Source organism: Pseudomonas sp. TH32, assembly GCF_016650855.1.
Taxonomy (GTDB): domain Bacteria; phylum Pseudomonadota; class Gammaproteobacteria; order Pseudomonadales; family Pseudomonadaceae; genus Aquipseudomonas.
Genome location: NZ_JAEKFA010000001.1, coordinates 515,015 through 742,840 on the forward strand (window position 1 = coordinate 515,015; position 227,826 = coordinate 742,840).

Sequence of the window (227,826 nt, forward strand, 5' to 3'; positions counted from 1 at the left end):
CCCTGGCGGACAATGGCGTGCAAAACGCTCAAGCCCCAGGCAATAAAGAACGCGTTTACTTCCCAGTCCGAGCGCCCGACAAAGCTTGCCGGCAACAGACGATTGGCCCAGAAAAACACCGCAATGGCGATCATCAAGCCCGACATGCTGGCGATGTTCAGCACGTCCACCAGCCGCAGTTCAAACGGCATCACTCCGGTTTTGGTGTGTTTGAGCTGACGCTTGCCCAGCCACATCACCAGCCCGGTGCCGATCATCGCCGTACCCGCCAGGCCGCAGATGAAATACAACCAGCGCAATACCGGGCCGGCGAAATGGCCCATGTGCAAACCGTAGAAGCTGCCGCCGATCGCCGCCGGCAACGACTGCTCGCCGCTGACCCGCAACAGCTCGCCGGTGGTGCCGCTGAATGAGGCGGTGCTGCCAAAGTCGTGCACCACGCGATCCGACCCGGCGCGGAACACATTGACCGAGGCATTCACGTCGCTTGGGTTGTTCACCACCAACCGTCCGACGTGCCCACCGGCCCACTGCTCGCGCGCCTGCTCGTACATAGGCCCCAGCGGCAATAACTGCCCCGGCTGGCCAAGGGCCGGCGCATTGTCGGTGGCCGGGAACACATCATTGAAGAACGCCCGGGTGTCGTTGCCGTAAGAAGCGAGGATGCTCGCCGGCATCACCATGCTCATGAAAATCACCAGGCTGCTGTAGGTGATCATCAAGTGGAATGGCAGCACCAGCACACCCACGGCGTTGTGGCCGTCGAGCCAGGAGCGCTGGCCCTTGCGCGGGCGGAAGGTGAAGAAGTCCTTGAAGATTTTCTTGTGGGTGATGATCCCGGTGATCAACGCCACCAACATCACCATCGCCGCAATAGTCGACAGCCAGCGACCCCACGGATACGGCATTTGCAACTGGAAGTGGAAGCGGTAGAAGAATTCGCCACCCCTGCTTTCCCGGGCCTGGACCTGCTGGCCGCTGACGGGATCGAGGAGTTTTTCGACGAAGTTGCCGCGCTTGCCTGGGTCGACCTTGTCTTGCCACATCACCGACAAACCCGGCTCACGGCTGCTCGGCAAGGTAATAAACCAGCGCGCGGCGTTGGGCGCCTGTTGCTGCAAATACGTTTGGGCGGCGGCCAGGCTACGAGCGTCGTCGACGGGATGCGCCTGCACTTCGGGCTGCATCCAGTGGGTAATTTCGTCTTTGAAATACGACAGGGTGCCCGTCAGAAAAATCGCAAACAGCAGCCAGCCAAAAATCAGCCCGGCCCAGGTGTGCAACCAGGCCATGGCCTGGCGAAAGCCCTCTTTCATGTGCGCGCCATCCAATACGTCAACCCGGCGAACGTGGCCAGAATCGCGCTGGGCAGCAACACGCCAAACCAGGCGCGCCAGGCGGTACGGCAGGCAAAACACCAGATCACCGCCAACAGATAGAAGACAAACGAACTGAGCATGCCGCTGATCACTGCATCGGCGCGGCCGGTGGGCAGCCACAGCGTCATGCACACGCTGGCCAGCGAGGCCAGCAGGTAACCGCCGACCACCGCCGCCAGCACGCGCGAAGTCACGGCCAGACGGTAGGACACGGGAAGTGAGGTTTTGCGTTTCATGCACAAGGCGCCAGGTTCGTCAGTGCGCAATATTAATGATAAATATTCTCATAAGCAAAAGAGAACGCATCCCTGGCAATTGCCGAACCGTCCTACTCGCCCTACAATGCGAACAATTCTTGTTCTCTAAAGCATGCGCATGCTGCCGGAGTGTTCGCGTTGCAGCCGTCCAACACCGTCGAAGTCCTGTACCACGACCATCACCACTGGCTCACCGGCTGGTTGCGACGCAAGCTCGGCTGCCCGGAAAGCGCCGCCGACCTGGCCCAGGACACCTTCATTCGCGTGCTCACAGCACGGGAAACCCCGACGCTGATCGAACCCCGCGCCTTCCTCACCACCATCGCAAAGCGTGTGCTGTTCAACCATTACCGCCGCCAGGACCTGGAGCGCGCCTACCTCGACGCCCTGGCGCAAATGCCCGAGCACGTGGCGCCGTCGGAGGAAGAGCGGGCAATCATCCTGCAAACCCTGATGGAGCTGGACCAACTGCTGGATGGCCTGGCGCCCGTGGTTAAACGCGCGTTCCTGCTGTCCCAGCTCGACGGCCTGACCTACGCGCAAATCGGCGCGGAACTGGGGATCTCCATCGCCACGGTCAAGCGCCACCTGAATAAAGCGGCCATGCGCTGCTACTTCGCCTTATGAGCTTCTCTACCCACGTCGCCGAACAAGCGGTGCACTGGCTGATGGAAATGCAGCAGGGCCCGCTCAACCCGCGCAAACAGGCAGCCTGGCAACAATGGCTGGACGCCCACAGCGAACATCAGCGGGCCTGGGAGCAAATCCAGCGGGTCAACCAGCGGTTGCGCGGGATGCCCTCACCCCTGGCTCACGCCGCGTTGAATGCGCCGAAATCCGGCAGCCGCCGTCAGGCGCTGAAACTGTTGCTGATCCTCGGCGCCGGCTCGGCAGCGGTCTGGGGCCTGCGCCAGCAACATATCCTGCCGCCGTTGAGCGCCGATTACCGCAGCCCCATCGGCCAGCGGCGCAAGTTCCAGTTGGCCGATGGCAGCCAGTTGCAGCTCAACACCGGCAGCGCCGTGGATGTGCACTTTGATGGCCAGCAACGCTTGATCCGCTTGCTCGAAGGCGAAATCCTGCTGACCGCCAAACCCGGCAACACCCCGCTGCGGGTCATCACGACCCAGGGCTTGCTCAGCGCCCAGGCCGCGCGGCTGAACGTGCGGCAGTTCAACGATCACACGCAGCTGGCGGTGTTTGATGGGCACGTTGACGTGATGCCCAACACCTATAGCGGTTTGCCGCTGTCGGTGGAGAAAGCCCATCAGGTCAATTTCACCCGCAAAGGCTGGGATACCGCGCGCCCCACGGATGCCGGCAGCGGGGCCTGGGCCGATGGCATGCTGGTGGCGGCCCACATGCGCCTGGAAGATTTCCTCGCCGAACTGAGCCGTTATCGCCGTGGCCAGCTCAACTGCGACCCGCAAGTGGCCAACCTGCTGATCTCCGGCAGTTACCCGCTGGACGACAGCGAGCGGATTCTGGACCTGCTGCAGGTCAGCCTGCCGGTCAAGGTCCGGCGGTTTACCCGCTACTGGGTGACCGTCGAAGCCCGTGCCTGAATTATTTTCAAAACCCGTGAGCCGTTTTCCAGCCCTCGCGTGACAGAGAAGGAAAGCCCCCTTGATCCTTCCTTCTCAGGACCGCACTTCATGCCCCAGCAACCGACCCGCCTGACGCCCCTCGCCCGCACCCTGCGCCACTTGTTGCTGGGGGCCAGCCTCAGTTTCAGCGCCGTGCCCTACGTGATGGCGGCTGATGCCAAGCCCTACCGCATCGCCCCCACTTCACTGGAAGCCGCGTTGAATCAATTTGGCCGGGAAGCCGGCGTACTGATTTCGTTTGGCTCGGACGTGACGGCCGGCGTGCAAAGCCACGGCCTGTCGGGCAACTACACCGCCGAGGAAGGCTTGAATACCTTGCTCAAAGGCACCGGCCTGCAAGCCCGCGCCGAGGGCAACAATGCCTTCAGCCTGCAACCGGCCAATGCCCCGGCGCCCCTTGAGCTGGGCACCTCCAACGTGGTGGGCGACTGGCTGGGCGATGCGGCGCAAACCAACGTCTTCGAACACCCGGGCGCACGGGACGTGATCCGCCGCGAAGAATTCGAACGCCAGGGCGCGACCCAGGCCCGCGACGTGCTCAACCGCATTCCCGGGGTCAACGCCCCGGAAAACAACGGCACCGGCAGCCACGACATGGCGCTGAACTTCGGCATTCGCGGGCTTAATCCCCGCCTCGCCTCGCGCTCCACGGTCTTGATGGACGGCATCCCGGTACCGTTCGCGCCGTATGGCCAGCCACAGTTGTCGTTCGCGCCCATCAGCATGGGCAACATGGACGCGGTGGACGTGGTGCGCGGCGGCGGTGCCGTGCGTTATGGCCCACAGAACGTCGGCGGCATCGTCAACTTCGTCACCCGCGCGATTCCCGATGCGCCGACGGTAAAAGGTGGCCTGCAGACCGAAACCAGCCCGTCTTCCAGCCACGACGGCTTCAAGACCACCGGCAACCTGCTGGCCGGCGGCACGGCAGACAACGGCCTGGGCGGCGCGATCCTGTATTCCGGCACCCGTGGCGGTGACTGGCGCGAAAACAGCGACACCCGCATCGACGACCTGATCCTCAAGGGCAAATACCAGCTGGACGACGCCAACAGCTTCAACGCCATGGCGCAGTACTACGAAGGCAAGGCCGATATGCCAGGTGGCTTGAGCACCGCGGCCTACAAGGCCGACCCGTATCAGTCCACCCGCCCCTACGACCAGTTCTGGGGCCGCCGCACGATGTTCAACGCGGGCTATCGCTACCAGGAAGACCGCCGGGAATTCACCGTCAACAGCTTCTTCACCACCACCTTGCGCAGTGGCTACCTGGACCAGGGCAGCTTCCTCTCGCTGTCACCCCGCGAGTATTGGGTACGCGGCCTCGAAACCCGCTTTGCCCAAGGCTTCGACCTCGGCCCCACCAGCCACGAAGTCGGCGTGGGCTACCGCTACATCAACGAAGCCGGCCACGAACTGCGCTACCGCACGCCGATTGCCGCCAACCAGCAACTGCCCACCACCGACAGCCGCAACGACCGCGACACCCGGGGCAGCACCGAAGCCAACGCATTCTTCGTCGACGACCGGATTGATATCGGCAAGTGGACCATCACCCCGGGCATCCGCTACGAGATGATCGAGTCCCAGCAGACCAACAACCTCAGCAACGTCAAATACAAGGGTGACTACAACACTGCCCTGCCGGCGTTAAATGTGCTCTACCACCTGACCGATGACTGGAACCTCTACGCCAATACCGAAGGTTCGTTCGGCAGCGTGCAATACAGCCAGATGCCCAACCGCGTGACCAGCGGCGAAGTGAAGCCGGAAAAGGCCCGTACCTGGGAACTCGGCACGCGCTATGACAACGGCACCTTGCGCGCGGAAATCGGCGCATTCCTGATCAACTTCGACAACCAGTACGACAGCAACCAGACCAACGACACCGTGATCGCCCGTGGCGAGACCCGCCACCAGGGCATCGAGTCCAGCATCAACTATGCCCTCGACGGCTTGAGCCCCGCGCTCGCCGGTTTTGATGTGTACGCGACCTACGCCTACGTCGACGCCACCATCCGCGAAGACGGCCCGAACAAAGGCAACCGCGTGCCCTTCTCTTCCAGGCACAAAGGCACGCTGGGCGTGGGTTACACCGAAGGTCGCTGGAAGTTGAATGTGGACAGCAGCTACCAGAGCAGCCAATTCGCCGACAACGCCAACACTGAAGCGGAAAGTGCCGATGGCAGCACCGGACGCATCCCTGGCTACATGCTGTTCAGCAGCCGCGCGGCGTACGACTTTGGCCCGCAGCTGTCGGACTTGAACGTGGCGGTGGGTGTGAAAAACATCTTCAACAAGCAGTACTACACCCGCTCGTTTGACGACAACAACAAGGGCAAATACGTCGGTGAGCCGCGCACGCTGTATGTGCAGACGTCCATCGCGTTCTGATTAGCTACCCGCCAGGCACGACGGTGTGCCGGCCACCAACGCGTCGATGGCACAGCGGGTCTTGGCCGGCATGTGCGTCGCCGTGGGCCAGATGACATGGATCGGCATCGGCTGCTCGCGGTGGCCCGGCAGTACCGCCTGCAGTTGCCCGCGCAACACGTAGTGGGCGATCAGCCAACTGGGCAACCAGGCCAGGCCGACCCCGGCAATGGCGGCATCGGCCACGGCCTGCAGGTCATCGAGGATCAACGGCGAGGCCACCCGTTCCCGGTGCGAGGCATTGCTGCGATAGGCAATGCCCCGGTGCACGGCCAGGTCCTCGATGGAGTCGATTCGAGGTGTGCGCTGCAAGTACGCGGGTGACGCCGCCAGGGCAATCGCCTGTTCGCCCAGGCGGCGGGCGCTCAGGCGGTCGGTGTCGGGCAACGCGCCGATGCGTACCGCCAGGTCGAAGCCTTCCTGGGCCAGGTCGATCAGCCGGTCGGAGAAGGAAATCTCGATCTCCAACTGCGGAAAACGGTCCATCAGCCCCCATAACGCCGGCGCCGCGTAGTGGTGGCCGAACGCCAAAGGCAAGCTCGCCCGCAACCGTCCACGGGGTTGCTGGCGGCCGCTTTCCAGCACGGACTCGGCGGCTTCCAGCTCGGCCAGCGCCCGCAGGCAATGCTCGTAATAGGCCTGCCCGTCTTCGGTCAATCGCTGGCGGCGGGTAGAGCGCTGCAACAGGGACGTGCCCAGCCGCGCCTCCAGGCGAGCCAGGCCCTTGCCCACCGCCGAGCGCGTGAGGTTCAGCCGTTCGGCGGCCTCCGTCAGATTGCCGCTCTCGACGATCTGCAAAAACAGTTCAACACCATCAAAGCGCGGGGTAGCCATGGTCGTTTGTCGCCCTTAATTCCCTTATCACAGGAAGAAGTATCGCCAATAAAGAATCCTATTCCCGCAAAAATGACACCTTCCCCCATCGAAAGGAAGAGGCCATGCCATCCGACGCCGTTGTATCCGCCATCAGCCCGCCGCGTACCGCCAGGGACGGCCTCGCGCTCACCGCCGTGTGCCTGGTGGCGCTGATGTTCGGGCTGGAGATTTCCAGCGTGCCGGTCATCCTGCCCACCCTTGAACAGCAATTGGGCACCGGCTTCCAGGACGCCCAATGGATCATGAACGCCTACACCCTGGCCTGCACCAGCGTGCTGATGGCCGCCGGCACATTGGCCGATCGTTTTGGCCGCCGACGCATGCTGGTGCTGTGCCTGTGGGTATTCGGGCTGGCGTCGCTGGCCTGTGGGCTAGCCAACGACGCCTCCACGCTGATCGCGGCGCGTTTTGTCCAGGGCGTGGGTGCCGGGGCCATGATGATCTGCCAGTTCGCGATCCTGTCACACCAGTTCAGCGAGCCGGCGGCGCGGGCACGGGCCTTTGCGGTGTGGGGCGTGATCGCCGGTGTGGGCTTGGGTTTCGGGCCGATGGTGGGCGCATTGATTCTGGCCGTCGCGGATTGGCGCTGGGTGTTCCTGGTGCATGTGCCGCTCACGTTGGTCACCCTGGCCTTGCTGCGCATCAGCGTGCAGGAATCCCGTGACCCGGCGGCCCATCGCCTCGACATCGCCGGCATGACCACCCTGACCCTGGCGGTGTTTGCCCTGGTCTACTTCATCACCCAAGGCACCGCGAGCGGCTTTGCCACACCGGCCATGCTGGGTTGGGCCGGACTGTCGGTGGCTGGCTTGCTGTTGTTCGTGGTGATTGAGCGGCGCAGCCCGCATCCGATGTTCGACTTCTCGGTGTTTCGCATCCCGCGCTTCAACGGCGCGCTGATGGGCTCGATCGGCATGAACTTCAGTTTCTGGCCCTTCATGATCTACCTGCCGCTGTATTTCCAGGCCGGCCTGGGTTACGACACGATGCTCACCGGGCTCGCCCTGCTCGCCTACACCCTGCCCACGCTGGTGGTACCGCCGCTGGCCGAACGCCTGGCCCTGCGCTACGGCGCCGAACGCATCATCCCGTTGGGCCTGGGCTTGATGGGCGTGGGGTTTATGGCCATGGCCGCGATCAACCATAGCGACCAGCCCAGTGTGGTATTGATCCTGATCGCCTGTGGGATTGCCGGCAGCGGCTTGGCGCTGACCAACTCGCCCACCACCAACACCACCACCGGCTCGGTGTCGTCCGATCGCGCAGGCATGGCCTCGGGCATCGACTTCAGTGCACGGCTGATCACCCTGGCGCTCAATATCGCGTTGATGGGATTGGTGTTGATCCTCGGGATCGCTCATTACCTGGCTGGCGCATTGCCCGACACCGCACAACTGGCCACCCTCAGCCAGGACATCGCCGCCGGCAAGCTGGAGGTGTTGCCCCAGGGCCAGGTGATCGCCCAGGCCGCGCTGCGCAACGGTGCCGGTTGGGCCATGGTCTACGCCGGTTTTGGCGCGTGCGCACTGGCGGTCTTGAGCCGCAGCTTTTTCCGACGCAGCCCGCACTGACCTTTTGCGCATAAAAAAACGGGCCTGCATCTGCAGGCCCGTTTTCAGTGGGGTTGAAAAAGTATCAGCTATCAGCCGTTAAGCGCAGCCTGTTCGTTTTCCAGGAATTCCTCTTCAAGCTCGGCCTCGTCAGCCTTGGTATTGGGCAGGCTTTGACCCGCGGCGCGTGGTTTGCCGCGCAGTTTGCCGTACAGATGCTCCAGCGCATGCTCCAGCTTGGTGGCCGCACCATCGATCGCCTGTTCCAGCGTATCGGCTTTATGGAGGACCGAAATCGGTTGATGGCCTTTTGGCCGTGCTTCCAGTCGGCAACTCAGATCATGTGGACCGGGCTTGTCACCGTTTTCGTCCCGCAGATAAACCTCGACTCGGGTCAGATCTTCTTCATAACGTTCGAGCGTGCTCTCAATGGTGGTACGTACCCACTCCTCCAGTCGGATGCTGCTTTCAATATGGTTATCGCTATTGACTTGGATTTGCATAGTTTTCCCTTATTTCAGCTAGCTCGCGGAAGGCCATTCCTGCTTCACCGGATGGGTGAAAACCATGACCTCCTGATTACACAATTGAGCAGACAGAGGAACATTTCAAGCCCTTTGCAAAGATAAATCCCACATTACAAATTAACCCTGACTACAACCAAAAACGCTGTTAGGGTGGGGAGTTGGTTACATCTTCTTACCGCCAACTTCCTTACAATTGCCCCTCTCCCAACGGGTGCAATCCGCGAAAAATCCCGGCTTCCTCCACCAGCCAGTCATGCACCGCCCGCACGCCCGGATGGCTCAGCGCGCCCGGCGCATACAGCAGCACATACCGTTTGTGATTAGGCACCGCCAGGCCGAACGGCACGATCAACGTGCCACGTTCCAGTTCGTCATTGAGCAAAGTGCGCCGGGCAATCGCCACACCCATGCCGGCAATCGCCGCTTCGATGGTCAGGTGGTTACGGTTGAAGGTATGCCCGCGCCGCACGTCGGCAGCGTCGTAGCCGATGGCATTCAGGTAAAACTCCCACTCTGCGTACTCATAACTCCCACGCCAGGCCGTGATGTCGTGCAACAGCGGGAAATGCACCAGGTCGGCGGGGCCATGCAGCGGCGGTCTCCCGCGCAACAGGCTCGGTGCGCACACCGGGAAGATCTGCTCGTCCAGCAGGGCTGTGGATAACAATCCGGGGTAGCTGCCGTCGTTCAGGTCGATGGCCAGGTCGAAGTCGCCCTCGTGCAGGGCGATGCTGCTGTCTTCGGCCACCATGCGCAGTTGAATATCCGGGAAGCGCTGCTGCAAACGCGGCAGGCGCGGGGTCAGCCATTTGCCGAGAAACGACGGGATCGAACGCAAGCGCAGAGTGCCGCTGATCATCCCGGCGTCCAGGCGCTGCAACTCGGCATCAATGCTGCCATAGGCCTCGCCCACAGTAATCGCCAACCGCTGGCCTTCTGCGCTCAACTCAACCCCGCGTGCGCGTCGGTGGAACAGCCGGAAGCCCAAACGCTCTTCCAACTGACGGATTTGCTGGCTGACCGCGCCCGGGGTGATGTGCAGTTCTTCGGCGCAGCGGGTGAACGACAAATGCCGCGCTGCGCAGGAAAAAACGTGCAACCAGACGTAAGTCTGGCCATGAAGCGGGCGAGCCATAGGGTTTAGTCCTGCTAAAGGGTGTCTTAGAATAATTCGTTGGTCAGTGCCGATCCAGAGGCTCAGTATCGCGCCAATTCCGCTTGTCCTACAAAAGATGGCAGCGATTCCTACTCCATTGCTTGTAAGGGTTTAGCATGGCTATCAGTGTTTTCGATCTATTCAAGGTGGGCATTGGTCCTTCCAGCTCCCATACCGTCGGCCCGATGCGGGCGGCGGCGACCTTCGTCCAGGCGCTGACCGACCAGCAATTGCTCGACGAAACCCGTCGCGTCGAAGTGCGTTTGTACGGCTCGCTGTCCGCCACCGGCGTCGGCCATGCCACCGACCGCGCCTGCGTAATAGGGCTGATGGGCGAATGGCCAGACAGCATCGACCCCACCAGCATCGGCCCACGCATCCAGCAGTTGCGCGAGTCCGGCCAATTGCTGCTCGCCGGCCGCAACTCGATTGCCTTCAACTGGCAACACGACCTCCTGCTGCTGGACGAAAGCCTGCCTTACCACCCCAACGCCATGTCCCTGCACGCCTACGACGAAAACGGCCTGTTGAGCGAACAGACGTACTACTCGGTGGGCGGCGGTTTCATCATCGAAGCGGCGGAAGCTGAATCCGGCATTGCGCCTACCAGCGAAGTGCAATTGCCCTACGACTTCTCCAGCGCCGTCGAACTGCTGGCCTTGTGCAACAAGCACGGCCTGCGGGTTTCCGAATTGATGATGGCCAACGAGCGGGCCTGGCGCAGCGATGCCGAGATCCGCAGCGGCCTGCTGCATATCTGGTCGGTGATGCGTGAATGCGTCGAACAAGGCCTGCGCCACGAAGGCATCCTGCCCGGCGGTCTGGATGTGCCGCGGCGCGCTGCGAAATTGCACCGCAGCCTGTTGGAAATCGGCAAACCCAACGTCATCACTTCAACCTTGTCGGCCATGGAATGGGTCAACCTGTTCGCCCTCGCCGTCAACGAAGAAAACGCGGCCGGCGGGCGCATGGTCACCGCGCCCACCAATGGCGCGGCGGGGATCATCCCGGCGGTGTTGCACTACTACATGAAGTTCAACCCGGACGCGTCCGACGATGACGTAGTGAATTTCTTCCTGGCTGCCGCCGCCGTCGGCATCCTCTGCAAGAAAAACGCCTCGATCTCCGGCGCCGAAGTCGGCTGCCAGGGCGAAGTCGGTTCCGCCTGCGCCATGGCTGCTGCGGGCCTGGCCGACGTGCTGGGTGCGTCCCCGGAGCAACTGGAAAACGCCGCCGAAATCGGCCTGGAGCATAACCTGGGCCTCACCTGCGACCCGGTCGGCGGGCTGGTTCAGGTGCCGTGCATCGAGCGCAATGCCATCGCGGCGGTCAAGGCAATCAACGCCACGCAAATGGCCCTGCGCGGCGACGGCAAACACTTTATCTCCCTGGACCGGGTGATCCGCACCATGCGCGACACCGGCGCCGACATGCACGACAAATACAAAGAAACTTCACGGGGCGGCCTGGCCGTTAGCTGGGTGGAATGCTGAGGAGCATTCCCTGACCGTCCCAACGTGAGCCCGCGCAAAAATAATAACGAGGCAATAACGATGACCGATGTACGTACACCTGCTGCCGAAAATCCCGCTGTAGACCTGACCACGACCACCGTGACAACCGGCTGGAACAAACACGACACCACCTGGATGCTCGGCCTCTACGGCACCGCCATCGGTGCCGGCACCTTGTTCCTGCCGATCAACGCCGGCGTCGGCGGCTTCTGGCCGTTGATCGTGCTGGCGTTGCTGGCCTTCCCGATGACCTTCTTCGCCCACCGTGGGCTGACGCGCTTTGTGTTGTCGGGCAAATCCGGCGACATCACCGATGTAGTGGAAGAACATTTCGGCATCGGCGCCGGCAAGCTGATCACCTTGCTGTACTTCTTCGCGATCTTCCCGATTTTGCTGGTGTACAGCGTGGCGCTGACCAACACCCTGACCAGCTTTATGGAACACCAACTGCACATGGCAACGCCGCCCCGGGCGATCTTGTCGCTGGTGTTGATCCTCGGCCTGATGGCCATCGTGCGCTGCGGCCAGGGCGTGATCGTCAAGGCCATGAGCGTGCTGGTGTACCCGTTCGTCGCCGCCCTGCTGCTGTTGGCGGTAAGCCTGATCCCCAACTGGAACGGCGCCTTCTTCGCCTCCGCCGGCGAAGGCATGCCCCTGCCGGTGTTCTTCAAGACCTTGTGGCTGGCGATCCCGGTGATGGTGTTTTCCTTCAACCACTCGCCGATCATCTCCGCCTTCGCCGTCGACCAGAAACGCGTGTACGGCCCGCAGGCCGAGCGCAAAAGCAGCGGCATCCTGGCCATGGCCCACAGCATGATGGTGCTGACGGTGATGTTCTTCTGCTTCAGCTGCGTACTGGCCCTGTCGCCGGCTGACCTGGCAGCAGCCAAGGCGCAGAACATCTCGATCCTGTCGTACCTGGCCAACCATTTCCAAACGCCGGTGATTGCCTACGCTGCACCGTTGATCGCGCTGGTGGCCATCACCAAATCCTTCCTGGGCCACTACATCGGCGCCAGCGAAGGCTTCCAGGGCCTGATCGTCAAATCCCTGCGCGGGCGCAACCGCAGCCTGTCGGCCAAGTGGCTTGAGCGCTGCACCGCACTGTTCATGGTGCTCACCTGCTGGGCCGTGGCCACGTTCAACCCGAGCATCCTGGGCATGATCGAAACCATGGGCGGGCCGATCATCGCCTGCCTGTTGTTCCTGATGCCGATGTACGCCATCCGCCGAGTGCCATCTTTGCGCCAGTACTCGGGCCAGGTGTCCAACGTGTTTGTGGTGTTGATCGGCTTGATTGCGCTGTCTGCGATCGTTTTTTCGGTCATGCCCTGAAACAGGACACACTCACCACGACTTGAGTGAACGCCGCACCCTGTGGGAGCCGGGCTTGCCCGCGATGGCGGTGGATCAGTGGGTATAAATGCCGGCTGATCCTCCGCAATCGCAGGCAAGCCAGCTCCCACAGTTAATTCAAGGCAATGCTGAACGCTTGTACGGCACGCCCCTTGCTGTACAGCACTTGAGGAAAACGGACCTTGTGAAAACCTCAGCGAGCGAATGGCCGGTGGTCAGGAAACGCGAACTAATCCCGACACCGGTCGTCAATGACTGCATGTTCTTATCAGGCGGTAACGCACCATGGACAATCCTTTTCAGATCATCACCGACACCTTCGCCCCGAAATACCGGGTCAACTTGAGCATCCAACGGCTGGACGGCAGCATCATGCTGACCCTGTCCGATGAAGACGGCGTAGTAGCCAAACGCATGATCAGCGCCGAACAACGCAACGACCCGCAGCGCCTGAAACGGCTGGTGCAAAGTGTGCAGTTCGGGATTGCAATTGAGCAGGGGCACAGCGCAATTGAGATATTGGCGGTGATGACCGACGGGGACAGCCACAAAGTGTTGCAGCGGCCGCCGGTCAGCCGGCCGCCGCTGAGTGCCGGGCTTTAAAGCTCGCCTTTCTCTGTTTCAAGGCTCGCTTCGCCCTTGCGGCGCGGGCCTTCGACCTTCACCGACGGAAACGCCGACGACGCATACCGCACCACCAGAATCGCGAACGCCAACAGCAGAATCCCACCGCACAGGTAGATGATGCCGATGTCGGGCGGGTTGTGGTGGGAGACGTCGAAATTACTGCGGATGAGTGGCTCCCAAAACAACGAAACGACAAAAAGCAACGCACTTGAAGTCTTTCAATCGATGTTTTAAGAAATCATTTTTTGAGTTTTTCTGAAATTCTCTAGCCTGAATCAGTCGATAGACAACTTGATAGCCCTTAGCTACTATTGCGAAAAGTCTTTTTTCAGGCTGCAAGCCCTAGCAGCATCGAAAAGGCCAATCACAAGGAAGTTATAGTGTCTAAAAATCCGAATCAACAAAAATCGCACGACAAGATTGATAAACTTGAAGAAATCATAAGCTCAACTCGCGATAGAAACATGAACGAGGCGGACACTAGACATAAAGTTATCGATTTTATACTTCATGACTTTCTTAGCTGGCCAAAAAATCGTGTTAATGTTGAGGAATATATATCTCCTGGGTACGCAGACTACGTCCTAAAAAAAACCAATGGCGACGACTTATTATTTATTGAAGCAAAGAAATCAGGAATATTCTTCAACTTACCAATCGCCGCATCTAGCAACGAAAAGTCATGCTTTATCAGTATAAAAAAATTGTTAACCGATGAAAATATAAAAATAGCAATGGAGCAAGTTAGAACTTATTGTTTTGATACCGGGTGTGAGTATGCATGCATAACCAATGGCTTAGAATGGATTTTCTTTAAAACCTTTGAAAAAGGAAAACGATGGGAAACACTTCAAGCCTTCGTGATCCGCTCACTAGAATTTTTCGTAAAAGAATATATAAAATCTATTAATAATTTTTCTTTTACCGCTATTACAGAGCGCTCATCCTTACCAATATTACTAAGCAGTGCTCCACCTAAAGATCGTACCATTTACTTCCCGAAAGAAAAGATCCCTTCTTACTCTCACACTATTACAGCCAACAAACTCGCACCCAAACTCCGCCCAATCATAACTCGATATTTTGGTGTTATAAAGGATGACGATACTGAGTTCATGGAAAGATGCTATGTATCACAGCGTGAATACCAAGGTACCTCTGACGGAATGCGATCTTTAATTCAGGACTCCTTGTCACCTTACTTTAGTTCATATGGAGTTCAGCAATTAGATGACACAGGTAAGGGAGGTAGACTTGGCGGGCGCTTAACAAAAAATATAAAAGATCGAAGAAAGGGAGAAGTACTAGTTCTATTCGGAGGCAAAGGAGCGGGAAAATCAACTTTCATAAAGCGCCTCCTTCACCATAATGCACCAAGGTGGCTACGAGAGCACTCCGCAATCGCGATAATTGACCTATTAAAAGTTCCGGAGGACGTTGAAGTAATTCGACAAGCAATCTGGAGAGGCCTTATTGATAAGCTCGATAAAGACAAAATCTTAGACTCTGAGCGCGACACACTAATCAACGAACTTTTTTCTGATAAATTCGAAGTAGCGAAGAAGCAAGACCTCGCAGGCCTCTCACACTCATCAGAAAACTACAACATAAAATTAAACTCGTTAGTCGCCACATGGAAATCTGACCTACCATATTGTGCTGAAAAACTGGTAAAACGATTAGCCTCCCAAGAAAAGGGAGCAATAATAGTTATCGATAATACTGACCAATATTCAAGCCAAGTACAGGACTACTGTTTCTCATCTGCACAAGAAATCTCAGATCGTTTACATAGTATAGTTTTGATCTCAATGCGCGAGGAGCGATTCTACGATTCAAAAATACATGGAGTTCTTGATGCATTCCAAAATTCTGGTTTTCATATTAGCTCGCCAAAACCAGCCGAAGTCTTCAAGAAGAGACTTGACTATACGGTATCGATTCTCAGCGACCACCGTCGAATGGGAGGTGAAGGTATTGAGAATTATAATTCTGACTTTGCTCGCGACAGCTCAAAATACCTGAGAATATTGAGTCGCGAATTTTCGAACGAACAGTCTCCCTTAAATCAATTTCTCACTGCATGTGCACATGGAGATATCCGCCTTTCGCTAGACCTATTTAGGAGCTTTGTGCTCTCGGGTTACACTAATGTAGAAGAAATGGTCGCGAATGGCACTTGGCACTTTAAAATCCATCAAGTCATAAAGCCAGTCATGATTCCCAATAGATATTTTTACGACGAAACAGTTAGTGATATTCCAAACATATACCAAATCCGATCTGTTCGCCACGGATCACATTTTACTGGCCTGCGGATTTTGCGAAAAATCTCGAAAGGGATTGATCCAACTGCGCCGCAGTACATAGCCATTGCCGAGCTTAGAGCCTACTTCGCAGAAACTTTCGGAATGCTTGATGACTTCGAACAAAACGTGGATACATTGCTGCGACACGGCTTCGTAGAATCAAATAACCGTTTAGACTTTTACTCCGAATCTGTAGACAGTATTAAAATCACTAGCTACGGACTTTACATGCTTAACGAGCTTGCTTACTACTTCACATACCTAGATTTGATCTGCACTGACTGCGGCATATTTGACGAAACGGTTAGCAATTATCTTACTGAAGCGGCCAAAAAGGAATACAACTATTTTATTGAAGGCGAGCGCATGGACAGAGTAGCTGTCAGATTAGAACGGGTAGAAGAATTCTTAAAGTACATAGAAGAAGAAGAGAGCAGAGAGCGCGAAACACACTCTCTAGGAATGCCCAAAGAAGAAATGTTCACTACAAAAGCTTTGGAAAGCTTTAATGAAGAAAAGAAACGAGTACTTAGAAGCGCGAAACGGCAAGGATTCAAAAATAGGTCTTAAAATAGCGCGCTTCTAGGATGCAAAAAACTATCACTGCAAAATTTCGTAACTGTTCGACTCCACCTCTACTGGGTGAAGTCGAACAAAACAAAAATACTTGCCAACTTCTACTGCTAATACATTCAACTATATACCAGTAGCAAATCCACAAATCAAAATCACCAAATCTCAAAAAGCATCAGCGAGAAGTACGCAAAAAACCATATTACCGCACAACATTTCCTTATAACCCTCTATGCCACGGAGGTTCAAATACACGAGCGACATTATCCTCAATATTTCCTTTCTCCCAAACCAGCTCATCTCCCTGGGCAATCTCTACCACATGCTCTGTATGTGATGTTGTATAAAAACCACACGCTAGATGGCGCGCCCGCATTCTACGAGCGCCAACAATTCCCCAAGAATTCCAAAAATCATCAGTACGTATAGCAAAATTAATCGCTCCATACTGCCTGACGCTAGGAAATGCCACTGCAGATATATTTCGATCTTTCTCAAAGATCGCTTTTGCAACAAATGATGAAAGCAAGTATTTATCATCATCCTTAACTAAACATTCAAACAAAAATGAATCAGATATCAAAAGCGCTTTTACTTGCTCTAAATCACAAGAATTTAACATATCATTGATTACGGATGAGGCCTTGCCAGAAAGAAATCCTCTACCGGTCCGCTGAATCTGCAACATCTCACCAATCGGAGCAATTCTACAACGAGCGCCATCTCGAATCCGCAACTCCGTTAACAATATAAAATCATCATTCACATGAGTTTCACTAAAAGCAGTCTCAGGTCTATCAGATACATAAAGTACTGGAAAACCCTCTGGGTTAGCTCTGCCAACAGAAGGAACACTTCCAATTCTCCAAAGCAAATCCTGAATAGAAGAAGGGTAATCACCTTCTCCGATCTTCCTTACCCGACGAAATGTAGATCCACCAGAAAAATCCAAGCCTAGAAGCGGATGTTTTGTTACTAACTCTAGTATAAATGAGTGCTTTTCTACTAACGATAACGATGTGAAGTTTTTGATTTCATACGTCAAATAATTTAGATCTAAAGGCGGAAACTGTTCAGTAATAGTATTCATATAACTCCCTAATCACTTGCTCCCTGACTACATCAAAAACACAGATACACCAACAACTCTTACCGGGTTCTCCAACAAAAATCAACTCAGCCATATAGGGTTTAGCCAAAAAAATGTATCCACTTGAACAACAAACCACCTCCTAGCGTCGGCTGAATTAAGGCGCTAGAAGGTTTTATATTTGATTCAGTGATGTCGAGGAATACGAGAGTTACAGCTCACCCTTTTCTGTTTCAAGGCTCGCCTCGCCCTTGCGGCGCGGGCCTTCGACCTTCACCGACGGAAACGCCGACGACGCATACCGCACCACCAGAATCGCGAACGCCAACAGCAGAATCCCACCGCACAGGTAGATGATGCCGATGTCGGGCGGGTTGTGGTGGGACACGTTGGAGATCAGCAGGCGGGTCAGCGCCGTGATCGCCACGTAGATCAGAAAGCGCACCGGCATGTGGTTGGTCTTGAAGTAAATCCCGACCATCGCCCCCAGTTCGGTAGATGAACAGCAGCAAGATGTCATCGATCTTGATGTGCCCCGTTTCCAGCATCCCCAGAAATTCCATCACCGCTGCATAGGCGGTCACCGCACCAATGGCGAACAGCGCCAGGTAGTGGAAGGTCTCGACGAACAGATTTCCCAAGGACTCGGCCAGTTGGTGCACGGTCTTGCGCAGGTTTTCAGCCCAGTTGATTTTCACGATGATGCTTCCTTAGGTCGGCTCGACCGGATAATGCGGGTTGGACGTGACGGTTTCTCTGCATGCAGAAAAAAGGCCAGGGAACAGGGAGTGAGATGGTGGCGGGGTGATATGAGGCACTTCAATCGGGTTTATGAACCAAACGCTTAACATCTATCAGCGCCTTTATTTCCGACATGACCTGATCATGAGGGATGCCTGGTCTCGCGTCTTCAAGGGCGGCCTGCACGTTGGCGCGGAACCAACGGTCATTAGAAACAGCAGAACTTTCGCTTTCAGGCAATTCCGGAACGTCATGAAAACTCATTGTGGCTCCTTATGCAGTCGTTCCCACCAGCGCAGGAACGACTTAGCAGTCCAACATCAGGTCGGGGCGACTTGATCCAACGCTTGATCGACCAATAAACCACTCATTTCCAGCAGTTGGTGGATCGCCAGAAGCAAACTTCGCTGTGGGCCCTCAAGCTCAAAAGCCAGGCTGCTGGCCATTTCACGGGCACTGTTCAAGGTTTCGCTGGCGTTGGCGAGTAACGTTTCCGTATCGGCATTGGGCGTTACGCTGAAAAGAATCGAGGAGGGCTCGGAAGGTGGGTCAGGTGCTTCAGGGCGCAGATAGTGATCAATCGCGCGGTTGGCTGCGGCTTGAAGACGGGTGTCAGTGTGTGAATCGTAAGGGGGACTCGGGGTAATCTTTTTCATGGTCAGACTCTTCCGTATTAAGGACCGTCCCCATCTGCCGCCAAGCAGATTGGGTGACGGATTGCACAAGGTTGGCGGACCGGTACGAAAGAAGAAAACCGGCACCCCGAAGGGTCCATGCGCAACCCGTCATGACACAGGAATACAAACGCCACGAAGCGTCTGCAATCTTGTTGGGACGTTGTTACGCCTTTCGTTACCGAGCCGCCAAGCCCGTCCGCTGCATTTGCAGCGCCCGAGGAAGGTAAGCGAACGGACGAAGCCGGCGCAACCCCGGCAAGTTGTCAGAAATTTCTCTTGCTGCAAACCCCCGTATTCCAACTACATTAAAAAGCCACTACCCAAAGCCCATGGATTGGCTTATGCTTTTAGCTGTATATAAATACAGTAGTCGCGAGAACGCTTGGCGACACCCGAACCAAGGGCAACTCCCTTCAATACTGCACCGATGACGAGGCCGAAAAATGGCTGTTGAAACCCTGTATCGCAGTACCCGTGACCTGGAGACTACATTCGTGGATCGCAAACTTGCCGACGCACACGACCAGATGCTTGAACTGGCAGAGTCCCTGATGGAAGTGCTGCTGAAAAACGTCGAAGGCTTGAGCGAGAAGCAGGCTGAAGATGCCGGTATTTTCATGGCCAAGAACCGCGCGGCGTTTGCGGCGGCGTTCAAGAACAATGCGAGTGCATTGGCGGAGATTGGGCAGCCTGAGGCTGAGTGATGCGTTGCCGTTCGTCAGTGGGATTGTTGTAGCTGGGGTTTATTGTGGTGAGGGGGCTTGTCCTGTGGTGAGGGGGACAAGCCCCCTCACCACAGGACCAGCCCTTTCACCATAGAAAGCCCTCACCACAGGGTTATGTGTAGGCCGGTAAAGCGTGTTTTATGCCTACCACAAGGTCTTGCCAAAGAACGTCAACGTGCGGTCCCACGCCAGTTGCGACCAGGCGGCATCGTATTGCGTGTCTGCAATCCGACCATCGCCAATCGCCGTCTCGTTGGCAAACGCATGGCGCGCCAGGTAGCGATGGAAAGTCGCGTCCACACCCGCCGCGTGCAGCTTTGACTCCAGCTCAGCCACGGTGTCGATGTTGAAGAAGGCATCTTGCGTGCCCCAGTGCCCGATCAGCGGCGCCTTGATTTTCGACGCATCCAGATACTCCAGCGGCGGGAAGCCGTACCACACCACGCCCGCAGCCACTTCCGCAATTGCGTTCAGCGCCAGCAACGTCAACGCCCCGCCCATGCAGTAACCGGTCACGCCGACTTTTTTCGAGTCCGCCTGCAAGTACTGCACAGCGCCCTTGATGTCCTGGGAAACCGCATCGCCAAAATCCAGACCATCCATCAGGTGGTGAGCTTCTTCCTCTTCCACCGTGGAGGCGCCGCGATAAAGGTCCGGCACCAGCACCCGGTAACCGCACTCCGCCAAGCGGTTGGCCACGCCCTTGATCTGATCGTTGACGCCCCACCACTCCTGGATCACCACGATCGCCGGCGCGCCTTCGAGTACTGCCGGGCTGGCCAAGTAGCCGTTGACGTCCCCGCCATCCGGACGTTTGAAGGTGATCATGCGCCCGCTGGAGCGCCCTGCTGTTTGTTTGGACATGCCAACCTCGTTCTGATGGGTTTGATAACAGAGATATCTGTATTTGCCCGTGTCCGCCACTGCGGGTGTATCAGAGTGTGTATGGATGCGCCTCAGATACACACGGACCGGCAATCGCGGCAGCGCGACACACGACAGATACACACCGGCGGTTAAGTGATGAAGCCTGCTGAACATTCAATCACCCAGGGCCAGGAAAATAAAATGAATAACCTCCCAGCTGTCGACCGCCTCAGCGTCACGTCCTACACCAACGGCCTGCTCGGCCCCAGCCAGAAAATGCTCGGGCCACTGGCCGACGGGGGCACCTTGATCACCGGCACCCCGCCCGGCTGCTGGGGCCCGATGATCACCCCGGCCTTCGAGGGCGGCCATGAAGTCACCCAGCCGGTATTCATCGCCGGGGCAGAAGTTGGGGACGCGGTGGCGCTGAAGATCACACGCATGCGGGTCACCTCCCTGGCCACGTCCTCGGGGGTCATGAGTTTTGTCGAGGGGCGCTACCACGGCGACCCGTTTGTCGCGAAGTTCTGCTCCAACTGCGGGCAAGAGCATCCCGCCAGCCATGTCGAAGGCATTGGCGAAGACGCTATCCGCTGCAATGCCTGCGGGGCCGAAGTCAGTGCATTCCGCTTCAGCAATGGCTACGTGATCGTCCTGGATGCCGAGCATCAGGTAAGTTTGACGGTCAACCAGGCCGTGGCAGACCGCCTGGCCGGCAAGGCCTCGGACCTGTCGGCGCTGCCCGAACTGTCGGCACAGCATTCGATCCTGTCCCTGGCCCGCGCCGACATCCCCGGCCTGGCCGCGCATATGCGCCCGTTCCTGGGCAACATCGGCACCACGCCTTCACGGGATCTGCCGGACTCCCACAACTGCGCCGACTTCGGCCAGTACCTGGTGGGCGCGCCCCATCGCTACAGCATGACCCACGAAGAACTCCACGCCGCGAAAACCGATGGCCACATGGACACCAATTCGGTGCGCGAGGGCTGCATCCTGATCTGCCCGGTGAAAGTCCCCGGCGCGGGGGTGTACATGGGTGATATGCATGCCCAGCAGGGCAACGGCGAAATTGCCGGGCATGCCACCGATGTGTCGGGAGAAACCGAATTGACGGTGCACGTGATCAAAGGCCTGAGCCTGGACGGTCCGATCCTGCTGCAAAACCTCGATGACCTGCCGCCCATGGCGCGCCCGATGAACGCGGAACAACGCCTGCGGGTGAAGGCATTGGGCGAGCGCTGGGGCCAGGTGGAGATCGAGGAGAACGCACCCATCACCTTTATCGGCAGTGGGATAAATCTTAATGTCGCGACAGAAAACGGACTGGAACGCGCCGCTGCCGTGACCGGGCTGCCGATCGACGAAGTGCGCAACCGCGCGACCATCAACGGTTCCATCGAAATCAGCCGCCTGCCGGGAACCGTGCGGGTCACGATCCTGTGCCCGATGCACATCCTTGATCGCATGGGCGTAGGCCAATTGGCCCGGGAGAAATATCAGCGTTGACCCGCTTCAGCGGTACAGCAACCGCTCCGCCAGCTCATCCGCCACCCGCGCGGGTGAGCGTTTTTCCGCCTGGGCGTGGGCGAAGATTTCGGTCAGGCGGGTGCCAATATTCGACAGGTGCGCGGTGATGGTTTCCAGCTCTGCGCCACCGTGCTTGAGGGCGACGTAGATCAGGCCGCCGGAGTTGATCACGTAGTCGGGCGCGTAAAGAATCCCACGCCCTTCCAGTTGATCGGCCACTTGCAGGTTGGTCAGTTGCGCACTCGCAGAGCCGGCTACCGCCGCGCAGCGCAACTGCGCGACCGTGTAGCGGTTGAACACCGCGCCCACGCCACAGGGCGCAAGGATGTCGCACGGGGTGCTGAGCAAGGCTTCGTTGGCAATCGGGTGCGCGCCCAGCTGTTCCATGGCCAGTTGCACTTTGCCGTGGTCGATGTCGCTCACCAGCAACTCGGCCCCGGCGGCGTGCAGTTGCTCGGCCAGGGCATAACCGACGTTGCCCAGGCCCTGGATCGCCACGCGCAAACCTTCAAGATTATCGCTGCCAAGGCGGGCCATGGCGGTGGTGCGGATGCCGGCGAATACCCCCATGGCGGCGTGAGGCGACGGGTCGCCGGCCGCTGTGGTGCTGGTGACATAGCGGGTCTGCTGGGCGATGCAATCCATGTCGGCCACCGAGGTGCCGCTGTCGATGGCGGTGATGTAGCGGCCATCAAGCTGCTCGATGCAGCGCCCAAAGGCTTCAAACAGCGCGGCGCGGCTTTCGACATGGGCGGGGCGGATGATCACCGCGTTGCCGCCACCCACCGGCAAACCGGCCAGGGCAGCCTTGTAGCTCATGCCTTGGGCCAGGCGCGCGGCATCCGCCACGGCACTTTCATCGTCGGGGTAAGAGAGGTAGCGGCAACCTCCGAGGGCGGGGCCCAGGCGGCTGTTGTGGATGGCAATGACCGCCTTCAACCCGGTAGCCGGGTCGACGCTCAGGTGCAGCGATTCAAGGCGGGTGCTGTGCATGAGCGCAAACATCGTCGAGCTCCCGAATCACTTCTTGTAGGCGCCAAGTATAGGACTGCCAGCGAAAGCCTGCTGAAGCGCGCAGGAATAAGGCCACCGGTTTTAAAGGGTTTGCGACATAAACAGGCAGGGCGTTTCTCAAGGTACTGGACGAAAGTGCACAGCAAGGCTAAAACGAGACATCCGCCGGAGAACCCAATGAATCCCCGCAAAGCCTTTTTCGCCTGCCTGGAACGGTCACCGCCCGCGCTGTTTGAAGCTGCGCTGTGGATGGCGGCCGAGCACGACCCGGCAGTCGATCCTTTGGCTATCCTGCAGGACTTCAAGGTGTTGCAACAGTTGGTCAGCCTCAGCATGCCGATGCTGCCGCCGGATGAACTGGGGCAACCACTGCTGCGGCGCATGAACGACCTGGGGTTTGCCCAGGATGACCACACGCCACTGCGCCCCGCCGCCGCCCTGCTGGACAAGGTGTTGAAGCGCAAGCGCGGGCAGCCTCTGGCATTGGGGCTGATTGCCCTGGAACTGGCCCGGCGCCTGGACATTCCCCTGGTGGGCGTCAACTTTCCGGGACACTTCCTGTTGCGCGTACCGGGGGCCGATCATCTGCTCGACCCCTGCGGCGGCCGACGGCTGTACCCCAACGACTGCCGCGAACTGCTGACTCGCCAGTACGGGCCCAATCTCAAATTGCAGGCCGACCACCTGCACACCGCCGAACCGCGTTCGATCCTGCAGCGGCTGTCACGCAATCTGCGCCAGTTGCACCTGTCCAATGACGAGCATCTGGCTGCGCTGGTGGATGCCGAGCGCGTGCTGGAGCTGGGCAATGCCAGCGCCGCCGATTACCTGGCCCGGGCCAGTTTGTATCAGCGCCTGGATTGCCCGAATGCCGAGCGTTTTGACCTTGAGCATGCATTGATGCTCAGCGAAGACCCGATCCAGCGCCTGCGCCTGACCGAGCGGCTGGGGCATTTGCCGCCTAACTCTGTGGTGCATTGACCGGCTTGGCGTAAGCTGTACCGCCCCATGGATGAGGTTGTCATGCCCCTGCGCTCCCCCGCCGAACGTTACCTCGAAGATTTCCACCAGCGCCAACCCGGCACCACCAGCGCGGCGTTCGCCGAACTGAGGGCGGTGAAATACAGCTCTTCCTATGCCGCGTTGACGGCGCACGTGCCGGCAACACACAGCCCACTCACCGTCCTGGACCTGGCCTGCGGCGATGGTTATCTGCTCAAGCTGCTGGCCGACCGCCAGCAACCCGGCTTGCAACTGATCGGTGTCGACATGAGCCAGGCAGAGCTCGACGCCGCCCGCGAGTGTCTTCCAGTTGAGGTCACCCTGCTCAAGGAACGCGCCCAATCATTGAGTGTGGCTACAGCCAGTGTCGACGTGCTGCTGTCGCACATGGCGATCATGCTGATGGATGACCTCGACCAGGTGCTGCAAGAGGTGCAGCGAGTCCTGCGCAGCAGTGGCACATTGGCAGTACTGATTGGCAGAAGCTTTCTACTGGGCCCAGTCGGCGTGGCGTTTCTGGAAGCCTTTCGTCCAATCGCCGAGGAAGACCGCCTGCCCAACCTGCCGATGGGCGACCCGCGCACCCGCAATGAAGCCGGCTGGCACACCTTGCTGGAAGACCACTTCAGCGACCTCAGCGTCGAAGATATCGACGTCCATTGGCAGCCTCAGCCAGAGGAACTATGGACGTCATTAAAAGAAACCTACGATATCGACCGGCTGACACCGCCCGCCAAGGCCCGCCTGAAAGAGCGTTTCCTGGCCACCATCACCCACCTTCGGCAGCGTGATGGCAGCGTGTCCACCGGGTGGGGGTTACGCGTGATCAGCGCCCGGCGCCGCTAACGCATCAGCGCCCTGTGACACCGTGCTCTTTGGCGAGCGCACCTGGATAATCAACAACGCAGCAATCACCGCCGGAATCGCACAGAAGAAGAAAATCTGCTGCACCGGAATGTGCATCGCCAGCAGCAGGCTGCCGAACAGCGGCCCCAGGATCGAACCGAACCGGCCGACGCCCAATGCCCAACCGGTACCGGTCGCTCGCACGTGAGCCGGGTAGAAGTTACTGGCGAACGCATTCAGGGTCAGTTGGCCGCCGATGATGCAGAAACCCGCCGCGAACACGCAAGCCACCAGATAGCGCGGGTTGTCGTGGTTCAGGCCCAACAGAATGGTGCACACCGCGGCCGCCGCGAGTACGCCGGACAGCAGGCGCACTTTGCTTTTCAGCCGGTCGGCAAACCAGGCCATGCCGATGGCGCCCAAGGTCCCGGCGAACAGGAACATCGAGGTCACCAGGTTGGCTTCGTTCAGGCCCAGGCCGCTTTCCAGCAACAGCGAAGGCAGCCAGCTGATCATGAAATACAGCAGGATCAGGCTGACAAAAAACGTCGCCCACAGCAGCAAGGTCGGGCGTGCGTAACCATGGCGAAACAGCTCCACCACCGTCAGTTTGCTGCCCTGCTCCTGACGATTTTCTGCCTCGCTCGCCGCCGGCGGTTGCCAACCCGGCAACATCCGCGCGGTGACTTTTTGCAGGCGCGTATACGGCGGTGCGTCACGCAGCAGGCGCGGCAGGGATTCGGGCAACATCCAGGCGAGAAACGGGAACAGCAGCAACGGCGTCACGCCGCCGGCCAGGAACACCGCCTGCCAGCCAAAGCTGTCGATAAACCCGGCGGCCACGAAACCGCCCGCCGCGCCGCCAAAGGAGAAACCACAGGCCGCGAGCGTCACCATCAACGTTCGCAGGCGCGGGGGTGAATATTCCGACATCAAGGCCATGGCGCTGGGCATCGCGCCGCCCATGCCGATGCCGCAGATAAAGCGGGCGGCCATCAAGGTATTCAGGGAATTGGCGAAGACCATCAGCACCGTGAGGCTGGCGTAGATCAGCACGCAGCACAGCAGGATGCGCCGCACACCAAAGCGATCCGCCAGTGGCGTGACGGCCAGGGAACCGAGGGTCAGCCCCAGCAGGTTGGCGCTGAACACCGGGCCGAACGCGGCTTTTTCCAGGCCCCAGTCCTTGGCCAGCGCCGGGACCACGTAGCCCAGGACCTGGGCGTCGTAGCCGTCGGTGACCAGCAACAGAGCCAGCAACAAGAGAATCAACCACTGATAGCGCGACACCGGACGGGCGTCGAGTGCCGCACGAAAGCTGGCAATCTGATTGTGCATCGCAAGGGACCTGTGTTGTTTTTATATTTTTTTGGACACGCTGTAGATCAAATGTGGGAGCTGGCTTGCCTGCGATGGCGGTGTATCAGTAACAGATACCTAACCTGACACATCGCTATCGCAGGCAAGCCAGCTCCCACATTGATTTATGGCGTGTCAGGGGTATCGGGTTGATTCGCCGGATGTGCCTGCATGAACGCCGGATGCTGCGCCGCCAAGGCCGCCACCCGCTGAATACGCGGGTACGCCGCCAGCGACACCTTGAACCGCTCGGCCGCATACAGCTGCGGAATCAAAAACGTATCCGCCATCCCCGGCTGCTCGCCAAAGCAATAGCCCTGATCACCGATCAACTGCTCCACCGCCGCCAGGCCCTGGCTGATCCAGTGCCCGATCCACTCCAGCACCTGCGCTTCATCGTGCCCCCATTGCTTGAGCAAGTTCTGGGTGCTGGAGTTGTGCAGAGGATGAATGTCGCAACCGATAATCGACGCCACCGCGCGCTCATGGGCACGGGTCGCCAGGTCCCTGGAAAGCAACGGCACCTGTGGATAACGCTCCTCCAGGTACTCGATGATCGCCGGCGACTGAATCAGCACATCGCCGTCATCGGTACGCAAGGCCGGCACGCGACCCTGGGGGTTGATCGCCAGGTACTCCGGCTGGCGATTGGCGCCGCCCTTGGGCACCAGCAGGTTGACCGGCACCGCGGTGAAATCCAGGCCCTTCAAGGCCAACGCGATGCGCACCCGATACGACGAAGTGGAGCGGTAGTAGGTATAGAGTTCCATGGCCCCGCCCTCTCAGCGCGCCGCGACCACGGTCCCCCGGCATTCGCCGAAGCCGATGGAGGCAAACCCGTCGCGGGTGCAGCGGGCACGCAGGATGATTTCGTCGCCGTCTTCGAGGAATTTACGCACTTCACCGGAGGCCAGTTCGATCGGTTTTTTACCGCCTTCGGTGATCTCCAGCAGGCTGCCAAACTGACCCGCCTCAGGCCCCGACAAGGTGCCCGAACCAAACAGGTCGCCGGCCTGCAACTCGCAGCCGTTGACGCTGTGGTGCGCCACCATTTGCGCCACGGTCCAGTACATGTGTTGGGTGTTGCTGAGGGTCAGGCGATGGGCCGGCAGGTTCTGCTCACGCATCGAGGCGGTGGTCAGCAGCACTTCCAGTTCGATATCAAAACCACCGGCAGCCTGGTCGCGCTTGTCCAGCAGGTAGGGCAGCGGTTGCGGGTCGCCTTCAGGGCGCGCCGGTTGTGCCTTGCGGAACGGCTCCAGGGCTTCAGCCGTCACCACCCAAGGTGAAATGCTGGTGATAAAACTCTTGGACAGGAACGGGCCCAGCGGCTGGTATTCCCAGGCCTGGATATCCCGCGCCGACCAGTCGTTGAGCAGGCAGAAACCGGCGATGTGATCAGCGGCGTCGCCGATGGCAATCGAGTCGCCCATGGCATTGCCCTGGCCGATCCAGATGCCCAGTTCCAGTTCGTAATCCAGGCGGGCGCAGGGGCCGAAGGTCGGCTCGGTTTGACCGGCCGGCAGGGTCTGGCCTTTCGGGCGGCGGACGTCAGTGCCCGACGGGCGAATCGTCGACGCGCGCCCGTGGTAGCCGATCGGCACGTACTTGTAGTTGGGCAGCAGCGGGTTGTCGGGACGGAACAGTTTGCCGACGTTTTGCGCGTGCTCGATGCCCACGTAGAAATCGGTGTAGTCGTTGATTTTGGCTGGCAGGTGCATCTCGCAATCGGCCGCCAGGTGCAGCGCGCTTTGCAGTTTGCCTTGCAGGCTGCTGCCTTCCGCCAGCAGTTCCAACAGGCGCTCACGCAGGGCCACGCGCGGGCCACGGCCGAGTTCGAAAAACGCATTCAGTTGACCGCCAGCAGTGGCTTCAACGGCACGCCGGGCTTCGCCCTCAAAGCATTCCACAGCGGCCTGCAGATCAAGAATCTGCTCGCCAATCGCCACGCCACTGCGCGGTGCCGAACCGTTGAGGCTGAACACACCCAGCGGCAGGTTTTGCAGCGGGAAATCCCGGTGACCGTTGGCGCAAGGCACCCAACTGCGGGTGAGATTAGGCTGAGTCATGGGTTATCTCCGATTCGGGTTGAAGGTTGCAGGCAGCGAGGCCCAGCAAGCGTCGTAGGAAGGTTGCAGTTGCGGGCATTCCAGCGCGAACTGTGTAGGACGCAGCACCTGGCTGGTCTCGAACATGAACGCCATGGTGTTATCAATCTTGTGGGGTTCAAGCGTCGCGTTGATGGCCTTGGTGCAGGTCTCGCCATCCGGGCCATGGGCGCTCATGCAACTGTGCAGCGACGCGCCGCCGGGCAGGAAGCCTTCGGCCTTGGCGTCGTAGGCGCCCTGGATCAGGCCCATGTATTCGTTCATCAGGTTGCGGTGGAACCACGGTGGCCGGAAGGTGTTTTCGGCGACCATCCAGCGGGGTGGGAAGATCACGAAGTCGAGGTTGGCCAGGCCGTGCACGCTGGTGGGCGAGGTCAATACGGTGAAAATCGACGGGTCGGGGTGATCGAAACTCACGGTGCCAATGGTGTTGAAGCGGCGCAGGTCATATTTGTACGGCACGTTGTTGCCGTGCCACGCCACCACGTTCAGCGGTGAATGATCCAGCTCGCAGCCCCACAGTTCGCCGAGGAATTTCTGCACCAGTGTGGTCGGTTGCTTGAGGTCTTCGTAATGGGCGACGGGCGTGAGGAAATCCCGTGGGTTGGCCAGGCCATTGCTGCCGATCGGGCCGAGGTCCGGCAGGCGCAGCGGTGCGCCGTGGTTTTCGGCGACGTAGCCGCGGGCCTGGGTATCCAGCAGCTCGATGCGGAATTTCAGGCCGCGTGGCAGCACGACAATTTCCAGCGGCTCCACGTCCAGCACGCCCAGTTCAGTGGCGATGCGCAGGCGGCCCTGCTCGGGAACGAGCAACAGTTCGCCGTCGGCGTTGAAGAACACGCGGTCCATGGAGCGGTTGGCACGGTAGGTGTAGATGCTGATGCCTGAGGGTTTTTCCGACCCGGCGTTGGCGACCATGCCGACAAGCCCGTCGATGAAATCTGTCGGCTCATCCGGAATATCCAGCGGGTTCCAGCGCAAGCGATTGGGCGTCACGGCGCCCAGCGGGCCACCGGCCAGTTGCCGCTCCAGCTTGACGAACGCCGGGTGATTGGCCGACGGCTGGATGCGATACAACCAGGTGCGCCGGGCTTCGCTGCGGGCCATCGTGAAGGCGGTGCCGGAAAAGAGTTCGGTGTACAGCCCGTAGGGCGCTTTTTGCGGGGCGTTCTGGCCGACGGGCAATGCACCGGGCAAGGCTTCAGTGGCAAATTCATTGCCAAAACCCGATTGGTATTCGAGGGTCATGGATCATCCTCTGAGCGGAAGTTGTTTTTATCGTAATCCAGTTACGCATAACGTAATTTGATACCTGTTGACCGTCAAGCTATAAAGACGCCCATTCGTCTTTCGGATTCATGCCCTCCATGGAAAAGCCGCCCGCTCCCCGCGACACCGGTAAACAGAAAGTCCGCTCGGCTGAAGTGGGCACCGACATCCTCAAGGCCCTGGCTGAACTGTCGCCGGCCACCTCGTTGTCGCGCCTGGCCGAGCACGTGCAAATGCCGGCGAGCAAGGTCCACCGCTACTTGCAGGCGCTGATTGCCTCAGGCTTTGCCGAACAGAACACCGCCACCAACCATTACGGGCTGGGCCGCGAAGCCTTGCGTGTGGGGCTGGCCGCGCTGGGCAGCATGGACGTGCTGAAAGTCGCCGCCCTGCCCCTGGCGGAACTGCGGGATGAACTGAATGAAACCTGCTTCCTGGCCGTCTGGGGCAACCAGGGCGCAACGGTGGTGCATATCGAGCCGGCGGTGCGCGCGGTGACGGTGGTCACGCAATTGGGGTCGGTGTTGCCGTTGCTCAGTTCGTCCACCGGCTTGGTGTTCAGCGCCTTCCTGCCGTCGCGGGAAACCGTGGAGTTGCGTGAGCGGGAGATTCAGGCGGGCGTCGCCCATGCGTTGGCGGATGACCAGGCGTACGCCACCACCTGCGCGCAGATCCGCCAGCGCGGCCTGCACTTTGTGCATGGTTTGCTGATGCCCGGCGTGGACGCGTTGTCGGCGCCGGTGTTTAACGCGGTCGGGCAAGTGGCGGCGGTGCTGACCGTGGTGGGACCGACGTCGTTGTTCCATGCCGATGAAGACGGGCCGGCGGCGAAGCGTTTGTTGGCGGCGACCGAGGCGGTGAGTTGGCGCATGGGTTATCAGCTTCCCTGACACAACACCGTTCAACTGTGGGAGCTGGCTTGCCTGCGATAGCGGTGCATCAGGTTAGCTATCTGCCACTGACACACCGTCATCGCGGGCAAGCCCGGCTCCCACATTAGCCTGCGTTGATGTCGAGATTAGAGTTCAAGCCATCAATCCCAGCGTCTTGGCCTTGGCCACTGCCTGCGTGCGCCGCTCCACGCCCAACTTGCTGTGAATGCGCCGCGCATGGGTCTTCACCGTGTGCAGCGAGATAAACAATTGGCCGGCAATTTCCAGATTGGAATTGCCCTGGGCAATCAGCTGCAGCACTTCAAGCTCACGCTGGCTCAGGGGATTTTCCCCCGCCGCCGCCGGGCATTCCTGCGGCTCCAGCCCCAACGCGCTCAACAACCCCGGTTGCCTGAGCCGCAACTCGCGAATCGCCTGCTGCACCTGGCAACGCCCCGCCAGTTCCAGCCCGGCTTCAAGCGAGCGCACGGCCAACGGTCGATCACCGACTTGCCAGGCCACTTCCCCCAGTACCAACTGCAACTCCGCTTCCAGGCACAGCATGCCCCGCTGCCGGGCGGTCTCCAGTAACGCGCTCAGGCGGGCGATGGGTTCTTCGGCACGGCGCAATTTCACTTCGGCCAATACCTGCAAATACTCAAGGCGCGGGATCAATTCAAGGGTGGCCGGCGGCGCCTGTTTGGCCTTGGGCTCACGGTAGTGGCGCAGCACGCGGGTCACTGCTTCCAGGGTCAGTTCGGCGCGGCCCTGTTGCAGCCAGAAATGCCCGCTGAGCAACAGCAGCACAGCGCGGTACACGGTGTCGGGCACCTGGCGTTGTTGCATCAGGCGCTCGGCGTCCCGCAACTGGATAAAGGCCTCGGCGTAATCGCCCTTGTTGGCCGCCAATAACGCCAGGCCGAGGTAGCCATAGAGCACGCGTTTATCCTGGCTGTGCAGGCACATGCCCAGGCCGGATTCGAAGCATTCGGCGGCCACCGCATCGTGCCCCTGGCGCAGGGCCAAGTGACCACGTCGCAACGAAATCCGGCCTACCAACGGCCCGGCCTTGAGCCGCTGTTGCACCAGCATCCGCTGCACGTTTTCCAGCAGGCTCTGGGCCCGATAGGGCGCGCCACGTTGCTCCAGCAACTGCGCATGATCCAGCTCCAGCAACGCCTCCAGCAACAAGGAGCCATGGGACCGCGCCAGGCACAATGCCTCGCGGTTCAGCGCCTGGGCCACGTCCAGTTCGCCACGCAGCAGAGCCTGTTGGGTCAGGCCCGACAGGCACATCAGGCGCGAGGTCCAGGCGCTCTCGGGCAAGTCTTGCAGGGCTTCGAAAAAATGCTCGCGGGCCCGCACAGCTTCGCCGCCCAGATGCAGCAGCCAACCCCATTGCGCCTGCCAACGGGCCAACAGGTAGCGCTGCAGGTGCGCGGTCGGTTGCGGGGTGAAACGTGCCAGTTGATCGATGCACAAGGCCGCCTGATCGAAGCGCCCTGCAAACAACAACGCCGCCGTCACCAGCCCCACCAACTGTGCCGAACCCAGCATCAATTCATCGCCATGTTGCTCATGCAGGCGTAACAAGAGCACGGCGTTTTGCTGGCGGAACAGGTCTTCAAAACTGAAATGCTGCAACAGGCTCACGGCCACTTCGTACTCTTCGGCCAGCAGCGCCTGTTCAAACGCCGCCTGCCAGTCCTCGGCGGCGGTAAACCATTGGCAGGCGAGACGGTGCCAGGAGCGCTTGGCCGGCCAGGGTTCGTCGCGCAGCAGTTGCGCCAGCGGCGGGAAGATTTGCAGCCAGTCGGTGGCGTCTTCCCAGGGTTCGATAAAGGCGCCCAGCGCCTGCAAGTCACGCAGGTAGGCGCCACCGTCGCCAAAACCGAACAGGTGGTCGCACAGGCTCGGGTTGAAACGTGGCAGGTGCGCAAGCACACGCCAGGCTTCGGCCAGTTCCGGGGCCAGGCCACTGAACAGCTCGTGTTGCAGGTAATCGAGCAAGGTTTTGTCGGGGTGCCCCTCGCCTTCAAGCAAGGCGATGCGCACACCGGCGCACCAGCCGGCGCTGAACGCCAGCACCTTGTCGGCGCGGGGCCCGGCCAGGTGCTGGAGCTCGTTGTGGTCAAACGCCAACTCGGCCGCGCTGCATTCCCACAGTTCATCGTCGAGCAACAGCCGGGGCCAGTTACACGCCGGGCGCCGCCGCGCGCCGATCCACCAGGTTAAAACGGGACTGCTGGCCGCCAGGATGCGATCGAGTAACGCATCCAGTTCAGGCGCCGGCGCCCGGCAAAAGTCATCGAGAAACAGCCAGGCAGGTGCTTGCCAGCGGTTCAGGGCCAGCAGCAGCGTGGGTTCATCGACAAAATCGAGGCCGAGGCTTTGGGCCAGGCGCTGACATAAATCCAGGGCCGCGCCGTTCAACGGCAACCAATGCACCTGGCAATCCGCAGGCGCTTGCAACGCGCACTCGGCGAGCAGCGCACTCTTGCCACTGCCAGCCGGGGCGCAGAGCAACTTCACCCGCGCGGGAGCGCTGAGCAATGGCCCGGCCAGGCGTGGGCGCAACAGGTGATGGGGCGACAAGCGTGGCATGAATCCAGGACGATCCAGACAACGGGTCATGGCGGTCATTACTGCGTCCCTGTTTTTTATTATTAGGCGGCGTGCCCCCTACCCTAGTCCTGTGGTTGGCGGTTGTTGAGGAGTATTCAGCAGGCTGATTGCCGGGCATAAAAAAGCCGGGAGCGCAAACGGCCACCCGGCATGAGACTCAGCGTTGAAATACGTTCCCGTGTGGGAGCTGGCTTGCCTGCGATAGCGGTGTGTCAGGTCAGGTATCTGTTACTGATACACCGCTATCGCAGGCAAGCCCGCTCCCACAGTTTGAGCGCATTTCAATCTGCTTTTAGCGCACGCCTTCCGAGCGCAATGCTGCCGGCGTGTAGTCGGCCGCCTTGGCCGCAAAGCCGAACACAAAGCTGCTCTTCTCTTCGTTCTTCATGCCCAGCGCGATGTAGCGCCCGGCGATGATGTCGTACAGGGTCTCGACGGTGTAGGCCGGCACCTGGTGGTCATAGTAGAACTGCGCATGCCCTTCGGCGACGCGCCACAGTTGGCCGCGACCGTCGTAGTGATCCACCAGCGCGACTTGCCAGCTGTCTTCGTCGATGTACATGTGGCGCTTGGCGTAGATGTGCCGCTCGCTTGGCTTGACGGTACCGATCACTTCCCAGACCCGGTGCAGCTCGTAGCGGGTCAAATCCTGGTTGATGTGACCGGCCTTGATGATGTCGTCGTACTTGAGGGTCGGCGAGTCGAGCTTGTAGCTGTTGTAGGGAATGTACATTTCCTTCTTGCCCACCAGCTTCCAGTCGTAGCGATCGGGGGCGCCGGAGAACATGTCAAAGTTGTCCGAGGTACGCAGGCCGTCGGCCGCGGTGCCGGGACCGTCATAGGCCACTTGCGGCGCACGGCGCACCCGACGCTGGCCCGCGTTGTAGACCCAGGCCAGGCGCGGCTCTTTCACCTGGTCGAGGGTTTCATGCACCAGCAGTACGTTGCCCGCCAGGCGCGCCGGGGCAGTCACCGATTGTTTGAAGAAGGTCAGGACGTTGGCGCCCTTGACCGGGTCCATGTCCGGGATCAGTTGCGGCACGGCCACTTCTTCTTCGAAACGGATCGGCGTGTAGCTGCCGTTGGTCTGCGGCGTAGCCTGGGTGATGATGCGCCGCAGGTTGCCCCCGTGGTAACGGGTGATGTGGTTCCACAGCACCTCCACGCCGTTCTTCGGAATCGGGAAGGCGTAGTAGCGATTGCCGGTGAAATTCTCCAGGCCGTTGCCGTCGTTGATCGCATGCACGTTGAGCGCGCTGCGCTTGATCGAGTCATAGATTTCCGGCGGCAGGTTAACCGTGCGGTGGGTCGGGTAGACCGGGATTTTGTAAGTCTCGGGGTAGCGCTTGAACATCGCCACCTGGCCTTCGGAGAGCTTGTCCTTGTACTTGTCGACCGTGGCCGCGGTGATCACGAACAGCGGTTTTTCATTGGCGAACGGGTCGGCGAGGAAGCCCTTGCTGTCCACTGCGCCAGCGTTTTTCGGAATGCCGCCGGTCCATGGCGGGATCGAACCGTCGGCGTTACCGGCCTTCTCGGCGCCTACCGGGGTCAGGGTGGTGCCCAGCTTGGCCGCTTCTTCCGGCGACACCGCGGCCATCACGTTGGCGGCCAACAGGCTCAGTGCCAACACGCCGCATTGCAGAATCATCTTGCGCATAGTCTCTTGTCCTCTTTAAGCCAAATCAGAAGTTCACGCCAAAACTCAGGGCGATGAAGTCGCGGTCGGTGAGGGTGTTGTAGTCCCCGCCAAAAAAGTCGGTGTAGCTCAGGCTAGCGGTGTAGGTGTTGCGGTAGTCCGCATCCACGCCCACGCTGATGGCCTTGGCCCCTTCGTTGAACAGGCCGTTGGGCCCATAGCCGCTGACGTCCTGGGACCACGACACGTTGGGCTTGAGGTTGACCCCGGCAAACACGTTGTTGTAATCGAGGATGGCCCGGGCGCGATACCCCCAGGAATTGGCCGTGACAAAACCGTCGGTGTCGCCGCCGAAGCCGTATTGGCCGTAGACCGAATCACGGCCGTAACGCAGCTTGGATTTCGCCTCCAGCCCGCCGACATGCACGAAGGCCGCTTCGCCCACCAACGTCAGGCGTTCGGCGCCCAGGACCTGGTCGAAGAACTGGGTCATGGTGCTCTGGATCTGGGTGATTTCCTTGCGGCGGTAGCCAGCGTTATCGGCACCGAAGGAACTGCTGATCGGTGAGGCTGCGTTCCCGGCAATCGGGTTGACCAGGGCCAGCGTCAGGTCGGTGGTGTTGAGCTGTACGGGCGCATTCGGGCGGTAGCTGATTTCGCCGGTCCAGGCCGTGCCGGTGGGCAAGGTGGTGGAGAAGCTGGCGCCGAACAGGCGGATATTTTCCGGGTAGTCGAGGTAGTACTGGCCACGGCCGAGCATCGTGCTTTGCGCCAGGCCGGAGCCGGAGCCCGGGGCGATACCATTGGCCGCGTTGACGATGCGGCCAATGGTTGCCAGGTTGGTGTTGGCGGTGATGGTACCGACCGTGGGCGTGCGACTGTGGTAGTTCATGAAGTACAGGCCGTACTCCGTGTCATCGCCCAGCCAGCGCAAGGCCATCCCGAACTGGCCACCATCGCGTGCCTCACGGTCTTTTGCACGCTGAACCACCACGCCTTCGTTGGTGACCTGGAAGCCCTGGCCAAACGCCGCCGCCACGGGTTGCAACGGTGCAATTGCCGGGCTGCCAACGGTGTAGTTGCCGTTACAACCGTGGGCCACCACGTCGTTACCGAAGAAGGTGCCGCAGTTATCCACCACGGTGTTTTCCCAGTTCAACTGGTAGAAGCCTTCCACGCTCAGTTGGTTGGTGAGGCTTTGGGATGCAAACACCATGTTGACCGGAATCAGGCCTTCCTTGATCTCGGCACCGGGCCGGCGAAAGGCTGAGACGTCAATCGGGTTGATGCTGTTGATGGAGTTGCCGATGAACGTACTTTCGCCCCAGCTGACCACCTGTTTGCCGACACGCACGTTGCCCGGCAAATCACCGATGGAATAGTTGTGGTAGACGAACGCATCCAGCAACTCGTAACCGGAAGAGCGCGCGCCCTCGTCGCGGTGGTTGTTGCTGATCTGCTTGAATTCGCGGTCTTCGTCCTGCAGTTCGAAGTCGTACCAGTACTTGCCGCGCACGAACACGCCGCTGTCGCCGTACTTGAGCTCCAGGTCGTGGATGCCCTTGAAGATCTTGGAGAAGGTCTCGCCCTTCTTGAAGTTCAGGCGACCGTCATCACCGGTTGAGGCTTGCCCCGTGCCGCCGTTGGGAATGCCCACCAGTTTTTTGTCGGCGTCGCGCATGCCCCAGCTGGCACCGACCGACAGCGAGGAGTCGAATTGCCCTTCGATCTCGCCGATGTTGAATGAAACGGCCTGCGCCTGGGCACAGCAACCCAAAGCAACCGCAGCGGCCAGCGCCTGTGGCCTGAAGATGGCGCGCATTGTTGTTCTTGTCATGCGTCTTCCCCGGTGGTGTGACAGAAGGCCCCACCCTACTGCCCGCCATCAGGAGCGATAAGCGCACCAAGGAGGTATTCGTGTTGTCGCCCGAAAGGATGACGGGCCGCTCTGGGCGGGGTATTGGCGGGGGCATGGACGAGATGGATGAAGGGTTATCAGGAGGATGGATGAAGCGCTAACGTCACTGTTGCCGGTTTGGTAACAGTCCTTGTCCTGAATCGCTATTTTTCATTCTGTAACAAAAGCCTATTCTTGCTTGGCTTTCAGGGCAAACCGCCCGCTTCCCCACCTGGGAAGAACAGCCAGATTTTATGGATTGATCACTGTTTTCAATCTGTTACCGGTGTTCACTGACGTTGATTTATTGCTCCTTGATCAAACGTCTTACTTCAGCCGCTGCCTTTGCAGTGGCTTTTTTTTGCCCGAAATAAAGCGGGGCGCCATGGCGCCCCGGGTTGATTAAAACTTTTTCATGCAACGATCAGAGGCTGTACTTCTGCAGGTTGGCCATCATCTCCTTCAACGCCTCGATAGTGTCCTTGGGGTGAGCGGCCCCTTCGAAGTCGCAGATTTGCTGCCAGTGGGCGGCGACATCATCCGGCGAGAAACCGGCTTCAGGGTCGAACCCCACACCCAGGCTGCGCTCCCAACGGGTCTTGCCGATCCAGCCACCGCCCACCTCAAACAGCCCGGAGGTTTCCTGGCACGCTTCGCTGCCCAGGTACACCACCAACGGGCTGATCAGTTCCGGTTTGAGGCGCTCGAAGACTTGCGGCGGGATCAAGCCCTCGGTCATGCGTGTACCGCCGGTGGGGGCGATGGCGTTGACCAGGATGTTGTTTTTGCGGCCTTCCAGCGCCAGGGTGCGGGTCAGGCCGTACAGGCCAAGCTTGGCCATGCCGTAGTTGGACTGGCCGAAGTTACCGTAGATGCCCGAGGTGGAGGCGGTGAAGATCACCCGGCCGTAGGCTTGTTCGCGCAGGTGGGGCCAGGCGGCGCGAGTGACTTTGTAGGCGCCTTCGACGTGCACGCGGTAAACCAGGTCCCAGTCGCTGTCTTCCATCTTGTGGAAGGTTTTGTCCCGCAGGATCCCGGCGTTATTGACGACGACGTCGATGCGACCGAAGGCGTCGAGGGCGTTCTGGACGATTTTGTCTCCGTCGGTGACGGAGTCGTGGTTGGCCTCGGCGATACCGCCGGCCTCACGGATTTCGGCCACGACGCGATCGGCCGCCGAGGCGTTGGCGCCTTCGCCCTGGGTTGAGCCGCCAAGATCATTCACCAGCACTTTGGCGCCGTGTTTGGCGAACAGCAGTGCGTGGGCGCGACCCAATCCACCGCCGGCGCCGGTGACGATCACGACCTTGTCTTGGAACTGCACAGGCTCACTCATTGGGAACTCCAGGGGCGGTTAGGGATAGATGAGTGGAGTGTCAGGCACGGGGCTTTTGGTCACAATAAATACGGTTGGGGGTGAATGGTGTGCGATAAGGCTGGGGGATGATTGGTGTGGCCTAGGGGTGGGTACATATCCGTTATTTGGGTGATGGCTGGTATGGGTTCCGCTCTTACAGCGGGTCACTTTTGAAAGGAGCCCAAAAGTAACCAAAAGGCTCTTGCCCCACCACTCGGCACCTCGCCTAGGCTCGGTGTGCCCTCACTCCGGCTTTGGACCGTGGGCCGCCGCGATGGGCCATCCTTGGCCCAGCGCGGCTAACCCGGCGTCCTGCCGGGTTACCCACGCTCCAAAGCCTGCGTTCGGCCAGCGTGGTTTAACGGGGCGCCCAAGATCAAGATCAAAAGCAGATCAAGAACACAGCGGCCTACAGGCCGGCTTGAGTGGTGTGAAGCAAAGGCAAAATCAAAATCAAAATCTACAGCGGGCACGGTCCAACTGTAGGAGCTGGCTTGCCTGCGATGGCCTCGCCTCGGTGCATCTGAAAAACCGAGGTGTCTGCATCGCAGGCAAGCCAGCTCCCACAGAAAAGCAGAGCTGCATCAGTTTCAGATTTGGCTTTCGCTTTTGATCTGGCTTCTACCACTCAAGCCGGCCTGTAGGCCGCTGTGCTTTTGCTTTTGATCTTGATCTGGCTCTAACTGCCCCAATAAGCCCGAGGCCGAACGCAGGGATTGAGGAGCGGGTAAACCGGCAGGACGCCGGTTTAGCCGCGACGGGGCAGGGACGCCCCGTCGCGGCGGCCCGCGGAGCAATCCCGGAGTGAGGGAACACCGAGCCTTAGCGAGGTGCCGACAGGCGGGGCAGAGCCCTTGCTTACTTTGGGGCTTTTCCAAAGTGAGTCGCTGTAAGAGCGAAACCATAAGTAGCCGTTACCTAAATAACGGATATGCACTCAAACCAAAATCAAGAATAAGCCACTCGGGAAACCCCTACCCCAAGCCCCTCCCGAAACGCCAAGTAATGCTTCAACACCTGCACCGGCGCCTCAATCTGCGGGTAGTGCCCAATATTCGCCAAAACCACCGTATCCGCATGCGGCACCAACTCACGATATCGCTCCACCATATGCCCACCGGAAATCGGATCAACCTCCCCATCAATCACCCGCAACGGCACCTCCCCCGCTGCATCGCAGCCACCCAGCGATCCCGTTGCCGCCGACGCTGAGGAATGTACGCAATCAACTTGTGCAAAATCCGTGGCCCATCCTGGCTCTCAATCAAACTCCAGAAATCATCCAGCGCACTTTCACTGGGCCGAGTCGCAGGCCCGAAAATTTGCCCAAAACTGTTGGCCAATGCATTGCGCCCAAACGTACGCCCGATCATCCAGCCCAACGGGCTCAGCAACAGCTTCTGCACCAACGCCGGACGATGCGTCTCCGGAAACAACCCACCGTTGAGAAACACACCACTGGCCATCTGAAACCGACCTTCGTAATGCCGCGCCAACAACTCCTGCGCGACGCTGTCACCGTAATCATGGGCCAGCACATGCACCGGCTGCTGCACCCAAAGATGCTCCAGCAGCGCCTGCTGCAAATCCGCCTGTTCCAGCAGGCAATAGGTGTGATCCAGCGGCTTGGCCGAATCGCCAAACCCCAGCATGTCGCAGGCAATCACCTGGTAACGTTGGGCCAGCGGCTGCCACAGGTAATGCCAGTCCCAGCTGGCCGTGGGGAACCCATGGATCAGCAGCAACGGCTCGCCCTGCCCCGCCACCCAGTAACGAATGGTGCGGCCGCGGAACTCGAAACTCTGGGCGCGCTGGCGCCAGATACGCAGTGGGATCTCGGCGATTGGCATCAGCTTTTATACCCGGGGTCGAGTGCATCGAGTTTGCGCAGCAACGCCGGCCATGCCAGCGCGCCGCCCATGCCTTGGGCGCTTTTGGTGACCCCGGCGATCATCGCCCGGGCACCGGCCAGTATCGGTGGTGCGATGCTGATCAATTCGGCGCCACCGTTCTGCGCCATCACCTGGATGTCGCAGGTGCGCTGGAAGATGAACATCATCAGGAAGGTGTCGGCGATGCTGGCGCCACAGGTCAACAGACCGTGGTTGTGCAGCATCAGGAAATTGTTTTGCCCAAGGTCGGCCTGCAAGCGGGCCTTTTCCTCGTGGTTCAGCGCCACCCCTTCGTAGGCGTGATAGGCCAGGCTGGAGAGCACGAACAAGGATTGCTGGCTGATGGGCAACACGCCTTGCTTCTGCGCGGAAACGGCGATGCCGGAAGCGGTGTGGGTGTGCAGTACGCAGACCACGTCGTGGCGTACTTCGTGGACCGCGCTGTGGATGGTGTAGCCGGCCGGGTTGACCTCGTAGGGGCTGTCCATCAGCTTGTTGCCCGCCTGGTCGACCTTCACCAGGCTGGATGCGGTGATCTCGTGAAACATCAACCCGTAGGGGTTGATCAGGAAATCTTCGGTGCCCGGCACCTTGGCCGAGATGTGGGTGAAAATCAGATCATCCCAGCCGTGCATCGCTACCAGCCGGTAGCACGCGGCGAGGTCGACGCGGGCCTGCCATTCGGCCGCACTGACCTGGTCTTTAACGCTGTGTGTCGATTGAACAGTGGCTAGGCTCACGGCAATGACCTCCTTGGTGCGTTTTATTATTTTTTTAAGTGAAGGGGCAATCCAGGCAGAAGAAGCAGTCTAGTCAGACCTCGAGGCCGCCGTAGTTGCATTGGCAGCCAGCTTGATGACCGAGCGGGTCAGTCCTGAGGATAGTTCGATTTTGTTCTGTGCGTGTCAGAGAAGCGACGCCAATAAGGGCGCGGCGAACAGGTTGAGCAACCCGGTCAGTACCATCACCAGCCCCGCCACCGAGCCTTCCTCGCCGCCCACTTCATGGGCCCGGCTGACGCCCGCGCCATGGGCGCCCACGCCGAATAACGCACCGCGTGCCAACGGCGTGCGCAACGGCAACCACTTGAGCAGTACGCCGCCGAGCATGGCACCGAACACACCGGTAAACATCACGAACACGGCCGTCAGTTCCGGCACGCCGCCCAGGTCGGAAGACACCGGCATGGCGAACGGCGTGGTGATGGAACGGGGCACCAGCGACATCGTGACCGAACTGTCCAGCGCCAGGGCCCTGGCCAGGCCATAGGAGGTGGCGATAGACGCCACACTGCCCGCCACCATCCCCAGCAACAGGGCAGACCAATGGCGCATCAACAATTGGCGCTGTTGCCAGATCGGAATGGCAAACGCCACCGTCACCGGGCCCAGCACCAGCATCAGCCAGTGGGTATCGGTGGAGTATTCGGCGTAGGCGGTTTTCATCGGCACGGCCACCGCCAGCAACAGTGCCGGGACCAGAATCAGCGGTGACAGCAGGTAGCGCCCGGTGCGCCGGTAGATCCAGCGGCTGAAGCCGTAGGCCCCCAGGGTCAGCGCCAGCCAGAACATCGGCATCAGCTCAAGCTTCATGGCGCAGCTTCCAGCGGCACACGAATTCCACGGTAAAGGCCGTCACCAGCATCACCGACAAGGTGCTGAAGCCGATCACCAACATGATCCGCCAACCGTCATGGCGCACCAGGCCACCGTAGTCCAGGAGGCTCATCAACGCAGGAATAAAGAACAGCAGCATCTCCGCCATCAGCACGCCGGCGCCCAGTTGCAGGGCCGCCGGTTTCACCAGGCCAGTGGCGAAGGTCAGCAACAACAAGCCCAGGCCGACCACACCGCCAGGAATAGGCCAGCTCAGCCAGGCCGCCAATTGGCACCCCAGGAAGTAAATGGCCAGCAGGACGATCAGTTCAGCCAGCAACCGACCGACGTGTTTGAAGGTGAAACGTTTCATGAGCTTTGGGTCCTCGCAGGGCTCCCATTTTAAAGAGGCCCCTGGCATCCCCACAGCGAATTGTTAGACTGCAAGCTATTCCAAACTGGAATCAGGTCGATGGAATTTAAACAGCTGCGCAGCTTTGTCGAAGTCATCCACCGGGGCGGTTTTACCCAGGCCGGCAAAACCCTGCACATCAGCCAGTCCGCCGTGAGCAAGCAGGTGGCCCAACTGGAGCAAAGCCTGGGCACGCCGCTGCTCGATCGCCTGGGTTCGCAGATTCGCCTGACGGCTGCCGGGCAGGTGGTACTGCAGCGGGCAGAGGCGATGCTGCGCCAGCAAGCCGAGTTGCTCAGTGAGCTGGATGACTTGAATCAGTTGACTCGTGGCGAGCTGCGCATGGGCCTGCCGCAATTGGGCGGCGACACGCTGTTCGCCGGGCTGTTTGCCGAATACCGGCGGCGGTACCCGAACGTCACCATCCAGTTGCTGGAAGGCGGCAGTCGCAACATCGAGCAGGCGATCTTGAGCGGGGAGCTGGAAGTGGGTGGCAGCCTGATGCCCAGCGACCCGGCATTCGCCTGGCAAGCCTTCTGCGATGAGCCGCTCGACGCCCTCCTGCCGATGGACCATCCGCTGGCCGAGAACGCGCAGATCCGTCTGGAGGAGTTGGCTGACACGCCGTTCCTGATGTACCAACGCAGTTTTGTGTTGAACGACCGCCTGCTACAGGCCTGTCAGCAACTGGGGTTCACCCCGAAGGAAAGCGGGCGCAGCGGCCAGGCAGATTTTCTCGCGGCCCTGGTGGCCGCCGGCCAAGGCGTGGTGTTGTTGCCCAGCGTGGTGGCCCGGGGCCTGGTGCGGCCCGGGGTGGTGCGCCTCACGCTCAAGGCGCCGGAATACCTGCGCTGGGACATTGCCTTTATCTGGCGTGAGGGCGCCTATCTGTCGAAAGCCGCCCAGGCCTGGCTGGCATTGCTACGCGAATTCCCGGTCAACCGCGCAGTGCAGTGACCAACTCGGCCAGCCACGGTTCGGCGTCGGCTTCCGGGGTCACGCTTTCGCTGGCGTCCAGGCGCAGCATCGGCAGCACTTCACGTACGCCCAACTCCGCAAACAGCTCGCGCATTTGCTCGCCGCCGCCGCAGAAGGTGTCGCCATAGCTGGCGTCGCCCAGGCCGATCACCGCGCCCGGCAGCCCGCGCCAGGCGGCCGGCAGTTGGTCGCGAATGGTCGAATACAGCGGCTGCAGGTTGTCGGGCAGTTCGCCCATGCCGGTGGTGGAGGTCACGGCCAAAAAGGCTTCAGGGGCAAAGCCCTGTACGTCGGCGAGGGTTGCACGCGGGTTGTGCCAGGCGTCGAAGCCGGCCGCGTTGAGGATGCTGGCAGCGTGACGGGCGACTTCTTCAGCGGTGCCGTACACCGAGCCGGAAAGGATGGCGACTTTCATCAATCTGATCCTGTAGCTGACTAAAAGCCTGGGATATTAACAGCTGGGGCAAGTGGACAGGCGGCCGGCATGTCTTAAACTGCAAACTCCCAAGACAAGCCATGGACCGCTCAATGATTAACGCCAAGCTGATGCAACTGGTGATCAACGCTTCCAACGACGGCATCGTGGTTGCCGAGCGCGAAGGCAAGGACAAGCCACTGATCTACGTAAACCCGGCCTTCGAACGGCTGACCGGCTACACCCTCGACGAAATCCTCTACCAGGACTGCCGCTTCCTGCAATCGGGTGACCGTGACCAGCCGGGGCTGATGGCCATCCGCGAAGCCCTGGAGAGTGGCGGCGCCTGCCGGGAAATCCTGCGCAACTATCGCAAGGACGGCACGCATTTCTGGAACGAGCTGTCGTTATCGACGGTTTATAACCAGGCCGACAAGCAGACCTATTTCGTCGGCGTGCAAAAAGACGTGACGGTACAGGTCAAGGCCCAGCAGCGTGTGGCGCAATTGGAAGGCCAATTGGCAGACCTCAGGGCGGAGCTTGAAGCACTCAAGGCGACGAGCGGATCTAACAAAAACTAGAAAACGCGGTCTTTAGAGAGATAATGGCGTTTTAATACCTCTCCCTTGAGCAAGATCAATGCAACGCGACGCGCTTTTGACGCAGGACGAGCTGGATTTTATTCAGACCATGCACCATAACCCGCAGCTCAACGTGCGGGATGCGTCGTCGAGCCTGACGGTCAACGGCGGTGCGCAGATTCGTGATCTGCTCACCCGCCTCGCCGCCCATGACCATGTCACCCTCCAGGCACAATTCGACAACCAGCAAATGACCTTTCCGCTGCAATTGGTGGAAGACGAGTTTCATGCCGTGCATTTGCGGCTGGGCGTACCGAGCATTTTCGAAGACGGGCCGATGATCCGCCCGTGGCGCCTGGCGCTTGAAGAGCCGGTCGCGCTGGAAAATATCAAAGGGCAGCCCGGTGCACTGTGGGTGCATGAGGTGTCGTTCAAGGGGTTGCTGGTGGAAATCCGCGGGCGGATCAAGGCCCCAAAAACCTTTTCCCTGTGGTTCAGCCCGTCCGGCTACGAGCGCATCTCGGTGCGCGGCACCCTGGAACGGGAAAATGCCCGTGGGTTGTTCGCCTACCGTTTAAGCCAGAGTGATGTGGATGAAACCGAGCGCCTGCGCCAGTTTATCCTGCAGCAACACCGCTTGTTTCACCCCGAAGTCCACGCCTGAAGTCAGGTATCCAGGCTGCCGCGCAGAAAATGCTGCAGGCGGCGCTGCATCAGTCGCCCTTCGTTGCCCAGGCAACCGACAGTCGACCCCCTCAATTGCTCCTGCGCCAACTCCGCCGCATCGCCCGCCAGCAAGAGCGGGCAATCCAGGGTCAAGGCCAGCCGCTCAAGGCGCCGGGGCAATTCCTGGGTAGGCGAGTGATTGGAGAACACCACGAGGGCCTGTGGTCTGGTTTTTTCGCAGATCAGTGTCAATTCATCCATCGGCTGCCCCACGGCCAGGACCTTGACCGCCAAGTCGTCACCGCTCATCAGCAGCCCTGCGACCAGCAACTCCAGCTCCCGGCATTCCCCGGCGATGGCCGCCAGCAACACCCGCGGTGCGGCCGAGGCACAGCCTGTTTGCAGGCGCTTCCAGGTGCGGCTGCGCAGGAAGCCATCAAAAAACAGCCATTCACTGGCTTGGCCAAAAAGCCCCTGGTGCCGCAATAGCTGCTGCCAGAGAGGCATCAGGATGTCCTGGAAAACCACCGAGACTGGATAGGCCGCGAAAATCTGGCCATACAACCGGTCCAGTTGCCGGTCGTCGAAGGCTCCGACGGCCGTTCGCAATTGCTGCTGCCACTGGTTCCATTCGTGTTCAGCGCCTGTCGGCACAGCGGCCGCCGCTTCCACTGGCTGATCATCACGGGCCAGGATTTTCCCGACCTTGCTCACCGCAACGCCACGCTCGATCCAGTCAAGAATGCGATGAACGGTCTCGATATCGGTGCGCGAATACAGACGGTGCCCACTTTCGGTGCGAACCGGCTGGATCAGCCCGTAACGACGCTCCCACGCACGCAGCGTGACCGGGTTGATGCCTGTCAATCTTGCCACTTCGCGAATCGGAAACAGTTCATCGGAATCAGCGGGGTCGCCAAGCGCCATATCAGGAGAGGGAGCAATCATTACGGACATCTGGGCACTGAATCATCGATGGGAAGTTGGATCCCATTTAACGCCCATACAACTGTCTGATTCAAGGTCTTCAGTTAACCGACCAGTGCCGCTGGCGTATTTTTTCAAAACAGGAATAATCCTTGCCTGTTTTTTCAACGTGGCTGCTTACCCCGCAGCTTCGTTCGTGCGCCCCCTACCCGGCCCGGCGCACCTGATCCTTATGGAGATACACAATGTCTACCTCCCCTGTCACCCTGATGGTTGCGCGCCGCGTGGCCAAGGGTCGTTATGAAGAGTTGATGGCTTGGCTGCGCGAAGGCGAGCAATTGGCCACCGATTTCCCCGGTTACCTGGGCTCCGGCGTGCTTGCACCGCCGCCCAACGATGATGAATTTCAGATTATTTTCCGCTTCGCCGACGAAAAGACCCTGCATGCGTGGGAGTTTTCCGCATCCCGTGGTGCATGGCTCGGTCGTGGCAGCGAACTGTTTGCCGCGCCGTCGGAACATCGCGTACGCGGCATAGACGGCTGGTTTGGCGCCGCCGCCGCACGACCACCGCGCTGGAAGCAGGCCGTGGCCATCTGGCTGGCATTTTTCCCGGTGTCGCTGCTGTTCAACTTCGGCCTTGAGCCGCTGCTCAGCGAGTTGGGCTTGTTGAGCCGCGTGCTGGTCAGCACCCTGGCGCTCACACCGCTGATGATTTACTTCTTTATCCCGTTGTCGACCCACCTGCTGGCCGGCTGGTTGCATCCGGCTCCGGCCCGGGTAAAGGCCACCGAAGCCACCGCTTGAGTACAAGGGAGGCCGCTCGCTGGTATAGTTTTAGCCTGCCAGCGACCCGAGCCTCCCATGTCTTCCACTCCCGCCCCGATCCTGATCACCGGTGCCGGCCAGCGTGTCGGCCTGCATTGCGCCCTGCGCCTGCTGGACGAAGGGCAGCCGGTGATTTTCAGCTACCGCAGTGACCGTCCCGGCGTGCAGACCTTGCGCGAGCGCGGCGCGATTGGCGTGTTTGCCGATTTTTCTTCCGAGGCCGGCACTCTCGGCTTCATCGACGAACTGCAAAAGCACACCCAAAGCCTGCGGGCGATCATCCATAATGCCTCGGCCTGGGAAGCGGAAACGCCCGGCGACGAGAGCCGCGCCTTTGCCGACATGTTCAGCGTGCACATGCTTGCGCCGTACCTGATCAACCTGCATTGTGCGCACTTGCTGCAACGCTCCACGCCTGCGGATATCGTGCACATCAGCGACGACGTGACCCGCAAGGGCAGCCGCCAGCACATTGCCTACTGCGCCACCAAGGCCGGGCTCGACAGCCTGACCCTGTCGTTTGCCGCGCAGCTTGCACCGGATATCAAGGTGAACGGCATTGCCCCGGCGATGGTGATGTTCAACGAGGGCGACGACGCGGCCTATCGCGCCAAGGTCCTGGCCAAGGCGGCACTGGGCATCGAACCCGGCCCCGAGGTAATTTACCAGAGCGTGCGTTACCTGCTGGATAACCCTTATGTCACCGGTACCACCCTGACCGTCAACGGCGGGCGGCATATCAAGTAAGCCGTTTGCGAGGATGTTGTATGACTTTATCCCTGCCCCACCACTACCGCGAAATTCTCAAGGGCCTGGGTGAAGACCCGGAGCGCGAAGGGTTGCTCGACACACCAAAGCGGGCCGCCAAGGCCATGCAGTACCTGTGTCATGGCTACGAGCAGAACCTGGAAGAAATCGTCAACGGTGCGCTGTTTGCCTCCGACAACGACGAGATGGTGATCCTCAAGGACATCGAGTTGTATTCGCTGTGCGAGCATCACCTGCTGCCCTTTATCGGCAAGGCCCATGTGGCCTATATTCCGACCGGCAAGGTGCTCGGCCTGTCGAAGCTGGCGCGTATCGTCGACATGTTCGCCCGGCGCCTGCAGATCCAGGAAAACCTCACGCGGGAAATCGCCGACGCCATCCAGACCGTGACCCAGGCCGCCGGCGTGGCGGTGGTGATCGAAGCCAGGCACATGTGCATGATGATGCGCGGTGTCGAAAAACAGAATTCAACCATGAACACCTCGGTGATGCTCGGCGCCTTCCGCGAGTCGAACACCACGCGCATGGAGTTCCTGCAATTGATTGGACGGAGCAAGTAGCAATGCCACAACTTCAGCCAGGCATGGCGCGCATCCGGGTCAAAGACCTGTGCCTGCGCACGTTTATCGGGATCAACGAGGACGAAATCCTCAACAAGCAGGATGTGTTGATCAACCTGACCATCCTGTATGCCGCCCAGGAAGCCGTACGCGACAACGACATCGACCACGCGCTGAACTACCGCACCATCACCAAGGCCATCATCGCTCATGTGGAAGGCAACCGCTTTGCCCTGCTGGAGCGCCTGACCCAGGAAATCCTCGACCTGGTGATGGGCAATGCGTCGGTGCTGTACGCCGAAGTCGAAGTCGATAAACCCCATGCGTTGCGTTTTGCCGAATCGGTGTCGATCACCCTTGCGGCCAGCCGCTAACCCTATTGAATCCGTAGTGAGCCCCATGACTGATCAACAACGCCTCGAACTCGAAGCCGCCGCCTTCCGCCGGCTGGTGGCACACCTGGACAGCCGCAAGGATGTGCAGAACATCGACCTGATGAACCTCTCGGGCTTCTGCCGCAACTGCTTGTCCAAGTGGTACAAGGCCGAGGCCGACGAGCGCCAGATCGAGCTCAGCCTCGATGACGCCCGTGAAGTGGTGTACGGCATGCCGTACGCCGAGTGGAAAGCCCAATACCAGCAAGAAGCCAGTGCCGAACAGCAAGCGGCATTCGCCAAAGGAAAAACCCATGACTGACCTGAACACCCTGCGCGCCAGCCTCAACAGCGGCGAACACGTCTTCGCCGACACCCTGGCCTTTGTTGCCGCCGGTTACGACTACCAGCCACAGGCCTTCACCAACGGCAGCGTGGAAAACGCCGCCGGGCAGAACGAAGGCTCGTGCAAGACCCTCGGCCTGGCGTTGCTGGAAGGCTTGAATGACCAGGAAGCACTGTTGGCGTTCGGTGAGCATTACCGTTCGGTGCTGGCCACGCCTGAGGGCAGTGACCACGGCAATATTCGTGCGCTGATCGAGCATGGGTTGGCGGGTGTGAAGTTCACTCGGCAGCCACTGACCCGCCGCTGATTCAATTGGATAACCCGGTTTAATGTGGGAGCTGGCTTGCCTGCGATAGCGGTGTGTCAGCCAACGCCGCTATCGCAGGCAAGCCAGCTCCCACAGTGATTGGGTTAACACTTCTGGACTGCGGTGCGACATAAATCGCGCGCATAAAAAAACCGGCCTCGCAGCCGGTTTTTTTTTGTTTCTACGGTTTAGAACGCAGCGTCCTTCAAACCGTCGAGGTAACGCTCGGCATCCAGTGCCGCCATGCAGCCAGCGCCGGCGGAGGTGATCGCCTGACGGTACACGTGGTCAGCCACGTCACCGGCAGCGAAGATACCTTCGATGTTGGTGGCCGTCGCGTTGCCTTCACGGCCGCCCTGCACGATCAGGTAACCGTCTTTGGCATCCAGCACGCCTTCGAACAACGAGGTGTTCGGGGTGTGGCCGATGGCGATGAACACGCCGTCGACTTTCAGCTCGTCGAAGCTGCCGTCGTTGTTTTTCAGGCGAGCACCGGTCACGCCCATGTTGTCGCCCAGGACTTCATCCAGGGTGGCGTTGAGCTTGAGGATGATCTTGCCTTCGGCCACGCGGGCATGCAGCTTGTCGATCAGGATCTTCTCGGCGCGGAAAGTCTCGCGGCGGTGAACCAGGGTCACGGTGCTGGCGATGTTGGCCAGGTACAGCGCCTCTTCCACGGCAGTGTTGCCGCCACCGACCACAGCCACCGGCTTGTTGCGGTAGAAGAAACCGTCGCAGGTCGCGCAGGCCGAAACGCCCTTGCCCATGAACGCTTCTTCCGACGGCAGGCCCAGGTAACGGGCGCTGGCGCCGGTGGCGATGATCAGCGCGTCACAGGTGTACACGCCGCTGTCGCCGGTCAGGCTGTAAGGCTTCTTGGAGAAGTCGACCTTGTTGATGTGATCAAACACGATTTCGGTTTCGAAACGCTCGGCGTGTTCTTTCATGCGTTCCATCAGCACCGGGCCGGTCAGGCCGTGGACATCGCCCGGCCAGTTGTCGACTTCGGTGGTGGTGGTCAACTGACCGCCCGCTTGCATGCCGGTGATCAGCAACGGCTTGAGGTTGGCCCGGGCAGCGTAGACGGCAGCGCTGTAACCGGCAGGGCCGGAACCGAGAATAATCACTCGCGAATGACGGGTATCAGACATGACTCACTCCTATCGACCGCCCGGACTACAGAACGGCTGGAATAAAAAAGGACCGCGAAGCACTTGGGGAAGGCTTGAACTCGCAGATCCTGAAAATAATGGGTGCAGCGTATAGAGGGAGGCAAGATTAAGGAAATACGGAATAACAATCCAGCTCATAGGTGGTCTCTATCCCGTGCCCTCTATTAATCGACACCTTTGTTACCGTTAATGTCGTGATGCGGGCCGTGCTTTCCCGGTCTTCGCAAAGCCGGTAAGGTCGGCGCGTTCGCCCCCATTGCCCGGAGTTACCCATGCCCGCCCCCGTTCTTTCAGGCCCACAATACCTGCGCGAAGGCCTCAAACTGGTGCTCAGCCCCGGCTTGCGCCTGTTCGTCCTGCTGCCGCTGGCAATCAATCTGATACTGTTCGTCGGGTTGATCTACTTCGCCGGCCATCAGTTCAGCCTGTGGGTCGACACGCTGATGCCCACCTTGCCGAGCTGGCTGAGCTTCCTCAATTATCTGTTGTGGCCTTTGTTCGTGGTGCTGGTGGTGCTGATGGTGTTTTTCACCTTCACCATGCTCGCCAACATCATCGCTGCGCCGTTCAACGGCTTTCTGTCGGAAAAGGTCGAAGTGGTGGTACGCGGCACCGATGATTTCCCGGCTTTCAGCTGGGCTGAGTTGGCGGCCATGGTGCCGCGTACCCTGGCCCGGGAAATGCGCAAGCTGGGCTACTTCCTGCCCCGGGCCATCGGCCTGTTTATCCTGTCGTTCATTCCGGTGGTCAACCTGGTGGCTGCGCCGCTGTGGCTGTTGTTTGGCGTGTGGATGATGGCGATCCAGTACATCGACTACCCAGCGGACAACCACAAGCTGGGCTGGAACGAAATGCTTGCCTGGCTGCGCCAGAAGCGCTGGCAGAGCATGAGTTTTGGCGGGATCGTTTACCTGGTGTTGCTGGTGCCGGTGGTCAACCTGCTGATGATGCCGGCAGCGGTGGCCGGGGCCACGCTGTTCTGGGTGCGTGAACAGGGCGCCGAGGCGATGCTCGTTAAAAAGCCCTGAGCCGTCACAAATCCATCATCCAAAAGACACAATGACGACATGGCCCGCGCCGACACTGTGGGTCATGACGACAGCTTCGCTCCACATCACCCTGATCACCGAAACCTTCCCGCCAGAGATCAACGGGGTGGCCAATACCCTTGGCCGCCTGTGTGATGGTTTGCGCGCGCGCGGGCATCAAGTCGAACTGGTTCGCCCGCGCCAGGGCAGCGACCAGAGCCGGCCCAGCGACGACGGCCTGATGCTGTGCCGCGGCTGGCCATTGCCGGGTTATCCGGGGCTGCAATGGGGCCAGTCGTCGATGCACAAGCTGTTGCGGCGCTGGACCCGCCAGCGTCCGGATGTGCTGTATATCGCCACTGAGGGGCCTCTGGGTTTGTCGGCGTTGCGGGCGGCGCGGCGCCTGGGGATCAGCGTGGTAAGCGGCTTTCATACCAACTTCCAGCAGTATTCCAACCAGTACGGCCTGGGCATGCTGAGCCGGGTGCTGACCCACTATCTGCGCTGGTTCCATAACCGCTCCACCCTGACCCTGGTGCCCAGCGCCAGCCAGCGCCTGGAGCTGGAGCGTCGTCATTTCGAGCGCCTGGGCATGCTCGCACGCGGCGTCGACAGCCAGCTGTTTCACCCGGCCAAACGCGACAATGCGTTGCGTGAAAGTTGGGCACTGACCAGTGAGCAAACTGCCGTGCTGCATGTCGGCCGCCTGGCCCAGGAAAAAAACCTCGGGCTGCTCAAGCGCTGTTTCGAAACGCTGCAGGACACCTATCCACTGCGCCAGATGAAACTGATCATCGTCGGTGACGGCCCGCAACGGGCAATGCTGGAGAAGGAACTGCCGGAGGCGGTTTTCTGCGGCACCCTGCGTGGCGAAGAACTGGCCAGGCACTATGCGTCCGGGGACCTGTTCCTGTTCCCCAGCCTGACTGAAACCTTCGGCAACGTGGTGCTGGAGGCCATGGCGTCCGGATTGGGTGTGGTGGCGTACGACCAGGCAGCGGCGACCCAACACATTCGCCATGGCTACAGCGGCGTGTTGGCAATGCCGGGGGATGAGGAGGCGTTTTGCGATGCGGCCAAGTGGCTGCTGGAAGAGCGCGAGAGTTTGCGCCGGGTGCGGCTCAATGCGAGGCAACACGCCAGCCGTCAGGGTTGGCCGGCGATTATCGAGCAGTTTGAGCGGCAGTTACGCGGGGTGTGCGAGGACGAGCAACCGGTGCCCGCCCTGTCGCCCCTTACACCAACGTCGTCAACGCCTCGCGACTGAACGGCAGGATGTCGCCTTCACGGCCTTCACGAACCTTCAGCGCCCAATCCGGATCCACCAACAGCGCACGGCCCACGGCGACCAGGTCAAACTCGTCGTTGTTCAGGCGCTCCAGCAGTTTTTCCAGGCTGGCCGGTTGCGCGACCTTATCGGTGTTAACCATGAACTGCAGGAACTCGCCATCCAGGCCGACGCTGCCCACGGTGATGGTCGGCTTGCCGGTGAGCTTGCGGGTCCAGCCGGCCAGGTTGAGTTCGGAGCCGTCGAACTCCGGCTCCCAGAAACGACGTGTGGAGCAGTGGAAAATATCCACGCCGGCGTCAGACAACGGCTTGAGGAATTCACCCAGCGCTTCGGGGGTTTGCACCAGGCGCGCGGTGTAGTCCTGCTGTTTCCACTGGGAGAAACGCAGGATGATCGGGAAGTCCGGCCCAACGGCGGCGCGGATGGCCTGGATCAATTCGATGGCGAAACGTGAACGGTTGGCCAGGCTGCCGCCGTATTCGTCGGTGCGCTGGTTGGTGCCTTCCCAGAAGAACTGGTCCACCAGGTAGCCGTGGGCGCCGTGGATTTCCACGCCGTCCATGCCGATGCTCTGGGCATCCTTGGCGGCTTGGGCAAACGCGGCGATCACGTCCTTGATGTCTTGCACGGTCATGCCGTGGACGACGACGTTGCCGTCCTTGAGTTTTTCGGTGGGGCCGTAGGCCGGCACGCTGGCGTCCGGCTCGGTGCCGATGCGTCGTACGCTGCCCACGTGCCACAGTTGCGGGACGATCTTGCCGCCTTCGGCGTGCACCGCGTCGACCACTTTCTTCCAGCCGGCCAGGGCGGCTTCACCGTAGAAATGCGGGACGTTCGGGTAGCCGTTGGAAGCCGGGTGCCCGACCACGGTGCCTTCGGTGATGATCAGGCCTACACCGGCGGCGGCACGGCGGCGGTAGTACTCGATCACCTTGGAATTAGGTACGCCACCCGGGGAGAACGAACGGGTCATCGGCGCCATGACCACACGGGTCGGCAGTTGCAGTGCGCCGAGCTGGAACGGTTTGAACAAGGCTTGGACAGGCATGGGAGCACTCCATAAGAAAAGGAATTTATGATGTGGATAATATGGAGTGTGCAGCGTGCTGGATAGCACTATTGATTAGGGTGATTAAGGGGTAAAAGCAGGAGGGCATGGGGCTGCTTCGCAGCCCAGCGGGAGCAAGCTCCCTCGCCACAGCAAGCTCCCTTGCCACAGAAACTCACTCGACAATGCTGAAAGTATCAGCTCAAGGCTTTTTCAATCGCCTGCACGATGGCAGGGTCATCCGGCGGCGTACGCGGCGAGAACCGCGCCAATACCCGGCCGTCTTTGCCGAGCAGGAATTTTTCAAAGTTCCAGGTGATGTCCCCGGGAAACTCCGCGCCCTCGCCCGCCAGCAATCGATACAGCTGGTGGCGATCGTGGCCATTCACCTCAAGCTTGCTGCCCAGGGGAAAGGTCACGCCATAGTTGAGGCTGCAAAATTCCTGGATTTCTTCTTCAGTGCCCGGTTCCTGCCCGGCAAATTGATTGCACGGCAGCCCCAGCACGGTAAAACCCTGGGCTTTGTATTGCTGATAGAGGTTTTCCAGCGCTGCGTACTGTGGTGTCAAACCACATTTGGAGGCGACGTTGACCACCAGCACGACTTGCCCCTTGAAGGGCGCCAGAGGCAGCTCCTGACCATCCAGGGCTTTGAGTTTAAGGTCGTGGAAAGCACTCATGACGAACTCCAGATATCCCATGTTCTTCGTAACGGCCATTCGAGATTACAGCCGCCAAGTCGGCAAGAATAGCCGCCAAATGAAAAAGGCGCCCGAAGGCGCCTTTTTCCAACTGACAGAGCGTCGCTCAGTCAATTAATGGTGGTGACCACCTTCGCCGTGCACGTGGCCGTGGGCCACTTCTTCCTGGGAAGCGTCACGGATAGCGACGATCTTCACCTGGAAGTTCAGGCGCTGGCCAGCCAGCGGGTGGTTGCCGTCGACGGTCACGTCGTCGCCGTCCAGGTCACGGATGGTGACGATTTGCATCTGGCCGTCCGGAGCGGAAGCGTGGAACTGCATGCCCACTTCCAGCTCGTCGACGCCTTCGAACATGCTGCGGCTCAGGGTGCTGACCAGTTCGGCAGCGTATTCGCCGTAGGCATCTTCAGGTTCTACGGCAACGGTCAGTTCATCACCGACCTCTTTGCCTTCCAGGGCCTTTTCCAGGCCCGGGATGATGTTACCTGCACCTTGCAGGTAGACCAGCGGCGCGCCGCCGGCAGAACTGTCGATGACCTCACCAGCGTCGTTGGTCAGGGTATAGTCAATGGAGACAGCCTTATTGGCGGCGATCGGCATGGGGCGAGACCTTTTGCAGAAGAATGAAGAACGGACAAGTCTAAACAAGGATTTGCCCGAAAGCGAACACAACCCGGACGGACGGGGTCGAACAACTGACCCGACGGTCGTCGGATTTCACCAGGACGAAGACCGGCACTGGGTCGTCGAGCTTTCCTGCGGTCACACCCAGCACCTGCGCCACCAGCCGCCGTGGCAATCCCGGGCCTGGGTCACGGACCCGGCGCAACGCCTTGAAAAAATAGACAAGCCCTTTACGTGCGGCTGGTGTGCGCAAGGCTCAGATAAAGATAACCTTGGCACCTGATTCCCGGTAGGCAGCCAGCCATAGGCCGCCACCGAAGCCATGCACCTCCAGAGAATTCGCATGCAGACTTTTTTTATCGCGCCCACCGATTTTGGTGTGGGTCTGACCTCCATCAGCCTTGGGCTGGTACGTACCCTTGAACGGGCCGGGCTGAAAGTCGGCTTCTTCAAACCGATTGCCCAGCCGCACCCCGGCGACACCGGCCCCGAGCGCTCCACCGAGCTGGTGGCCCGTACCCACGGCCTCAAACCGCCCCAACCCCTGGGCCTGGCCCATGTAGAGCGGATGCTCGGCGACGGCCAGCTGGATGAGCTGCTGGAGGAAATCATCACCCTTTACCAGCAAGCCGCCGTGGGCAAGGACGTGTTGATCGTCGAAGGCATGGTGCCGACCCGCAGCGCCAGCTATGCGGCCCGGGTCAACCTGCACCTGGCCAAGAGCCTGGACGCCGAAGTGATCCTGGTCTCGGCCCCGGAAAACGAAGTGCTCACCGAACTCTCCGGCCGCGTGGAACTGCAGGCCCAGCTGTTCGGCGGCCCGAAAGATCCAAAAGTGCTGGGCGTGATCCTCAACAAGGTGCGCACCGACGAAAGCATGGAAGCGTTCTCGGCGCGGCTCAAAGAGCATTCGCCGTTGTTGCGCAGCGGCGATTTCCGCCTGTTGGGCTGCATCCCGTACCAACCGGAACTCAACGCCCCGCGCACCCGCGACGTGGCCGACCTGATGGGCGCGCAGATCCTCAACGCCGGTGATTACGAAAGCCGGCGCATGACCAAAATCATCATCTGTGCGCGCACCATGCGCAATACCGTGGAGCTGCTCAAACCCGGCGTATTGGTCGTGACGCCCGGCGACCGCGACGACATCATCCTCGCCGTCAGCCTGGCCGCCATCAACGGCGTGCCGCTGGCCGGTTTGCTGCTGACCAGCGACACCCTGCCCGACCCACGGATCATGGACCTGTGCCGGGGCGCCTTCCAGGCCGGGCTGCCGGTGTTGTCGGTGAGCACCGGCTCCTACGACACCGCCAACCAGCTCAACAGCCTGAACAAGGAAATCCCGATTGATGACCGCGAACGTGCGGAGATCATCACCGATTTCGTCGCCAGCCACCTCGACGCCCGCTGGCTGCACCAACGCTGCGGCACGCCGCGGGAAATGCGCCTGTCGCCGGCGGTGTTCCGTTATCAACTGATCCAGCGTGCCCAGGCTGCCAACAAGCGCATCGTGTTGCCCGAAGGCAGCGAGCCGCTGACCGTGCAGGCCGCGGCCATCTGCCAGGCGCGCGGGATTGCCCGTTGCGTGCTGCTGGCCAAGCCGGCCGACGTGGAAGCCGTGGCCCGCGCCCATGGCATCGAGCTGCCCGAAGGCCTGGAGATTCTCGACCCCGACCTGATTCGCCAGCGTTATGTGGAACCGATGGTAGCGCTGCGCAAAACCAAAAGCCTCAACGCGCCGATGGCCGAGCAACAACTGGAAGACACCGTGGTGATCGCCACCATGATGCTCGCCCTGGATGAAGTCGACGGCCTGGTCTCCGGCGTCATCCACTCCACCGCCAACACCATTCGCCCGGCCCTCCAGTTGATCAAGACCGCGCCGGGCTGCACCCTGGTTTCGTCGGTGTTCTTCATGCTGTTCCCGGAGCAAGTGCTGGTGTACGGCGACTGCGTGATGAACCCGCACCCCAGCGCGGCAGAGCTGGCGGAAATCGCCCTGCAAAGTGCCGACTCGGCCGCCGCATTCGGTATCACGCCGCGAGTGGCGATGATCAGTTATTCCAGTGGTGACTCCGCCACGGGAGAAGAGGTCGAGAAGGTCCGCGAAGCCACGCTGCTCGCCCACGAAGCCCAAAGTTCGCTGTTGATCGACGGCCCGTTGCAATACGACGCCGCCGCCAACGAAACCGTGGCCCGGCAACTGGCGCCCAACAGCCTGGTAGCGGGCAAGGCCACGGTGTTTGTGTTCCCCGACCTGAACACCGGCAACACCACCCACAAGGCGGTGCAGCGCAGCGCCGATTGCGTGAGCCTCGGGCCGATGCTGCAAGGCCTGCGCAAACCGGTCAACGACCTGCCCCGTGGGGCGCAGGTGGACGACATCGTGTACACGATCGCATTGACCGCGATTCAAGCCGCCAACCGACCTATGGATGTCTAAATGCTGGATTTTCTACCTGCCGCCGTGCGTGGGGTGATCGCCTCGCTGTTGCTGGCGTTGAACACGATCCTGCTGTGCTCGTTCCTGTTTATCGTGGCGCTGTTCAAGGCGTTGCCGTTTGCCAAGCGCTTCAGCGAGTGGCTGATGAACCAGACCCACGAGGCCTGGATCAGCAACAACAAGGCCTGGATGAACCTGGTGCGCCGCACCCGCTGGCACATCAAGGGCCTCGAAGGCCTGGACTATCAGCACTCGTACCTTGTGACCAGTAACCACCAGAGCTGGGTCGATATCATGGTGCTGCAATACGTGCTCAACCGGCGTATTCGCCCGCTGAAGTTTTTCCTCAAGCAGGAGTTGATCTGGGTCCCGGTGATCGGCCTGGCGTGGTGGGCCCTGGGCTTCCCGTTCATGAAGCGCTACACCAAGGCGTACCTGGAAAAGCACCCGGAGAAGAAAGGCAAAGACCTGGAAACCACCCGCAAGACCTGCGCGAAGTTTCGCCACAACCCGGTGGGCATTTTCAACTTTGCCGAAGGCACGCGATTTACCCCCGGCAAGCATGCGCAGCAGAAGTCACCGTTTCGCTACCTGCTCAAGCCCAAGGCGGGCGGCATTGCGTTTGTGCTGGATGCCATGGGCGAGCAGTTGAAGTCGCTGGTGAACGTGACCATTCACTACCCTGCCGGGCGCCCGGGCTATTGGGCTTTGCTCTGCGGCAATGTGAAGGACGTTGTCGTGCAGTTTGAAGAGGTGCAGATTCCGGCCGGTTTTATCGGCAAGAATTATGAGCAGGATGGGGAGTATCGGTTGGCGTTCCAGGGTTGGATCAACCGGTTGTGGGAAGAGAAGGACGAATTGCTCGCCAAATTGCACACAGATTATCCCGCCAGTCACTGATCAACATGTGGGAGCGGGCTTGCTCGCGCCCACATTTGACCGAGTTGTTTTCAAGACCCCATAAAAAAGCCCGCCAACGTGGCGGGCTTTTTTGTGCGGATCTAAAGCTTAGATCGCGCCGCGCTGACGCAGCAGCTCCAGCACTTGCTTGACGCTGTCTTCCAGCGACAGTGCCTGGGTATCGATCACCAGGTCGGCGTTCAACGGCACGTCATACGGGAAGGATTCGCCCGGGATGTTATCCCCGCCCGCCGCGTACAAGCCTTGCGGATCGCGCTCGGCGCACACCAGCGGCGAAGCCTGCACGTACACGGTCAGCAGACGATCACCGCCGATCAGTGCCTTGGCCTGTTCGCGCCCTTCAGCATCCGGGGCAACGAACGCAGCCAGGGTCAGCAAGCCCGCTTCGTTGAACTGACGCGCCACGTGGGCGGCACGACGCCAGTTCTCGGTACGCCCGGCACGGTCCTGCGGCAGGCCCTTGTTCAGGTCATGGCGCAGGTTCTGGCCATCCAGCACAAACACCGCACGGCCCATGTCGAACAACTTGCGCTCAACCGCGTAGGCCAGGGTGCTTTTGCCGGCGCCCGACAAACCGCTGAACAACACGGTCGCCGGTTGCTGGCCGAAGCGCTGGGCACGTTCTTCGGTGGCCACGTGGGCCAGCTTGCCATGCTGAGCCGCGCTGCCATGGGTCACCGGCGGCGCGATGATCATGCCCGCGGCCACGGTGCCGTTGGTCAAACGGTCGATGACGATGAACGAACCGGTGGTGCGGTTGCTCGCGTAACCGTCCAGGGCGATGACAGCGTCGAGGCTGACCTTCACCCGGCCGATCTCGTTCAACTGCAAGGCACTCGCCGAGCCTTCTTCCAGGGTGTTCACGTCCACGCGATGCACGATGCTCGTAATGGAGCCCGGCACGTAGCTGGTGGCGCGCTTGATGTCGTATTTCTTGCCCGGCAGCATCGGCTCTTCAGCCATCCACACCAGCATGGCGTCGAAGGCGTCGGTCACTTGCGGCACGTTGTCGGCGTGTACCAACAGGTCGCCACGGGAGATGTCGATCTCGTCTTCCATGGTCAGGGTCACGGCCTGGCCAGGACCTGCGTTTTCCAGTTCACCTTCAAAGGTGACGATGGATTTGACGCGGCTGCTCTTGCCCGACGGCAGCACCACGACTTCGTCGCCCTTGTGCACGATGCCGCTGGCCAGGGTGCCGGCGAAACCACGGAAGTTCAGGTTCGGACGGTTGACGTACTGCACCGGGAAACGCAGGTCGGTGTAGTTGCGGTCGTTGGCGATCTCGACGGTCTCGAGGATTTCCATCAGCGACTGGCCGGTGTACCAGGGCGAACGCTCGCTCTTGTTCACCACGTTGTCGCCCTTGAGCGCCGACATGGGTACGAAGGCCAGGGTGCTCGGCTTGAACGCGATACCGTCGGCGAACTTCAGGTAATCGGCCTTGATCGACTCGAACACGCTTTGGTCAAAGCCGTTGATGTCCATCTTGTTGATGGCCACCACGATGTGTTTGATGCCGAGCAACGAGGCGATAAAGCTGTGGCGACGGGTCTGGGTCTGCACGCCGTAGCGGGCGTCGATCAGGATGATCGCCAGGTCACAGGTAGACGCACCGGTGGCCATGTTGCGGGTGTACTGCTCATGGCCGGGGGTGTCGGCGATGATGAATTTGCGCTTGGCGGTGGAGAAGTAGCGGTAGGCAACATCGATGGTGATGCCCTGCTCACGCTCGGCCTGCAGGCCGTCGACCAGCAAAGCCAGGTCGATATCGTCACCGGTGGTGCCGGATTTTTTCGAATCGCGGGTGATGGCTTCCAGATGGTCTTCGTAGATCATCTTGGAGTCGTGCAGCAGGCGCCCGATCAGGGTGCTCTTGCCGTCGTCGACGTTGCCACAGGTCAGGAACCGCAACATTTCCTTGCGCTCGTGCTGGCCCAGGTAGGCGAGGATGTCCTCGCTGATCAAATCAGATTGATGCGACATGACAGCCCCTTAGAAATAGCCTTGACGTTTTTTATCTTCCATCGAGCCTGCACCATCGTGGTCGATGACACGGCCCTGGCGCTCGGAAGTTCGCGTCAGGAGCATTTCCTGAATGATGTCCGTCAGCGTCTCGGCTTCGGACTCCACCGCGCCCGTCAACGGGTAGCAGCCAAGGGTACGGAAACGTACTTTCTTTTTGACGATTCGGGCTTTGTCTTCGTCGGACAGGTGCTCGAGGATCCGGTCGTCGTCGATCATGATCAACGTGCCGTTCTTCTCGATCACTTCACGCTCGGCGGCGAAGTACAGCGGAACAATCGGGATGCCTTCAAGGTAGATGTACTGCCAGATGTCCAGCTCGGTCCAGTTGGACAGCGGGAACACACGAATCGACTCGCCCTTGTTGACGTTGCCGTTGTAGACGTTCCACAGCTCCGGGCGCTGGTTTTTCGGGTCCCAGCGGTGCTTGCTGTCGCGGAACGAGTACACACGCTCTTTGGCGCGGGACTTCTCTTCATCACGACGGGCACCGCCGAATGCAGCGTCGAAGCCATGCTTGTCGAGCGCCTGTTTCAGGCCCTCGGTCTTCATGATGTCGGTGTGCTTGGCGCTGCCGTGGGTGAACGGGTTGATGCCCTGCGCCACGCCGTCCGGGTTGACGTGGGTGATCAGGTCCAGGCCCAGCTCTTCGACCATTTTGTCGCGGAACTTGTACATCTCCTGGAATTTCCAGCGGGTGTCGACGTGCATCACCGGAAACGGCAGCTTGCCCGGGAAAAATGCCTTGCGCGCCAGGTGCAGCATCACGGCGGAGTCTTTACCGATCGAGTAGAGCATCACCGGGTTATCGAACTCGGCGGCGACCTCGCGGATGATGTGGATGCTTTCCGCCTCCAGCTGTTTCAGATGCGTCAGTTTGTCGACCATGGTTACTCACGGAAAAACGATCTTATGGACGGCCAGCGGGCCGTGTTCGAGCGGGGCATGCTAGCACAGCGCCTGATTCTATTGAGGGAGCCAGCTAGATCGAAACGGTATATGAATATACCGCCGGGTTTGGCTCGACTCGATCAAATGTGGTGTTCGTTAGATCGGGTTAGGGCAATCAATGAACAGGTGTTCCAAGGCAAAACGCCTTGCCAGGTAATCACCCAACGCCTGCACACCATATCGCTCAGTGGCGTGATGCCCGGCCGCGATAAAGCTGATGTCGTTTTCCCGGGCACTGTGGAACGTCTGCTCCGACGCTTCGCCACTCAGGTACAAGTCCACCCCGGCCAGTACCGCCTGGTCGATATACCCCTGGCCACCCCCGGTGCACCAGCCGACGCGGCGAATCATCTCGCTGCCTTCGATCAGCAGCGGCTCGCGGCCCATGGCTTCCTGCACGCGGCGGGCGAAGTCGCGGGGCGACACCGGCTCGGCCAGGGAACCCACCAGCCCGACGACCTTGAGGTTGTCCGGGTCCAGCGGGCCTTCGACGGTGATGTCCAGTTGCCGGGCCAGTTGCACGTTGTTGCCGACTTCCGGGTGCAGGTCCAGGGGCAAGTGGTAGGCCAGCAGGCTGATGTCGTGCTTGAGCAGGGTTTTCAGGCGGCGCTGCTTCATGCCGGTGATGCACGGGCTTTCGCCTTTCCAGAAATAACCATGGTGCACCAGCACCAGGTCGGCCTGGGCTTCGACGGCGGCGTCCAGCAATGCCTGGCTGGCGGTCACGCCGCTGACGATGCGCAGCACCTGCGGCCGACCCTCGACCTGCAGGCCGTTGGGGCAGTAATCGGCGATTTTTGCACTATTAAGGTAGCGGTCCGCTTCCTCGACTAAGGTGCTCAGGGCTACGGCCATAAAAGACTCCTAAATATCCCGTTCAGAGGCGCTCACGGCCTCGTATAATGCGCGACATTATGGGCGCTCTCCCGTCCCCTGCAACCTGTCAGGATTTTTCTTAATGCTCAAGGCACTGCGTTTTTTTGGATGGCCATTGTTGGCTGGCGTGCTGATCGCGATGCTGATTATTCAGCGTTATCCACAACTGGTCGGCCTGCCGACTTTCGATGTCAACCTGCAACAGGCACCGCAGACCAGCGCGGTGGTACAGGGCCCGGTGACTTACGCCGACGCGGTGGTGATCGCCGCGCCCGCCGTGGTCAACCTGTACACCACCAAAGTCATCAACAAGCCGGCGCACCCGCTGTTTGAAGACCCGCAATTTCGCCGCTATTTCGGCGACAACGGGCCCAAGCAGCGGCGCATGGAATCCAGCCTCGGCTCCGGCGTGATCATGAGCCCGGAAGGCTACATCCTCACCAACAACCACGTGACCACCGGCGCCGACCAGATCGTGGTGGCCCTGCGCGATGGCCGGGAAACCCTGGCCCGTGTGGTCGGCAGCGACCCGGAAACCGACCTCGCGGTACTGAAAATCGATTTGAAAGGCCTGCCTTCGATCACCATCGGCCGCTCCGAAGGACTGCGCGTGGGTGACGTGGCGCTGGCCATCGGCAACCCGTTCGGCGTCGGCCAGACGGTGACCATGGGCATCATCAGCGCCACCGGGCGTAACCAGCTGGGCCTCAACAGCTACGAAGACTTTATCCAGACCGACGCGGCGATCAACCCGGGCAACTCCGGCGGCGCGCTGGTGGATGCCAACGGCAACCTGACCGGTATCAACACCGCGATCTTCTCCAAGTCCGGCGGCTCCCAGGGCATCGGTTTCGCCATCCCGGTGAAGCTGGCCACTGAGGTGATGAAGTCGATCATCGAGCATGGCCAGGTGATTCGCGGCTGGCTGGGGATTGAAGTGCAGCCGCTGACCAAGGAACTGGCCGAGTCGTTTGGCCTGACCGGACGCCCTGGCATCGTGGTCGCCGGGATCTTCCGCGACGGCCCGGCGCAGAAAGCCGGCCTGCAACTGGGTGACGTGATCCTCAGCATCGACGGCGAACCGGCCGGCGATGGCCGCAAGTCGATGAACCAGGTGGCGCGGATCAAGCCGACCGACAAGGTGGCGATCCAGGTGATGCGCAATGGCAAGGAAATCAAGCTGCAGGCAGAAGTGGGCCTGCGTCCACCGCCTGCGCCGGTGAAAGAAGAAGAATAACGGCTTCGGGAGCCCGCTCGCGGGCTCCTGTTACCTAATATTTCAGAAGAAAATTATTCTCATTAGAGATGTTATATTGTTTCAATATTGCTATTGGAACGCTCTATCATGCCGTCTCGAAGATTTGCCCCACTGGCCGGAATCGCCTTGGGTTTACTGGTAGAACCGGCCTACGCCGAAGACAACACCCCGCTTGAACTGGACGCCACCCGCATCACCAGCGAGGCATACGAATCGGCCACCGGCCCGGTCAAGGGCTATCGCGCCACCCGCTCCGCCAGCGCTACCAAGACCGACACCGCCCTGCGCGATATCCCACAGTCCATCAGCGTGATTCCCGCCTCGGTGCTCAAGGACCTGGGCAGCACCCACGTCGAGCGTGCCCTGGAGTTTGCCGGTGGCGTATCCAAACAGAACAACTTCGGCGGCCTGACGCTCTACGAATACAGCGTTCGCGGCTTCACCACGTCAGAGTTCTACGTGGACGGTTTCAGCGCCAACCGCGGTTACCCGAGCACGCCGGACGCGGCCAATATCGAACGCATCGAAGTGCTCAAGGGCCCCGCCGCCAGCCTGTATGGCCGGGGCGATCCGGGCGGCACGGTGAACATCGTCAGCAAAAAGCCGCAGCCCGAGGCCTTCACCACCGTGCAGACCAGCGCCGGCAGCTGGGACCGCTATCGCACCGCGCTGGACGTGAACACACCGCTGGACAGCGAGGGTAACGTCTTGTCGCGGGTCAACCTGGCGGTGGAAGACAACCACAGCTTCCGCGACCACCTGCAGGCCAAGCGGGTGTTCGTCGCGCCCTCCATCAGTTGGCAACTGGACCCGGACACCCGCCTGCTGGTGGAAAGCGAATTCGTGCGCCACCGTTCTACTTTCGACCGTGGCATCGTCGCCCCGAATAACCACTGGAGCGGCGTCTCCCGCTCGACCTTCCTCGGCGAGCCCAACGACGGCGATATCCGCAACCACAACAACCGCCTGCAAGCTACCCTCGAACATCACCTCAACGATGCCTGGCAACTGCGCCTGGCCAGTCATTACAAACAAGGCAGCCTGTGGGGCGACGCTTCGGAAAACCGCCCGCTGGATGCCGATGGCCACACCCTCAGCCGCCGCTACCGCGAACGCTCCACCGGTTGGCACGACAGCATCACCCAGCTCGAACTGCGTGGGCGGTTCGACATCGGCAGTTGGCAGCATGAGTTGCTGATCGGCACCGAGTACGAGGACTACCGCAAGAAAGAACGGGTGACCACCATCGCCGGCGGTCCCTATGCCGTAGACCTCTATAACCCGGTCTACGGCCAGCCAAAACCCAACGACAAACGCTCCGGCACCGACTTCTTCGAACAGGTGAAAAGCCAGGCGCTGAACCTGCAGGACCAGATCGTCTTCACCGACCGCCTGCGCGGGATGATTGGCGCGCGTTTCGAACACGTTGAGCAACACACCGACGACTTCGCCCTCAACCATGCGAAAAGCCGGCAAACCCACGACGCCCTGACCCAACGCGCCGGCCTGCTCTACCAGCTGACGCCTGAAGTGGGCCTGTTCGCCAATGCCTCCACCTCGTTCAAACCCAACAATGGCCTGGACGCCGGCGGCAAATCCTTCAAGCCGGAAGAAGGCGTGGGCTATGAAATCGGGATCAAGAGCGAGTTGTTCGACGACCGCCTGAGCACCACCCTCGCCGCCTTCCATATCGAGAAGGAAAATGTCCTGGCCCTGGACCCGGCCACCGACACCCAGCGCGCCATGGGCAAGGCCCGCAGCCAGGGCTTTGACCTGCAACTGACCGGGCAAGTGACCGACGCCGTACGGGTGATCGGCGCCTTTGCCTACATCGACGCCGAAGTGACCAAAGGCGACAAAGTCATCCCCACCGGCAGCCGGATTCTCGGCGTGGCCAAACGCAGCGGCAGCTTGCTGGGGGTGTATGAATTCCAGGATGGCCTGCTGCGTGGCTCAGACCTTGGCGCGGCCTTTACCTACGTGGGCGATCGCTCGGGTGAAGCCGGTGGGCGCTTTGAGTTACCCGCCTACCACACCGTCGATTTGCTGGCCCATTACAAGGCCAGCGATAACGTCACCGTGGGCCTGAACCTCAACAACCTGTTCGATGAAAAGTACTACGAGCGCTCCTACAGCAATTACTGGGTCAACCCCGGTGAGCCGCGCAATTTCACCGTCAGCCTGACCCTCAACCTGTAAAAGGACGTCACCATGCAAGCCTTCAAATCCCTGGCCGTGCTCGGCCTGCTATTTGCCACCCAGGTCTCGGCCCACGGTCTGTGGACCGAACAACGACGCGGCAATATCGAAGTGATCTACGGCCACGGTGCCGAAGACAATGCGTTCAAGGCGCAGAAAATCAGCGGCGCCTGGGCTTATGACGCCAGCGGCAAAATGATCCCGGTGACCGTGGAACGCCTGCCCGACCATGCGCGCCTGAAGCCGCTCAAGTCGCCGGCCGTCTTGGCCGTGGCGCTGGATAACGGAATGTGGTCGCAGACTGCTGACAAGAAGTGGATCAACCAAGGCCGCAGCAAAGTGCCGGGGGCGATCGAGTCGACCCAGACCTTCAAGTACAGCCTGGCGATTTACCAGCCGGGGGCGAAGTTGCCCAAGCTGGATCAGATCAAGCTGCTGATCTTGCCGGAAGTTGATCCGCTGACCGTAGGGCCGGGCAAGTCACTGCCGGTGCGGGTGCTGCTGGATGGCAAACCCGCGGCGGGGATCAAATTGATTGGGGATTATCGCAATGCACCGAACACCTTGAGCACAGAGACCGATAAGGACGGCCGCGCCCAGGTGCTGGTGAGAAATGAAGGGGTGAATGTGATTGCGGCGCAGGTGGAGATCCCGCTGAAGGACAATGCCGATGTAGCGACTCGCGGACTCTTCAGTTCACTGACCTTCCTGGGCGAGCCGCATCACGAATGACCCCGCAAATTCAGAGTGGGCACAGTCAATGTGGGAGCGGGCTTGCTCGCGAATGCGGTGTGTCAGTCGCCATATTCATTAACTGACCCACCGCGTTCGCGAGCAAGCCCGCTCCCACATTTAGTGCTCACCCGGCTTTATTACAGTGCAACCGGCGCTCTTTCACACAAGGTATTGAGCGCCACCGCCCACTGCGGGTCGTCATTCAAGCAAGGCACCAACACCAACTCCTCGCCCCCCGCCTCGCGGAACTGTTCCAACCCGCGATCACCAATCTCTTCCAACGTCTCGATGCAGTCCGCGACAAACGCCGGGCACATCACCAGCAGCTTCTTCACGCCTTGTTGAGCCAACGCTTCAAGGCGTGCCTCGGTGTAGGGTTCGATCCACTTGGCCCGGCCCAGACGCGACTGGAACGCCACCGACCACTTGCCCTCCGGCAAGCCCAGGCGCTCGGCAAAATCCCGCGCCACGCTGAAGCATTGGGCGCGATAACAGGTGGCAAGCACCTCGGGAGAGGCGTTCTGGCAACAGTTGGCATCCTTGAAACAGTGTTGCCCGGTAGGGTCGAGCTTTTTCAGGTGACGCTCGGGCAAGCCATGGAAACTCAGCAGCAGATGATCGAAATCCTGCTCCACGTAGGCCCTGGCACTGTTGGCCAGCGCATCAAGGTATTCCGGCTGATCGTAAAACGGCTGCAGAATCGAAAACTCGATCGCCAGCTTTTTGTCCCGCACCACGCGCCGGGCTTCTTCAATCACCGTGGTCACGGTGCTGTCGGCAAACTGCGGGTACAACGGCGCCAGGGTGACTTTCCTGATGCCCTGGCCGGCCAATCGCACAAGCACCGTTTCAATCGACGGTTCGCCATAACGCATCGCCAGTTCCACCGGGCCCTGGGTCCATTGCGAAGTCATTTGTTGTTGCAAGCGACGGCTGAGGACTACCAGCGGCGAGCCTTCGTCCCACCAGATCGAGGCGTAGGCATGGGCCGACTGCTCGGGGCGCTTGATCAGGATCAGCGACACCAGCAAACGCCGCACCGGCCACGGCAGGTCGATGACATAAGGGTCCATCAGGAATTGATTAAGGTAGCTGCGCACATCCGCCACCGATGTGGACGCCGGTGAACCCAGGTTGACCAGTAACAACGCGTGATCCGTCATGCAACATCCTATTTCTAGAGGCGGCTGGACAAGTCGTCCAGGGCCGCGTGCAACTCAGTGAACTGGAAAGTGAAACCGGCTGCCAACAGCCGCTGCGGCAACGCCCGCTGGCCACCCAGCAACAAGCCCGACAACTCACCCAGGCCGATGCGCAAGGCAAACGCCGGCATGGGCATGAACGCCGGGCGGTGCAGCACCTTGCCCAGGGTCTTGGCGAACTCAAGGTTGCGCACCGGGTGTGGCGCGCAGGCATTATAAGGACCGCTGGCGCCTTCCTTGTGCAGAAGAAAATCAATCAGGGCGATTTGATCCTTTATATGGACCCACGGCATCCACTGCCGACCATTGCCGATAGGCCCGCCCAGCGCCAGTTTGAACGGCAGCAACAGCCGCGACAAAAAGCCGCCCTCGGCCGCCAGCACCAACCCGGTTCGCACCAGCACCACGCGGATCCCCAATGCTTCGGCGCGCTGGGCCGTTTCCTCCCAGGCGATCGATAGCTGGCTGCCAAAGTCGTCCTGCACCGGGCCACTGTCTTCGGTCAGCTCACGCTCGCCGCCGTCGCCGTACCAACCCACCGCAGAGCCGGAGATCAACACCGCCGGTTTTTGCTCAAGGCCCTCAAGCCAGGCCAACAACGTTTCGGTGAGACCGATACGGCTGCTCCACAGCAGCGCCTTGCGTTTATGGGTCCAGGGACGGTCGGCAATCGGCGCGCCGGCCAGGTTGACCACGGCGTCCAACGGCTCGTTTACATCTTGCAGGCGGGCAATGCCGTGCACCTGGGCACCGCACAATTTAGCCACTTGTTCGGGATGGCGGCTCCAGACCGTAAGGCGATGGCCCTGGGCAAGCCAGTATTGGCAGAGTTGACGGCCGATCAAACCCGTACCGCCGGTCAGCAAAATGTGCATGAGTTGTTCCTCGTGTAACGTTCGCCGACCACCGTTAGTCTATTTTATAGACAGGGATGTTTTAATCGGGCGCAACGCTGGTTAAACCTTCAGGTTTAACCATAGGTCACGCCAAACGATCAGGTACGCCAAAACTTATACCAAAAAACAATATTGTACAGCTATTGGTGTCGGCGTAGTCTGTACCCAACGGTAAAACGAGGCCTCCCATGACTGTTCCCATCGCGATCATTGGCACCGGCATCGCCGGTCTCTCCGCCGCCCGAGCGTTAAAAGACGCGGGGCACGCTGTACAACTCTTCGATAAAAGCCGCGGCAGTGGCGGTCGCATGTCCAGCAAGCGCAGCGATGCCGGGGCACTGGACATGGGCGCGCAGTACTTCACCGCCCGCGACCGGCGCTTCGTCAACGAGGTGCAACGCTGGCAGGCCCAGGGTTGCGCCGAGCAATGGAAACCGCAGCTGTACAACTTCAAGTCCGGGCAACTCACGCCCTCCCCCGATGAACAGATCCGCTGGGTCGGCACGCCGCGCATGAGCGCGATCACCCGCGCCCTGCTGGATGACTTGCCGGTGCACTTCGGTTGCCGCATCACCGAAGTGTTCCAGGGCAAACACCACTGGAACCTGCTGGACGCCGACGGTGAAAACCATGGCCCGTTCAGCCACGTGATCATCGCCACCCCGGCGCCGCAAGCCACCGCTTTGCTGGCCGCCGCGCCCAAGCTGGCAAGTGCCGCCGCCGGGGTGAAGATGGACCCGACCTGGGCCATCGCGCTGGCCTTCGACAAGCCGTTGGACACCCCCATGGAAGGCTGCTTCGTGCAGGACAGCCCGCTGGACTGGCTGGCCCGCAACCGCAGCAAACCAGGGCGCGACACCACCCTCGACACCTGGGTGCTGCACGCCACCAGCACCTGGAGCAAGCAACACCTGGACCTGTCCAAGGAAGCGGTGATCGAACACCTGCACGGTGCCTTCGCCGAACTGCTGCACAGCGCCATGCCGGCGCCGTCCTTCACCCTCGCCCACCGCTGGCTGTATGCGCGGCCGTCCACCAGCCACGAATTTGGCGTGCTGGCCGACGCCGACCTGGGCTTGTACGTGTGCGGTGACTGGTGCCTGTCGGGCCGTGTGGAAGGCGCCTGGCTCAGCGGCCAGGAAGCGGCGCGGCGATTGATCGAGCACCTGCAGTGAACCGCATCAATCCCGCCAAATTGCTGCTGTCGAAGTGGACAGCAGCCCGCCCGCAGCACAAGGAAAAACACTTCCTGGTGACCCAGTTGCTGCGCGACGACGAAGGCGATGTGCAGGAAATCGAGCTGGAAGCCGTGATCAGCCATCGCGTGCAGCGCCTGCCCTGGCAAACCCTGCAAAACGCCGAAGACTGGAAAATCGGCTGGAAATAGTCATTCCGAAAATACCTGTACAAATTATTTGACTTGTACAGCTTCAAATCTATGATGAGATTAAGTTGTACAGAAATTTAACTCTGTACAGGATTTTTCATAGAGGTTTGGCCATGCCCAGCACCCTGCCCGCCACCAGCAAACCGAAAATCGCCATCAGCGCGTGCCTGTTGGGCGAGAACGTGCGCTTCAACGGCGGGCATAAACAATCCCAGCTGTGCAGCCAGACTCTCGCCGAATATTTCGATTTCGTGCCGCTGTGCCCTGAAGTCGCCATCGGCCTGGGCATTCCCCGCGAGCCCATCCGCCTGGTGGGCGACCCGCTGAACCCTCAGGCCGTCGGCACCGTGCACCGCGAACTCAACGTGACCCAACCGCTGGACGATTACGGCCAACAAATGGCCGCTGAACACACCGACCTCTGCGGCTACATCTTCATGCAGAAATCCCCGTCCTGCGGCCTGGAGCGGGTCAAGGTCTATCAGGACAACGGCATGCCCATCGACGGCGGCGGGCGCGGCATCTACGCCCAGGCGTTTTGCGCGCGCCACCCCAACCTGCCGGTGGAAGAAGACGGTCGGCTGAACGACCCGGTGCTGCGGGAAAATTTCCTGACCCGGGTGTTCGTCTACGCCACCTGGCAGCAACTGCTCGCCGAAGGCCTGACCCGCCACCGCCTGCTGGAATTTCACTCACGCTACAAATACCTGCTCATGGCCCACAGCCCGGTGCATTACAAAAGCCTGGGCAACCTGCTGGGCGGCATGCGCAAGGACGTCGACCTCGACGCCCTGGCCACCGGCTATTTCAGCGAACTGATGACGGCCCTCAGCAAGTGCGCCACGCGCGGCACCCACACCAACGTGCTGCAACACATCAGCGGCTACCTCAAGCAAGCCATCAGCGCCGAAGACAAACAGGAAGTGCAGACCCTCATTGGCCAATACCGCCAGGGCATCGTGCCGCTGGTGGTGCCGCTGACCCTGCTCAAGCACCACTTTCGCCAGCATCCGGACCGCTACATCGCGCAGCAGGCCTACCTGCAACCGCACCCGGAAAACCTCAGCCTGCGGAATGCGATTTAACCCATGAATGTTTCCCTGCAAGACGACAATGACCCCGGCGAAGATTTCGCCCAAGCCCTGCAAGAAGGCTGGCTGCCGATCCGCGAAGTGGCGCGCCAGACCGGCGTCAACGCGGTGACCCTGCGCGCCTGGGAGCGACGCTACGGCCTGATCGTGCCCCAGCGCACGCCCAAGGGGCACCGGCTGTTTTCCGCCGAGCACGTGCAGCGCATCCATACCATCCTGACCTGGCTCAACCGCGGTGTGCCGGTCAGCCAGGTCAAGGGCCTGATCGACACCGCGCACAGCACCAGCGAACCGCCGGTGGAAAACGAATGGCACAACCGGCGCCAGCAGCTGTTGCAGGCCATCAGCGAACTGGCCGAGCGCCGGGTGGATGACGCCTTCAACCAGGCCATGGCGCTGTACCCGCCGCGCACCCTGTGCGAGCAACTTCTGCTGCCGTTGCTCAAGGAGCTTGAACTGCGCTGGCAAGGCCAATTCGGCGCGCAGATGGAACGGGTGTTTTTCTATTCCTGGCTGCGCAGCAAATTCGGCGCGCGGATGTATCACAACAATCGCCAGCTCAACGGTGCGCCGTTGCTGCTGGTCAATCATTCCGACCTGCCGCTGGAGCCGCACCTGTGGCTCACCGCCTGGCTGGCCAGCAGCGCCGATTGCCCGGTAGAAGTCTTCGACTGGCCGTTGCCGGCCGGCGAACTGGCCCTGGCCGTCGAGCACCTGCAACCCCGCGCGGTGTTGCTGTATTCGAGCAAGGCGCTGCATGTGCCGGCGCTGGGCAAACTGTTGAGCGGGTTCAGTTGCCCAAAACTGATAACCGGACCAACGGTATGCATCCACCAGGCCGAGCTGTCCGTATTAACCCAAGACATTCCTGAATTGCTCCTGGCCGAAGACCCGTTGTCGGCCCATCAGGTACTGATCCAGCGTGGACTTATTTAAATGCACTTGATCTGGCTGCGCACCGACCTGCGCCTACATGACAACACCGCCCTCGCCGCCGCTGCACAGCGCGGCCCGACAGCGGCTGTCTACCTGATCAGCCCCGGGCAATGGCTGGCCCACGATGACGCGCCGTGCAAAGTCGACTTCTGGCTGCGCAATCTGCAGAGCTTGAGCGTGGCACTGGGCGAGCTGAACATTCCGCTGTTGATCCGCCATGCCTCGACCTGGGACCAGGCACCGCAAGTCCTGGCTGACCTGTGCCAGGAGCTGTCGGTGGAGTCGGTGCACGTCAATGACGAATACGGCATCCACGAAGAGCGTCGCGACACAGCGGTGGCCACGGCCCTCGAAGCCCAGGGCGTGACGTTCCACAATTATCTGGACCAATTGCTGTTCCAGCCCGGCAGCGTACTGACCAAGACCGGCACGTACTTCCAGGTGTTCAGCCAGTTTCGCAAGGTCTGCTACAGCCGCTTGCACGGCGCGCTTCCCCGCCTGATCGCCGCCCCCAAGGCGCAGGCGCCGCTCAAACTCAAAAGTGACCCGATCCCCGATCAGGTCGACGGTTTTGCTACCCCGAGCGAAGCCTTGCGCGCGCTGTGGCCTGCCGGTGAAACCGAAGCCCGGCGCCGTCTCGACCAGTTTGCCGACGCACAAATCAGCTACTACAAGGACGAACGCGACTTCCCGGCCAAGCCCGGCACCAGCCAGCTCTCGGCTTACCTGGCCGCCGGTGTGATTTCGCCGCGCCAGTGCCTGCACGCCGCGCTGCAAAGCAACCAGGGCGAATTCGAAAGCGGCGACATTGGCGCCATCACCTGGATCAACGAGCTGCTGTGGCGCGAGTTCTACAAACATATCCTGGTGGGCTACCCCCGGGTCTCCCGCCACCGCGCCTTCCGCCCCGAGACCGAAGCCGTGGCCTGGCGCAACAGCCCCGAAGACTTGAAGGCCTGGCAGGAAGCTCGCACCGGCCTGCCGATCATCGATGCAGCCATGCGCCAATTGCTGGAAACCGGCTGGATGCACAACCGCCTGCGCATGGTGGTGGCGATGTTCCTGACCAAAAACCTGCTGATCGACTGGCGTGAAGGCGAGCGTTTTTTCATGCGCCACCTGATCGACGGTGACCTGGCGGCCAACAACGGCGGCTGGCAGTGGAGTTCGTCCACCGGCACCGATTCGGCGCCGTACTTCCGGATTTTCAGCCCCTTGAGCCAATCGGAAAAATTCGACGGCGAAGGCGTGTTTATCAAGCACTGGCTGCCGCAACTGGCGGCGCTGAACAAAAAAGAAGTGCACAACCCCGACGCCGTGGGCGGCCTGTTTGGCGTGGCGGACTATCCTCGTCCTATCGTCGATTTGAAAAAATCCCGCGACCGCGCCCTCGCCGCCTTCCGTAGCCTGCCTTCACGCCAGGCGGCTGGAGGCAGCTATGAGTGATTTCCTGCGCCGCTTCGCCCAAGCCTTTGCCAGTGTGGACAAACACAACCTGCACCTGCTCGACAGCCTGTACAGCAAGGACATCAGCTTCACCGACCCGCTGCACGAGGTGCATGGGCTGACGGCGCTGCACCGTTACTTCGCCGAGCTGTACGACAACGTCACCCAGCTGCGCTTTGACTTCCATGGCTTCGATCAGGTGGCTGAAGGCGAAGGCTACCTGCGCTGGAAAATGAGCTTCTGCCACCCGCGCCTGGCCAAGGGCGAAGTGATTCGCGTCGAAGGCTGCTCGCACCTGCTGTGGCGCGACAAGGTGTACCAGCATCGAGATTATTTCGACGCAGGTGCACTGCTGTATGAGCACGTGCCGATCCTCGGCGGCGTGGTCAGTTGGCTGAAAAGGAGAATGGGATGAACCTTGTGCCGCCCCGTCGTTATTGGTTGACCGGTGCCAGCAGTGGCATCGGTGCCGAACTGGCCAAAGCGCTGCTCGACAGCGGCGCCCATGTGGCCGTCAGCTCCCGCTCCAAGGCGCCGCTGGAGCAACTCGCCCAGCAATATCCGGGGCAAGTGCTGGTGGTGGCAGGCGACCTGACCAACAGCCAGACCGTGCGCGAAATCGGTGAGCACATCGCCGTGGTCTGGGGCTCGCTGGACACGGTAATCCTTAACGCCGGCACCTGCGAATACGTGGATGCCAAACAGTTCGACGCCTCGATCATCGAACACGTGGTGCGCACCAACCTGTTGGCCAGCAGTTACTGCATCGAGGCCGCCCTGCCGCTGTTGCGCGCCGGTCATAGCCCGCACCTGGTCGGCGTGGCCAGTGCCGTGACGTACCTGCCGATGCCCCGGGCGGAAGCCTACGGCGCCTCCAAGGCCGGCCTGCGCTACCTGTTCGAATCCCTGCGTATCGACCTGTCGCCCGAAGGCATCGATGTGACCGTGGTCAGCCCGGGGTTCGTCGACACACCGCTGACCGCCCGCAACGATTTCCCGATGCCCTTGAGCTGGCCCGCAGACAAGGCCGCGCGGCATATCTTCGCCAAGCTGCAAAACCGTCCATTGGAAATTGCCTTCCCGGCGCTGTTCATTGCCGCACTGTGGCCGCTGTCAAAACTGCCGAACCGCGCCAGGCTGATCATCGGCAAACGCATGCTGCGCAGCCCGCCACCGAGGAAGGACGACCTGTGAAGATCGCCATCATCGGCAGCGGCATCGCCGGGCTGACCAGTGCCTACCTGCTCAGTCGCCGCCATGACATCACGTTGTTCGAAGCGAGCGACTGCATTGGCGGGCACACCCACACCGCCAATGTCACGGTGGAGGGCAAAAGCTATGCGGTGGACACCGGTTTTATTGTGTTCAACAACTGGACCTACCCCAACTTCATCAAGCTGCTGGGCCAGATTGGCGTGACGTTCAAACCCACCGAGATGAGCTTTTCGGTGTGCGACCCGAACGCCGGGTTCGAATACAACGGCAACAACCTCAACAGCCTGTTCGCCCAGCGCCGCAATATTCTGTCGCCAGGGTTCTGGGGCATGTTGCGCGACATCCTGCGCTTCAACCGCCAGGCGCCGCTGGACTTGCAAGAGCAACGCATCAGCGCCGAGATGACCCTGGGCGAGTACCTGCAAGCCGGCGGCTACGGCCAGCGGTTTATCCAGCACTACATCGTGCCGATGGGGGCGGCGATCTGGTCGATGTCCCTGGCGGACATGCTCGGGTTTCCCCTGCAATTCTTCGTACGGTTCTTCAAGAACCATGGTTTGTTGTCGGTGAGTAACCGGCCGCAATGGTGCGTGATCGAAGGCGGCTCAAGCCGCTATATCGAGCCGCTGACCCAGTCCTTCCGCGAAAAAATTCGCCTCAATTGCCCGGTTACCCGGGTTGAACGCTCAGCGATCGGCGTGGTTATCCACAGCGCCGCCGGCAGCGAGGCCTTCGACAAGGTGGTGTTCGCCTGCCACAGCGACCAGGCCCTGGCATTGCTGGGCGACGCGAGCCCGGCCGAGCAACAGATCCTCGGCGCCCTGCCCTACGCCGACAACGACGTAGTCCTGCACACCGACACCCGCTTGCTGCCCGACCGCAGACTGGCCTGGGCCAGCTGGAACTATCGCCTGGACGGCAGCGCACACAAACAGGCTGCCGTGACCTACGACATGAACATCCTGCAGGGCATCGACAGCGCCACTACTTTTTGCGTGAGCCTCAACCAGACGGCGATGATCAACCCGCTCAAAGTCCTTGCCCGCTACACCTACGCCCACCCGCAATACAGCCTGGCCGCCGTGGCCGCACAAGCGCGCTGGGAAGAACTGCACGGCGCGCAGCACACCTACTATTGCGGCGCCTACTGGGCCAACGGTTTCCACGAAGACGGCGTGGTCAGCGCGTTGCGTGTGGCCAAGGCGTTTGGGGAGATCCTGTGAACAGCGCCCTCTACAGCGGCTGGATCGCCCATCGGCGGTTTACGCCCAAGGGCCATGCCTTTCGCTACCGGATCGGCCTGCTGTACCTGGACCTCAGCGAACAGCACGAAGTGTTCGGCTTGTCGCCACTGGCGGGCGAGCGCTGGGCGCCGTTCGCGTTTCGCCAGCAGGATTACCTGCGTGAGTTGACCCGTCACGGCATGAGCTTGACCGATGCCGTACGCCAAGAAGTCGGCAAGGCCCTGGGGCGCATCCCCCTGGGCGCAATCTGCCTGCTGACCCAGGCTCGCAGTTGGGGCCTGGCTTTTAATCCGGTGAGTTTCTTCTACTGCTTCGAGGCCGATGGAACACTGGCCGCGATCCTCTGTGAAGTGACCAACACCCCATGGCGCGAGCGCTATCACTACGTGCTGCCGGCCCAGGCGTTGCCTGCCGACGAGCACCAGCACTTCGCCGTGGCCAAGGCGTTTCATGTGTCGCCGTTTTTGCCCCGGGACCTGGAATACCGCATGAGCTTCAGCCCGCCCGCCGCGAAACTCGGCGTGCACATGGCCGACTGGCAAGGCGAGCTGAAAGTCTTCGACGCCACCTTGAGCCTGCAACGCGAAGCCTTGAACCGCGCCAGCCTGCACCGCTACCTGTGGCGCTTCCCGTGGATGACCGCCAAGACTTGCCTGGCCATTTACTGGCAGGCCCTGCGCCTTTTACTTAAACGCACGCCTATTTTTTCCCATCACGCCGCCGAAGGCGCTTCTCGCACCGCAGTCGGGTACACCAAGGATCGCCGCCATGAAATCCCCTAGCTTATCGGTCAAATCCAACCGCTTGAACGTCAACGGCATGACCGCCGCACTGCTGCGTAAGGCGGTGCTGCGCCAGCTCGGCCAACTGCGCCACGGCCAGTTGGTGGTGGTCGAGGACGGCGAACGGCAAGTCTTCGGCGCACGGGAAGCGCACCTGCTGGGGGAAATCCAGATCCTCGACTCGGCGGTGTGGGGGCTGGTGGCGGCCAACGGTTCCATCGGCGCGGGCGAGGCTTTTATTCATGGTTACTGGAGCAGCCCGGACCTCACCGCCGTGGTGCGGGTGATGGTCAGTAACCTCGACGTGCTGGATGCGCTGGAAGGTGGCCTGGCCAAACTGGCGCGGCCCTTCACCCAAAGCCTGCACTGGCTCAACCGCAATACGCGCAAGGGCTCGCAGAAAAACATCGCCGCCCACTACGACCTGGGCAACGACCTGTTCGAAGAATTCCTCGACCCGACCATGATGTATTCGGCCGCACAATTCCTCACCGCTGACGACACCCTGGAACAGGCCCAGTTGAACAAACTGGAACGCATCTGCCAGAAGCTTGCGCTGAAACCCTCCGATCACCTGCTGGAAATCGGCACCGGCTGGGGCAGCATGGCGATTTATGCGGCGCAGCAATATGGCTGCAAGGTCACCACCACGACCTTGTCCAAGGAGCAGTTTGCCTACACCGAAAAACGCATCGAGGCCCTGGGTTTGCAGAACCAGGTGACACTGCTGCTGGAGGACTACCGCGACCTGACCGGGCAGTACGACAAGCTGGTGTCCATCGAGATGATCGAAGCGGTGGGCCATCGCTTCCTGCCGACCTATTTCAAGCAGTGCGCGCAGTTGCTCAAGGGCAACGGCCTGATGTTGCTGCAAGCCATCACCATTCGTGAACAACGCTACGAACAGGCCAAGAGCAGCGTGGACTTTATCCAGCGCTACATCTTCCCCGGCGGCGCCCTGCCCTGCGTACAGAAAATGCTTGAGATCGTCAGCCGCGACACCGACATGAACCTGCTGCACATGGAGGATTTCGGCCTGCACTACGCGCGAACCTTGCGCCTGTGGCATGAGAACTTTCGCCGCGCCCACAGCCGCCTGACGGAAATGGGCTACGACGAATACTTCCTGCGGCTGTGGGAGTTTTACCTGTGCTACTGCGAAGGCGGTTTTATGGAGCGCACCATCGGCACCGCACAGATGCTGCTGGCCAAGCCGGCGGCGCTGACACAGCCACTGCTCGGGCGTTTTGATGCTTAAACCGCTGGCGAATGCCGTACTGTTCCAGTGCGGCTGGTTTGCCTGTGTGCTGGGCGGCGACAGCCTGTGGCTATTGGTGGGAGTGGCCGTGCTGGCGGTCCACCTGCTGTGGATAACTTCGTGGTCCGAGGAAGGCCAGGTGATCCTGGCCGTCACCCTGCTGGGCACGGTGATCGACACCGCGCTGCGCGCGTTTGGCGTGTTTCACTTCAGCCTGCCCGGGCCGTTGGCGCCGGTGTGGCTGATCCTGTTGTGGGCATTGCTGGCGACCACGCTGCGCCATTGCCTGGCCTGGAGCGCACAGCCCTGGTGGCGTGCAAGCCTGCTGGGCGCGGTGGGCGGGCCATTGTCTTATTACGCCGGCAGCCAGTTGGCCGGGGTCAGTTTCGGCTATGGCACCGTGGCGACCCTCCTCGGCCTGGCGTTGCTTTGGGGCATGATCTTTCCATTGCTGCACTGGGTCGCCAGGCAGTTGGCACACTGACGTCCGTCAGGCCTTTCACACACGCATAAGCCGCTTGCCTTACACTGCGCGCCTATGACCAACATCCCCCACACCCAAATCGCCGAACCTGCCGTCACCTGCTCCACCTGCGCCGCATGCTGCTGCCAGTTGGAAGTCATGCTGATCACCGACACCGGCGTGCCTGATCGCTTTATCGACACCGACGACTGGGGCGGCGAAGTCATGCTGCGCCTGGATGACGGCTGGTGCGCGGCGCTGGATCGCGACACGATGATGTGCACGATTTATGAGAAGCGGCCGCTGATCTGCCGGGAGTTCGAGATGGGCGCGCCGGAGTGCATTGATGAGCGCCAGGGGATTGCGACGGTGTATCGCTGATTTCGGAACCGATACAGATCAACTGTGGGAGCTGGCTCGCCTGCGATAGCGTCAACTCGGTGCAACTGATGCACCGAGGTGCCTGCATCGCTGGCAAGCCAGCTCCTACAGGGGTTTTGCGGTGTTCTTGAGAATTACAACGGCAGCGTGTAGTGCAGCGAGTAGCTCTCGACACCATCGTTATTGCTGCTGATCCCGGCATTGGAGTAATGGGTGGCCCGAATGCCCACTTCGCTCCCGCCGACAAAGCGCAAGCCAAAGCCCAGTCGGTCTTCAAACTGGAAAGCCTGGCCGATGTTGTTGTCTTCAACCCGCGTGCGGGAGAACACCGCCACGCCAACCCCAGCCTCGATGTACGGCTTCACCTTCTCCCCGGCAAACTCATACACAAAAACCGGCGAGAACGACAAGCTGCTGACACTGGCGCGCTTGTCACCGTCCCAGTAGGTGTAGGCGCCGCTCCAGTAACCGGTCACGCGGCCCGTATCGGTCTGCCACCAGCTTTTATCCCAATCCGAGGTCAGCCCCAACCGATAGGTCATGGTCGAATCGCTGGTACTCCCCACTCCAAATTCCAGGCCCGCGGCCTGCGCAGAAAAAGAGTGCCCCAACATTGCGGCCGCAATCGCAGCCAAACAGAACAAGCGCTTCATATAGAAACATCCTTTCCGAACGAAGTTGTATGATTTTGTACAGGCTAACTCGCTATAGAAGCTGTCGCACACGCGGAAGTTCAGCGAAAAACGAGCTATTTCACGTTTTTTTCACAGGCCAAAATTACGCACAACGCCGGGGGATTTCCATAGGGTCGGTAGGATATTTCTGAAGTGCACTGGATCGCCGCTGGTCCAGAACTGTGCAGGCTCGGGATTGCCGGAGGCCAGCAGCTCGCGCTCGCCCAAAAGGCGCTGCAATTGACGCGCTACCGCAGCGCCGGTGTCGATCAGAATAATCGTCGGCGGGAGCATCTCGGCGAGCAATGGCTTGAGGAAGGGATAGTGGGTGCAGCCGAGGATGATGGTGTCGCAACCGGCCGCAATCAGCGGTTCGACATAGCCCTGCAACAGCAGGCGCAACGCCGGGCTGTTCAAGTCGCCGGTCTCGATCAGCTCCACCAGGCCTGGGCACGGCTGGGTGATCACCCGCACATCGGTGGCGAAACGGTCGAGCAACGCGGCGAACTTGGCGCTTTGCAGGGTGCCGGTGGTCGCCAGCACGCCGACCACGCCACTGCGGGTCGCGGCGGCGGCGGGCTTAACCGCAGGCTCCATGCCCACCAGCGGCCAGTCGGGATAGTCCTGGCGCAAATCGGCGACGGCGGCGACGGTCGCCGTATTGCAGGCAATCACAAAGGCTTTGGCGCCTTTTTCGCGGAAAAACTCCGCCACCCGTCGCGAGCGATCCAGGATGAATGCCGGGGTTTTCTCGCCGTAGGGGATATTCCCGCCATCCGCCACGTACAGCAGCGACTCATGGGGCAGCCGCCGCTGGATTTCGTCCAGCACCGACAGGCCGCCGACACCGGAGTCGAACACACCAATGGGCGCGTCCTTAACCATGTTGGCTACCGCAGACGCTGCAACCGGGATCGCGCTTGACCCGCAACTCGCGAAAACGCGTGGTCAGGGCGTCGATCAACAACAGCCGCCCCACCAGTGGCTCGCCGAAACCGGCCAGCAACTTCAAGGCTTCCAGGGCTTGCAGGCTGCCGACCAACCCCACTAGCGGGCCGATGACGCCGGCTTCGCTGCAGGTCAGTTCGGCCTCGCTGCCGTGCCCGTATAAACAGTGGTAGCACGGGCTTTCGGCGCGGCGCGGGTCGAACACCGACAGCTGGCCTTCCAGGCGAATCGCGGCGCCGCTGACCAGCGGTTTGCCGGCAGCGACACACGCAGCATTGACCGCTTCTCGGGTGGAGAAGTTATCGCTGCAATCCAGTACGACGTCGACCGCCGTCACGGCGGCCGCGAGGGAATCCTCATCCAGCGCGCTGCGATGGGCGACCAACTGTATTTCAGGATTGATCGCGCTCAGGCGGCGAATCGCCGAGTCGACCTTGCTCAGGCCGACACTGTCGGTGTCATGGATGATCTGGCGTTGCAGGTTGGTCAGGTCGACGCTGTCGAAGTCCGCCAGATGCAACTCACCCACGCCCGCCGCTGCCAGGTACAGCGCCACCGGGGAACCGAGGCCACCGAGCCCGACAATCAGCGCACGGCTGTTTTTCAGGCGCAACTGGCCTTCAATGTCGACATGCTGCAACAGAATCTGCCGGCTATAGCGCAACAGCTCCTGATCATTCATCACGGCCGGCGTCCCAGAGTGATGCGTTCGTGGCCACCCAGGTCGATGCGGCTATGGACGTCTTCGAAACCTTCGCCCAGCAGCAGGTCGCGCACGGCGGGCGCCTGGTCGTAACCGTGTTCCAGCAATAACCAGCCCGCGGCGTCGAGGTGCGCAGGCGCCTGGGCGATGATCAACCGCAGGTCGTCCAGGCCATCGTGCCCGGCCACCAGCGCACTGGCGGGTTCAAAGCGCACATCACCGGCCACCAGATGGGGGTCGGTGTCGGCTATATAAGGCGGGTTGCTGATGATCAGGTTGTAGGTGTGGCCTTCGAGAGCGCTGAACCAATGGCTGTTCAGCACCGTGGCGTTGTTCAGGTGCAGGCGCTGACGGTTGCGTTCGGCCAGCGCCACGGCTTCCAGCACGCGGTCGACGGCGGTGACTTGCCAGGCCGGGCGTTCGCTGGCCAGGGCCAGGGCAATCGCGCCGCTGCCGGTGCCCAGGTCGAGGACCTTGGCCGGGGTGGCCGGCAGCAATTCCAGCGCGGCTTCCACCAGCATCTCGGTTTCCGGACGCGGGATCAGCGTGTGCGGTGCCACTTCCAGGCCGAGCTTCCAGAAGCCTTGCTGGCCGAGGATGTAGGCCACGGGCTCGCCTGTGCGGCGGCGTTGCAGGTAGTCGGCGAAGGTCAGTGCGTCTTCGCTGCTGACGATTTTTTCGGGCCAGGTGTGCAGGTAGCTGCGGGACTTGCCCAGGGCCGCGGCCAGCAACAATTCCACGTCCAGGCGCGCAGTGGGCGAGTCCGGCAGGTCGGCGGCGCGTAACAGGCTGGCAATAATGGTCATTTATTCACCTATTGCCGCCAACTGGTCGGCCTGGTACTCGGCCAACAACGGCTCGATCACCGCATCAACGCCACCGGCAAGGATTTCATCCAGGGAGTACAGCGTCAGGTTGACGCGGTGGTCGGTGACCCGGCCCTGGGCAAAGTTGTACGTACGGATACGCTCGGAACGGTCGCCCGAGCCCACCAGCAATTTACGCTCGCTGGCAATTGCGTTGGCGGCGGCGCTGGTCTGCTGGTCGTTGAGCTTGGCCGACAGCCAGGACATGGCCCGCGCACGGTTCTTGTGCTGGGAACGTTCTTCCTGGCACTCCACCACGATGCCAGAGGGCAAGTGGGTGATGCGAATCGCGGAGTCGGTCTTGTTGACGTGCTGGCCACCGGCGCCCGATGAACGGTAGGTGTCGACCCGCAGGTCTGCCGGGTTGATCTCGATCGCTTCCTGCTCGTCCGGCTCGGGCAACACGGCCACAGTGCACGCGGAGGTGTGGATACGGCCCTGGGATTCGGTGGCCGGCACCCGCTGCACGCGGTGTACGCCAGACTCGAACTTCAGCTTGCCGTAGACATTTTCGCCTTCGACCCGGGCGATGACTTCTTTATAGCCGCCGTGTTCGCCTTCGTTCTCGGACAGGATCTCGACCCGCCAGCCACGACGTTCGGCATAGCGCGAGTACATGCGGAACAGGTCACCGGAGAAAATCGCCGCCTCGTCACCGCCGGTGCCGGCGCGGATTTCAAGGAACACGTTGCGCCCGTCGTTGGGGTCCTTGGGCAGCAGCATGCGTTGCAGGTCGCCTTCCAGTTCGATCAGCTTGTCCTTGGCTTCACGCACTTCTTCAACGGCCATTTCGCGCATGTCCGGGTCACTGTCCTTGAGCAGCGCCTGGGCGCCTTCGAGGTCAGCCTGAACCTTGAGCAACTGTGTATAGGTGGCCACAATCGGTTCAACTTCCGCGTATTCCTTGGAATAGGTGCGGAACTTGGTCTGATCGGAGATGACCTCGCCGTCGCCGAGCAAGGCGGTCAGTTCTTCGAAACGGTCCTGAAGGACGTCCAGTTTATTGAGCAGTGACGCTTTCATTGCGGTTTTTTATCCGAAGAGCTTTCTGTCGCGCCCTCACCGAGGGCAAAGAGTTCCTGGGCCATGGCCAGCGCATCGAGGCGGCCTTCGGCGGTAAGCTTTTTCAATTGAACACTGGGGGCATGCAGCAATTTGTTGGTCAGGCCGCGCGCCAGTTGCATCAGCACGTCTTCGGCGCTGCTGCCGTTGGCGAGCATACGCTGGGCCTTGATCAATTCCTCGTCCCGCAGGCGTTCGCCTTGCTGACGATAGGCCTTGAGCACGTCCACCGCCGCCAGTTCACGCAGGCGCACCATGAAATCGTCGGCACCGGTGCTGACCATTTCCTCGGCGGCCTGGGCTGCGCCCTGGCGACTCTTGAGGTTTTCGGCGACCACTTCGTGCAGGTCGTCGACGCTGTAGAGGTAAACGTCGTCCAACTCGCCGACTTCAGGCTCGATATCCCGGGGAACGGCGATGTCCACCATGAAGATCGGCTTGTGCTTGCGCAGTTTCAGGGCGCTTTCCACCGCGCCTTTACCCAGGATCGGCAACTGGCTGGCGGTGGAACTGATGACGATGTCGCTGCGCACCAGTTCGGCCGGGATGTCGGAGAGCAACACCGCGTGGGCACCGAACTGCTCGGCAAGGATGCTCGCACGCTCCAGGGTACGGTTGGCGACGACGATGCGTTTTACGCCCAACTCGTGCAGATGGCGGGCGACCAGGGTGATGGTCTCGCCGGCGCCGATCAGCAGGGCCTGGCTGCGTTGCAAGTCACTGAAAATCTGTTTGGCCAGGCTGACGGCGGCAAACGCCACGGACACCGGGTTTTCACCGATGGCGGTGTCGGTGCGCACCTGCTTGGCCGAATTGAAGGTGGCCTGGAACAGGCGCCCCAGCAACGGGCCGATGGTGCCGGCCTCGCGAGCCACGGCGTAGGCCGATTTCATCTGGCCGAGGATCTGCGGTTCACCCAACACCAGCGAGTCGAGCCCGGAAGCGACGCGCATCATGTGACGAACTGCCGCATCCTCTTCGTGCACATATGAGCTTTGGCGCAGCTCATCGAGGCTCAAATGGTGGTAATCGGCCAGCCAGCGCAGCACCACATCCGCTGAAAGATGTTCCTGCTCTATATAGAGCTCGCTGCGATTGCAGGTCGAAAGGATCGCAGCTTCGCGACTGTCGGTAAGCCGGCAGAGCTGCTGCAAGGCCTCAACCAACTGCTCTGGAGTAAAAGCCACGCGCTCGCGGACGTCTACAGAAGCAGTCTTGTGGTTAATACCGAGTGCAAGGAAGGCCATTCAATATCGCTGATGATGTCGGGAAGCCGACAATTGTCCTACTTCGAATGATTCAGAACAACCACCGTAGGCTATTGTCCTAATGCCTTGTGTCTATAAAGGCATCCACTGAGACTCGGTTATGTTTGGCCGAAGGCTTGTGTCATGATGATCCGACCGCAGGTTAGTCGTCCTCTTCCTATATGAATAGATCTTCCGCGTTGCTCCTTGCTTTTGTCTTCCTCAGCGGCTGCCAGGCCTTGGCACCCGTGTCGCCGGACGGTACGCCGCCGGTAGAAGACAGCACCCCCGCCCCTGAAAAGCCCAAGGTTTATTCCTCGTTCAGTGAAGAGACGGTCTTCAGTCTGCTGAGCGCGGAGCTGGCCGGCCAGCGCAATCGTTTCGACATTGCCCTGGACAACTACGTGACCCAGGCCATCAATACTCAGGATCCGGGGATTTCGGAGCGGGCGTTTCGCATCGCCGAGTACCTGGGCGCCGATCAGGCGGCCCTGGACACCTCGCTGATCTGGGCGAAAAACGCCCCGGACGATCTCGAAGCGCAACGGGCAGCCGCCATTCAACTGGCCCGCGCCGGGCGCTATGACGACTCCATGGTGTATATGGAGAAAGTCCTGCAGGGCAAGGGCGACACGCATTTCGACTTCCTCGCGCTGTCGGCCGCCGACACCGATCAGGACACCCGCAACGGCCTGATGAAGAGTTTCGACCGCCTGCTGCAAAAACACCCGAACAACAGCCAGCTGATTTTCGGCAAGGCGCTGTTGCTGCAACAGGATGATGAGCCCGAGGCAGCCTTGAAGCTGCTGGAGCAACACCCGCCGGAAGACGGCGAGATAGCGCCGATCCTGCTGCGTGCCCGCCTGCTGCAAAACCTCAACCGCGGCAAGGAAGCGATTCCGCTGCTGGAAAAAAGCATCAAGAAGTACCCGGGCGACAAGCGTCTGCTGCTGACCTATGCGCGCACGCTGGTTGAACAGGACCGCATGGAAGATGCCAAGGTGCAGTTCGCCAACCTCGTCCAGCAATACCCGGACGACGACGAATTGCGTTACTCCCTGGCGCTGGTGTGCCTGGAAGCCAAGGCGTGGGATGAAGCCAAGGGTTACCTGGAAGACCTGATCGCCCGCGAGAGCCACGTTGATTCGGCGCACCTGAACCTGGGCCGTATCGCTGAAGAGCGTAACGACCCGCAGGCCGCGCTGCTTGAGTACGCCCAGGTTGGTCCCGGCAACGACTACCTGCCGGCGCAACTGCGCCAGGCCGATATCCTGATGAACAACGGCCGCACCGACGAGGCCGAAAAACGCCTGGCCGCCGCACGGGATGCCGAACCGGACTACGCGATCCAGCTGTACCTGATCCAGGCCGAGACCTTGTCGGCCAACAAGCAGGGCGATCGCGCCTGGAAGATCCTGCAGCAAGCCTTGCTGCAATACCCGGACGACTTGAACCTGCTGTACACCCGCGCCATGCAGGCGGAAAAACGCAATGACCTGGCGCAGATGGAAAAAGACCTGCGCCTGATCATCAAGCGCGACCCGGACAACGCCATGGCACTGAACGCCCTGGGTTACACCTTGTCCGACCGTACAACGCGTTACGCCGAAGCCAAGGAGCTGATTGAAAAGGCTCACCAGCTCAACCCGGAAGACCCGGCCGTACTCGACAGCCTCGGCTGGGTGAACTACCGCCTGGGCAACCTGGATGAAGCCGAACGCTTGCTGCGCCAGGCGCTGGAGCGCTTTCCCGATCAGGAAGTGGCCGCGCACCTGGGCGAAGTGCTCTGGGCCAATGGCAAGCAACGCGAAGCGCGACAAATCTGGGAGAAGTTCCTCAAGGAACAACCCGAAAGCCCAATCCTGCGCAGCACTATCAAGCGCCTGACCGGATCCGAGACCCTTTAATTTTATGTTTTTGCGCCACGTCATCGTTTTCAGCTTTATCGCCCTGCTCGCCGGCTGTTCGGGCCTTGGCACCCGTGAATCTGTCGAAGGCCCGGGCAACCCGGCGCAATGGCAGCAACACAAGGATCAACTGAGCAGCCTCGATGGCTGGCAGATTGAAGGCAAGGTCGGCATTCGCGCCCCGAAGGATTCGGGCAGCGGCACCTTGTTCTGGCTGCAACGCCAAGACTATTACGATATTCGCCTGTCTGGCCCGCTGGGCCGCGGGGCAGCACGCCTGACCGGCCGACCGGGGCAAGTCAGCCTGGAAGTGGCCAATCAGGGCCGCTATGAAGCCCCGACGCCGGAAGCCCTGCTGGAAGAACAGATGGGTTGGAAACTGCCCGTCTCGCACCTGGTGTGGTGGGTACGTGGCCTGCCCGCACCGGACAGCAAGAGCCGCCTGAGCCTCAACGGCGACAGCCGCCTGGCCTCGCTGGAACAGGATGGCTGGCAGGTCGAGTACCTGAGTTATGTGCAACAGAACGGTTACTGGCTGCCCGAGCGCATCAAGCTGCATGGCACCGACCTTGACGTCACGCTGGTGATCAAGGACTGGCAACCTCGCAAACTGGGGCAGTGACATGACCGCGCAACGCTTGACCCTGCCCTCCCCGGCCAAACTCAATCTGATGCTGCACATTCTCGGTCGCCGTGAAGACGGCTATCACGAGTTGCAGACGATTTTTCAGTTTCTCGACTACGGCGATGAGCTGACCTTCGCCGTTCGCGATGACGGCCTGATCCGACTGCACACCGAATTCGAAGGCGTGCCTCACGACAGCAACCTGATTGTGAAGGCTGCGAAAAAACTTCAGGAACAATCCGGTTGCCCGCTGGGCATCGACATCTGGATCGAAAAAATCCTGCCCATGGGCGGCGGCATCGGTGGCGGCAGCTCGAATGCCGCGACGACGTTGCTCGGCCTGAATCACTTGTGGCAGCTGGGCTGGGACCACGATCGCCTGGCCGCGCTGGGCCTGACGCTCGGCGCCGACGTCCCGGTTTTCGTGCGTGGGCACGCCGCTTTTGCCGAGGGCGTGGGGAGAAACTCACCCCTGTAGACCCCGAAGAGCCGTGGTATGTCGTGCTTGTTCCGCAAGTATCTGTAAGTACAGCAGAAATTTTTTCAGATCCACTGTTGACACGTAACTCTCCTCCCATTAAAGTGCGCCCCGTTCCCAAGGGAAACAGTCGAAATGACTGCTTACCGGTTGTAGCAAGGCGTTATCCAGATGTACGTAACGCTTTGAATTTGTTAGGTAATTTTACCGAAGCAAAATTAACCGGAACTGGAAGTTGTGTGTTTGGGGGCTTCCCAAGCAAAGCTGAAGCTGATAAAGTCTCGGCCCTTCTTACAGAGACCCTTACAGGGTTTGTAGCAAAGGGAAGCAACGTTTCGATGTTGCATCGCAAGCTGCAAAGTCTGCTCTAAAGGAACCGAGTACTGGGTACTCGTTGCAACAGATACAGGGGCGTCGCCAAGCGGTAAGGCAGCAGGTTTTGATCCTGCCATGCGTTGGTTCGAATCCAGCCGCCCCTGCCATTTTCTATACTCATCCAGGTTACCCTCAGCCTCTAGGTACTGCGCGTGTCCAAGATGATGGTCTTTACGGGGAATGCTAACCCCGATCTGGCTCGGCGTGTTGTACGTCAGCTGCATATCCCTCTCGGTGACATCTCTGTCGGTAAGTTCTCCGACGGCGAAATTACAGCCGAGATCAATGAAAACGTCCGCGGTAAAGACGTCTTCATTATTCAGCCGACTTGCGCTCCGACCAACGATAACCTGATGGAACTCGTCGTGATGGCTGATGCCTTCCGCCGCTCCTCAGCGACTCGAATCACAGCTGTAATCCCTTACTTTGGTTATGCCCGTCAGGATCGCCGTCCGCGTTCCGCACGTGTGGCTATCAGCGCGAAAGTCGTTGCTGACATGCTGACCGTGGTAGGCATCGACCGTGTTCTCACGGTTGACCTGCACGCTGACCAAATCCAGGGGTTCTTCGATATTCCGGTAGATAACATCTACGGCTCCCCCGTCCTGGTGGATGACATCGAAGACCAGCGCTTTGAAAACCTGATGATCGTGTCCCCGGACATTGGTGGCGTCGTGCGTGCACGGGCTGTTGCCAAATCCCTGGGCGTTGATCTCGGGATCATCGACAAACGCCGTGAGAAAGCCAATCACTCTGAAGTGATGCATATCATCGGTGATGTCGAAGGGCGTACCTGTATTCTGGTTGATGACATGGTCGACACCGCCGGCACCCTGTGCCACGCGGCGAAAGCCCTGAAAGAGCACGGTGCAGCAAAAGTCTTCGCCTACTGCACACACCCTGTGCTGTCGGGCCGAGCGATCGAGAACATCGAGAACTCAATGCTGGACGAACTGGTGGTGACCAACACCATCCCGTTGTCCGCTGCAGCTCAAGCCTGTTCGCGTATCCGTCAACTGGATATCGCACCGGTAGTTGCCGAAGCGGTTCGCCGCATCAGCAACGAAGAATCGATCAGCGCGATGTTCCGTTAAGGGTCAGACCTTAGCGACATCAACCTGACGAAAAGCGCCCCGCCCCAGCATTCTGTTGGGGCGGGGCTTTTTTGCCCATATCGCCTTTAGCGCTGGTCGCAAACGCTAGGGCGAATGTGGTTATTTTGGAGATACAACATGAACGATTTTACTTTGAATGCTGAACTGCGTTCCGACCTGGGGAAAGGTGCGAGCCGCCGCCTGCGTCGTCTCGCAAGCCTGGTTCCAGCTGTAGTTTACGGTGGCGAAAAAGCCCCTGAATCCATCAGCATGCTGGCTAAAGAAATCGCCAAACTGCTCGAAAACGATGCGGCCTACAGCCACATCATCGAGCTGAACGTTGGTGGCACCAAGCAGAACGTCATCATCAAGGCACTGCAACGTCACCCAGCTAAAGGCCACGTGCTGCACGCTGACTTCGTTCGCGTAGTTGCCGGTCAGAAACTGACCGCTGTCGTGCCTGTGCACTTCGTTGGCGAAGCTGCTCCGATCAAGAAAGGCGGCGAAATCTCGCACGTTGTAGCCGAGATCGAAGTGACCTGCCTGCCGAAAGACCTGCCTGAGTTCATCGAAGTCGACCTGTCGGCTGCTGAAATCGGCGACATCATCCACCTGTCCGACCTCAAAGCCCCTAAAGGCGTTGAGTTTGTTGCACTGGCTCACGGTGATGACAAAGCTGTTGCAAACGTACACGCTCCACGCGTTGCACCAGAAGCTGAAGAAGGCGCTGCAGAGTAATTCACTCTGTAATGCCGGAGCTTGAGGAAACATCGCGGACCGGAACGTAGCGAGAAAGCGGGCGAGAATGCGAAGTTGGCCTCTAACGGTTAATCAGCGTTTGTCGTCCACTTTCGCCGCACCAACGGCGATGTTATCCACAACTCCAAAGGAAGGGCCCCTGTCGTGACTGCCATTAAACTGATCGTTGGCCTGGGAAATCCAGGCGCCGAATACGAACAGACCCGGCATAACGCGGGGGCCCTTTTTGTTGAGCGCATCGCCCACGCCCAAGGCGTCAATCTTGTGGCCGATCGCAAATATTTCGGCCTGACCGGGCGCTTTTCGCACCAGGGTCAGGATGTTCGTCTGTTGATTCCCACCACCTACATGAACCGCAGCGGCCAGGCTGTCGCGGCGCTTGCGGGCTTCTTCCGGATCAAACCCGAAGAAATCCTGGTGGCCCATGACGAACTTGACCTGCCACCCGGTGTTGCCAAGCTCAAGCAAGGCGGCGGCCATGGCGGGCATAATGGCCTGCGCGACATCATCGCGCAGTTGGGCAATCAGAATACGTTCTACCGCTTGCGGCTTGGCATTGGCCACCCGGGCGTTGCCAGTATGGTTTCAAATTTCGTCCTGGGTCGTGCGCCACGCGCCGAACAGGAAAAACTCGATGCCAGCATCGATTTTGCCCTCGGCGTGCTGCCGGATATCTTCGCCGGTGAATGGAACCGTGCGATGAAAAACCTGCACAGCCAGAAGGCCTGACTCTTTACCCGAGGGGAAACACCATGGGATTCAATTGCGGCATCGTCGGCCTACCTAACGTCGGCAAGTCCACCCTGTTCAACGCCCTGACCAAATCCGGCATTGCGGCGGAGAACTTCCCCTTCTGCACCATCGAACCGAACACCGGTATCGTGCCGATGCCCGATACACGCCTGGACGCCCTGGCGGCCATCGTGAATCCAAAGCGCATCCTGCCGACCACCATGGAGTTCGTCGACATCGCAGGCCTGGTAGCCGGCGCGTCGAAAGGTGAAGGCCTGGGCAACAAGTTCCTCGCCAACATCCGTGAGACCGATGCCATCGCTCACGTGGTCCGCTGCTTCGAAGACGAGAACGTGATTCACGTCTCCAACAGCGTCGACCCGAAACGCGACATCGAGATCATCGACCTGGAACTGATCTTCGCCGACCTCGACAGCTGCGAGAAGCAACTGCAAAAGGTCACGCGTAACGCCAAGGGCGGCGACAAGGACGCAGTGGTCCAGAAAGCCTTGCTGGAGCAGTTGATTGCTCACTTCACCCTGGGCAAGCCGGCACGCAGCCTGATGAAGAACATGAGCACCGACGAAAAGGCGGTGATCAAGGGCTTCCACCTGCTGACCACCAAGCCGGTGATGTACATCGCCAACGTGGCTGAAGACGGTTTCGAGAACAACCCGCTGCTCGACGTGGTCATGGCCATTGCCGAAGAAGAAGGCGCAATGGTTGTTCCGGTGTGCAACAAGATCGAAGCGGAAATCGCCGAGCTGGAAGACGGCGAAGAGAAAGACATGTTCCTTGAGGCCCTGGGCCTGGAAGAGCCTGGCCTGAACCGCGTGATCCGTGCCGGCTACGAAATGCTGCACCTGCAGACCTACTTCACCGCCGGTGTTGAAGAAGTACGCGCCTGGACCGTCAAGGTCGGTGCCACTGCCCCGCAAGCGGCTGGCGTGATCCACACCGACTTCGAAAAAGGCTTTATCCGCGCCGAAGTCATCGCCTACAACGACTTCATCCAGTTCAAGGGTGAAGCCGGTGCCAAGGAAGCCGGTAAATGGCGCCTGGAAGGCAAGGAATACATCGTCAAGGATGGCGACGTGATGCACTTCCGTTTCAACGTCTAAGCGTCATCTGCGGCCAATGCCGCAAAACAAAAAAGCCGATGCAGTGCATCGGCTTTTTTGTGGGCGCTCACTTCCAAACTTAACAAAAAAGCATCACGACACATTAACTAACTTTATATATTAAAAATATAAAACACTCAAAACGCCGATTGACAACCCCCCAATAGCATCCCACCCCACCTACATAAAAAGACAAGCCGTCTTTAGGATTTATCCTTCAAACAAAAAGAAAATAACAGCGTAGAAACACTTGAGCTTTCATCAGCCTCTTGAACTATAGATTTCAATACCCCTCCGATATTTCTTGACCAAGGTGACAAAATAAACAATTTCCGGTTTACTTCCCTGTATTCGAATGGACTCAAATAGTCTGAAAATAGTGATGCGATCCAATATTGGAGCAATAGCAATATGTCGCTTTCCTATCACCCTAAGTATGTTACAGACGCGCCACTTACCGAATGCCCAGCGATCGAGGCTACTGTCCAGAACACGGCCGCACTTAATATCGATATGCTACTGCTGGGTGAAACAGGGACAGGTAAAGATACGTTGGCACAACGCATACATCTGTTATCCGGAAGAAAGGGAAACTTTGTTGCCGTCAACTGCGCGGCGATCCCGGAAAGCCTGGCTGAAAGCCAACTGTTTGGTGTCAACAGCGGTGCCTATACCGGTGCGATGCAATCACGGGCCGGGTTTATCGAAGCCGCCCACCTGGGCACCTTGTACCTCGACGAAATTGACAGCATGCCCCTCAACCTGCAGGCCAAGTTGCTGCGAGCACTGGAGTGCCGAGGCGTTGAGCGCCTGGGCTCCACTCGTTTTATCCCGGTGGACATGCGAGTGATCGCCTCCGCACAGCAATCACTGGAGGAGATGGTCGAACAAGGGGCCTTCAGGCGCGACCTGTACTTTCGGCTGAACGTTGTCGATATCCGGCTCCCGCCCCTGCGCGAACGCCGTGAGCAGATCATTCCATTGTTCTTGAACATGATTCAACAAGAGGCAGAGCACTTCAAGTGCACGTTCCCTGCCCCATCCAGCGCACTGCTGCAACGGTTGCTCTGCCACCCCTGGCTGGGAAATGTTCGCGAACTGCGTTCGACAGCCAAGCGGTTTGTGCTGGGTCTGCCACCGATTGCAAACCCGATAAGCGAACAACAGGATACCCAGACAGGCCTGAAGGCACGTCTGCGACACATTGAAAAAGCACTGATTCAGGAATCGCTGAGCCGCCATCACCACTGTGTAGACACTGTGGCGGCTGAACTGGGGGTTGCAAGGCGCACGCTGTATTACAGGATTAAACAACTGGGCATCGTCACTCTCCAGGCACCCACTGCGTAAAAGCCAAACATTTGGAAAAATCTAAAAAACGCTGGAACGCTTTAGTCGTATCGACCACACAGTCGTAGCGTGATTACAAAATGCGAGAAACACGGAACCCGTATCACTGATCACGACCAAAAAGCCAACGACTAACGATTGAAGAACCTGGAGTTTAATTATGTCAAGTGTTGGACCCTACAATAGCGCCAGCAACGCTTACTCTTCATTGGAGAATACCCTTAACAACGGAACGGGTGCTGGTAGTGGTGGCAGTACTTCTGCGTCTGATCGAGCAGAAGCCGTTGCCGAAGCAACTTTCCAAGAAAGTTTGAAAGCAAAAATGATCTCGGGTTTATACGCCGCAGCTAAAGAGATCCGTTCGTAACACAACGGCCTCCCCAGCTCATCTGCCGGGGAGGCAGTCCTATGCGCTGAAGCAGAAAAGTCGGCATCAGCCATTATTAGCAAATGGTTTCACACACTCACGCAGCAGGCCTTATATGCAGATAGAAGCATTTGCCCCTTCAACACTTTCTAATCGCCGAGAAGGTGCCAACAGCGCGCGAGAACCTTCAGCGTCCACGACAGATGTTGCCTTTTTCACGTCAATGCTCGAGCCCTCAACAGCGAAGTCAACTGCCTCCGTCAACAACAGTGTATCGACGATGCTGACGGAGACATCGAACCACCTCACTGCGGCGAAAAGCCGCCTCGCGCGAGCGTTGAAAGCTTCAACCAACGGCCTGGACGCAGACACACTCAGAAAATACCCACGGGAACTGTCTCACACGACGCTCACTTCCCAGTTGCTGACCAAGAGCCTTGGCAAGGCAACCCAATGCATCGACAAAATTTGCAACTTGCAATAGTGAACATGACCCGATCCCTGCCTGTCGCTTTACTTCTGACGGTGGCATTTATGTTGACCGGTTGCGGCGACCGCGTTGAACTTCATCGCCAGCTCTCTGAGCAAGAGGCCAATGAAGTGATCGCGGAGTTGGCGGACAAGCATATTCGTGCCCAGAAGATTCCGGCCAAAGACGGTGTCGTCGTAGCGGTTAACGCTATCGATATCGGGCGCGCGGTGCGCACACTGGAAGCCGCCGGGCTACCCAGAGTGGCGCGGACCACACTGGGCGATACGTTTCGCAAGGAGGGGGTTATTTCAACTCCGCTGGAAGAGCGGGCACGCTACATCTATGCCTTGTCCCAGGAGCTTGAGGCCACACTGTCCAACATTGACGGCGTCATCGTAGCCCGAGTGCACGTGGTACTGCCCGAACGCATAGCACCGGGAGAGCCTGTCCAACCCGCATCCGCATCCGTATTCATCAAACATGATCCGCGCCTGGATCCCGACAACATTCGCGCACGGGTTCGCAGGATGGTCGCGAGCAGCATTCCGGGCATGACCACCGCGGTGGACAACCCGCAAAAACTGACCGTGATATTCGTGCCTGCCACCGCTTACCAGGATCCGCAACGGCTGGTGTATTTCGGCCCTTTTCTGGTCCCCGGCGATGATCTCGGGTTTTGGCGAGGCAGCCTTATCATTTCCCTGCTCGCCTTGATGTTGACCGTGATTGGCGCCCTGTTTCTACACAACAGGCGCCAGCGTCTTGTGCGAGGGGCGCCCGTGACAGCCGAATTGGCCGGCCCCACTCATGACGCTTAGACCTGATCAGCCCTTGAGCGAACATCTGGCCTGGGCTCAATGGTGGGCATTTCCCTGGAAGCACGCCCTCCAGGGCTGGAAGGATGGCAAGTACCCTGCGATTAACGCGCTGTATCGCATCGGTCGGTCAGCACCGGACGACCTCACGGGGATTGCAGCCTGCTTGCCGCCAGCACCGGATCCCACCGTGCTTCGCCTGGTTTTGGCCACGACGGAACAGCTCGACCTGGCGCTGACACTGGTTCACGACACGTTCAACCCTGACGCCACAGCGCCTTTGAGCGACAGTCAGCACCTGTGGTGCACGCGTCTTTCCAAGGCTCTGCCCCCCGCCATGCTGTCGCCTGGTGCGGATCCGTTGCAACTGCTCCACAGCTGGACAGGGCCCGAGACCTGGCAGCGCCTTCGACTACGGTTCCCCCGTGAGCGCGTACACAAGGTTGAGCAGAACAATGCCTCACTCGAGAACGCCAGCAGCCGACTGAACATGCTATGGCAAGCCGTCGTCTGGCGTGTGACGACACCGGAAAACGACCCTATGCCCCCTGACTCGAACGGGTAAGGAACACAACGATGCTATGTCAGTACACCATTGAGTTGCTCAAGGACAAACCTGGGTTGCCACGCAGCCTGATCCCCCGAGAGGAACTCGCGACCTGGGAGCAAGCCAGCCAGCTCATCAGTCGCGCCAATGCGCAGGCCGATGAACTGATAGCCCAGACAGAGAAGAAATGCGAAGCGCTGCTGGAGCAGGCCTCGCTGGAAGTCTGGCAGCGCGCGGATGCCCAATTCAAGCGATGGGAACGTGATCGCCAAGCCATGTGCGACAGCCTGGAGCAGTACGCAACATCAATCACCAACCAGGCGATTCGCTCCCTGCTTGACGCAACGGTAGCTCCGCAAAGGCTGGCCGCCCTGTTGAGGCAATTACTGGCGAACCAGGTCCAGGAGATCGATGCGTCGCTGCTCTGCCACCCTCATGACCTTGAGGAGATAAAACAGTGTCTCGCTGATCGCAAGGCCACGATCTGGAAGCTTCACGCCGACGAGACGATTCCCCCTCAAACACTTGTGTTGAAAACCGACGAGGGGGATTTCCGTATCAGTTGGCACTCGATGCTCGAGCTTTTTTTCAATCAGGCCCAAGAGCACCGGATAAGCGCTTGACGACACACGCCTGAAAAAATTGATTTATCCATGCACAACCACCCATGACAAAGGAACGCCCATGAGCCTTTTCAATGATCTGTCGCGCGAACTTTTAAGAACCAGCAGTACCTCCCATAAGCTTTTTAAATCAAGTTCCGGGGTGGCTGCGCAAGAGGGGGCAGACGCAGAATTATTCTATGAACTGGCGGTAAAGAGCACCGTGTCCCAGATGGCGTACCTGGAACATAACCGCGTTGAGCATATGCTGCTCAAAAGTACCTTTGACAGCTTTCAATAAAATGCAGGAGCTCGTCAGTCACTGGCTGAACAGCCGTAAAGAACAGCTCTCGCTGTTTGAAGGCGATGATGAACTCATGCTGAAACATCAGGGAGACGCGTTGTTGCTCGGGGCTCAACTGACCTCAAGCCGGCCAGATAACACGACCTTGCAAAACTGGATGCGCCTGGGCGCCGCCAGCCTGAATCATTTCCAGGGCGCGCTTTCCCAAAAGCCTGACAGCGGTGCGTTATGGCTGATTCAAAGCGTTCAGGATTCGCAGGGTTTGGACTCCGTGCTGGGTTGCATTGAATCCCTGCTCAACCAGCGTGACACATGGCGCTCCCTGTTCGCCCGCCTTGCGCAGCCTGCCCAAAACCTCAAACCCACCTCACTACGTTCGCTGTCGTACTAATCAGAGAACCCTCAATGTATAACAAGACCCACAAGCGCACCGGCTTGCAGATTGACTTGCCTGGTGTTCCATCAAAACGCGCCGACTGGCGCTACCTGATCGCACTGACCTGCCTGTTGGCCCCCGTGGAAAGCACCCTGGCTGCCGTCCCCAACGAATGGAAAAACACCGCCTACGCCTATGAGGCAGAGCATAAGCCCCTGCGGGATGTACTGGAGGACTTCGCCCAGACCTTCGGCACCCAACTGCAAATCGATGGCCTCCTGGAAGGCAATGTCAATGGCAAGATACGCGCCAATACCCCGCAATCGTTGCTCGACAGGCTCGGCGTAGAGCACCGGTTCCAGTGGTACCTGTACAACAACACCCTGTACATCAGTACCCTGGACCAACAAGAGTCTGCGCGCCTGGAGGTTTCGTCCGAAACCATCACCGACCTGAAGCAGGCATTGACCGATATCGGCCTGCTCGACAGTCGTTTCGGCTGGGGGGAGTTACCTGAAGACGGCGTCGTGCTGATCTCGGGGCCCAAGCGCTATATCGAACAGGTCAGGCAATTCAGCAGCCAGCGAAAATCCCCCGACGAAAAGCAGAGCGTTCTCACTTACCCGCTGAAATTCGCCAATGCGGCAGACCGCCAGATTGATTATCGCGGCGAAAAGCTGACCATCCCCGGCGTCGCGAGCATGCTGCGGGGCTTGCTGGAACCTCGCACCCCCTCGGCCCTCTCGACGCTGAGCCAGCGCCCTGGGTCAGCTTCACAACCCTCGCCCATCACGCCGGCTTTTCCACGGCTGGGCAACCCGATGCTGGGGCAAATGCTCGGCCCGACCGCAAACCTTGGGCAGTTGGACAGCGGCGTGGCGCTCACCCCGCGCGCGCCTGCCAACTCCAGCAGGATCCGCGTCGAAGCCGATGTGCGTAACAACGCCATCCTGATCTACGACCTGCCGGAACGCCAGGCGATGTACCGCGAGTTGATCGCCCAACTCGACGTGGCGCGCAAACTGGTGGAAATCGACGCAATCATCCTCGATATCGAGCGCACTCAATTGCGTGAATTCGGCGTCAACTGGGGCTTTCAAAACAGCCGCTTCCGTGGCGGCGTGAACATGGCACCCGGTACGTCATCGCAGCTGTCGATCGAAAACCGCGACCGTTTCTATGCCGATATCCGGGCACTGGAACAACGGGGCCTGGCGACCATGGTGTCCAACCCGTCCGTGCTCACTCTTGAAAACCAGCCGGCCGTGATCGACTTCAACCGCACCCAATACCTTACCGCCGGCACAGAGGCCGCCACCATCTTGCCCATCACGGTGGGTACCAGCTTCCAGGTGGTGCCCCGGGTGATCACCACCCGCGGCCAGCACCAGATCCATCTGGTAGTGGATATCGAGGACGGTAATTTCGACGAGTCCAACCCCGAGCGCACCGGGCCCGATGTACGTCGGGGCAAGGTCAGCACCCAGGCAGTGATGGCAGAAAAGCGCTCGCTGGTGGTCGGAGGCTTCCATGTCACTGAAAGCACCGACAAGCAAAACAAGGTGCCGTTGCTGGGGGACATCCCTCTGGTGGGCAAGGCGCTGTTCTCCTCCACCGAACGCCAGAACAACCGCCGCGAACGCCTGTTTATCCTGACACCGCGCGTCATCGGTGATCAGGCCGACCCTTCGCGTTACTTGCCACAGGAAGACCAGGCCGAACTTCAGGCGGCTCTCAAGCCCCTGGCCCGGCGCTACGCCGAGCATCAGCCGGTGATCAAGCGCAGTGATATCACCAGCACCCTGGCTCACCTCGTCAGCGGGCAAGTGCCCACCGCTTTCAAGGCGGCGCCGATGCCACTGGGGCTGGGCACTCTGTGCGCCACCCGGGACCTGTTGGCACTCAATACCGAGCGCAGCCAGTGGTATGCCGGCCCGCAGTTCAACGTCGCCGTGGTGGTGCTGCGCAACCAGTTCAATCGCAGCGTGCGCATTGATGAAAAGGAATGCAGCAACTCCCAGACCCTGGCAGTGAGCGTCTGGCCGCGTGCCTGGCTCAAACCGGGTGAAGAGGCCGAAGTATTCATCGCCATGCGTCCCGTCACCAAAGATGAACACATCGGTGTGCCCCGCCCCTCCCTGCTCACGCCTGCCCGGAATAACGCCCAATGAAACATCGACTGTCCTGCGTCACCTTGATTGGCCTGGCCCTGCTTATCGTCGGTTGCACGCCAACGTGCAAGGGCGACTCCTGCTCACGCCCGCAATCGAGCGCGGAGAAGATGGTGGTCTGGTGGCCGCCGCAGATGCGCATCGAGCCCGGCCCTGCGGGTGAGCGATCGGATTATCAGACCGTGTCCCTGGAACGGTGAACCCCATGGGATTGCCCGACGATGATCAACATCGCCAGGTGTTCCTGGACAACCTGGTGAGCGGCGATGACGCTCACCTGCTCCTGTCTCCGGGTATTACCCTGCTCCCCATCAAGTCCGGTACACAGCGGGGGCTGGCGTTGCAGATAACCCCCGAGGCGCTGCAGGCCGGGCAGTTGCAGCAAGTGCTCGAACGCCGTTTTGAGCATGCGCTGGCATTCGACGGTTGTTTTATCTATCTGGATGCCAAGGCCGCGCTGGTAATCTGGCACGCGCTACCGGCGAGCGGCGCACTCAATGGCGCCGTCAGCCGGATGCTGTCCCTGGCCAGGCTGGAAGCGCTGGATGGACACCGCACCCGCTGACACCTAGCGCTGCTCCAGCTCCGGCAAGTGCAGGGTGTCGCGCTTGGCCTCATCGTCAAGCTCACGCAGGGTGCGGTAGATGACGGCCACCGCCTGTAACGCCTCCCGAGGGATGTTCGCCCCGAGCTTCTTCTCATACAACAGGCGCGCCAGCCACACGCACTGGATGACCGGTACGTCGGCCGCCTTGGCCCGCTCAATCAGTTTGCGCGCCTCGGCATCCGTGCCCTTGTCCACCAACAGCGGCAACGGCGTTTTCCCGGGGCGATAGTAAAGCGCGACGGCAAAGTGCGTGGGGTTAACCACCAACATGTCGGACTCTTCAAGCTTGGGCAGCTTGACCTTCGGTTCTTCCTGGGCCAATTGATAAGCCAGTTGACGCCGCTGGCCCTTGACGTGTGGGTCGCCTTCCATGTCCTTGTATTCCTTCATCACCTCCACCTGGGTCATGCGCATGCGCTTGGCGAAGAAGTGTTTTTGCAACGTCATGTCGATCAGCGCAAGCACCAGCAGCAACCCAAGGGTGGCGTGCAGCAAATGCCGGAACAAGGTGATCAGCGCCAGGATATAGCTCTGCAGGTCGCTGGTGGCCAGGTTGATCAACGCCGCCAACGACGGCCCGATCACCACATACAACACCAGGGTCAGCAGCAGCGCCTTGCCCAGCCCCATCAACAGGTTCATCACCGACTGTGCGGAAAACATCTGCTTGATCTGGCTGAGAGGGTTGAGACGGCTAAAGTTCGGCTTCAAGCTTTCCGGCGCGAACAGGAACCCGAACTGCAACCAACCGCTGATCAGCTTCACCGCAATGGCTACTCCCGCCATCAACAGGGCGAACGAGAAAAACATCACCAGGCCCTCCAACAGCACTTCCTCCAGGGCACGCACAAAGGGCCGGTCAATGCCCGACATCGCCAGCATCATCAATTGCTGGAGACGCTGCAGGCTGGTTTCAGCGGTGAACAGGGCGATTTCACTCAAGGCGGTCAGCACCAATAACTTGCCGACGTCCTGGCTTTGGGCGACCTGGCCTTTCTTGCGCTGATCCTTCAGTTTCTTGGGGGTGGCGGCGTGTTTTTTCTCCCCCGAATCACTCATGGTGCAGCGCCCTGAAACATCAGGCCAATGGCGTGTTTGAGGTCTGCCAACTGTGCCATGCGGGTGACGATCAAATCCTGCAACAGTGGAAAGTACAGCAGCAGTATTCCCAGCCCGGCGAGGCTCTTGACCGGCGTTGCCAGGGTCGAGACTTGCAACTGCGGGCTGTACAGGCCCAACACCGCGAAGCCGAATTCCAGAAACAGCAGCACCGCGATAAACGGCGCGGCGTACAGCATCATGTGGGTAAAGGTGTCGCCCAACACGCCGAGGAAAACACTGAAGCCATTGACCGCCGGCAGCGGCACCCAGGCGGTCGCCGGCCAGATCAGGTAGCTGTCCCAGATCACCTGGGTCAACACGCTCAACCCCAGGACCGCGATCAGCAGGTAAATCACCAACTGCTTGAACAGATGGCCGATGGGCGTGGCGTCCGGGCCCAGCGACGGGTTGAGCTGGCCACCCGCCAACGCGCCGCGCTGGTTATCCAGCAGCGCCCCCACCGACTCGATCATCCAGAACGGCATCGCCAGCAAGATCCCTAGTAAAAAGCCCAGGGCCGCCTCCTTGAGGACCAACCCGCTGATCATCAGCGCGGAGTAATCCTGGCCTGCCAGTACAGCATGGATACCAGGCGCCGGGATCAACGCCATGACCATCACGATGACGTGCCGAAGCATGCCTTTTATGTGCTGGAAACAAAACGCCGGCACCAGAATCGCGACAGGATAAATGCGCGCCATGGCCACCAGCAGGCTCGGCAAATATTCTAGATAGAGCAGCACGCGCAGTCCCTCAGTTCAATGCCGAGCGGGCGATCATGTCGAACATCAGGTTGATCAACTGGATCAACTCCAGGCCGATCCAGCGGCCGGTCAATACCAGCGTGATGCCCACCGCGACCAGCTTGATGCCAAAGGGCAGCGTCTGGTCCTGTATCTGCATCAGGGCCTGCACCAGGGAGGTCAGCACGCCGACGATCACCGCCACGATCAGCGGTGGTGCCGACAGCACCACCACCAGCAGCATGCCCTGCTTGAACAGCACGATCGGTTCCATAGGTCACTCAGAGGTAGGAAAGGAACAGGCTGTCGAGCAACCGCGACCACCCGGAAACCATCACGAACAACAGCAGTTTGAGCGGCAGTGAAATGGTCATGGGCGAGACCATTTGCATCCCCAGGGCCAACAGCAGGTTGGACACGATCAGGTCGATGACGATGAACGGAATGTAGATCAGGAAGCCGATCTCGAACCCCGCCTGCAATTGCGACAACACAAACGCCGGGATCAACAGGATCAGGTCTTCACGCTGGGTGCTTTGGGCCATTTCAGGCGGCCAAATGCGTGCGCTGTTTTCCAGCAGGTGGGTCAACACGTCCGCGTCGGTGTTGCGCAGCATGAACACGCGCAACGGCTGTATGGCCCCAAGCCCGGTGTCCAAAAGCGTCTGGACGTTACTCATGTCCACCGGCGTTGCCTTGACGTTCTGGGCGATCTCGTACCCCACCGGCGCCATGATAAACAGCGTCGCGGCCAGCGCGATTCCATTGATGGCCATGCTCGGCGGCACCTGCTGCACGCCGATGGCGTTGCGGGTAATCATCAGCACGATGACGATCTTCAAAAAAGCCGTACAGATGATCAACAGCATCGGCATCAACGACAAGGCGCCGAGAAACATCGCCAGCACAAGAGGGTCGACCCCCTGGAGCGTCATCGGGCGAAAATCACACGTGACAACTGCAGCCCCAGGCGCCCGTCCACTTCCACCAACTGCCCCTGGCCAATCGGCCGGTCGCCGTAGTAAAGCCCTGCCATGCCGGGGGCGTAACCGGAGATGCCAAGCACCGCGCCGGGGGCCAGGTTGCGCAGCTCGCCCAAGGTCAGGCTCAGGGTGCCGCAGCGCACATTCAACGCCATGCTCAACTCGTCGAAAGGCTCATGGCCGAAGACATCCACTACCGGCTCATCCAACTCATGCTCCGGGTATTGCGGTATTGCAAAATCCTCGTCCACGGACGTTTCCTCGATCGAAATAAGCGTCAGGCACAACGGCCCGGAATCATCGTCAATACGCACCTGCAGCCGACGCTTGCCGATGTGCAAGTAACCATTGCCCTGCCTATCGAAAAGGGGCTGCTCAAGCATCACCACGTCACCGGCCCGTACGCCGCGCAACTGCGTGATGGGCAACTTCAAGCGCCCCAGGGTCACCGCCACTGCCAACTGGAACGAAGCCGGCAAAGGCTCCGCTATGGGATGCCAGGGACCGGTCTCGCACAGTGCCAGCAAGCTCTCAGGGGTCAGCCACAGGTAACCCACAACCCTGGACGGTCCCAACGTCACGGTGAAACGACAGCCGAAGTTCAGTTTCCTGGGGGCCGGCAGTAACCGCAGGAAGCCAAACAAACCGCGTACCTGCGGGCTCAGGTGGTGCTGGAATAAGTCCCAGAACCACGAGCCCGGATCGTTGCCGGCCTCTGCCAGCGTCACCGGGCACTCTCCCAGCAGGCTGAACAGCGGCCCTGGTTCGGCGAAAGCCAACACCCCGCAGGCACTCTCGAAAAACAGCGGTGTCACGCCCGCGGGGGCACGGCCCGGCTCCATCAACAACTCACCGTTGTGCCCCGCCACCTGAAACGGCATGCGCAAGCCACGACCCAACCGGCGCCGCGCCGCAACATTGGCGCCGCTGACAATGGGCAACGTTAAAATCTGCAAAATCATGTGGGCGCCACATGTACCCGTTGTACCTGGACCGGCTTCGCCAACACGTTGGCCAGCCCGTCTTCAAGGCGTTGACACACATCCCCCAGCCAACGCGCAGTGCGCTCTTCCTCCGCGTCCAGCTCAACGTTCCACACACCCTGTTCACGTCGCACGCTGGCGTTGATCCGCCCCAGGCGCGGCAGGTAAAGCACCGCCTGCAGCGGCCACTGCATGGCGCCTTGTATGCGCGGCGCCAACTGCTCGGCCATTGCCTCAATCATCAGCGCCTCGGTCGACGCCGACATCGACGTCGGGGAGGAGCCGTAGCCACCGCCCTCATGGTCACTGGTAAACAGCTGGGTAAATAACAGTCCCTGCTGCCAGGGCACAGACGTCCCGGGGCCTGGTTCACGTTCATCCCGGGGCTCACGCAAAGGCGCACGCTCAGGCCTGCTCACTGGAACCTGCGTCATATTTCTTCCTGCGCCGTGTCTTCCTGTACCAACAAAAGGGATAACTCCTGGAGTTTTTCAACCTCACGCAAACACTGAGTAACGTGCTTCTGCGCGCTGTCGATGTGGGTCAACTGCTCGTCGCGCTGTCCGTGCAGGTCGTGTAACTGTCCTTCTTCGCGGCGGGTGTCGGCAGACAACGTGCGCTCCTCGGTATTCCAGGATTTGATGTCGCCGAACGAGATCACCTGGCCTTGATGCTTGCCCAAAAGCTCGGCGGACTTGCGGGCTTCGTCCAGCCGGGTTTGTTCCAGGGCCTCTGCTGCCTGCCGGATTTGCACCAGCAGCGCTTGCTGTTGCCTTTTGGCAGCACTCAACGCGCGCTCGGCCCGATCGGCCCGATGCTTGCGCAAACGCCGCAACGTATCGATTTCAGAAAGGGACATTGGTGGTCAACTCCATCAGTTGGTCCAGGGTCATCGCCATCGGTGCGGGCTCCCGCAGGTCCTGGCGCAGAAACCCGTCGACCGCCTGACGGCTGTCCACCGCCAGGTCAGTCAGGGCATCACTGCCGGGTTGGTATTCACCCAGCTTGAGCATCAGCTCGATCTGCTGGTAGGCCGACAACAAACGGCGCAAGGCGGTACCGGCCTGGATATGCTCGGGCGAAGCGACGTTGCTCAGGATTCGCGAAAGGCTGGCCAATACGTCAACCGCCGGGTAATGGCCACGCTCGGCCAGCTTGCGGGACAACACGATATGGCCATCGAGCAGTGAGCGAACTTCATCCGCCACCGGGTCATTCATCGAATCCTGCTCGATCAGCACGGTGTAGATGGCGGTGATCACGCCGTCGCGAGTCAAGCCGGCCCGCTCCACCAGGCGAGGCATCAGGCTGTAGACCGACGGAGGCAAGCCGCCACGTCCCAGGGGTTCGCCCGCGGCCAGGCCGATTTCACGCTGGGCTCGGGCAAATCGGGTCAAGGAGTCAATCAGCAGTAATACCCGCTTGCCCTTGCGCCGGAACCCTTCGGCCAGCGCGGTCGCGGTGAATGCCGCGCGGGCGCGCTCCATGCTTGAGCGATCGGAGGTTGCACACACCAGCACCGCCTTGGCCCGCAGTTGATCATCCAGCTCGTGGTCAAGAAACTCACGCAGCTCACGGCCACGCTCGCCAATCAGCCCGAACACGATCACATCACACTCGACGTTACGCGCGATCTCCGCCAACAAGGTGGTCTTGCCACAGCCGGCACCGGCGAACAGGCCGACACGCTGCCCTTCACCCAGCGTGATCAGCCCATCGATCGAACGCACACCGGTGGACAAGGCCCGGTTGATCCGGGGGCGTTCGGTAGGCAGCGGCGCCTCGCACAACACAGTGCTCGCCTCCGGCGTGTCGTCATCCACAAAGGCGCTGGGGCCGTCACCCGCGATCGGTCGCCCAAAGCCATCGAGTACCTGGCCCAGCAATTCATCGCTGACCCGTACCCGGTGGGGTACTCCCAGCCGTTGCACACTGGCGCCCACGCGCACGCCTTCAAGATTGCCCAGGGCACTGAGCACGGCATCCTGCTGGTCGAAACCGATGATCTCGGCCAGCATATATTCGCCGGCGGATTTTTCGACCTGGCACAAATCGCCGATGCAGGCCTCGGGCAGCCGGCATTGCAGCAACATTCCATTGACGCGCTGGACACGGCCGCGCATCGCCACCGGTGCAAAGCTGGCCAGCGCACGCGACTGACGCTGCTCCCAGGCTTCAAGACGCGACTGCAGGTCCTGGGTCACCAGCGCACCTCAAAGCGTTGCTGACCCTCGAAGACTACTTTGGTGTTATCGATCAGCACCAGGCGCAAGCCGTCCATTTCATCGCCGACAAACAGCCGGTTCCCCTGTTCCAGCACCACGTGCCCGTTGGGCCCGCCGACGATCTGCAGAATCTTGAAAGGAAACGTTGTGTCGCGGACCTTGACCCGGCTCATTACCGGAACGGCGGTATCAAACTGTTCGCCAAACCGGCTGAGCATGCGCGATACCAACTCCACGTCGTCCTGGGATCCATTGCCGTCGAGCAGCACCTGGCCATTGATCAACTGAATGCTGATGCGGTTGGTCAACTCGCGCTCATTGAGCATCTTCAGCAATTGCTGGCGTACGTCGTAAGGCGAGCCCAGCTCGTTTTTCCGGGTCATCGGTGGCATCAGCGATGCCTGGGCCTCGCGCTCTCCCGAAGAGGACATGCCCAGCGCCGTGACAATGACGGCAACCACGACCACGAGGCTTATCAACCGCTTCTGTTGCGTTCCCGAGATTGACGACAGCGCCAGCGTGGCGGGCGCCTCACTCGGTGGCGCAGGTGCTTGATGCACAGGCGCCGGCGCCTGGGGCCAGGGCTGATCGGTGCGGGAGACGCAGAGCCGAACGTTGCCAATCGAAAACGTTGAGTTGAATTCCAGGTCAGCGATCTGTGCCAGGATCAACCCGTCGGCATCCTGTATCACCCCTTCCTCGGCCTGCACCGACCAGCGCCGCTCGACACACTGCAGCCGCACATGGCGCTCGGCAATGCCCGGGTCGTAGAGCGCGAGGTCGGCGTCAGGGTGTGCACCTACGCTCCACTGCTCGCCGAACAACGGCAACGCCGCCCCCTGGTGCAAGCCATCGAGTACGCGTAGCTCAAACATCGTCAGGCCTCATTGCCGCAAGAGACAGCCTGCCCCGCGCAGCACCTTCCGATGCAAACCAACGGGCAATCGCCAAAAGAGTGGTCATGCCACCGCCCCACGCAGCAGATCGTCCTGGCTCAGGTCAAACCGTCCCAGCACCTTGACCTTGGACGAACTGCCCAACTCGGCAAACGACAACACCGGCACATGGTTGAACTCTTCCAGCAGCAATGTGCGCAAGGGGCTACGCAAGTCTTGCGCGACCAACAGCACACTTTTGCTCTTGGCACGCACGCTGAAGGCCTGCTTGAGCAAGCTCACCAGTACCGCACTGCTGTCGTTGTCGAGGGAAAAGAACACTCCGGTCTGAGTCTGGCGCAGTGCATCGCGCAGCACGTTTTCGCTGTGGGGCGACAACAACCAGGCATGCAGGCCATCGGCTTCGCTGTATTGGTGGAAAATCTGCGACTTGAGGGCGATGCGCGCATAGTCGGCCAACGCGTCCGGCTCACGCTCATGCTGGCCATACTCGATCAGCGCCTCAACGATCAGGCGTACGGCGCGCAGTGGCACACCTTCGCTGGCCAGGCGCTGCAACACTGCCGAGAAACGCGAAAGCGGCATGATGCGTTGCAACTCCTGCACCAGCTCCGGTTGGTTGAACTCAAGCCAGCTGAGAATCGACTTGCTCTCCTGGATCCCGAGAAACTGCGGCCCGCTCAGCAGCATCGCCCGGGTCATGCGCTCGATGATCAAACCCTCTGCCGTGGAGCGCTCCAGTTGCTCATCGTTGAGCAATGGATCATCCGGCGCCAACCATACCCAGTCTTGTTCGTCGCGCTCAGACAGGCCCTTGGTGCCCTCTTCAGGTTCAGTCGCGAGCGCGTCGTGGGCCACCGCAACCCGGTCCCCCAGAGTGGCCTTGATCATCGGCACTTCATGCACACAAAAACGGAACTCATCATCGGCCAGCGCGGGCGTGAACTCGACTTCAAACGGCGGCAGCGTCAGGCCAATTTGCGTGACCAGGCCATTGCGGGCCTGGCGAATGCCATGGGTGATCTGCGCCACCTGCGCACTGCCGTGCAAAGCGGCCGGGTACTGCAACAGGTAAGGCCGCGACGGATCAAAGCCGCGCAGATCTTCCTCACCATTGTTTTGTGGGGCGACCACGTCGGTGTTCGCGTGCTCCGGCTGCTCTCGCCTCTGGCGCTGACGCACCAGAAAGTAACCCAGGGAGCCGGTGATCAGCGAGATGAGGATAAACACCACCGTCGGCATCCCGGGAAGCGCCGCAAAGGCGAGCATCCCGACCGAGGCGATGATCCAGCTCTTGGGTTCGCTGGTCATTTGCCGGGCGATCTCTGCGCCCATGTTGTTGGTGCCCTTGTTACGCCCGGAAGGCGCCACACGGGTGATGATCATGCCGGCGGTCAAGGAAATCAGCAGCGCAGGAATCTGCGCAATCAGGCCATCACCGATGGTCAAAACGGAGTACAGCGCCATGGAATCGCCGGCACTCATGCCATGCTGGAACATGCCGGTGGAGAACCCGCCCAGCAAGTTGATCACCACGATAATCAGCCCGGCAACGGCGTCGCCCTTGACGAATTTCATCGCCCCGTCCATTGCCCCGAACAACTGGCTCTCGCGGGACAACTGCTCGCGTTTATCCCGGGCTTGCTCGCCATCGATCAGGCCGGCGCGCAAATCACTGTCGATGGACATTTGCTTGCCGGGCATCGCATCCAGGCTGAAGCGCGCCGCCACTTCGGCCACACGCTCCGAGCCCTTGGTAATCACCAGGAAGTTGACGATGGTCAGGATCATGAAGATCACCAACCCCACCGCCAGGTTACCGCCCACCACGAAGTTGCCGAAGGCCTCCACAATGTCGCCGGCGTCCTGCTCCAGCAGGATCAGGCGTGTGGTCGCAATCGACAACGCCAGGCGAAACATGGTGGTCAACAGCAGGATCGACGGAAACGAGGAAAACGCCAGCGGCCCAGGCAGGTACAGCGCCAGCACGATCAACAGGCACGAAATGCAAATGTTGACGGCAATCAGGATATCGACCAGCCAGGTCGGCAACGGCACGATAAAGATGAACACAATGCCCATGATCACGACCGCACCCAGCACCTCGGCGCGTTGTGCAACCTTGAGCAGCACCGTGTTGATTGCCCGCAATGCACTCATGGATGGTTGCTCGGCCACGCACCGACGTGCCGGAAACCTCGCTCACTGAGCGCGTACTCATCCATCACCACCATAAAACCCAGCAGGGCTTCCTGGCGCCCCTTGCTGTCGCGCCACAGGGCCAGGGGCAGGCTCCCGAACACGGGATAGAGGCTATTGAGCGACACCAACTGGTCGGATAGCGCCGCGCCACCCAACTCACTGGCCAGGCGCTGAATCTCGGCAGGCGCGATGCCCGTGCTCACGTACCCCAATAAACGCTGCAGCAGCGCGACGGCGTCCCGATCAATGCCCGGATGCACAGCGGCCATTCGAGCAATCAACCCCTGGCAACTCGACAAGACACTGCCCAACTGGCCGCAACTGCGCAGCCCCATCAGCAAGGTGCGCAACTGCGCAGTAGGCAGCGAAGGGCTATGCGCCGCAATGTCGTCAGCCAGGGCCCGGCGCATCAACTTCAACCCGTGGCCAAATTCATTGCCACCGAATAACCCCAACAACGCATTCATCATGCTGGCCAGCGATTGCCGGGCGACCACGCTGGCGTAATACACACTGCGTACCGCCTGCCGCAAGTGAGGGTCATCCATGCTCGCCTGCAACGCCAGCGCGATGTTCAAGCCCGCCTGGATTTGTGGCTTGAAGCGGATCTCCAGCCGGGCAAGCGCGTCGTTGGCCAGAGCCGCCTCGTTAGTGCGCGCTTGCGCTTGCGCCTGCGCGGCCACCTGCTTGAGCACAACAAAGGTACGGGCCGGGTCGTTTCCTGTCAGGTCCAGCAGCTTGTCGACGCTGGGCTTGAGCAACAGTTGAACCCTGACGTTGCGGGCGATGGTCGCCAGTGTCGCCTGTGCCGGATGGCCCAGCTGCTCATAGAGCTGGGTCAACTGCTCCACAGGCGTCACGCGCGTCCCCAACTGGCGCCGGCCCAAGCCCATACTGTTGAGTTCGACCTCCTGGCTAAACAGCGCCGCAAGGTCGTCGACGCCCGTCGTGCCGGACGCCTGGGAGCGTGGCCTCACATCGACGTTCGCAGGCGTATCCAGGCGCTGGGGCTTTTGTGCTTCAACGGGGGAATTGACGTTCATGTTCATGAGAAATGCCAGCACAGGAAGTTTCGTATCCGTGTGTGGCAAGCAACCCCGTTACGGTTCCATCTTTATCGGCGATACCGGGGCCTATGAAAAGATCGGCGCAAACCCGCGATGCTTTGTGCAAACACTTGCACAAAAAGGCACTGAAACAAGATATTTACCTAACATTATCAACGACTTATGAGTTTTTTTCGTTTGGCACAGGCAGTGCTAACAGGGTTCCCGTCGAAATCATTTCGACCGTCTACCCTGAGGAGAAAATCATGGATATTCCTATCGATGTTTTAGTTCACCTTACACCTGACCCGCACCGCTCCATCCAGAACCTGTCGGAAGACCACCACAAGAAACTCCGACGATTCATTCATAAACGCGTGCTCAACCCGGAAGATGCAGACGATATTCTGCAGCTGACGTACCTGGAAGCCTGGCGCAACCGGGACCGCTTCAGCGGCCAGGCCACACTCAGCACCTGGATGTGCGGAATTGCCCAGAACCTGATTCGCAATCACTTTCGGCGCCTGTACGCCAAACCCGTGCATTGCGAGTTCGATGAAGCCCTGTGGCATGGGCAGGAAGACAACAACAACCTGGACTGGCAGTTCGAGGTCAACCGCAAGCTCGAAAGAACCCTGCGGGCGATCACGCATTTGCCGGTGGAAATGCGCAAAACCCTCTACGCCTCGCTGGAGACCGACGGCAGTTACCAGGACACCGCCGACGCCATGGACATCCCCATTGGCACCGTGCGCTCACGGTTGTCCCGGGCGCGCGAACAACTGAAGCGGGCCACCTACAACCCGCTACAGCCGTAAATCGGGGCACCGACACAACGCCGATACCCTTTGCAGGAGCAACTGATTTACCCGTTTGATGCAAGCGTTGGGCAGCAAGGATACCTGCCCGACTCGATTGGCTTGAAGTCAGGCCTTTTTGGTACGCGGCAACAGAATCGCCAACACCCCGAACAGCGGCAGGAACGAGCACAACGTGTACACGTACTCGATACCGTGGATGTCTGCCAGGTGCCCCAGCAGCGCCGCACCAATCCCGCCAAAACCAAACATCAAACCGAAGAACACCCCGGCGATCATCCCCACATTGCCCGGCACCAGCTCCTGCGCGTACACCACAATCGCCGAGAATGCCGAGGCCAGGATAAAGCCGATCACCACACTCAGGATGCTGGTCCAGAACAGGTCCACATGGGGCAAGATCAGGGTGAACGGTGCAACGCCGAGGATCGAGAACCAGATCACCGCCTTACGGCCGATCTTGTCGCCAATCGGCCCGCCAAAGAACGTCCCCGCCGCCACCGCGCCCAGGAACAGGAACAGATGCAGCTGGGAACTGGCCACCGACAGGTCGAACTTCTCGATCAGGTAGAAGGTGAAGTAACTGGTGAAGCTGGCCATGTAGAAGTACTTGGAAAACACCAGCAGGCCCAGCACCACCAGCGCGCTCAGCACCCGCCCCTTGGACAGGCCATGAGTGGCCGCCTGGCCTTGCTTGAGCTTGAACAGGTTCAAGTGGTTGGCGTACCAACGGCTGATCGCATACAGCACAAACAACGCAAACACCGCGAACAGGCCGAACCAGGCCACATTGCCCTGGCCGAACGGAATGATGATCGCCGCCGCCAGCAACGGGCCAAAGGCCGAGCCGGCGTTACCGCCCACCTGGAAGGTCGACTGCGCCAGACCATAACGACCGCCCGACGCCAGACGCGCCACGCGGGAGGCTTCCGGGTGGAAGGTCGACGACCCGATACCAATCAACCCCGCCGCCAGCAGGATCAACGGGAAGCTGCCCACCTGGGACATCATCAAGATGCCCACCAGCGTGCAGATCATCCCGCAGGGCAACAGGTACGGCTTGGGATGGCGGTCGGTGTAATAACCCACCCATGGCTGCAACAAGGATGCGGTGAGCTGGAACGTGAGGGTGATCAGGCCGACCTGGGTGAACGTCAGGCCGTAATTGGCCTTGAGCATCGGGTAGATCGAAGGCAGTACCGACTGGATCAAGTCATTGATCAAATGCGCCAGCGCCACCGCGCCGATCACACGCATCACCAACGGGCTGGTTTGCCCGGCAGCAGGCGTCGTAGCCACGGAGGGCTGGGAATTGCTCAGAGCCATGGGAGGTTTTCCGTACAGCAGATGGATGCACAGGTGCAGGTGCGACAATGTGCCACTTTTGGGGGCAGGAAGGCTATCCCGTTAGCAGGCTAACGACTAGATGAATCGATGCAGCGGTCATGGTTTGTAAAGGGCCAGCAAGATGAATCCCTTTAATTTGCGGGACGTTTCCTAGAGAATCTTTCGGCCTTGTGCCTGGGGGAGTCGGTGGCTAGTCTTCGGTCCGTCGCTGGTTTCAGCGATCGGGTTTAGCAGCCTGAACTCAATAGGCACACGCTTTACGCCCCAGTTTATGGTGGCTGTGCGTGGGGCACCTTCGGGTGCGCCGGTTTTCCTATTGACTGGTCTGCTAACCCGCGTACAGCTGCCACCCTTCTCGTTTAGCAGCGACGGTGGCAGCTTCTTCAGGTCAATAGGAGCTACACCATGTTCAAGATCGTCCCCGATCCACCCCGTGACCAAGCCAAAGACCGCGCCGCCTTCAACCGAGCGCTCGACCACTACTTGCCGACCGACCCGCCGCAACCGTCGACGAACTTCTACGCCATCAGCGACGACATCAGCTTCGAAGACTCGCTGCTCTACACCGCCGACCTGCTGCACAGCGCCTCGGCCACCGCGCTCGACTGCGGCGAACAGCTGCAAAGCCCCGAGCGTGCCAAAGTCCTCGCCGTGTGGCACCTGCTGGAAATCGCCAAGGCCATGGTCGACCGCTCGATAGAGTGCCTGCACCCGCGCAAAACCTGACGATCAACACCGAACAAATGTGGGAGCTGGCTTGCCGGCGATAGCATCACCTCGGTATCAGGGATACACCGAGGTGCCTGTATCGCCGGCAAGCCAGCTCCTACAGAAGATTTTTGTGAGGCCGGGACCTGCGCAAACCCCAACCACTCGTCACCAAACCCGGTGTTTCCCGTTAAACAGTTGATAGCGTAGATAAATTTTCAAAAAAAGCGCTTGACGCATTCCCGTTCTCCGCGAATAATGCGCGCCACTTGGCTACATAGCTCAGTTGGTTAGAGCATAGCATTCATAATGCTGGGGTCCGGGGTTCAAGTCCCTGTGTAGCCACCAAGTACTAAAAACGGCTTACCGAAAGGTAGGCCGTTTTTTTATGCCTGAAGAAAAGTACACTGCCCCACCACATGGAGGTGACGCATGACATTCCCCGCCACCGGCATCCACACCGACCGGCTTTTACTGCTCCCCGCCCACCCTTCCCACGCACGTGCCCTGCAAGCGTACCTGCTGCAAAACCGCGATTTCCTCAAGCCTTGGGAACCGTCGCGTGATGACGCCTTTTTCGAACTGGCCGCCATCACCGAACGCCTCGAAACCCTGGCCGACAAAACCGCCAGCGGTGAAGCGTTGCACCTGCTGATATTCAGCCACGGCAACATCATCGGCGCCTGCAACTTCAGCAATGTCGTACGCGGTGCGTTCCAGGCCTGTCACCTGGGTTATGCGCTGAGCGAGTCCGCCCAAGGCCAGGGCCTGATGCAGGAAGCGCTGACGACGGCGATTGCCCATGTGTTCGACGCAATGCAACTGCACCGAATCATGGCCAACTACCGCCCGGAGAATCAGCGCAGCGCGCGCCTGCTGGCGCGGCTGGGGTTTGAGCGGGAGGGTGAAGCGCGGGCGTATCTCAGGATCAACGGGGTTTGGGCGGACCATGTACTGACCGCCCTGATCAACCCCGACGATATTTAAACCACTCAGTCGCTGTGGGCGGCATCACTTGGTGCACCCGGACAAGGATTCACCAACTCCGAATACTCAAACTCCGTGAAGTACGGAATCTTTGTCCCCGGGATCATCCCTCCGCCGTACTTCTTCTTGCCGCTCGGCCTGACTGCTTTCGCGCCGGCACCGATCAACAACGGCTGACCATCAGCCAGCAAATAATCCACCATCTCCCGGTGCATCGTGCCGTTCCATTGCTTGTCGGCATTCAGCGGCAGCAACACGAAGTTGGAGTCCGCCGTGAACATGTTCAGCGCTTCCGCCGCTTCCCGGGAAGTGGCGGTATGGCCGCACAGCACTTCGGCGGTTTTCAGGGTGTAGGCCGGCACGTACCGGCTGCTTTGGTACTTGCTCAGGATCAGCCCTTTGCGGGTCAGTACCGCTATGCCTTGCTCGGCATGGCAGATCGCCTCGTCGCCATACTGCAGTTTGCAGAAGTTGGTGTAGGAGATGTCGATGATGTCACTGCCGGAAACGCCCAGGTCCTGCTGTATCTGCGCGCGGGCTTCAGGGGTTTGGTAGGGGATGCTGCAGCCGCTCAACAGCAGTGCGGCAACGACGAAAACCAGCGGTAAAGTACGCATGAAAACTCCAAAAAAGATGAGGCGTGGCAATCCATTAAATCTCTACCGGTAAAACCAGGTCCTTTTGCCCTTCCACTGTCACGTCATAAATCTTCTCGCTGCACACCGAGAAGCCCTGCAAATCAAACTCCACCAGATAGGTTTTGTTAGCCTTCGGCAGGAAGCTGCGGGATAACGGTCCGCACTTTTCCAGGGTATAGGACGTGCCGCGATCATTGCGCCAGTTCGCAACGCCCTCTACCACGGTCACCTGATCCGCCGGCACCAGCGTCTCCCGGAACGGCCGGACCTGATAGAGCCCGTGGGCCAGCCCCTTGTACAACCCGCGGGCAAACGCCGGCATTTGTTGCTCTTGGGCATCATTGTAAACATTCCCCACGCTGCTCAGGTTTCCCGCCGGGCCAACGCTGAAATGCACCTGTGATTCAGTGCTGAGCATTCTGAAAATGACTTTCGCATGGTGGTCGTCTGCCGTCAGTACGACCGGCTTGGGTTTGGCCGGGGGCGGGCCTTTATGAGAAGAACACCCCGCTCCAAAAACAGCCACCAGACACAACGCAAGGACCCAAGCAAAGGAGCGACCCATAGATAAATTCAGACTCTGTTAAATGCCATGAAGGTTAAGTGCTGGATAGCTTAATGCCATCACCCCGCAAAGTATCGCTTCCCGCCCATGTGCCTCGCAATATTCCCCCGCCGCCGAAATTCCACTACTGCCGAACAACCTGAAAAAAGGAGCTACACATGGGTTTTCTCGCCGGTTCCCTGGGCCCTGAAGGTACGTGGGTTAACGCGGTGTCTGCCGGGCCGATTCGCACCCTCGCCGCTTCCGGCATCAAGAATTTCCGCAAGATGCTGGCGGCCAACGAGGCGCAAACGCCGTTGCGGCGTAACGTCACCATTGAGGAGGTCGGCAACGCGGGCGCCTTCCTGTGCTCGGACCTGGCGTCGGGCATCAGTGGGGAAATCATTTACGTGGACGGCGGTTTTAATACCACCGCCATGGGCAATCTCGACGAGTGATCTTCAGACCGCAACAGTGCCCCGCTGACTGGGGCGCTGTTGCATCAAACCCCTTGCCGCACAAAACACTGCTCCACCACCGACTTGCCCCACTGCTGCCCTTCCTGCTCCGACACCAGCACAAAGCCCGCGTTTTCATACAGCTTGCGCGCCACGTCCAGGCCCTTGAACGTCCACAACCGCACTGCCGGGAACGGGTGCTGATCACAGAAATCCACCGCTTCTTTCAACAGCCGTTTACCCAACCCCTGACCATGGGCCGACGGGTCCAAAATAAAGCAGCGCAGGATCGCCTCGCCGTTTTCGCCCTCGCCATCAATGGCAATCGAGCCGACGATCTGCGCGCCATCCAGCACCGTCCACACTTCGTTGCGCGGGTTGGCCAGGCGCCCCATCAGCTCGGCCATGTCCGCCGCCACCAGGCTTTCGAATGGCTGGCCAAAATTGGCGTGTTTGGCGTAGTACTCGGCATGCATCTGCGCGATGCGCCCGATCACGCCCGGCCGGTAGCCACGGGCAATGCGGTAGTGCCGGGGTTGCCGGGCGCCGGTGCGCTGGGTTTGCAGGGCGCCGGCGTATTGATCCAGCCCACGACTGACGGCCTGTTGCTGCTCGCTGGACAGGTCGGCAATCGCCTCGCCCACCTGGCGCCGGGCAAACGCTTCGATCTCGCCCAGCGTCTTTTGGCCTCGCGCGGTGAGCCGCAGTTTTTTCGAGCGGGCATCGTCCTCGTTGGCAAACTCTTCCAGTTCGCCCGCCTCGATCAGCTTGCGCACCATGCGGCTCACGGACGACTTTTCCAGCCCCAGCAAGGTGACCAGTTCCGCCGCCGTCAGCGCGCCGCGCTCGCCGATTTCAACAATCGTGTGCACCGATGACGGTGGATAACTGCTGGCCGCCAGCTTCGGCTGCATAAAGCCCAGCTCTCGCACCATAAGACGCGAGGCGCTGCGGATCTGATCGATAAGGTCTGGCTTGGAACGGTTCACGGTGAAAAACCTTTGCCTGATGAGAAGGGTATTTAGTTGTATCGCACAACCATATGCAAATCAACGGGCGCGTATTCACCAACGCGCACTTGCCAAATAGCGGCGCAGCGATGAAGATGAGATTCATTATCAAACAAACATGTTTCGGGTTTACGCCATGCCCTGCGAGCAACACATCGTGCAAATCCTGTATGCAGACCATCATCGCTGGCTCTGCGGCTGGCTGCGCAAACGCCTGGGTTGCGTCGACCATGCGGCGGACCTGGCCCAGGACACGTTCGTACGGGTGCTGACCCAACGCTCCACGCAACCGTTGCGCGAGCCCCGCGCTTACCTGAGCACCATTGCCCGCAGCCTGATGATCGACATGTTCCGCCGTCGCGCCTTGGAGCAGGCCTATCTGGAAACCCTGGCCGCGCGCCCCGAAGCGCTGGATATCTCGCCTGAAACCCGCCTGCTGATCATCGAAACCCTGGTGGAAATCGACCGTTTGCTCGATGGCCTTGGTGGCCGTACCCGGGAGATTTTCCTGATGGCCCAGCTCGACGGCTTGAGCTACGTGGAGATCGGCCGACAGTTGAATGTCTCGGTCAACACCGTGAAGAAACATGCGGTGCGCGCCCTGATGCATTGCTTGCTGGCCGCCGAGGAGTAAGCCGTGGCACTGGATCATGCAACCCTCGAAGCGGCCGCGCGCTGGTACGTAGACCTGCGTTGCGACGAGCTGAACGACGCCACCCGTGAAGCCCATCGGCGCTGGCTCGACGGCGACCCGCATCACCGCCTGGCATGGGAGCGGCTGACCCGTTTGCAGGAGCGCTTTGAGCGCGTCGGCCCGGGCATCGCACGCCCTACGCTAAGCAGTGCACGCACCAAACGGCGTGACGTGCTTAAAGTGCTGTCGCTGCTGCTGGCGGCGGGCGGCACCGGCGCATTGGCATGGCGCACCACGCCGCTGCCGTCGCTGATGGCCGACCAGCGCACCGCCACCGGCGAACACCGCAGCCTGCGCCTGGATGATGGCAGTCAGTTGCAACTGAACACCGCCACGGCGGTGAACATCGGCTACAGCCCACAACTGCGGGAAGTGCAATTGCTCAGCGGTGAAATCCTGATCGAAACCGCCCGTGACACGCCGGCCCGGCCATTTGTAGTGCACACCCGGGAAGGCAGTATCCGCGCCCTGGGCACGCGCTTTATCGTGCGTCGCGAAGCCGACCGCACCCACGTCTGCGTGCTGGAACATGCGGTTGAAGTGCGCACCGCCAACACAAGCCCGACGGTGCGGGTAGAGGCCGGCCAGCAACTGGCGTTCAGTGAGGACGTGGCAGGCAACCTGCAACCGGCAAACCAACAAGCCGACGCCTGGACACACGGCATGCTGGTGGTGAATGACTCGCGCCTGGGGGATTTCATCAGAGAACTGCAGCGCTATCGCCCCGGTCACCTGGCCTGCGATCCGGCAGTGGCGGCGTTGCGTATTTCGGGGGCGTTTCAGTTGGCCAACACCGATACCATCCTCGAAAACCTGACCTCCACCCTGCCGGTACGCGTGCGCCAATTCAGCCGTTACTGGACCCGTGTGGAGCCCGCTTAAAGGCCCATCCAAAAAATAACTTCGCCTGGGGGTTGTTGATTCCGATTCTCGTTCGACTTGGTAGATAGAGGCGCCGTAGACGCCACCACTACTGCCACAGGGCGAAAGGAAACTGCATGTCCGCGCACACCCCAATGATTGAAACTCCACCCGCCCGCCTTTCCCGCGCCATCCGCCGGGTTGCGCTGGGCATGGCGCTGGCGATTGCGCCGTGTGCCTGGGCGCAGACCGGCGCTGAAAGCCAGTTCGATATTCCCGCCGGCTCGGTGAACACAGCACTGGCTCAGTTCGCGGCCACCGCAGGCGTGAACATTTCCTTCGAGCCCGGCGCAGCCCAAGGGCAAAAGTCCGCAGGCTTGCACGGCCGCTACACCGTGGACTCAGGCCTACGCCAACTGCTGGCCGGCAGCAAATTGCAGGCGGTGTTGCTGAGCAATGGCAGCTACTCGCTGATCCCGATGGTGGACGGCACGGTGCAACTGGACCCCACCAGCATCTCCGGCGAATCTACCGAACCGGCTTCCGGACCGGTGGAAGGCTACGTCGCCACCCGCAGCAGCAGCGGCTCGAAGACCGACACGCCGATCATCGAAATCCCGCAGTCGATCTCGGTGATCACCCGCCAGCAGATGCAGGCCCAGGGTGCACAGACCGTCACCGATGCGTTGCGCTACGTGCCGGGCGTCAAGGTCGAAGCCTACGGCCTGGACCCCAAGGGTTTTGACTGGCTGTACATCCGCGGCTTCAACGGCCAGGCCAGCAGCGACTACCTCAACGGCCTGCGCCAGCAAAACAACAGCTATGCGTTTTTCCGCAGCGAGCCTTATGCCTTCGACCGTATCGACGTGGTGCGCGGCCCGGCCTCCAGCCTGTTCGGCCAGGGCGACGCGGGCGGCATAATCAACCGCGTCAGCAAGAAGCCCGACGCCAACCACGTCAACGAAGTGCAAATCACCGGCGGCAATCATGACCGCCTGCAGGGCCAATTCGACATCGGCGGTGCGCTGGATGACGACCAACACCTGCTGTACCGCGTGGTCGGCCTGGCCCGCGATGCCGACACCCAGGTCGAATACGCCGATGGCCACGAGTTGAAAGACGACCGCCTGTACATCGCGCCCTCCTTCACCTGGGCGCCGGACGAAGACACCAGCCTGACGGTGCTCACCGATTTCATGCGTGACCACAACGGCGGTTCGCTGTTTGCCTACAGCACGCCCAACGGCCACACCACCAACATCCTGATGGGCGACCACAGCTTCAACCACCTGGACCAGGATCAATACAGCCTGGGCTACGAGTTCCGCCATCGCCTGAACGACACGTGGGAATTCCGCCAGAACGCCCGCTACGGCCAGGTGGACGTGATCTTCCAGAACCTGCTGCCCGCCGCCGTCAACACCAGCACCGGCAACGTGACGCGCATCGCCGACCGCTTCGACCAGCACATGGACACCTTCAACCTCGACAACCAGTTGCAAGCCGACTTCACCACAGGCCCGCTGACCCACAAGCTGCTGATGGGCGTCGACTACACCTGGCAAGACGCCGATATCAAACGCTGGCGCATCCTCGCACCGAGCCTGAACCTCTACGACCCGCAGTACGGCAAAGACATCACCCGGCCCTCGGCGGCCAACAGCTTGAGTTCGATCGACTACGACCAGACCATCGAACAAGTGGGCGGCTACCTGCAGGACCAGATCAAGTTTGATGACCACTGGATCCTCACCGCCGGCGGCCGTTACGACTACGTGCGCAACGCGCTGGACAACCACGTGGGCGCGTCCACCAACCAGAAAGACAACGCCTTCACCGGCCGCGTGGGCCTGACGTATCTCACCGAGTTTGGCCTGGCACCCTACGTCAGTTACGCCGAGTCGTTCACCCCCAACACCGGCACGGACCGCAATGGCAGCGCCTTCGACCCGAGCATGGCCCATCAGTGGGAAGTGGGCGTGAAGTACCAGCCCACCGATGCCATCTTGATGACCGTCGCGGCCTACGACCTGACCAAGACCAATGTGCTGACCAACGAGATTGTCGGCGGTGTGAACACCGGCTTTACCGTGGCTTCGGGCGAGCAGCAGTCGAAGGGTATCGAAGCGGAGATCAAGGCCCGCCTCGACCAGAATTGGGACCTGATCGCCTCATACACCTACACCCACGCCGAAATCACCAAGAGCAACCGCGGCGATGAAGGCAATCGCCCGGCCAACGTGCCCAAGCACATGGCGTCGACATGGCTGAACTACACCTTCCACGACACCGCGCTCAACGGCCTGAGCCTGGGCGGCGGCGCGCGGTACACCGGGGCCTTGTATGGCGACAACGGCAACACTTATCACATCGACAACTACACCCTGTTCGACGCGGGCGTGAGCTACCCGATCAACAAGAACGTGACGGTCTCGGTGAATGCACAGAACCTGTTGGACACCGAGTATGTAGCGACCTGTGATGACTCCTACGAGTGTTATCCGGGGATGCGGCGTACGTTGCTGACCAGCGTCAAATACACGTGGTGACCCACCTGTGACACAAGAAGCCCGCTGACTGCGGGCTTTTTCATGCCGGGCGGCATGAGCTTAAACACCATTCAAACTCCCCTCCTCCAAACCACTGATGTACATTCCTCTGCACGGACAACAGATCATTCTCAAATGAACGGAGTCATCGCGTGCTTTCGATTTTCCACCGTCAACGCCTTACCGCCCTCTCACTGATTACCACTGCCCTCACCCTCGCCGCCTGCCACAGCGCCACCGCGCCCGAACTGCCGCCCGCCCCGGAACTCGGCTCGGGCTATCGCACCGACATGAGCACCCGCCACGCCGAGCGCCATATGGCGGCCGCCGCCAACCCGCTGGCGGCTGAAGCCGGGCGCGAGATCCTGCGCAAGGGCGGCTCGGCCATCGACGCAGCGATTGCCATGCAAGCCGTGCTGACCTTGGTGGAGCCGCAGTCGTCCGGGATCGGCGGCGGCGCGTTTATCATGCTGTGGGACGGCAAAAAGGTGCAGGCCTATGACGGTCGCGAAACCGCACCGGCGGGCGCTACCGAGCGGTTGTTCCTCAACGCCGACGGCACGCCGATGGCGTTCCCGCAGGCACAGATTGGCGGGCGCTCGGTGGCCACCCCGGGCGTGTTGCGCGCCCTGGAAATGGCCCACAAAAAGACCGGTCACCTGCAGTGGGCAACGCTGTTCGAGCCGGCCATTCGCCTGGCCGAACAGGGCTTCCCGATCTCGGCGCGCCTGCACAGCCTGATCGCCGCCGACCGTTACATGAGCCGCTCGCCGGAAATGACCGCCTACTTCCTGAACGCCGACGGCAGCCCCAAGGCCACCGGCACGCTGCTGAAAAACCCGGCGCTGGCCAACGTCTTCAAGCGCATCGCCAAGGAAGGGCCGGACGCGCTGTACTACGGCCCGATTGCCGAAGAAATCACCCGCAAGGTGCAGGGCAACAGCAACGCCGGCAGCCTGACCCTGACTGACCTCAAGGGCTACAGCGCGGTTGAGCGGGCGCCGCTGTGCACCGACTACAAGCGCTGGAAAGTCTGCGGCATGCCGCCACCGTCGTCGGGCGGGATCGCCATCGCGCAGATCCTCGGTACGTTGCAGGCCCTGGAAGCCCGCGACCCGCGTATGACGCTGGCGCTATTGAAGCCGGTGAAGAACGACTCTCCCGCAGGCCTGGAGCCGGTACCCGACGCGGTGCACCTGATCGCTGAAGCCGACCGCCTGGCCTATGCCGACCGCGCCCAATACGTGGCCGACTCGGACTACGTGCCGGTGCCGGTTGCCGGGCTGGTCGCACCGGATTATCTGGCCGGCCGTGCCGCGCTGATTGGTGAGCGCAGCATGGGCGTCGCCAAGCCGGGCAAGCCTGCGGGCATTCAGGTGGCCTACGCGCCGGATCGCTCGCCACTGCGCATTTCCACCTCGCAAGTGGTGGCGGTGGATGACGTGGGTGGCGCGGTGTCGATGACCACTACCGTGGAGTCGGCATTCGGCTCCCATGTGATGGTCCAGGGCTTTTTGCTGAACAACCAGATGACCGACTTCTCGTTCATCCCCGAAGAGAACGGCCAGCCGGTGGCCAACCGGATCGAGCCCGGCAAACGCCCGCGTTCGTCGATGGCACCGACGCTGGTGTTCGATCGCCAGAGCGGCGAGCTGGTGGCCACGGTCGGTTCCCCGGGCGGTTCGCAGATCATCGAATATGTGAGCAAATCCCTGGTGGCCATGCTCGACTGGAACCTCGACCCGCAAGCCGCCGTCGGCCTGCCCAACTTCGGCAGCCGCAACGGGGCGACCGAACTGGAGGCCGGCTTGTTCAGTGCGCCGTTGAAACAGGCGCTGAAGGACAAGGGCCACGCCCTGAGTGAAATCGACATGACCAGCGGCGCCCAGGCGATCGTTCGGGTGCGTGATGCCCAGGGCAAGGTATCGTTGATCGGCGGTGCGGACCCACGCCGTGAAGGCGAGGCCCTCGGGGACTGATGTGACTCACTGGAGAGCTGCGCGTGCACAAGGCAAATAACCTCGGCGCCCTGGTTGGCGTCGACCATGGGTTCTGTTCGATTGACGATCCATTGCGGCCTGACGACGTGTTCATCTGCAAGCAGGTGCACAGCGCCACGACCATTGAATGGAGCGCGGAGCTTACGGCCAATACGGTTGAAGCCGATGGGGTTTTCAGCCGGGATGTGCAGCCGATCGCGGTGATCACTGCCGACTGTTTGCCGTTGCTGATGGCCTCGGAGAGCGGAGATTTTGTCGCGGCAATTCATGGCGGCTGGAAGGGGCTGCAAGGCGGGATTATCGCCAATGCCATGCAACGGTTCAGCGCCGAGGGTGTGGCGCTGGACCAATTACGGGTTGCGATCGGGCCGTCGATCAAGCCGTGTTGCTATGAGGTGAGCGGCGAGTTTGTCGCGCAGTTGCAGGCGAGCCAGGGTCACTTATGGCCGGACGGAAATGCGCCGTGGACGTTCGAGCAGCCGGGGCCGTTGTTGGCACCGGAGATTCAGACGCCAGAACCCAGGCAGGCCTTGAGTGCGTGGTTTGATTTGAGCCGGTATGCGCTGATCTTGCTGGAGGCCGCCGGCATAAAGCGTGACCAGGTCGAGGTGAGTGAGGTGTGCACGTATTGCACCTCGCCAGCGTTTGCGAGTTATCGCCGAAGGACCCATGACAGCACGGAGCGCAAGACGTTGTTGTATTCGTGGATTTCGCGAAAAACGCAACGATAAAGCGGCCGAATACAGCGTCTCCGGCAACACCAAACTTGTGGCGAGGGAGCTTGCTCCCGTTGGGGTGCGAAGCACCCCCAGAATGAGCTGATGCGTTTTTTCAGGAAGAGCACCGTACCCAGTTTCAGGGCTGCTGTGCAGCCCAACGGGAGCAAGCTCCCTTGCCACAATGGGATCTCACTCATGAAAAGGTTTCGTCAGATTCCCAAACCGATCCTCGGTCGGTAACAAAGTTGGTCTTGCTGATCATGCAAATTGCGAAGATCCTTCGCAAAAAAAAAGAAGGCAAGCCCTCATGCCGCTCACCAAGCACCGACTTAAAAAACGCGACACCAAACGCAACATCGGCGAGGAACTACTCGCTGCAATTGTGGACATCAAAACTGGCCGGTATGGGCAGGTACAGCATTCCAGCCCGTCCAAATCTAAACCCGTAAAAATCACCGGCTGATCTTCAACCCCTTACGCCCCGCATGCCGCTCCAGCGCCAGCTCAATCAATCGGCTTACCAGCTCGCTGTAGCTCATGCCCGCCGCCTGCCACAACTTGGGGTACATGCTGATGCGGGTAAAACCCGGCAACGAGTTGATCTCGTTGATCAGCACCTCGCCCTCGTCCGTCAGAAACACATCCACCCGCGCCAGCCCGGCACAGCCCAACGTCTCAAACGCTTCGATGGCCAAGGCGCGAATGCGCTCGCTGTCTTCAACACTGATGTCCGCCGGCACCACCACCTGGGCCGCCTGGTCATCGATGTATTTGCTGTCGTAGGAGTAGAAACCGTCCCGTACCACGATCTCGCCGCAACCACTGGCGATGGGATTCTCGTTGCCCAACACGGCGCATTCGATTTCCCGGCCTTTTACCGCCGACTCCACCAGCACCTTTTCATCAAACCCGAGGGCCAGTTCTACGGCGGCCTGATATTCAGCCTCGCTGCTTACCTTGCTGACGCCCACGGATGAACCCTGGTTCGCGGGTTTCACGAACATCGGCACTCCGAGTTTCTGCCGGGCTTGTTCGAAGGTGGTTCGCGCCGCCGTGCGACGGTTGAGGGTGATGAACGGCGTGACCGCAATCCCTGCATCACGCAGCAGGCGTTTGCTGATGTCCTTGTCCATGCACACGGCCGACCCCAGCACATCGGAGCCGACAAACGGCAAGTCGGCCATGCGCAGCAGGCCTTGCAGGCAGCCGTCTTCGCCCAGGGTGCCGTGGACGATCGGGAAGATAACGTCGACATGTTCCAGGGTGGCCTGGCTGGCGGTTTCCACCAGTTGCTGGCTGGCCTTGCCCGGCACCACGGCCAGTTCGCGGTTGGATTGGTTGAGGGCGATCAGCGCCGGGTTTTCCTCGTTGAGCAAAAAGCCCGAGGTGTCGTTGAGGTGCCAGTGGCCGGCCTTGTCGATGCCGATCAGGATCGGCTCGAAGCGCGAACGGTCCAGTGCATCGACGATGTTGCGCGCCGATTGCAGCGACACTTCGTGCTCGGCCGAACGGCCACCAAAAATAATCCCTACCCGCAGCTTGCTCATGATCGGCCTCACGTTTGAAAGTAAGGCTTCTTACCATGAGCCGTCAGCGATTCGCTACCAGCGTGGCCCCGAACAGCACATAACAACCACCGGCAAACCGGTCCAGCCACTTGCGCGAGCGGCTGTAGACGTTGGCCATGCGTTCACTGGAAAACACCAGCGCCACGCAGGAATACCAACTGAACGACAGCGTCGCCATGGTGATCACGGCCAGGGTCAACAGCATCGGCGACGGTGACTGCGGCATGGTGGACGCAAAGATCGTCGCGACGAACAACGCCGCCTTGGGGTTGGACAGGTTGCCCAGCAGACCCAGGCGCCAGGCGGAGAACAACGAGCGACGCGGTTCGTCGGGCAACAGGTTCTGGGCCATCGACGGTGCCGAGCGTTTGAACAGCTTCAACCCCAGGTAAATCAGGTAGCAGCCGCCGATGATCTTGAACGCCAGGTACAACATGGGCGCTGCAGTGAACAACGACTTGATCCCCAAGCCGCCTGCCAGACCCCACATCACGGTGCCGGTGGCCACGCCAGCCGACGCCACCACGCCATGGCGGCGTGAACAACTGGCGGCCAGTTGCGCGGTGTTGAAGAAGTTCGGGCCGGGCGTCACCACCGCGACGGTCCAGAGCAAGGCCAGCGACAACAACGGCGCGGCATACGACAGGCTGGGGAAAAGCATCGATTGATCCATCCTTAAGGGAATTAAAAGAGCCTTGCCGTTTACAGCTCAGGTTCGGGTTCGTGCACCAACAGGTCGCCCGGCTGACACTCCAGATACTTGCAGATTGCGTCCAGGGTCGCCAGCCGTATGCCCTTGACCTTGCCTTGCTTGAGCAATGACAGGTTTTGTTCGGTGATACCAATGGCGGCGGCCAGGTCCTTGGACTTGACCTTGCGCCGGGCGAGCATAACGTCCAACTCAATGACAATAGACATGTTGTTCTCAAACAAACGTGCGGTTTTCAGAATCCACTTCACTGGCCTGCCACAGGATACGCGCGATCACCGAGATGCAGCCGGCGAGAAACAGCGCAACGATGCTGGGCGGGGTAAAACTCAAGGTGAGCAGCCGCTGGCCAACCGGCTCATTCATCGTGACCCAGACACTGAGCAATGGCTCGCACAGAAAATCCAGCAACACCCACAGTGCCACGGCCCGGCCTACTTTACCCAAGTGCTGGGCGGCGGCGCTGGAAAAATACTCGCCACGGGCATAGTTCTGAAACAGCTGGCGCAAATGATTCAAGCCCGACACCAGCGCCATCAGGGGAATGCTGGAGAGCAGGACACCGCCCAGGGTCTGCCACCAAGGGAACGCCGCCACCATCTCGGCCCGCCCCTCGATCTGTTGAGCACTCAAGGCGAAACCAAACCCGACCGAAGCGCTTTGTACCGGGTAAAGCCACGCGGTGGTATTGAGCAGCAGCATCGCGACAATCAACAGCAGGGTGAGCAGTGCCATGCGCTGGCTAAGTTGGGCAAGACGTTGGGAATTCATGGGTAAGCCTCGGGGGTTAATGTGAGGCGAAAAATAAACGATAAATTATCGCAAAACAATCATTTTTTAATGATTTGCGATATCCACGTATAAACCGGATCCCTGCCCTCGTCGTTCCGGTGCTGGCACAATCGTTCAAGACCACGGCAGACAGCCCGGTCACACTGGGTTAACGTATTTGCGTCCCGACTTGCGGCTTTCACCATGACCAAACCCTCTCTCGACTGGCTGCACCGCGCGCCCCACGCCAGTGGCCTGGAGCGTATCGAGGCGTATTTTGCCGGGTTTGGCTTCGATCCCCATCGCCACGACACCTACGCCATCGGCCGCACCCTGTTCGGCGTGCAGAGTTTTCACTATCGCGGCGGCATGACCCACAGCCTGCCGGGGCGGACCATGGTGATCCATCCCGACGAAGTGCATGACGGTTGGGCCGGCAGCGAGGAAGGCTTCAAATACCGGATGATCTACGTGGAGCCGGCGCTGATCCAGCAGGTGCTCGGCGGCAAGCCGTTGCCGTTTATTCCCGGCGGGCTGTCCAGCGACCCGTGGCTGTACCGCGCCAGCGAAGTGTTGCTGCAAAGCCTTGATTGCCCGATTGATCCGTTGCAGGAACAGGACGCGATGTTTGACCTGGCCCAGGCGCTGAACAATGCGTCGGGCATCACGGTGAACCGCAAGACCTTCGACTACCGCGCCGCCGAGCGCGCGCGGGAATTTATCCACAGCGCGCTGGGCCGCCCGATCACCCTCGATGAGATGGCGGAATACGCCAACCGCGACCGCTGGGCGTTGTCGCGGGATTTTCGATTGTTGTTTGGTACCAGCCCTTATCGCTACCTGACCATGCGTCGCCTGGACCTGGTGCGCAGCCTGCTGGGCCAGGGCCAGTCACTGGTGGATGCCGCGCTGACCGCCGGTTTCACCGACCAGAGCCACATGACCCGCCAGTTTCGCAGCACCTTCGGCATGCCACCGTCGCGCTGGGTGAAGATGCTCGGGCGCTGAAAATCCCGCCTTTGGAATACAACCAAAAATGTGGGAGCGGGCTTGCTGTGGCGAGCGGGCTTGTTGTGGCGAGCGGGCTTGCCCCGCGTTGGGCTGCGAAGCAGCCCCATCAATCTATGGTGAACCCGACGGGGGGCAAGCCCCCTCACCACAGCAAGCCAGCTCCCACAGTTGATTTATGTCGCTGCTGAAATCGCATCCGACTCTATAGCGCGCTCTTTAAGCGCTAACGCCAGCACCGCACCCGCCAGGGCAATCGCCGCGCTCCACCACAGCGCCAGTTCGATCCCACCCGCCTGCGCCGCACCCGTCGACCCGCCGGCATTCGCCAATGACACCAGCAACGCCAGCCCCAGTGCGCCGCCAATCTGCTGGCTGGTGGACGCCATGCCCGCCGCCACGCCCTGCTCTCCTGGCCGAATGCCCAGGCCGGCAGCCACCCACATTGCCGTCCAGGTCATGCCCTGGCCGATACTCAGGATGAAAATCCCCGGCAGCAGCGACCAGAATCCCGCCCCCGTCGGCAACGCCACGCACACCAGGGCGATGCCCACCGCCCCCGCCAACTGGCCGCTGACCAGGGTGGTGCGCAAGCCCAGGCGCGCCAATGATCGTTCAGCCAGCCAGATACCGCCGGTGCACACCAGGGTCGCCGGCAAAAACGCCAACCCCGCCTGCAGCACGCTGTAGCCGTAGACCTGCTGGTAATACACCGCCAGAAAGTAGTACTGCACGCCAAAGCTGCTCATGAATACCGCGGTCAACACCATGGCCATGCGCAACTCGCGATAGCCCAGCAGCCGCAGCGGCATCAAGGGGTCACGGCCCCGGTGTTCGATCCACGCGAACAACCCCAGCAGCGCCAACGCCACGGCCATGCAGCCGAGGGTCGATGGCGCCGCCCAGCCCCACTCCGGCCCTTGCACCAGGGCGAACACCAGCAACGTGCCGCCCAGCGTCACGGTCAACGCGCCGCTGATATCAAAATTGCGCCCACGGGCCCGCTCGCCATCGGCGGGGATCCAGTAGCGCGCCGCCAAAGCGCAGGCGCCGGCCAATGGCACGTTCACCAGGAAGACCGCTTCCCAGCCCCAGGCCTGGGTCAGCACGCCGCCGAGCAACGCACCCAAGGCCAGGCCCGCCGCCGACGCCGCGCTCCATACCGCAAACGCACGGTTGCGGGCCGGGCCTTCGGCGTAGTGGGTGTTGATCAGCGCCAACGTGGCCGGGAACAACAGCGCCCCGCCCCCCTGCACCGCCCGGGCCAGCACCAGCAACAAGGCGCTGCCGCCGAGCACCGCCGCCAGGGAAGACAGCGCGTACAACGACTGGCCGAGGATGTATAACCGCCGCTTGCCCAACAGGTCGGCCGCGCGGCCGCCCAGCAGCAGGAAACCACCGAACGCCACGCTGTAGGCGCTGACCACCCACTGCAATTGCTGGGCGGAAAAACCCAGGTGGCTGCCGATCTGCGGCAGCGCGACAAACACGATGGTCGCGTCCAGGGCGATGATCAGTTGCGCGGTCGCCAGCAGCAACAGCATCCAGCCTGAGGGTCGAGAGAAAGACATCACTGCGTCCTGCCAGAAAATGAGAGGCGCCAGTGTCTTTCATGCTCAACAGATGATAAATAGCCTTATCACTCTTTCAGTAATGACTTTAATCATGGACCTGAACGCTGTTCGCCTGCTGGTGCGGGTCGCCGAAACCCGCAGCTTCACCCGCGCCGCCGGGGACCTGGGGCTGACTCAATCCGGATTGTCCCGGGCCATTTCCCGGCTGGAAAACCAGCTGGGCGTGCGCCTGCTGCAACGCAACACCCGCAGCGTCAGCCTCACGCCCGACGGGCAAATGCTCTATGAACGCAGCGCGCCGCTGCTGGCGGAACTGGCCGAAGCCGAGCGGCAGATGCTCGACCGCCGCCGTTCACCGTCCGGCCTGCTGAAAATCAGCACGCCGTCGTTGTTCGGCCGCAAGGTGGTGATGCCGGTAATCGGCGAATTGACCCTGCAATACCCCGACCTGCGCATCGAAGCGGTAATGACCGACCGCCTGGTGGACATCGTCGATGAAGGCTTTGACGCCTTGCTGCGCACCGGCGATATCCAGGACCAGCGCCTGATCGCCCGGGCGCTGCCGCCGCTGCGCTGGGTCACCGTTGCCGCCCCGGCGTACCTTGCACGTTTTGGAGCACCGCAGACCGTCGATGAACTCAAGGACCACAACTGCCTGACCGTGCGCAACCTGCGCACCAGCCGGCTGGTGGACTGGCAATTCATGCTCGATGGCAAGGTGCAGGACGTAAGCGTCGAAGGAAGGCTGATCTTTGATATCGGCGACGCGCTGGTGGACGGTGCAGTGGGTGGGTTTGGCATCGCCCAAGTGATGGATTTTGCGGTGAGAGACGATCTGGCGGCCGGGCGCCTGGTGCCCTTGCTGGAAGATTTTGCCGGGCGCAGCCGGGCGATATCGCTGGTGTATCCGCCGTCGCGGCAGTACTCGCCGAAGTTGATGGCGTTTGCCGAGGCACTCAACAAGGCGCGGTGGTAACACACCCATTGTGGCTAGGGGGGTTGTCCTGTGGCAGGGGGACTTGTCTGTGGTTAGGGGGATTGTCTGTGGCTATGGGGGTTGTCCTGTGGTGAGGGGCTGTCCTGTTGCAGGGGGCTTGTCTGTGGTGAGGGGCTTGTCCCCCGCTGGGCTGCGTAGCGGCCCCAAAAAAAGCGGGAGCGCTACGCACTCCAGCGGGGGACAAGCCCCCTCACCACAGACAAGCCCCCTCACCACAGACAAGCCCCCTCACCACAGGACAGCCCCTCACCACAGGACAACCCCCATAGCCACAGGACAAGCCCCCTAGCCACAGGGTTTGATGTACAGCCTCACGCCAGGTTCTTGCCTTCCAGCGGCTCGCCAATCGTCAAGAAATGCCCACCCGCCACATGGTGCAAGGTACGCAGCGCATCCTGCCCTTCGAAATGCCAGCGGCCTTCACTGAACACCCGCTCATCCGCCTCGGCCGCCACCACTTCGGCGAGGAACAAATCGTAGGTCTGCTGGTTATGCGGCTCCGGCAGCAACCGGCACTCCAGCCACGCTACGCAGCCTTCGAGCATCGGCGCGTCGGTGTGTTCACCACTGAACGTCTGCAAGCCATACGCTGCGAACTTGTCGGTCTCGCTGCCGGTGGTGTTGCCCACCGTCTGCACGATATCGGCCTGGGCCGCACACGGCACGTTGAGCACGAAGGTGCCGGCGCCTTCCAGCAGTTGCCGGGTCCAGGTGGCCTTGTCCAGCACGACGGCAACTTTGGGCGGTTCGAAATCCAGCGGCATGGCCCACGCAGCCGCCATGATGTTGCGCTGGCCGTTGTGCGCGGCGCTGACCAGCACGGTCGGGCCGTGGTTGAGCAAGCGGTAGGCCTTGGACAGCGGGACGGGACGGCGATGGTTTGGGCTCATGGACGAAAGGCTCGGAAAAAAACCTACGATACCTCAAGCATGAGCCCCGGTGACTAGCTGCTCAGTTGATTGGCGAATTGCCCCACTGCGCTGACCACTTTCTGCGCACCGTCCTGGATCTCCACGATCACCGTGCCCGCCTCGGCCGCCAGGGCCAGGCCTTGTTCGGCTTGCAGGCGGCCATCGGTCATCAGCGCCACGGCGTCGCGGGCCATGTCCTGGTTCTGGCGCACCACGCCGACGATTTCCTCGGTGGCCTTGCTGGTGCGCGACGCCAGTTGCCGAACCTCATCGGCCACCACCGCAAAACCACGGCCTTGCTCACCGGCGCGGGCGGCTTCGATGGCGGCGTTGAGGGCCAGCAGGTTGGTCTGTTCGGCGATGCCACTGATGGTCTTGACGATGCTGCCGATCACCTGGGACTGGGCGTTCAGCGCTTCGATGCCCTCGCCCGCCTGTTGCATGTGCTTGGCCAGGTCGCGCATCACGTCCACCGCCTGGGTGACCACGGTGGTGCCGCGCTGGGCGCTGCTGTCGGTTTGCAGCGAGGTGCTGTAGGCGATGTTGGCCGCGTCGGCCACGGCCTGCTCCTGGTTGACCTGGTCGGTGATCACCGTGGCGAACTTGACCACTTTGTACAGCCGCTCATTGGCGTCGAGTACCGGGTTGTAGGAAGCCTCCAGCCACACGGTGCGGCCATGACTGTCGACACGCTTGAAGCGGCCGGCGACGAATTCGCCGGCGTTCAGACGCTTCCAGAACTGTTGGTACTCGACGCTGTTGGCGTCCTGCGACTCACAGAATATCCGGTGATGTTTGCCCTGGATCTGCGCCAGGCTGTAACCCATGCCGTTGAGGAAACGGTCATTGGCCGTCAGCACATTACCGTTGAGGTCAAACTCGATCACCGCCGTGGAGCGCACCAGCGCAGTGATCAGGTTTTCGTGTTCACGAGACGCTTCGATGGTGCGCGTCAGGTCGCTGGAGTACACCGAAAAATGCTTGATGCGTCCGTCCGAACTGCGCACCGGTTGCACGATGGAGCGCAGCCACGCCTCGTCGCCGTTGCCCCGGGTCAGGCGCACGGTACCGGCGAAGTGCTCGCCACGCACCAGGGCGTTTTTGAAACGCAGTTGAAACGTATCCTGCTTGACGTGCGCCGGCACTATATCGTCGATCAAGCGACCTTGCAGTTGGCTTGCCTGGTAACCCATCTCCTGAAGAAAGATGGCATTGACCGACTCGATGCGCCCTTCGGGATCCAGTGTCAGGGTCATCATTTCACTGTCCAGGCTCTCCTTGACCTGCTGCAGGCTTGATAATTCTTCGCGAAGAGCAGACAGCTCCTGCTTGAGACGGGTGTTGAACATGGAGGCACCGGTGGGCAAATGAGGACGGAATCTGACCTGCATCGGCGCTACCGGCGTTTTCTTAAGAGCGCTTTAGCCCGTTGCTCAATTATATTTTTCGAGACCTCAACTGCCGTTGTTCCGGCAGATACCCATGACCTGATACTGCAGCGTATTGAGTTTGCCGGTGGAGTCTTCATACGTCATGCGCGACGGCACTGCGTTGCACGAACGGATCGGCGGCGTCACGTTGACCACCTTGGCAATGTCCAGCTTCATGCCGTAGCGATAGCTCTGGACGACGGGCGCAGGCAGGCCCTTTTTCGCGGCGTAGGCGGCCATCGCCTGCTCGTTGTTTTGCATCATCTGGGCGAAGGTGCGATCACCTCCGCCTTCAGCCATCGCGCCGACGGAAAAGATCAGGGCCAGTGCCGCAACCGTGGTTTTCAGGGTGTTCATGAGGGCTTCCTCGTCTGACTTATTGAATTAAAAGTTCAGAGCAAGGGTAACTAACCAAGCCTGTCGTAAAGTTCACCGAAAGATTACTTATTGGTTATGTTTTATTGAAATTCCAAAATTGTAATCTGTGCGCCACCTCGTCGTTATCTCGTGTTTGCAACTATCTGCTTGGGCAACACCACAACAAGAATGCCCCATCGATAAGAAGCTAATAGCTGCCAAAACCGAGGAGCGCTACATGAGCACTAACCGCACACTTTCCGTTTCCATGATTGCCGCCCTGGTGGGCCTTGCACCGCTTTCAGGCATGGCCGTGGAAGACAAACCCGAAGGTTTTATCGAAGGCAGCACGCTGAACGTGCTGGCCCGTAACTTCTATTTCAACCGTGACGACCGCAAAGGCCAGTCGAGCCCCACCGGCAATGGCTACTCCGAAGCCTGGGCCCAGGGGTTTATTGGCAAATTCGAGTCCGGTTTTACCCAGGGGTCGGTGGGTTTCGGCCTGGACGCCTTTGCGATGTATGGCCTGAAACTCGACTCCGGCACTGGCCGCAGCGGCGGCAAGGGCTCGTTCGGCGTGCTGCCGGTGGACAGCGACAATCACCCCGAAGACGGCTACAGCAAGCTCGGTGGCGCGGTAAAAGTGCGCCTGCTGGATACCGTGATCAAGGCCGGTGATGTATTCCCGCTGACCCCGGTGGTGGCCTACGGCGACTCGCGCGTATTGCCGCAAAGCTTTCGCGGCGTCACCGCGCAAAACACCAGTATCGAGGGCCTGAGCTTGCAGGCCGGGCACCTGAACGGCATGAGCCAGCCGACCCAGAGCGGCATGGACAAAGGCTTTGCGACCTTTTATGCGGGCAATGTGGATTCGCCCTGGATCGGCTATGCCGGTGGCGACTACCAGGTGAACAAGCACCTCAGCCTCAGCCTGTACACCAGCCGCCTGAAGGATGCCTGGGACCAGTACTACTTCGGCAGCGCCGCCAGCTACCCGCTGAACGATGACGTGTCTCTGTTTGGCGACTTCAACTATTACAAGGCCGTGGACGAGGGCAAAAAACGCCTGGGCGAGTTCGATAACAACATCTGGAGCGCCAGGCTCGGGGTCAAGGTGGGCGCCCACAGCCTGGCCTTGTCCCACCAGCGCAACAACGGGGACGACGACTTTGACTACCTGCGCATGTCCGACTCGATCTTCCTCAACAACTCGATCCAGTACAGCGACTTCAACTCGCCCAAGGAACGCTCGTGGATGCTCACCTATAACCTCGACATGCAGCCTTTCGGCATTCCCGGTCTCTCGTTCATGACCCGCTACGGCAAAGGCACCGGCGCCGACTACAGCAACGCCAACGCGGTGTACATGCGCCGGGACGCGGCCGGCGACCCGCTGACCGATCAACGCCGCTGGGAACGGGATATCGAAGCCAAGTACGTGGTGCAGGGCGGCAACTTGAAAGACCTGTCGCTGCGGTTGCGCCAGGCGACCGTTCGTTCAAGTGCGTTTGAGTCAGACCTGGAAGAAGTCCGGTTGATTGTGGAGTATCCGCTGGCGATCCTTTAAACCGTCACAACGGCAGGTGCTTACATTCACTTGCCGTTGACTAACATCTGTTCACAATTTGAAGTCTGTCAGAACTGTAATATGCGCCTCACCTTCTCGTTAAGTTGAACTTCATATACTGGACCCAACTAACGGCACACGCCTTAATTGGAGGACAGTCATGAAGCCATCTTACGTGTTATTGATCAGCTTTCTCGGCGCTACATCCACCGTCGCCCTGGCCGACGACGGTGCCGACCGTTCCCGGCAATTTCTCGCCGAGTTCCGCCAGCAACAGCAGCAGGTCCACGGCGAACAGTCCGTGGCCGAGGCCGCGCCCGCCGACGCACAGAAGCAGTCGATCTGAACGGCGCACACCGAGCACATTCATCTCTGAAGCTTTTGTGTAGCTCCTTTGGAAAGAGATGAATTTTTAACGCCCCGGATGGGGCGTTTTTTTTGTCCGCAGGATTGCAGCGCAACAACCAGTCACAAACTGGTTGATTGACCCTGAAGCTACTTCAGCCTTCAGGCTTCCGAAAATTCGAATCGCAGCCTCTCTCTATCAATAAAAGGTAAATCCCCATGCGTATCCTTGTGGTTGAGGACGAGCAAAAGACTGCCGCCTACCTGCAGCAGGGCCTGACCGAAAGCGGTTACGTGGTCGACTGTGCGGCCAGCGGTGTGGACGGCCTGCACCTGGCCGGGCAACACGCCTATGAACTGGTGATTCTCGATGTAAACCTGCCGGCCAGGGACGGCTGGGACGTGCTGGAGCAGCTGCGTCGCGACAGCAACCAACGGGTGATGATGCTGACCGCCCGTGGCCGGCTGACCGACAAGATCAAGGGCCTGGACATGGGCGCCGACGATTACCTGGTCAAACCCTTCGAGTTTCCCGAACTGCTGGCCCGCGTGCGTACCCTGTTGCGCCGCAGTGAACACATACCGGTGCCGGACGTATTTCGTGTGTCGGACCTGGAACTGGACCCGCGCCGCCACCGCGCATACCGCGGCACTCGGCGCATCGACCTGACCACCAAAGAGTTCGCCCTGCTGCATGTGTTGATGCGCCAGTCCGGCGAAGTGCTGACCCGCACGCAGATTATTTCCCTGGTCTGGGACATGAATTTCGACTGCGACACCAACGTGGTGGAAGTCTCCATCAGCCGCTTGCGGGCCAAGGTCGATGACCAGAGTGACGTCAAGCTGATCCACACCATTCGTGGCGTGGGTTATGTGCTGGAGGCCCGTCAATGAGATCCAGCAGCCTGTCGATGCGCCTTGGCCTGACGGTGAGCCTGATGGGCGCGGGCCTGGTGGTGTTGCTCGCGACGCTGGCGTACCTGGCGCTGACCCACGAGCTTGAGAACCTGGCGCGCAAGGGCCTGGAAAGCAAGATGGAGCAGATCCAGCACAGCCTGGCCCTGGGCCTGGACACCCGCGCCATCCAGGCCCGCCCGCACTCGCTGATGGACCTGGTCATGGGGCATGACAATTTTTACCTGACCATCGTTGGCACCGCGCCCGATGACGCGGTGCTGCTCAGTGTCGGCGCCAAGCCCCAGGAACCGTTGCTGACCGACTTCGCCCCGCGGCAAACCCTCGGCTACCTGAACTGGGACGACAGCAACGGCAACCAAGTGCTGAGTGCCTCCAGCCTGATGCGCCTGGCCAGCGGCGAACGCGTGCGGGTGTTGCTGTCGCTCGACCGCATGGACGATCAGGCCTTGCTCAGTGCGTACCTGCGCTCCACGGTGATCGCCCTGCCGCTGCTGTTGCTGCTGATCGGCATTGGCGCCTGGTGGGTGGTGCAACGCGGGCTGGCGCCGCTGCAACAGTTCAGCCGCGTCGCCGCCAAGGTCACCACCCAGGACCTGACTCATCGGCTGGCTGTGGATAACTTGCCCAAGGAGCTGGGCGAGCTGGCGCAAGGCATCAACTTCATGCTGCAGCGCCTGGACGGCGGGGTGCAGCAGTTGTCGCAGTTCTCCGATGACCTGGCCCATGAACTCCGTGCGCCGCTGACCAACTTGATGGGCAAGGCGCAGGTGACGTTGTCTCGTGAGCGACCGCCCCAGGAGTACAAGGCGGTACTGGAATCCAGCACCGAAGAGATGGAACGCCTGGCACGGATCGTCTCCGACATGCTGTTCCTGGCGCAGGTCAGCCACCCGACGGCGCGGGTTTCGTTTGCGCCCGTGTCCCTGGCCGACGAAGCACGCCGGGTCATGGAATTGTTTGCCTTGAGTGCCGAAGACAAGCACCTGACCCTGAGCCTCAACGGCGATGCCTCGGTGCATGGCGACCGCCTGATGATTCAGCGGGCGATTTCCAACTTGTTGTCCAATGCCATCCGGCATACCCGGCACGCTTCCACGGTGTCGTTGCAGGTGGAAACCCACGGGCAGCAGGTGTCGCTGTCGGTGGGCAACCCGGGCCCGGGGATTGAAGCGCACCACCTGCCGAACCTGTTCGAGCGTTTCTACCGCGTCGACAGCAGCCGCGCCCGCTCCGAAGGGGGGACCGGGCTGGGGCTGGCCATCGTGCGGTCGATCATGACCCTGCATCAAGGCCGGGCAGAAGTCAGCAGCGAGCCCGGAGATTTCACTGTGTTTCGGTTGGTGTTTCCCCTTCATACCAACGCTATCTGCCAATAAACCATTGTGGTGAGGGAGCTTGCTCCCCCACCACAGGTTATTGGTCAGGCATCAGGCGGTCTTGCTGTTCTTCACGCCGATGCGCCCAGTGATACAGCGCCGGCAATACCAGCAGGGTCAGCAGCGTCGAGGAGATAATCCCGCCAATCACCACCGTCGCCAACGGGCGCTGCACTTCGGCGCCGGTGCCGGCGGCCAGGGCCATGGGGATAAACCCCAGCGACGCCACCAACGCCGTCATCAACACCGGGCGCAAGCGCGTCAGGGCGCCTTCGTTGATCGCTACCGACAATGAGCGCCCCTCTTCCCGCAGGTTGCGAATGAAGGCAATCATCACCAGCCCGTTCAGCACCGCCACCCCCGACAGCGCGATAAAGCCCACACCCGCCGAGATCGACAGCGGAATGTCCCGCAGCCAAAGCGCCATGATCCCGCCGGTCAACGCGAAGGGAATCCCGGTGAACACCAGCAGCCCGTCCTTGAGGTTGTTGAACATCATGAACAGCAGCCCGAACACCAGCAGCAACGCCACCGGCACCACGATGCGCAGGCGCTCGGAGGCTTCCTTCAACTGTTCGAACTGGCCGCCCCAGGTGGTCCAGTAACCCGCAGGGATTTTCACCTGGGCGTCGATGGCAGCCCCGGCCTCCTCGACAAACGAACCGATGTCCCGCCCACGCACGTTGGCGCTGACGATCACCAGGCGCTTGCCGTTTTCGCGGCTGATCTGGTTGGGGCCGAGCACCAGGTCCAGGCTGGCGACTTCCGACAGTGCGATAAACCCCAACTGCCCCGCCGCGTTGTTCGCCAGCGCCGGAATCGGGATCAGCAACCGCGACAAGCCTTCGATGTCGGTGCGCAGCGCGTCGGACAACCGCACGACCATGTCGAAACGCCGGTCGCCTTCGTACATCGTCCCGGCCTGGCGCCCACCCACGGCGACGGCAATCGTGTCTTGCACATCGCCCACATTCAGGCCAAAACGCGCGGCCTTGTCGCGGTCGATATTGATGGTCAGCACCGGCAGGCCAGAGGTCTGTTCCACCTTCACTTCCGAGGCGCCCTGGAGGGTTTGCAAGGTCTCGGCAATTTCCCCGGCGGTCTTGTTGAGCACCGCCATGTCGTCACCAAACACCTTCACCGCCACGTCACTGCGCACCCCGGAAATCAACTCGTTGAAGCGCAACTGGATCGGTTGCGACAACTCATACACGCTGCCCGGCACAATCGCACTGGCGCGCTGGATGTCGGCGATGATTGCCTCGCGGGACTTCTTCGGGTCGGGCCACTGGTCCTTGGGTTTGAGCATCACGTAGCTGTCGGAGATGTTCGGCGGCATCGGGTCGGAGGCGATTTCCGCGGTGCCGGTGCGGGCAAATACCCGTTCGATTTCCGGCACCCCGGCCATCAAGGTTTTTCCAGTTGCTGCTGCATGTGCACCGATTGCGTCAGGCTGGTGCCCGGCACGCGCAATGCTTGTTGGGCGAAGTCACCTTCGCTGAGGCTGGGGATAAATTCGCTGCCCATGCGGCTGGCCACCAGGCCCGACGCAACGATGGTCAACACCGCCAGACCGAACACCAGCGGCCGGCGCGTCATCACCCAATCCAACACTGGCGCGTAGACACGCCGTGCGGTGCGCATCACCAGGTTTTCTTCTTCCTTGACCTTGCCGGTCACGAACAACGCAATCGCCGCCGGCACAAAGGTGACAGACAGAATCATCGCCCCCAGCAGCGCGATCACCACGGTGAAAGCCATCGGGTGGAACATCTTCCCGGCAACGCCGGTAAGGGCAAAGATCGGCAGGTACACCACCATGATGATCAACTGCCCGAAGATCAGCGCACGCCGCGCTTCCTTGGCCGCCGCAAACACTTCATGCAGGCGCTCGCTGCGGGTCAACAACCGCCCGTGGCGCTGCTGGGCGTGGGCCAGGCGGCGGATGGCGTTCTCGACGATCACCACTGCGCCGTCGACGATAATCCCGAAATCCAGGGCGCCGAGGCTCATCAGGTTGGCGCTGACCTTGTTGGTAAACATCCCGGTAAAGGTGAACAACATGGCCAGGGGAATGACCATCGCGGTGATCAGCGCGGCGCGGATGTTGCCGAGGAACAGGAACAGCACCGCCACCACCAGCAGCGCCCCTTCGAAGAGGTTTTTCTTCACCGTACTGATGGCTTTTTCCACCAGGTTGGTACGGTCGTAGACGGTGACGGCGACCACGCCTTCCGGCAGCGAGCGGTTGATCTCTTCGAGTTTTTTCGCGACCGCCAGGGACACGGTGCGGCTGTTTTCGCCGATCAACATGAACACCGTACCCAGCACCACTTCGCGGCCATTTTCGGTGGCGGCGCCGGTACGCAACTCACGGCCGATATCGACTTGCGCGACGTTGCGCACCCGAATCGGCGTGCCGTCGGACGTGGTGATCACAATGTTGGCGATGTCGTCGATGGACCCGACTTGCCCCGGCGCGCGGATCAGCAATTGCTCGCCGCTGCGTTCGATGTAGCCGGCGCCGACGTTGGCGTTGTTGCGCTCCAGCGCAGTGACCAGGTCACTCAAGGTCAGGTTATAGGCCGCCAGGCGCTTGGGGTCCGGGGCGATCTGGTATTCCTTGGCAAAGCCGCCGATGGTATTGATCTCGGCCACGCCCGGCACGTTGCGCAGTTGCGGCTTGATGATCCAGTCCTGGATCACCCGCAGATCGGTCGGCGTATAAACTGAGCCGTCGTCCTTGCGCGCGCCGTCTTTCGCTTCCACGGTCCACAGGAAAATTTCCCCGAGCCCGGTGGAAATCGGCCCCATCATGGTTTCGATGCCATCCGGTAATTGCTCGCGGGCCACCTGCAAGCGCTCGTTGACCAGTTGACGGGCGAAGAACAGGTCGGTGCCGTCCTTGAAAATCACCGTGACCTGGGACAAACCCGAGCGCGACAGCGAGCGGGTCTGCTGTAAACCCGGCAGCCCGGCCATGGCGGTTTCAATCGGAAAGGTGATGCGCTGCTCGGTTTCCAGCGGCGAAAACCCCGCCGCCGCCGAGTTGATCTGCACCTGCACGTTGGTGATGTCGGGCACCGCGTCGATGGGCAGTTTCTGATAGCTGGCGATACCGACACCGGCCATCAACAGCACCGCCAACAGCACGATGATGCGCTGCTCGATAGCGAATTGGATAAGGCGCTCAAACATGGGAAATCACTCGCAGGATCAATGGGCGTGCTCGGCCGAGGCCTTGCCCAATTCGGACTTGAGGATGAAGCTGCCGACCGTGGCCACCTGCGCTCCGGCGTCGAGGCCCTGGCGCACTTCGACAAAACCGTTTTCGCTGACGCCCAATTCGAGATGGCGAGTCATGAAGCCGTCGGGGGTTCGCACAAACACCGAGGGTTTGTCCTCGACGGTCTGGATTGCTTCCTGCGGCACCGTCACCTTGGCCTGATACGTATCGGTAGCGACCTGCACGGCGACGAACAAGCCTGGGCGCCACGAGTCGTCAGGGTTCTGCACCGTGACGCGCACGGTGGCGGTGCGGGTCTGCTCCCCCAGCAAGTTGCCGACATAGGCCACGGTGCCGAGCACTTCGGTGCCCATTTCCGAGGAGGTGACCTTCACCGGCTTGCCGACCTGGACCTTGTTCAAGTCTTTGGGAAACACGCCGAAGGTGACCCACACCTGGGACAGGTCCGACAGGGTGAAGGCGTTGCTAGTCTCGCTCACCACCTCACCGACGCCGAGGTGTTTTTCCACCACCACGCCGTCGAACGGCGCACGCAGTTCGTAGCGATTGCCGCCCACCAATACGGCGCTGCCGCTCAGGGCGTTCATCTTTTGCCGGGCGTTGTTCAGGGCGATTTCGGCCTCTTGCAGCGCCTGGCGCGCCAGCAGGTAATCCTGTTCGGCGGAGATCTTGTCCTGCCATAACTGGCGCTCGCGCTGGAAGGTGGTGCGGGCGAGTTCGACCCGACGTTGGCTGGCCGCCAGCTCGCTGCGCTGATCGGAAATCTGCTGGCTGGCGATCACCGCCAACAGCTCGCCCTTCTTCACCGACTGCCCGAGGTTGACCGTCACCGACTCCACCACGCCGGCGGCACGCGGCACGATGTGGGAGGTGCGGTCTTCGTCGAATCGCACCTCGCCCGGCAGTGACAGCACGGTGCTGATCTGCCGGGATTGGGCGGGCGCGAGTTGAATGCCGGCGGCCTGGATTTGCTGGTCGGTCAACTCAAGTTTGCCTTCTTCTTCCGCCTCTGCCGCACCGCTGAGGGTCGGCCATGCCAGCATCAGCGCAACGGCCAGCGCCATCCTGTGTTTGTGGTTCATGGAACGCTCCTGAAAAAATCAAAACCGGGCGAGGTCGCCGTAAATCCGTTCGATGCGCACCCAGGCGTCAGTCGCCTGAGCGGTCGCCACGAGGTATTGGGTACGGGCCGCAATCAAGGTGCGCTGGGCGTCGAGCACGTCGAGGAAATTGAACTTGCCCATTTCGAAGCCACGGGTGGCGCTGTCCACCGCGCTTTGGGCGGCGGGCAGGATCTGTTGGTTGAACGAGCGCACTTCGGTATTCGCGGTTTGCCACAGGTCCAGGGCCTGGCGAGTCTCGGTGCGCAGGCGCAGCTCGGCGGCGTTGCGCAGGTCGCGGGCCTGGTCGGCGCGGCGGCTGGCGGCGAGTACGTTGCCCTGGTTGCGGTTGAACAGCGGGATCGGCATCGACACCCCCACCACGTTGACCCGCTCACGCGCGCTGGCGTCGTATTGGCTGCCGATGGACACGTCGAGGTCGGGAATGCGCTGGGCTTTTTCCAGGCCCAGGGCCGCCTCGCCCTGGACGATTTGCAGTTCGGCCAGGCGCAGTTCGGCAGTTTGTTCCAGTCGCCCCAGCAACTGCGCGGGCGACGGTAATGTCGGCGCCGCCTGGGACTGGGCGGCCACGGCCTGGAAGTCGGTGCTGGCCGCGCCGGTGCTGGCGGCGAGGCGGCGATAGGCGTCGATCAGGCCCATTTGCGCGCGGTTGAATTCCAGGCGAATTTCCGAGAGCTGCACCTGGGCGCGTGTGGCTTCCACCGGGGACGATTTACCGGCGGTGACACGGCCATTGGCAACCACCAGGCCGCGCTCGGCCAGTGCCAGTGAGCGTTGGGCCAGGTCGAGGCGTTCCTGGGCCCGAAGCGCGCCGTAGTAGCCGTCGATGACCTCTGCCCGCAGCACATTGCGGCGCTGTTCCAGGGTCAGAGCGGCGGCTTCCTGGGCGCGGGTGGCCACGTCAATCCGGGCGCCGCGCTTGCCACCCAATTCCAGGGTTTGGCTCAGTTTGACGGTGGTGGTGCGTGAGTTGCGGCGGGTGTCTTCGGCATCCCAGGAAGCGACCGGGTTGGGGATCAACCCAGCCTGCTGGCGACCGCCCTGGGCGATGTCGATTTCCCATTGCGCAGCGGCCATCTCCGGGTTGTTGGCGAAGGCGGTTTGCAAGGCCGATTCGAGGGTCAGGGTTTGCGCCGACGCCTCTTGAACCGTCGCAGTGGCCAATAAAAAGACAGTCGACAAGGCGCCTGCCACCCACAGTAATTTGCGTATGAACGTTGGCATAACAAGAGTTCCATGCCCATGAATTAACAGGTGGGCAATGTAACTTTCGGTACTTATCAGAGGAGTGGCCAGAACATTACAAATCCGTTAGCAACGGCTCTGCCCCGGGCTTTTGCTTTAAGCTGCGGCCAACTTTTCCACTGCCCGGCTGGATCCTCGACATGCGTATTCTGGTTATCGAAGACGAACCTAAAACCGCCGATTACTTACATCAGGGGTTGAGCGAAAGTGGCTATATCGTCGACTGTGCCGCCACCGGTGCCGACGGCTTGCATTTGTCCCGCCAGCACGCCTACGACCTGGTGATGCTGGATGTAAACCTGCCGTTGATGGATGGCTGGGACGTGCTGCAGCGCATCCGCCAGAACAGCAGCACGCGCATCATGATGCTGACCGCCCAGGGCCGCCTCGCCGACCGGATCAAGGGCCTGGACCTGGGCGCCGATGATTACCTGGTCAAGCCGTTTGAATTCCCCGAATTACTGGCGCGGGTGCGCACCTTGATGCGCCGCAGCACGCACTCGCCGGTGCCGGATGTGTTGCGGGTGGCCGACCTGGAACTGGATCAGGGCCGCCACCGGGCATTTCGCGGCTTGCAGCGCATCGACCTGACCACCAAGGAATTCGCCCTGCTGCATTTGCTGATGCGCCAGAGCGGCGTGGTGCTGTCCCGCACGCAAATTATCTCGTTCGTGTGGGACATGAATTTTGATTGCGACACCAATGTGGTGGAAGTGTCGATCCGCCGCCTGCGGGCGAAGATTGATGACCCGTTCGAGCGCAAGTTGATCCACACCCTGCGCGGCGTGGGTTATGTGCTGGAAGACCGTGAGTAGTCCTCAGGCGTGCACCTCGTCATGCTCGTCGTGGTGAAAGCCGTCGCCCTCCACCTGAATGGTGGCGTGGGAAATATCGAATTGTTCATGCAGTAATTCCGTCACCTGGCTGAGGATCTGTTGCTCGGAGCCTTGCGCCGAATCCGCCACCAAGTGAGTACTCAGCACATTCTTGCCGCTGGTGAGCGCCCAGATATGCAGGTCGTGTACGTCCTTTACTCCGGGCACACCACGAAGCGCCTGCTCGACCTCGTCGATATCGATGCCATCCGGCACACCTTGCAGCAGCACGTTCATGCTTTCCTTGAGCAGGGTCCAGGTGCGTGGCAACACCCAGAAGCCAATCGCCGCAGCCACCACCGAATCCACCCAGCCCCAGCCGGTGTACATGATAACCAGCGCCGCGATGATCACGCCGATGGAGCCGAGCATGTCGCTCCAGACTTCCAGATAAGCGCCCTTCACGTTGAGGCTTTCGCCGCTGGCCGCACTCAGCAACCGCATGGAAATCAGGTTGACGATCAGCCCCAGCACGGCGATCACCAGCATGCCGGTGGACTGGATCTCGGCGGGCGCCTGCAGCCGTTGATACGCCTCATAAAGGATGTAGAACGCCACGGCGAACAGCAGCAGCGCGTTAAACGCCGCCGCCAGAATCTCGAAACGCGCATAGCCAAAGGTGCGCTTGCGGTCGGCGGGGCGCTTGGCCACCTGGATCGCCACCAGGGAAATTGCCAGGGCCAGGGCGTCGGTCATCATGTGGGCGGCGTCGGACAACAGCGCCAGGCTGCCGGTGATAAAGGCACCGACCACCTCGGCAAGCATGAAACTCGAGGTCAGCCCCAGGGCGATCCATAACTTGCGTTCGTGGCCGGCGCGTACTTGGGCGTGGCTGTGTCCTGCGCTCATGAAATGTCCTCGTGGGTCGTCGTCCGGTTGATCATAGAGCTATAGGCCAAAACCACCGGCATGGGTTACGAAATTGTCATCACGTCGTCAGGCGGGCGTTACGCGGTGCGCACCAAAATTGAACATGAACGCTCTGGAACCGTTCTATCAGGTATGCTTTTCGAGCAGGAAACAAAAAGAAACACATTAGCCAACCTGTTCGATAAGGAGTCCCGTTTTGGAGTTATCGACTGCCGCGTGGATGGTTCACGACACCCGCCTCATGTTCTGCGTACTGCTGGCCATCGCCAGCATCATTGTGTTGATCAGCGCCACCAAGCTGCCGCCGTTCCTGTCGATCCTGATCGGCACGTTTATCGCCGGTGTCGGCGCGGGCTTGCCGCCGGAAGAAGTGGCCAAGGCGTTCAGCAAAGGCGCCGGGGCGATCCTCGGTGAAGCCGGGATCATCATTGCCCTGGGCTCGATGCTCGGCGCGTTGATGGCCGAATCCGGGGCTGCCGACCGTATCGCCACTACCCTGCTCGGCCTGGGCAAGGGCAAGTCGTTGCCCTGGGTGATGGCGCTGGTGGCAATGGTGATTGGCTTGCCGCTGTTCTTCGAAGTGGGCCTGGTGATGATGGTGCCGATCATCTTTGTGATGGCCAAGCGTTCGAACCAGCCGCTGCTGAAAATCGCGATCCCGGCGCTGGCGGGCATGACCACCCTGCACGCCCTGATGCCTCCGCACCCAGGGCCGTTGATTGCAGTCAGCGCCTTGCACGCCGACCTGGGGCTGACCATGTTGCTGGGCTTTTGCCTCGCCGTGCCGGCCGTGATTCTGGCCGGCCCGTTGTACGGCAACTGGCTGTCCAAGCGCATGCACGTGGATGAGCCGGCCGACATTGGCGCACTGTTCAGTGCACCGCCCAAGGCGCCGCGCCAGCCGAGTTTTGGTGTGTCGCTGCTGATCATTCTGTTGCCGGTGATCCTGATGCTCGGGAGCACCCTGGCCAAGGTCGCCATGTCGCCGGAAAGCCCGGTGGCGCTGACCTTGAAGTTCCTCGGTGAGCCACTGATCGCGCTGGGCCTGGCGGTGATTGCGGCGGTGATTTGCCTGGGTTGGGCCAGCGGCATGCCGCGGGCCGATGTGGGCAATACCTTGCGTAAAGCGCTGGCGCCGATCGCGGTACTGTTGTTGACCATCGGCGCGGGTGGCGGGTTGAAGCAAACGTTGCTGGATGCCGGCGTGAGCCAGACCATCAGCAAAGTGGCCGAAGGCGCGCACATGCCGTACCTGTTGCTGGCTTGGCTGATTGCCGTGGCGCTGCGTCAGGCCACCGGTTCGGCGACCGTTGCCACGACGACAACGGCGGGCATTCTGGCGCCGATGATGGCGGGTCTGGCGGCGACGCAAAGCTCACTGGTGGCCCTGGCGATTGGTGCCGGCTCGGTGTTCTTCTGCCACGTCAACGACGCCGGCTTCTGGATGGTGCGGGAGTACTTCGGCTTGCAACTGAAGCAGACGATTTGGGTGTGGTCGGTGTTGCAGACCATCGTGTCGGTGGTCGGCCTGGTCGGCACACTGCTGATGTGGCACTTCCTGACGTAAGCCTTACCCTGCCTGGGTGCGGCGCTTGCCAAAATGCGCCGCACTCACTGCGCCCACCGCGCCCATCACCACGCAATACACCACGCAGATCCACGGGCTGGCAGGCATCAACGCGATCAACATCAGCGGCGTGGTACTTGCCCACAGCGCATACGCAATGTTGTAGGTGAAGGAAATCCCCGACACGCGCACCTGCGCCGGGAACAGGCTGACCATCACCGACGGCACGGCCCCCACCACCCCGCAACTCAAACCGGCAATCGCATACGCCGCGCCCAGCCACACGCCGCCCGCAATCAGGCTGGCATACAGCACGGCGATCCCCACCGGCAGCAGCAGGCTGTAGACCAACACCGCGCGCCACGCGCCGATGCGGTCCACCAGCAGGCCGGCCAGCACGCAACCGATGTTCAGGAACACGATGCCCAACGCACTCAGGGCGAAGGTGTGGCTGGGGCTCATGCCGAAGGTTTTCTGCATCATGGTCGGGGTGATGACGACCAATACCACCACGGCTGAAGTGAGCACGCAGGTGAGGATCATGGCCGGCAGCAGCGCGTTGCGGTGTTCCCGCAGGACGGTGCGCAGGGGTAATTCGGCGCCAGCCTGGCGGCGGGCCTGCATCTGCAGGAACACCGGGGTTTCGCTGAGCCAGCGCCGCAGCCAGACGCCGATCACGCCAAATACGCCGCCGAGCAGGAACGGGAAGCGCCAGGCGTAGTCGAGGATTTCTGCCGGGGTGAAGACTTGCGCCAGCAGCGTCGCGGTCAGCGCGCCGAGCAGGTAGCCGAAGGTCAGCCCGGCCTGCAGGAAGCCCAAGGCGTAACCGCGATGGTTGTCCGGGGCGTGCTCGGCGACAAATACCCAGGCGCTGGGCACTTCCCCGCCCACCGCCGCGCCCTGGAGGATGCGCAGCGCCAGCAGGATCAAGGGCGCGAAATAACCGATGTGTGCGTAGGTGGGCATGATCCCGATCAGCAGGCACGGCAGCGCCATCATCAGGATGCTCAGGCTGAACACCCGCTTGCGGCCCAGGTGATCGGCAAAATGTGCCATCAGGATCCCGCCCAGCGGGCGAGCGAGGTAGCCGGTGACGAAGATGCCGAAGCTTTGCAGCAGGCGCAGCCATTCGGGCATTTCCGGCGGGAAGAACAGTTGGCTCAGGGTCAGCGCGAAAAATACGAAGATGATGAAGTCGTAGATTTCCAGGGCCCCGCCCAGGGCAGCCAGGCCCAGGGTTTTGTAGTCGGAGCGGGAGAAACGCTGCGCCTGTGGATAAGAGGTGGCAGTCATGTGCAAGCTCGGCAGACAAACAAAATGGCCTGCAGGTTATGAGCTGGGCCGGGTGATGGCAATCACGCTGGATATATTTGCTTTACTCATTGATCAATGAAGATAACTACATTCCCAAATGAATAACCGTAGAGGAACATGCAGCAAAACTGCCGCCCCCATAATAAATACAAATAGAGGTACTGAACGTGGCCGATGCTATCGAAGAAAGCCGCTACGCCCGATTTGCCCTGCGTTGTTCCAACTTCGCGGAGCGCTGGTTCCCGGACTCCTGGGTGTTTGCCGCCCTCGCGGTGATCATCGTCGCCGTAGCGACCCTGGGCATGGGCGCCGCGCCGACCGAGGCCGCCAAGGCGTTTGGTGACGGGTTCTGGAGTTTGATCCCGTTCACCATGCAAATGGCCTTCGTGGTGATTGGCGGTTATGTGGTCGCCAGCTCCCCGCCCGCCGTGAAACTGATCGATCGCCTGGCGCGCATTCCGAAAAACGGCCGTTCCGCCGTGGCCTGGGTGGCGCTGATTTCGATGGTCGCCTCGTTGCTCAACTGGGGCTTGTCCCTGGTGTTCGGCGGCTTGCTGGTGCGGGCACTGGCCCGTCGTACGGATTTGCGCATGGATTACCGCGCGGCCGGTGCTGCGGCCTATCTGGGCCTGGGCGCGGTATGGGCGCTGGGGCTGTCGTCGTCGGCGGCGCAGTTGCAGGCCAACCCGGCGAGTTTGCCGCCGTCGATTTTGTCGATCACCGGGATGATCCCGTTTACCGACACTATCTTCCTGTGGCAATCCGGCGTGCTGTTGCTGGCACTGATCGTGGTCTCGCTGATCATCGCCTACGCCACTGCACCCGGGCCGAACTCCGCGCGTGACGCCAAGGCCTGCGGTGTCGACCCGGCCTTCAATCTGCCCAAGCCGCAACCGCCAACCCGCCCTGGCGAGTGGCTGGAACACAGCCCGCTGCTGACTATCCTGCTGGCGTTACTGGCGGCCGGGTGGCTGTTCCATGAGTTCTCGACCAAGCCGGCGATCAGCGCGATCTCGGGGCTCAACACCTACAACTTCCTGTTCCTGATGGTGGGCGCATTGCTGCACTGGCGCCCGCGCAGCTTCCTCGACGCCGTGGCCCGCGCGGTGCCGACCACCACCGGGGTGCTGATCCAGTTCCCGTTGTATGGCTCGATTGCGGCGTTGATGACGGTGGTCAAGGGCGGCGACGGTCAGACATTGGCTCACCATATCTCGACCTTCTTCACCTCCATCGCGTCCCACGACACCTACGCGCTGTTGATGGGCGTGTATTCGGCAGTGCTGGGCTTCTTTATCCCGTCGGGCGGCGGCAAGTGGATCATCGAGGCGCCGTACGTGATGCAGGTCGCCAATGACCTGGAATACCACCTGGGCTGGGCGGTGCAGATCTACAACGCTGCCGAGGCGCTGCCGAACCTGATCAACCCGTTCTATATGTTGCCGCTGCTGGGGGTACTGGGGTTGAAGGCGCGGGATTTGATCGGCTTTTCGTTTGTGCAGTTGCTGGTGCACACGCCGCTGGTGCTGTTTTTGCTGTGGGCGCTGGGCACGACGCTTAAATATTTGCCGCCAGTGATGCCATAGGGGAGCTGCCAGTAACCTTTCTGATCAAACGCGTCGGGGTTGTCCCACTCACTACGGTGGCAACCCCTGATTTCTGCCGCCAACGCCTTTGATTAACCTGATTCGGATGACGCCTCACACCCCCCAAGGAAAATCCGATGACGCCCCTATCCAAATCGCTGGAAGAGTTGATCAATGCTATTTACAAGGACGGCAACGTGTCGTTCGTTGAGTACCATGGCCTGCGCGACAATGCCGATTGCCGCATGGCCACTGTTATCAAGGAGTTTGGCCTGCACAACAACGTGACGGCGTTCCAGAAAGCCATGGACGTGGCCATGCAACTGCTGCAGTCCTGCGTCATCGATGCCAAGAAAGCCAAGCTGACCGACACGGGCGAAGCCATCGTCAAGGATGCGCTGGCGTCCCAGGTGGAGTACTTGCGCGCCGGCAGCCAATTGGCACTGCGCTTGTTATGAGTGGCCTGTAGCGTTCAAGGCACTGTCTTCGTTCCGTCACATTGCATTGCTACCGTCCTGCGAAATATCTTGCAACATTCAACCAGCAGGAACTCCCAGCAATGAGCGACGAGCACGAAGACCGCCCTTCCCACGACATTGAAGCCAAACCGCAAGTCGACACCAGCCGGCGGCGCTTCCTGGGAGGCGCGGCCGTGCTGGGCGTGGGTGCGACCCTGAGTGCCTGCGGCAATACCAGCGAGGCACCCGGCAAGCCGGTGGAGCGCCCGCTGACGCCGCAAGAGCTGGACAAGGCCCTGCACGAACAGGTTAAAACCGTGGTGGTGATCTACGCCGAAAACCGCAGTTTCAACAACCTGTTTGCTGATTTCCCCGGGGTCGAGAAACCCCTGTCGGCCCTGACCGCCGCTGAGTATCAACAACGCGACCGCGACGGCAGCCTGCTGAGCACGCTGCCCCCGACCTGGGGCGGCGTGTTGCAAATCGGCCCGCAGACCGTGGACGGCGTGACCTACCCCAGCGAAGTGCAATACCAGGAAAACCTGCCCAACGCCCCCTACGCCCTGAAGGGCCCGAACGGCGAAGACCAGCCGCTGAGCCTGGTCACCCGGGATTTGTGGCACGTGTTCTATCAGAACCAGATGCAGATCAATGGCGGTAAAAACGATGCGTTCGTCGCCTGGGGCGACTCCGGCGGCCTGCTGATGGGCCATTACGCCCAGAGCCGTTACGCCCTGCGCTTGTGGGACGTGGCGAAGGAGTTTGTGCTCTGCGATAACTTCTTCCAGGGCGCGTTTGGCGGATCGTTCCTCAACCACCAATACCTGATCAGCGCCACCCCGCCGGTGTACCCGAACGCTGCGCAATCGGTGGCCAAGGCACAGATCGCCACGCTGCAAAGCGACGACCCGACCGACCCGCGCCTCAAGCCTCTGGACAAATCCCCGGCCAGCGCCATGACCGGCCCGCCGCAATTCGGCCCCAGCGCACTGACCCCGGACGGTTTCGGCGTGAACACCCTGGCCCCGCCTTATTGGCCGACCTGGATTCGCGACCCCGAGCGCCCGGATTACTCCAAGCCCGACTTGCCTAACGTGCTGGTGCCACAAACCCACGAGCACATCGGCGACAAACTGTCGAAAAAGAACGTCGACTGGGCCTGGTACGCCGGTGCGTGGCAAGCAACCCTGGATCAGTTCAAGGACTCGGGCGGCATTCCGAAGATTCCGAACTTCCAGTACCACCACCAGCCCTTCAACTACTTCAAGCAGCAAGGCCCGGAAAACCCGGCTGAGCGCAATAAACGCCTGCGCGATGGCGGCCTGGGGGATGACGCCAGCACCAACAAGTTCTTCGCCGATGCCCAGGCCGGCAAGCTGCCTGCGGTGACCTTCTACAAACCCCAGGGCAACCTGAATATGCACGCCGGTTACGCCGACGTCGCTTCGGGCGACCGGCATATCACCCGCGCCTTGAAGGTGCTGCAGGAAAGCCCGCAGTGGAAGAACATGGTGGTGATCGTCACCGTCGATGAAAACGGCGGCTGGTGGGACCACGTTGCACCGCCAAAAGGCGATCGTTGGGGCCCGGGCACGCGGATTCCGGCACTGGTGGTCTCGCCGTTCGCGCGCAAGGGCACGGTGGACCATACCGTCTACGACACCGCGTCGATCCTGCGTCTGATCACCCGGGTGTTCCAGCTGGAAACCCTCGACGGGCTCAAGCAGCGTGACGACGCCATGACCGCGCGGGGCCAAAAGCCCATGGGGGATTTGAGCAACGCCCTGCACTTCCCGGTGTAGACGCACTTACTCAAAAGCGACAAGCGCGCAGTTTTTCTACGCGCTTTTCCCGGTCAACCGCTACTGTGTGAAGGTGGGCATTCACCCCGCGCAGACGGGCTTTCGCTGACAGGGAACCATCCATGTTCAAACTCTCCAAGTTGTCTTTCACCCTGGCCGCACTGACCTTGAGTGCGGTCGTACAGGCTGACATCAGCGTACCGCTGGGTACCCCGCAACGGGTCACCCAGTTGTTCGCTTACCCGAACAATTGCAACGTCATCTGTTTTCGTCCCTGGACGCTGGAACAGACCGTCGAGCACTACCTGAACCAGAGCCTGCAGCGAGACGGTTACAGCCGGGGCAAAGTCAGCGTCAAGACCGACCATGACCAAGTGCTTGCCACCTTCAGCGGCGTGCCGGACGGTTACGGCCAGCCGTTGACCACCTTGCTCGACACGGCCGACCTGGCTTACCAGGGCGCCAGCAAACTCAACAGTGATGGCAAATGGCAGTTCAACTGGTACCTGTTCCTGCCGCTGGGCATGGCCCTGGAGAACCGCAAGAGCATCGAACTGCTGCACTTTCCGCCGGATTACTCCCTGACCCATTTCCAGGATTACCTGGAGTCGGCCACCACCGACCGCTGGGCGACCCTGCTCACGGCCAACGGCATCCCGGCGACCCAAACACCGGAATACCAGACCATCATCGACATCGCCCCGATCGCCGCTCCCGCCACGGCGGGCAAAGACCTGGAAGGCGTCTACAGCTATTTCACCGACTACCAGACACGCATGGTCAAGGAACTGAGCCTGCACGCGGGCGGCGCGCTGCCGATGGTGGCCTTCGGGGCGCCGGTGCGCAGCTGGATCAAACAGCAATACGGGCAAACCGTGGCCGTACTGGGCCTGGCGCAGATCAGCCCGGCCGCCGGGAGCCAGGTCGCGGTGCTGGGGGCCAACCACCCGAGCTACATCTGGTATGCCGCCAACCCCGACACGTATGACGGTGACGAGCAAAAGGCCGATGAGGCCGGTTTAAAGGTGATGGGCCAGGATTTGAGCGCCGCCTGCTGGCAGGCCGCGATGGGCCAGAAGCCGGCCAGTGATCCGAATGTGCAGCTCAAAGGCTGCATGAACACCTGGCAGGTGACGCGCAAGGAGCAGACCTGCGAGCTGTTCTATACGTCGATCCGTGAACTGACGCCCGAACAAGCGAACGCCAAGTGCGCCCTGCCTGCGATCAAAACTCAGCTGAGGCAATTGAAAAGCGCAGTGCCAGCACCGTCGGTAGATGCACCGGCACCTTGACCCGAGTTGCAGACAGGACATTTTCCTACATGAAAGATAGCCAATTTCTACTGTCATATTCGACAGTAGAAATTGGATCCCACTTCAGCGAGTCTTGAGCCGCGCCCATCCGCTGCAAGACTGGCAGTCCAGCCACCACCGACAGGTCGATGCAGCCCCCCTTGGAGAGTCATGAAAACTCAAGCCATGGATAAGGCTAACGCCTGCGTGAATGACTGCCTTTACCCGTTTGTGATGTTGCAGGGCGAACACGGCTACCCCTCCACCCGCGACTACGAGGTGGTGCGTACACGGGACGGTTCAGGCGAAGGGATCAAGACCCGCGTCGCCTTTGACAGCCGTCTGTGCATTGCCAAGGTGTCCGGCTATGCGCTGAGCGAGCGACGCCTGCATACGTTGCAGATGTCCTCGCGCATCCACTTGTACGACCCATGGTTCAGCGGTCTGCTGTCGCACTCATGCAACCCGAACGTGTTCCTCGACATGACGTACCTGGAACTGTGGTCGGTTCAACCCGTTGCCGCCGGCGCCCTGCTGACCATGGATTACGCCCACACCGAGGACGTGTTGTTCCGACAGTTTCGCTGCCAATGTGGCGAGCTCAACTGTCGAGGCTGGATCACCGGCATGAACGAGCCTCTGAACGCCGAAGGTCAGCAGTTCATGGAGCAGTGGCGCCAGCGCAAAAGCCCTTAGACCGCACCCAGCGGGCGCAGGCGGTATTGCGGCGGCAACTGCTCGAAACCACTGATGGTGGTGTTCAGGCTTTTCCAGCGACCGTCCTTGATCCCGTAGATGCAGCCGTGAACCGACAGGCTCTGCCCGCGATGCCAGGCGTTTTGCACAATGCTGGTATGGCCGACGTTGGCCACTTGCTGGATCACGTTCAGCTCGCACAGGCGGTCGACGCGTTCTTCCTCCGTGGGCAACTGGGCCAGCACGTCGCGGTTTTCGTAGTACAGGTCACGGATGGTGCGCAGCCAGCCGTCGATCAGGCCCAACTGGTTGTCCTGCATCGAGGCGCGCACGCCGCCACAGCCGTAGTGGCCGGTGACGAGGATGTGTTTGACCTTGAGCACGTCGACGGCGTACTGGATCACCGACAGGCAATTGAGGTCGGTGTGCAGCACCACGTTGGCCACGTTGCGGTGTACAAACAGGTCGCCCGGCAGCATGCCGACGATCTCGTTGGCCGGTACGCGGGCGTCGGAACAGCCGATCCACAGGTATTCCGGGGTTTGCTGGCGGGCGAGCTTGGCGAAGAATTCGGGATCTTCCTGTTTGATCGCATCTGCCCAGCGTTCGTTGTTATCAAGCAGGTCTTGTAGTTCGTTCATCAGGGAAAGCCTCAGGAATGATGCGCAGTTTTGACACTCGACCGCCCGTCCGGGTCACGCCGGGAATAAAGATAGCCGGCGGGCAATTACTTGAATCTTGGGGAGCCATGCCTGTCCACACACTATAAGCCCCACAGTATGAGGAATCGCCATGACTGATTCACGACGTCCTTTCGGCGCCACCCAACCGGAGCCGATTGATGACAACGAAGACCGCATGGGTTCGATGCGGGAACTGGATTTTGACGAGGAAGAGCCCACGGCGGAGATCGGCGACGAGATTCCGCCCCGCGAACGCGAGCATCTGATGCCCGACGAACGGGTGCGCGAGGCCGGGATGACCGGGGCGTCCACCGATGATCATGAATCCACCGATGATGACATGAGCCCGGAGACGCTGATCCGCGAGGATGGCGCACGGGACGCCCGGGAAGAAGGTGAAGGTGAACCGGCCGACTGGGACCTGAGCATCGTCGATGAAGATGAGATTGGCGGCGGCAATGGCTTGGATGAGGCCGAGCTGGCGGAGCGGGATCCGGTGGACGGAAACCGCTAGGACAACGCGTTAATCCACCAGGGTGCAGGCCATCACGACCGCATCTTCGCGACCACCGACGGCGGGGTAATAATCCCGCCGGCGGCCAATTTCGTTGAAACCATAACGCTCATAGAGCCGGAACGCGCCGGTGTTGCTGTCGCGCACTTCCAGGAAACATTCCCGCGCCTTGGCCTCGTAGGCTCGGGACATCAGGTGCTCCAGCAAGCTCAAACCCAGCCCACGGCCCTGGTTTTCCGGCTTGACGGTGATGTTCAGCAAATGGGCTTCATCGAGGATGATCTGCACCACCCCGTGGCCCACCTGCTGCTCACCTTCGAACATCAGCCAGATCTGGTACTTGCCCAGCCCGTCGAGAAAAATCCCGCGGGTCCAGGGGTGGCTGAACGCTGCGTATTCGATCTTCAGTACGGCGTCGAGGTCCGCCTCGGTCATCGGGCGGAAGGATAAAGCTTCACTCATCGGTACTTTTCCAGCGCGCCATCAGCCGGCGCATGGCTTGCCAGACATCAGCCTTACGCTGTGGCTCTTCCATTAATAGTTCCAGGCCCGGCAGGGCCCAGACGGAGCCCAGGCCCTCGACCTGCAGTTCGCGGTACCAGGCTTCGGCGTTGGCTTCGCCGGCAAACCGCACGGCGGGCAGGCCGATCAGCCACAGGCACACACAGGGTTCGTCTTCCAGCCGCGCCGACACAAAACCTTGCACAAAATCCCGCGCGGCCTCCGGGCCCTGGTCCATCGTGCCCCGGACCAGCAGTGGCCAGCGCACCGGTTCGCCTACGATTTGCGGGCTGTCGGGCAGGCCGGCGGCGCGCAGCATGTCTTTGAGCAACAAATACGCGGGGTCGCGGCTCTGGAAGCGCTCGCCGGTGGGCAGCTCCACCAGCAACAGGCAACGCCCGGCCCGCAGCAGTTGCAGGGCGAAGCGCGGCGGCGGTACCACCGGGGCCTTGGCCACGGCAGGCGCCTCCTCGGCGACGACCGGCTTGGCCACCGGCGACGGGCGCGGGACTTCGACTTTTGGCCGAACCGCTGGGGCGTCTGCCACGGGTTTGACCAGAGGCACCGGCGCAGCCGCCTCCTCGCCCGAAGGCTCGAAGGCCTCGAACGGTTCCGGGGCCTCCAGCAGCTCGGGCCGCGAGGGTGCGGCGAACGGTAATTCAGTGCGCGGCAGCCAGTTGACCACCTGCATGGCGGTCAAGTAAGCGCGACGTCGGGACTCGATAAGCAAAGGTCGGCCACTTGTGGATAACTAAAGAACAGGGATTCTACCGCCCTTCGACGAAGATCGCCCGCAGTTGATCGTTTCGCCGAGCGCCTCACGACCGGCTGTGGATAAATCCCGGCACCGATGCAGTACAATCGCTGCTTTTAATCGCTAACCAGCCGGCCATTCCGATGATCGAACCCAAGCGCGTCTTGCGCGCCCTCGCCGAACACTGGGCCCTGCTTGAGCCACTGTGCGAACACTTCGACCAAGGCACCCTGAGCCTCAGCGAATTGCGCGCGCAACTGGCCGCCCAACAACTGGACAGCACGCCACAGGACATCACCAGCCTGCTGGACGTGTGGATTCGCCTGGATATCCTGGTGCCTGTCGCCAAGAGCCCGAACCGTTTCGAGCTCAACGCACAGATCCACGACTTCCTGGCTTATCTTCGCAAGGAGCACCGGCTAGGCCTGTGCCTGGAAATCGAAGCCTACCTGCGCCACCTTGAGCGCCTGGCGGGTTATATCCAGGACGCCTTCGACATCCGTGACGGCCATGACCTGGCGCGCCAACTGCGCCTGCTGGACATGCGCGTGCGCGACGTGCTGAAAAAACTCGCCAACGACGAGCAAGCCCTTGCGGCCGTGGCCGACCGCGCCAAGACCAGCGACCGGCAGATCCCGTTGCGCCAGCGCTACGCCGAAGTACTGGCGACGTGGGACGAATACGTCGAGCCGATGATCCAGCTGGTGAACGCCGACGGCGCCTTCGAACAAGGCGTGCGCAAGGTCGAAAACGTGCTGCTGCGCATGCTCACCGAGCAGCAGCGCCTCGGCCACCTGGTGGACGACGACATGCTGCTGCGCACCCACGCGCGCATCCTCGAAATGCAGACCAGCGCCCAGTTGACCTTGCGTCACGCCCGGGAACTGCTGCTGCCACTGCGTGAAGAAGCACGCCGGCACAACGCCGTGACCCGGGGCGCGGCCCTGGCCCTGTCGGCGATTCGGCGCAAGGGCCTGGACGCGGTGCCGCAAGCGGCGATGCCGATGTTTACCCGGCCGCAAAGCACCTTCCTCGGCAGTGCGAGCCAGGTCGAAGCCTATGTGTACGCCCTGGCCAACTTCGAACCGAAGCCGGCGCGTTTCCCCAAGGCGCACAAATCCCACAAGGGCGAAGCCCCTCGCGCCCCGCGCACGGTCAAGGAAATGCTCGAGCGCTGCGAAGACGCACTGCCGATGCCCGACCTGATGACCTGGCTGCTGGAGCAGGAGCCGGACGGCGCAACCGACGAGTTGCTGTATTGGTTTTCACGCCTGTCGCGGGAAAAACGCTTCAAGCGTGAACGTCTGGAACGACGGGATTACCACACTCACGAGCACCAGGTCAGCCTGCGCTCATTCGCCCTGCTCCCGGCCAGCATTGATGCGCACGGGAATTCTGCGAGCACACCAAATGCATCTTGATCTATCCGAACTGTCCCAGCTGGCGCCGATCTTTCGCGAGCTGTTCAAGGGTTACCACGTCAGCCGCCGCGACCCGGAGCTGTACGCCCAACTGTCGAACTTCCAGGACCAGTACCGCACGCTGTTCAAGGCCCTGGGCTTTGAGCTGGTATGCGACACCCGGGGTTTCTACTACTTCGTGCCGGACTCGGCCGTGGCCGCCGCGCAGGTCAACAAGACCGCCCAGCGCCTGGCGTTGTTCACCTTCATCATCGTCGAGCACCTTGCCGACCAGGGCCGCGACCCGATCGCCGTGCTCGACGGTGGCAGCCTGGGCCGTGACGAGTTGCCCTCCCTGCTGGAAAAGTACCGTGACCTGTTTATCCAGGCCGAAGTGCAGACCGTTGAGGAGCTGGAAGAAAAAATCATGCGTCGTATGACGCAGCTGGGTTTTGCCAGTGAAGAGAACGGTATCTACCGCTTCCTGCCGCCGATGCACCGCTTCCTCGATGTGTGCCTCTCGGTCCAGCAGGACCGTGATCTCGCCGCGAGCATCCACAGCGTATTGCCGCTGCCGGCCCCGGTGATCATCGACGAAGACAGCGATGAAAAACTGCTGAAGACCGATGACCCGCTTGATCTCAGTGACTTCTCTTATGAGAGCGAAGAAGACGCCTTGGCCCGTGCCATTGCCGAAGAACAGGAGACCGACGCATGAGCAAGGAACGCTACGGCATTCGCCGCTTCGCCCTTTTGAACACGGCCGGTTACAGCCTGGGGTTGTTCCCGCTGGAAGAACCGCTGTCGGTGTATGGCGCGAACAACCTCGGTAAATCGGCTTCGATCAACGCCTTGCAGTTCCCGATTCTGGCGCGCATGTCGGACATGAGTTTCGGCAAGTACACCCTGGAACAGTCCCGGCGTTTCTACTTTGCCACCGACACCAGCTACATCCTGGTGGAAGTCGCGCTGCCCCACGGCCCGCACGTGATCGGCGTGGTCGGGCGCGGCCCGGGCGGTGGTTTCGGTCACCAGTTCTTTGCCTACGCCGGCAAGCTGGACCTGGCGCACTACCAGAAGAACGACACCTGCCTGCGCCAGAAAGAGCTGTTCACCAACCTTGAGCGCGAAGGCCTGAAAGCCTATGAGCTGAAGCCCGATGAACTGCGCCGTTTGCTGGTGGGTGGCCACACGTCGATCCCGCTGGACCTGACCCTGATTCCGCTGCGCTCCACCAGCGAGCAGAGCCTGAAGACCTTCCGCGCGCTGTTTATCAACTTGCTGCACATGCGGGAAATTACCGCCGCCAAGTTGAAGCAGCTGTTTCTGGATGCGTTCGAACACAGCCTGCGTTCCGGCAGTGTCGATTACATCGCGGCGTGCGAAGAAGCCTTCCGTGATGTACGACGCATGGAGCAAGACTACAACTCGCTGGTGGCCGCCGGGCCATTGGTGGAAGCGCTTTCCAATGGTGTGAAACAGCGGGAAATTCTGCGCGGCAAACTGCATCGCCTGTCGCCGCTGCTGGATTCGCTGCTGGGCACCTGGTCGGACTACGCCAGCGCGCGCAAGGAAGAGCTGACGATCCAGGCCGAGCATTACCGCAACGAGCAAGACGCGCTGCAGAACGACCAGCGCGGCGGCACTCAGGAGCTGATGCGCCTGGAGCGGGAAATCAGCGGCATTCAGCGTTGGCTCGGTGAGTTGTCGGTGCTCAAGCATCGCTTCGCGCTGGTGGATGACGTCAAGGTGCTGGAGCAGCAACTGCTGGCGGCCAAGGATGCCCACGATGAATTGGCCGGTGCCTTGGCGCAGTCGCGTCAGTTCAGCGCCGAGGATCTGGACGAGCGTCTGCGTGACCTGGAAAAACGCCTGAAGTCGGTGAAGCAGCAACTCGATCACGCCGACAACAACAGCTACGCCAAGCTGCGGGAAGAATTCTCGCAGCAGGATGTCGAGCGTCTGATGCGCCTGTTCAACAGTTCGCTGTTCAGCTTGCCGCTGGGTGAGCATGGCATCACGCTGGACGAGGACGGCCTGTGGGTGAAATCCCTGGAGCAGATCCTCGATGGCTTCAAGGGCGAACGCTTTGAAGTACCAGGGCTGGCCATCGATATCTCGCACATCGAGCCGCCGGCGTTGCAGGCGCTGGCTGACCGCGCCGCATTGCGCGACCAGAAAGAGCGCCTGGAAAAAGAACTCAAGCAACTGAAAACCCAGCAAGCCGTGGCGGCCGACCGCGCGGCGAGCAAGACCCAGACCGAAGCGTTGTACCAACAGGTACTGGACGCGCAAAAGGCGCTGGAAGATTTCCGTCGTGCACAAACCCTGAGCGCCGAGGAAGGCGAGAAGCTGGAAAACCTGGCGCAGATGGAAGCCGCCCAGGACGAGTTGAAACGCTCCAGTGATGCGTTCACCGAACGCGTCCAGCAACTGTCGGCCAAGCTGCAACTGGTGGGCCGCCAGATTGGCGACATGGAAGCCAAGCAGCGCACGCTGGATGACGCGTTGCGTCGTCGTCAGTTGCTGCCGGCGGACTTGCCGTTTGGTACGCCATTCATGGACCCGGTCGACGACTCCATGGAAAACCTGCTGCCGCTGCTCAATGACTATCAGGACAGCTGGCAGGGTTTGCTGCGTGCGGATGGCCAGATCGACGCACTGTATGCACAGGTACGCCTCAAGGGCGTGGCCAAGTTCGACAGCGAAGACGATATGGAGCGTCGCCTGCACCTGCTGATCAACGCGTACGCGCACCGTACCGATGAAGCCCTGACCCTGGGCAAGGCGCGGCGTGCGGCGGTTACCGATATCGCGCGCACCTTGCGCAATATCCGCAGTGACTACGACAGCCTTGAGCACCAGCTGGCGTTGTTCAACCGCGAGATCAACAAGCGCCAGGTGTCCAACCTGCAGAGCTTCCGCATCGTGCTCGCGCCGAACAAGGAAGCTCTCAAGCATATCGACCAGATCATCCACAGTGCCGGCCAATATGAAGAAGGCGAAACCCTCTCGGTGTTCGACCTCAGCCAGAGTGCCGAGCAGGACAACAAGAACGAAGAAGCCAAGGAGTACCTGGCGCGCCTGGTAGCGGCCAACCACAACCAGTTGGGCCTCAAGGACTTGTTCGAGCTGGCGTTCGAGATCACCAAGGTCAACGGTCAGCCGATCATTCATACCGACATCGATGGCGCCGCCTCTAACGGCACTACCATGACCATCAAGGCGCTGACCAACATGTACTTGTTGCTGCACTTGATGGACCGCGACCAGGCCGGGCGCGTGCGCTTGCCGTACTACCTCGACGAGGCCGCGGACATCGACGAGAAGAACCAGGCAGCGTTGCTGGAGACCAGCTTGCAGTTGGGCTTCGTGCCGATTCTGGCCAGTGTGAAGCCGCAGGTGTCCGCTCAGGTAGCAATTGACCTGGAAGGCGGCAGCGGGCCGAACGGGATCTACATCGATGAAGCGGACTGGAAGTACATTCGCCGTCACGATGTGGTGAAAGCGACCGTGAATGTGCAGGCGGATGAGCCGGAGCTGGATGAGGTTTAACCTGCCCCGCTGAAATGCAAAAAGGCCGCGATCTTTTGGATCGCGGCCTTTTTTGTGGCTTGGATTGTGTGGGGCTGCCGAGGGCCTCATCGCGGGCAAGCCCGGCTCCTACACTTGGAATGCATTCTTCCTGACAATGCATTTCTAATGTGGGAGCCGGGCTTGCCCGCGATGGACGCGCCTCGGTCTATTTGCCGAGTGGGATTTTAGGGGCCCAGGTCAGCCATTCGTCTTCAAACTTGTCGAACAGCGGGAAGGTTTGCTGCGGTCGAGCGGCGTTGCCCATGCGGTCGCCGTCTGGCGTGGCAAAGGCGATGCCGCCGGCAACCAGGGTCTCCAGGGACTCGGTACGCACCGTCGCGCCCTTGAACAGGCCGAAGTCGAGACCGAACCCGCTGGTGTTCCAGAACCGGCTGCCGCTGCGCACCAGCGGCGCGTATTTGGGCTCGATCAGGATGTGTATCAGCACGCGGTCGGCGGTCTGGCCCAGCTCGTAGCCTGTGACCTTGCCTACGGTGACTTCGCGGTAAGTGACCGGCACACCTTCCTTCAACGAGCCGCGGCGTGCGGCGCTGAGTACCAGGCTGAGGCCTTCCTCCTGATGTACAGCCTCTGGTGGCTTGTCCAACGCGACAAAGCTCTTTTGTGGGCCGGCGTTTTTCGCTGACGGCTGTACTTCGATGTACTGGCCGGTCACCAGGGTTTCAAGGTTGGAGGTTTTCATCAGGCCCAGCTCAGGCTTGACCACCCAGAACTGACTGCCGGCCCGGGCGATGCGGTCGGCCACTTGAGTGATGCGCGCGCTGAGCAGTACCGATTGCATGTCGGCGCTCAGGTCGACGCTTTCGATCTTGCCGACGTCCAGGCCCTTGAAGCGCACCGGCGTACCTGGGCGCAAGCCATCGGCGCGGTCGACCTTGATGGTCACCAGCGTACCGTGCTGGTTGGCGGCCTCACGATCCGCGAACAAGCGAAAACGCGGGATGCGCTTTTTCAGCGGCACATTCTGCTCCGGGGTTTCGAAGGCGATACCGCCTGCCATCAGACTGGCCAACGATTCGCTTTTCACCTGGATACCGCCAGTCAGCCCACCCGTCAGGGTCACGCCGCTGGCATTCCAGAAACGCGTCGAGCCGTTGACCAACCCTTCGTATTCCTTCTCGATGTGGACACCGATCACCAGTTGCTTGGACTTGCGGGAGAACTGGTAGCTCTGCACGGAGCCCACCTTGACCTGCTTGTAGAGGATCGGACTGCCCACATCCAGGGAACCGAGGTTGTCGGTGAACAGCACCATGTGCAGGCCGGGGGAACGCAGGTCCAGTGGCGGCGCCTTGGCCCGAGCCACGAATTCCCGTTGTGGCGCACTGCCCTTGTCGCCGGGGCGGATCGCGATGTAGTTACCTTTCACCAGGGCTTCCAGCCCGGTGATGCCGGCCAGGGAAATGGACGGTTTGACCACCCAGAATTGGGTGTCCTGAACCAGGTAGTCTTCGGCCAGTGGGTCGAGGGTCAGCTCGGCATTGGCGCTGGACAGGTCCGGGTCGATCTTCAGGGTTTTCAGGCTGCCGACCTGGATACCTTTGTACATCACTGGCGTGCGGCCAGCCTGAAGGCCTTCGAAGTCGGTGAGTTTGACCTTGACCTTGATGCCCGCGGCGGCGGCGTCGAAGTCTTCGTACAGGCGGAACGGCAGGCTTGGGTCGGTCGGCGGGCTGTCCTTGCGGTTCTCTGGCGTGGCGAAGGCGATACCGCCGGCAACGATGCTGGCCAGGGACTCACTGCGGACTTTTACACCGGAGAGGTTGGCGTCGATGCTGATGCCGCTGGCGTTCCAGAAACGCGTGTGTTTGCGCACCAGGCTGGCGTAGGTCGGTTCGATGTAGACCTTGATCTCAACGGTGGTCTGGTCCTCGGAGAGCAGGTAGCTTTTGACCTGGCCCACCTGGATCTGTTTGTAGAACACCGGGCTGCCACGATTCAGCGAGCCGAGGCGATCAGCTTTGATGGTCAGGTGCAGGCCGGGCTTGGCGTCGGATAAAGGCGGTTCTTCGGACAGGGCCTTGAACTTGCGTGTCGGCTCACCATCGCCCGGGCTGGCGGCGATGTAGTTACCCGAGACCAGGGTTTCCAGGCCGGTGATACCGGCCAGGCTGACACTCGGTTTAACCAGCCAGAAGCGGGTGTTGGTCTTGAGGTATTGCTCGACGTCCTTGTTCATCTCGATGGTGGCAATCACCCCGCGATTGTTACCTTCGTCATCCAGGGCCAGGGCTTTGACCTTGCCCACGGACATGCCTTTGTAGACCACTTCGGTCTTGTTGGCCTGGATACCTTCGCCACTTTCAAAGCGAACTTGAATCTCGATACCTTGCTGGTTGTAGGCACGCCATCCCAGCCAGCCGCCGATGATCAGGGCAATCAGGGGCAGCACCCAAATGGCCGACCAGTTCGAAGCTGGGCGGGTTTTAGCCTTAGGCAAATCACTCATGGTCGTCGTCCGACTCCGTGTTATCCCAAATCAGTCGGGGATCAAAAGTTACTGCGGCAAGCATCGTCAAGATCACCACACTGGCGAACGCCACGGCACCGAGATTGGCCTCGACACTGGCAAGTCGCCCAAAATTTACAACCGCCACCAGGATGGCGATCACGAAGATATCCAGCATGGACCAGCGGCCGATGAACTCGATAAAGCGGTACATGATAATGCGTTGTTGCGCGGAAAGTGGCTGGTGACGTTGCACTGAAAACAGCAGCAGGCCGATGCCCACCAGCTTGAAGGTGGGCACTAGGATGCTCGCAATAAACACCACCGCGGCAATGGGGAACATGCCGTGCTGCATCAATTGGATCACGCCGGACATGATGGTGCTCGGATCGCCCTGCCCCAGGGAGCTGACGGTCATGATCGGCAACAGGTTGGCCGGGATGTACAAGATGGCTGCAGTGATCAGCAACGCCCAAGTGCGTGTCAGGCTGTTCGGACGGCGAGCGTGGACCAACGCACCGCAACGGGTGCAGGTTTGCTCGTCGGCGTCCGGGTCTTGTTTGTTCAACTCGTGGCATTCCGTACAGATCAGAATGCCCGCATCAATCGCCCGCATGAGCGTCCTCTCCTGACAGCGCTTCCCAGATCTGGTGAGGTGACATCACCACCTCCAGCAGCACCTGGACCATTAACAGACTTACGAAGCAGGCCAGGCCCAGCCCGACGGTGATGGAGGCCATGTCAGCCAGTTTTACGATCGCCACCAGCACCCCCATCAGGTAGACCTCGAGCATTCCCCAATCCTTCAGGTGATGGTAGATGCGGTAGAACAGCAGGCCGTAGCTGCGACCAATGTTCCAGCGGATGCTTAGCAATACCGCCAGTTGGCACAGGAGCTTGAGCAATGGAATGCCCATGCTGCAGAGGAACACCACCACGGCGACGCCTTGCATGCCGGTGTCGAACAGGCCAACAACGCCGGTCCATACGGTGTCCTGCGAAGACTGCCCGAGTAGATTGAGCTGCATGATGGGTAAAAAGTTCGCGGGGACGTACAACAACAGTGCGGCAAGCACTAAAGCCAGGCTCCGCTCCACGACGTTGTGGCGGTGCGCGTACAACTCGTAACCGCAGCGTGGGCATTGGGCCTTTTCACCACGGGCAAGCTCTGGCTTGCGCATCAGCAAGTCGCACTCATGGCATGCCACCAGTTCGTCCAGCGGTAAGTCTGACACCTCAAGGGTATCAACCGGGTCGGGCATATAGGGCTCGGACTCTAAAAAAGATTAGGTGCCTATTCTAGTGTTCTGGTTCAGAAATAACTGTGCAAATTTGTCGGGGCCCCGCTGCAGATCAAGCATGGTGCTACGCGTAACTTTTCGACCGCCCAAAACAAAACCCCTGATTGCGTTAGCAATCAGGGGTTCTGGAATTTAATCTTGACGATGACCTACTCTCACATGGGGAAACCCCACACTACCATCGGCGATGCATCGTTTCACTGCTGAGTTCGGGATGGGATCAGGTGGTTCCAATGCTCTATGGTCGTCAAGAAATTCGGGTACTGAGTCGTGGCCAGCTGGCCTCGCTTCAGCAAATTGGGTATGTGATAGCTTTCGGTGTTTGCAAGAATCGAACTTTCGGTTCATTTCGTCTTCACACACCGCAATCTGGTGCCTTTTCAGGTCAGCAAATTGCTTGGGTGTTATATGGTCAAGCCTCACGGGCAATTAGTATTGGTTAGCTCAACGCCTCACAGCGCTTACACACCCAACCTATCAACGTCGTAGTCTTCGACGGCCCTTCAGGGAACTCAAGGTTCCAGTGAGATCTCATCTTGAGGCTAGTTTCCCGCTTAGATGCTTTCAGCGGTTATCTATTCCGAACATAGCTACCCGGCAATGCCACTGGCGTGACAACCGGAACACCAGAGGTTCGTCCACTCCGGTCCTCTCGTACTAGGAGCAGCCCCTCTCAAATCTCAAACGTCCACGGCAGATAGGGACCGAACTGTCTCACGACGTTCTAAACCCAGCTCGCGTACCACTTTAAATGGCGAACAGCCATACCCTTGGGACCGGCTTCAGCCCCAGGATGTGATGAGCCGACATCGAGGTGCCAAACACCGCCGTCGATATGAACTCTTGGGCGGTATCAGCCTGTTATCCCCGGAGTACCTTTTATCCGTTGAGCGATGGCCCTTCCATACAGAACCACCGGATCACTAAGACCTACTTTCGTACCTGCTCGACGTGTCTGTCTCGCAGTCAAGCGCGCTTTTGCCTTTATACTCTACGACCGATTTCCGACCGGTCTGAGCGCACCTTCGTACTCCTCCGTTACTCTTTAGGAGGAGACCGCCCCAGTCAAACTACCCACCATACACTGTCCTCGATCCGGATAACGGACCTGAGTTAGAACCTCAAAGTTGCCAGGGTGGTATTTCAAGGTTGGCTCCACGCGAACTGGCGTCCACGCTTCAAAGCCTCCCACCTATCCTACACAAGCAAATTCAAAGTCCAGTGCAAAGCTATAGTAAAGGTTCACGGGGTCTTTCCGTCTAGCCGCGGATACACTGCATCTTCACAGCGATTTCAATTTCACTGAGTCTCGGGTGGAGACAGCGCCGCCATCGTTACGCCATTCGTGCAGGTCGGAACTTACCCGACAAGGAATTTCGCTACCTTAGGACCGTTATAGTTACGGCCGCCGTTTACCGGGGCTTCGATCAAGAGCTTCGCGTTAGCTAACCCCATCAATTAACCTTCCGGCACCGGGCAGGCGTCACACCCTATACGTCCACTTTCGTGTTTGCAGAGTGCTGTGTTTTTAATAAACAGTCGCAGCGGCCTGGTATCTTCGACCGGCATGAGCTTACGGAGCAAGTCCTTCACCCTCACCGGCGCACCTTCTCCCGAAGTTACGGTGCCATTTTGCCTAGTTCCTTCACCCGAGTTCTCTCAAGCGCCTTGGTATTCTCTACCCAACCACCTGTGTCGGTTTGGGGTACGGTTCCTGGTTACCTGAAGCTTAGAAGCTTTTCTTGGAAGCATGGCATCAACCACTTCGCTAACTAAAAGTTAGCTCGTCATCAGCTCTCGGCCTTAGAATCCCGGATTTACCTAAGATTCCAGCCTACCACCTTAAACTTGGACAACCAACGCCAAGCTGGCCTAGCCTTCTCCGTCCCTCCATCGCAATAACCAGAAGTACAGGAATATTAACCTGTTTTCCATCGACTACGCTTTTCAGCCTCGCCTTAGGGACCGACTAACCCTGCGTCGATTAACGTTGCGCAGGAAACCTTGGTCTTTCGGCGTGGGTGTTTTTCACACCCATTATCGTTACTCATGTCAGCATTCGCACTTCTGATACCTCCAGCAAGCTTCTCAACTCACCTTCACAGGCTTACAGAACGCTCCTCTACCGCATCATCCGAAGATGATACCCGTAGCTTCGGTGTATGGTTTGAGCCCCGTTACATCTTCCGCGCAGGCCGACTCGACTAGTGAGCTATTACGCTTTCTTTAAAGGGTGGCTGCTTCTAAGCCAACCTCCTAGCTGTCTAAGCCTTCCCACATCGTTTCCCACTTAACCATAACTTTGGGACCTTAGCTGACGGTCTGGGTTGTTTCCCTTTTCACGACGGACGTTAGCACCCGCCGTGTGTCTCCCATGCTCGGCACTTGTAGGTATTCGGAGTTTGCATCGGTTTGGTAAGTCGGGATGACCCCCTAGCCGAAACAGTGCTCTACCCCCTACAGTGATACATGAGGCGCTACCTAAATAGCTTTCGAGGAGAACCAGCTATCTCCGAGCTTGATTAGCCTTTCACTCCGATCCACAGGTCATCCGCTAACTTTTCAACGGTAGTCGGTTCGGTCCTCCAGTTAGTGTTACCCAACCTTCAACCTGCCCATGGATAGATCGCCCGGTTTCGGGTCTATTCCCAGCGACTAGACGCCCTATTAAGACTCGCTTTCGCTACGCCTCCCCTATTCGGTTAAGCTCGCCACTGAAAATAAGTCGCTGACCCATTATACAAAAGGTACGCAGTCACAGAACAAAGTCTGCTCCCACTGCTTGTACGCATACGGTTTCAGGATCTATTTCACTCCCCTCTCCGGGGTTCTTTTCGCCTTTCCCTCACGGTACTAGTTCACTATCGGTCAGTCAGTAGTATTTAGCCTTGGAGGATGGTCCCCCCATATTCAGACAAAGTTTCTCGTGCTCCGTCCTACTCGATTTCATGACTAAGAGATTTTCGCGTACAGGGCTATCACCCACTATGGCCGCACTTTCCAGAGCGTTCCGCTAATCTCAAAGCCACTTAAGGGCTAGTCCCCGTTCGCTCGCCACTACTAAGGGAATCTCGGTTGATTTCTTTTCCTCAGGGTACTTAGATGTTTCAGTTCCCCTGGTTCGCTCCATACACCTATGTATTCAGTGTAAGGTAACCATCTTATGATGGTTGGGTTCCCCCATTCAGACATCTCCGGATCAAAGTCTGTTTGCCGACTCCCCGAAGCTTTTCGCAGGCTACCACGTCTTTCATCGCCTCTGACTGCCAAGGCATCCACCGTATGCGCTTCTTCACTTGACCATATAACCCCAAGCAATCTGGTTATACTGTGAAGACGACATTCGCCGAAAATTCGAATTTCTCAACTAAGAGAACTCACAAATTTTACCTTAGCCTGATCCGTTACCAGTGAAAGTAACGTTCAGTCTATCTTTCTATCACATACCCAAATTTTTAAAGAACGATCTAATCAAAGACTAGAAATCAACATTCACCATCACAATGATGGAATGCTCATTTCTAAGCTTTCAACTTTCAGAAGCAGTAGTGGTGGAGCCAAACGGGATCGAACCGTTGACCTCCTGCGTGCAAGGCAGGCGCTCTCCCAGCTGAGCTATGGCCCCGTATTTCTACAGGCGTTTCCCACACAAAATTGGTGGGTCTGGGCAGATTCGAACTGCCGACCTCACCCTTATCAGGGGTGCGCTCTAACCAACTGAGCTACAGACCCAATTTCGGGCTGCTTCTTTATCGTCTTCTTCAATGAATCAAGCAATTCGTGTGGGAACTTATGGAGCAGCTGATGTCGTCGATTAAGGAGGTGATCCAGCCGCAGGTTCCCCTACGGCTACCTTGTTACGACTTCACCCCAGTCATGAATCACACCGTGGTAACCGTCCTCCCGAAGGTTAGACTAGCTACTTCTGGTGCAACCCACTCCCATGGTGTGACGGGCGGTGTGTACAAGGCCCGGGAACGTATTCACCGCGACATTCTGATTCGCGATTACTAGCGATTCCGACTTCACGCAGTCGAGTTGCAGACTGCGATCCGGACTACGATCGGTTTTCTGGGATTAGCTCCACCTCGCGGCTTGGCAACCCTCTGTACCGACCATTGTAGCACGTGTGTAGCCCAGGCCGTAAGGGCCATGATGACTTGACGTCATCCCCACCTTCCTCCGGTTTGTCACCGGCAGTCTCCTTAGAGTGCCCACCATAACGTGCTGGTAACTAAGGACAAGGGTTGCGCTCGTTACGGGACTTAACCCAACATCTCACGACACGAGCTGACGACAGCCATGCAGCACCTGTCTCAATGTTCCCGAAGGCACCAATCTATCTCTAGAAAGTTCATTGGATGTCAAGGCCTGGTAAGGTTCTTCGCGTTGCTTCGAATTAAACCACATGCTCCACCGCTTGTGCGGGCCCCCGTCAATTCATTTGAGTTTTAACCTTGCGGCCGTACTCCCCAGGCGGTCAACTTAATGCGTTAGCTGCGCCACTAAGAGCTCAAGGCTCCCAACGGCTAGTTGACATCGTTTACGGCGTGGACTACCAGGGTATCTAATCCTGTTTGCTCCCCACGCTTTCGCACCTCAGTGTCAGTATCAGTCCAGGTGGTCGCCTTCGCCACTGGTGTTCCTTCCTATATCTACGCATTTCACCGCTACACAGGAAATTCCACCACCCTCTACCATACTCTAGCTCGTCAGTTTTGAATGCAGTTCCCAGGTTGAGCCCGGGGATTTCACATCCAACTTAACGAACCACCTACGCGCGCTTTACGCCCAGTAATTCCGATTAACGCTTGCACCCTCTGTATTACCGCGGCTGCTGGCACAGAGTTAGCCGGTGCTTATTCTGTCGGTAACGTCAAAACAGCAAAGTATTAATTTACTGCCCTTCCTCCCAACTTAAAGTGCTTTACAATCCGAAGACCTTCTTCACACACGCGGCATGGCTGGATCAGGCTTTCGCCCATTGTCCAATATTCCCCACTGCTGCCTCCCGTAGGAGTCTGGACCGTGTCTCAGTTCCAGTGTGACTGATCATCCTCTCAGACCAGTTACGGATCGTCGCCTTGGTGAGCCATTACCCCACCAACTAGCTAATCCGACCTAGGCTCATCTGATAGCGCAAGGCCCGAAGGTCCCCTGCTTTCTCCCGTAGGACGTATGCGGTATTAGCGTCCGTTTCCGGACGTTATCCCCCACTACCAGGCAGATTCCTAGGCATTACTCACCCGTCCGCCGCTCTCAAGAGAAGCAAGCTTCTCTCTACCGCTCGACTTGCATGTGTTAGGCCTGCCGCCAGCGTTCAATCTGAGCCATGATCAAACTCTTCAGTTCAAACATCTTTGGGTTTTTAAGAAACCCTAAACTTGGCTCAGCAATCGTTGGTTACATCTTTGATTTCTCGCGGAGTAACTTGTGATGCTGATAATCTTGTTGACTATCAGTCTGACTCCACAAGCACCCACACGAATTGCTTGATTCAGTTGTTAAAGAGCGGTTGGTTAAGATCTTTCGTCTCAACCGAGGCGCGCATTCTACAGCAGCCTCATTTGCTGTCAAGTGATTATTTTCAGAAGTTTTCAAAGTTTCCTTTGTAACTTCAACCACTTGCGCTTCCGATCTCTCGTTAGCGGGAGGCGAATTCTACAGCGTTACACGCTGCTGTCAACACCTCTTTTTCTCCGCTTTCGACCGAGAAGATCGAACCGTTAACAGAGCTAAACTACACCGCTCTATCAACTCCTTCCAGGCTTCGATGATCTGAAGCAGCTCGCTGTCGAAACCTACATAACTCTTTGTTTACCAAGGAGTTTTCCGTTTCGACTGCGCCGGAAGTGGGGCGAATTATAGACTTCCAGAATCTGCCGTCAAGGGTTAATTACGCTTTTGTTGCAGATGATGGTTTTTTAGCGATAAGACGAGGAATTCGGCGCATCACAGGCGGTATACGCAGCACCAGAAGCAGCGCCCCTATAGATGCATAGATGGCCCACTCCTTCAGATCAGCCCGCACGATCCACAACATATGCAGCAAACCAAGCCCGAGGATCACGTAAACCAAACGATGCAGCTTCTTCCAGCGCGAACCAAGGCGTCGCTGACTGTATCGATTGGAGGTTACCGCCAGTACCAATAAAGAAAGGAACCCCAGAGCCCCCACTATAATGTAGGGCCGCTTACGCAGCTCGACACCCAATTGCGACCAGTCCAACCCAAGGATGAACACACAGTAAGCCGCAAGATGCAAAACCACATACGCGAAGCACCACAACCCCAACTGCCGTCGCACAGCGATCCACCCCGCCCAACCACTGAGTTTCTGCAGCGGCGTCATGCCCAAGGTGATCAACAACAGAATCAAGGTGCCAAGTCCCAATCGATCCATCAGCACTTTGCCCGGGTCAGGCCCCAGCGCAAAGCTCCAGGCCTCGTACAACCAGAACAGCGGCCACACCGCCGCTGCTATAAAGACGCCGATGCGCCAGATCGGGTAGCGCATCAATAGTTCTTCCGCAGATCGAGACCCGTATAGAGAGAGGCGACTTCATCGGAGTAGCCGTTGAACATTTGCGTCTCACGTACATTAGGGCTGAACAAACCACTAGGCAGGCGCCGCTCGCGAGCCTGGGTCCAGCGTGGATGGTCGACGGTAGGATTCACATTCGCATAAAACCCATACTCACTCGCGGCAATGCTTTGCCAGGTGGTTTTAGGCTGCTCGCTGACAAGACTGATGCGCACGATCGACTTGACGCTCTTGAACCCATACTTCCACGGCACCACCAACCGCAGCGGAGCGCCATTCTGGTTTGGCAGCTCCCGGCCATACATCCCCACAGCCAGGATCGCCAAGGGATTCATCGCTTCATCCAGTCGCAGTCCTTCGACATAAGGCCAGTCGATCAAGGCGAAGTTGGACCGCTGCCCCGGCATGCTCTTGGGATCTTGCAGGGTTTCAAAACGGATGTACTTGGCATTGGATGTTGGCTCAACGTGCTTGAGCAATTCAGAAATAGGGAAACCTATCCAGGGAATGACCATCGACCACGCCTCTACACAGCGCAGTCGATAGATTCGCTCCTCCAGTTGATAGGGCTTCATGAAGTCTTCAAGCGCATAGCGCCCTGGCTTGGCGACCTCACCATCAATCACCACGCTCCACGGCTCGGTCTTCAGAGACCCGGCATTGGCCGCCGGGTCGCCCTTGTCCGTCCCAAACTCGTAGAAGTTGTTGTAGTGCGTCGCGTCCTTGAATGGAGCGATCGCCTCATCCTTGACGGTTACCGCCTGCCATTTCGTACCCGGCAACTTTTCGGCAAACCATCCGGGCGCCTTGCCCGGCTCGACATCCGCATAACGCGCAGCATCATCCGCACTGGCCCAACGCGGCAGGCTGCTGGCAGCTATGCCGGCAAGCGCACCACCGAGCAAGCTGCGGCGAGAGAAATAGAGGGATTCAGGCGTGACGTCCGATTCTTTGCAATCAGACGCTTTGGGGAACTTGATTAACATGGCAACTCCGCAGCTTTTGGAGAACAGATGCACCAATAGACTGCGGAGTATGGGGGAAATTACATTAAGGCAACGTTTTGCGCTGACGAAGATGCAGCAAATACTGCACCGGGCCTGACGCGGCATAGACGAGGAACGCCAGCAGCAGGATTCGCGGCGGGTCGCTGAAGACCACGGCGAACACCAGCACCACTGCCAGGATAGCCACAAACGGTACACGCCCCTTGAGGTCCAGCTCCTTGAAGCTGTTGTACTTGATGTTGCTGACCATCAGCATGCCGGCCGCCGCGACCATCAAGGCCACCAGGAACGACATCTTGGAGCCCTGGATGCCGTAGTCACTGAACGCCCAGACAATACCGGCCACTACACCCGCCGCAGCCGGGCTGGCCAGGCCAATGAAGTAACGTTTGTCAGCAGTCCCCACCTGGGTATTGAAACGTGCCAGGCGCAACGCCGCACCCGCCACATAGATGAAGGCAACCATCCAGCCGACCTTGCCCATATCTCCCAGCGCCCACGCAAATGCGAGCAACGCCGGCGCCACACCAAAGGCCACCATATCCGACAGCGAGTCATATTCGGCGCCGAAGGCACTCTGGGTGTTGGTCATGCGCGCCACCCGTCCGTCCAGGCCATCAAGGACCATGGCGACAAAAATCGCAATCGCGGCAAAACCAAAATACTTGCTCGCCCCGGCAGCATCGCCGGCCGCCAGCGCGCTCTGGGCACTCATCGAGTTGATGATGGAATAAAACCCTGCGAACAGGTTCGCAGTGGTGAACAAATTGGGCAGGAGGTAGATACCACGATGCCGGACTTTACGGCCTTCAGCATCATGCCCTTCTTCGACATGTTCATCGATCGGCAGCAGGCTTTCGGCGTCAGAGGCCTGGTTTGGCTCTTCGGGACGTTCGCTCATGGACTTTACCTTGCAACGGTGTGAAAAATTTCGACAGAAACTTGCGGCGAGTGTTCGCCCGCAAACGATGCAGCTTTATACCAGAACCTGCCCCGCAAACGAAAAAACGCGGCCTAAGCCGCGTTTTCCCTTGATACGTACGACTTAGTTTTTGGCTTTGTCGACGATCTTGTTGGCACCGATCCACGGCATCATGGAGCGCAGTTGCTCGCCGATGATCTCGATACCGTGAGCGGCGTTGTTACGACGCTTGGCGGTCATCGAAGGGTAGCCGGTTGCGCCTTCGCTGATGAACATTTTGGCGTACTCGCCGTCCTGAATACGTTTCAGGGCGTTGCGCATGGCCTGACGGGACTCGGCGTTGATCACTTCCGGGCCAGTCACGTACTCGCCGTATTCGGCGTTGTTGGAGATCGAGTAGTTCATGTTGGCGATACCGCCTTCGTACATGAGGTCAACGATCAGCTTCAGTTCGTGCAAGCATTCGAAGTAGGCCATTTCTGGCGCGTAGCCAGCTTCAACCAGGGTTTCGAAACCAGCTTTAACCAGCTCAACGGTACCGCCGCACAGTACGGCTTGTTCGCCGAACAGGTCGGTTTCAGTCTCGTCCTTGAAGGTGGTTTCGATGATGCCGGTACGACCGCCACCAACGCCGGCAGCGTAGGACAGCGCAACGTTTTTGGCGTTGCCCGAGGCGTCCTGGTAGATCGCGATCAGGTCAGGAATACCGCCGCCTTTGACGAACTCGGAACGCACGGTGTGGCCCGGTGCTTTCGGCGCGATCATGATCACGTCGAGGTCAGCGCGCGGCACAACCTGGTTGTAGTGGATCGCGAAGCCGTGGGAGAAGGCCAGGGTGGCGCCCTTCTTGATGTTCGGCTCGATTTCGTTCTTGTACAGCGCGGACTGGAACTCGTCCGGGGTCAGGATCATGACCAGGTCGGCAGCAGCAACAGCGGAAGCCACGTCAGTTACTTTCAGACCGTGAGCTTCAGCCTTGGCAACAGTGGCCGAGCCTTTGCGCAGGCCAACAGTCACGTCAACGCCGGAATCTTTCAGGTTGCACGCTTGAGCGTGGCCCTGGGAACCGTAGCCGATGATGGCGACTTTTTTGCCCTGGATGATCGACAGGTCACAATCTTTATCGTAATAAACTTTCATGAGGTTCCTCTATATATCCAGGCCGTTTAAGGCCATTCGCTAAATTTGAGTTAGATGCTGAGTACTTTGTCGCCACGAGCAATCCCGGTGACGCCACTGCGTACAGTTTCCAGAATCGAGGCCGTCCCGATCGACTGGATGAAGCTGTCCAGCTTGTCGCTCGTACCGGTCAATTGAACGGTATAAACGCTGGCGCTCACATCGACGATCTGCCCGCGATAAATGTCGGTAGTGCGCTTGATCTCGGCCCGTTGTGCACCCGTAGCCTTCACCTTTACCAGCATCAGCTCACGCTCGATGTGGGCACTTTCCGACAAGTCGACCAGCTTGACCACTTCGATCAGCTTGTTGAGGTTTTTGGTGATCTGCTCGATCACCTCATCATGGCCAACGGTGGTCAACGTCAGGCGCGACAGGGTCGGGTCTTCGGTTGGCGCCACGGTCAGGCTTTCGATGTTGTAGTTGCGTTGCGAAAACAGACCGACCACACGTGACAGAGCACCCGGTTCGTTCTCCAGAAGCAGGGAGATAATGTGCCGCATGATTAGGTCCGCTCCGTCTTGTTCAGCCACATATCGCGCATGGAGCCGTCTTTGATCTGCATCGGGTAGACGTGCTCGCTGGTGTCGACCTGAATATCGAGGAACACCAGGCGGTCCTTCATGGCGAACGCCTCTTCCATCATCGGCTTCAAATCCTTCAAATCGGTGATGCGCATGCCGACATGGCCATAGGCTTCAACCAACTTGACGAAATCGGGCAGAGATTCCATGTAGGAGTGCGAGTGACGGCTGCCGTAGCTCATGTCCTGCCACTGGCGAACCATGCCCAGTACACCGTTGTTCAGGCAGACGATCTTCACCGGCAAACCATATTGCAGGCAGGTCGACAGCTCCTGGATGTTCATCTGGATACTGCCTTCGCCGGTGACGCACGCAACGTCGGTATCCGGGAAGCTCAGCTTCACACCCATCGCCGCAGGGAAACCAAAGCCCATCGTGCCCAGGCCACCGGAGTTGATCCAGCGGTTAGGCTTGTCGAACTTGTAGTACTGCGCCGCGAACATCTGGTGCTGGCCCACGTCGGAGGTCACAAAGGCGTCGCCCTTGGTCACTTCGCACAGGGTTTCGATCACGGTTTGCGGCTTGATGACGCTGCCGTCGCCCTTGTCGTAAGGGAACAGGCCGCGGTCACCGCGCCACTCGTCGATCTGTTTCCACCAACTGGCAACGGAGTCCTTGTTCGGGGCTTCGCCGATTTCCTTGAGCGCAGCGACCATTTCGGTCAACACGCTTTCCACCGGACCTACGATAGGCACGTCGGCCTTGATGGTCTTGGAGATGGACGCCGGGTCGATATCGATGTGGATGATCTTGGCATTCGGGCAGAATTTGCTCGCGCCGTTGATCACCCGGTCATCGAACCGCGCACCGACGGCGAGGATCACGTCAGCGTGGTGCATGGCCAGGTTGGCGGTGTAGCTGCCGTGCATGCCGAGCATGCCGACGAACTGACGATCCGAACCCGGGAACGCGCCGAGGCCCATCAAGGTGTTGGTTACCGGCAGGTTGAGCATCTTGGCCAGTTCGGTCAACGGTGCGGAACCGCCGCCCAGAATCACGCCACCACCCGAGTAGAGCACCGGGCGCTTGGCCGCCAACAGCATTTCTGCCGCCTTGCGGATTTGCCCCGAGTGCCCGCGAACGGCCGGGCTGTAGGAACGCAGCTTGGCTTTCTTCGGGAAGACGTATTCGAATTTTTCAGCCGGGTTGGTCATGTCTTTCGGGATATCGACCACGACAGGGCCCGGGCGACCGGACTGTGCGAGGTAGAACGCCTTCTTCATGACTTCCGGGATTTCCGAGGCATGCTTGATCATGAAGCTGTGTTTCACGATCGGCCGGGAGATACCGATCATGTCGGTTTCCTGGAATGCATCGGTACCGACCATGGTGCTCGCCACCTGGCCAGAAATGATCACCATCGGAATGGAGTCCATATAGGCCGTCGCGATGCCGGTGATGGCATTGGTCGCGCCAGGGCCGGAAGTCACCAGTACGACACCGGCTTTACCGGTGGCACGGGCGTAACCGTCAGCCATATGGGTAGCAGCTTGTTCGTGGCGAACCAGGATGTGGGTAACAGCCGGTTCCTTGAACAGTGCGTCGTAGACATGCAGCAGAGCACCACCTGGGTACCCGTAGATATAGTCGACGCCTTCGTCACGCAAAAAGCGGACGAGCATCTCACCGCCAGATAAAAGCTCCACGTTGTTCACCTCTAAAACGCCAGAATACCGTCCGTTAAAAACCGACGGGTCTTAATAGGTTTACTTCTCAGCAGAGCATGAGCGACGGTGGTCGCCGACTACGTCAGCACTGACTGAGCAAGTATTGGGAGCGTCCCAAGTGTTGCGGGATTTTCCCACCCAGCGCGAGGTAACGCGTTGCGGGTGTAACAGGTCGGCGCGGGTGTGCGCCTCATGATCTGCTGAGTGGGTCTGCTTCTGGCAGTCCCTCTACAGCGGACTTTGGATTCTTCTGTTTCAGCCTCTCCAAGTCAAGCAATAATTGCGCTTTTTTCCAACTAAGCGCATGAGAACGTAGAAGAAAGGGGCTTGAGGAGGGATAAAACTCGCCTGAATGGCGCAAAGCGGTAGAAATATGCGCAGGACTGCCGGAAAAACCGGCAGCCAGGCAATTAACGAGCGTCGACGATCAGTTGATCGAACTTTTTCAGCGCAGCCCGCAGGCCGAGGCTCTCAAGCGGCCGATCGGCGTATACCATCTCGGCCATCTCCAGAATCCCCGACGCATTGGGCAGCGGCAAGTCCTGCTCAAGGATTTGCTTCATCCTTGTCAGGAATATCCATTGCAGCCACTGGTGAAAGTCCAGGGTGTCGACGGAAAAGGGTTCAACGCTGCTCAAGGCTTCAGCGCTGGGGGACACTTCGTCCCACCAGCCCTGCAGGCGCAGTTCGCGCTCGATCAACAACAACTGTTCGGCAATCGCCGGAAAGCGTGCATCCATCAGAGGCTTACCTTGGCTTTTTGCCGAGCCTGGGCAGCACCGGCGGCATCGCCCTGTTTCTCACGGGCATCACCGATCAAGCTCCACAGGCTGGCCTGCAGATCAGGACGGCCATTGGCCAGGGTCAGGCCGCGACGGGCAAATTGCTCAGCTTGCGGGGCATCGCCCTGGGCCATGCGAACCTGAGCCAGGCGGTAAAGCACTTGCGGCTCACGAGGCGCCACGCGCTGGGCGCGCTCAAGGCTCGACGATGCACCGTTCAAGTCGCCGCCAGACTGCTGCTGCTGAGCGGTAGTCAGCAAGGCCAGCACCGGGCCATCCAGCTGCTCATCGGCCGACAAGCCACCAGCGCTGCTGGCAGACGGAATCCCGCTTGGCGTCGACGGCATGTTGTAAGTGCCCTGGTTGATCGGTGCCGCTTGAACCGGCGTAGTGTCGATCGGACCCGAGGTGCTTGGGCCTGGAGTCCATGGCTGAGTACTGATCGGTGCGGAGGTGGCCGCACCACCGCCTGGGATCATTACCACTACCCCCGAATCCTGGGGTACGGCCTGCGCCTGAGCGCGGGCCTGAGCTGGACGATTGGTGACGGTTTGACGGAAGCCGCCGTTGGCCGAGATCCGGTCGTTGTTGGACACCGTTGTACTGGAATCCACCACCGGGATAGAACCCCGCTCCACACTGGCGCAACCACCGAGCAAAGCCAAAACTGTAATAGCTGGAATCAACAACTTGTTCACGTGAAACCCTCTTTGCTTAATTCATCCAGCCCTTGACCCAATCCATCACCGATTCAGCGCTGGCAGGCGCACTGGCGCCGCACGCTGCACCGGGAGGTGGTTCGCTGCCGCGAATATACGGCATCTGCACCGCGCCCGGACAGTTGGCATCGGAGCCCTGCCCCGTATGCGGATCAATCCAGGCCTGAACGATATTGTCCGGCTGCGGCATGTTCAACGGCAGTGGATCGGCCTTCTTCATGAAACTGGTCCATACCTGCAACGCGCCGGTGGCACCGGTGAAGGGTGTCTTGCCGTTGTCATCACGCCCCAGCCAAACCACCGCCAGCAGGTCCTGACTGAAACCGGCGAACCAGCTGTCGCGGGAATCGTTACTGGTGCCGCTCTTGCCTGCCAGCGTCAGGTTGGCCGGCAGCACGTTGTAGGCCGAGCGCCCGGTACCCTCACGCATCACGCGCTGCATGGCGTTCTGGATCAGATAGATCGAGGCCGGGTCAAAGCGCTGCTGAATCTGGAACGGATAACGCTTGAGGGGTTCGCCCTCAGCCGTCAGTACGCTACGGATCCCCCGCATCGGCGTATTGAAGCCACCGTTGGCCAGGGTCTGGTACATGGTGGCCACTTCCATCGGGCTCATCGCGCCAGCGCCCAGCAGCATCGACGGGAACGCCGGGAACTCGCGAGTGATGCCCAATCGGGCGAGCGTCTTGAGGACATTCGGCACACCCAGCTCAAGGCCGAGGCGGGAAGTCGAAATGTTGTAGGAATGCGCCAGCCCCTGGTACAGGAAAATCGTACCGTGGGAACGACGATCAAAGTTATGCGGCGTCCACATCTGGCCATCGGCACCTTTGACCGACAATGGGTCATCGGACAGCCAACTGGTCAGCGTGTACTTGCTCGGTTTTTCCAGCGCGGTCAGGTACACCGCCGGCTTGACCAGCGAGCCAATCGGCCGCACCGCGTCCAGCGCCCGGTTGAACCCGGCAAAGCTGGCCTGGCGGCTGCCGATCATGGCCTGGACTTCACCGGTTTCCGGGTTGGTCACCACCATCGCCGCCTCGACGTCATCGGCGCCTTTACGGCCCGCCAGGCGTTTGAAGGTGTCATTGACCGAGGCTTCGGCCTTCATCTGCAGGATCGGGTCGAAACTGGTGAAGATCCGCAGGCCCTCTTCGGTCAAATCTTCGTCGCGGTAGTCGTCACGCAACTGGCGTTTGACCAGGTCGATAAAGCCGGGGAAGGAGCTGTCGGCAAGCTTGCCGCGGGTGGTTACACCCAGTGGCATTTTCTTCGCGGCAGCCACTTGCTCAGGGGTGGCGACACCTTGCTGTTCAAGCACGTCGAGCACCAGGTTGCGCCGCTCCAGCGCACGCTCCGGGTTACGGCGCGGATTGTAGTAGGAAGGCCCCTTGACCATGCCCACCAGCAACGCCACCTGATGCAACTTCAGCTCGGACAACGGCTGGCCGAAGAAGAACTGGCTGGCCAGACCGAAACCGTGCACGGCACGCTGACCGTCCTGGCCGACGAACACTTCGTTGAGGTAGGCCTCAAGAATTTCCTGCTTGCTGTAATGCAACTCCAGCAGCATCGCCATCATGGCTTCGGTGAGTTTACGGGTCAGGCTGCGTTCGTTGGTCAGGTAGAAGTTCTTGACCAATTGCTGCGTCAGCGTACTGCCGCCCTGGGTCATCTTGCCGCCAGAGGTGTTCACCCAAATGGCACGCGCGATGGATTTGGGCGATACACCCCAGTGGCTGTAGTAGTCCCGGTCTTCCACTGCGATCAGGGTATCCAGCAGGTAAGGCGGCACTTGATCGAGCTTGATCAGAATGCGGTCTTCCAGGTTTTTAGGATAAATCCCACCGATCAATAAGGGCTCCAGGCGCACCACCGGCAGTTTCGAGCCGTTGAGCGAGGACAGTTCGGCCACATAGTCGCCAGAGAAACGCACGCGTACCGGCTGGGGTTTTTCCAGGCCTTCATAGAACTGGAAGCCGCGGGTGTTCAAGTCGACGGTGTTGCCGGTAACAGCTGCGGCGCCGGGGCCATTGCTCACGGCCTCGCGGCGATAGCCCAGGGCATCGAGCTCGGTGAGGAAGTCATCCTTGCTCAGCTTCTGGCCGGTGAACAGCTCCAGCGGGCGTGCATAGACCTTCGCAGGAATCGTCCAGCGCTTGCCAGAGAACTTCTCCTGGACCACAGCATCGAGGTAAACCGCGAAGCCGGCGATCACTACAAGCCCTACCAGGCTGAGCTTAATCGCCCAGCCCAGCCATGGGCGCAGGCCGCGGGAAGGAGGTTTTTTACGGGAACGGGGAGATCGGGTACGAGTCATGGCGGCGGATTATACGCACTTTATTGATGACCAACATGAGCCGGACAGCGGTTTGCACAACCGCTTGTAGGAGCCATAATGCCCGCCATGAATTTTCCCAGACTCTGAAGGATCGCCCGTGAGCCAATCCCTGATTGCAGCCCTACAAAACCCGGCCCTGTTTCCCCATCCTGTGGATAAGTTCCAAGTCATCGAAACCCATATTTCCTGGGTCCTGCTCACGGGTGACTACGCCTATAAGATGAAGAAGCCGGTCAATTTCGGCTTCCTCGACTTCACCTCCCTGGAAGCCCGCGGCCACTTCTGCAATGAAGAACTGCGCCTCAACCAGCGCCTGACCGAGGATTTGTATCTGGAAGTGTTGCCAATCACCGGCAGCGCTGAAGCACCGCAGTTAGGCGGCGACGGCCCAGTACTCGACTACGTGTTGAAAATGCGCCAGTTCCCGCAAAGCCAGCTGCTTAGCACCCTGCAAGCCAACGGCGAGCTGACCAGCGCGCACATCGACGAAATGGCCAGGCAGATTGCGCACTTTCACCTGAATGCCCCCAAAGTGCCGGCCACCCACTCCGCCGGCACGCCGCACGATGTCATGGCACCGGTGCTGCAGAACTTCGAGCAGATCCGCCCGTTCCTCAGCGACAAGGCCGACCTGGCACAACTGGAAGCCCTGCAGGCTTGGGCCGAAAGCAGCTTTGAGCGCCTCAAGCCACTGTTCGAACAACGCAAGCTCAATGGTTTCACCCGCGAATGCCACGGTGATATCCACCTGGGCAACGCCACGATGATTGATGGCCACGTGGTGATCTTCGACTGCATCGAGTTCAACGAGCCGTTCCGCTTCACCGACGTGTATGCCGACACCGGTTTCCTGGCGATGGACCTGGAAGACCGTGGCCTCAAGAGCCTCGCGCGACGTTTCATCAGCCAGTACCTGGAGCTGACCGGCGACTATCAGGGCCTGGAGGTGCTGAACTTCTACAAAGCCTATCGCGCCCTGGTACGCGCCAAGGTCGCCCTGTTCAGCATGCCTTCCGAAGCGGACGCAGTGCAGCGCGCGACCACCCTGCGCCAATACCGCAACTACGCCAACCTGGCGGAAAGCTACAGCACCATCCCATCGCGCTTCCTGGCCATCACCCACGGCGTATCGGCCGTCGGCAAAAGCCATGTGTCCATGCGCCTGGTAGAAGCACTGGGGGCAATTCGCCTGCGTTCGGACGTGGAGCGCAAGCGCTTGTTCGGTGAGCAGAAGGTCGAGAACACCCCGCAGGCCGGAATCTACGCAGCAGACGCCAGCGCCGCGACCTACGCACGCTTGAACGAAATCGCCGACACTGTACTGCGCGCCGGTTTCCCGGTGGTGCTGGATGCCACCTTCCTCAAGCGCGAGCAACGCGATGCTGCGGCCAAAATCGCCGAGGCCACCGGCGCGCCGTTCCTGATCCTGGACTGCAATGCGCCACAGGCCGTTATCGCCGCGTGGTTGGCACAACGTCAGGCGGACAAGAACGATCCATCCGACGCCACCCTGACCATCATCGAAGAGCAACAGGCTAGCCGTGACCCACTCAGCGCCGAAGAGCTGCTGCTTAGCAAGCGCGTGGAGACCAACGAAAGCGGGACCCTGGACGCACTGGTGGCACATATTCGCCAGCGCTTGCCGGGCCTGTAAGAAATATTTCTTGGTCGTGTAGCCTTCCGGGGCTCACGATCAAGCAATAGTGGCACTATAATGGCGTCATAATTCCAACACGGGAGTCGCCATTGTGAGCCAGCCGAAGCTACTTGATACCCCGCTTTACGCGCTTCTGCATAAAGATGACATCCGCGGCTTCAACCAGGAGCGCCCTAAAGGCGGCGTTATCGATATGCGTGGCGGCGACTTTCGCGGCCTGGACCTGCGCGACCTGAATGCCGAAGGTGTGGATTTTACCGACGCTTATTTCCGCTCCGCCGACTTGCGCGGCCTGGATTTGCGTGGGTGCCCGCTGGAAGGTGCGAGCCTGGCGCACGCACAGATCTCCGGCGCTTACTTCCCACCCGAGTTGAGCGCCGACGAGATCCTGATGTCCGTCAACTTCGGCACACGTTTGCGCTATCGCACACGGTAACTAGCTGCATCTGCCCCCGGCTACGCGCAAGGTGTACCGGGGGCATTACCCTTTCCTACGCCAAAATCCACGCCCGCCTTAGAAGCTTTTAGGTCGTTGCCGACCAAAGAACTACGCTTTTCCTACTGAGCGCTACACTCCTTTCAGGCTTGCCTGGTCACGATACCCACCGAACCATTCGGCCGTCGCAAGGAGGCTTGATGAATGATGAGTTGCAACACCTGAAAAACCTTGGCAAGACATCGGCGCAATGGCTGCATGCGGTGGGCATCCACAGCGCCTCTGATCTACGCCGCCTGGGGGCAGTCGACGCTTACCGTGCTGTACGCACCCGTGGCTTCAGGGCATCCAAAGTGCTGCTGTACGCCATTGAAGGTGCACTGATGGATGTGCACTGGAATGACATTCCCGTTGAGCGCAAGGAGGCATTGAACCGTCAGCTGGACGCTCTTTCCGCTCGCCAAAAGAATTGAGACGGCAATTTGCACCCGCGTTTCCGGGGATTCCGAACACATGTTTGAGGAAATTCAAAAAGCCCGCAAAAACAAATGTTGACTCTCAAATGAGAATCGTTATGATTATCACAACTGGTCGCGAGATCAGCCGATAACTGAAAGACCATTGGTTCGGACTCTCAGATTATCTCCTCATCAGGCTAATCACGGTTATTTGACCCGGCTCTTGCCGGGTCTTTTTTTGCCCGTAAAAAAGCGGTGATTTTCAGCGTGCAATGATCAACGGATGCCCGCGCTCCGGATGCGGCTGCACCAACACATCCAGCCCGAACACCGCCTTGAGCGGCTCCGGGCGCAAGACCTGCGCAGGTGTATCCAGCGCGTGGGGTCGCCCATCCTCCAGCAACAGGATGCGATCGCAGTAGCGCGCCGCCAGGTTCAGGTCATGAAGGATCACCAGCACTGCCGCGCCACGGTCGGCAAAGGTGCGGATCGCTTGCAAAGTGGTGTGCTGGTGCAGCGGATCAAGCATCGACGTCGGCTCATCCAGCAACAAAGTCTGCCCTGCCTCCCCGGGCCACAGCTGCGCCAGCACGCGCGCCAGGTGCACGCGCTGGCGCTCGCCGCCCGACAATGCCAGGTAGCTGCGACCGCTCAGGTGTCCGACGTCGGCGGCCTGCAGGGCCGCGTCGATGATTTCGTCGTCACGCACACGGCCGGTCTGATGGGGCAAACGGCCCATGCCGACAACCTCTTCGACACGAAAGGCAAAATCCAGGGTCGAGGTCTGCGGCAGGACCGCCAGGCGCTGGGCACGTTGTGCGCCGCCCCAGTCCTTCAACTCGCGCTGATCCAGCCACACACGACCCTGATCAGGCTGCAGCTCGCCGCATAACGCACCGAGCAAGGTACTTTTTCCCGCACCGTTGGGACCCAATACACCGAGCACTTCACCCGGCAGCAGATCCAGGGTGACGTCCGCCAATACGGTTTTGCGCCCTCGGCGAATCTGCAGGTCTTCTACTCGCAGCATCAAGCGCGCCCTCGCAACAACAGGTAGAGAAAAAACGGCGCACCGATAAACGCGGTAACAATGCCGATCGGCAACTCCGCCGGCGCCAAGGCCAGGCGTGCCACCAGATCGGCAAACAACAGCAAACTCGCCCCCGCCAGCACGGAAGCCGGCAGCAATACCCGATGATCAGGCCCCGCCAACAGGCGGACCAGATGCGGCACCACCAACCCGACAAAGCCGATCATCCCCGCCGCCGCCACGGCGGCGCCCACACCCAGCGCGGTGCAGAACACCAGTTCGCGCTTGAGACCTTCAACATCAATGCCCAAGTGGCTCGCTTCCGACTCGCCCAGCAGCAGTGCATTCAGCGCCTTGGCGCGGCGCGGCAGCCACAGGGCGACGGCGGCGCTCACCAGCAGCAGCGGCCATAAGCGCGAATAACTCGCGCCATTCAGGCTGCCCAGGTTCCAGAACGTCAGGGTGCGCAAGGTGGCGTCGTCTGCCAGGTAGGTGAACAGGCCCACCGCCGAACTGGCGAGGGCCGTCAGGGCAATACCGGCCAGCAGCATGGTGGCGACATTGGTTTGGCCGTTGCGCCGCCCCAGGCGATAGACCAGCGCCGTCACTCCCAGGCCGCCGAGAAAGGCGCACAGCGACAACAGGTAAGGCCCGAAGGCATCCGGCAGACCTCCAAAGAATGATCCACCGACAATCGCAATCGCCGCGCCCAGCGCCGCACCACTGGAAACCCCGACCAGGCCGGGGTCGGCCAAGGGGTTGCGAAACAGCCCCTGCATGGCAACGCCCGAAAGCGCCAACACGCCTCCCACTGCCAGGCCCAACAGCGTGCGGGGCAGGCGAATCTGCCCGAGAATCAGCTCAGCCTGTTCCAGCCCCTGAGCCTCGATCGGCACACCCAGCAAGCGCAGGGCTGCCCGCAGTGTGTCCATCAACGGCAGGCTGACCGGCCCCAAGGCCAGTGACAGCCAGATCGCCAACACACACAACAGGCTCAAGCCGATAAACAGGGTGCGCGGTTTAACCAGAGTGGTCATGGGGCGGTTTTAGCCTGGGACGGATAGAACCCGGCGGACAGCTTGACCAGGCTTTGTGGCAGACGCGGCCCAAGCCCGCCGACCAGCAACGTGGGGTCCAGCTCATAGACCCGACCGTTCTTGGCCGCCGGCGTTGACGCCAGGATCGGGTTCTCCTTGAACAGCGCCGCGCGGGCCGCATCGCCCGTCAGGGCGCGGTCGGCAAACACCAGCACTTCAGGATTGAGCCCCGCCAGGGACTCCACGGAAAACGGTTTGTAACCACTGTGGGTCGCCAGGTTATGGCCGCCGGCCTGTTGCAGCATCCAGTCAGCGGCCGTGTCTTTACCCGCGATCAGCGGTTTGCCACCGGCATGCCCCAGCAGCAACAGCACGCCTGGGGCCTTTTGTGTGGCCTGCGCCTTGGTCACCCAGGTCTTTTGTTGATCCAGTTGTTGCTGATAGTCGCTGAACAGCTCCGCAGCCTTGGCTTCACTGCCCAGCAATTTGCCCAAATGCTGAAGGTTGCCTTGCAGAGTCGGCAAGTCCGGCTCGGCCGAAAACAGCTCCACTTTCACACCGGCATTGCGGATTTGCGCCAGAACCGGCGGCGGGCCCATTTCCTCGGTGCCCACCAGGATTTGCGGGCGCAGGCTGAGAATGCCTTCCGCCGATAACTGACGCTGATAACCGATGCTCGGCAACGCCTTGAGGGATTCAGGATGCTGACTGGTGGTATCCACGCCCACCAACTTTGACTCACCGCCCAGGGCTGTCACCCATTCCGACAACGCACCACCAGCGCTGACCCAGCGTTGTGGCAGTTCAGAGGCCTGGGCCCCAGCGTTGACCAGCAGTCCGACAACGAGCGCAATAGCACTGGCACTCAGGCGCATAAAAGGGTTTCCTTCCAAGGGGTGGGCCCGCTGAAACACTCGCAATGTGACAGATCCAGGCTGCCCGACATCGTACAGAGCGCCCAGTCAGCTTACGGGCGAAGCCGGCATTTGATAATTGTTTGCATTTGCACGTCAAGCACCGGGCTCTCCAGCAAAACCAGGATAGCCTTGCAGCCCGCAAACGGCGGCACTTAAGGACCTATATGAAGTTTCTCTGCGCCTCCAGCGAACTCGCACCCAACGCGAGCCTCGGCTTCGATATCGACGGCCGCAAGTTGTTGGCAGTGCGCCGTGATGGCGTTGCCTACTTCTATATCAACCGTTGCCCACATCGCGGGGTACCGCTGGAATGGCAGCCGCACCAGTTTCTCGACCCCAGCGCCAGCCTGATCCAGTGCGCCACCCATGGTGCGCTGTTCTTGATCGAGAGCGGTGAGTGCGTTGCCGGACCTTGCGCCGGGCAGAGCCTGACCGCCCTGCCCGGCCGCGAGGACGAACAGGGCCTGTGGGTGCAAATCTAGTCGCCGAGCAGCACTTCCAGGCGACGGTCGACGCAGATTTCCTCTGACGTCACCCGCACGCCATACGCCAACACCTCAACACCTGCCGCCTTGGCTTCCCGCAACGCCGCCGCATAACCGGCATCAATTTCTTCGGCAGGACGCACCGAGTCGATCCCCGAGAGGTTGACGCAGTACAGCTGCACCGCACGCACGCCCTCACGCGCCAAGTGCGCCAACTCCCGTAGATGCTTGGCTCCACGCTGGGTCACGGCATCGGGAAACGCCGCGGTCGAAGTCCCGTCGAACCCGAGGGTGACGCTTTTCACCTCGACATACGCCGCGCCCGTCGGGTAATCCAGGCGGAAGTCGATCCGGCTGTTTTCCTGACCGTAAGGCACTTCACGCTTGAGCGCCGTAAAGCCATTGAGTTCGGTGATCAGCCCGGCCCGCAGCGCTTCTTCCACCAACTGATTGGCCCGCGCCGTGTTCACACACGCCAGGCGCCCTTGAGGGGTTTCGCTGATTTCCCAAGTGCCGGGCAGCTTGCGCTTGGGGTCATTGGAGCGGCTGAACCAGACCTGGCCACCTTCCACCATGCAGTTGAACATCGAGCCGGTGTTCGGGCAGTGAATGGTCAGCAACTCGCCGGTAACGGTTTCGATATCGGCGAGAAAACGCTTGTAACGGCGGATCAGCCGGCCTTCTTCGAGGGGAGGATTAAAGCGCATCAGCCTTGCCAGCTCCGCAAGCCACGGGCAATCCGCTCAACGGCCTCCTGTAGGCGATCAAGGTTTTGCGTGTAGGCAAAACGCACGTGGTGACCAGCTTGATAACGGCCGAAATCCAGGCCCGGGGTGAACGCCACGTGCTCGGTTTCGAGGAAGTGCCGGCAAAAAGCGAAGGCATCTCCGCCGAATGCGCTGATATCGGCGTACAGGTAGAACGCACCTTCCGGCTCAACGGCGATGCCAAACCCCAGCTCCCGCAAGGCGGGCAGCAGGAAGTCGCGGCGCCGACCAAACTCGGCCCGGCGATCCTCAAGAATGTTCAATGTTTCCGGGGTAAAACAGGCCAGGGCCGCGTGCTGGGCCATGCTCGGCGCACTGATGTAGAGATTCTGCGCAAGCTTCTCCAATTCACCGACCGCTGCAGGCGGCGCTACCAGCCAGCCCAGGCGCCAGCCGGTCATTCCGAAATACTTCGAAAAACTATTTAGAACGAAGGCTTCATCGTCGACTTCCAGCACACTGGCGGCGTCGGTGCCGTAGGTCAGGCCGTGATAGATCTCGTCCACCACCAGGTGCCCGTTGCGCGCCTTGATGGCGCTCGACAACCCCGCCAACTCATCCCGCGTCAGGATGGTGCCGGTCGGGTTCGCGGGCGAGGCAACCAATGCGCCCACACTGTCCTGGTCCCAATGGCGCGCAACCAGGTCTGCGGTCAATTGATAACGCACGTCGGGGCCGACCGGGACCAGTTGGGCCGCGCCTTCCACCAGTCGCAGGAAGTGCCGGTTGCACGGGTAGCCGGGGTCTGCCAGCAGCCAGTGCTTGCCAGGATCCACCAGCAAACTGCTCGCCAGCAGCAGGGCACCGGAGCCGCCGGGGGTGATCAGAATTCGCTCAGGATCGATGCTCAACCCATAGCGCTGCTGGTAGAAACCGCTGATGGCTTCACGCAACTCCGGCAGCCCGCGGGCCGCGGTATAGCGGGTCTTGCCGTTGGCCAGCGCCGCCTGCCCGGCCTTGATGATGGGCTCGGCGGTGGTGAAGTCCGGCTCGCCGATTTCCAGGTGAATCACGTCATGGCCGGCGGCCTGCAACTCATTGGCCCGCGCCAGCAACGCCATGACATGGAAAGGTTCGATAGCGCGGCTGCGCGCACTGTAGGGCTGAGCCATTAGCCTTCCTTAACTGTGAGGACAAACCCCGATTCTACCCAACCCGCCGCGCAAAACCCGCTCTATTGCCGCAAGAGATGTAGCAAGCGCGGCGGGCAACTACCTGCAAAACAGCTAAAATCAACATTCGAGACCGTACAAGCCCGCCCTGCTGGGGCCTGCGGCGGTTTGCAACCCTCAGGAGACGGGACCTCGACAACCGGGAGTGGCGCACCCCGAATCTATCTGGTAAGTTCGCCCGCTTGCAGCCGCAGGGCCGGCAGGTGTCGGTGATGTTGCAATCCTGCGCAATGGATTAGAAGAGTGAGAGGCGGTCCATTCATGCCCACCCAAGCAAAGCAACAGAGCATCAGCGGCTTCCAACCCTACGTCGAATCGAAGGGTGAGGAATACATGGGCAAGCCCATGCGCGAACACTTCTCCAAGATCCTGAAGCAGTGGAAACAGGACTTGATGCAAGAGGTTGATCGTACCGTTGACCATATGAAGGACGAAGCGGCCAACTTCCCCGACCCGGCAGACCGTGCCAGCCAGGAAGAAGAGTTCGCCCTTGAACTGCGCGCCCGTGATCGCGAGCGCAAGCTGATCAAGAAAATCGACAAGACCCTGCAGCTCATCGAAGACGAAGAGTATGGCTGGTGCGAGTCTTGCGGCGTCGAGATCGGTATTCGTCGCCTGGAAGCGCGTCCTACCGCCGACCTGTGCGTGGACTGCAAGACCTTGGCTGAAATCAAGGAAAAACAGGTCGGCAAGTAATCATTGCCGGGCTGAACAAATGGGGCGTGCGAACGCCCCATTTTTGTTTCTGGCGTTTGCCGGTTTTCCAGTAATATCCGGCCCATGACTGCCTCCTCCTATATCGGGCGTTTCGCCCCCACGCCCAGCGGACACCTGCATTTCGGTTCCCTGGTCGCCGCCCTCGCCTCCTACCTCGACGCCCGTGCCAATCAAGGCCGCTGGCTGATGCGCATGGAAGACCTCGATCCGCCTCGGGAAGAGCCCGGCGCCCAGGCAGCCATCCTCAATGCCCTGGAAAGCTACGGCTTCGAATGGGACGGGGAACTGGTCCGACAAAGCGAACGCCACGATGCCTACGCCGAGGTGCTCAATCGCCTGTTCAATCATGGCCTGGCCTACGCCTGCACCTGTTCGCGCAAGCAACTGGAACCCTACAACGGGATTTATCCGGGACTGTGCCGCAATGCCGGCCATGACCAGCAAGATGCCGCCATCCGCCTGCGGGTACCGGAGCTGGAATATCATTTCACCGACCGCGTACAAGGCGAATTCCGACAGCATCTGGGCCGCGACGTCGGCGACTTCATCATCCGCCGCCGGGACGGCCTGTATGCCTATCAACTGGCGGTAGTCCTCGATGATGCCTGGCAAGGGGTGACCGACATCGTGCGTGGCGCCGACCTGCTCGACTCCACGCCACGCCAACTGTACCTGCAAGAGCTGCTCGGCCTGCGCCAACCGCGCTACCTGCATGTACCGCTGATCATCCAGCCAGACGGTAACAAACTGGGCAAATCCTACCGTTCACCGCCCTTGACCACCGACCAAGCCACGCCTTTGCTGTTAAGAGCGCTGCGCGCCTTGGGCCAGCAAGCGGGCGACGAACTGAACCACGCCAGCCCACGGGAACTGCTGGATTGGGGCATTCAACACTGGGACGCCGCACAGATCCCGCGCACACTCACGCTGGCCGAAGCGCAATTGCGCTGAAGGCGCTTGCAGCTTGTGAGCCATCCGTTACCATCGCCGCAGTTTTTCAATCAGAGGCCAACATGTACATCTATCGATTGGTCCTGCTGCTGGTCGTCGGGATCTACCTGTTTTCTCCCGCCATCATGGATTGGTGGATCGACGCCACAGGCGCCTGGTACCGGCCCTATCTGCTTTGGCTGATTCTGATCGTCGTGACTTTCATCCTGCAGAGCCAAAAAGATGCCGATGAGCTTTAGCCTGACCGAGATGCTGCTGATCAGCGCCGCCTACCTGGCCGCGCTGTTCGGGGTAGCCTGGATCAGTGAACGTGGAATGATTCCGCGGGCGATCATTCGCCATCCGTTGACCTACACCTTGTCGTTGGGCGTGTACGCCAGCGCCTGGGCGTTTTATGGCACGGTGGGCCTGGCCTATCAGTACGGTTACGGCTTTCTTTCCAGTTATCTCGGGGTGTCGGGGGCGTTTTTGCTGGCGCCGGTGCTGTTGTATCCGATCCTGAAAATCACCCGCACCTATCAGCTGTCGTCCCTGGCCGACCTGTTTGCGTTCCGTTTTCGCAGCACCTGGGCCGGTGCGCTGACCACGATTTTCATGCTGATTGGCGTGCTGCCGTTGCTGGCCTTGCAGATTCAGGCCGTGGCCGACTCCATCAGCATCCTGACGCGCGAGCCGGTGCAGCACCGAGTTGCATTGAGTTTCTGTGCGCTGATTACCCTGTTCACGATCTTCTTCGGCTCACGGCATATCGCCACCCGTGAGAAACATGAAGGCCTGGTGTTCGCCATCGCATTTGAATCGGTGATCAAGCTGATCGCCATTGGCGGCGTCGGCCTGTACGCGCTCTATGGCGTATTCGACGGCCCGCAACAACTGGAACTCTGGCTGCTGCAAAACCAGACGGCCCTGGCCGCGCTGCACACACCATTGCAGGAAGGCCCATGGCGCACGCTGCTGTTGGTGTTTTTCGCCTCGGCCATCGTGATGCCGCACATGTACCACATGACCTTCACCGAAAATCTCAACCCGCGCTCGCTGGTCAGCGCCAGTTGGGGCTTGCCGCTGTTCCTGCTGCTGATGAGCCTGGCGGTGCCGCTGATCCTGTGGGCCGGCCTGAAGCTTGGCGCCACCACTAATCCGGAATACTTCACCCTGGGCGTCGGCATTGCCGCCAACAGCAAGTCACTGGCGCTGTTGGCGTATGTCGGCGGGTTATCGGCCTCCAGCGGGCTGATCATCGTCAGCACCCTGGCGCTGTCGGGGATGGCGCTCAATCACCTGGTGCTGCCGCTCTACCAGCCGCCGGCCGAAGGCAATATCTACCGCTGGCTGAAATGGACCCGCCGGGCCCTGATCGTCGCGATCATCATGGCCGGCTATGGCTTCTACCTGTTGCTGGGTGCCGAGCAGGACCTGGCCAACCTGGGCATCGTCGCCTTTGTGGCCACGTTGCAGTTCCTGCCGGGCGTGCTGTCGGTGCTGTACTGGCCGACCGCCAACCGTCGTGGCTTTATCGCCGGGCTGCTGGCAGGGATCCTGGTGTGGACCGTGACCATGCTGTTGCCACTGGTGGGCAACTTGCAGGGCTTCTACATCCCGCTGTTGAACATGATCTACGTGCTGGATGACACCAGTTGGCACATGGCGGCGATTGCTTCCCTGGCGGCCAACGTGCTGATGTTCACCCTGATCTCGCTGTTTACCAACGCCAGTCCTGAAGAAACCAGCGCGGCCGAAGCCTGCGCGGTAGACAACGTACGCCGCCCGCAACGCCGAGAACTGCACGCCGCCTCCCCCCAGGAATTTGCCACGCAACTGGCCAAACCGCTGGGCGCCAAGGCTGCGCAGAAGGAAGTCGAACAGGCCCTGCGCGATCTCTACCTGCCGTTCGACGAGCGCCGGCCGTATGCGTTGCGCCGCCTGCGGGACCGCATCGAAGCCAACCTTTCCGGCTTGATGGGCCCAAGCGTGTCCCAGGACATGGTCGAGACCTTCCTGCCCTACAAGGCTGGCGGCGAAAACTACGTGACCGAAGACATCCATTTCATCGAGAGCCGGCTGGAGGACTACCACTCCCGCCTCACCGGCCTTGCCGCCGAGCTCGACGCCCTGCGCCGCTATCACCGCCAGACATTGCAGGAACTGCCGATGGGCGTCTGCTCCCTGGCCAAGGATCAAGAGATCCTGATGTGGAACAAGGCCATGGAAGAACTCACCGGCATCGCCGCCCAGCGCGTGGTGGGCTCGCGCCTGAACACCATTGGCGACCCGTGGAAAGAATTGCTCCAGGGCTTCATCAACCTGCCCGACGAACACTTGCACAAACAGCACCTGGCCCTCGACGGCCAGACCCGCTGGCTCAACCTGCACAAGGCCGCCATCGACGAGCCCCTGGCGCCCGGTAACAGCGGCCTGGTACTGCTGGTGGAAGACTTGACCGAAACCCAGATGCTCGAAGACAAGCTGGTGCACTCCGAGCGCTTGGCCAGCATCGGACGTTTGGCTGCCGGCGTGGCCCACGAGATCGGTAATCCGATCACCGGTATCGCCTGCCTCGCGCAAAACCTGCGGGAAGAGCGCGAAGAAGACGGCGAGATCACCGAAATCAGCGGGCAGATTCTCGAGCAGACCAAACGCGTTTCCCGCATCGTGCAGTCGCTGATGAGCTTTGCCCACGCGGGCGCCCACCAGAATCACGACGAAGCCGTGTGCCTGGCTGAAGTCGCCCAGGATGCCATTGGGCTGCTGGCCTTGAACCGGCGCAATTTCGAAGTACAGTTCTTTAACCTGTGCGATCCGGAACATTGGGTCGACGGTGACTCACAACGCCTGGCCCAGGTGCTGATCAACCTGCTGTCCAACGCCCGTGACGCATCGCCGGCCGGCAGCGCAGTACGGGTCAAGAGCGAGGCTTTCGAGCACACGGTCGATTTGATCGTGGAGGACGAAGGCAGCGGCATTCCACAGAACATCATGGACCGATTGTTCGAACCCTTCTTCACCACCAAGGATCCGGGTGAAGGTACCGGTCTGGGCCTTGCACTGGTCTATTCCATCGTTGAAGAGCATTATGGACAAATCACCATCGACAGCCCGGCTGACACCGAAAGCCAACGCGGCACCCGTATTCGGGTGACCTTGCCGCGTCATGTCGAAGCGACGTCCGCTGTGAACTGAGACCGTCGAGAGAGTTGAATCAATGCCGCACATTTTGATCGTCGAAGACGAAACCATTATCCGCTCTGCCTTGCGTCGCCTGCTTGAACGTAATCAGTACCAGGTCAGCGAAGCCGGCTCGGTGCAGGAAGCCCAAGAGCGTTTCAGCATTCCCACGTTCGACCTGATCGTCAGTGACCTACGTTTGCCGGGCGCCCCTGGCACCGAGTTGATCAAACTCGGCCAAGGCACCCCGGTGCTGATCATGACCAGCTACGCCAGCCTGCGTTCTGCTGTGGACTCGATGAAGATGGGCGCGGTGGACTACATCGCCAAACCTTTCGACCACGACGAAATGCTCCAGGCCGTGGCCCGCATCCTGCGTGACCGCCAATCCGCCAGCAGCGCACCGGCTGAGCGCCCGGTAGCGGGCAAGGCCGTCAACGGCGCTGAGAAACCCGGCGTTGATAACAGTAATGGCGAAATCGGCATCATCGGCTCCTGCCCACCGATGCAGGACCTGTACAGCAAGATCCGCAAAGTGGCGCCAACCGACTCCAATGTATTGATCCAGGGCGAGTCGGGTACCGGTAAAGAACTGGTGGCCCGCGCCCTGCACAACCTGTCCAAGCGCGCCAAGGCACCGATGATCTCGGTGAACTGCGCGGCGATCCCGGAATCCCTGATCGAATCCGAATTGTTCGGCCATGAAAAAGGCGCCTTTACCGGCGCCAGCGCTGGCCGTGCGGGTTTGGTTGAAGCCGCTGACGGCGGCACGTTGTTCCTCGACGAAATTGGCGAACTGCCGCTGGAAGCCCAGGCACGCTTGCTGCGGGTCCTTCAGGAAGGTGAAATCCGCCGCGTCGGCTCGGTTCAGTCGCAGAAGGTCGACGTGCGACTGATTGCGGCCACGCACCGTGACCTGAAAAGCCTGGCCAAGATCGGCCAGTTCCGTGAAGACCTTTATTACCGCCTGCACGTGATCGCACTCAAACTGCCGGCCCTGCGTGAACGCGGCGCCGACGTCAACGAGATCGCCACCGCGTTCCTGGCGCGCCAAAGTGCGCGCATCAACCGAACCGACCTGAAGTTTGCCGCCGATGCCGAACAGGCTATCCGCCACTACTCCTGGCCCGGTAACGTGCGGGAGTTGGAGAACGCGGTAGAGCGCGCGGTGATTCTGTCGGAGAGCCCGGAAATTTCCGCCGAGCTGCTGGGGATCGATATCGAACTCAGCGACCTGGACGATGACGACTTCATCGGCCTGCCGCCGCAGCAGGGTGGCAGTAACAACAGCCACGAGCCGACGGAAGATTTGTCACTGGAAGATTACTTCCAGCATTTCGTCCTCGAGCACCAGGACCACATGACCGAGACCGAACTGGCGCGCAAACTGGGCGTCAGCCGTAAATGCCTGTGGGAACGGCGCCAGCGCCTGGGTATCCCGCGGCGTAAAACCGGGGTTGCCAGCGAAAGCTGAGTGGGTCGCCCCCACAGGTAACACCCTCAGATGTGAAAAAACTGTTACCGCTGATTTTTCACGTAACAAAAGCCGGGGCTTACGGTAACGAAGCCCCGGCTTTTTTTCGCCTTCAAAAAAGCCGAAAACGCCTCGAACCCCTTATTTTGCTGGGCTTCGCAAAAGTTGGCACGCACCCTGCTATATGCTTAGTACAAAAACAATAACAAGCAAATGTACAAGACAATAAAAATAAGACGAATCGACTCACGCATAACAAAAACAACACGGCGGAGGCGCAGCTAACTGATTCTTTTGGAGAGGCGTTGCATTTGGGGCTTGCCCCGCAACCAGGCCGAGAACAACAAAAACTGCCCTAAGGCAGAGCCTGAACTGGTTGGATCGTAGATCAGCAACACAGCGACCAAAGCAATCCGTTTGCTCTTGGCTCCCGATTGGGAGTGTCATGAAGGTGAAGCTTCATGGCGAGGGCGATCAACAAAAACAAGAAGCCCGAAACCAATAATAAAAATAGAGCACGCAACTACTTCTGGGGGAGCTTCGGCTCCCCTTGTAGTTTCCGCGATTTGGCGCTTGCCACCCTTCTTTTAAGCTTCTGGCTCAAGCCTTGCAGCTAGTTCCTACACCATCCCCTGACTAAATGCTAGAATCCCCGCCCATCATGCGGTCATTCTTCGTTATGGCCGAACATTCCTTCAAACAGTGCATCCCATGCTGAAGAAGTTGTTCCAGTCATTCCGTTCTCCCTTGCGTCGTACGCAACACAAACGCAGCACGCCTGAAGTGCTCAACAGCAGCCAGCATTCGCTGCAACGCGCCCAGTTCAGCCGTTATGCGGTGAACATCGTCGAACGTTTGCAGAACGCCGGCTACCAGGCTTACCTGGTTGGCGGTTGCGTGCGCGACATGTTGCTCAACATCACTCCCAAGGATTTCGACGTCGCCACCAGCGCCACGCCGGAACAGGTGCGTGCCGAATTCCGCAATGCGCGGATCATCGGCCGGCGCTTCAAGTTGGTGCATATCCACTTTGGTCGCGAGATCATCGAGGTCGCGACCTTCCGTGCCAACCACCCGCAAAACGATGAAGAAGAAGACACTAACCAGTCTTCCCGCAATGAAAGCGGACGCATCCTGCGGGACAATGTCTACGGCACCCTGGAAGAAGACGCGCAACGCCGCGACTTCACCATCAATGCCTTGTATTACGATCCGGTCAGCGAGCGCATTCTCGATTACGCCAATGGCGTACACGACATCCGCAACAACCTGCTGCGCCTGATCGGCGACCCGACGCAACGCTACCAGGAAGACCCGGTGCGCATGCTGCGGGCGGTGCGTTTTGCCGCGAAGCTGAACTTTGGGATCGAGAAGCACACGGCCGCGCCGATTCGCGACCTGGCACCGATGCTGCGGGAAATCCCCTCGGCCCGGTTGTTCGAAGAGGTGCTCAAGCTGTTCCTCTCCGGTTATGCCGCCGACACCTTCGAAATGCTGGTGGACCTGCAGTTGTTCGACCCCTTGTTCCCGGCCAGCGCCGAAGCACTGGAGTACAACCCGACCTACACCCACACGCTGATCAGCGAAGCCTTGATCAACACCGACCTGCGCATCAAGCAGAACAAACCGGTCACCCCGGCGTTCCTGTTTGCCGCCCTGTTGTGGCCAGCGCTTCCAAAACGCGTGATGCGCCTGCAAGACCGAGGCATGCCGGCAATTCCTGCCATGCAGGAGGCCGCTCACGAGCTGATCGCCGAGCAATGCCAGCGCATCGCCATCCCGAAACGCTTCACCATGCCGATCCGCGAGATCTGGGACATGCAGGAGCGCCTGCCACGCCGCAGCGGCAAACGCGCCGACCTGCTGCTGGACAACCCGCGCTTCCGTGCCGGCTACGACTTCCTGCTGCTGCGCGAAAGCGCCGGCGAGCAGACCGACGGCCTGGGCGAATGGTGGACCGACTACCAGGACGCCAACGACAGCCAGCGCCGCGAGATGATCAAAGAGCTCAGCAGCAAAGGTGAAGCCACTGGCGATGGCCCGAAAAAGCGCCGCCGCAGCAGTGGCAGCAAGCGCAAACGCAGCGCTGGCGACGCCTCGAGCGCGTCTGGCGAGTAAGCCCGTGGAACGTATCTACATCGGCATGGGCAGCAATCTGGCGGCCCCTGAACAACAATTGCGCCATGCCGTCGAGGCCTTGGCGCAATTGCCGGACACCACGCTGGCGGGCGTCTCTGCCTTCTATCAAAGTGACTCCCTGCTCCCGGGCCAACCGCGCTACACCAATGCGGTCGCGGCCCTGGACAGCGCCCTTGCGCCACTGGAACTGCTCGATGCGCTGCAAGCCATCGAGAATGACCAGGGCCGCGAGCGTCTCGAGCGTTGGGGCCCGCGCACCCTCGACCTGGACATCCTGGTGTTTGGCGACCGGCTGATCGACGAGCCACGCCTGAAGGTGCCGCACTATCAAATGCACCTGCGGGCATTCGTGCTGTACCCGCTGGCAGAACTGGCCCCCGCCGGCCTGCAACTGGCCGACGGCCGCTTGCTTAGTGACCTGCTGGACGCCTGCCCGTTTGTCGGCCTGGAACGTCTCGCGCCTGCTGAATCGCATCAGTAACAGCGGTAACACCATCGCCGTAACAATGCGGTAACACATCCAATTGACTTCCAGAGTTCTCCTCACGACTATAGGCGTCCCGCTGCCGCCTACCCGGCGCTAAAGGGCGCAATCCAGGCCTTATAAGCACTGATCCTTAAGAAAGTGCGCCTGTATAAACGAAGACTCACGCGCGTTACTCGCTGTTTCCAAGCGCCTGAATGAGGACCCTTTTCATGCCAAACGTTACCCTGAGCACCTTGCAGAGCCTCAAGCTCAAAGGTGAAAAGATCACCATGCTGACCTGCTACGACGCCACTTTTGCCCAGGCCAGCAGCCAGGCAGGAGTTGAAGTGTTGCTGGTGGGGGATTCCCTGGGCATGGTTCTACAAGGGAATGACAGCACCCTGCCCGTGACCAACGATGAAATCGCCTACCACACGGCCTGCGTCAAACGCGGCAACGAGGGCGCCTTCATCATTGCCGACCTGCCCTTCATGGCCGATGCCACCATCGAACAGACGCTGACCAACAGCGCTCAACTGATGCGTGCCGGTGCTCACATGATCAAGGTTGAAGGTGCCGCCTGGCTTGCCGAGTCGATCCGCCTGCTGGCCGAGCGTGGCGTGCCGGTTTGCGCGCACATGGGCCTGACGCCACAGTCGGTCAATATCCTCGGCGGCTACAAGGTGCAAGGCCGCGGCGAAGCCCAGGCGCGCCAGATGCGCGCGGATGCCATCGCCCTGGAACAGGCCGGTGCGTGCATGATTTTGCTGGAATGCGTACCCAGCGAACTGGCAGCGGAAATCACCCAGGCGGTCAAGGTACCGGTGATCGGTATCGGCGCAGGCGCTGACACCGACGGCCAGGTTCTGGTACTGCACGACATGCTGGGCCTGTCCCTCACCGGCCGCGTACCCAAGTTCGTGAAAAACTTCATGACCGGCCAGGACAGCATCCAATCGGCAATCGCCGCCTACGTCAGCGAAGTCAAAGCCGTCACCTTCCCGGGCGCCGAACACGGATTCTCTGCATGAACACCGTCAAGACCGTGCGCGAACTGCGCGCCGCCGTCGCCCATGCCCGCAGCGCGGGCAAACGCATCGGCTTCGTGCCCACCATGGGCAACCTGCACAGCGGCCATGCCACGCTGGTCACCAAGGCCGCGCAACAAGCGGACTTCGTGGTCGCGAGCATTTTCGTCAACCCGCTGCAATTTGGCGCCGGCGAAGACCTGGACAAGTACCCGCGTACCCTGGCGGCCGACCAGGAGAAACTTCTGCAGGCCGGCTGCAACCTGCTGTTCGCCCCCACCGTTGACGAGATGTACCCCGACGGCATGGCCGGCCAGACGCGCGTCAGCGTGCCGCAACTGTCCGAAGGCCTGTGCGGCGCCAGCCGTCCGGGGCATTTTGAAGGTGTGGCCACGGTGGTCAGCAAGCTGTTCAACATGGTCCAGCCGGACCTGGCGATCTTTGGCCAGAAGGACTACCAGCAACTGGCGGTCATTCGCGCCATGGTCCATGACCTGAACATGCCGATCCAGATTATCGGCGAGCCCACCGTACGGGCCGATGATGGCCTGGCACTGTCATCGCGTAACGGTTACCTCACCGAGGAGCAGCGAGCCATCGCACCGGTGCTGTACCGCAGCCTCAGCCAGATTGCGACGGCGATTGAAGCCGGCGACCGCGACTTCGCCACACTGCGCGCCGCACAGGTCCGGCAGATCGAAGCCGCAGGCTTTCGCATGGATTACCTGGAGGTCCGCCAGGGCGTGCACCTGCGTCCGGCCACCGCTGAAGACCGGGACGTGGTGATTCTGGTCGCTGCCTACCTCGGCGCCACCCGCCTGATCGACAACCTGCATTTGCAGCTGAACTGACCCCGCGACACACCCCGCCTGTTGCACTGCCTGATCGGCCGGTATAAAAAAGTACCGGCCACAGCGCAGACAAAGCCAAGACAGATCGACACGCTAGGTTTAATGTATTCGCCCTACGCTATTCGTTGGCGTCGACCGGAGCCTGTCATCTTCACAAAGACAGGACATTCCCGGCTTTAAAGTGTCCTAAAAGCAGTCCCAGCAATAAAAAGGAAACCCGCAGCGATGGCGTACTACCGCACTCCTCATGACGTTACCGCTCTGCCCGCCTGGCAAGCGCTCAATCAACATCGCCAAGCCATGCAGGATTTCAGCATGCGCGAAGCCTTTAATGCCGATCCCCAGCGCTTTACCCAGTTCACCTTGAGCAGCTGCGGACTTTTCCTCGATTACTCGAAAAACCTGATCACCAGCGAAACCCGCGACCTGCTGGTGGGCCTGGCCAAGGAAGTCGACCTTCAAGGCGCGATCAAGTCGTTGTTCAACGGCGAGCCGGTCAACTCTTCCGAAGGCCGTCCGGCGCTGCACACCGCGCTGCGTCGTCCGGTGGGTGACAAGCTGTCGGTCAATGGCGTGAACATCATGCCGGACGTGCACAAGGTGCTGAACCAGATCACTGACCTGGTCGGCCGCATCCACGACGGCCTGTGGCGTGGCTACACCGAGAAGCCGATCACCGACGTGGTGAACATCGGTATCGGTGGCTCGTTCCTCGGCCCGGAGCTGGTCTCCGAAGCGCTGTTGTCCTACGCCCACAAAGGCGTGCGCTGCCATTACCTGGCGAACATCGACGGCAGCGAGTTCCACGAGCTGACCATGAAGCTGCGCGCCGAGACCACGCTGTTCATCGTCTCGTCCAAATCCTTCAACACCCTCGAAACCCTGAAGAACGCCCAGGCCGCCCGCGCCTGGTACCTGGCCCAGGGTGGTTCGGAAGCCGAGCTGTATCGCCACTTCATCGCCGTATCCAGCAACAACGCGGCCGCCGTGGCCTTCGGTATCCGCGAAGAAAACATCTTCCCGATGTGGGACTGGGTCGGCGGTCGTTACTCGCTGTGGTCGGCCATCGGCCTGCCGATTGCGCTGGCCATCGGCATGTCCAACTTCAAGGAACTGCTGTCCGGTGCCTATACCATGGACCAGCATTTCCAGACCGCACCGTTCGAGGCGAACATGCCGGTGCTGCTGGGCCTGCTGGGCGTGTGGTACGGCAACTTCTGGGGCGCGCAGAGCCATGCGATCCTGCCGTACGACCACTACCTGCGGAACATCACCAAGCACTTGCAACAGCTGGACATGGAATCCAACGGCAAGAGCGTGCGCCAGGACGGTACGCCGGTTTCCACCGACACCGGCCCGGTTATCTGGGGCGGCGTAGGCTGCAACGGCCAGCACGCTTACCACCAGTTGCTGCACCAAGGCACCCAACTGATCCCGGCCGATTTCATCGTGCCGATCGTCAGCTTCAACCCGGTCTCCGACCACCATCAGTGGCTGTACGCCAACTGCCTGTCCCAGAGCCAGGCACTGATGCTGGGCAAGACCCGCGTCGAAGCTGAAGCCGAACTGCGCGAAAAAGGCATGGCCGAAGCCGAAGTGCAGAAACTTGCACCCCACAAGGTGATCCCGGGTAACCGCCCGAGCAACACCATTGTGGTTGAGCGCATCAGCCCTCGCCGCCTCGGCGCGCTGGTGGCGATGTATGAGCACAAAGTGTTCGTGCAGAGCGTCATCTGGGGCATCAATGCCTTCGACCAATGGGGCGTGGAGCTGGGCAAGGAGCTGGGCAAAGGCGTCTACAACCGCCTGACCGGCACTGAAGAACAGCCTGCGGACGATGCGTCCACCCAAGGGTTGATCAACTACTTCCGCGGTCGTCACCGCGGTTGAGGGTATGCCTGCAAGGCCAACGTCTGTTTGGACGTTGGCCTTGAACCCGCCTGCCACAGGGTGCATCTTTATTGCTTGTCGCAAAAACAAGAATAAGGATCCCTCATGTTCGATATCAGCACGTTCCCCACCGCCGATGCCGTCCGCCGGGCTGCGCAACTCAGTCAAGAGGACTACCAGCGCCTCTACCGCCAATCCGTCGAGCAACCCGACACGTTCTGGGCCGAACAGGCCAAGCGCTTTCTCGACTGGACCACGCCTTGGCACACCGTCCAGCAGTCCGACATCAAGACCGGCGCCGCCCAATGGTTTGCCGGCGGCCAACTGAACGTCAGCTTCAACTGCATCGACCGTCACCTGGCACAACGCGCCGATCAACCGGCCTTCATCTGGGAAGGCGATGATCCTGCAAAGTCTTCCAAAATCACCTACCGCCAACTCCACCAAAACGTCAGCCGCCTGGCCAATGTGCTGAAAAACCGTGGTGTGAAGAAAGGCGACCGCGTGTGCATCTACATGCCAATGATTCCGGAGGCGGCCTACGCGATGCTGGCCTGCACGCGGATCGGCGCGGTGCATTCGGTGGTGTTTGGTGGCTTCTCGCCGGACGCCCTGCGCGACCGCATTCTCGACGCCGACTGCCGCACGGTGATCACCGCCGATGAAGGCGTGCGCGGTGGCAAGCCAGTGGCGCTGAAACAAAATGTCGACAAGGCCCTGGCCAGTTGCCCGGGCGTCAGCACGGTACTGGTGGTGCAGCGCACCGGTGCGGCGCTCAGTTGGACTGAAGGGCGCGACCTCAAGTATCAACAGGCCCTGGACGCGGCCAGCGACGATTGCCCGCCCGAGCCGATGGACGCCGAAGACCCGCTGTTTATCCTCTACACCTCCGGCAGCACCGGCAAACCCAAAGGCGTGCTGCACACCACCGGCGGCTACCTGCTGCAAGCCGCAATGACCTTTAAATACGTGCTCGACTACCGCGAAGGCGAAGTGTTCTGGTGCACCGCCGACGTGGGCTGGGTGACCGGCCACAGCTATATCGTCTACGGCCCGCTGGCCAATGGCGCCACCTCGCTGATGTTCGAAGGCGTGCCGAGCTACCCCGACAGCTCGCGCTTCTGGCAGGTGATCGACAAACATCAGGTCAACATCTTCTACACCGCACCCACCGCCCTGCGCGCGCTGATGCGTGAAGGGCATGGCCCGCTGGAAAACACTTCCCGCGCCAGCCTGCGCCTGCTGGGTAGCGTCGGCGAGCCGATCAACCCGGAAGCCTGGGACTGGTACTTCAACGCGGTCGGCGAACAACGCTGCCCTATTGTCGACACCTGGTGGCAGACCGAAACCGGCGGCATCATGCTCAGCCCGCTGGTCAGCGCCCAGCGCATCAAGCCCGGCTGCGCCACCCAGCCAATGTTTGGCGTGGTGCCGGTGCTGCTCGATGAGCAAGGCAAGGAGATCAGCGGCGCCGGCAGCGGCGTACTGGCGATCAAATCCAGTTGGCCAGGGCAGATCCGCAGCGTGTACGGCGATCCCCAGCGGATGATCGACACCTATTTCAAACCCTACCCCGGCTACTACTTCACCGGCGACGGTGCTCGGCGTGACGAGGACGGTGATTACTGGATCACCGGGCGCATCGATGATGTGATCAACGTGTCCGGGCACCGTATCGGCACCGCCGAGGTGGAAAGTGCCCTGGTGCTGCATGATCAGGTCGCCGAGGCTGCGGTGGTGGGTTATCCCCACGATGTCAAAGGCCAGGGCATCTATGCCTTCGTCACGCCCATGAATGGCGTCGAACCCGACGATGCGTTGAAAAAGCACCTGCTGGACCTGGTGAGCAAGGAAATCGGCAGCTTCGCCAAGCCCGAACTGATTCAATGGGCGCCGACCTTGCCGAAAACCCGCTCAGGCAAGATCATGCGGCGGATTTTGCGCAAGATTGCCTGCAACGAACTGGACAGCCTGGGGGATACTTCCACCCTCGCCGACCCGAGCGTGGTGGACGGCCTGATCGACAAGCGCCTCAACCGATAGGAACCCATGGAATTCATTCGCAGCCGCATCGAAAACCAGCTGATGAGCCTGACCGGTTTGTCGCTGGGCCAACTCGACCTGGAAAACCCCAAGGGCGATCCAGGTCTCTTTGGACCGAACTCGGTGAGCTGGAAGGTCCATGGCGACTTCAGCAGCATGTTGATTGGCGGCATCAGCGCATTGATGTTGCAGGCATTACACCCGCTGGCGCTGGCCGGCGTGTGGGACCACTCGAACTTTCGGCAGGACATGCTAGGGCGTCTACGACGCACCTCGCAGTTTATTTCAGGGACCACGTTCGGTTCGCGGCGTGACGCCGAATGGCTGATCGAGAAAGTGCGCACCATTCACCTGCAAGTGGTCGGCCATGCCCCGGACGGACGACCGTATGCGGCCAGTGACCCCGAACTGCTGACCTGGGTGCATGTGGCAGAGGTCAGCAACTTTCTCGCGGCCCACCTGCGTTATCGCAACCCGGATTTATCCCCCAGAGATCAAGACCGGTACTACAGCGAAATCGCCCTGGTGGCCGAGCAATTGGGCGCGCGCCATGTGCCGCGCTCACGTCAGGAAGTTTCCGATTACCTTGAGCGTATTCGCCCGCAACTGCTGTGTGATGAACGCAGCCACGAAGTCCTGCGCCTGCTGCTTAATGCGCCGTCTCCCAGCACCTTGGCCAAGCCGTTTGGCTCGTTGATGATGCAGGCCGGCATCGACTTGCTGCCGGACTGGGCCAGCGACATGCTCGGGCAGAAGCAAAGCCCGATCCAGCGCCAGATGATCCGCGCGGGGGTCAGGCGCAGCGCGCCGTTGTTGCGCTGGGCCATGCGCAATGGTTCGGTGCAACGGGCCCACAGGCGGATGGGCCTGCTGGAGCCATAACTGTTAAACTCCCGCGCCCCAATTACCCCGCAAGGCGCGCACTATGTCTCCCTTGAATCAGGCGCTGCGCGCCGCCCTCGATCATCGCCAGGACTTGCTTGCCGAGCTGCATGCCCAAGGCACCGATTGCTATCGCCTGTTCCACGGCAGCCAGGAAGGCGCTGGCGGCCTGACCATCGACCGTTACGGCCCGCAACTGCTGGTGCAGAGCTTTCACCAGTCGCTGGAAAGTGAAGACCTGCTGCAATTGCACCAGGCGATCAACCAGCACCTGGGGCTGGAGCTGCTGCTGGTCTACAACGATCGCTCCCGGGGCAACTCGCGCATCGACCGTGAAGACACGGTGTACCGCGCGGAACCTGCGGCCCTGGAAGACTTGATCGGCCACGAATGGGGCCTCAATTACCGCGTACGCGGGCGACACGCCGGGCAAGACCCGCTGCTGTTCCTGGACCTGCGCAACACCCGTGGCTGGGTCAAGGCACACAGTGCCGGCAAAAGCGTGCTGAACCTGTTTGCCTACACCTGCGGCGTAGGCCTGAGCGCCGCTGCCGGTGGCGCCCGCGAGGTGTGCAACCTGGACTTTGCCGAGGGCAACCTGGCGGTCGGTCGCGAAAACGGTCAACTCAACCCGCAATTGCCGACGATGGAATTCGTGCAGTCGGATTATTTCCCGGCAATCCGCCAACTGGCGGGCCTGCCCATCAGCCAGCGTCGCGGTCAGAAACTGCCGAGCTATCCACGCCTGGGTCAACGCCAGTACGACCTGGTGCTGCTCGACCCGCCCGCCTGGGCCAAGAGCGCTTTCGGCACCGTCGACCTGCTGCGCGACTACCAGAGCCTGCTCAAGCCTGCGCTGCTGGCCACTGCCGATGACGGTGTGCTGATCTGCTGCAACAACCTGGCAAAAGTCAGCATGGACGACTGGCGCGACCAGGTCCTGCGCTGCGCCGAAAAGGCCGGGCGCCCGGTACGCGACTGGCAGGTCATGACACCCGGCGCAGACTTCCCGTCGCAGGACCAACAGCCACCGCTGAAGACCCTGATCCTGCAGCTGTAAGACTTGTCCCAAAAGGGCCCGGGCTCAGTAATAAAGGCCCGGTTCTTCGGAACCGTAAACCCGTGCCATACTCCAAGGCACTCTTGATCGACATAGATGGCGTCACATATGCCCAAAGGATTGATTCGCGCCGCCGGCGCCTTGCTGACCGCCCTTGCCCTGTACAGCTTGCTGGGCTTCCTTATTCTCCCCGGCATTGCCCTTCGTGTGGCCAATCAACAGTTGGCCAATTACGCCACCGTGCCGGCGCATATCCAGCGTATCGAGCTCAACCCGTTCAGTCTCGAATTGACCGTGTGGGGCCTGAATATCGGTGAGCCCGGCAAGGAGCAAGTGGCTTTTGAACGCCTCTATGCCAACCTGCAGATCGACAGTTTGTGGACACGCGCCCTGCACCTGGCTGACGTCCAACTCGACAAGCCAAAGACCGAGCTGCTGTTCGACAAGTCCGGCCAGCTCAACCTGGCACAGCTGTTCAAATTGCCGGCCAGCGAACCGACCCCAACCGATCCGGACGCCAAACCGTTCCCCCTGCGCATCGATAACATCAAGCTGGCGGGCGGCTATGTGCACTTCCAGGATTTGCGCCCTAGCGAGCCGATCGAGTTTCTCTACGACAAACTGGATTTCGAGCTAAAAAACCTCAGCACCCTGCCCGAAGACAATGCCGACATGACGTTGGTGGCAGCCGGCCCGGAAGGCGGCCAGATCGACTGGACCGGCAACTTCAGCCTTATCCCGATTGCCTCCGAAGGCAAACTCAAGGTTACCGACGGCAAGATGAAAGTCTGGTGGCCGTATGTGCGTGACGCGGTGCCGCTGGTTCTGGAAGACGGTGTCCTCAACTTCAGCACCGACTACAAGCTGAGCCTGGCGAAAGAAACCGAGCTGAACCTGACCAACGTCGCCCTGAGTGTCGCGCCGTTTGCGATCAAGGCACCGGATGGCCGGCCGCTCGCGCGCCTGGAGAAACTGGATGTCAGCGAAACCACCGTCGACCTGGCCAAGCAGCAAGTGATCGTCGGCAAGATCCGCAGCAACAAACTCGAAACCTGGGCGGCCCTCGAAGCCGACGGCCAGCTGGATTGGCAAAAGCTGTTCGCCAGCCAGCCGGGCAAGCCGGCAGCCGCGCCCGAAACCGCCGCCGCCCCGGCCACCGCCGACTCGCCAAAACCTGCGCCGGCAGCGCCGAGCAAGCCTTGGCAAGTGCTGCTCAAGGACGTGCAACTGCGCAACTATCAAGTGCATCTGGCGGACCGCTCGGCCAAACCGGCAGTGGCCCTGGAAGTCGGCCCGCTGAACCTTGACCTGCAGGATTTCGACAGCCTTAACCAGAGCCCGTTTACCCTCAAGCTCGATACCGGCGTAGGCAAGCAAGGCAAGCTCCAGGCCACCGGCCAGGTCAACCTGAGCCCGGTCAGCGCCAAGCTGAAAGTCGATACCAAAGACATCGACCTGCGTGTCGCGCAGTCCTACATCAGCCCGTTTATCCGCCTGGAACTGCGTAGCGGCATGCTCGGCAGCAATCTGGATGTAAACCTGAAAAGCACCGAACCCCTGGCGTTCCAGGTGACTGGCCGGGCACAGGTCGACCAGTTGCACACCCTGGACACCCTGAAAACCCGCGACTTCCTGAAGTGGCAGCGGTTGGTACTGGAAGGCGTGAACTATCAACACGGCGACAGCCTGTCGATCGACAAGGTCAACCTGCTGCAGCCCTACGTGCGCTTCATGATCAATGATGACCGCACCACCAACATCGATGACTTGCTGATTCCGCAGCCAGCCAACAGCGGCAGCAAGTCCGCTGCGAAACCTGCGGCCGGTAAGGAAAAGCCCTTGGGCATCCGCGTGGGTCAAATTGCGATCAACGACGGCTCGGCCAACTTCGCCGACTTCAGCCTGACCCCGAACTTCGCCACTGCCATTCAACAGCTTAACGGCCAGATCGGCACCATCGACAGTCGCCAGGCGAAACCGGCGAGCGTCGACGTCAAGGGCAAGGTTGACCGTTATGCGCCGGTCACCATCAAGGGCAGCGTGAACCCGTTTGATCCGATGGCCGCACTGGATATCGCCACCAGTTTCAAACGTGTCGAGCTGACCACACTCACACCGTACTCGGGCAAATTCGCCGGGTTCCGTATCCGCAAGGGCCGGCTCAACCTGGACCTGCATTACGTCATCACCAAGGGCCAGTTGAAGGCCGAGAACAAAGTGGTGGTCGAGCAGTTGCAACTGGGTGAGAAGGTCGACAGTGCCGACGCCGTGGACCTGCCGATTCGCCTGGCGATTGCCCTGCTCAAGGATTCCGACGGCAAGATCTCCATTGAGCTGCCGGTAACCGGTGACTTGAACAACCCGCAATTCAGCGTGATGCCGATTGTCTGGCAGACCCTGCGTAACCTGGTGGTACGTGCAGCCACGGCACCGTTCAAGTTTATTGGCGGCCTGATCAGCGGTGGCGGCGCCCAGGACCTCGGCAACGTGTCGTTTGCCGCGGGTTCCAGCGAGCTGAGCAAGGACTCCGAGTCGGCGCTGGACAGCCTCGCCAAGGCACTCAAGGAGCGCCCTGCCCTGCGCCTGGAAATTGAAGGTACCGCCGCTGCCAGCAGTGACGGCCCGCTTTTGGCCGCACAACGACTGGAACGCGAATACCAGTACAACTACTACAAGATCCTCCAGCGCCGTGGCGATAAAGTCCCGGCACAGGCGTCGCTGCTTGAAGTCCCTGAAAAGGAGAAGGCGCCACTGCTGGAAGGCATCTACCGCACCCGTTTGAAACTGCAGCCGCCTCCCGAGTGGAAGGACCTGGGCAGCGATGAGCGCACTGCCAAGCTGCGGGACGGTGTGATCCAGTTCTGGAGCGGCAGCGACGTGCTGCTACGCCAACTGGGCCAGGACCGCGCCAGCGCGATCAAGGACTACCTGGTGGACAAGGGCCAGCTGGAAGATGACCGGGTTTACTTTATCGATGCAAACCTGGGTGAAGCCGAGAAAGATGGTCGGGTGGTGACGCCGATGCATCTGGATGCCGAGTAACTCCCGCCTGCTTTTCCCTTCCCCAATAGAACAGGCCCCGGCACAAGTGCCGGGGCCTGTAATGACCACATCCGTGTGGCCGGTCGCATGAACCTGTGAGGTGCATTGAGCGGATGTCTTGACTCGCTCGTGGCCGCCTCTGCCTAGTTCAGGCGATTCGTTAAGCGTTACTCTGCTTTCAGGCCGTCGGCCGATACAGCTTTAACGCCTTTGATTTTCTTGGCGATGGCAACAGCAGTCGTTTTCTGAGCTTCGGTGATAGCTACGGTCGACGACAGGGACACTACGCCTTTGTTGGTTTCGACTTTGATGTCGGTACCAGGAATGCCTTTCTCGGTAACCAGGTCACTTTTCACTTTGGTAGTGATCCAGGTATCGGAGGTCGCTTCCTTGGCTTTGGTCACTTCACCGGCCGCTACAACCATAGGCGCCTGGGAAGTTTGAGCGAAGGCCACGTTGGCCATGGTCAGGGTCAGAGCGGTGGCAGTTGCAGCAGCGATAGCGAACTTTTTCATACGAGTAACTCCTGTTTTATCAAAAGTCTGCAGCGTGTAAACGTTAAAGCTGCAGGGCTATCAGTACTATTGCAGGCGCTGTGCCAAGTTTTTATTTCCAATAAAACTCTTATAAATCAATATCTTATAAAAATACCCAATTTTCGAAATCGTGCAACTTGCATGAAGGCGATCGTGCCTGCATGCAAGTTGCGGCTTTTGGGTATGGCTAAACGCCTGATTTCGCGACACTTTCCCACAGGCATAAAAAAAGGACTCCGAAGAGTCCCTTTTTTCAGCTGGCAGCGACGGGGTGATTAAACGCCCGAAGCCTTGGCTGCTGCTACGTCCTTGATGGACAGCTTGATACGGCCGCGGTTGTCCACGTCCAGTACCAGCACTTCCACTTCCTGGCCTTCTTTCAGGATGTCGGTCACTTTCTCAACGCGAGCGTCGCTCAGCATGGAGATGTGAACCAGACCGTCCTTGCCTGGCAGGATGTTGACGAATGCGCCGAAGTCGACGATGCGCTCAACCTTACCGACGTAGATCTTGCCGATCTCTGCCTCAGCGGTGATACCCAGAACGCGCTGGCGTGCAGCCTCAGCCGCTTCCTTGGTTTCGCCGAAGATCTTGATCGAGCCGTCGTCTTCGATGTCGATCGAAGCCTTGGTCTCTTCACAGATCGCACGAATGGTCGCGCCGCCTTTACCGATAACATCACGGATTTTGTCGGTGTCGATTTTCATCGCGATCATGGTCGGAGCATTTTCCGACAGTTCGGTACGGGACTGACCAATGATCTGGTTCATCTGACCGAGGATGTTCAGGCGCGCTTCCAGGGCTTGGCCCAGAGCGATTTCCATGATTTCTTCGGTGATGCCCTTGATCTTGATGTCCATCTGCAGCGCGGTAACACCTTTGGCGGTACCGGCTACTTTGAAGTCCATGTCGCCCAGGTGGTCTTCGTCGCCCAGGATGTCGGTCAGGATGGCGAACTTCTCGCCTTCTTTAACCAGGCCCATGGCGATACCGGCAACCGGTGCCTTCATCGGAACACCAGCGTCCATCAGCGCCAGGGAAGCACCGCAGACCGAAGCCATGGAGCTGGAACCGTTGGACTCGGTGATTTCCGACACAACACGAATGGTGTACGGGAACACGTCGGCGGCAGGCAGCATGGCCGAAATCGAACGACGGGCCAGGCGGCCGTGACCGATTTCGCGACGACCAGCGCCACCCATGCGACCACACTCACCTACCGAGAACGGAGGGAAGTTGTAGTGCAGCATGAACGGGTCTTTTTTCTCGCCTTCCAGGGTGTCCAGCAGCTGTGCGTCACGGGCGGTACCCAGTGTTGCAACAACCAGGGCCTGGGTTTCGCCACGGGTGAACAGCGCCGAACCGTGAGTTTTTGGCAGAACGCCGACTTCGATGTTCAGCGGGCGTACGGTGCGAGTGTCGCGACCGTCGATACGTGGCTTGCCATTTACGATGTTTTCGCGAACGGTGCGGTATTCGATTTCGCCGAATGCTGCTTTGACTTCGCTGGAAGAAGGCTGTCCTTCTTCACCGGACAGCTTGGCAACAACCTGGTCCTTCAGCTCACCCAGGCGAGCGTAACGATCGGCCTTGATGGTGATGGTGTAGGCGTCGGAGATGGCGGTGCCGAACTCGGAGCGGATAGCGCCCAGCAGTTCAGTCGCTTCAGGCGCAGGCGCCCAGGTCCAGGTTGGCTTGGCAGCTTCAGCAGCCAGTTCTTTGACAGCGTTGATCACAACCTGGAACTCGTCGTGAGCAAACAGTACCGCACCCAGCATCTGGTCTTCGGTCAGCTCTTTGGCTTCCGATTCAACCATCAACACGGCTTCCGAAGTACCGGCAACGACCATGTCCAGGCTCGAAGCTTTCTGTTGTTCGTAAGTCGGGTTCAGCAGGTAGCCGGTGCTTTCGTGGAACGCAACACGGGCAGCGCCGATCGGGCCATCGAAAGGAATACCGGAGATGGCCAGGGCAGCCGAGGTACCGATCATCGCAGCGATGTCCGGATCGGTCTTCTTGCTGGTGGAAACGACGGTGCAGACAACCTGCACTTCGTTCATGAAGCCTTCTGGGAACAGCGGACGGATCGGACGGTCGATCAGTCGGGAAGTCAGGGTTTCTTTCTCGGAAGGACGGCCTTCACGCTTGAAGAAACCGCCAGGGATCTTACCGGCAGCGTAAGTCTTTTCCTGGTAGTGAACGGAAAGAGGGAAGAAGCCTTTGCTTGGGTCAGCGGTCTTGGCGCCAACAACGGTCACCAGTACGGTGACGTCGTCGTCAACGGTGACCAGCACTGCGCCGGAGGCTTGACGGGCAATACGGCCTGTCTCGAGGGTAACGGTCGACTGACCGAACTGGAATTTTTTGATAACCGGGTTCACGGTGTCCTACCTTCTTTGTGGCTCTTGGGGAACTTGTCTTCTTGCGAAATTCTTGGGCAATGTCGGGAATCGGCCCAACGCCTGTCCAGGGTAAAACGTGTATCCAGATAAAACTTGAGGCTGGAAGCCTGCCATGGGCCAGCGGGAAACCCACTGACACACGACAGCCAACCAACCTCTAGCGCAATCGCTTATTAGCGACGCAGACCCAGGCGACCGATCAGAGTCTGATAACGACCCAGATCCTTGCCTTTCAGGTAGTCCAGCAGCTTACGACGCTGGTTTACCATGCGGATCAGACCACGACGGGAGTGGTGATCTTTACCGTTGGCCTTGAAGTGACCTTGCAGCTTGTTGATGTTGTGGGTCAGCAGTGCAACTTGCACTTCTGGCGAACCAGTGTCACCAACAGCTTGCTGGTAGTCAGCTACGATTTGAGCTTTTTCTTGAACGTCGAGAGCCATGAGGCAATCCTTTTTTCAGGAAACCATCCAAAGAACGGTTTCAACAGGCCAGGGACAAATCCCTGTATCTAAAAATGAGTAGTGACCATGCCTGCTAACAGCCACCCTCGTTCCAGTTTGCGTAAAAGCTACTGCGCTCGGTAATCCTGCGTCAAAAACAGGCTCGGAATGCTCATTAACAGCAGTTAACTCCGCTTCCTCGCCTGTTTTTTCCTTGTCTTACCTTCGCTCGCTACGCTTTTACCACAAACTGGTTCCGGTCATTCTGACCGAATCAGTCGACGCGGCGCGATGCGCCCGTCTTCGCTCACTTCACCGATACCGATGAAGCGACCGTTGTGATCTTGTACCCGCACCATGCCGAACTTCGGGGCATCCGGTGCACGTACCGGCTGGCCGTTAAGCCAGTAGAACGCGCTGTGCTCCGAGAAGTGCAGCAGTGGCCAATCCAGCAAACCGCTGTCCGATGGCATCAGGAAGCGATCAACCGCTTCATTGCCGCCTTCGGCATGTACCGCTTCCAGCTCTTCCAGCGTGACCGTCTGGGCCAGGGTGAAAGGGCCTGCCTGGGTGCGTCGCAGCTCTGCAACGTATGCGCCACAGCCTAGTTGCTCACCGATATCTTCCACCAGGGTACGGATATAGGTGCCTTTGCTGCAGTCCACCGCCAACCGGGCAGTGTCGCCTTCGGCGGCGAGCAATTCCAAGCGCGCAATAGTAACAGAACGCGGTTCGCGCTCCACCACTTCACCTGCACGTGCCAGCTTGTAAAGAGGCTGGCCATCACGCTTGAGAGCCGAGTACATCGGCGGTATCTGACTGATTTGCCCACGAAAAGCGGGTAAGGCAGCTTCGATATCAGCACGACCAACGGTCACCTCGCGAACCTGCAAAACATCACCTTCGGCGTCTGCCGTGGTGGTGGTCTTGCCCAGTTGCATCAGGGTTTCGTAACCCTTGTCGGAATCGAGCAGGTATTGCGAAAACTTGGTGGCCTCGCCAAAACACAACGGCAACACGCCGGTGGCCAGCGGATCGAGGCTGCCGGTGTGCCCTGCCTTCTCGGCATTGAGCAGCCAGCGGACCTTCTGCAACGCCGCATTGGAGGTAAAGCCAATGGGCTTGTCGAGCAGAATGATGCCGCTGACGTTACGACGGATACGTTTGACCTGAGCCACCGATTACTCCTTGGCGTCTTCAGGCTTGGCGGATTCCGGGTGCTGATTGTCTTCAGCCACGGCCCGCTCGATCAGTGCCGACAGGTGCGCGCCACGCACGACGCTTTCGTCGTAGTGGAAGTGCAACTGTGGAACGCTGCGCAGCTTCATTTCGCGGGCCAGCTGCATGCGCAGGAAGCCTGCGGCAGAGTTGAGCACCTTGATGCTTTGCGCAATTTCTTCGCTGTTGTCCTGGCCCATCACGGTGATGAAGATCTTGGCGTGACCAACGTCACGGCTGACTTCAACGGCGGTGATGGTGACGAGGCCAACACGTGGGTCTTTTACTTCACGACGGATCAGCTGTGCCAGCTCGCGCTGCATCTGATCGCCGATACGTTGGGTACGGCTGTATTCTTTTGCCATGTCTTGTTACCTGTTACTGCCACACGGTGAAACCCGTGGGGTCTGAAAGCGGCAAACGCCCGGCCTGACAAAAGCCAGACCGGGCGTTGCGTTTAGAGTCCGGACGCTGCGCCCGGCATTTGCATGCCTGGGCGCCGCGTGGCCCTTGAAGTGCGCGAGTTAGAGGCTGCGAGCAACCTGGACCTTCTCGTAGACTTCGATCTTGTCGCCAGCCTTGACGTCGTTGTAGCTCTTGACGCCGATACCGCATTCCATGCCGGCACGTACTTCGGAAGCGTCATCCTTGAAGCGGCGCAGGGATTCCAGCTCGCCTTCGAAGATAACGATGTCTTCACGCAGTACACGGATTGGACGGTTACGGTGCACAACACCTTCGATAACCATGCAACCGGCGATCGCGCCGAATTTCGGCGAGCGGAACACGTCACGCACCTCGGCCACACCCAGGATGTTCTCCCGGACGTCGCTGCCAAGCATGCCGGTGAGGGCCTTCTTGACGTCTTCGATGATGTCGTAGATGACGTTGTAGTAACGCATGTCCAGGCCTTCCTGCTCGACGATCTTCCGTGCGCCCGCATCGGCACGCACGTTGAAGCCGAACAGTACAGCGTTGGAAGCCAGTGCCAGGTTAGCGTCGGATTCGGTGATACCACCGACACCGCCACCGACAACACGCACTTGCACTTCGTCGTTACCCAGGCCGTTCAAGGCGCCGTTCAACGCTTCGAGGGAACCACGAACGTCAGATTTGAGGACGATGTTGAGCGTCTTCTTCTCTGCCTGGCCCATGTTCTCGAAGATGTTTTCCAGCTTGCCGGCGTGAGCACGGGCCAGCTTGACTTCGCGGAACTTGCCTTGACGGAACAGAGCCACTTCACGGGCTTTCTTCTCGTCCGACAGCACGCTCATCTCGTCGCCAGCGTCCGGGGTACCGTCCAGGCCGAGGATCTCGACAGGGATGGAAGGACCGGCTTCCTTGATTGGCTTGCCGTTCTCGTCGAGCATGGCACGCACACGGCCGTAGTTCGAACCGACCAGCACCATGTCGCCTTGGCGCAGGGTACCGTCTTGAACCAGAACGGTTGCAACCGGGCCACGACCTTTGTCGAGACGCGATTCAACCACAACACCGCGACCCGGGGCCGATGGGGTTGCTTTCAGTTCGAGTACTTCGGCTTGCAGCAGAACAGCTTCAAGCAGTTCGTCTACACCGGTACCGACTTTCGCCGAAACCGAAACGAATGGCGTATCACCGCCCCACTCTTCGGACGTCACGCCGTGAACCGACAACTCGCTACGGATGCGATCGAGATCGGCGCCCGGCTTGTCGATTTTGTTCACTGCAACTACCAGTGGAACACCAGCGGCCTTGGCGTGCTGGACAGCTTCAATGGTCTGCGGCATTACGCCGTCGTCCGCTGCAACTACCAGAATCACGATGTCAGTCGCCTTGGCACCACGGGCACGCATCGCGGTAAACGCGGCGTGACCAGGGGTGTCGAGGAAGGTGACCATGCCGCGTTCGGTTTCAACGTGGTACGCACCGATGTGCTGGGTGATGCCGCCGGCTTCGCCTGCAGCTACCTTGGCACGACGGATGTAGTCGAGCAGCGAGGTCTTACCATGGTCAACGTGGCCCATTACGGTCACGACTGGCGCACGGGAGAAGGTCTCGCCTTCAAACTTCAGGGACTCGGCCAGGGAATCTTCCAGGGCGGTGTCGCTGACCAGGGTCACTTTGTGGCCCAGCTCTTCAGCAACCAGTTGGGCAGTTTCCTGATCCAGTACCTGGTTGATGGTGGCTGGAGTACCCAGTTTGAACATGAACTTGATGATTTCAGCAGCCTTGACCGACATCTGATTGGCGAGATCGCCAACAGTGATGGTCTCGCCGATCTGCACATCACGCACGACAGGGCCGGTTGGGCTCTGGAAACCGTGGGCGTTGCGCTTCTTCAGCTTGGCCTTGCCGCGACCACCGCGACGGAAGCTGTCGCTTTCTTCGTCGGTAGTACGTGGAGCAACGCGTGGCGCTGGCGCCTTCTCTTTGACCGAAGCACGATGCGGAGCGTTTTTGCGCTCACCATCGCCACTGCCACGACGATTGTTATCGTCGGCACGTGGTTTGTCCGGGCGACGAGGTTCTTCGCGTTTGCGAGCGTCGGCTGCAGGAGCAGGCGCGGCGGCAACCGGAGTGGCCTCACGAACAGCTTCTACAGGCGCGCTAGGCGCAGCAACGGCCTCAGTGTTAGCAGGTTGCGCAGCAGCAGGCTGGCGACGCGCTTCTTCTTCGGCGCGACGCTTGGCTTCTTCTTCAGCCTTCTGACGAGCAGCATTTTCTACTGCGCGACGTTCTTCCAGTTCGCGTTTGCGCTCGGCTTCGATTTCTTCCGGGCTGCGCTGTACGAAGACTTTCTTCTTGCGTACTTCAACGCTGATGCTCTTGCTACCAGCAACACGCAGGGTGCTGGTGGTTTTGCGCTGCAATGTAATCTTGCGCGGTTCTTCCACTTTCGCCTTGTGGCTGCTCTTCAAGTGAGTCAGCAAAGACTGCTTCTCACTATCGCTCACACCTTCATCGGCGGCGGTGTGCGGCAGACCTGCCTCACGCATCTGCTGCAACAGGCGCTCTACCGGTGTTTTGACCTCATCGGCCAGTTGTTTCACCGTGACTTGCGTCATGCACTTCTCTCCTCAGGCCGCGCCTAATTACTCGAACCAATGGGCTCGGGCGGCCATGATCAACTTGCCGGCACGATCATCGTCAATGCCGTCGATGTCGAGCAGGTCGTCAATAGACTGCTCGGCCAGGTCTTCGCGGGTAATTACGCCGCGCACCGCCAGTTCCATCGCCAAATCCTTGTCCATACCCTCAAGCGAGAGCAGGTCTTCGGCCGGATGGGCGTCTGCCAGCTTTTCCTCAGTAGCGATGGCTTTAGTCAACAAACGATCCTTGGCCCGAGCGCGAAGCTCGTTGACGGTGTCTTCGTCAAAGCCGTCGATGTTGAGCATTTCTTCCAACGGTACGTAGGCAATCTCTTCCAGGCTGGTGAAGCCTTCATCTACCAGCACCTGCGCCAGGTCTTCGTCGACTTCCAGCTCGTCGATGAAGTTGCGCAGGATGTCACCGGTTTCTGCTTGCTGCTTAGCCTGGATGTCCGATTCGGTCATCACGTTCAGGGTCCAGCCGGTCAACTGGCTGGCCAAACGTACGTTCTGACCACCGCGACCGATGGCCTGAGCCAGATTGTCTGCGCCAACGGCGATGTCCATTGCATGGGCATCCTCGTCAACGATAATTGCCGCCACTTCAGCAGGCGACATTGCGTTGATCACGAACTGCGCCGGGTTATCGTCCCACAGGACGATGTCCACACGCTCACCGCCCAATTCGCCCGACACTGCCTGGACGCGCGAACCGCGCATACCAATGCAAGCACCTTGCGGGTCGATGCGTTTGTCCTTGGAGCGGACCGCGATCTTGGCGCGCGAACCCGGGTCGCGGGACGCAGCCATGACTTCGATCAGGCCTTCGGCAATTTCCGGCACTTCGATGCGGAACAACTCAATCAGCATTTCCGGCGCGGTACGCGACAGGATCAACTGAGGGCCGCGGTTCTCGGTGCGGATTTCCTTGAGCAGCGCACGCAAACGCACGCCAACCCGGAAAGTTTCGCGGGAAATGATGTCTTCGCGAGCCAGCAACGCTTCAGCGTTGTTGCCCAGGTCGACGATCACGTTGTCGCGAGTCACTTTTTTCACGGTGCCGGAGATGATTTCCCCCAGGCGCTCGCGATAGGCGTCAACGACTTGAGCGCGCTCGGCTTCGCGGACCTTCTGCACGATGACTTGCTTGGCAGTCTGTGCAGCGATGCGGCCGAACTCGATGGATTCGATCTTTTCTTCGACGACATCACCGACCTGGGCGCCCGGGTGCGTTTCAGCAACCTTGCTCGGCCAGGTTTCGATGGCCGGATCATCAAGATCGGCTTCTTCGACGACCGTCCAGCGACGGAAAGTCTCGTAGGCACCGGTGTGGCGGTTGATTTCCACACGCAGATCAACTTCGTCTTCAAAACGCTTTTTGGTAGCAGTGGCCAGGGCCAGCTCCAGCGCTTCAAAAATCACGTTTGCCGGTACGCCCTTTTCATTGGATACCGACTCAACAACCAGCAGTACTTCTTTGCTCATCGTACGCCTCGCCTTTCGCAAGCCATTGGATCCGCGGGATCCGCGTCTCAGTCAAAACTGGGAATAATGTTGGCCTTGTCGATCATATCGATCGGCAACAGGAACTCATGGTCTTCTACCTGCACCACGACGTCCTGCTCTTCTACACCGCGCAGAAGGCCCTGAAAGTTGCGCCGCCCTTCAAAGGGAGAACGCAGCTTGATCTTCACTTGTTCACCGGCAAATTTTGCAAACTGATCAATAGTGAACAGTGGGCGTTCCATGCCAGGCGAGGAAACTTCGAGGGTGTATTCAACGGAGATCGGATCTTCAACATCCAGGACACCGCTGATCTGACGGCTGACAATGGCACAATCGTCCACCAGCACGCCGCCCTCTTTATCGATATAAACGCGCAACATTGAGTGGCGACCTTGAGCCGAAAACTCAATACCCCAGCATTCATAGCCTAGGGCCACGACCACCGGGGCCAACAAGGCCTGCAACTCTTCTAGCTTGCTCGACACCTGAACCCCCTCGTGCATGTATGTGCATGCTGTGCAAAATAAAAAAATGGGCGAAACGCCCATCCTTGAAACGCCGTCGAACAGCGGCGTTGAAAGTGTCCAGCTAACAAAAAGCCCCTTAAAAGGGGCTCCGCTAAAACTGGTTGCGGGGGCCGGATTTGAACCGACGACCTTCGGGTTATGAGCCCGACGAGCTACCAGACTGCTCCACCCCGCGACAAAGCTGGGGCGGAAGTATACGACCGATCCCTTACAGGGTCAATGTAACCTTCCACCTACAAGAAAGCCCGCAACAGCGGGCTCTCCTGATAATTGGTACCGAGAAGGGGACTCGAACCCCTACACCCTATGGGCACAACCACCTCAAGGTTGCGTGTCTACCAATTCCACCACCTCGGCAATACAGCGTTTACAACCTTCTTACTTCTGCTCTTGAGCTGGAGGCACGTCAGTCGCTGGAGTAGCCGACTTTTGCTCTTGAAGCACCGGGACATCATCAGAAGCCGGTTTTGCTTTTGGAACTTCCAACACTGCTGGATTTGGGAGACCTACTTGAGTCAGCACATGAGCTTTCTCTTTAGCAAAGTAACCTAACCCCAAGCTGGTTATGAAGAAACCGGCGGCAAGTATAGCAGTAAACTTACTAAGAAAGGTAGAGGAACCTTGGCTTCCGAACACAGTATTTGAAGCACCTGCCCCGAAAGACGCACCAGCGTCCGCACCTTTACCCTGCTGCAGCAAAACCAGAGCAACTACGCCCAGTGCACCCAGCAGATGAAAAACAACGATGACTGTTTCCAGCATTTTTTCAGTTTCCCGCGGCGCGACAAATCGCACCGAACTCATCTGCATTCAGGGAAGCTCCACCAATGAGCCCCCCATCGATATCCGGCATGCCGAACAGTTCGACCGCATTGGCCGCCTTCACGCTGCCGCCGTATAGAAGCCGCACACCTCGTGCGACCTCAGAATTCTCTGCCGCCAACTGCGCGCGGATGGCTGCGTGCACATCCTGCGCCTGTTGCGGCGAAGCAGTCAGCCCGGTGCCAATGGCCCAGACCGGCTCGTAAGCAATTACTGCATTTGCAAAGGCACCGACTCCCAGCTCCTCGATGATGCTGCCCAGCTGACGCCCGACAACCTCAAGAGTTTTACCGGACTCACGCTGCTCAAGGGTCTCCCCTATGCACAACACCGGAATCAAGCCGCAAGCCTGTGCCGCCGCGAATTTGCGATTGAGTGTCCCATCGCGCTCACCCATGATCTGGCGACGCTCGGAGTGCCCAACAAGCACCAGGGAACAACCCGCATCAACCAACTGACTCGGTGCAATCTCACCGGTCAATGCACCTTGCATGGATTCCACCGCAGAGTTCTGCGCGCCGACCTGAATCGACTTGCCTTTCAAGCCATCAATCACTTGATTGATATACAAGCAAGGCGGGAATACCGCGACATCAACACCGCTAGGCAAGGCCAGATGACGAAGGCCGTTGATCAGCTCAGCGACACTGGCGCGGGTACCGTGCATCTTCCAGTTACCAGCTACCATAGTGCGACGCATGCTGTACCTCGTCGGTCAAAGTGGGCGCAGATGTTACCCAACCACATCATCACTGGCAAGCCGAATTCAGGCGCAAACTTCAGTTACCAGTTTTGCCAGCTCTTCGGCATAGCCGCGAACCTGTGTTTCGTCCTCGCCTTCGACCATTACGCGCACCAAAGGCTCGGTGCCTGACTTGCGCAGCAAGACCCGGCCACGGCCCGCCATGGCCGCAGTGACGCGCTCGCTGGCCTCTTTGACGGCCGGATGCTCGATAGGGTTATCACCGCCCGCAAAGCGCACGTTCAGCAGTACCTGCGGGCACTTGCGCAGCGCCTGGCGTGCCTGGGCGAGGCTTTCTTCACGACGACGCAGCGCCAACAGCACCTGCAGCGCCGCAATGATCGCATCGCCGGTAGTCGTGTGCTGGAAGCAGACGACATGCCCGGAATTTTCGCCACCCACTTGCCAATTGCGCTCCAGCAGCTCAGCGATCACGTAGCGGTCACCAACATTGGCGCGCACAAACGGAATGCCCAGATCTGCCAGGGCCAGCTCCAGGCCGAGATTACTCATCAGGGTGCCGACGACACCGCCTTGCAGCTTGTTACGTTCGTGCAAATCACGGGCGATGATGAACAAGAGGTCGTCGCCATCAACAATTGCACCGGTGTGGTCGACCATCAATACCCGGTCGCCATCGCCATCAAACGCGATGCCCAGGTCAGCATGCTCGGCCAGAACCGCCGCCTGCAACTGCCCCATATGGGTCGAGCCGCAGTTGTCGTTGATGTTCAAGCCGTTGGGCTGAGCCGACAGCACAGTAACGTCTGCGCCAAGCTCCTTGAACACACTCGGCGCCACCTTGTAAGTCGCACCGTGGGCGCAGTCGATGACGACTTTCAGCCCGGCAAAATTGGTGCTGCTCGGCACGCTGCTTTTGCAGAACTCGATGTAACGACCAGAAGCGTCGTTAATCCGTGACACCTTGCCCAACTTGCTCGATTCGACGACGGTCATCGGCGCATCCAGCAACTCTTCGATCATGTGCTCGATCTCGTCCGGCAGCTTGGTGCCCTGGCCCGAGAAGAACTTGATACCGTTGTCATCGTGAGGATTGTGCGAAGCACTGATCACAATACCGGCTTCAGCGTGAAAGGTACGCGTCAGGTAAGCGATCGCTGGCGTAGGCATCGGCCCCAACAGCATCACATCAGCACCGGCGGCGGACAACCCGGCCTCCAGCGCGGACTCAAACATGTAACCCGAGATACGGGTGTCCTTGCCCACCAGAATGCGGCAGGCGCCCATGCTGCGGAACGCCATACCGGCGGCCCAGCCCAGCTTGAGCATGAAATCTGGAGTAATCGGGAATTCGCCGACCCGACCGCGAATGCCATCGGTGCCAAAATATTTTTTAGTCATAAGTGCTCCATCATTCTTATTCGGCTGATTCAACCGCTGCGATCATCCGCACTACATCTACCGTCTCGGCCACGTCATGCACACGCAAGATACGCGCGCCCTTGACCACGGCAAGTGCCGCCAGCGCGAGGCCGCCATGCAGCCGCTCGCCCACCGGACGATTCAACGCCAGACCTATCATGCTCTTGCGCGAAACCCCGACCAACAGGGGGCGACCAAGGGCATGCAGGGATTCCATATGCTTGAACAGGCTTAAATTGTGCTGCAGGGTCTTGGCAAAGCCAAATCCCGGATCAAGGATGATCCGCTCGGGGGCAATACCCACAGCAGCACATTGAGCCATGCGCTCGGCAAGAAACCCCTTCACCTCACCGACCAGATCGTCGTAATGCGGGTCGTCCTGCATCGTCCCAGGCTCACCGAGCATATGCATCAGGCAAACCGGCAAGCCGGTAGCTGCGGCCGCATCAAGGGCGCCGTCGCGCTGCAGGGACCGCACATCGTTGATCAGCCCTGCGCCCAACCGCGCGGTTTCGCGCATGACGGCAGGTGTCGAGGTGTCGACAGAAATGATGACGTCCAGCTCTCGATGGATGCGCTCGACAATCGGTGCAACCCGCTCCAACTCCTCCAGGGGAGAAACTGCGCGCGCTCCAGGACGGGTCGACTCACCACCGACGTCAATCAGGGTCGCACCGGCAGCCACCATAGCTTCCGCATGACGCAACGCGACATCCAGCTGACTGAAGCGGCCACCGTCGGAAAAGGAATCTGGGGTTACGTTAAGAATGCCCATAACGTGTGTATGGGCCAAATCAAGAACCCGGCTGCCGCAAGGCAACCGGGTCGAGGACAACGCAGAAGTCATTTCAAACCTTAATGGTCAGCAGCCGGGCCGCCGATCGGGGTTTCAGGGCGTTCGTTCTGTACCACCGGCGGCGTGCCCGAAGTACCCGACCCCCCTTCCCAATCGCGAGGCTCGCGAGGCGTACGACCGGCCATGATGTCGTCGATCTGCTCGGCATCAATGGTCTCGTACTTCATCAGGGCATCAGCCATGGCGTCGAGCTTGTCACGGTTGTCGGTAAGGATCTGCTTGGCCGTGCCGTAGCACTGATCAATGATGCTGCGCACTTCCGAGTCGATCAGCTTCGCCGTCTCGCCGGAGAAGCTGGCAGCTTGACCGCCACCACCGCGCCCCAGGAACACTTCGCCTTCTTCCTCGGCGTACATCAAAGGACCAAGCTTTTCCGACAGGCCCCATTTGGTGACCATGTTCCGTGCAATCTGGCTGGCACGCATGATGTCGTTGGACGCACCGGTAGTCACACCGTCGAAGCCCAGGGTCATCTCTTCAGCGATCCGGCCGCCATACAGCGAACAGATCTGGCTGATCAGCGCACGCTTGGAGAGGCTGTAGCGATCCTCTTCCGGCAGGAACATGGTGACACCCAGCGCCCGACCACGAGGAATGATCGACACTTTGTAGACCGGGTCATGCTCAGGCACAACGCGACCGACAATAGCGTGACCGGCTTCGTGATAGGCGGTGTTCTGCTTCTCTTTCTCGGACATGACCATGGATTTGCGCTCGGCACCCATCATGATCTTGTCTTTCGCCAGCTCGAACTCTTTCATTTCAACGATGCGCTTGCCGGTACGGGCAGCGAACAGCGAAGCTTCGTTCACCAGGTTCGCAAGGTCAGCACCGGAGAAGCCTGGAGTACCACGGGCAATCACGGCCGGAGCCACGTCGTCGCCCATTGGCACTTTGCGCATGTGCACTTTCAGAATCTGTTCACGACCGCGAATGTCCGGCAGACCCACCACAACCTGACGGTCAAAACGGCCCGGACGCAGCAGCGCAGGGTCGAGTACGTCCGGACGGTTGGTCGCGGCGATCACGATGATGCCGTCATTCATTTCGAAGCCATCCATCTCAACCAGCAACTGGTTGAGAGTCTGCTCACGCTCATCATGACCGCCGCCCATGCCGGCGCCACGATGGCGACCAACAGCGTCGATTTCATCGATGAAGATGATGCATGGCGCGTGCTTCTTGGCCTGTTCGAACATATCGCGAACACGGCTGGCACCCACACCGACGAACATTTCGACGAAGTCGGAACCGGAAATGGTGAAAAACGGCACCTTGGCTTCGCCCGCAATGGCCTTCGCCAACAGGGTTTTACCGGTACCTGGCGGGCCAACCATCAGCACGCCGCGAGGAATACGGCCGCCCAGGCGCTGGAACTTGCCCGGATCGCGCAGGAACTCAACCAGTTCGCCTACTTCTTCCTTGGCTTCGTCGCAACCGGCGACGTCAGCCAGGGTGGTTTTCACCTGATCTTCGGAAAGCAGGCGCGCCTTGCTCTTGCCGAAGCTCATTGGCCCGCCCTTGCCTCCCGCACCACCTTGCATCTGGCGCATGAAGAACATGAACACGGCGATAATCACCAATATCGGGAAGCTGGCCACCAGCAACTGGGTCCAGATGCTCTGCTGCTCAGGCTGTTTGCCTTCAACAACCACGTGGTTATCCACCAGGTCGCCGATCAGGCCATTGTCCTGGATTGCCGGACGGATGGTCTTGAAGCTGTCGCCATCGTTGCGCTTGCCGGTAATCACGTAGCCATCAACTGCTACGCGCTCGACCTTGCCATCCTTAACTTGCTGGATGAAGTCGGAATAGTTGAGGGTCTGCGGCTCGTTAGGGCTGGAGAAGTTGTTCATCACCGTCACGAGGACAGCCGCGATGATCAACCACAGGATCAGATTCTTTGCCATATCGTTCAATTAACTACCCTCTGAAGCAAGCTCCGCTACTGGCGCGTGCTTCGCATGATATTCACCGGCCTAACTTACTACATTACCTACAACTCTGGCAGGCGCCGTCTGTAACCCTTTGTGAAACTTTGACTACACAATATTCGTAAAGCTTCGTGACGAAAGCGATATAAAAAAACCTATCGCCTCCGTCAAATTTCTCAAAAACGCTCTTCACTGGCAGCGCCTTCAATGCCACGGAAACCGCGACCCAGCAAATACTGCTCGCGAGACCTGTCCCGGGAAGAGTCAGGCTTGCGTGTCTGTACCTTGTCGAACAGCTTGCGGATGTTCTTGTGATACTCGTCGAAGCCTTCACCCTGGAAGACCTTGACCAGAAAGTCACCACCCGGACGTAGTACCCGTCCTGCCAGATCCAATGCCAGTTCGCAGAGGAACATGGCCCGCGGCATATCAACAGCGGGTAATCCACTCATATTGGGGGCCATATCGGAAATCACAAGGTCTACCTGCGAATTTCCGACCGCCTCCAGGATCTGTGCCAACACTTCATCCTGGGTAAAATCGCCGTGAACAAAGGTCACATCCGGGATGCTGTCCATTTCCAGGATATCGGAAGCGATCAAACGACCCTGCCCACCAATCAGACGACTGGTCACCTGGGACCAGCCACCCGGGGCGGCACCAAGGTCGATAACGCTCATGCCAGGACGGATCAACTTGTCCTTTTCCTGGATCTCCAGCAGCTTGTAGCTGGCCCGGGAACGGTAGCCATCCTTTTGCGCCATTTTGACGTAAGGGTCGTTGAAATGCTCTTGCAGCCACTTAAGGCTAGTTTTGGAACGGGCCACGGGCCACCTCGAAAATAAAACGGGTCGTGATTAACTGGGCGGTCCCGGACTCGCTCGGGTAAACTGGCCGCCGCTTTTTACAAGATCAGACGCAGGGGTCAGATTATGCCGCTCACTCAAGAGCAGAAGAAACAGTACAAATCCATTGGCCACCATCTGAAACCAGTTTTGATTGTGGCTGACAACGGTTTGACTGAAGGTGTGTTAGCCGAACTTGAACGCGCATTGGGCGATCATGAGCTGATTAAGATCAAGGTCAGCATCCTTGATCGCGAGGCGCGCCTGGCAGCCATTGCAGAACTGTGCAAGGTTGGCAAAGCGGACCTGGTTCAGGTCATCGGCAAGATGGCGCTGCTGTATCGCAAGAACTTCAGCGTCAACAAGCAATTGTCGAACGTACACCGCTTCAAGTGAAACAAGGGTCACGGGCGTGCTTCGCGCGCCCTGCCACTCCATCCTGGCGCCGGCTGAACAACCAGTACCAACCCGGAAAACCCTAGCACAAGATAGCTGAAGAGCTGCCAGCGCAACGCTTCCGGCAGAAAGATGCGCACCACGCAAAACATTGCGCACGCATACAGCGCCATCAACAGCAGTTGCCCGCGAATATCCCGCCACAAACTCCCCAAGCCTTCGGCCTTGATCAGCACCAGCGCCTGAAGCGTCACGCACGCCGCTGCAAAACCCACCAGCAACGCACTTAGTAATCCGCCGACCTCATCGATCAGCAACGGTGCCAGGCCAATCAGGCCCAGCGCCGGCAGTACACCAATATGTAATAGCCATAGGCCGCCAACCCAAAGCATCTGGGCAAACTGCCAAAGCATGGCGCCCGCATGAAGCGGGCGCCTTCTTTCAGATGTGACGAACTTCGACAATCTCGTACTCGATCACGCCACCAGGCGTCTTGACGGCCACCACATCGCCCTCTTCCTTGGCAATCAAGGCGCGGGCCAGCGGCGAACCGACAGAGATCTTGCCGAGTTTGAAGTCGGCCTCGTCTTCACCCACGATGTGGTAAACCACGCTTTCGTCAGTCTCGACGTTGGCGATTTCCACGGTGGTGCCGAAAATCACCTTGCCAGTCTTCGGGATGGTGGTGACGTCGATAACCACCGAGTTCTGCAGGCGGCCTTCGATATCACGGATCCGCGCCTCGACCATACCTTGCTGCTCGCGGGCAGCATGGTATTCGGCGTTTTCCTTCAGGTCACCCAATTCCCGGGCCGTACCGATGTCCTGGCTCAGCTTCGGACGGACGACCTTGGTCAGGTGGGCGTGCTCTTCTTCCAGGGCTTTTGCGCCCTGGACGGTCATTGGGTATTTGATCATGCCTTCAATCCTGCGTGTAGATCCTGCAAGCGGCGCACGGTTTTTTCAGGACCGAACTTGAGCGCTTCGCAGATAGCTTCGCCAGCAGCAATGGTGGTGGTGCAGTAGATCTTGTGCTGCAAGGCGTTACGACGAATGGAGTAGGAGTCCGCGATCGACTGGCGACCTTCGGTGGTGTTGATGATCAGGGTGACTTCGTCATTCTTGATCATGTCGACCACGTGCGGACGGCCTTCCGTCACCTTGTTCACGCGACGCACTTTCAGGCCGGCAGCCTCGATCAGCTTGGCGGTCCCGGCAGTAGCCACGACTTCGAAGCCCAAGTTGATCAGATCACGGGCCACGCCTGCAACCAGTGGCTTGTCATCATCACGCACGCTGATGAACGCAGTACCGCCGGTCGGCAGCACTTCGCTGGCGCCCATCTGGGCCTTGGCGAACGCTTCACCGAAGGTATCGCCCACACCCATCACTTCACCGGTGGACTTCATCTCTGGGCCCAGGATCGGGTCCACGCCAGGGAATTTGGCGAATGGGAACACCGCCTCTTTCACACTGTAGAAGTTCGGAATGATTTCCTTGGTGAAGCCGATTTCCTTCAGGGTCTTACCGGCCATCACACGAGCGGCAATCATCGCCAGGGAAACACCGATGCACTTGGAAACAAATGGCACGGTACGCGAAGCGCGCGGGTTGACTTCGATGACGTAGATGTCTTCGCCTTGCAGCGCCAACTGTACGTTCATCAGGCCGACCACACCCAGTTCCAGGGCCATTTTCTTGACCTGTTCGCGCATCTCATCCTGGATGTGCGCCGGCAGCGAGTAAGGCGGCAGCGAGCAAGCGGAGTCACCGGAGTGAACGCCAGCCTGTTCGATGTGCTGCATGATCGCGCCGATCACGACGTCGGTGCCGTCGCAGACCGCATCCACGTCCATCTCGATGGCGCAGTTGAGGAAGTGGTCCAGCAGCACCGGGCTGTCGTTGGACACTTTCACCGCGTCACGCAGGTAACGCTTGAGCTCTTCTTCTTCGTAGACGATTTCCATCGCCCGGCCGCCCAATACGTAGGACGGACGCACCACCAGCGGGTAACCAATCTTGCTGGCTGCGCGGATCGCTTCGTCTTCGCTGCGCACGGTGGCGTTTGGTGGCTGACGCAGGTTCAGGCGCTCAACCATCTGCTGGAAGCGCTCACGGTCTTCGGCACGGTCGATAGCGTCAGGGCTGGTACCGATGATCGGCACGCCAGCGGCTTCGAGTGCGCGAGCCAGTTTCAACGGGGTTTGGCCGCCGTACTGGACGATCACGCCTTTTGGCTTCTCGACGCGACAGATTTCCAGTACGTCTTCCAGCGTTACTGGCTCGAAGTACAGACGGTCGGACGTGTCGTAGTCGGTGGAAACAGTTTCCGGGTTGCAGTTGACCATAATGGTCTCGTACCCGTCTTCGCGCAGGGCGAGAGCGGCATGTACGCAGCAATAATCGAACTCGATGCCTTGGCCGATACGGTTTGGACCGCCACCCAGGATCATGATTTTGTCGCGGCCCGACGGCGCGGCTTCGCACTCTTCCTCGTAGGTGGAGTACATATACGCGGTGTCGGTGGCGAACTCGGCCGCGCAGGTATCAACGCGCTTGTAGACCGGGAAGATATCCAGCTTGTGGCGATGCGTGCGCAGGTTCTTCTCGGTCACACCCAGCAGCTTGGCCAGGCGCATGTCGGAGAAACCTTTGCGCTTGAGGCGGAACATCAGGTCGCGATCGATAGAGGACAGACCCAGGGTCTTGACCTTCTCTTCTTCCTTGATCAGATCTTCGATCTGCACCAGGAACCACGGGTCGATCATGTTCATGCCGAAGATGTCTTCGACGGTCATGCCGGCGCGGAAAGCATCGGCCACGTACCAGATACGCTCGGCACCCGGCACGGTCAGCTCGCGCTTGAGCACGCTCATACTTTCCGGGTTGCTCAGGTCGAGCTTCTCGTCCAGGCCGCAAACACCTACTTCCAGGCCACGCAGGGCTTTCTGCAAGGACTCCTGGAAGGTCCGGCCGATAGCCATGACTTCACCGACCGACTTCATCTGCGTGGTCAGGCGGGCGTCGGCTTTCGGGAATTTCTCGAAAGCAAAGCGTGGCAGCTTGGTGACGACGTAGTCGATCGACGGCTCGAAGGATGCAGGTGTTGCGCCGCCAGTAATTTCGTTCTGCAGCTCGTCCAGTGTGTAACCGATCGCCAGCTTGGCAGCGATGCGCGCAATCGGGAAGCCGGTAGCTTTCGATGCCAGCGCCGAAGAACGCGATACACGCGGGTTCATCTCGATCACAACCATGCGGCCAGTGTCCGGGCAGATGCCGAACTGGACGTTGGAGCCACCGGTTTCCACGCCGATCTCACGCAGCACCGCCAAAGAGGCGTTACGCATGATCTGGTATTCCTTGTCCGTCAGGGTCTGTGCAGGCGCAACGGTGATGGAGTCACCGGTGTGCACGCCCATTGGGTCAAAGTTTTCGATGGAGCAAACGATGATGCAGTTGTCCTTCTTATCGCGGACAACCTCCATCTCATATTCTTTCCAGCCGATCAGGGATTCGTCGATCAGCAGCTCTTTGGTCGGAGACAAGTCCAGGCCGCGGGCGCAGATTTCTTCGAACTCTTCACGGTTGTAAGCGATACCGCCGCCGGTGCCGCCCATGGTGAAGGACGGACGGATGATGCACGGGAAGCCCAGGCGTTCCAGGACCGCATTGGCCTCTTCCATGCTGTGGGCGATACCCGAGCGCGGGCAGTCAAGGCCGATGGATTTCATCGCCTTGTCGAAACGCGAGCGGTCTTCAGCCTTGTCGATGGTGTCGGCATTGGCGCCGATCATCTCTACGCCGAACTTCTCCAGGACGCCTTCGCGCTCCAGGTCCAGTGCGCAGTTCAGGGCGGTCTGGCCACCCATGGTTGGCAGCAGCGCGTCCGGACGCTCTTTCTCGATGATCTTGGCAACGGTCTGCCACTTGATCGGCTCGATGTAGGTGGCGTCGGCCATGTCCGGGTCGGTCATGATCGTGGCCGGGTTGGAGTTCACCAGGATGACGCGGTAACCCTCTTCGCGCAGGGCTTTGCAGGCCTGGGCGCCGGAGTAGTCGAATTCGCAGGCCTGGCCGATCACGATCGGGCCAGCGCCGAGAATCAGGATGCTTTTTATGTCTGTACGTTTTGGCATGGGTTTGTCACTCAAATCCGCAGGTCAGTCGGCAAGCCGTCTTGAACAATCTTTGAAGAGCCTGAGGGGGCCGCCGGTTTCCCGGGCCACCCTCAGGCCGCTCAGTTAGCGTCGCTTGGCCATCTCATTGATGAAACGGTCGAACAGCGGCGCTACGTCGTTCGGGCCCGGGCTTGCTTCAGGGTGGCCCTGGAAGCTGAACGCGCTCTTGTCGGTGCGCTCAATGCCTTGCAGGGAACCGTCGAACAGCGACTTGTGAATCGCCCGGACATTGCCCGGCAGAGTCGCTTCATCCACCGCAAAACCGTGGTTCTGGCTGGTGATCATTACAACGCCAGTGTCCAGATCCTGCACAGGGTGGTTGGCACCGTGGTGGCCGTGGCCCATTTTCAGGGTCTTGGCGCCGGAGGCCAGGGCCAACAGTTGGTGGCCGAGGCAGATGCCGAATACCGGGATCTCGGTTTCCAGCACTTCCTTGATCGCCTTGATGGCGTAGTCGCAAGGCTCAGGGTCACCCGGGCCGTTGGACAGGAACACGCCGTCCGGCTGCAGGGCCAGCACATCGCTGGCCGGGGCTTGCGCAGGCACCACGGTCACGCGGCAACCGCGCTCGACCAACATGCGCAGGATGTTGTGCTTGATACCGTAGTCGTAGGCCACGACGTGGTAAGGCAACTCGGAAGCTTCGATAGTCGCGTGGCTGTCGGTCTTCAAGTCCCAGACAGTGGAGCGCCACTCGTACTGTTCCTTGGTGCTGACGACTTTCGCCAGGTCCATGCCTTTCAGGCCAGGGAAACCTTGGGCCGCTGCAATCGCCGCTTCTTCGGAGATGTTGTCACCGGCCATGATGCAGCCGTTCTGCGAACCTTTTTCACGCAGGATGCGTGTCAGGCGACGCGTATCGATACCGGCGATCGCCACAACGTTGTTGGCTTTCAGGTAATCGGACAGGGACATCGTGTTACGCCAGTTGCTCGCAACCAGTGGCAGGTCACGAATTACCAGACCCGCCGACCAGACACGATCAGACTCGGCGTCTTCCGGTGTAGTACCGGTGTTACCGATGTGCGGATAGGTCAG

Annotated in this window: 206 protein-coding genes, 6 tRNA genes, 3 rRNA genes and 7 pseudogenes (2 of these 222 only partly in view); 107 read left to right on the top strand and 115 right to left on the bottom strand. The window is 60.1% G+C overall.

Annotation, left to right across the window (positions count from 1 at the left end; genetic code table 11):
- Both JFV30_RS02385 and JFV30_RS02390 read right to left on the bottom strand, forming a co-directional pair.
- A protein-coding gene (locus JFV30_RS02385; protein WP_201121707.1) for a PepSY-associated TM helix domain-containing protein crosses the window boundary here: on the bottom strand, nucleotides 1-1,316 show its 5' portion. Its footprint begins 259 nt before the window's first position; the window shows 1,316 of its 1,575 coding nt (coding positions 1-1,316); its start codon is at nucleotides 1,314-1,316; the stop codon falls past the left edge of the window.
- Nucleotides 1,313-1,615 (bottom strand): DUF3649 domain-containing protein, encoded by a 303-nt coding sequence (locus JFV30_RS02390; protein WP_010176946.1) that lies wholly within the window; start codon nucleotides 1,613-1,615, stop codon nucleotides 1,313-1,315. The genes JFV30_RS02385 and JFV30_RS02390 overlap by 4 nt, the downstream gene beginning before the upstream one ends.
- A 159-nt stretch (nucleotides 1,616-1,774) precedes the next feature.
- On the opposite strand from JFV30_RS02390, the gene JFV30_RS02395 reads away from it, so the two are divergent.
- The 3 genes from JFV30_RS02395 to fecA all read left to right on the top strand — a co-directional run bounded on the left by JFV30_RS02395 (nucleotide 1,775) and on the right by fecA (nucleotide 5,637).
- Nucleotides 1,775-2,263, top strand: a complete 489-nt coding sequence (locus JFV30_RS02395; protein WP_177075370.1) for a sigma-70 family RNA polymerase sigma factor — start codon at nucleotides 1,775-1,777, stop codon at nucleotides 2,261-2,263.
- On the top strand, nucleotides 2,260-3,201 hold the full coding sequence (locus tag JFV30_RS02400; protein WP_201121709.1) for a FecR domain-containing protein: 942 nt from the start codon (nucleotides 2,260-2,262) through the stop codon (nucleotides 3,199-3,201). Before JFV30_RS02395 ends, JFV30_RS02400 begins: the two co-directional genes overlap by 4 nt.
- Before the next feature lie 90 nt (nucleotides 3,202-3,291).
- Complete coding sequence (gene fecA / locus JFV30_RS02405; protein ID WP_201121711.1) at nucleotides 3,292-5,637, top strand: TonB-dependent Fe(3+) dicitrate receptor FecA; 2,346 nt, start codon at nucleotides 3,292-3,294, stop codon at nucleotides 5,635-5,637.
- Here the strand turns inward: fecA and JFV30_RS02410 are convergent, their stop codons facing one another.
- The gene (locus JFV30_RS02410) at nucleotides 5,638-6,510 is read right to left on the bottom strand and encodes a LysR family transcriptional regulator (RefSeq protein WP_201121713.1); all 873 of its coding nucleotides are present in this window, start codon (nucleotides 6,508-6,510) and stop codon (nucleotides 5,638-5,640) included.
- Between the two features lie 104 nt (nucleotides 6,511-6,614).
- Here JFV30_RS02410 and JFV30_RS02415 point away from each other — a divergent pair, with 104 nt between their 5' ends.
- Complete coding sequence (locus tag JFV30_RS02415; protein ID WP_201121715.1) at nucleotides 6,615-8,123, top strand: MFS transporter; 1,509 nt, start codon at nucleotides 6,615-6,617, stop codon at nucleotides 8,121-8,123.
- A 71-nt stretch (nucleotides 8,124-8,194) separates the two neighbouring features.
- Here JFV30_RS02415 and JFV30_RS02420 read toward each other — a convergent pair whose 3' ends face one another.
- Complete coding sequence (locus tag JFV30_RS02420) at nucleotides 8,195-8,605, bottom strand: HPF/RaiA family ribosome-associated protein (RefSeq protein ID WP_010176952.1); 411 nt, start codon at nucleotides 8,603-8,605, stop codon at nucleotides 8,195-8,197.
- A gap of 211 nt (nucleotides 8,606-8,816) precedes the next feature.
- A complete protein-coding gene (locus JFV30_RS02425) occupies nucleotides 8,817-9,764 on the bottom strand; it encodes a LysR substrate-binding domain-containing protein (RefSeq protein WP_010176953.1) in 948 nt (315 codons plus the stop codon).
- Between the two features lie 137 nt (nucleotides 9,765-9,901).
- On the opposite strand from JFV30_RS02425, the gene JFV30_RS02430 reads away from it, so the two are divergent.
- From JFV30_RS02430 to JFV30_RS02440, 3 genes are all read left to right on the top strand, one after another.
- Nucleotides 9,902-11,278 carry an L-serine ammonia-lyase gene (locus JFV30_RS02430; protein WP_201121717.1) on the top strand — a complete coding sequence of 459 codons (1,377 nt, stop codon included), beginning with the start codon at nucleotides 9,902-9,904 and terminating at the stop codon, nucleotides 11,276-11,278.
- Between the two features lie 60 nt (nucleotides 11,279-11,338).
- Complete coding sequence (locus JFV30_RS02435; protein WP_201121719.1) at nucleotides 11,339-12,634, top strand: serine/threonine transporter; 1,296 nt, start codon at nucleotides 11,339-11,341, stop codon at nucleotides 12,632-12,634.
- A gap of 306 nt (nucleotides 12,635-12,940) precedes the next feature.
- Nucleotides 12,941-13,258: a DUF3509 domain-containing protein gene (locus JFV30_RS02440; protein ID WP_010176956.1), complete on the top strand. Its 318-nt coding sequence runs from the start codon at nucleotides 12,941-12,943 to the stop codon at nucleotides 13,256-13,258.
- On the opposite strand, the pseudogene JFV30_RS02445 reads toward JFV30_RS02440, so the two are convergent.
- Nucleotides 13,255-13,452, bottom strand: a pseudogene (locus JFV30_RS02445) (phosphate-starvation-inducible protein PsiE); the annotation flags it as partial. The gene JFV30_RS02440 and the pseudogene JFV30_RS02445 overlap by 4 nt on opposite strands.
- 210 nt (nucleotides 13,453-13,662) lie before the next feature.
- On the opposite strand from JFV30_RS02445, the gene JFV30_RS02450 reads away from it, so the two are divergent.
- On the top strand, nucleotides 13,663-16,161 hold the full coding sequence (locus tag JFV30_RS02450; protein ID WP_207201801.1) for a hypothetical protein: 2,499 nt from the start codon (nucleotides 13,663-13,665) through the stop codon (nucleotides 16,159-16,161).
- Between the two features lie 223 nt (nucleotides 16,162-16,384).
- On the opposite strand, the gene JFV30_RS02455 is transcribed toward JFV30_RS02450, so the two are convergent.
- The 4 genes and pseudogenes from JFV30_RS02455 to JFV30_RS02470 all read right to left on the bottom strand — a co-directional run bounded on the left by JFV30_RS02455 (nucleotide 16,385) and on the right by JFV30_RS02470 (nucleotide 18,651).
- The gene (locus tag JFV30_RS02455; RefSeq protein ID WP_201121721.1) at nucleotides 16,385-17,254 is read right to left on the bottom strand and encodes an RES family NAD+ phosphorylase; all 870 of its coding nucleotides are present in this window, start codon (nucleotides 17,252-17,254) and stop codon (nucleotides 16,385-16,387) included.
- Between the two features lie 211 nt (nucleotides 17,255-17,465).
- A pseudogene (locus tag JFV30_RS02460) lies at nucleotides 17,466-17,952 on the bottom strand (phosphate-starvation-inducible protein PsiE).
- Between the two features lie 121 nt (nucleotides 17,953-18,073).
- The gene (gene relB, locus JFV30_RS02465) at nucleotides 18,074-18,259 is read right to left on the bottom strand and encodes a type II toxin-antitoxin system RelB family antitoxin (protein ID WP_201121722.1); all 186 of its coding nucleotides are present in this window, start codon (nucleotides 18,257-18,259) and stop codon (nucleotides 18,074-18,076) included.
- 56 nt (nucleotides 18,260-18,315) lie between these two features.
- On the bottom strand, nucleotides 18,316-18,651 hold the full coding sequence (locus tag JFV30_RS02470) for a DUF6124 family protein (RefSeq protein WP_201121724.1): 336 nt from the start codon (nucleotides 18,649-18,651) through the stop codon (nucleotides 18,316-18,318).
- A gap of 464 nt (nucleotides 18,652-19,115) precedes the next feature.
- Between JFV30_RS02470 and JFV30_RS02475 the strand changes: the two genes are divergently transcribed.
- A complete protein-coding gene (locus JFV30_RS02475; protein ID WP_010176960.1) occupies nucleotides 19,116-19,376 on the top strand; it encodes a YebG family protein in 261 nt (86 codons plus the stop codon).
- A gap of 165 nt (nucleotides 19,377-19,541) precedes the next feature.
- On the opposite strand, the gene JFV30_RS02480 is transcribed toward JFV30_RS02475, so the two are convergent.
- Nucleotides 19,542-20,261, bottom strand: coding sequence for a dienelactone hydrolase family protein (locus JFV30_RS02480; RefSeq protein WP_010176961.1), 720 nt, complete (start codon nucleotides 20,259-20,261; stop codon nucleotides 19,542-19,544).
- Nucleotides 20,262-20,465: 204 nt separating this feature from the next.
- Here JFV30_RS02480 and JFV30_RS02485 point away from each other — a divergent pair, with 204 nt between their 5' ends.
- A complete protein-coding gene (locus tag JFV30_RS02485) occupies nucleotides 20,466-21,773 on the top strand; it encodes an acetamidase/formamidase family protein (protein WP_201121725.1) in 1,308 nt (435 codons plus the stop codon).
- A gap of 6 nt (nucleotides 21,774-21,779) precedes the next feature.
- Here the strand turns inward: JFV30_RS02485 and JFV30_RS02490 are convergent, their stop codons facing one another.
- Nucleotides 21,780-22,799 carry a Leu/Phe/Val dehydrogenase gene (locus JFV30_RS02490; protein WP_010176963.1) on the bottom strand — a complete coding sequence of 340 codons (1,020 nt, stop codon included), beginning with the start codon at nucleotides 22,797-22,799 and terminating at the stop codon, nucleotides 21,780-21,782.
- 186 nt (nucleotides 22,800-22,985) lie between these two features.
- On the opposite strand from JFV30_RS02490, the gene JFV30_RS02495 reads away from it, so the two are divergent.
- Together JFV30_RS02495 and JFV30_RS02500 are read left to right on the top strand one after the other, a co-directional pair.
- Nucleotides 22,986-23,789, top strand: a complete 804-nt coding sequence (locus tag JFV30_RS02495) for a SirB1 family protein (RefSeq protein WP_010176964.1) — start codon at nucleotides 22,986-22,988, stop codon at nucleotides 23,787-23,789.
- 42 nt (nucleotides 23,790-23,831) lie between these two features.
- On the top strand, nucleotides 23,832-24,656 hold the full coding sequence (locus JFV30_RS02500) for a class I SAM-dependent methyltransferase (RefSeq protein WP_201121728.1): 825 nt from the start codon (nucleotides 23,832-23,834) through the stop codon (nucleotides 24,654-24,656).
- Here the strand turns inward: JFV30_RS02500 and JFV30_RS02505 are convergent.
- From JFV30_RS02505 to hmgA, 4 genes are all read right to left on the bottom strand, one after another.
- The gene (locus JFV30_RS02505) at nucleotides 24,627-25,994 is read right to left on the bottom strand and encodes an MFS transporter (protein ID WP_201121730.1); all 1,368 of its coding nucleotides are present in this window, start codon (nucleotides 25,992-25,994) and stop codon (nucleotides 24,627-24,629) included. The two genes, JFV30_RS02500 and JFV30_RS02505, sit on opposite strands and share 30 nt — an antisense overlap.
- Nucleotides 25,995-26,140: 146 nt before the next feature.
- Nucleotides 26,141-26,785 carry a maleylacetoacetate isomerase gene (gene maiA / locus JFV30_RS02510; RefSeq protein ID WP_201121732.1) on the bottom strand — a complete coding sequence of 215 codons (645 nt, stop codon included), beginning with the start codon at nucleotides 26,783-26,785 and terminating at the stop codon, nucleotides 26,141-26,143.
- Nucleotides 26,786-26,797: 12 nt separating this feature from the next.
- On the bottom strand, nucleotides 26,798-28,084 hold the full coding sequence (fahA, locus tag JFV30_RS02515; protein ID WP_201121735.1) for a fumarylacetoacetase: 1,287 nt from the start codon (nucleotides 28,082-28,084) through the stop codon (nucleotides 26,798-26,800).
- Nucleotides 28,085-28,087: 3 nt separating this feature from the next.
- Nucleotides 28,088-29,371, bottom strand: a complete 1,284-nt coding sequence (gene hmgA, locus JFV30_RS02520) for a homogentisate 1,2-dioxygenase (protein ID WP_201121737.1) — start codon at nucleotides 29,369-29,371, stop codon at nucleotides 28,088-28,090.
- 119 nt (nucleotides 29,372-29,490) lie between these two features.
- Between hmgA and JFV30_RS02525 the strand changes: the two genes are divergently transcribed.
- Nucleotides 29,491-30,282, top strand: coding sequence for an IclR family transcriptional regulator (locus tag JFV30_RS02525; protein ID WP_201121738.1), 792 nt, complete (start codon nucleotides 29,491-29,493; stop codon nucleotides 30,280-30,282).
- 135 nt (nucleotides 30,283-30,417) lie between these two features.
- On the opposite strand, the gene JFV30_RS02530 is transcribed toward JFV30_RS02525, so the two are convergent.
- The 8 genes and pseudogenes from JFV30_RS02530 to JFV30_RS02565 all read right to left on the bottom strand — a co-directional run bounded on the left by JFV30_RS02530 (nucleotide 30,418) and on the right by JFV30_RS02565 (nucleotide 41,642).
- Nucleotides 30,418-32,907, bottom strand: coding sequence for a LuxR C-terminal-related transcriptional regulator (locus tag JFV30_RS02530; protein ID WP_201121740.1), 2,490 nt, complete (start codon nucleotides 32,905-32,907; stop codon nucleotides 30,418-30,420).
- Between the two features lie 274 nt (nucleotides 32,908-33,181).
- Nucleotides 33,182-34,549: a DUF1329 domain-containing protein gene (locus JFV30_RS02535; RefSeq protein ID WP_010176972.1), complete on the bottom strand. Its 1,368-nt coding sequence runs from the start codon at nucleotides 34,547-34,549 to the stop codon at nucleotides 33,182-33,184.
- A 25-nt stretch (nucleotides 34,550-34,574) separates the two neighbouring features.
- A complete protein-coding gene (locus JFV30_RS02540; protein ID WP_029616183.1) occupies nucleotides 34,575-36,365 on the bottom strand; it encodes a DUF1302 domain-containing protein in 1,791 nt (596 codons plus the stop codon).
- Between the two features lie 484 nt (nucleotides 36,366-36,849).
- Nucleotides 36,850-37,761, bottom strand: coding sequence for an SDR family oxidoreductase (locus JFV30_RS02545; protein ID WP_169387114.1), 912 nt, complete (start codon nucleotides 37,759-37,761; stop codon nucleotides 36,850-36,852).
- 969 nt (nucleotides 37,762-38,730) lie between these two features.
- Nucleotides 38,731-39,632, bottom strand: a pseudogene (locus JFV30_RS02550) (alpha/beta fold hydrolase).
- Nucleotides 39,632-40,414, bottom strand: coding sequence for a class II aldolase/adducin family protein (locus JFV30_RS02555; protein WP_010176977.1), 783 nt, complete (start codon nucleotides 40,412-40,414; stop codon nucleotides 39,632-39,634). The pseudogene JFV30_RS02550 and the gene JFV30_RS02555 overlap by 1 nt, the downstream one beginning before the upstream one ends.
- A gap of 165 nt (nucleotides 40,415-40,579) precedes the next feature.
- On the bottom strand, nucleotides 40,580-41,266 hold the full coding sequence (locus JFV30_RS02560; protein ID WP_010176978.1) for an LrgB family protein: 687 nt from the start codon (nucleotides 41,264-41,266) through the stop codon (nucleotides 40,580-40,582).
- Nucleotides 41,256-41,642 (bottom strand): CidA/LrgA family protein, encoded by a 387-nt coding sequence (locus tag JFV30_RS02565; protein WP_201121742.1) that lies wholly within the window; start codon nucleotides 41,640-41,642, stop codon nucleotides 41,256-41,258. Before JFV30_RS02565 ends, JFV30_RS02560 begins: the two co-directional genes overlap by 11 nt.
- A gap of 99 nt (nucleotides 41,643-41,741) precedes the next feature.
- Between JFV30_RS02565 and JFV30_RS02570 the strand changes: the two genes are divergently transcribed.
- Nucleotides 41,742-42,638: a LysR family transcriptional regulator gene (locus JFV30_RS02570; protein WP_010176980.1), complete on the top strand. Its 897-nt coding sequence runs from the start codon at nucleotides 41,742-41,744 to the stop codon at nucleotides 42,636-42,638.
- Here the strand turns inward: JFV30_RS02570 and JFV30_RS02575 are convergent.
- Nucleotides 42,619-43,074, bottom strand: a complete 456-nt coding sequence (locus JFV30_RS02575) for a flavodoxin (RefSeq protein WP_010176981.1) — start codon at nucleotides 43,072-43,074, stop codon at nucleotides 42,619-42,621. The genes JFV30_RS02570 and JFV30_RS02575 overlap by 20 nt on opposite strands.
- Before the next feature lie 113 nt (nucleotides 43,075-43,187).
- Between JFV30_RS02575 and JFV30_RS02580 the strand changes: the two genes are divergently transcribed.
- Nucleotides 43,188-43,655 (top strand): PAS domain-containing protein, encoded by a 468-nt coding sequence (locus JFV30_RS02580; RefSeq protein ID WP_201121744.1) that lies wholly within the window; start codon nucleotides 43,188-43,190, stop codon nucleotides 43,653-43,655.
- A 58-nt stretch (nucleotides 43,656-43,713) separates the two neighbouring features.
- On the top strand, nucleotides 43,714-44,319 hold the full coding sequence (locus tag JFV30_RS02585; protein WP_010176983.1) for a hypothetical protein: 606 nt from the start codon (nucleotides 43,714-43,716) through the stop codon (nucleotides 44,317-44,319).
- A 2-nt stretch (nucleotides 44,320-44,321) separates the two neighbouring features.
- Here the strand turns inward: JFV30_RS02585 and JFV30_RS02590 are convergent, their stop codons facing one another.
- A complete protein-coding gene (locus tag JFV30_RS02590; RefSeq protein ID WP_446739847.1) occupies nucleotides 44,322-45,278 on the bottom strand; it encodes a MerR family transcriptional regulator in 957 nt (318 codons plus the stop codon).
- Nucleotides 45,279-45,493: 215 nt separating this feature from the next.
- Between JFV30_RS02590 and JFV30_RS02595 the strand changes: the two genes are divergently transcribed.
- Genes JFV30_RS02595 through JFV30_RS02620 form a run of 6 tightly spaced genes read left to right on the top strand, consistent with a single transcriptional unit; the run spans nucleotide 45,494 to nucleotide 48,430 of the window.
- On the top strand, nucleotides 45,494-46,054 hold the full coding sequence (locus JFV30_RS02595) for an antibiotic biosynthesis monooxygenase (RefSeq protein WP_201121746.1): 561 nt from the start codon (nucleotides 45,494-45,496) through the stop codon (nucleotides 46,052-46,054).
- A gap of 57 nt (nucleotides 46,055-46,111) precedes the next feature.
- Nucleotides 46,112-46,822, top strand: coding sequence for a dihydromonapterin reductase (gene folM, locus JFV30_RS02600; protein WP_201121748.1), 711 nt, complete (start codon nucleotides 46,112-46,114; stop codon nucleotides 46,820-46,822).
- Between the two features lie 20 nt (nucleotides 46,823-46,842).
- Nucleotides 46,843-47,403 (top strand): GTP cyclohydrolase I FolE, encoded by a 561-nt coding sequence (gene folE, locus JFV30_RS02605; protein WP_010176988.1) that lies wholly within the window; start codon nucleotides 46,843-46,845, stop codon nucleotides 47,401-47,403.
- A 2-nt stretch (nucleotides 47,404-47,405) separates the two neighbouring features.
- Nucleotides 47,406-47,777, top strand: a complete 372-nt coding sequence (gene folX, locus JFV30_RS02610) for a dihydroneopterin triphosphate 2'-epimerase (protein ID WP_010176989.1) — start codon at nucleotides 47,406-47,408, stop codon at nucleotides 47,775-47,777.
- Between the two features lie 25 nt (nucleotides 47,778-47,802).
- Entirely contained in the window at nucleotides 47,803-48,099 is a 297-nt protein-coding gene (locus tag JFV30_RS02615) for a DUF1244 domain-containing protein (RefSeq protein ID WP_003230838.1), read from the top strand.
- Entirely contained in the window at nucleotides 48,092-48,430 is a 339-nt protein-coding gene (locus tag JFV30_RS02620; protein ID WP_201121749.1) for a HopJ type III effector protein, read from the top strand. Before JFV30_RS02615 ends, JFV30_RS02620 begins: the two co-directional genes overlap by 8 nt.
- A gap of 188 nt (nucleotides 48,431-48,618) precedes the next feature.
- Here the strand turns inward: JFV30_RS02620 and trxB are convergent, their stop codons facing one another.
- A complete protein-coding gene (gene trxB / locus JFV30_RS02625; protein WP_010176992.1) occupies nucleotides 48,619-49,581 on the bottom strand; it encodes a thioredoxin-disulfide reductase in 963 nt (320 codons plus the stop codon).
- 293 nt (nucleotides 49,582-49,874) lie between these two features.
- On the opposite strand from trxB, the gene cysZ reads away from it, so the two are divergent.
- Nucleotides 49,875-50,630: a sulfate transporter CysZ gene (cysZ, locus tag JFV30_RS02630; RefSeq protein ID WP_010176994.1), complete on the top strand. Its 756-nt coding sequence runs from the start codon at nucleotides 49,875-49,877 to the stop codon at nucleotides 50,628-50,630.
- Between the two features lie 64 nt (nucleotides 50,631-50,694).
- Nucleotides 50,695-51,897 (top strand): glycosyltransferase family 4 protein, encoded by a 1,203-nt coding sequence (locus tag JFV30_RS02635; protein ID WP_201121751.1) that lies wholly within the window; start codon nucleotides 50,695-50,697, stop codon nucleotides 51,895-51,897.
- Here JFV30_RS02635 and JFV30_RS02640 read toward each other — a convergent pair.
- The 3 genes from JFV30_RS02640 to JFV30_RS02650 all read right to left on the bottom strand — a co-directional run bounded on the left by JFV30_RS02640 (nucleotide 51,866) and on the right by JFV30_RS02650 (nucleotide 54,270).
- On the bottom strand, nucleotides 51,866-52,969 hold the full coding sequence (locus JFV30_RS02640; protein WP_010176996.1) for an NADH:flavin oxidoreductase: 1,104 nt from the start codon (nucleotides 52,967-52,969) through the stop codon (nucleotides 51,866-51,868). The two genes, JFV30_RS02635 and JFV30_RS02640, sit on opposite strands and share 32 nt — an antisense overlap.
- 197 nt (nucleotides 52,970-53,166) lie before the next feature.
- Nucleotides 53,167-53,649, bottom strand: coding sequence for a glutathione peroxidase (locus JFV30_RS02645; protein WP_177077165.1), 483 nt, complete (start codon nucleotides 53,647-53,649; stop codon nucleotides 53,167-53,169).
- 135 nt (nucleotides 53,650-53,784) lie between these two features.
- Nucleotides 53,785-54,270 (bottom strand): FKBP-type peptidyl-prolyl cis-trans isomerase, encoded by a 486-nt coding sequence (locus JFV30_RS02650; protein ID WP_003208457.1) that lies wholly within the window; start codon nucleotides 54,268-54,270, stop codon nucleotides 53,785-53,787.
- Between JFV30_RS02650 and JFV30_RS02655 the strand changes: the two genes are divergently transcribed.
- The 3 genes from JFV30_RS02655 to JFV30_RS02665 are packed head-to-tail and all read left to right on the top strand — an operon-like array spanning nucleotide 54,239 to nucleotide 57,637.
- On the top strand, nucleotides 54,239-54,577 hold the full coding sequence (locus tag JFV30_RS02655; protein WP_003208456.1) for a DUF3565 domain-containing protein: 339 nt from the start codon (nucleotides 54,239-54,241) through the stop codon (nucleotides 54,575-54,577). The genes JFV30_RS02650 and JFV30_RS02655 overlap by 32 nt on opposite strands.
- A 60-nt stretch (nucleotides 54,578-54,637) precedes the next feature.
- A complete protein-coding gene (gene pta, locus JFV30_RS02660; protein ID WP_010176998.1) occupies nucleotides 54,638-56,737 on the top strand; it encodes a phosphate acetyltransferase in 2,100 nt (699 codons plus the stop codon).
- Complete coding sequence (locus JFV30_RS02665; RefSeq protein WP_010177000.1) at nucleotides 56,738-57,637, top strand: acyltransferase; 900 nt, start codon at nucleotides 56,738-56,740, stop codon at nucleotides 57,635-57,637.
- 108 nt (nucleotides 57,638-57,745) lie between these two features.
- On the opposite strand, the gene cysN is transcribed toward JFV30_RS02665, so the two are convergent.
- The 3 genes from cysN to JFV30_RS02680 all read right to left on the bottom strand — a co-directional run bounded on the left by cysN (nucleotide 57,746) and on the right by JFV30_RS02680 (nucleotide 61,489).
- Nucleotides 57,746-59,644: a sulfate adenylyltransferase subunit CysN gene (cysN, locus tag JFV30_RS02670; protein WP_201121753.1), complete on the bottom strand. Its 1,899-nt coding sequence runs from the start codon at nucleotides 59,642-59,644 to the stop codon at nucleotides 57,746-57,748.
- A gap of 9 nt (nucleotides 59,645-59,653) precedes the next feature.
- Nucleotides 59,654-60,571, bottom strand: coding sequence for a sulfate adenylyltransferase subunit CysD (cysD, locus tag JFV30_RS02675; RefSeq protein WP_005784641.1), 918 nt, complete (start codon nucleotides 60,569-60,571; stop codon nucleotides 59,654-59,656).
- A 159-nt stretch (nucleotides 60,572-60,730) separates the two neighbouring features.
- Complete coding sequence (locus tag JFV30_RS02680) at nucleotides 60,731-61,489, bottom strand: Nif3-like dinuclear metal center hexameric protein (protein WP_010177002.1); 759 nt, start codon at nucleotides 61,487-61,489, stop codon at nucleotides 60,731-60,733.
- A 103-nt stretch (nucleotides 61,490-61,592) separates the two neighbouring features.
- Between JFV30_RS02680 and algW the strand changes: the two genes are divergently transcribed.
- From algW to JFV30_RS02695, 3 genes are all read left to right on the top strand, one after another.
- Nucleotides 61,593-62,747 (top strand): Do family serine endopeptidase AlgW, encoded by a 1,155-nt coding sequence (algW, locus tag JFV30_RS02685; RefSeq protein ID WP_010177003.1) that lies wholly within the window; start codon nucleotides 61,593-61,595, stop codon nucleotides 62,745-62,747.
- Between the two features lie 108 nt (nucleotides 62,748-62,855).
- The gene (locus tag JFV30_RS02690; RefSeq protein WP_201121755.1) at nucleotides 62,856-64,967 is read left to right on the top strand and encodes a TonB-dependent siderophore receptor; all 2,112 of its coding nucleotides are present in this window, start codon (nucleotides 62,856-62,858) and stop codon (nucleotides 64,965-64,967) included.
- 12 nt (nucleotides 64,968-64,979) lie between these two features.
- Nucleotides 64,980-65,699 (top strand): DUF4198 domain-containing protein, encoded by a 720-nt coding sequence (locus tag JFV30_RS02695; RefSeq protein WP_201121757.1) that lies wholly within the window; start codon nucleotides 64,980-64,982, stop codon nucleotides 65,697-65,699.
- A gap of 140 nt (nucleotides 65,700-65,839) precedes the next feature.
- Here JFV30_RS02695 and hemH read toward each other — a convergent pair whose 3' ends face one another.
- The gene (gene hemH, locus JFV30_RS02700; protein ID WP_010177008.1) at nucleotides 65,840-66,865 is read right to left on the bottom strand and encodes a ferrochelatase; all 1,026 of its coding nucleotides are present in this window, start codon (nucleotides 66,863-66,865) and stop codon (nucleotides 65,840-65,842) included.
- A 14-nt stretch (nucleotides 66,866-66,879) separates the two neighbouring features.
- The gene (locus JFV30_RS02705; protein WP_201121759.1) at nucleotides 66,880-67,779 is read right to left on the bottom strand and encodes a TIGR01777 family oxidoreductase; all 900 of its coding nucleotides are present in this window, start codon (nucleotides 67,777-67,779) and stop codon (nucleotides 66,880-66,882) included.
- Nucleotides 67,780-67,988: 209 nt separating this feature from the next.
- On the opposite strand from JFV30_RS02705, the gene JFV30_RS02710 reads away from it, so the two are divergent.
- The 12 genes from JFV30_RS02710 to JFV30_RS02765 all read left to right on the top strand — a co-directional run bounded on the left by JFV30_RS02710 (nucleotide 67,989) and on the right by JFV30_RS02765 (nucleotide 78,003).
- Nucleotides 67,989-68,975, top strand: coding sequence for an NAD(P)/FAD-dependent oxidoreductase (locus JFV30_RS02710; RefSeq protein WP_010177010.1), 987 nt, complete (start codon nucleotides 67,989-67,991; stop codon nucleotides 68,973-68,975).
- A complete protein-coding gene (locus JFV30_RS02715) occupies nucleotides 68,972-69,187 on the top strand; it encodes a TIGR02450 family Trp-rich protein (RefSeq protein ID WP_010177011.1) in 216 nt (71 codons plus the stop codon). The genes JFV30_RS02710 and JFV30_RS02715 overlap by 4 nt, the downstream gene beginning before the upstream one ends.
- 113 nt (nucleotides 69,188-69,300) lie before the next feature.
- Nucleotides 69,301-70,272, top strand: a complete 972-nt coding sequence (locus tag JFV30_RS02720; RefSeq protein WP_446739848.1) for a YbgA family protein — start codon at nucleotides 69,301-69,303, stop codon at nucleotides 70,270-70,272.
- 3 nt (nucleotides 70,273-70,275) lie between these two features.
- Entirely contained in the window at nucleotides 70,276-71,214 is a 939-nt protein-coding gene (locus tag JFV30_RS02725; RefSeq protein ID WP_010177013.1) for a MerR family transcriptional regulator, read from the top strand.
- Entirely contained in the window at nucleotides 71,215-72,660 is a 1,446-nt protein-coding gene (phrB, locus tag JFV30_RS02730; protein ID WP_201121761.1) for a deoxyribodipyrimidine photo-lyase, read from the top strand.
- Nucleotides 72,653-73,075 (top strand): nuclear transport factor 2 family protein, encoded by a 423-nt coding sequence (locus JFV30_RS02735; RefSeq protein WP_201121763.1) that lies wholly within the window; start codon nucleotides 72,653-72,655, stop codon nucleotides 73,073-73,075. Before phrB ends, JFV30_RS02735 begins: the two co-directional genes overlap by 8 nt.
- The gene (locus JFV30_RS02740) at nucleotides 73,072-73,854 is read left to right on the top strand and encodes an SDR family NAD(P)-dependent oxidoreductase (RefSeq protein WP_201121765.1); all 783 of its coding nucleotides are present in this window, start codon (nucleotides 73,072-73,074) and stop codon (nucleotides 73,852-73,854) included. Before JFV30_RS02735 ends, JFV30_RS02740 begins: the two co-directional genes overlap by 4 nt.
- Nucleotides 73,851-75,098 carry an FAD-dependent oxidoreductase gene (locus JFV30_RS02745; RefSeq protein WP_201121767.1) on the top strand — a complete coding sequence of 416 codons (1,248 nt, stop codon included), beginning with the start codon at nucleotides 73,851-73,853 and terminating at the stop codon, nucleotides 75,096-75,098. Before JFV30_RS02740 ends, JFV30_RS02745 begins: the two co-directional genes overlap by 4 nt.
- Nucleotides 75,095-75,901, top strand: coding sequence for a DUF1365 domain-containing protein (locus JFV30_RS02750; RefSeq protein WP_010177019.1), 807 nt, complete (start codon nucleotides 75,095-75,097; stop codon nucleotides 75,899-75,901). The genes JFV30_RS02745 and JFV30_RS02750 overlap by 4 nt, the downstream gene beginning before the upstream one ends.
- The gene (locus tag JFV30_RS02755) at nucleotides 75,888-77,159 is read left to right on the top strand and encodes an SAM-dependent methyltransferase (protein WP_201121768.1); all 1,272 of its coding nucleotides are present in this window, start codon (nucleotides 75,888-75,890) and stop codon (nucleotides 77,157-77,159) included. The genes JFV30_RS02750 and JFV30_RS02755 overlap by 14 nt, the downstream gene beginning before the upstream one ends.
- Nucleotides 77,152-77,643: a DUF2878 domain-containing protein gene (locus JFV30_RS02760; protein WP_201121770.1), complete on the top strand. Its 492-nt coding sequence runs from the start codon at nucleotides 77,152-77,154 to the stop codon at nucleotides 77,641-77,643. The genes JFV30_RS02755 and JFV30_RS02760 overlap by 8 nt, the downstream gene beginning before the upstream one ends.
- A gap of 54 nt (nucleotides 77,644-77,697) precedes the next feature.
- Nucleotides 77,698-78,003, top strand: coding sequence for a YkgJ family cysteine cluster protein (locus tag JFV30_RS02765; RefSeq protein WP_003208416.1), 306 nt, complete (start codon nucleotides 77,698-77,700; stop codon nucleotides 78,001-78,003).
- 134 nt (nucleotides 78,004-78,137) lie between these two features.
- Here JFV30_RS02765 and JFV30_RS02770 read toward each other — a convergent pair whose 3' ends face one another.
- The 6 genes from JFV30_RS02770 to hemA all read right to left on the bottom strand — a co-directional run bounded on the left by JFV30_RS02770 (nucleotide 78,138) and on the right by hemA (nucleotide 83,503).
- The gene (locus tag JFV30_RS02770; protein WP_010177022.1) at nucleotides 78,138-78,656 is read right to left on the bottom strand and encodes an acyloxyacyl hydrolase; all 519 of its coding nucleotides are present in this window, start codon (nucleotides 78,654-78,656) and stop codon (nucleotides 78,138-78,140) included.
- A gap of 111 nt (nucleotides 78,657-78,767) precedes the next feature.
- On the bottom strand, nucleotides 78,768-79,562 hold the full coding sequence (murI, locus tag JFV30_RS02775; RefSeq protein WP_201121772.1) for a glutamate racemase: 795 nt from the start codon (nucleotides 79,560-79,562) through the stop codon (nucleotides 78,768-78,770).
- On the bottom strand, nucleotides 79,555-80,310 hold the full coding sequence (locus tag JFV30_RS02780; RefSeq protein ID WP_169387101.1) for a molybdopterin-synthase adenylyltransferase MoeB: 756 nt from the start codon (nucleotides 80,308-80,310) through the stop codon (nucleotides 79,555-79,557). Before JFV30_RS02780 ends, murI begins: the two co-directional genes overlap by 8 nt.
- Entirely contained in the window at nucleotides 80,307-81,134 is an 828-nt protein-coding gene (prmC, locus tag JFV30_RS02785) for a peptide chain release factor N(5)-glutamine methyltransferase (RefSeq protein WP_201121774.1), read from the bottom strand. Before prmC ends, JFV30_RS02780 begins: the two co-directional genes overlap by 4 nt.
- Nucleotides 81,135-82,217 carry a peptide chain release factor 1 gene (gene prfA, locus JFV30_RS02790; RefSeq protein WP_169387099.1) on the bottom strand — a complete coding sequence of 361 codons (1,083 nt, stop codon included), beginning with the start codon at nucleotides 82,215-82,217 and terminating at the stop codon, nucleotides 81,135-81,137.
- Nucleotides 82,214-83,503: a glutamyl-tRNA reductase gene (gene hemA, locus JFV30_RS02795; protein WP_008432265.1), complete on the bottom strand. Its 1,290-nt coding sequence runs from the start codon at nucleotides 83,501-83,503 to the stop codon at nucleotides 82,214-82,216. Before hemA ends, prfA begins: the two co-directional genes overlap by 4 nt.
- 182 nt (nucleotides 83,504-83,685) lie before the next feature.
- On the opposite strand from hemA, the gene JFV30_RS02800 reads away from it, so the two are divergent.
- From JFV30_RS02800 to JFV30_RS02885, 18 genes and pseudogenes are all read left to right on the top strand, one after another.
- Nucleotides 83,686-85,410 (top strand): tetratricopeptide repeat protein, encoded by a 1,725-nt coding sequence (locus JFV30_RS02800; RefSeq protein WP_201121775.1) that lies wholly within the window; start codon nucleotides 83,686-83,688, stop codon nucleotides 85,408-85,410.
- 4 nt (nucleotides 85,411-85,414) lie between these two features.
- Nucleotides 85,415-86,032: a lipoprotein insertase outer membrane protein LolB gene (gene lolB, locus JFV30_RS02805; RefSeq protein WP_008432261.1), complete on the top strand. Its 618-nt coding sequence runs from the start codon at nucleotides 85,415-85,417 to the stop codon at nucleotides 86,030-86,032.
- Between the two features lies 1 nt (nucleotide 86,033).
- Nucleotides 86,034-86,884, top strand: a pseudogene (gene ispE / locus JFV30_RS02810) (4-(cytidine 5'-diphospho)-2-C-methyl-D-erythritol kinase).
- 36 nt (nucleotides 86,885-86,920) lie between these two features.
- Nucleotides 86,921-86,995: transfer RNA gene (locus JFV30_RS02815), tRNA-Gln, on the top strand.
- A 45-nt stretch (nucleotides 86,996-87,040) separates the two neighbouring features.
- A complete protein-coding gene (locus tag JFV30_RS02820; RefSeq protein ID WP_003208392.1) occupies nucleotides 87,041-87,982 on the top strand; it encodes a ribose-phosphate pyrophosphokinase in 942 nt (313 codons plus the stop codon).
- A 138-nt stretch (nucleotides 87,983-88,120) separates the two neighbouring features.
- On the top strand, nucleotides 88,121-88,720 hold the full coding sequence (locus tag JFV30_RS02825) for a 50S ribosomal protein L25/general stress protein Ctc (RefSeq protein WP_010177032.1): 600 nt from the start codon (nucleotides 88,121-88,123) through the stop codon (nucleotides 88,718-88,720).
- 165 nt (nucleotides 88,721-88,885) lie between these two features.
- Nucleotides 88,886-89,470 (top strand): aminoacyl-tRNA hydrolase, encoded by a 585-nt coding sequence (pth, locus tag JFV30_RS02830; protein WP_003208389.1) that lies wholly within the window; start codon nucleotides 88,886-88,888, stop codon nucleotides 89,468-89,470.
- 23 nt (nucleotides 89,471-89,493) lie between these two features.
- A complete protein-coding gene (gene ychF, locus JFV30_RS02835; protein ID WP_010177033.1) occupies nucleotides 89,494-90,594 on the top strand; it encodes a redox-regulated ATPase YchF in 1,101 nt (366 codons plus the stop codon).
- A 411-nt stretch (nucleotides 90,595-91,005) separates the two neighbouring features.
- Nucleotides 91,006-91,944 carry a sigma 54-interacting transcriptional regulator gene (locus JFV30_RS02840; RefSeq protein ID WP_201121777.1) on the top strand — a complete coding sequence of 313 codons (939 nt, stop codon included), beginning with the start codon at nucleotides 91,006-91,008 and terminating at the stop codon, nucleotides 91,942-91,944.
- 590 nt (nucleotides 91,945-92,534) lie between these two features.
- Nucleotides 92,535-92,795 (top strand): EscI/YscI/HrpB family type III secretion system inner rod protein, encoded by a 261-nt coding sequence (locus JFV30_RS02845; protein ID WP_242487017.1) that lies wholly within the window; start codon nucleotides 92,535-92,537, stop codon nucleotides 92,793-92,795.
- Nucleotides 92,796-92,800: 5 nt separating this feature from the next.
- The gene (sctJ, locus tag JFV30_RS02850; protein WP_201121782.1) at nucleotides 92,801-93,601 is read left to right on the top strand and encodes a type III secretion system inner membrane ring lipoprotein SctJ; all 801 of its coding nucleotides are present in this window, start codon (nucleotides 92,801-92,803) and stop codon (nucleotides 93,599-93,601) included.
- 13 nt (nucleotides 93,602-93,614) lie between these two features.
- Nucleotides 93,615-94,163, top strand: coding sequence for a type III secretion protein (locus JFV30_RS02855; RefSeq protein WP_201121784.1), 549 nt, complete (start codon nucleotides 93,615-93,617; stop codon nucleotides 94,161-94,163).
- An 11-nt stretch (nucleotides 94,164-94,174) separates the two neighbouring features.
- Nucleotides 94,175-94,768, top strand: coding sequence for a type III secretion system stator protein SctL (gene sctL / locus JFV30_RS02860; RefSeq protein WP_201121786.1), 594 nt, complete (start codon nucleotides 94,175-94,177; stop codon nucleotides 94,766-94,768).
- Nucleotides 94,769-94,829: 61 nt separating this feature from the next.
- Nucleotides 94,830-95,048, top strand: coding sequence for a hypothetical protein (locus JFV30_RS02865; protein ID WP_201121788.1), 219 nt, complete (start codon nucleotides 94,830-94,832; stop codon nucleotides 95,046-95,048).
- Nucleotides 95,032-95,442 carry a type III secretion protein gene (locus tag JFV30_RS02870; RefSeq protein ID WP_342215021.1) on the top strand — a complete coding sequence of 137 codons (411 nt, stop codon included), beginning with the start codon at nucleotides 95,032-95,034 and terminating at the stop codon, nucleotides 95,440-95,442. Before JFV30_RS02865 ends, JFV30_RS02870 begins: the two co-directional genes overlap by 17 nt.
- A 14-nt stretch (nucleotides 95,443-95,456) precedes the next feature.
- Nucleotides 95,457-97,598: a type III secretion system outer membrane ring subunit SctC gene (sctC, locus tag JFV30_RS02875; RefSeq protein WP_201121790.1), complete on the top strand. Its 2,142-nt coding sequence runs from the start codon at nucleotides 95,457-95,459 to the stop codon at nucleotides 97,596-97,598.
- Nucleotides 97,595-97,798 carry an HrpT family type III secretion system protein gene (gene hrpT / locus JFV30_RS02880; protein ID WP_201121792.1) on the top strand — a complete coding sequence of 68 codons (204 nt, stop codon included), beginning with the start codon at nucleotides 97,595-97,597 and terminating at the stop codon, nucleotides 97,796-97,798. Before sctC ends, hrpT begins: the two co-directional genes overlap by 4 nt.
- Before the next feature lie 5 nt (nucleotides 97,799-97,803).
- The gene (locus JFV30_RS02885; protein ID WP_201121794.1) at nucleotides 97,804-98,163 is read left to right on the top strand and encodes a transcriptional regulator; all 360 of its coding nucleotides are present in this window, start codon (nucleotides 97,804-97,806) and stop codon (nucleotides 98,161-98,163) included.
- A gap of 3 nt (nucleotides 98,164-98,166) precedes the next feature.
- On the opposite strand, the gene sctU is transcribed toward JFV30_RS02885, so the two are convergent.
- From sctU to sctW, 11 genes are all read right to left on the bottom strand, one after another.
- Nucleotides 98,167-99,264 carry a type III secretion system export apparatus subunit SctU gene (sctU, locus tag JFV30_RS02890; protein ID WP_201121796.1) on the bottom strand — a complete coding sequence of 366 codons (1,098 nt, stop codon included), beginning with the start codon at nucleotides 99,262-99,264 and terminating at the stop codon, nucleotides 98,167-98,169.
- Nucleotides 99,261-100,049, bottom strand: coding sequence for a type III secretion system export apparatus subunit SctT (sctT, locus tag JFV30_RS02895; protein ID WP_201121798.1), 789 nt, complete (start codon nucleotides 100,047-100,049; stop codon nucleotides 99,261-99,263). The genes sctU and sctT overlap by 4 nt, the downstream gene beginning before the upstream one ends.
- 10 nt (nucleotides 100,050-100,059) lie before the next feature.
- Entirely contained in the window at nucleotides 100,060-100,323 is a 264-nt protein-coding gene (sctS, locus tag JFV30_RS02900) for a type III secretion system export apparatus subunit SctS (RefSeq protein ID WP_010177045.1), read from the bottom strand.
- 7 nt (nucleotides 100,324-100,330) lie between these two features.
- Nucleotides 100,331-100,984, bottom strand: coding sequence for a type III secretion system export apparatus subunit SctR (gene sctR / locus JFV30_RS02905; RefSeq protein WP_201121801.1), 654 nt, complete (start codon nucleotides 100,982-100,984; stop codon nucleotides 100,331-100,333).
- On the bottom strand, nucleotides 100,981-101,994 hold the full coding sequence (locus JFV30_RS02910) for a FliM/FliN family flagellar motor switch protein (protein ID WP_201121803.1): 1,014 nt from the start codon (nucleotides 101,992-101,994) through the stop codon (nucleotides 100,981-100,983). Before JFV30_RS02910 ends, sctR begins: the two co-directional genes overlap by 4 nt.
- Nucleotides 101,991-102,449: a type III secretion system HrpP C-terminal domain-containing protein gene (locus tag JFV30_RS02915; RefSeq protein ID WP_201121805.1), complete on the bottom strand. Its 459-nt coding sequence runs from the start codon at nucleotides 102,447-102,449 to the stop codon at nucleotides 101,991-101,993. Before JFV30_RS02915 ends, JFV30_RS02910 begins: the two co-directional genes overlap by 4 nt.
- Nucleotides 102,446-102,874, bottom strand: coding sequence for a type III secretion system stalk subunit SctO (gene sctO, locus JFV30_RS02920; protein ID WP_201121807.1), 429 nt, complete (start codon nucleotides 102,872-102,874; stop codon nucleotides 102,446-102,448). The genes JFV30_RS02915 and sctO overlap by 4 nt, the downstream gene beginning before the upstream one ends.
- On the bottom strand, nucleotides 102,861-104,219 hold the full coding sequence (locus JFV30_RS02925; RefSeq protein ID WP_201121809.1) for a FliI/YscN family ATPase: 1,359 nt from the start codon (nucleotides 104,217-104,219) through the stop codon (nucleotides 102,861-102,863). The genes sctO and JFV30_RS02925 overlap by 14 nt, the downstream gene beginning before the upstream one ends.
- Nucleotides 104,216-105,115: an FHA domain-containing protein gene (locus tag JFV30_RS02930; RefSeq protein ID WP_201121811.1), complete on the bottom strand. Its 900-nt coding sequence runs from the start codon at nucleotides 105,113-105,115 to the stop codon at nucleotides 104,216-104,218. The genes JFV30_RS02925 and JFV30_RS02930 overlap by 4 nt, the downstream gene beginning before the upstream one ends.
- A gap of 84 nt (nucleotides 105,116-105,199) precedes the next feature.
- A complete protein-coding gene (gene sctV / locus JFV30_RS02935; protein ID WP_201121813.1) occupies nucleotides 105,200-107,296 on the bottom strand; it encodes a type III secretion system export apparatus subunit SctV in 2,097 nt (698 codons plus the stop codon).
- Entirely contained in the window at nucleotides 107,293-108,381 is a 1,089-nt protein-coding gene (gene sctW, locus JFV30_RS02940; RefSeq protein WP_201121978.1) for a type III secretion system gatekeeper subunit SctW, read from the bottom strand. Before sctW ends, sctV begins: the two co-directional genes overlap by 4 nt.
- 269 nt (nucleotides 108,382-108,650) lie before the next feature.
- Here sctW and JFV30_RS02945 point away from each other — a divergent pair, with 269 nt between their 5' ends.
- Complete coding sequence (locus JFV30_RS02945; RefSeq protein ID WP_201121815.1) at nucleotides 108,651-109,202, top strand: RNA polymerase sigma factor; 552 nt, start codon at nucleotides 108,651-108,653, stop codon at nucleotides 109,200-109,202.
- A 108-nt stretch (nucleotides 109,203-109,310) separates the two neighbouring features.
- Here JFV30_RS02945 and JFV30_RS02950 read toward each other — a convergent pair whose 3' ends face one another.
- Nucleotides 109,311-110,528 carry an MFS transporter gene (locus JFV30_RS02950; protein WP_169387095.1) on the bottom strand — a complete coding sequence of 406 codons (1,218 nt, stop codon included), beginning with the start codon at nucleotides 110,526-110,528 and terminating at the stop codon, nucleotides 109,311-109,313.
- A gap of 426 nt (nucleotides 110,529-110,954) precedes the next feature.
- Here JFV30_RS02950 and JFV30_RS02955 point away from each other — a divergent pair, with 426 nt between their 5' ends.
- The 3 genes from JFV30_RS02955 to rimJ all read left to right on the top strand — a co-directional run bounded on the left by JFV30_RS02955 (nucleotide 110,955) and on the right by rimJ (nucleotide 112,244).
- Nucleotides 110,955-111,275, top strand: a complete 321-nt coding sequence (locus JFV30_RS02955; protein WP_010177056.1) for a DUF6124 family protein — start codon at nucleotides 110,955-110,957, stop codon at nucleotides 111,273-111,275.
- Between the two features lie 253 nt (nucleotides 111,276-111,528).
- Nucleotides 111,529-111,605: transfer RNA gene (locus JFV30_RS02960), tRNA-Met, on the top strand.
- 84 nt (nucleotides 111,606-111,689) lie between these two features.
- Nucleotides 111,690-112,244 carry a ribosomal protein S5-alanine N-acetyltransferase gene (gene rimJ, locus JFV30_RS02965; RefSeq protein ID WP_201121817.1) on the top strand — a complete coding sequence of 185 codons (555 nt, stop codon included), beginning with the start codon at nucleotides 111,690-111,692 and terminating at the stop codon, nucleotides 112,242-112,244.
- A 5-nt stretch (nucleotides 112,245-112,249) separates the two neighbouring features.
- On the opposite strand, the gene JFV30_RS02970 is transcribed toward rimJ, so the two are convergent.
- Both JFV30_RS02970 and JFV30_RS02975 read right to left on the bottom strand, forming a co-directional pair.
- Nucleotides 112,250-112,861 carry a hypothetical protein gene (locus JFV30_RS02970; RefSeq protein ID WP_201121819.1) on the bottom strand — a complete coding sequence of 204 codons (612 nt, stop codon included), beginning with the start codon at nucleotides 112,859-112,861 and terminating at the stop codon, nucleotides 112,250-112,252.
- Between the two features lie 34 nt (nucleotides 112,862-112,895).
- Complete coding sequence (locus tag JFV30_RS02975; protein ID WP_169387092.1) at nucleotides 112,896-113,447, bottom strand: hypothetical protein; 552 nt, start codon at nucleotides 113,445-113,447, stop codon at nucleotides 112,896-112,898.
- 164 nt (nucleotides 113,448-113,611) lie between these two features.
- On the opposite strand from JFV30_RS02975, the pseudogene fabI reads away from it, so the two are divergent.
- Nucleotides 113,612-113,884 (top strand): annotated as a pseudogene (fabI, locus tag JFV30_RS02980) (enoyl-ACP reductase FabI); the annotation flags it as partial.
- A 44-nt stretch (nucleotides 113,885-113,928) separates the two neighbouring features.
- On the opposite strand, the gene JFV30_RS02985 reads toward fabI, so the two are convergent.
- The gene (locus JFV30_RS02985) at nucleotides 113,929-114,819 is read right to left on the bottom strand and encodes a bifunctional helix-turn-helix transcriptional regulator/GNAT family N-acetyltransferase (protein ID WP_207201834.1); all 891 of its coding nucleotides are present in this window, start codon (nucleotides 114,817-114,819) and stop codon (nucleotides 113,929-113,931) included.
- 211 nt (nucleotides 114,820-115,030) lie between these two features.
- On the opposite strand from JFV30_RS02985, the gene JFV30_RS02990 reads away from it, so the two are divergent.
- The 6 genes from JFV30_RS02990 to JFV30_RS03015 all read left to right on the top strand — a co-directional run bounded on the left by JFV30_RS02990 (nucleotide 115,031) and on the right by JFV30_RS03015 (nucleotide 122,180).
- Nucleotides 115,031-115,528, top strand: coding sequence for a sigma-70 family RNA polymerase sigma factor (locus tag JFV30_RS02990; protein WP_201121823.1), 498 nt, complete (start codon nucleotides 115,031-115,033; stop codon nucleotides 115,526-115,528).
- Between the two features lie 3 nt (nucleotides 115,529-115,531).
- Nucleotides 115,532-116,470, top strand: a complete 939-nt coding sequence (locus tag JFV30_RS02995; RefSeq protein ID WP_201121825.1) for a FecR domain-containing protein — start codon at nucleotides 115,532-115,534, stop codon at nucleotides 116,468-116,470.
- A gap of 116 nt (nucleotides 116,471-116,586) precedes the next feature.
- Nucleotides 116,587-118,998, top strand: a complete 2,412-nt coding sequence (locus JFV30_RS03000; protein ID WP_201121827.1) for a TonB-dependent siderophore receptor — start codon at nucleotides 116,587-116,589, stop codon at nucleotides 118,996-118,998.
- 152 nt (nucleotides 118,999-119,150) lie between these two features.
- Nucleotides 119,151-120,977: a gamma-glutamyltransferase gene (gene ggt, locus JFV30_RS03005; RefSeq protein ID WP_201121829.1), complete on the top strand. Its 1,827-nt coding sequence runs from the start codon at nucleotides 119,151-119,153 to the stop codon at nucleotides 120,975-120,977.
- Between the two features lie 23 nt (nucleotides 120,978-121,000).
- Nucleotides 121,001-121,729, top strand: coding sequence for a laccase domain-containing protein (locus JFV30_RS03010; RefSeq protein WP_201121832.1), 729 nt, complete (start codon nucleotides 121,001-121,003; stop codon nucleotides 121,727-121,729).
- A gap of 295 nt (nucleotides 121,730-122,024) precedes the next feature.
- Nucleotides 122,025-122,180 (top strand): hypothetical protein, encoded by a 156-nt coding sequence (locus tag JFV30_RS03015; RefSeq protein WP_242487007.1) that lies wholly within the window; start codon nucleotides 122,025-122,027, stop codon nucleotides 122,178-122,180.
- On the opposite strand, the gene ddlA is transcribed toward JFV30_RS03015, so the two are convergent.
- The 4 genes from ddlA to JFV30_RS03035 are packed head-to-tail and all read right to left on the bottom strand — an operon-like array spanning nucleotide 122,170 to nucleotide 124,765.
- Complete coding sequence (gene ddlA / locus JFV30_RS03020) at nucleotides 122,170-123,264, bottom strand: D-alanine--D-alanine ligase (protein ID WP_010177069.1); 1,095 nt, start codon at nucleotides 123,262-123,264, stop codon at nucleotides 122,170-122,172. The genes JFV30_RS03015 and ddlA overlap by 11 nt on opposite strands.
- A gap of 43 nt (nucleotides 123,265-123,307) precedes the next feature.
- Nucleotides 123,308-123,946: a LysE family transporter gene (locus JFV30_RS03025; protein ID WP_201121834.1), complete on the bottom strand. Its 639-nt coding sequence runs from the start codon at nucleotides 123,944-123,946 to the stop codon at nucleotides 123,308-123,310.
- A gap of 41 nt (nucleotides 123,947-123,987) precedes the next feature.
- Nucleotides 123,988-124,203 (bottom strand): helix-turn-helix domain-containing protein, encoded by a 216-nt coding sequence (locus tag JFV30_RS03030; RefSeq protein ID WP_010177071.1) that lies wholly within the window; start codon nucleotides 124,201-124,203, stop codon nucleotides 123,988-123,990.
- Nucleotides 124,204-124,210: 7 nt separating this feature from the next.
- Complete coding sequence (locus JFV30_RS03035) at nucleotides 124,211-124,765, bottom strand: DUF2975 domain-containing protein (RefSeq protein ID WP_010177072.1); 555 nt, start codon at nucleotides 124,763-124,765, stop codon at nucleotides 124,211-124,213.
- 204 nt (nucleotides 124,766-124,969) lie between these two features.
- Between JFV30_RS03035 and JFV30_RS03040 the strand changes: the two genes are divergently transcribed.
- Complete coding sequence (locus JFV30_RS03040; RefSeq protein ID WP_010177073.1) at nucleotides 124,970-125,773, top strand: AraC family transcriptional regulator; 804 nt, start codon at nucleotides 124,970-124,972, stop codon at nucleotides 125,771-125,773.
- A 176-nt stretch (nucleotides 125,774-125,949) separates the two neighbouring features.
- Here JFV30_RS03040 and JFV30_RS03045 read toward each other — a convergent pair whose 3' ends face one another.
- The gene (locus JFV30_RS03045; protein ID WP_201121980.1) at nucleotides 125,950-127,317 is read right to left on the bottom strand and encodes an MFS transporter; all 1,368 of its coding nucleotides are present in this window, start codon (nucleotides 127,315-127,317) and stop codon (nucleotides 125,950-125,952) included.
- 121 nt (nucleotides 127,318-127,438) lie between these two features.
- On the opposite strand from JFV30_RS03045, the gene JFV30_RS03050 reads away from it, so the two are divergent.
- Entirely contained in the window at nucleotides 127,439-128,323 is an 885-nt protein-coding gene (locus JFV30_RS03050; protein WP_201121836.1) for a LysR family transcriptional regulator, read from the top strand.
- A 332-nt stretch (nucleotides 128,324-128,655) separates the two neighbouring features.
- On the opposite strand, the gene JFV30_RS03055 is transcribed toward JFV30_RS03050, so the two are convergent.
- The 4 genes and pseudogenes from JFV30_RS03055 to JFV30_RS03065 form a co-directional block, all read right to left on the bottom strand.
- Nucleotides 128,656-129,234 carry a flavin reductase family protein gene (locus JFV30_RS03055; RefSeq protein ID WP_201121838.1) on the bottom strand — a complete coding sequence of 193 codons (579 nt, stop codon included), beginning with the start codon at nucleotides 129,232-129,234 and terminating at the stop codon, nucleotides 128,656-128,658.
- Between the two features lie 53 nt (nucleotides 129,235-129,287).
- Nucleotides 129,288-129,719 carry a methyl-accepting chemotaxis protein gene (locus JFV30_RS33550; RefSeq protein WP_371317243.1) on the bottom strand — a complete coding sequence of 144 codons (432 nt, stop codon included), beginning with the start codon at nucleotides 129,717-129,719 and terminating at the stop codon, nucleotides 129,288-129,290.
- Nucleotides 129,720-129,827: 108 nt separating this feature from the next.
- Nucleotides 129,828-130,646: pseudogene (locus tag JFV30_RS33555) on the bottom strand (PAS domain-containing protein); the annotation flags it as partial.
- 63 nt (nucleotides 130,647-130,709) lie between these two features.
- A complete protein-coding gene (locus tag JFV30_RS03065; RefSeq protein ID WP_201121842.1) occupies nucleotides 130,710-131,042 on the bottom strand; it encodes a DUF2790 domain-containing protein in 333 nt (110 codons plus the stop codon).
- 238 nt (nucleotides 131,043-131,280) lie between these two features.
- On the opposite strand from JFV30_RS03065, the gene JFV30_RS03070 reads away from it, so the two are divergent.
- From JFV30_RS03070 to JFV30_RS03085, 4 genes are all read left to right on the top strand, one after another.
- A complete protein-coding gene (locus JFV30_RS03070) occupies nucleotides 131,281-132,609 on the top strand; it encodes an OprD family porin (RefSeq protein WP_201121844.1) in 1,329 nt (442 codons plus the stop codon).
- Between the two features lie 160 nt (nucleotides 132,610-132,769).
- A complete protein-coding gene (locus tag JFV30_RS03075; RefSeq protein ID WP_010177080.1) occupies nucleotides 132,770-132,955 on the top strand; it encodes a hypothetical protein in 186 nt (61 codons plus the stop codon).
- Between the two features lie 218 nt (nucleotides 132,956-133,173).
- The gene (locus tag JFV30_RS03080) at nucleotides 133,174-133,848 is read left to right on the top strand and encodes a heavy metal response regulator transcription factor (RefSeq protein ID WP_169387084.1); all 675 of its coding nucleotides are present in this window, start codon (nucleotides 133,174-133,176) and stop codon (nucleotides 133,846-133,848) included.
- Nucleotides 133,845-135,248 carry a heavy metal sensor histidine kinase gene (locus JFV30_RS03085; RefSeq protein ID WP_201121846.1) on the top strand — a complete coding sequence of 468 codons (1,404 nt, stop codon included), beginning with the start codon at nucleotides 133,845-133,847 and terminating at the stop codon, nucleotides 135,246-135,248. Before JFV30_RS03080 ends, JFV30_RS03085 begins: the two co-directional genes overlap by 4 nt.
- A gap of 37 nt (nucleotides 135,249-135,285) precedes the next feature.
- On the opposite strand, the pseudogene JFV30_RS03090 reads toward JFV30_RS03085, so the two are convergent.
- From JFV30_RS03090 to JFV30_RS03100, 3 genes and pseudogenes are all read right to left on the bottom strand, one after another.
- Nucleotides 135,286-138,446: pseudogene (locus tag JFV30_RS03090) on the bottom strand (CusA/CzcA family heavy metal efflux RND transporter).
- An 18-nt stretch (nucleotides 138,447-138,464) separates the two neighbouring features.
- A complete protein-coding gene (locus JFV30_RS03095) occupies nucleotides 138,465-139,577 on the bottom strand; it encodes an efflux RND transporter periplasmic adaptor subunit (RefSeq protein ID WP_201121849.1) in 1,113 nt (370 codons plus the stop codon).
- A gap of 18 nt (nucleotides 139,578-139,595) precedes the next feature.
- Nucleotides 139,596-140,840 carry a TolC family protein gene (locus tag JFV30_RS03100; protein ID WP_201121851.1) on the bottom strand — a complete coding sequence of 415 codons (1,245 nt, stop codon included), beginning with the start codon at nucleotides 140,838-140,840 and terminating at the stop codon, nucleotides 139,596-139,598.
- A 161-nt stretch (nucleotides 140,841-141,001) separates the two neighbouring features.
- Here JFV30_RS03100 and JFV30_RS03105 point away from each other — a divergent pair, with 161 nt between their 5' ends.
- Complete coding sequence (locus JFV30_RS03105) at nucleotides 141,002-141,676, top strand: heavy metal response regulator transcription factor (RefSeq protein ID WP_010177086.1); 675 nt, start codon at nucleotides 141,002-141,004, stop codon at nucleotides 141,674-141,676.
- A gap of 3 nt (nucleotides 141,677-141,679) precedes the next feature.
- Here the strand turns inward: JFV30_RS03105 and JFV30_RS03110 are convergent, their stop codons facing one another.
- The gene (locus tag JFV30_RS03110; RefSeq protein ID WP_201121853.1) at nucleotides 141,680-142,585 is read right to left on the bottom strand and encodes a cation diffusion facilitator family transporter; all 906 of its coding nucleotides are present in this window, start codon (nucleotides 142,583-142,585) and stop codon (nucleotides 141,680-141,682) included.
- A 217-nt stretch (nucleotides 142,586-142,802) separates the two neighbouring features.
- Here JFV30_RS03110 and JFV30_RS03115 point away from each other — a divergent pair, with 217 nt between their 5' ends.
- A complete protein-coding gene (locus JFV30_RS03115; RefSeq protein ID WP_008437508.1) occupies nucleotides 142,803-144,173 on the top strand; it encodes a GntT/GntP/DsdX family permease in 1,371 nt (456 codons plus the stop codon).
- 3 nt (nucleotides 144,174-144,176) lie between these two features.
- Here the strand turns inward: JFV30_RS03115 and JFV30_RS03120 are convergent, their stop codons facing one another.
- Nucleotides 144,177-145,466, bottom strand: coding sequence for an MFS transporter (locus JFV30_RS03120; protein ID WP_201121855.1), 1,290 nt, complete (start codon nucleotides 145,464-145,466; stop codon nucleotides 144,177-144,179).
- 188 nt (nucleotides 145,467-145,654) lie between these two features.
- Here JFV30_RS03120 and JFV30_RS03125 point away from each other — a divergent pair, with 188 nt between their 5' ends.
- The 5 genes from JFV30_RS03125 (at nucleotide 145,655) to JFV30_RS03145 (ending at nucleotide 151,321) form a co-directional block, all read left to right on the top strand.
- Nucleotides 145,655-147,073, top strand: coding sequence for a short-chain fatty acid transporter (locus JFV30_RS03125; protein ID WP_201121857.1), 1,419 nt, complete (start codon nucleotides 145,655-145,657; stop codon nucleotides 147,071-147,073).
- Nucleotides 147,074-147,210: 137 nt separating this feature from the next.
- On the top strand, nucleotides 147,211-147,531 hold the full coding sequence (locus tag JFV30_RS03130; protein WP_201121859.1) for a hypothetical protein: 321 nt from the start codon (nucleotides 147,211-147,213) through the stop codon (nucleotides 147,529-147,531).
- A 101-nt stretch (nucleotides 147,532-147,632) separates the two neighbouring features.
- Entirely contained in the window at nucleotides 147,633-149,333 is a 1,701-nt protein-coding gene (gene acpA, locus JFV30_RS03135; RefSeq protein ID WP_201121860.1) for an acid phosphatase, read from the top strand.
- 122 nt (nucleotides 149,334-149,455) lie between these two features.
- Nucleotides 149,456-150,625: a hypothetical protein gene (locus tag JFV30_RS03140; RefSeq protein ID WP_201121862.1), complete on the top strand. Its 1,170-nt coding sequence runs from the start codon at nucleotides 149,456-149,458 to the stop codon at nucleotides 150,623-150,625.
- Between the two features lie 171 nt (nucleotides 150,626-150,796).
- Entirely contained in the window at nucleotides 150,797-151,321 is a 525-nt protein-coding gene (locus tag JFV30_RS03145) for an SET domain-containing protein-lysine N-methyltransferase (protein ID WP_201121864.1), read from the top strand.
- On the opposite strand, the gene can is transcribed toward JFV30_RS03145, so the two are convergent.
- Nucleotides 151,318-151,962: a carbonate dehydratase gene (can, locus tag JFV30_RS03150; RefSeq protein ID WP_003214385.1), complete on the bottom strand. Its 645-nt coding sequence runs from the start codon at nucleotides 151,960-151,962 to the stop codon at nucleotides 151,318-151,320. The two genes, JFV30_RS03145 and can, sit on opposite strands and share 4 nt — an antisense overlap.
- 151 nt (nucleotides 151,963-152,113) lie before the next feature.
- Between can and JFV30_RS03155 the strand changes: the two genes are divergently transcribed.
- On the top strand, nucleotides 152,114-152,518 hold the full coding sequence (locus JFV30_RS03155; protein ID WP_010177096.1) for a hypothetical protein: 405 nt from the start codon (nucleotides 152,114-152,116) through the stop codon (nucleotides 152,516-152,518).
- Between the two features lie 9 nt (nucleotides 152,519-152,527).
- Here JFV30_RS03155 and rimI read toward each other — a convergent pair whose 3' ends face one another.
- Entirely contained in the window at nucleotides 152,528-152,980 is a 453-nt protein-coding gene (gene rimI / locus JFV30_RS03160; RefSeq protein ID WP_003214382.1) for a ribosomal protein S18-alanine N-acetyltransferase, read from the bottom strand.
- Complete coding sequence (locus tag JFV30_RS03165) at nucleotides 152,973-153,710, bottom strand: hypothetical protein (RefSeq protein ID WP_050543234.1); 738 nt, start codon at nucleotides 153,708-153,710, stop codon at nucleotides 152,973-152,975. Before JFV30_RS03165 ends, rimI begins: the two co-directional genes overlap by 8 nt.
- A gap of 206 nt (nucleotides 153,711-153,916) precedes the next feature.
- Here JFV30_RS03165 and mksB point away from each other — a divergent pair, with 206 nt between their 5' ends.
- Genes mksB through mksF form a run of 3 tightly spaced genes read left to right on the top strand, consistent with a single transcriptional unit; the run spans nucleotide 153,917 to nucleotide 158,728 of the window.
- Nucleotides 153,917-155,194 (top strand): Mks condensin complex protein MksB, encoded by a 1,278-nt coding sequence (mksB, locus tag JFV30_RS03170; protein WP_201121865.1) that lies wholly within the window; start codon nucleotides 153,917-153,919, stop codon nucleotides 155,192-155,194.
- Nucleotides 155,184-155,891, top strand: a complete 708-nt coding sequence (gene mksE, locus JFV30_RS03175) for an Mks condensin complex protein MksE (RefSeq protein WP_201121867.1) — start codon at nucleotides 155,184-155,186, stop codon at nucleotides 155,889-155,891. Before mksB ends, mksE begins: the two co-directional genes overlap by 11 nt.
- Nucleotides 155,888-158,728, top strand: a complete 2,841-nt coding sequence (gene mksF, locus JFV30_RS03180) for an Mks condensin complex protein MksF (protein ID WP_169387072.1) — start codon at nucleotides 155,888-155,890, stop codon at nucleotides 158,726-158,728. Before mksE ends, mksF begins: the two co-directional genes overlap by 4 nt.
- 187 nt (nucleotides 158,729-158,915) lie before the next feature.
- Here mksF and JFV30_RS03185 read toward each other — a convergent pair whose 3' ends face one another.
- From JFV30_RS03185 to mrcB, 17 genes are all read right to left on the bottom strand, one after another.
- Complete coding sequence (locus JFV30_RS03185; protein ID WP_201121869.1) at nucleotides 158,916-161,219, bottom strand: PqiB family protein; 2,304 nt, start codon at nucleotides 161,217-161,219, stop codon at nucleotides 158,916-158,918.
- On the bottom strand, nucleotides 161,212-161,835 hold the full coding sequence (locus JFV30_RS03190) for a paraquat-inducible protein A (protein ID WP_201121871.1): 624 nt from the start codon (nucleotides 161,833-161,835) through the stop codon (nucleotides 161,212-161,214). Before JFV30_RS03190 ends, JFV30_RS03185 begins: the two co-directional genes overlap by 8 nt.
- Nucleotides 161,822-162,481 carry a paraquat-inducible protein A gene (locus JFV30_RS03195; RefSeq protein WP_010177104.1) on the bottom strand — a complete coding sequence of 220 codons (660 nt, stop codon included), beginning with the start codon at nucleotides 162,479-162,481 and terminating at the stop codon, nucleotides 161,822-161,824. Before JFV30_RS03195 ends, JFV30_RS03190 begins: the two co-directional genes overlap by 14 nt.
- Nucleotides 162,482-162,656: 175 nt before the next feature.
- A 5S ribosomal RNA gene (gene rrf / locus JFV30_RS03200) occupies nucleotides 162,657-162,772 on the bottom strand.
- 156 nt (nucleotides 162,773-162,928) lie between these two features.
- A 23S ribosomal RNA gene (locus JFV30_RS03205) occupies nucleotides 162,929-165,822 on the bottom strand.
- Between the two features lie 247 nt (nucleotides 165,823-166,069).
- A tRNA-Ala gene (locus JFV30_RS03210) sits at nucleotides 166,070-166,145 on the bottom strand.
- A gap of 30 nt (nucleotides 166,146-166,175) precedes the next feature.
- Nucleotides 166,176-166,252 (bottom strand) — tRNA-Ile (locus JFV30_RS03215).
- Between the two features lie 83 nt (nucleotides 166,253-166,335).
- Nucleotides 166,336-167,872, bottom strand: a 16S ribosomal RNA gene (locus JFV30_RS03220).
- Together the 16S, 23S and 5S rRNA genes with 2 tRNA genes alongside form the textbook arrangement of a ribosomal RNA operon.
- A gap of 544 nt (nucleotides 167,873-168,416) precedes the next feature.
- Nucleotides 168,417-169,037, bottom strand: a complete 621-nt coding sequence (gene msrQ / locus JFV30_RS03225) for a protein-methionine-sulfoxide reductase heme-binding subunit MsrQ (protein WP_201121873.1) — start codon at nucleotides 169,035-169,037, stop codon at nucleotides 168,417-168,419.
- On the bottom strand, nucleotides 169,037-170,050 hold the full coding sequence (msrP, locus tag JFV30_RS03230; RefSeq protein WP_201121875.1) for a protein-methionine-sulfoxide reductase catalytic subunit MsrP: 1,014 nt from the start codon (nucleotides 170,048-170,050) through the stop codon (nucleotides 169,037-169,039). The genes msrQ and msrP overlap by 1 nt, the downstream gene beginning before the upstream one ends.
- A 64-nt stretch (nucleotides 170,051-170,114) precedes the next feature.
- On the bottom strand, nucleotides 170,115-170,972 hold the full coding sequence (gene pssA / locus JFV30_RS03235) for a CDP-diacylglycerol--serine O-phosphatidyltransferase (protein WP_003212123.1): 858 nt from the start codon (nucleotides 170,970-170,972) through the stop codon (nucleotides 170,115-170,117).
- Nucleotides 170,973-171,116: 144 nt separating this feature from the next.
- Nucleotides 171,117-172,133, bottom strand: a complete 1,017-nt coding sequence (gene ilvC, locus JFV30_RS03240; RefSeq protein ID WP_003212125.1) for a ketol-acid reductoisomerase — start codon at nucleotides 172,131-172,133, stop codon at nucleotides 171,117-171,119.
- A gap of 50 nt (nucleotides 172,134-172,183) precedes the next feature.
- Nucleotides 172,184-172,675, bottom strand: a complete 492-nt coding sequence (ilvN, locus tag JFV30_RS03245; protein ID WP_003176102.1) for an acetolactate synthase small subunit — start codon at nucleotides 172,673-172,675, stop codon at nucleotides 172,184-172,186.
- 2 nt (nucleotides 172,676-172,677) lie between these two features.
- Nucleotides 172,678-174,402 (bottom strand): acetolactate synthase 3 large subunit, encoded by a 1,725-nt coding sequence (locus JFV30_RS03250; protein WP_010174427.1) that lies wholly within the window; start codon nucleotides 174,400-174,402, stop codon nucleotides 172,678-172,680.
- Between the two features lie 431 nt (nucleotides 174,403-174,833).
- Complete coding sequence (locus tag JFV30_RS03255; RefSeq protein WP_201121877.1) at nucleotides 174,834-175,163, bottom strand: YqcC family protein; 330 nt, start codon at nucleotides 175,161-175,163, stop codon at nucleotides 174,834-174,836.
- Entirely contained in the window at nucleotides 175,163-175,903 is a 741-nt protein-coding gene (locus JFV30_RS03260; protein ID WP_201121879.1) for a hypothetical protein, read from the bottom strand. Before JFV30_RS03260 ends, JFV30_RS03255 begins: the two co-directional genes overlap by 1 nt.
- A 16-nt stretch (nucleotides 175,904-175,919) precedes the next feature.
- Entirely contained in the window at nucleotides 175,920-178,244 is a 2,325-nt protein-coding gene (gene mrcB, locus JFV30_RS03265) for a penicillin-binding protein 1B (protein ID WP_201121881.1), read from the bottom strand.
- A gap of 118 nt (nucleotides 178,245-178,362) precedes the next feature.
- Between mrcB and JFV30_RS03270 the strand changes: the two genes are divergently transcribed.
- The 3 genes from JFV30_RS03270 to JFV30_RS03280 all read left to right on the top strand — a co-directional run bounded on the left by JFV30_RS03270 (nucleotide 178,363) and on the right by JFV30_RS03280 (nucleotide 180,831).
- Nucleotides 178,363-179,919: an AAA family ATPase gene (locus tag JFV30_RS03270; protein ID WP_201121882.1), complete on the top strand. Its 1,557-nt coding sequence runs from the start codon at nucleotides 178,363-178,365 to the stop codon at nucleotides 179,917-179,919.
- A 94-nt stretch (nucleotides 179,920-180,013) separates the two neighbouring features.
- The gene (locus JFV30_RS03275) at nucleotides 180,014-180,358 is read left to right on the top strand and encodes a pentapeptide repeat-containing protein (protein ID WP_010174417.1); all 345 of its coding nucleotides are present in this window, start codon (nucleotides 180,014-180,016) and stop codon (nucleotides 180,356-180,358) included.
- A 200-nt stretch (nucleotides 180,359-180,558) separates the two neighbouring features.
- Complete coding sequence (locus JFV30_RS03280) at nucleotides 180,559-180,831, top strand: TfoX/Sxy family protein (protein WP_010174414.1); 273 nt, start codon at nucleotides 180,559-180,561, stop codon at nucleotides 180,829-180,831.
- A 247-nt stretch (nucleotides 180,832-181,078) separates the two neighbouring features.
- On the opposite strand, the gene JFV30_RS03285 is transcribed toward JFV30_RS03280, so the two are convergent.
- The 3 genes from JFV30_RS03285 to JFV30_RS03295 are packed head-to-tail and all read right to left on the bottom strand — an operon-like array spanning nucleotide 181,079 to nucleotide 183,758.
- A complete protein-coding gene (locus JFV30_RS03285) occupies nucleotides 181,079-181,846 on the bottom strand; it encodes a heme ABC transporter ATP-binding protein (protein WP_201121885.1) in 768 nt (255 codons plus the stop codon).
- Nucleotides 181,846-182,829 (bottom strand): FecCD family ABC transporter permease, encoded by a 984-nt coding sequence (locus JFV30_RS03290; protein WP_177325012.1) that lies wholly within the window; start codon nucleotides 182,827-182,829, stop codon nucleotides 181,846-181,848. Before JFV30_RS03290 ends, JFV30_RS03285 begins: the two co-directional genes overlap by 1 nt.
- A gap of 50 nt (nucleotides 182,830-182,879) precedes the next feature.
- The gene (locus JFV30_RS03295) at nucleotides 182,880-183,758 is read right to left on the bottom strand and encodes a heme/hemin ABC transporter substrate-binding protein (RefSeq protein WP_169387065.1); all 879 of its coding nucleotides are present in this window, start codon (nucleotides 183,756-183,758) and stop codon (nucleotides 182,880-182,882) included.
- A gap of 206 nt (nucleotides 183,759-183,964) precedes the next feature.
- Here JFV30_RS03295 and JFV30_RS03300 point away from each other — a divergent pair, with 206 nt between their 5' ends.
- Nucleotides 183,965-184,282, top strand: coding sequence for a Rieske (2Fe-2S) protein (locus JFV30_RS03300; RefSeq protein ID WP_201121887.1), 318 nt, complete (start codon nucleotides 183,965-183,967; stop codon nucleotides 184,280-184,282).
- Here the strand turns inward: JFV30_RS03300 and sfsA are convergent.
- Together sfsA and JFV30_RS03310 are read right to left on the bottom strand one after the other, a co-directional pair.
- Nucleotides 184,279-184,992: a DNA/RNA nuclease SfsA gene (sfsA, locus tag JFV30_RS03305; protein ID WP_010174405.1), complete on the bottom strand. Its 714-nt coding sequence runs from the start codon at nucleotides 184,990-184,992 to the stop codon at nucleotides 184,279-184,281. The genes JFV30_RS03300 and sfsA overlap by 4 nt on opposite strands.
- Entirely contained in the window at nucleotides 184,992-186,164 is a 1,173-nt protein-coding gene (locus JFV30_RS03310) for a pyridoxal phosphate-dependent aminotransferase (protein ID WP_201121889.1), read from the bottom strand. Before JFV30_RS03310 ends, sfsA begins: the two co-directional genes overlap by 1 nt.
- A gap of 321 nt (nucleotides 186,165-186,485) precedes the next feature.
- Here JFV30_RS03310 and dksA point away from each other — a divergent pair, with 321 nt between their 5' ends.
- The 14 genes from dksA to JFV30_RS03380 all read left to right on the top strand — a co-directional run bounded on the left by dksA (nucleotide 186,486) and on the right by JFV30_RS03380 (nucleotide 205,929).
- Nucleotides 186,486-186,920: an RNA polymerase-binding protein DksA gene (dksA, locus tag JFV30_RS03315; RefSeq protein ID WP_010174401.1), complete on the top strand. Its 435-nt coding sequence runs from the start codon at nucleotides 186,486-186,488 to the stop codon at nucleotides 186,918-186,920.
- Nucleotides 186,921-187,004: 84 nt separating this feature from the next.
- Nucleotides 187,005-187,892, top strand: a complete 888-nt coding sequence (gluQRS, locus tag JFV30_RS03320; RefSeq protein ID WP_201121891.1) for a tRNA glutamyl-Q(34) synthetase GluQRS — start codon at nucleotides 187,005-187,007, stop codon at nucleotides 187,890-187,892.
- Between the two features lie 62 nt (nucleotides 187,893-187,954).
- Complete coding sequence (locus JFV30_RS03325; protein WP_003176118.1) at nucleotides 187,955-188,131, top strand: hypothetical protein; 177 nt, start codon at nucleotides 187,955-187,957, stop codon at nucleotides 188,129-188,131.
- The gene (locus tag JFV30_RS03330) at nucleotides 188,115-191,069 is read left to right on the top strand and encodes a sensor histidine kinase (protein ID WP_029616058.1); all 2,955 of its coding nucleotides are present in this window, start codon (nucleotides 188,115-188,117) and stop codon (nucleotides 191,067-191,069) included. Before JFV30_RS03325 ends, JFV30_RS03330 begins: the two co-directional genes overlap by 17 nt.
- 22 nt (nucleotides 191,070-191,091) lie before the next feature.
- Complete coding sequence (locus JFV30_RS03335) at nucleotides 191,092-192,528, top strand: sigma-54-dependent transcriptional regulator (protein WP_201121893.1); 1,437 nt, start codon at nucleotides 191,092-191,094, stop codon at nucleotides 192,526-192,528.
- Nucleotides 192,529-193,239: 711 nt separating this feature from the next.
- The gene (locus JFV30_RS03340) at nucleotides 193,240-194,646 is read left to right on the top strand and encodes a polynucleotide adenylyltransferase PcnB (RefSeq protein ID WP_010174368.1); all 1,407 of its coding nucleotides are present in this window, start codon (nucleotides 193,240-193,242) and stop codon (nucleotides 194,644-194,646) included.
- Between the two features lie 4 nt (nucleotides 194,647-194,650).
- Entirely contained in the window at nucleotides 194,651-195,148 is a 498-nt protein-coding gene (gene folK / locus JFV30_RS03345; RefSeq protein WP_010174366.1) for a 2-amino-4-hydroxy-6-hydroxymethyldihydropteridine diphosphokinase, read from the top strand.
- Nucleotides 195,149-195,363: 215 nt separating this feature from the next.
- Entirely contained in the window at nucleotides 195,364-196,164 is an 801-nt protein-coding gene (gene panB, locus JFV30_RS03350) for a 3-methyl-2-oxobutanoate hydroxymethyltransferase (protein WP_010174364.1), read from the top strand.
- On the top strand, nucleotides 196,161-197,012 hold the full coding sequence (gene panC / locus JFV30_RS03355) for a pantoate--beta-alanine ligase (RefSeq protein ID WP_010174361.1): 852 nt from the start codon (nucleotides 196,161-196,163) through the stop codon (nucleotides 197,010-197,012). The genes panB and panC overlap by 4 nt, the downstream gene beginning before the upstream one ends.
- 225 nt (nucleotides 197,013-197,237) lie before the next feature.
- Nucleotides 197,238-198,902, top strand: a complete 1,665-nt coding sequence (gene pgi / locus JFV30_RS03360) for a glucose-6-phosphate isomerase (RefSeq protein ID WP_201121895.1) — start codon at nucleotides 197,238-197,240, stop codon at nucleotides 198,900-198,902.
- A gap of 105 nt (nucleotides 198,903-199,007) precedes the next feature.
- Nucleotides 199,008-200,945 (top strand): acetate--CoA ligase, encoded by a 1,938-nt coding sequence (acs, locus tag JFV30_RS03365; RefSeq protein WP_201121898.1) that lies wholly within the window; start codon nucleotides 199,008-199,010, stop codon nucleotides 200,943-200,945.
- Nucleotides 200,946-200,951: 6 nt separating this feature from the next.
- The gene (locus JFV30_RS03370) at nucleotides 200,952-201,827 is read left to right on the top strand and encodes an oxygenase MpaB family protein (protein ID WP_169387060.1); all 876 of its coding nucleotides are present in this window, start codon (nucleotides 200,952-200,954) and stop codon (nucleotides 201,825-201,827) included.
- Nucleotides 201,828-201,870: 43 nt separating this feature from the next.
- The gene (locus JFV30_RS03375; protein ID WP_201121900.1) at nucleotides 201,871-202,887 is read left to right on the top strand and encodes a class I SAM-dependent rRNA methyltransferase; all 1,017 of its coding nucleotides are present in this window, start codon (nucleotides 201,871-201,873) and stop codon (nucleotides 202,885-202,887) included.
- 108 nt (nucleotides 202,888-202,995) lie between these two features.
- Nucleotides 202,996-205,929, top strand: a complete 2,934-nt coding sequence (locus JFV30_RS03380) for a DUF748 domain-containing protein (protein ID WP_201121902.1) — start codon at nucleotides 202,996-202,998, stop codon at nucleotides 205,927-205,929.
- Nucleotides 205,930-206,096: 167 nt separating this feature from the next.
- Here JFV30_RS03380 and JFV30_RS03385 read toward each other — a convergent pair whose 3' ends face one another.
- The 16 genes from JFV30_RS03385 to rlmE form a co-directional block, all read right to left on the bottom strand.
- Entirely contained in the window at nucleotides 206,097-206,444 is a 348-nt protein-coding gene (locus JFV30_RS03385; protein WP_010174348.1) for a BON domain-containing protein, read from the bottom strand.
- Between the two features lie 296 nt (nucleotides 206,445-206,740).
- Complete coding sequence (gene pnp, locus JFV30_RS03390) at nucleotides 206,741-208,846, bottom strand: polyribonucleotide nucleotidyltransferase (protein ID WP_010174346.1); 2,106 nt, start codon at nucleotides 208,844-208,846, stop codon at nucleotides 206,741-206,743.
- A gap of 194 nt (nucleotides 208,847-209,040) precedes the next feature.
- Nucleotides 209,041-209,310 carry a 30S ribosomal protein S15 gene (gene rpsO, locus JFV30_RS03395; RefSeq protein WP_003177875.1) on the bottom strand — a complete coding sequence of 90 codons (270 nt, stop codon included), beginning with the start codon at nucleotides 209,308-209,310 and terminating at the stop codon, nucleotides 209,041-209,043.
- A 260-nt stretch (nucleotides 209,311-209,570) separates the two neighbouring features.
- Nucleotides 209,571-210,488, bottom strand: coding sequence for a tRNA pseudouridine(55) synthase TruB (truB, locus tag JFV30_RS03400; RefSeq protein ID WP_003212182.1), 918 nt, complete (start codon nucleotides 210,486-210,488; stop codon nucleotides 209,571-209,573).
- A gap of 3 nt (nucleotides 210,489-210,491) precedes the next feature.
- Complete coding sequence (rbfA, locus tag JFV30_RS03405) at nucleotides 210,492-210,893, bottom strand: 30S ribosome-binding factor RbfA (protein ID WP_201121904.1); 402 nt, start codon at nucleotides 210,891-210,893, stop codon at nucleotides 210,492-210,494.
- 159 nt (nucleotides 210,894-211,052) lie between these two features.
- Nucleotides 211,053-213,575: a translation initiation factor IF-2 gene (gene infB, locus JFV30_RS03410; RefSeq protein WP_010174338.1), complete on the bottom strand. Its 2,523-nt coding sequence runs from the start codon at nucleotides 213,573-213,575 to the stop codon at nucleotides 211,053-211,055.
- Nucleotides 213,576-213,602: 27 nt separating this feature from the next.
- The gene (nusA, locus tag JFV30_RS03415) at nucleotides 213,603-215,084 is read right to left on the bottom strand and encodes a transcription termination factor NusA (protein ID WP_003212187.1); all 1,482 of its coding nucleotides are present in this window, start codon (nucleotides 215,082-215,084) and stop codon (nucleotides 213,603-213,605) included.
- Nucleotides 215,085-215,131: 47 nt separating this feature from the next.
- Nucleotides 215,132-215,590 carry a ribosome maturation factor RimP gene (gene rimP / locus JFV30_RS03420; protein WP_003235029.1) on the bottom strand — a complete coding sequence of 153 codons (459 nt, stop codon included), beginning with the start codon at nucleotides 215,588-215,590 and terminating at the stop codon, nucleotides 215,132-215,134.
- Nucleotides 215,591-215,730: 140 nt separating this feature from the next.
- Nucleotides 215,731-215,807 (bottom strand) — tRNA-Met (locus JFV30_RS03425).
- Nucleotides 215,808-215,903: 96 nt separating this feature from the next.
- Nucleotides 215,904-215,989: transfer RNA gene (locus JFV30_RS03430), tRNA-Leu, on the bottom strand.
- 21 nt (nucleotides 215,990-216,010) lie between these two features.
- On the bottom strand, nucleotides 216,011-216,394 hold the full coding sequence (gene secG / locus JFV30_RS03435) for a preprotein translocase subunit SecG (RefSeq protein WP_026078118.1): 384 nt from the start codon (nucleotides 216,392-216,394) through the stop codon (nucleotides 216,011-216,013).
- A 4-nt stretch (nucleotides 216,395-216,398) separates the two neighbouring features.
- On the bottom strand, nucleotides 216,399-217,154 hold the full coding sequence (gene tpiA, locus JFV30_RS03440) for a triose-phosphate isomerase (protein WP_063033212.1): 756 nt from the start codon (nucleotides 217,152-217,154) through the stop codon (nucleotides 216,399-216,401).
- A 66-nt stretch (nucleotides 217,155-217,220) separates the two neighbouring features.
- A complete protein-coding gene (glmM, locus tag JFV30_RS03445; protein WP_177042209.1) occupies nucleotides 217,221-218,558 on the bottom strand; it encodes a phosphoglucosamine mutase in 1,338 nt (445 codons plus the stop codon).
- Nucleotides 218,559-218,574: 16 nt separating this feature from the next.
- Complete coding sequence (gene folP, locus JFV30_RS03450) at nucleotides 218,575-219,426, bottom strand: dihydropteroate synthase (RefSeq protein WP_201121906.1); 852 nt, start codon at nucleotides 219,424-219,426, stop codon at nucleotides 218,575-218,577.
- 8 nt (nucleotides 219,427-219,434) lie between these two features.
- Nucleotides 219,435-221,345, bottom strand: coding sequence for an ATP-dependent zinc metalloprotease FtsH (ftsH, locus tag JFV30_RS03455; protein ID WP_010174320.1), 1,911 nt, complete (start codon nucleotides 221,343-221,345; stop codon nucleotides 219,435-219,437).
- 200 nt (nucleotides 221,346-221,545) lie between these two features.
- The gene (rlmE, locus tag JFV30_RS03460) at nucleotides 221,546-222,196 is read right to left on the bottom strand and encodes a 23S rRNA (uridine(2552)-2'-O)-methyltransferase RlmE (RefSeq protein ID WP_003212203.1); all 651 of its coding nucleotides are present in this window, start codon (nucleotides 222,194-222,196) and stop codon (nucleotides 221,546-221,548) included.
- A gap of 105 nt (nucleotides 222,197-222,301) precedes the next feature.
- Between rlmE and JFV30_RS03465 the strand changes: the two genes are divergently transcribed.
- Nucleotides 222,302-222,610 carry a YhbY family RNA-binding protein gene (locus tag JFV30_RS03465; protein ID WP_010174318.1) on the top strand — a complete coding sequence of 103 codons (309 nt, stop codon included), beginning with the start codon at nucleotides 222,302-222,304 and terminating at the stop codon, nucleotides 222,608-222,610.
- A gap of 8 nt (nucleotides 222,611-222,618) precedes the next feature.
- Here the strand turns inward: JFV30_RS03465 and JFV30_RS03470 are convergent, their stop codons facing one another.
- The 4 genes from JFV30_RS03470 to carA all read right to left on the bottom strand — a co-directional run.
- Complete coding sequence (locus JFV30_RS03470; protein ID WP_010174315.1) at nucleotides 222,619-223,023, bottom strand: hypothetical protein; 405 nt, start codon at nucleotides 223,021-223,023, stop codon at nucleotides 222,619-222,621.
- 28 nt (nucleotides 223,024-223,051) lie between these two features.
- The gene (gene greA, locus JFV30_RS03475) at nucleotides 223,052-223,528 is read right to left on the bottom strand and encodes a transcription elongation factor GreA (protein ID WP_010174313.1); all 477 of its coding nucleotides are present in this window, start codon (nucleotides 223,526-223,528) and stop codon (nucleotides 223,052-223,054) included.
- Nucleotides 223,525-226,746 (bottom strand): carbamoyl-phosphate synthase large subunit, encoded by a 3,222-nt coding sequence (gene carB / locus JFV30_RS03480; RefSeq protein WP_010174311.1) that lies wholly within the window; start codon nucleotides 226,744-226,746, stop codon nucleotides 223,525-223,527. Before carB ends, greA begins: the two co-directional genes overlap by 4 nt.
- Before the next feature lie 105 nt (nucleotides 226,747-226,851).
- Nucleotides 226,852-227,826, bottom strand: the 3' portion of a protein-coding gene (carA, locus tag JFV30_RS03485; protein ID WP_010174309.1) for a glutamine-hydrolyzing carbamoyl-phosphate synthase small subunit. Its footprint extends 162 nt past the window's final position; the window shows 975 of its 1,137 coding nt (coding positions 163-1,137); its start codon lies beyond the right edge, outside the window; it ends in the stop codon at nucleotides 226,852-226,854.

What these genes read in the sequence shown, in the direction of transcription:
- JFV30_RS02390 (WP_010176946.1), bottom strand. Translation starts at nt 1,615, where the DNA reads ATGAAACGCAAAACCTCACTTCCCGTGTCCTACCGTCTGGCCGTGACT.
- JFV30_RS02400 (WP_201121709.1), top strand. Translation starts at nt 2,260, where the DNA reads ATGAGCTTCTCTACCCACGTCGCCGAACAAGCGGTGCACTGGCTGATG.
- fecA (WP_201121711.1), top strand. Translation starts at nt 3,292, where the DNA reads ATGCCCCAGCAACCGACCCGCCTGACGCCCCTCGCCCGCACCCTGCGC.
- JFV30_RS02410 (WP_201121713.1), bottom strand. Translation starts at nt 6,510, where the DNA reads ATGGCTACCCCGCGCTTTGATGGTGTTGAACTGTTTTTGCAGATCGTC.
- JFV30_RS02415 (WP_201121715.1), top strand. Translation starts at nt 6,615, where the DNA reads ATGCCATCCGACGCCGTTGTATCCGCCATCAGCCCGCCGCGTACCGCC.
- JFV30_RS02420 (WP_010176952.1), bottom strand. Translation starts at nt 8,605, where the DNA reads ATGCAAATCCAAGTCAATAGCGATAACCATATTGAAAGCAGCATCCGA.
- JFV30_RS02425 (WP_010176953.1), bottom strand. Translation starts at nt 9,764, where the DNA reads ATGGCTCGCCCGCTTCATGGCCAGACTTACGTCTGGTTGCACGTTTTT.
- JFV30_RS02430 (WP_201121717.1), top strand. Translation starts at nt 9,902, where the DNA reads ATGGCTATCAGTGTTTTCGATCTATTCAAGGTGGGCATTGGTCCTTCC.
- JFV30_RS02435 (WP_201121719.1), top strand. Translation starts at nt 11,339, where the DNA reads ATGACCGATGTACGTACACCTGCTGCCGAAAATCCCGCTGTAGACCTG.
- JFV30_RS02440 (WP_010176956.1), top strand. Translation starts at nt 12,941, where the DNA reads ATGGACAATCCTTTTCAGATCATCACCGACACCTTCGCCCCGAAATAC.
- JFV30_RS02455 (WP_201121721.1), bottom strand. Translation starts at nt 17,254, where the DNA reads ATGAATACTATTACTGAACAGTTTCCGCCTTTAGATCTAAATTATTTG.
- relB (WP_201121722.1), bottom strand. Translation starts at nt 18,259, where the DNA reads ATGAGTTTTCATGACGTTCCGGAATTGCCTGAAAGCGAAAGTTCTGCT.
- JFV30_RS02470 (WP_201121724.1), bottom strand. Translation starts at nt 18,651, where the DNA reads ATGAAAAAGATTACCCCGAGTCCCCCTTACGATTCACACACTGACACC.
- JFV30_RS02475 (WP_010176960.1), top strand. Translation starts at nt 19,116, where the DNA reads ATGGCTGTTGAAACCCTGTATCGCAGTACCCGTGACCTGGAGACTACA.
- JFV30_RS02480 (WP_010176961.1), bottom strand. Translation starts at nt 20,261, where the DNA reads ATGTCCAAACAAACAGCAGGGCGCTCCAGCGGGCGCATGATCACCTTC.
- JFV30_RS02485 (WP_201121725.1), top strand. Translation starts at nt 20,466, where the DNA reads ATGAATAACCTCCCAGCTGTCGACCGCCTCAGCGTCACGTCCTACACC.
- JFV30_RS02490 (WP_010176963.1), bottom strand. Translation starts at nt 22,799, where the DNA reads ATGTTTGCGCTCATGCACAGCACCCGCCTTGAATCGCTGCACCTGAGC.
- JFV30_RS02495 (WP_010176964.1), top strand. Translation starts at nt 22,986, where the DNA reads ATGAATCCCCGCAAAGCCTTTTTCGCCTGCCTGGAACGGTCACCGCCC.
- JFV30_RS02500 (WP_201121728.1), top strand. Translation starts at nt 23,832, where the DNA reads ATGCCCCTGCGCTCCCCCGCCGAACGTTACCTCGAAGATTTCCACCAG.
- JFV30_RS02505 (WP_201121730.1), bottom strand. Translation starts at nt 25,994, where the DNA reads ATGCACAATCAGATTGCCAGCTTTCGTGCGGCACTCGACGCCCGTCCG.
- maiA (WP_201121732.1), bottom strand. Translation starts at nt 26,785, where the DNA reads ATGGAACTCTATACCTACTACCGCTCCACTTCGTCGTATCGGGTGCGC.
- fahA (WP_201121735.1), bottom strand. Translation starts at nt 28,084, where the DNA reads ATGACTCAGCCTAATCTCACCCGCAGTTGGGTGCCTTGCGCCAACGGT.
- hmgA (WP_201121737.1), bottom strand. Translation starts at nt 29,371, where the DNA reads ATGACCCTCGAATACCAATCGGGTTTTGGCAATGAATTTGCCACTGAA.
- JFV30_RS02525 (WP_201121738.1), top strand. Translation starts at nt 29,491, where the DNA reads ATGGAAAAGCCGCCCGCTCCCCGCGACACCGGTAAACAGAAAGTCCGC.
- JFV30_RS02530 (WP_201121740.1), bottom strand. Translation starts at nt 32,907, where the DNA reads ATGACCGCCATGACCCGTTGTCTGGATCGTCCTGGATTCATGCCACGC.
- JFV30_RS02535 (WP_010176972.1), bottom strand. Translation starts at nt 34,549, where the DNA reads ATGCGCAAGATGATTCTGCAATGCGGCGTGTTGGCACTGAGCCTGTTG.
- JFV30_RS02540 (WP_029616183.1), bottom strand. Translation starts at nt 36,365, where the DNA reads ATGACAAGAACAACAATGCGCGCCATCTTCAGGCCACAGGCGCTGGCC.
- JFV30_RS02545 (WP_169387114.1), bottom strand. Translation starts at nt 37,761, where the DNA reads ATGAGTGAGCCTGTGCAGTTCCAAGACAAGGTCGTGATCGTCACCGGC.
- JFV30_RS02560 (WP_010176978.1), bottom strand. Translation starts at nt 41,266, where the DNA reads ATGAAGCTTGAGCTGATGCCGATGTTCTGGCTGGCGCTGACCCTGGGG.
- JFV30_RS02565 (WP_201121742.1), bottom strand. Translation starts at nt 41,642, where the DNA reads ATGAAACGTTTCACCTTCAAACACGTCGGTCGGTTGCTGGCTGAACTG.
- JFV30_RS02570 (WP_010176980.1), top strand. Translation starts at nt 41,742, where the DNA reads ATGGAATTTAAACAGCTGCGCAGCTTTGTCGAAGTCATCCACCGGGGC.
- JFV30_RS02575 (WP_010176981.1), bottom strand. Translation starts at nt 43,074, where the DNA reads ATGAAAGTCGCCATCCTTTCCGGCTCGGTGTACGGCACCGCTGAAGAA.
- JFV30_RS02580 (WP_201121744.1), top strand. Translation starts at nt 43,188, where the DNA reads ATGATTAACGCCAAGCTGATGCAACTGGTGATCAACGCTTCCAACGAC.
- JFV30_RS02585 (WP_010176983.1), top strand. Translation starts at nt 43,714, where the DNA reads ATGCAACGCGACGCGCTTTTGACGCAGGACGAGCTGGATTTTATTCAG.
- JFV30_RS02590 (WP_446739847.1), bottom strand. Translation starts at nt 45,278, where the DNA reads ATGTCCGTAATGATTGCTCCCTCTCCTGATATGGCGCTTGGCGACCCC.
- JFV30_RS02595 (WP_201121746.1), top strand. Translation starts at nt 45,494, where the DNA reads ATGTCTACCTCCCCTGTCACCCTGATGGTTGCGCGCCGCGTGGCCAAG.
- folM (WP_201121748.1), top strand. Translation starts at nt 46,112, where the DNA reads ATGTCTTCCACTCCCGCCCCGATCCTGATCACCGGTGCCGGCCAGCGT.
- folE (WP_010176988.1), top strand. Translation starts at nt 46,843, where the DNA reads ATGACTTTATCCCTGCCCCACCACTACCGCGAAATTCTCAAGGGCCTG.
- folX (WP_010176989.1), top strand. Translation starts at nt 47,406, where the DNA reads ATGCCACAACTTCAGCCAGGCATGGCGCGCATCCGGGTCAAAGACCTG.
- JFV30_RS02615 (WP_003230838.1), top strand. Translation starts at nt 47,803, where the DNA reads ATGACTGATCAACAACGCCTCGAACTCGAAGCCGCCGCCTTCCGCCGG.
- JFV30_RS02620 (WP_201121749.1), top strand. Translation starts at nt 48,092, where the DNA reads ATGACTGACCTGAACACCCTGCGCGCCAGCCTCAACAGCGGCGAACAC.
- trxB (WP_010176992.1), bottom strand. Translation starts at nt 49,581, where the DNA reads ATGTCTGATACCCGTCATTCGCGAGTGATTATTCTCGGTTCCGGCCCT.
- cysZ (WP_010176994.1), top strand. Translation starts at nt 49,875, where the DNA reads ATGCCCGCCCCCGTTCTTTCAGGCCCACAATACCTGCGCGAAGGCCTC.
- JFV30_RS02635 (WP_201121751.1), top strand. Translation starts at nt 50,695, where the DNA reads ATGACGACAGCTTCGCTCCACATCACCCTGATCACCGAAACCTTCCCG.
- JFV30_RS02640 (WP_010176996.1), bottom strand. Translation starts at nt 52,969, where the DNA reads ATGCCTGTCCAAGCCTTGTTCAAACCGTTCCAGCTCGGCGCACTGCAA.
- JFV30_RS02645 (WP_177077165.1), bottom strand. Translation starts at nt 53,649, where the DNA reads ATGAGTGCTTTCCACGACCTTAAACTCAAAGCCCTGGATGGTCAGGAG.
- JFV30_RS02655 (WP_003208456.1), top strand. Translation starts at nt 54,239, where the DNA reads ATGGAGACAGCCTTATTGGCGGCGATCGGCATGGGGCGAGACCTTTTG.
- JFV30_RS02650 (WP_003208457.1), bottom strand. Translation starts at nt 54,270, where the DNA reads ATGCCGATCGCCGCCAATAAGGCTGTCTCCATTGACTATACCCTGACC.
- pta (WP_010176998.1), top strand. Translation starts at nt 54,638, where the DNA reads ATGCAGACTTTTTTTATCGCGCCCACCGATTTTGGTGTGGGTCTGACC.
- JFV30_RS02665 (WP_010177000.1), top strand. Translation starts at nt 56,738, where the DNA reads ATGCTGGATTTTCTACCTGCCGCCGTGCGTGGGGTGATCGCCTCGCTG.
- cysN (WP_201121753.1), bottom strand. Translation starts at nt 59,644, where the DNA reads ATGTCGCATCAATCTGATTTGATCAGCGAGGACATCCTCGCCTACCTG.
- cysD (WP_005784641.1), bottom strand. Translation starts at nt 60,571, where the DNA reads ATGGTCGACAAACTGACGCATCTGAAACAGCTGGAGGCGGAAAGCATC.
- JFV30_RS02680 (WP_010177002.1), bottom strand. Translation starts at nt 61,489, where the DNA reads ATGGCCGTAGCCCTGAGCACCTTAGTCGAGGAAGCGGACCGCTACCTT.
- algW (WP_010177003.1), top strand. Translation starts at nt 61,593, where the DNA reads ATGCTCAAGGCACTGCGTTTTTTTGGATGGCCATTGTTGGCTGGCGTG.
- JFV30_RS02690 (WP_201121755.1), top strand. Translation starts at nt 62,856, where the DNA reads ATGCCGTCTCGAAGATTTGCCCCACTGGCCGGAATCGCCTTGGGTTTA.
- JFV30_RS02695 (WP_201121757.1), top strand. Translation starts at nt 64,980, where the DNA reads ATGCAAGCCTTCAAATCCCTGGCCGTGCTCGGCCTGCTATTTGCCACC.
- hemH (WP_010177008.1), bottom strand. Translation starts at nt 66,865, where the DNA reads ATGACGGATCACGCGTTGTTACTGGTCAACCTGGGTTCACCGGCGTCC.
- JFV30_RS02705 (WP_201121759.1), bottom strand. Translation starts at nt 67,779, where the DNA reads ATGCACATTTTGCTGACCGGCGGTACGGGTTTGATCGGCCGTCAACTC.
- JFV30_RS02710 (WP_010177010.1), top strand. Translation starts at nt 67,989, where the DNA reads ATGACTGTTCCCATCGCGATCATTGGCACCGGCATCGCCGGTCTCTCC.
- JFV30_RS02720 (WP_446739848.1), top strand. Translation starts at nt 69,301, where the DNA reads ATGCCCAGCACCCTGCCCGCCACCAGCAAACCGAAAATCGCCATCAGC.
- JFV30_RS02725 (WP_010177013.1), top strand. Translation starts at nt 70,276, where the DNA reads ATGAATGTTTCCCTGCAAGACGACAATGACCCCGGCGAAGATTTCGCC.
- phrB (WP_201121761.1), top strand. Translation starts at nt 71,215, where the DNA reads ATGCACTTGATCTGGCTGCGCACCGACCTGCGCCTACATGACAACACC.
- JFV30_RS02735 (WP_201121763.1), top strand. Translation starts at nt 72,653, where the DNA reads ATGAGTGATTTCCTGCGCCGCTTCGCCCAAGCCTTTGCCAGTGTGGAC.
- JFV30_RS02740 (WP_201121765.1), top strand. Translation starts at nt 73,072, where the DNA reads ATGAACCTTGTGCCGCCCCGTCGTTATTGGTTGACCGGTGCCAGCAGT.
- JFV30_RS02755 (WP_201121768.1), top strand. Translation starts at nt 75,888, where the DNA reads ATGAAATCCCCTAGCTTATCGGTCAAATCCAACCGCTTGAACGTCAAC.
- JFV30_RS02760 (WP_201121770.1), top strand. Translation starts at nt 77,152, where the DNA reads ATGCTTAAACCGCTGGCGAATGCCGTACTGTTCCAGTGCGGCTGGTTT.
- JFV30_RS02765 (WP_003208416.1), top strand. Translation starts at nt 77,698, where the DNA reads ATGACCAACATCCCCCACACCCAAATCGCCGAACCTGCCGTCACCTGC.
- JFV30_RS02770 (WP_010177022.1), bottom strand. Translation starts at nt 78,656, where the DNA reads ATGAAGCGCTTGTTCTGTTTGGCTGCGATTGCGGCCGCAATGTTGGGG.
- murI (WP_201121772.1), bottom strand. Translation starts at nt 79,562, where the DNA reads ATGGTTAAGGACGCGCCCATTGGTGTGTTCGACTCCGGTGTCGGCGGC.
- prmC (WP_201121774.1), bottom strand. Translation starts at nt 81,134, where the DNA reads ATGACCATTATTGCCAGCCTGTTACGCGCCGCCGACCTGCCGGACTCG.
- prfA (WP_169387099.1), bottom strand. Translation starts at nt 82,217, where the DNA reads ATGAAAGCGTCACTGCTCAATAAACTGGACGTCCTTCAGGACCGTTTC.
- hemA (WP_008432265.1), bottom strand. Translation starts at nt 83,503, where the DNA reads ATGGCCTTCCTTGCACTCGGTATTAACCACAAGACTGCTTCTGTAGAC.
- JFV30_RS02800 (WP_201121775.1), top strand. Translation starts at nt 83,686, where the DNA reads ATGAATAGATCTTCCGCGTTGCTCCTTGCTTTTGTCTTCCTCAGCGGC.
- lolB (WP_008432261.1), top strand. Translation starts at nt 85,415, where the DNA reads ATGTTTTTGCGCCACGTCATCGTTTTCAGCTTTATCGCCCTGCTCGCC.
- JFV30_RS02825 (WP_010177032.1), top strand. Translation starts at nt 88,121, where the DNA reads ATGAACGATTTTACTTTGAATGCTGAACTGCGTTCCGACCTGGGGAAA.
- ychF (WP_010177033.1), top strand. Translation starts at nt 89,494, where the DNA reads ATGGGATTCAATTGCGGCATCGTCGGCCTACCTAACGTCGGCAAGTCC.
- JFV30_RS02840 (WP_201121777.1), top strand. Translation starts at nt 91,006, where the DNA reads ATGTCGCTTTCCTATCACCCTAAGTATGTTACAGACGCGCCACTTACC.
- JFV30_RS02845 (WP_242487017.1), top strand. Translation starts at nt 92,535, where the DNA reads ATGCTCGAGCCCTCAACAGCGAAGTCAACTGCCTCCGTCAACAACAGT.
- sctJ (WP_201121782.1), top strand. Translation starts at nt 92,801, where the DNA reads ATGACCCGATCCCTGCCTGTCGCTTTACTTCTGACGGTGGCATTTATG.
- sctL (WP_201121786.1), top strand. Translation starts at nt 94,175, where the DNA reads ATGCTATGTCAGTACACCATTGAGTTGCTCAAGGACAAACCTGGGTTG.
- JFV30_RS02865 (WP_201121788.1), top strand. Translation starts at nt 94,830, where the DNA reads ATGAGCCTTTTCAATGATCTGTCGCGCGAACTTTTAAGAACCAGCAGT.
- sctC (WP_201121790.1), top strand. Translation starts at nt 95,457, where the DNA reads ATGTATAACAAGACCCACAAGCGCACCGGCTTGCAGATTGACTTGCCT.
- hrpT (WP_201121792.1), top strand. Translation starts at nt 97,595, where the DNA reads ATGAAACATCGACTGTCCTGCGTCACCTTGATTGGCCTGGCCCTGCTT.
- JFV30_RS02885 (WP_201121794.1), top strand. Translation starts at nt 97,804, where the DNA reads ATGGGATTGCCCGACGATGATCAACATCGCCAGGTGTTCCTGGACAAC.
- sctU (WP_201121796.1), bottom strand. Translation starts at nt 99,264, where the DNA reads ATGAGTGATTCGGGGGAGAAAAAACACGCCGCCACCCCCAAGAAACTG.
- sctS (WP_010177045.1), bottom strand. Translation starts at nt 100,323, where the DNA reads ATGGAACCGATCGTGCTGTTCAAGCAGGGCATGCTGCTGGTGGTGGTG.
- sctR (WP_201121801.1), bottom strand. Translation starts at nt 100,984, where the DNA reads ATGACGCTCCAGGGGGTCGACCCTCTTGTGCTGGCGATGTTTCTCGGC.
- JFV30_RS02910 (WP_201121803.1), bottom strand. Translation starts at nt 101,994, where the DNA reads ATGATTTTGCAGATTTTAACGTTGCCCATTGTCAGCGGCGCCAATGTT.
- JFV30_RS02915 (WP_201121805.1), bottom strand. Translation starts at nt 102,449, where the DNA reads ATGACGCAGGTTCCAGTGAGCAGGCCTGAGCGTGCGCCTTTGCGTGAG.
- sctO (WP_201121807.1), bottom strand. Translation starts at nt 102,874, where the DNA reads ATGTCCCTTTCTGAAATCGATACGTTGCGGCGTTTGCGCAAGCATCGG.
- JFV30_RS02930 (WP_201121811.1), bottom strand. Translation starts at nt 105,115, where the DNA reads ATGTTTGAGCTACGCGTACTCGATGGCTTGCACCAGGGGGCGGCGTTG.
- sctV (WP_201121813.1), bottom strand. Translation starts at nt 107,296, where the DNA reads ATGAGTGCATTGCGGGCAATCAACACGGTGCTGCTCAAGGTTGCACAA.
- sctW (WP_201121978.1), bottom strand. Translation starts at nt 108,381, where the DNA reads ATGAACGTCAATTCCCCCGTTGAAGCACAAAAGCCCCAGCGCCTGGAT.
- JFV30_RS02945 (WP_201121815.1), top strand. Translation starts at nt 108,651, where the DNA reads ATGGATATTCCTATCGATGTTTTAGTTCACCTTACACCTGACCCGCAC.
- JFV30_RS02950 (WP_169387095.1), bottom strand. Translation starts at nt 110,528, where the DNA reads ATGGCTCTGAGCAATTCCCAGCCCTCCGTGGCTACGACGCCTGCTGCC.
- JFV30_RS02955 (WP_010177056.1), top strand. Translation starts at nt 110,955, where the DNA reads ATGTTCAAGATCGTCCCCGATCCACCCCGTGACCAAGCCAAAGACCGC.
- rimJ (WP_201121817.1), top strand. Translation starts at nt 111,690, where the DNA reads ATGACATTCCCCGCCACCGGCATCCACACCGACCGGCTTTTACTGCTC.
- JFV30_RS02970 (WP_201121819.1), bottom strand. Translation starts at nt 112,861, where the DNA reads ATGCGTACTTTACCGCTGGTTTTCGTCGTTGCCGCACTGCTGTTGAGC.
- JFV30_RS02975 (WP_169387092.1), bottom strand. Translation starts at nt 113,447, where the DNA reads ATGGGTCGCTCCTTTGCTTGGGTCCTTGCGTTGTGTCTGGTGGCTGTT.
- JFV30_RS02985 (WP_207201834.1), bottom strand. Translation starts at nt 114,819, where the DNA reads ATGGTGCGAGAGCTGGGCTTTATGCAGCCGAAGCTGGCGGCCAGCAGT.
- JFV30_RS02990 (WP_201121823.1), top strand. Translation starts at nt 115,031, where the DNA reads ATGCCCTGCGAGCAACACATCGTGCAAATCCTGTATGCAGACCATCAT.
- JFV30_RS03000 (WP_201121827.1), top strand. Translation starts at nt 116,587, where the DNA reads ATGTCCGCGCACACCCCAATGATTGAAACTCCACCCGCCCGCCTTTCC.
- JFV30_RS03015 (WP_242487007.1), top strand. Translation starts at nt 122,025, where the DNA reads ATGCCGCTCACCAAGCACCGACTTAAAAAACGCGACACCAAACGCAAC.
- ddlA (WP_010177069.1), bottom strand. Translation starts at nt 123,264, where the DNA reads ATGAGCAAGCTGCGGGTAGGGATTATTTTTGGTGGCCGTTCGGCCGAG.
- JFV30_RS03025 (WP_201121834.1), bottom strand. Translation starts at nt 123,946, where the DNA reads ATGCTTTTCCCCAGCCTGTCGTATGCCGCGCCGTTGTTGTCGCTGGCC.
- JFV30_RS03030 (WP_010177071.1), bottom strand. Translation starts at nt 124,203, where the DNA reads ATGTCTATTGTCATTGAGTTGGACGTTATGCTCGCCCGGCGCAAGGTC.
- JFV30_RS03035 (WP_010177072.1), bottom strand. Translation starts at nt 124,765, where the DNA reads ATGAATTCCCAACGTCTTGCCCAACTTAGCCAGCGCATGGCACTGCTC.
- JFV30_RS03040 (WP_010177073.1), top strand. Translation starts at nt 124,970, where the DNA reads ATGACCAAACCCTCTCTCGACTGGCTGCACCGCGCGCCCCACGCCAGT.
- JFV30_RS03045 (WP_201121980.1), bottom strand. Translation starts at nt 127,317, where the DNA reads ATGCTGTTGCTGCTGGCGACCGCGCAACTGATCATCGCCCTGGACGCG.
- JFV30_RS03050 (WP_201121836.1), top strand. Translation starts at nt 127,439, where the DNA reads ATGGACCTGAACGCTGTTCGCCTGCTGGTGCGGGTCGCCGAAACCCGC.
- JFV30_RS03055 (WP_201121838.1), bottom strand. Translation starts at nt 129,234, where the DNA reads ATGAGCCCAAACCATCGCCGTCCCGTCCCGCTGTCCAAGGCCTACCGC.
- JFV30_RS33550 (WP_371317243.1), bottom strand. Translation starts at nt 129,719, where the DNA reads ATGCGCGACCTGGCCAAGCACATGCAACAGGCGGGCGAGGGCATCGAA.
- JFV30_RS03065 (WP_201121842.1), bottom strand. Translation starts at nt 131,042, where the DNA reads ATGAACACCCTGAAAACCACGGTTGCGGCACTGGCCCTGATCTTTTCC.
- JFV30_RS03070 (WP_201121844.1), top strand. Translation starts at nt 131,281, where the DNA reads ATGAGCACTAACCGCACACTTTCCGTTTCCATGATTGCCGCCCTGGTG.
- JFV30_RS03075 (WP_010177080.1), top strand. Translation starts at nt 132,770, where the DNA reads ATGAAGCCATCTTACGTGTTATTGATCAGCTTTCTCGGCGCTACATCC.
- JFV30_RS03080 (WP_169387084.1), top strand. Translation starts at nt 133,174, where the DNA reads ATGCGTATCCTTGTGGTTGAGGACGAGCAAAAGACTGCCGCCTACCTG.
- JFV30_RS03085 (WP_201121846.1), top strand. Translation starts at nt 133,845, where the DNA reads ATGAGATCCAGCAGCCTGTCGATGCGCCTTGGCCTGACGGTGAGCCTG.
- JFV30_RS03095 (WP_201121849.1), bottom strand. Translation starts at nt 139,577, where the DNA reads ATGAACCACAAACACAGGATGGCGCTGGCCGTTGCGCTGATGCTGGCA.
- JFV30_RS03100 (WP_201121851.1), bottom strand. Translation starts at nt 140,840, where the DNA reads ATGCCAACGTTCATACGCAAATTACTGTGGGTGGCAGGCGCCTTGTCG.
- JFV30_RS03105 (WP_010177086.1), top strand. Translation starts at nt 141,002, where the DNA reads ATGCGTATTCTGGTTATCGAAGACGAACCTAAAACCGCCGATTACTTA.
- JFV30_RS03110 (WP_201121853.1), bottom strand. Translation starts at nt 142,585, where the DNA reads ATGAGCGCAGGACACAGCCACGCCCAAGTACGCGCCGGCCACGAACGC.
- JFV30_RS03120 (WP_201121855.1), bottom strand. Translation starts at nt 145,466, where the DNA reads ATGACTGCCACCTCTTATCCACAGGCGCAGCGTTTCTCCCGCTCCGAC.
- JFV30_RS03130 (WP_201121859.1), top strand. Translation starts at nt 147,211, where the DNA reads ATGACGCCCCTATCCAAATCGCTGGAAGAGTTGATCAATGCTATTTAC.
- acpA (WP_201121860.1), top strand. Translation starts at nt 147,633, where the DNA reads ATGAGCGACGAGCACGAAGACCGCCCTTCCCACGACATTGAAGCCAAA.
- JFV30_RS03140 (WP_201121862.1), top strand. Translation starts at nt 149,456, where the DNA reads ATGTTCAAACTCTCCAAGTTGTCTTTCACCCTGGCCGCACTGACCTTG.
- JFV30_RS03145 (WP_201121864.1), top strand. Translation starts at nt 150,797, where the DNA reads ATGAAAACTCAAGCCATGGATAAGGCTAACGCCTGCGTGAATGACTGC.
- can (WP_003214385.1), bottom strand. Translation starts at nt 151,962, where the DNA reads ATGAACGAACTACAAGACCTGCTTGATAACAACGAACGCTGGGCAGAT.
- JFV30_RS03155 (WP_010177096.1), top strand. Translation starts at nt 152,114, where the DNA reads ATGACTGATTCACGACGTCCTTTCGGCGCCACCCAACCGGAGCCGATT.
- rimI (WP_003214382.1), bottom strand. Translation starts at nt 152,980, where the DNA reads ATGAGTGAAGCTTTATCCTTCCGCCCGATGACCGAGGCGGACCTCGAC.
- JFV30_RS03165 (WP_050543234.1), bottom strand. Translation starts at nt 153,710, where the DNA reads ATGCAGGTGGTCAACTGGCTGCCGCGCACTGAATTACCGTTCGCCGCA.
- mksB (WP_201121865.1), top strand. Translation starts at nt 153,917, where the DNA reads ATGATCGAACCCAAGCGCGTCTTGCGCGCCCTCGCCGAACACTGGGCC.
- mksE (WP_201121867.1), top strand. Translation starts at nt 155,184, where the DNA reads ATGCATCTTGATCTATCCGAACTGTCCCAGCTGGCGCCGATCTTTCGC.
- mksF (WP_169387072.1), top strand. Translation starts at nt 155,888, where the DNA reads ATGAGCAAGGAACGCTACGGCATTCGCCGCTTCGCCCTTTTGAACACG.
- JFV30_RS03185 (WP_201121869.1), bottom strand. Translation starts at nt 161,219, where the DNA reads ATGAGTGATTTGCCTAAGGCTAAAACCCGCCCAGCTTCGAACTGGTCG.
- JFV30_RS03190 (WP_201121871.1), bottom strand. Translation starts at nt 161,835, where the DNA reads ATGCGGGCGATTGATGCGGGCATTCTGATCTGTACGGAATGCCACGAG.
- JFV30_RS03195 (WP_010177104.1), bottom strand. Translation starts at nt 162,481, where the DNA reads ATGCCCGACCCGGTTGATACCCTTGAGGTGTCAGACTTACCGCTGGAC.
- msrQ (WP_201121873.1), bottom strand. Translation starts at nt 169,037, where the DNA reads ATGCGCTACCCGATCTGGCGCATCGGCGTCTTTATAGCAGCGGCGGTG.
- msrP (WP_201121875.1), bottom strand. Translation starts at nt 170,050, where the DNA reads ATGTTAATCAAGTTCCCCAAAGCGTCTGATTGCAAAGAATCGGACGTC.
- pssA (WP_003212123.1), bottom strand. Translation starts at nt 170,972, where the DNA reads ATGAGCGAACGTCCCGAAGAGCCAAACCAGGCCTCTGACGCCGAAAGC.
- ilvC (WP_003212125.1), bottom strand. Translation starts at nt 172,133, where the DNA reads ATGAAAGTTTATTACGATAAAGATTGTGACCTGTCGATCATCCAGGGC.
- ilvN (WP_003176102.1), bottom strand. Translation starts at nt 172,675, where the DNA reads ATGCGGCACATTATCTCCCTGCTTCTGGAGAACGAACCGGGTGCTCTG.
- JFV30_RS03255 (WP_201121877.1), bottom strand. Translation starts at nt 175,163, where the DNA reads ATGGATGCACGCTTTCCGGCGATTGCCGAACAGTTGTTGTTGATCGAG.
- mrcB (WP_201121881.1), bottom strand. Translation starts at nt 178,244, where the DNA reads ATGACTCGTACCCGATCTCCCCGTTCCCGTAAAAAACCTCCTTCCCGC.
- JFV30_RS03280 (WP_010174414.1), top strand. Translation starts at nt 180,559, where the DNA reads ATGAATGATGAGTTGCAACACCTGAAAAACCTTGGCAAGACATCGGCG.
- JFV30_RS03285 (WP_201121885.1), bottom strand. Translation starts at nt 181,846, where the DNA reads ATGCTGCGAGTAGAAGACCTGCAGATTCGCCGAGGGCGCAAAACCGTA.
- JFV30_RS03295 (WP_169387065.1), bottom strand. Translation starts at nt 183,758, where the DNA reads ATGCGCCTGAGTGCCAGTGCTATTGCGCTCGTTGTCGGACTGCTGGTC.
- JFV30_RS03300 (WP_201121887.1), top strand. Translation starts at nt 183,965, where the DNA reads ATGAAGTTTCTCTGCGCCTCCAGCGAACTCGCACCCAACGCGAGCCTC.
- sfsA (WP_010174405.1), bottom strand. Translation starts at nt 184,992, where the DNA reads ATGCGCTTTAATCCTCCCCTCGAAGAAGGCCGGCTGATCCGCCGTTAC.
- JFV30_RS03310 (WP_201121889.1), bottom strand. Translation starts at nt 186,164, where the DNA reads ATGGCTCAGCCCTACAGTGCGCGCAGCCGCGCTATCGAACCTTTCCAT.
- dksA (WP_010174401.1), top strand. Translation starts at nt 186,486, where the DNA reads ATGCCCACCCAAGCAAAGCAACAGAGCATCAGCGGCTTCCAACCCTAC.
- gluQRS (WP_201121891.1), top strand. Translation starts at nt 187,005, where the DNA reads ATGACTGCCTCCTCCTATATCGGGCGTTTCGCCCCCACGCCCAGCGGA.
- JFV30_RS03325 (WP_003176118.1), top strand. Translation starts at nt 187,955, where the DNA reads ATGTACATCTATCGATTGGTCCTGCTGCTGGTCGTCGGGATCTACCTG.
- JFV30_RS03330 (WP_029616058.1), top strand. Translation starts at nt 188,115, where the DNA reads ATGCCGATGAGCTTTAGCCTGACCGAGATGCTGCTGATCAGCGCCGCC.
- JFV30_RS03335 (WP_201121893.1), top strand. Translation starts at nt 191,092, where the DNA reads ATGCCGCACATTTTGATCGTCGAAGACGAAACCATTATCCGCTCTGCC.
- JFV30_RS03340 (WP_010174368.1), top strand. Translation starts at nt 193,240, where the DNA reads ATGCTGAAGAAGTTGTTCCAGTCATTCCGTTCTCCCTTGCGTCGTACG.
- panB (WP_010174364.1), top strand. Translation starts at nt 195,364, where the DNA reads ATGCCAAACGTTACCCTGAGCACCTTGCAGAGCCTCAAGCTCAAAGGT.
- panC (WP_010174361.1), top strand. Translation starts at nt 196,161, where the DNA reads ATGAACACCGTCAAGACCGTGCGCGAACTGCGCGCCGCCGTCGCCCAT.
- pgi (WP_201121895.1), top strand. Translation starts at nt 197,238, where the DNA reads ATGGCGTACTACCGCACTCCTCATGACGTTACCGCTCTGCCCGCCTGG.
- acs (WP_201121898.1), top strand. Translation starts at nt 199,008, where the DNA reads ATGTTCGATATCAGCACGTTCCCCACCGCCGATGCCGTCCGCCGGGCT.
- JFV30_RS03370 (WP_169387060.1), top strand. Translation starts at nt 200,952, where the DNA reads ATGGAATTCATTCGCAGCCGCATCGAAAACCAGCTGATGAGCCTGACC.
- JFV30_RS03375 (WP_201121900.1), top strand. Translation starts at nt 201,871, where the DNA reads ATGTCTCCCTTGAATCAGGCGCTGCGCGCCGCCCTCGATCATCGCCAG.
- JFV30_RS03380 (WP_201121902.1), top strand. Translation starts at nt 202,996, where the DNA reads ATGCCCAAAGGATTGATTCGCGCCGCCGGCGCCTTGCTGACCGCCCTT.
- JFV30_RS03385 (WP_010174348.1), bottom strand. Translation starts at nt 206,444, where the DNA reads ATGAAAAAGTTCGCTATCGCTGCTGCAACTGCCACCGCTCTGACCCTG.
- rpsO (WP_003177875.1), bottom strand. Translation starts at nt 209,310, where the DNA reads ATGGCTCTCGACGTTCAAGAAAAAGCTCAAATCGTAGCTGACTACCAG.
- rbfA (WP_201121904.1), bottom strand. Translation starts at nt 210,893, where the DNA reads ATGGCAAAAGAATACAGCCGTACCCAACGTATCGGCGATCAGATGCAG.
- infB (WP_010174338.1), bottom strand. Translation starts at nt 213,575, where the DNA reads ATGACGCAAGTCACGGTGAAACAACTGGCCGATGAGGTCAAAACACCG.
- nusA (WP_003212187.1), bottom strand. Translation starts at nt 215,084, where the DNA reads ATGAGCAAAGAAGTACTGCTGGTTGTTGAGTCGGTATCCAATGAAAAG.
- secG (WP_026078118.1), bottom strand. Translation starts at nt 216,394, where the DNA reads ATGCTGGAAACAGTCATCGTTGTTTTTCATCTGCTGGGTGCACTGGGC.
- tpiA (WP_063033212.1), bottom strand. Translation starts at nt 217,154, where the DNA reads ATGCGTCGCACTATGGTAGCTGGTAACTGGAAGATGCACGGTACCCGC.
- glmM (WP_177042209.1), bottom strand. Translation starts at nt 218,558, where the DNA reads ATGACTAAAAAATATTTTGGCACCGATGGCATTCGCGGTCGGGTCGGC.
- folP (WP_201121906.1), bottom strand. Translation starts at nt 219,426, where the DNA reads ATGACTTCTGCGTTGTCCTCGACCCGGTTGCCTTGCGGCAGCCGGGTT.
- ftsH (WP_010174320.1), bottom strand. Translation starts at nt 221,345, where the DNA reads ATGGCAAAGAATCTGATCCTGTGGTTGATCATCGCGGCTGTCCTCGTG.
- JFV30_RS03465 (WP_010174318.1), top strand. Translation starts at nt 222,302, where the DNA reads ATGCCGCTCACTCAAGAGCAGAAGAAACAGTACAAATCCATTGGCCAC.
- JFV30_RS03470 (WP_010174315.1), bottom strand. Translation starts at nt 223,023, where the DNA reads ATGCTTTGGCAGTTTGCCCAGATGCTTTGGGTTGGCGGCCTATGGCTA.
- greA (WP_010174313.1), bottom strand. Translation starts at nt 223,528, where the DNA reads ATGATCAAATACCCAATGACCGTCCAGGGCGCAAAAGCCCTGGAAGAA.
- carB (WP_010174311.1), bottom strand. Translation starts at nt 226,746, where the DNA reads ATGCCAAAACGTACAGACATAAAAAGCATCCTGATTCTCGGCGCTGGC.